Below are 215,103 nucleotides of genomic sequence, written 5' to 3' on the forward strand. Positions count from 1 at the left end.
TTGAAAATGAATAGTGACTATAGAGGATCCTTTACAGAGTTCATAAGAACTGCGGAAAGAGGACAGGTATCTATTAATATCTCCAAACCAGAGATTACTAAGGGAAATCACTGGCATCATACTAAAAATGAAAAATTCATGGTTGTTAGTGGTAAAGGGGTTATTCGCTTCCGTAAAATTGGGCAGGATAAAGTATTACAATATTTTGTTAGCGGCGAAAAATTAGAGGTTGTTGATATTCCGACTGGATATACCCATAATATAGAGAATCTCGGAGATACAGATATGGTTACTATTATGTGGGTTAATGAGCTCTTTGACCCTAAACAACCCGATACTTATTACTTGGAGGTTTGATTATGTCTAGAATGAAAGTAATGACTATCTTAGGTACAAGACCTGAGATCATTCGCCTCTCAGCATGTCTAAAAGTCTTCGATAAATACTTTGATCATATTCTTGTTCATACTGGACAAAACTGGGATTATACTTTAAATCAAGTATTCTTTGATGACTTAGGGTTAAGGGCTCCGGATTTTTATTTAGAGAGTGTAGGTAAAGACCTCGGGGAGACGATGGGTAATATCATAGCTAAGTCTTATGAATTGCTTCAACAAGAAAGACCAGATGCATTGCTAATCTTAGGCGATACCAATTCAGCACTTGCAGCTATTTCTGCAAAAAGGCTGAAAGTGCCTATATTCCATATGGAGGCTGGTAACCGCTGTTGGGATTGGAATGTTCCAGAGATGATTAATAGAAAAGTAGTAGACCATATCTCGGATATTAACCTGCCTTACACGGAACACAGCAGACGGTATTTATTGTCTGAAGGTATTGATGGTAAGACCATATTTGTGACGGGATCTCCTATGCCTGAAGTTCTGCGTGACCATAAAAATATTATTGAAGCAAGTGATGTACTAATTCGTCTAAACTTACAGAAGAAAAAATATATCTTGTTGTCTGCTCATAGAGAAGAAAATATCGACTTAGAGGATAACTTTATGTCCTTATTGACTGCTGTAAATCGAATTGCAGAGAAATACCAATTACCGATTATTTATTCTATGCATCCTAGAAGTAAGAAATTTATTGAAAAGCGTGAATTTAAGTTTCATCCATTGGTGCAAAGTATGAGTCCATTTGGATTTATCGATTATAACCAACTTCAGTTGAATGCTTATTGTGTGTTATCTGACAGTGGTACATTATCAGAAGAAAGCGCAATACTAGGATTCCCCGGAGTACTAATAAGAACCTCCACCGAAAGACCTGAGGTTCTTGATAAGGGTACAGTCGTTATTGGAGGAATTAAAGGTGAGGACATTGAACAGGCGGTAGAACTTGCTGTGGGAATGTTTGAAAATGGTGAAGAAACTGTATTGGCTGAAGATTATGCTGATACTAATGTTTCAGTTAAGGTGGCAAAAATAATTCAAAGTTATGCAAAGATAGTGAACATGACAGTATGGGGAAAAAATTAAAGTTCATCTAATTTGAGGAGTTAATGCAAAATGGGGAAAAGAGAGTACAGGATTTGTGCCAATTGTGCTATGGATACCACGGATTCGTTGATCCAATTTGATGAGAGAGGTTTCTGTGACCATTGCAATAATTACTACAATAATATACTTCCTAATTGGCATCCCGATGAAATTGGGAAGAAACAGTTAGACAATATTGTAAAAAAGATAAAAAATGATAGTAAAGGCCAAAAATATGATTGTATTATTGGTCTTAGTGGCGGAGTAGATAGTTCTTATCTTTTGTATTATGCGAAAGAGGTATTGGGTTTACGTCCTCTGGTTTTTGCTGTTGATACTGGGTGGAGTCTGAATGTAGCAGTTGAAAACATCGAAAAACTCGTTAGAGGTTTAGATGTGGATCTATACACTGAGATTATTGATTGGCAGGAAATGAAAGATTTACAACTCGCCTATTTTAAAGCACAAGTTCCATATCAAGATACACCTCAAGACCATGCTATTTTCGCGGCTCTATATAATTATGCAGCAAAACAAGGTATAAAGTATGTACTAACAGGAGCTAATTACTCAACAGAGTGCGTTCGAGAACCTAATGAGTGGGTGTACTTAAACGATCTACGTCAAATAAAAGACATTCATAAGAGATTCGGCACACGTCCTTTAAAAACACTTCCTCTTTGCGGAATGTTTAAATATCGATTGTACTACCGTTATGTTAAGGGTATGAAGATCGTTCAACCATTAAACTTGATTCCCTATAAGAAAGAAGAAGCAATCTCGCTTATGGAGAAGAAGTTTGGTTGGCAGCGATATGCGAATAAGCATTTTGAGAGTATTTTCACCAGATTTTATGAAGGTTATTGGTTGGTTAAGAAATTTGGTTACGATAAGAGAAGAGCTCACTTTTCCAGTCTGATATTGACGGGGCAAATCTCCAGAGAAGAAGCATTGAACAAGCTTGCTGAGCCGCCATACAGTCCAGAACTTGCATTGGAAGATTTAGAATATGTCGCGAAGAAGCTTGGTTTGACAAAAGCAGAGTTTATAGAAATGATGAACAGTGAGAATAAAACATATCGTGATTATAAATCAAGTGCTTGGCTGATGGAAACAGTAATTAAATTAGCTATTAAATTGGGTTATGAAAAGAGACAATTTAGATAATAAGCCAATGGTTTATCGATATTACTCAAGTACGAGGTGGTGAGAATATGATAGCAGTTATAGACTATGGAATGGGAAACGTAGGTTCCATAATAAATATGCTACGTAAAATAGGCGTACCTTCAATTCTCGCTAAAGATATTGAGGAAATAGCTAATGCAGATAAGTTGATACTGCCTGGTGTAGGTTCGTTTGATCAGGGGATGTACAAACTGAACGAAAGTGGTCTAACTGACGCTATCAAGGGACATGTCATTATTGATCAAAAACCGCTTCTTGGTATATGTCTTGGCATGCAGATGCTTGGCAGACGTAGTGAAGAAGGAAACGATAGCGGATTAGGTCTTATCCCATTTGATAATAAGCGCTTTATATTTGATGATGCTATGCAATTGAAAATTCCTCATATGGGCTGGGATTTAGCAGCCACTGCTATTAAAGATGACCCACTATTTGAGGGGCTTACGCCGACCCAAAGGTACTATTTTGTTCATTCTTATCATGCAGTATGCGATAGTGAGGAGAATGTACTGATGAAATGTGATTATGGCTATTCATTTGCAGCGGCAGTAAAAAAAGGCAACATATACGGTGTACAGTTTCACCCTGAAAAAAGTCATAAGTTTGGAATGGCATTACTAGAGAATTTTGCTAGGAGGGTGTAACGTGTATTCTAGACCTAGATTAATACCGTGCCTTTTATTAAAAGAACAGGGTTTAGTTAAAACTACAAAATTCTCCAATCCAAGATATTTAGGAGATCCGATCAATGCCGTGAAGATATTTAATGGTAAAGGCGTTGATGAATTATCTATATTAGATATTACTGCTACTTCTGAAGGTAGAGGACCGGATTATGAATATTTAAAAGATATTGCAAGTGAAGCCTTTATGCCTCTAAGTTATGGCGGGGGAATTACGGATTTAGAACAAATTAAAAAAATATTCTTTATCGGATATGAAAAGGTAATTATTAATACCGCATTTATTCAGAATCCTGATCTAATCAGAGAGGCTGCAAATTTTGCCGGCAGTCAAAGTGTCGTAGTTTCTATTGATGTTAAAAATGATTGGTTTGGTAAGAGAACATGCTATATCAATGATGGGAAAAATAAAGTAAACATCGACCCAGTTACATTGGCAAGAAAAGCTGAAGAGTTAGGAGCCGGAGAGATTTTATTAAATTCAATCGATAGAGATGGCATGATGCAAGGTTATGATATTAAACTTGTTCAGGATGTCGCTGCTGCTGTTTCTATTCCCGTCATTGCGTGTGGAGGGGCAAAAGATATTTACGATTTTAAGAAGGTTCTTGATGAAGGTGGCGCACATGCTGCCGCGGCCGGTAGTTTGTTTGTATATTACGGACCACAAAAAGCAGTATTAATAACGGCTCCGGAAGAAAAAGATTTAATTGAAATTGGTGTATATAAGCAAGATTAATTGTGGATTTGATGATTAAAGGATTTAGAAGTAGAGTGGAAATAAGGTGATTGAGTGAAAATATTATTAATAGACGTAAACTACAAAAAGAGCTCTACTGGGAAAATTGTTTATGATTTATATACGGAGTGTACAAAAGAAGGACACGAAGCAGCGGTTTGTTATGGACGTGGAAGTAAATTAAAAGAAGAGAATAAGAATATATTTAAATTTGGCTTAGATGTGGAGACGTATTTTCATGCATTCATGACTCGTTTAACGGGACTCACAGGATGCTATTCGTACTTTTCTACTCGGAGATTACTTAAATTTATAGAACAATTCAAACCCGATGTTGTTCATATTCATGAATTACACGGTTATTTTGTAAACATACGTCCAGTAATGGATTATCTAAAGAAAAATAATATAAAAACAATTTGGACTTTTCATTGTGAATTTATGTATACCGGTAAATGTGGACATGCTTTTGAATGCGAAAAATGGAAGACTGAATGCGGTAATTGTCCTCAAGTAAAAGAATATCCAGCAAGTTTGTATTTAGATTTTACAAAGAAAATGTTTTACGAAAAGAAACAGTTGTTTGATGGATTTGATAATTTGACAATCGTTACACCATCTCATTGGTTAGCTGGAAGAGTACAGCAATCATTCTTGGGTAATCAAAATATACAAGTCGTTCATAATGGTATTGATATTGAGAATATCTTTCATCCTAGAAGCTTTGATCATCTCAAGTCTAAACATAATATTACAGATGAGAAAGTTATTCTTGCTGTCGCTCCTGATATAATGTCATCACAAAAAGGTGGTCAATATGTACTGGAATTAGCAAGAAAAATGAAGAAAGAAAAAGTTAAGTTTATTATTATCGGTGTAGAGGAGTTAAATAAGAATTTTGATGATAATGTTATTGCCATAGGGAGAACCGAAAACCAGCAAGAACTTGCGGAGTATTATTCTATGGCGGATGTGTTTGTTATTTGCAGTAAGAGGGAGAATTTACCAACGACATGTATCGAAGCTTTATCATGTGGCACCCCGGTAATTGGGTTTGATGGGGGTGGAACAAAAGAAACAGCTCCAGAAGGATATGGGGTTTTTGTACCGTATGGAGATGTTTATAAATTAGAGAATGTCATAAAGTCTGTATTCAATGGTTCGTTATCTCTTAAATCAAAAAAGGAATGTGCACATTTGGGTAGAGAAAAATACGATAAAACAATTATGTGTCACAATTATTTAAATATTTATAATACTCCCTTAATTTAATATTGTTCTCTTTCTCTTTTTAACAATGCCACACTTTAAGATTGATAGGTGAAGATATAATGAAAATTGTATTTATTGGATTAGCATCCGTTTTTACCGAAGGAATGACTTATCAAGATAACTTACTAGCTAATCAATTAAAATCTGATGGTCATGATGTTACTGTTATTTCTGAATGTTACAAATATAACAATGGATTAATTATCAAAACTTTTGAAGAAGATAAAATTTTACCCAATGGAATACGTTTAATTAGACTTAAATATAGAAATATCTTGGGAGAATTTGTTTCAGGTAAAGTGAGATCTGTTAAAGGATTATATAATATACTTGAAAAAGAATCTCCTGATATAATTTTTCATCATAGTTTACAAACTTTTGAACTATTAACAATCGTTAAATATAAGAAAAAACATGCACATGTAAAATTATATTTAGATAGTCACGAAGATTTTAATAATTCTGCTACTAATTTTTTATCGAAATATATACTGCATAAAATTTATTATAAAGCCATTATTAAAAGAGCTTTACCCTATGTGAACCAAGTTTTTTGTGTCGCTTACGAATGTTTTGATTTTTTAAGACAATTATATGATGTTCCTGATGAAAAAATGGAGTTTTACCCACTAGGTGGAGTGGTATTAGAAGATGATATATATCAAGAGAAGAGACAGAAGATCCGTAATGAGTTAATGTTGAAAGATGATGACATTTTAGTTGTCCATTCAGGAAAAATGGATAAGTTGAAACGGACAACGGATATAATACAAGGATTTGTTCAAGTACCTAGCGAGAAACTTAAGCTGGTTCTAATTGGATCTATCAATGATGAATTAAAGCAACAAATCGAATTTTTCATCTCTTCAGACAGTAGAATTCAATTTCAAGGTTGGAAAAGTGGGGATGAATTATTAGAGTATTTGTGTGCATGTGATTTATATATCCAACCAGGTAGTCAATCTGCTACAATGCAGAATGCAATTTGTTGTAAAAGTGCAGTTGCTTTATATCCATATGAAAGTCATAAGTATCTACTTCATGAAAGTGCTTTTTATGTTGAAACAACTGAAGATATAACAAGAGTTTTGAGAGAAATATCGGAAAATCGTGAAAATCTTGAAATAAAAAGAATTGAAACAAATAAAATAGCAACTGAGATTTTAGATTACAAAATACTAGCATCAAGATTATTTGTATAATTTGTCTATTTAAATTCAATATTAGTCATATGTAGGACAAAAAGAGGGAAAAATGAATCTAACTATACTTTGCACTGTATGTATTATATATATTTTCATTTTATTCTTGAGAAAATATGCAGTATCACTATCCTTATATTGGGTTGTTACTTTTTTTATGATATATGCTGTTACCCCATTAATAAAAAATCGATCAATGAACTTAGAAATTATTCAGGATAGTATTGTTGAAAAAATTTCATACTATGCTTTATTTGGTATTACTGCATTTATATTGTCAAATGCCATAGTATTTCTTTCAACTAATTATTCAAACGTTAAAAAAAACAAAAATTCGATACTAGATAGTAAAGTTGATTTTGAAACCGTATTTCTTATTTTTAAAATTATGATGCTAGTATGGCTAGTAGTATTTTTTATGGTTAATGGAATAACAGGGATTATGGAGATCTTTGATGGTGGTACGGCAAATTTATTAAGTGAAAAGAAAAACAGCACATTAGCAAGCATACTTGACATACTTCAAGTAATACCATTTTTTTTAATCCCGCCATTATTTATTACAGCCAAAACAAAGAAACAGAAGCTAATAGCTTTAATATCAATTCTAATAGTGGTATCTCTAGGTTTTAGCTTTATCTATGGTAGAAGATATATCGTATATCCATTTATGGCTTTAGGAGTATATTTTCTTTCAAGAATAAAAAATAAAATAAGAATTACAGTAATAGGAGTAACTTTTGTTTTATTTATTGTAGTTGTTTTATATTTGATGGGATTTGCTAGAACGTGGGGAATTAAAGAAATTAGTGTAAATAGTATATACAATCATATTACATCAGCTGATAATGTGGTCGATATGGTTCTCCAAAATACTGATTTTAGCTTTTCATATTATTTTCTGACTGAACAGATTGAAAAAGGTGATGTAACTGCTAGTCCTTTAGGATATTTTAAAATATTGTTAATACCTATTCCGCGAGAAATTTGGGGACAAAAACCCACGTACACTTCTGTTGCTATCATTTCACAAATTATCCCTGATGCTGCATTGGCAGGGTTTTCTGCTGCCACAGGTTATATTGGTGAAGCTTTAGCTACTTTAGGGACAATGGGAGTTATACTTATATCTGCTTTTTGGGGAAGTATCTGTGCATTTTTGGATATAAAATACCTAAAAAAAATTCGTAATATTAACAGAGATTTTACACTTTTTGACTTTATATATTTATTTTTTTTCGCTGAATTAATATCTGAAGCGCATAGGGGCGATTTTGGAGCAGCTACGCTGAATTATTTTATTGAAATCATTTTAATAATTATTTTATTTAAATTATTTATAAAGAAAGAAAACAGAATAAGTGATTATAAGTCAAGTAGATATAAGGATCGGTTAGGTGAAATCTATTAATTTAAATGTTAAACAATTTGGAAGAGATATTGTGTTGAATTTTCTGGCATCTATTGCTTTAGTTGGTACGTTGCAATTGATTGTATTCCCCTTTTTATCAAATAAATTTGGACAGTCCGACTTTGGTTTCATACTTTCTTTGATGGCCATAGTAAATACTTTAGCGTTAACTGTTGGTGGGGCTTTAGATAATATAAGATTAATAAAATATAAGGACTATGAAGATAAAAAGTTACAAGGTGATTTTAAAATAATTTTAGAATTTGCATCAATTGTTAGCATATTTGCAATGACTAGTATAACTTTATTATTTTCAAAGAATATAAATTTAGTTGATGTTATTTTACTAATTTTAGTTACATTATTAACAATGATGAGATCGTACTTAAGCGTAGAATATCGATTGAAAATCAACTATATTCTAATATTTTGGTACAACTTATCGGTTTGTATAGGTTATATTATCGGAGCTATAATCTCCACCTGGGTAGGAGCATGGCAGATTACATTTTTATGTGGGGAATTATGTGCGTTGATATTTGCTTTTTTTACAACTGAATTTGTAAAAGAGCCTAGGATTAAGACAAAACTTTTTAAAAGCACACTTTCTGGATTTATCCTACTTGCATTATCCACTTTGTTAGCCAATTTTCTAATTTATCTTGATAGATTTTTGCTGTATCCTTTTATGGGTGGAGAACAAGTTGCGATTTTTTTTGCAGCTTCTATGTTTGGAAAGATAATAAGTATGGTATTTCAACCAATTTCAGGTGTAATATTATCATATTTAGCTCAAAGTAGGCAAAGAATGTCTTTAAAAGATTTTTGGAAATTTAATGTAGTCATAGTTGTGGTTTCAGCTTTTTTTTACGTAATATGTTTAATTATGGCGCCAGCAGTAACGGGTATGTTATATCCTAATCTTATCGAAGATGCGCTTGAAATATTACCTATTGCAAATATGGCAGCTATCATTACAACTATTGGGGCGTTGACACAACCAATACTACTGAAATTTACTTCAGCATACTGGCAAGTAATCTTGCAGATAATTTTCGGAGTAACATATATTATATCTGGAATTTATTTCCTTAAAATGTATGGTTTGTATGGGTTTTGTATAGCAACTCTACTTTCAAGTGTTTTGAGATTAATAATTATGTGGATAGTTGGTAGTTATTCGTTATCAGGTAAAAGAATAAAATTAATGCCCAAATAACTAGAAAGATGGTGCAAGCCGTGAAAATACCATTGATTGATCTTAAAAGACAATACGAATCAATTAAATACGATGTAGATAAGAATGTATTGGATATTTTATCTTTAGCAAACTATATTATGGGTGAAAACGTTAAAAAGTTTGAAACGGAATTTGCCGATAACATAGGAGTTAAACATTCGATATCTGTAGCAAATGGTACGGATGCACTTGTAATTGCTTTAAAGGCACTTGGGATTGGAGAAGGAGATGAAGTTATTACTTCTCCTTTTACTTTTTTTGCTACAGCAGAAAGCATATCAGCAGTCGGGGCTGCTCCTATATTTGTAGATGTTAGACTGGATACATTTAATATCGATCCAAACAAAATAGAAGAAAAGATAACATCAAGAACAAAAGCGATTATGCCAGTTCATATCTTTGGTCAAAGTGCAGATATGGATCAGATAGTAGAAATAGCGGAAAAGTACAATTTAAAAGTGATTGAAGATGCATGTCAAGCAGTGGGCGGAGAGTATAAAGGAAGAAAAATAGGCTCTTTAGGTGATATAGCTTGCTTTTCATTTTTTCCCACCAAAAATCTTGGTTGCGCCGGAGACGGCGGAATGATTGTAACAAGTGATGATAATTTAGCAATAATATGCAAAGCATTAAGAACACATGGAAGTGGAGAAAATGGGAGAAAAGCATATAATCTATTAAATAATATAGTTGAAGAAGTGGAAGAAGATCTATTTACAGATAACACAGTATATAATCCTCTAAAATACTATAACTACTTAGTAGGACATAACTCGAGATTAGATGAAATTCAAGCTGCTATTCTAAGGGTAAAACTCCCGCTATTAGATAAATGGAACAATAAAAGAAAGGAACTTGCGAATTTCTATAATAGCCAATTAGGAAATACAGATTATGTTACTCCCTATGAGGAAGCCGATTTAAAACATGTATATCATATGTATATATTACAATCAGATAAAAAAGAAGATGTCATTAAATATTTAAAAGAAAAAGGAGTGGCAACGGGGGAATACTATCCTATTCCGCTTCATCTTCAAAAAGCCTATACCAATTTAGGGTATGAAGAAGGAATGCTTCCTAACGCAGAGTATTTATCGAAAAGAACTTTTGCAATTCCATTGTTTGCAGAATTAACTGAAGAAGAAAAAACATATATAGTAAAGACACTATTAGAGTTTGGTGAGTTAATATGTCGATAAATGAATTCTTAGACTCTAGATTAGAACCGATTAGTCCTGTGTTTTTGCAAAATGGAGGGTAAATATGGAAAAACATTCATGTTCAGGGAAAAATGTGGTGATTTGTGAAAATGTAACTTTAGGGGACAATGTTTGTATTGGAAATAATGTGGTTATTTACGAGGGGACATCAATTGGCGACAATGTGACGATACATGATAATTCTGTAATTGGTAAACAGCCTATGCGCGCTAAAAATTCTGCCTTAAAAACAAATAATCAAATAGTTCCCCCGACAAAGATAGGAAATGGATGCACTATAGGTACTTCATCAATCATTTACGCGGGTGCAACCCTTAAAGATGATGTTTTTATTGCTGATTTAGCAACTATTCGAGAACGAGTTATTATTGGTGAGAAAACTATTATAGGTCGTGGTGTAGCTATTGAAAACGATTGCGAAGTTGGGGTTAAATGTAAATTAGAGACGAACTGTTATATTACAGCATATTCCAAACTAGAAGACCATGTATTTATTGCACCATGTGTAGTAACTACTAATGATAATTATATGTCCAGGACCAAAGAAAGGTTTGATAAGTTCAAAGGGATTTTGGTCAAAAAAGGAGGAAGAATTGGGGCAAATGCAACAATTCTTCCTGGCAAAGTTATCGAAGAAGACGGAACAGTTGCTGCTGGAAGCGTAGTAACCAAAAATGTGATTCGTAATGAGTTGGTAGTTGGTGCACCTGCCAAGAAACTAAGAAATGTTCCCGTAGAACAATTACTTTCTAATCAAGAATGATCGTTTTTTTAGATAACTGGAACATCACATCATGTTATTAATGAGACAGTATGATGAACTATAAAAAATATTAAAAAATAGGAGATAATATGTCAATTAAGCAAACAATACTTAATAAAATATATAATAAGGATTTAATTGTTGGAGTAATTGGATTAGGTTATGTGGGGTTACCTCTTGCAGTCGAAAAAGCAAAAGCAGGGTATAAGACGATAGGATTTGATATACAAAAATCAAAAGTTGATATGGTAAATAGCGGGTACAATTATATCGGGGATGTAGTTGATTCAGATCTTAAAGAACTTGTTAACAAAGGGGACTTATCAGCAACTACCGATTTTTCATTCATTAAAGATGTTGATTTTATTGCTATTTGCGTACCTACTCCATTAGATAAATATCAACAGCCTGATATCAGCTATGTTAAGAATTCAGCTAAAGACATTTCAAAGTATCTTAAAAGAGGAACTGTGGTAGTGTTAGAGAGTACTACCTATCCAGGAACTACAGAAGAATTACTTCTTCCAATTTTAGAAGAAGGTTCGGGTTTGAAGTGTGGAGAAGATTTTTTTCTCGCGTTTTCACCTGAAAGAGTAGACCCAGGTAATTTAAAATTTAAGACGAAAAATACCCCTAAAGTTGTAGGAGGGGTAGGAAAAGATGCAACAGAGGTAGCAGCAGCTATATATAGGAATGTACTAGAAGGGGAGGTATTTGAAGTTTCATCACCTAAGGTAGCTGAAATGGAGAAAATTTTAGAAAATACTTACAGAAATATTAATATTGGCCTTGCTAATGAGATGGCTATTATTTGCCATAAGATGGGGATTGACGTCTGGGAAGTTATAGAAGCTGCTAAGACAAAACCTTTTGGCTTCCAAGCATTTTATCCGGGTCCAGGTCTTGGTGGGCATTGTATACCTTTAGATCCGTTTTATCTTACATGGAAGGCCAGAGAGTATGATTATCATACTAGATTAATTGAAACAGCTGGGGAAATAAATAATTATATGCCGGAGTATGTAGTTGAGAGATGTAGCAAGATACTCAATAGATTTAAGAAGCCCCTTAATGGATCAAAGATATTAATACTAGGAGTAGCATACAAACAGGATATCGATGACTATAGAGAAAGCGCAGCTTTAAAAGTTATTGAGAATTTTGAAAAAGAAGGATGTATAGTAGATTACTATGATCCACATGTATCTTCATATCGTTATAAAGGAAAAGCTAAAGAGAGCATAAGCGGACTTGCGCATGAAAATCTAGTGAAATATGACTTAGTTGTTGTTACCACTGCCCATACCAATGTTGATTATAATTTTGTACAAGCCAATTCAAACTACGTATTTGATACTAAAAATGCAATGAAAAACCTAAAAAATAGAGATAATTTAGAGGTACTATAATGATGAAATCAATGGGAAGACTTAAATTTGCTGTTCTAGGATGCGGAAGGATCAGTAGTAAACATATAGAAGCTTTGATTAATAACAAAGAAAATGCTGTTCTAGTTGCAGTATGCGATTTAGTAGAAGATAAAGCAATTGAAAGAAAAAGACAATATGAAGGTGCTACAGAAAAATCAGAGGTAAAAGTTTATACGGATTTCAAGGTAATGTTAAAGAATGAAGAGATTGATGTAGTAACCATTGCTACAGAAAGTGGTTATCATGCTATGCATGCAATAGATTGTATTAATAGTGATACGCATGTGCTTATAGAGAAACCTATGGCATTATCAATAAATGATGCTGACAATATTATTGCTCTGGCAAAAGAAAAAAATAAAAAAGTAGCTGTATGCCACCAAAATAGATTTAATCCTTCCATTCAAAAGTTAAGAAAAGCCCTCGAAGAAAAAAGATTCGGTAAACTTATCAATGGTACGGCTAGAATTTTATGGACAAGGGATGATAACTACTATAAACAAGCACCTTGGAGAGGAACTAAAGAACTTGATGGTGGAACATTGATGAATCAATGTATACACAATATAGATCTTCTTCAGTGGATGCTAGGTTCCGAAGTAGAAAGAATCCAGGCGGAAAGAGGTACCTTTTTAAGAAACATAGAGATGGAAGACTTTGGAGCTATTCTTATAAGATTTAAAAGTGGAACTATCGGCATTGTGGAAGGCAGTGCTTGTGTATATCCAAAGAACCTAGAAGAAACCTTAAGTATTTTTGGTGAAAAAGGTACCGTAGTTATTGGTGGTCTAGCTATTAATGAAATCAAAACATGGATATTTGCTGACGAAAGAGACTATGATAAAATAGATGAAAACTCTGAAGTAGACAGTGTGTATGGAAATGGACACACTCCACTTTATAAAGATTTTATTGATGCTATAAATAATAATATTGAGCCCTTAGTAAATGGGGAAGAAGGTAAGAAAGCATTAGAGATAATAATTAGAGCTTATGATTTCTAAGCATTATGGGAAACGGATTTCGCTTGCGATTGTAAAAGAGCTCGATGTATTCAAACAGTTGAGTATTTCGATGCGGCGGAGTCGCTGTGTTAATAAAATAGAGCCACCTCGGCAGAGGTGGCTACTTTAAATTGGTGTTGGTTACATTATTTGTTTTAGGCCTTTGAGCTTACGCATAGAATCCTTCGCCATCAATCAGAATTTCATAAGAAGTTTTGCACAATACGATCGAGGATGGCGTCCGCAATGATGCTCTCATTAATTTTATTATGCTAGTCGGTGGGAACGAATGAGATATGTTGCATCGGGTAGATTTCCGAATGACTCGCAACGTTATTGAAATCTTCTACAACAATTACCAAGTATGAAGCTGCATGGTACTCCTCAAGCTTGCCGACAAGTATGGAGTAGTTCGTCTCGAAGCGGCTTGTGCCAAAGCGTTATCCTACAAACCATGGGCCGAGCTTCCAGAGTATTAAAACGATCTTGGCTACCTGACAGGATCGGTTTGAAACTCAGCTCAGCCGGAAACAAAGGAACCATCACTCTCTTCTGAGAACCATGGATTCATCCGAAGTGTAGATTTTTACGGGCGGGGGAATCATGGCTTATGAACCTACCTTACGCAAACTATACGAAATGAGCATCGCAGCAATGGCGGATTCCTATCAAAATCAGTTATTAGATCCGAACTTCCAAACCCTTTCGTTTGAAGAACGCTTTGGACGAATTAAAGGAGAGCGAGGCCCGGGAGCTGCTCGAGATCGTGGAGGGCACGCCATCAAGAAGGGTCTACCATATTCTGCTCACAATTCGCTCCTGCCGGTTGGCACGGAAAATCGGTGAAAGCACATTGGCAGATGCAATTCTCGACCGAATAGTGCATTCATCCTACACGATCACGATCGAAGGCATGGACTCCATGCGTGAACGCAAAGGACTTATAAATTAACCATTCATACTTAATAAGGGGCTGCCGCGTACTGGTGGCTCCTACCTCTGGAAGGGTGGATCTATTGCATCGAAATATTCACGTAATACAGCGATGATCATGTAGAGATGACGACGAGAGCGCCTTCCACGCTGGGATTGTCCTTAGGCATTAGGACACGGGTTTAAATAACGGCAGTAGTGCCTCTGCCATTTCATGATAAGTCTTGTTGATTACCAGAGAATACCACGAAGACTTCTCCACACCGGTATTTAGGGTTCTTGACGGGATTTTGGCCACACCGCCAAAGTGGGAGAAAGCATGAATGTGTGCAGTAATCCAGCAATCTAGATTTCGTGAGAGGAATCCCTCAAAATACGCATACTGGCTGTTGGACAAGGCTACTACAAATACGTAGACAGGTAACAGCTCCCCGGAATCCTGTTTCTACAATAGCGGCTATGACCAGCCTAGTCAACTTCCATTTTCTCTCCGGCTTTTGGCTGAATGTCCATCGTTGCCTTCACCGTAAAAACCCGAAAGATGGGCACTTTTTCAAAGTGTCTATCTTTCGGGCCACAGTTCAACATAGGTAGGGTTTATCTGGTTCTTGACAATTTGATTATTTGAATGAACCAAGAAGTCTTGGATTCACTTCCAAATTAGTTTTATTTATTAATACTCCAAAATCATTTGGAATGTTATGATCGGCAAAATTAATAATCCTGTGAGCAATTAAAGAACCGGTTTCCGGGTAAAAGTGGTGTCCATCTTTATAATTTGATTGCTCTGAAGTGATGCTGTTTGGATAATTAAAATTGTATATTTGTCCAAATACGGTTACAGCATCTCGAATCCATTGTTCATAGTATGGTTGAAAGTCTTGCATAATAATTTCTTGTAGTCTAACCGTCTCAGGAGTAGTAAAAACAATAAAAGTCGAATTGGGATTATTTTTTTTGATCTGACTAAAAATATCTAACATGTTCTTATATTTATAATCTTTATATACCGTATCTCTATAGACTTTTACATCGGCAACAGCTCTTTCCTTGGATTGAACCTCAGATACTTTCTGTTGATGTTTGACCAACGTACGATCATAGTACTGTTCAGTCTCTACGTTCAAACTGTTTCTTAAGTTTTTATATGACTTCTTTAATGTATCAATGCTTATTAGATATTTATATTTATTTAGGTGATTGCTAGATTTAGCGAAATAAGATTGTGGATCTTCGTACGTCCCCTTTAAACTGTCATTAGTTCCAAAAAAATCAAGACCAATAACTATATAATTAAAATCACTCCCATTTTGGGACTTAGCATATTCAATGTACTCATTGTATTCCTCAGGACGCATACTACTTACTGAGTAATTGAATGAGCGATGTCCTATAAAGTCCAAGGAGTTAATAAAACTTGTCCTACTGCTTCCTATTATCAATGTGTCGTATTGCGAATCTCTAAATGAGATATAATTTGTTTTTTGAAGTCTTTCGTCAATAATTTCTTGCTTTTGGTTATACTTATTAGAAATGTTATTAGTCCATAATGGGTCTATAAAGTAATTAATCGTTATGATTGGTGTAAGCAACAAGAACACCAAAACTAAGAAAAGTTTATTCCATTTTTGCCAACTCATTTTAACCCCACCTTAGAATTGGAAATATATAAACTCTTTAATTCTATCTAAAAAAAGTAAAGGAATCCACAAAGCTACCACTACAAAAAATAACCACTTAAAATTCGGTTTGATATTAGCAGAAATATCAAATGTATTAGGTCCTAGATTTACCCAAATTAAAAGAGTTATAAGAACTAATATCTGAAATTTCCCATCCGGAAGATAAATTATATCGCCCAAATTCAGCATTTTGAGAGAGAACATACTATTAATTACGACAAATGCTTGATCAAATGTCTCAGCCCTAAAGAACACCCATGCGATAACCACAGATACAAACGTTATTACTCTTGAAGGTATTAAGGATACGGAATGACGTATGAATGGGAATCTGCTTAATGATGTCGCTGCCAACTCAATTTCTGATGCATTGACATTCGAAAACTTTTTTTTAATTTCTCTGTAACCGTGATTGATTACTAAATACATCCCATGCAGTGCACCCCAAACCACAAACGCCCACCCTGCGCCGTGCCATAAACCTCCCAATAACATTGTTATAAATAAATTAATATATCTTCTCGTTTTCCCATTACGATTTCCTCCCATGGGTATATACAAATAATTCTTTAAAAACGAGGATAACGTAATATGCCAACGTCTCCAAAAATCAATTATATTGTTCGCTTTATAAGGAGATAAAAAGTTGATTGGCAGTCTAATGTTAAATAACAATGCCAAACCAATAGCCATTTCTGAATATCCGGAGAAGTCAAAGTATAACTGTAAGGTATACGAAATTGCAGAACTCCATGCTTGAATCGTTGTCAATGTTGTTACACTATTAAAACCTGGAGTAACCCAAGTAGACAATGTATCAGCGATTACGATCTTCTTAAATAAACCTAACGAAAAGATAGTTATTCCTATTGCAACATTCTTGTTATCTACCTTAAATATACTGTTGTTTTCAAATTGGGGAATAACATCTTTATGGTGAACGATCGGACCAGCAATTAATTGTGGAAAAAAAACTACAAATAACATGTAATTAAGGAAATTATAATTCGAAACTTTAGCTTTATATGAGTCAACCAGAAAAGCAATCTTTTGAAAAGTAATGAATGATATACCTAGTGGAAGGATTATATTTAATGAATTTAAGTTCGTACCAAATGTGCTGTTAAAACTTGCTATGAAGAAATCTACATATTTAAAATAACCTAATAAAGCTAGATTAATAGATATGCCAATAATTAATAATAGTTTACTTCGATATTTGTATAATAACTTGCCAAAATTGTAATTAATTATCGTAATAGCTAGAAGTAAACCCAAGTACCTAAAGTCCCAGTAGGCATAAAATATTAAAGAAGAGAGTATTAAAGCAATTTTACAGTATGTAATTAATCTACTTTTAGAAAGAATGAAATATACAAAGAATGTTATAGGAAGAAATATAAAAATAAATTCAAAAGAGTTAAATAACATATTATCCCCCTTATTCAATGTGTATAAAATTAACATAATATTGTGTCATATGCAACAGCCAAAACGCATACTGGTCTTCCTTCTTTCCTTGTTCTTAACCGAACCATAACGATTTCACTTCTAATTAAACGTCAAATAGATGTCACATAGATGACATCTAAGCAGGGACTTCGATTCTTATAGCCTCGCGTAGCGTATTTGCAAACATTCCAATTTTTCCACTCGATAACGACCGGCTTGATGGACCTTTCATTACGATTGTTGTCATCCCCAATAGACGGGATGAGGATGCGAGGTGAGGTGCAGTAACGCAAGGAAAAAGGCATGTGGTAACGCTAATAGATTATCCAACTCGTTTACCATGGTATAATTGTGCGACATAAAACTATTCAACTGATGAGTCCATCATCTTCTGACAAAGCTTGCTTTACTCAAAGCATGGGTCATCTGAAGCATCTTTATTGCTTTCTTTTTGCGGCTGTACCTCCCCGCACTTACGAATTAACAATTCCATTCCCATATGCTTTACCTTGCTCGAAGATTAACAGTTCAATTGATATCAATAGTGCTAGTCCATTATCTTGGATTAGGTGGATTGGCATGGCACTTGGAACATTATTGTTTCCACCAATAAGTTAACCGACAAAGTTGAAACATATTGAAAGCTATAGATATTTATAGAAACTCTAAAATAAGAATTAATCAATTATTAGGAAAAGAATTAGCTATAAAATAACAAAATATTAATTACCTAATGAGCATCTTGGCAATATTGATTGAGGTGGAATATTGTACACAATGGCTATGTATTCAATCCAATGCCTAAGTCTATAAAATGCGTTAAGTCGTAGCAAATCACTGAACGGTTTAAAATGAATCCGTACGGTATAGCTGTAACAGATGGTTTTATAGAATTTTATCCACCTGAAAATCCCCAACATGTTTCACATTCAGCATTAAAAAAACGAAAAAACAACCGCATCAACCGGTGAAAGTACGTTGGCAGATGCTATCCTCCGACCGAATCGTACATTCATCCTACACTATCACAATTAAAGGCATGGACTCCATGCGTTAACGCAAAGGACTCATCAACTAAACATTATTTTTACGGGAGCTGCCGAATACAGGCGGCTCTGCCATCGGAAGGGTGGCTCAATTTTACCAGAGGACTGGCTCACTTATCACCGGAATGATGGCGCTATTGCATCGAAATATTCACTAGTTACTTACGTTGGGCGTAGACTGGAACGAATCTTGTTCAGCAAGCCCTAATATAGCTACTGAATAAAGAAAAGAGGCTGTCACCTTAGTAGCAAAAAACTACTATTGGGACAGCCCTTTGTTTACTCATAGCCATTTGGGTTGTTTACCTGCCATCGCCATGAAGATTCACACATTTCATTTATGTTTCTAGTGGCGTTCCAGCCCATTTCAACCAAAGCTTTATTGGTGTCTGCAAAACAAGTTGCTATATCGCCGGGTCTTCGTTCAACAACTTTATAGGGGATTTTCTTTCCAGAGGCTTTTTCAAAAGCCTCGATCATTTGAAGAACACTATGACCATTTCCGGTGCCTAGATTATAGATATGAAACCCGGTTGAAGAAACGATTTGCTTAAGAGAATTAATATGACCTAAAGCTAAATCCACAACATGGATGTAGTCTCTAACTCCTGTACCGTCAATTGTCGGATAATCATCTCCAAAAACCTGCAATTCATTCAACTTTCCAACTGCCACTTGAGTGATATAAGGCACAAGGTTGTTCGGTATTCCATTAGGATCCTCACCAATCTTTCCGCTGTGGTGAGCTCCGATTGGATTGAAATAACGGAGGATCGAAATGCTCCATTCATTATCAGATTTAAAAAGGTCTTCAAGTATCTGTTCAATTATATATTTAGTGCGTCCATAAGGATTTGTCGGTTGCAATGGGGCATTTTCAGTGATGGGAACTTTTTCAGGCATACCATAAACAGTAGCGGATGAGCTGAATACTAGTTTTTTGACACCTGCTTGCTGCATTGCATCGCACAACGTTAGTGTACTTGTGATGTTACTATGATAATATTTCAATGGATTTTGCACGGACTCGCCTACAGCTTTAAGACCAGCAAAATGGATAACTGCTTCAATCACATTCTCTTCAAATACGTTCTCAAGCATAGGTCTGTTTATTAAATCAAACTTGTAACATTTAAAATATTTTCCTGTAATCTCTTGAACACGTTTTAATGACTCAGCTTTACTATTTGCGTAGTTATCTACTACTATTATTTCATGTCCACTATTAATTAACTCCACACAAGTGTGGGTACCGATGTAGCCAGCTCCGCCGGTAACAAGAATTGCCATTTTGTTGAGCTCCTTATAAGATCTTATTATCTATATTTGATTATATCAAAAATAAGAGTTTGGGTCTCCACCTAACTTGCCCGTTAAGGAGTTTTCTTTCACCACTACTTGTCTGCATAATTGTACAACTCTCCACATAGACATGATATCAGTTGAATTAATTATTTCGATGAAGGGGATGAGCAACATCGGTGCTGAGCATTGTACAAGTCCTGACCGTGAGTTAGGTAGGTAAAATGTTCTAAATAATAAAGTCAGTATTTTTTTTGTAATTCTTCCCCATACTATGCTTATAATTATTATGCGGGGAGGTTATTTGTATGATCGATCATGAAGACGCTTACCAGGATGATCATTTGTCAGTTGGCAAAGGATTGATTGTTGGTGTTGTGTTCGGCTCCCTGATCTGGGCGGCCATTATAGCTGGTGTTGTGTATATGTGGTAAAACGTATTTCATAAATGAAGAGGCTGCTGAGGCTATTTATAGCTCCGAGCAGTCTCTTTTTTTGTTTTGAAAATGTCGGAACCTGGAAGATAAGGAGCTGGCTGCGGATATCTATTGATGGCACGAGCAGAGACAATTCCAAATAATCATGCATACGTTAGTTACAGAGGTGATCTAGCTGATGAATGTTATTACCACAAAGCTGCCAGGATTATTTATTATTGAGCCTGATGTTCATGGGGATCATCGGGGTTTTTTTATGGAAAGTTATCATCGCACGAAATTGGCGGATCATGGAATTGATATTCTCTTTGTTCAAGACAATCATTTTTTATCTGTAGAAACCGGAGTTTTACGGGGGCTTCATTATCAGTTGAATCCAAAAGCACAAACGAAGCTAGTTAGGGTTGTTTCAGGCGCTATTTATGATGTGGCTGTAGATATACGTAAAAAATCTTCTACATTCGGTCAATGGGTGAGTGTTCACTCTCAGTGCGGCAAATAATCGCCAGCTGCGTGTTCCTCAAGGATTGGCTCACGGGTTTTGTACGACTGAGCCCCAAACTCAAGTGTTATACAAGGTGGATGAGTATTACTCTCCTATTCATGATAGGGGAATCTTATGGAGTGACCCAGCTATTGGCATTGATTGGCCGACAGCTAATCCCATTTTATCGAATAAGGATCAGAAGCACCCATTGCTTGAAGATGCGGAGATCAATTTTTAGCAGCATTCAAATGAGCTCATTAATGGCTACTCCACTTGGAGTGGTCATTTTTGTTGCTTTATTTAGCCAAGCCCCAACTCGTCTGCATAATCGGCCAAGTCCCCTCATATGCATGTACTATGTTGATGTTAATCATGAGTGAGGGGATGATCGAATGCGCCGGGTCACATGGGTGGTAGCAGTGGTGATGTGCTTAGCATTGATTCTCGCGGGATGCGGGATGGGCAAGAAGGATGCAGGATCTATCGTAAAGGATTTGGATCATGTGATCAGCAAGTCGGGCAGCTATCAGGCTTCAGGGAGCATGATTTTGAACACGGGGCAGCAGCCGCAGGAGTATCAGGTGGAGGTCGCTTATTCACCGGATCACTTCTATCGTATTTCGCTTACGAATGCGGGGAAGGACGTGACGCAGATCGTGCTGCGTAATGAGGAGGGCGTGTTCGTACTTACGCCGCATCTCAAGAAGAGCTTCCGCTTCCAAAGCGATTGGCCGGAGAATCAGGGGCAGGTGTATTTGTTCCAATCTCTTGCGAAGAGCATAATTGCCGATAAGGATCGCCAATTTACAACGGATAATGATACGTATGTGTTCGATGTTGCAGCCAATTATCAAAATGAGCAGCTGTCACGCCAGAAAATTTGGCTGAATAAGAAGACTCTGGCGCCTAAGCAGGTTCAGGTGTCGGATGCGAATAAGAATGTGTTGGTTCAGGTGAATTTTACGAGTTTTGAATTCGATGCTAAGTTCGACAAGGACTATTTCCAAATGGAGCGCAATATGACCAGCTGGAATTTGAAGTCTTTACCTACGATGGCTGGCGTTGGCGTAACGGATGCGAATCACCCAGCAACGGGTGGTAAGTCTGTAACAGATAAGAATCTGTCAGCAACAGGCGGCCAATCCGATCAAGCTGCAGGCCAAGCTCAAGATGGGCAAAAGGCTGCAGCGACCAAAACAGGTACGGATACGACGAAGTCGACTGCCGCGGCAAGCAAAGCGCAGAGTATCGGTATCATCGAGCCGTCCTACCTACCGAAAGAAGTGGTTAAGCAGGATATCACGGATATGAAGCTTGGTGAGGACGCAGCGGTCCTTTTGAGATACAAAGGGAAGTACAACTTCAGTCTCATCGAGGTGAGACCACAGGCCAAATCGGTGTCCTTGCAGCCGGGTACGATTGTTGATCTTGGATTTACGATCGGCGTGCTTACGGGGGATGAGAAGAAGACGCTCACTTGGACGAATGACGGCGTAGAGTTCAGATTGTCAACAGGCGATTTGCCTACGAATGAAATGATCAAAGTTGCTATGGCAACTGAGGGGCAGTCTGGGAAATAAGAATGAATATTTAACGCAAAAATAAGCCAAAAAAGGGAAGTCCTGTGCGATTCGAGCAGGTGACTTTCCTTTTTTAGTCAATTCTTGTACAAGAAGATTTAACCAACTCCCCCGAAAGGGAGTTTTTTTGGTATAATGCAACTTTGGAGTAAATAGATAATGGAGTGTCTTTGATGAAAACAACTGGTGAGTTAACAATGGACGTGCAACAGCAATATTGGGAAAATGAGATTGCCCTATTCGGCAAGTATCTTGCGGAGGAAGGCAAATTAAAAGCAGATACGATTGACAAACATATGGATCGCATGCAATTTATGTCGACGGAGTACTTTGTCCGTTACACATTGGGTTATGAACAGCTGCAAAAAGAGACGATTGTTGATTTTCTTGGTCGTTTCTACATCAGCAATGTACTGAATAGCTCTAAGTCTGATATAAGTTCTTATTTACCTTCGATTAAAAAGTGGGTGCAGTTTCTCCTGCAATCTGAAAAGATTTCGGCTAAACAGTGTACTGAGGTATTAGATGTATGTAAGAATAAAGAGTTTTTCTTAGAGCGTTTTGAACAGTATATGGAGGCAAATAGTGATCAGGCCTTGGAAAATTGGCATAATTCAAATGATATTGAGGCTTATTTGACTCTTCAGGCGTCTGAATCCGTACCTATCGAGGTAGAGCAGAGACCTATTTTGGTAGATAAAAGTTTGCTTGAGCAATGGATGAATGAAAAGACAGCTGTACCTCAAATCGTTGCAGATTTTCAAATGTTTCTGGCTTTCTTGCAGGATGCCAAGAGTATTAAATTGACGCCTGCCAGACAACATTTGCCGCGAAAGTTTTGGAAAGAGCTCGATGAGAAGCTTGGCTGGGATCTTTTCCGGAAGCCGACTTTGAACCAGGATCAGGTGCCTTTGTTTCAATTCTTTTTCTATGCAGCTGAGTATCTTGGATTGATAACAGAGAGCAAACAGCAGTGTGTAGTTACGAATCAGGCAGCAAATTATCTCACATTAACAAATAAGGAACAGGCGGTCGTTCTAATAGATTCGCTTTGGAATAAGGTTGAGTGGGAACAACTGCAAGAAGCTATCGAGGGTGGTTATCCTGAGAGGATTCAGGCCTCAAGAAAGGCAATCGCAAGAATTTTATCAAGCTGGCCTATTGATCAGACACAGGATGTTGAAAATGAGTGGAAGCGCAACAGGCAAGCTGGGAAGCTTCCTGACGTGAGCACTGATGTATTTCTGCATTCCGTTGTTGCTGTGTTGGAACGTTTTGAACTGGTTAGTGCGAAATTTAGGCCGGAGTCTGAAATCAAGTATGCTTTTCAAAGAACGCCAGTTATCATGACGGTAAAAGATTCGGGTATGCGCGTTTTCGGCTATTTTGCTAATGAAAATGTTCATCCTAAGTTGAAGCCGGAGGTAGTTCGTGTCATCCATTCTACGAATGATCTAAAGGTTGTTTCTGGTAAAAATAAAATCGGACGCAATGATCCGTGCCCATGCGGGAGCGGGAAGAAATATAAAAAATGTTGTTTGTAGGCCTGCAAAAGTAAGGTTGACAGTTTTTCGTGATTAGGATTAACATAGGTTTACTGCAATGGATAAAAGAGGTGAACGCTGGTGGATGCTTTTTATCGTCCCACGTGGGTAGAAATTTCGTTAGATGCACTGCGAAGCAACATTGAAGGTTTTCAGAAGGTACTGCCGGCAGGAATGAAACAGATGGCAGTCGTTAAAGCTGATGCGTACGGACACGGGGCTGTTGAAGTATCCAAAGAGGCTCTTGACGCGGGTGTGGATTACTTGGGTGTGGCGTTTTTTGATGAAGCGTTGGAGCTAAGGAATGCAGGGATCACCGCACCTATTCTGGTACTTGGCTATACGCCTCCAGAAGGGGTTGATAGAGCGCGTGAACTCGATGTGACGATTGCTGTCTATAGTAGAGATGTTCTCGAAAAGCTTTGTTTTCAGGGGCAAATGAAAGACGGGGCGCTTCAAAAGAAGCTAAAGATCCATATCAAGCTGGATACTGGCATGGGGCGACTTGGTTTGCATACGGAAGAGGATGCTATTCCATTTATTGAGGAAGCGTTGACGCTGCCGAATGTGGAAGTTGAGGGTTTATTCACGCATTACGCGAATGCCGATGAAGTAGATAAGAGCTATACGATGGAGCAATATCGCCGTTTTGAGCGAATTGTGAGCTATTTTACGGATAAAGGTGTTAAGTTTCCTTATATACATGCAGGCAATAGCGCAGCGGCCATAGATTTGCCAGGTTTGACGTATTCAATGGTGCGTTTGGGGATTTCGATGTATGGCTTGTATCCTTCCGAGGATGTAGATCAAACGAAAATCGAGTTAAAGCCGGTACTAAGTCTCAAAACAGGGATTGTTCATCTTAAAACGCTGCCTCCAGGCTCTGGAGTTAGCTATGGCACGATTTATCACACCAAGGGCGACGAACAAATTGGGACACTGCCGATTGGTTATGCGGATGGGTATTCTCGGATGCTTTCGGGTAAAGCGGAGGTTCTTGTTCGGGGCAAAAGAGTGCCGATCGTCGGTAAAATTTGTATGGATCAATGTATGATCAATGTATCGGATATACCTGGTGTTCAGTCTCTGGACGAGGTTGTGGTGATCGGGGAGCAAGACGGAGAGCGCATTACGGCTGAAGATGTAGCTCGTCAGTTAGGTACTGTTAACTATGAAATTATTTGTATGATTTCACATCGTGTTGCGCGTGTGTATGTGCGTGACGGCAAACGTATAGATGCAATTAATCCTCTCATGCGGCATCGCTACTAAAAGTAAGTGCAAAAGTGCTGTATCAGATTAATTTACCATTTATTTTTTGTGCTGCATGGAGAGGATTTACCGAAATGCCTATCGAATACTATGTAAGTAGGAATGTTATATCCAAGTGTGTAACATATTTGATATACTGGGTGCATATATCTATTGTATAAATTGGTTTTTGGAAAGACATACTGGTAATATTGTCTTTGTATCGTTTCTGGGGGTGCGAAAGTGTGAGCAATGCGCATAATACGAAAAGGATCATGATTAGCTTGCCTGACAATCTGTTGCAAGAAGTGGACGGTATTGTCGAGAAGGAGAATTCTAATCGCAGCGAATTTATTCGCCAAGCAATGAAGCTGTATTTAATTGAACGTAAAAAGCGCAGTCTACGCGAATCCATGCAGCGTGGGTATATGGAGATGGCGAAAATAAATCTCAGCATGGCATCTGAAGCTTTTCAAGCGGAGGAAGAAGCGGACGGTACGCTTGATCGCTTAGTAAGCGGGGTGTAAGCAGTGATTGTCAAACGTGGTGATGTTTTTTTCGCAGATCTTTCGCCGGTTGTAGGGTCGGAGCAGGGAGGGGTTCGTCCTGTTCTAGTGATCCAAAATGATATCGGCAACCGCTTTAGCCCAACCGTGATTGTTGCAGCGATTACAGCTCAAATCCAGAAGGCGAAGCTTCCCACGCATGTTGAAATTGATGCGGAAACGCATGGTTTCGACCGAGATTCGGTAATTCTGCTTGAACAAATCAGAACGATCGATAAGCAACGGCTAACGGACAAAATTACGCATTTGGATGAAGAAACGATGCGCAAAGTTGACGATGCTTTGCAAATTAGTGTGGGACTGATAGAATTTTGAATAGGATCAGGAACGGACGAGGGTGATTGGTTCCCTCGTTTTTTGGTTTGTATACATACATAGGAATAAACATTAATAGAAGTGGGGGAACTGGCTGTGGCAAATGCGGAAGAGCTGAAGATAAAGGCTAATGAAATGGAAGAGCAAAAGTTGAGCGAGACTGAGGGAAAGAAGACAAAGGCTAGTGAGTATGAAGAGCCACGGGAGAAAGTACAGATCTCCGAAGAAAAGAAAGCAGAGATCCAGGAGCGTATCCTGAAGCAGATCTCTGCTGAATTGCAGCTGCCCGCTGGCAAAGTGAAGACAACGATGGGGCTGCTTGATGAGGGCAACACGATACCGTTCATCGCACGTTACCGCAAAGAGATGACAGGCGAGCTGGATGAGAACCAGCTGCGAGATATCGAGGATCGCTTGCAGTACTTGCGTAACCTAGAGGATCGTAAGATCGAGGTTGTTCGTTTGATTGATGAGCAGGGCAAGTTGACGGATGAGCTGCGCAAATCGATTGAAGGCGCTGCGAAGCTGCAGGAAATCGAGGATTTGTACAGACCGTTCCGTCAAAAGCGCAAAACGAGAGCGAGCGTCGCCAAAGAGCGCGGTCTTGAGCCGCTAGCGGAATGGATCTGGAAGCAGCCTCGTCAAGGCTCGCTGGAGCAAGAAGCTGCGCGTTATGTGAACGTGGACAAGCAGGTAGGAAGCGCCGCAGATGCGATTCAAGGCGCAATGGATATTCTTGCTGAGAATATCGCGGATGATGCTAAGATTCGAGCTTGGGTGCGTAGATATACGCATGATCAGGGGATTTTGCGTACTGAGGCAAAAGATGCAAAGGCTGAATCCGTATATGAGATGTACTATGCCTATCAAGAGCCTGTTAAACGTTTGCCGCCACACCGTATTCTCGCGATTAATCGTGGGGAGCGGGAGGAAGTCCTGAAGGTTGGTTTGGATGTTGCCGTCGATAAAATTCATGATTATATGGTTAGGCAGGTCGTAAAAGGCGATTCCGTTGTTCGTGAAGTGCTTCGCTCCGTTGTAGAGGATGCTTATAAAAGGTTACTCGCACCTTCTATTGAGCGCGAAGTACGTGGTGAAATGACCGAGATGGGCGAGGAGCAAGCGATTAAGATTTTCGCAGAAAATCTACGGAATCTGCTGCTCCAAGCCCCGGTCAAAGGGCACGTGGTACTGGGTGTCGATCCAGCTTACCGGACAGGCTGTAAGCTGGCCGTCATTGACGACACCGGTAAAATGCTTGAAATCGCCGTCACCTACCCGACGCCACCGAATAATAAGGTGGCGGAAGCGAAGGCGAAGTTCAAGCAGTTGATCAGCAAGCACGGCGTCGAGCTGATCGTTATCGGTAATGGGACGGCTTCCCGTGAAACGGAGCAGTTTGTTGCGGAGCTGATTGCCGAGATCAAGGAGCAGAAGCTCAAGTACTTGATCGTAAGCGAAGCGGGGGCGAGCGTGTACTCCGCGTCGAAGCTTGCGCAGACGGAGTTCCCGGAGCTCGACGTAGCCGAGCGCAGCGCGATCTCGATTGCGCGGAGGCTGCAGGACCCGCTCGCGGAGCTTGTGAAGATCGAGCCGAAGGCGATCGGCGTCGGGCAGTACCAGCATGACGTTTCGCAGAAACGTCTGGACGAGAACTTAAAGGCCGTCGTAGAGTCGGCCGTTAACCATGTCGGCGTGGACCTGAACACGGCGTCCCCGTCCTTGCTCTCGTACGTGTCGGGCGTGAACGCGACACTGGCGAAGAACATCGTCAAGTATCGCGAGGAGAACGGCAAGTTCAGCTCCCGACAGGAGCTGTCGAAGGTTCCGCGCCTTGGCGCGAAAACCTTCGAGCAGTGTGTCGGGTTCATGCGGATTTCGGGCGGCCGGAACCCGCTCGACAACACCCCGATCCATCCGGAGTCTTACGACGTGGTGGATCGACTGTTCAAGGAGCTGCGCCTGGAGTTGGCGCAGCTTGGCTCACAGCAGCTGCTAGCGCTGCTGCAGACGGTGGAGCCAGAGGAACTGGCTCCTAAGCTGGGCGTAGGTGTCCCGACGATGCGGGACATCTTAGACAGCCTGCAGCGGCCTGGGCGAGATCCGCGGGACGAAGTCCCTGCGCCGATCTTCCGCACCGATGTGCTGCAGCTTGAAGACCTTGTGCCGGGCATGGAATTGACCGGCACGGTGCGCAACGTTATCGACTTCGGTGCCTTCGTCGATATCGGCATTAAGAACGATGGGCTGGTACACATCTCCCAGCTCAAGAACGGCTTCGTGAAACACCCAATGGATGTAGTGTCCGTTGGGGACATCGTCCAAGTATGGGTGCTTAACGTAGACGAGAAAAAAGGTCGCGTTGGCTTGACCATGAAAAAGCCTCAGCAATAAGAATAACTAAGCAGTTGGTAGCGTTATGCTCCCAGCTGCTTTTTTTTTAGGTTGATCGCTGGCCGATTAGAGCCTCCAAAGGCTGCTATTCTTCTTGGTTTATTGCATATTCGATAAATAGAAGCTCCTAGGGACTCTTATTCTGATAAAAATAAAGAATATTAATAATGAAATTTACAAATAAGAGCTTTTAGAGACTTCTATTTCAATATTTTTGGTCGAAATTGCTCAAATAACAGCCTTTAGGGACTCCTATTCGGGAACGAGGGGGGGGCGAGTCTTAGAGTTACTCGTACGCCTAACCAAAAGGCGTTACCGCCATCAGCGAATCTCCACATCATCCTTCCTTAGATTACTCCTACGTCCAAACAAGAGACGTTATCTTGACATCAGCGAATCTCCACATCATCCTTCCTTAAGTTACTCATACGCCCAACCAAGGGGCGTTTCCAACATAAGCCAATCTCCACATCATCCTTCCTTAAGTTATTCGTACGCCTCAACCAAGAGGCGTTGCCAACATCAAACTCCACATCATCCTTCCGTAAGTTACTCACAACGCCCACCTCCGAGCGTCATTTCCATCACCTACCCGACATCATCCTCTCCAACTAGTATCATCAATACTCCCCAACATGGGATGTTAAAGGGTCTATTTATGAACGCGCCCCACATCCTTCAAAGAGTAAACCATTACATTCCGCTGACCAGCGACAAGAGATAGCATCCCCTCCAGGGATAGTCGTTTCAACCATGCCGCAGCGATACGAATATTTACATTGCATTCGGCAGCAACATCCTGAAGTCGTACTTTGCCACTGTGACGCTTGGCTATTTGGATGACTAGTTGCTTCCGCAACACCCACTTGTCAGCTTCTAGGATGGCGATAGGTGAGAGAGGCGGTATTTTAGCAGCAGCCTTTCTCGGTAATAATGGATAAACATTACTTTTTTGAACTTCACTTTTCTTGCCTTTCACTAATCCCGATTGCTCAGGAACAGCATGGTTCCTGCCCTCCATCCCCTGAACTAACGCCATTTCTCTTAAATTCCCCCGCTGAACCATCAATTCAGAACCACTCATCCAACCACCAAACCCGTGACGCCCCAATCCAAGTTCACGCATTTTTCTTAGCCAACCTCTTGTTTTACGTGGCATAATAATCGACTCCCCCTTTTTTTGTACGAAAAAAAGCACACCCGAACCGCAGAAATTCTGCAAGATCGAGTGTGCTTCACTCCGATAATCTATTACATTTATTTACAGTATAGAGGGCACATTTCAAATATGCAACCTTTTTTTAACAAATGTTTACTTTTCTCTGCAAGTAGTAAGTTGCTTTGGTTTGAATTCACTTTTCTCTGCAAGAAGTAAGTTACTTGAATTCACTTTTCTCCGCATGTAATACTTTACTCTGGTTTCACTATGTAAATCAGCATTGCAAAAAAGCCAGCACCCGCTCCGCGCAAGTACTAGCTCTTTTATCAAAATTTACGCTTGCCCGGTCCGTCCGTCGATTGGGTATCAGGCCACTCCTCTTGTGAGCGGCGGGTGCGGTAAAAGTACCAGCTATCATTCAGCAATCGGATTTGTCTGCGGTTTTTGTTCTGGAAGGCCCGCATTAATTGATTACAGAGCCATTGCGGCATATGCCCATCCCCTTCTTCGCCATGTAATAATAGCATATGAAGGATTGCTTCGATGGGTGCAGGTCCTTTTGATTTACGTTACTTTTTGGGTTTGTTTTTTGACTAAGTGTTTTTTGATCGATCTCTTAATGATTAACCCTCAAATTCCTCTTCATACCACTGTTCCAACTGGGCTTGAAGCGCGCGAATTTCAGTCAATAAGGAAATAAGCGGATAAGACTTTTCCTGGATACCAGCGAAGGTCTTTTCCAAACGATTAATGTAATCTAAACCTTGAATTAGGGTGTGCGCTGTGCCAATCAATTCCAAGTCGTCGCATTCTGCAATAGCCCGTGGAAGCTGAGGGACAGAGTCGGCGGTCAATTTCTCTAGTTCTTTGTGTAATCTTTGATTTAGAGCAGTCAATTGATAAGAGTAGGAAGATGGCATTTCAACGAATTCTAATTGTTGTTCGAGCTTAAGAATGACATATCGCATTTGTGGCATAAGGGTTGTTCAAATCCTTTCTTTAGGAAGCTTTCGATCTTCTTTTCTACTTGACAGTATAGCCGTACATACGGTACAAATTCAAGTGAGAACTTGTCAAAGGAGCGAATGGGGATGGAGGATCGGGAGCTGCAGCAATGGATTGAGCAGATCTCTATTGCATCGTTTGGGAGGCCTTTTGTACATCAGGCGCGGTTTAACCGGAGGCTAAGGTCGACGGGCGGGCGCTATTTTACCAAATCCCATGATATCGAAATCAGTTGGATGCAGTGGGAGACATTTGGACGAGATGAGATTGAGAAGATCATTAAGCACGAGCTTTGTCATTATCATTTGCATATATTAAAGCGTGGCTATCAGCATCGCGACAATGATTTCAAAACCTTGCTGGCGCAAGTCGGAGGTACCCGGTTCTGCCGTTCGTTGCCGCGGGCTTCCCAGAAACAGTCCTACAAATACAGGCTGGAATGCGTCAACTGCAAAACCGAATACTTCCGCAAGCGCAAAATGGACGTCCGTAAATACGCATGTGGAAAATGTAGGGGAAAATTGAAATCGTATACACTTGACTTACTAACGCCTTCATAATAAAATAAAACTTATCCATTCCCTGATAGCTCAGTTGGTAGAGCACTCGACTGTTAATCGAGTTGTCACAGGTTCGAGTCCTGTTCGGGGAGCCAGTATCTTTGGAGAGGTACCCAAGTGGCTATAAGGGGACCCTCTGCTAAGGGGTTAGACTGCGTAAGCGGTGCGAGGGTTCGAATCCCTCTCTCTCCGTATCAGAATTAGCTGGAAATAAGCTCAATGGCATTCATGCCGTTGGGCTTATTTTTGTTAGTTAATTACATTCATTTTTAACAGTTTTCTAACATCTTTTAAACGATTTTCCGTTATAGTGATCAAAAATAGATCAATGACGGGGGCAAATTTTGTGGCAAAATTATTATCTATACGTGTACGACTCCTTTTATTGCTATTAGTTCCTTCCATGCTGTATCTAGGCACAAGTGTGTTTTTGCTGCAGCAAAGTAAGTCCAATACGAAAGTATTGGCTTCATCCCTTTATGAAACCACGAATAAAAGCACTTCGCTTATCTTGAATGCCGATCGTGATATGTATCAGGCGTTAACGGCTTACCAGCTGTTGGTTTCGGGAACATTAACTGCGGAAGAGAAGACGAAGCAGCTTAAAGCTTTAAAAGACAATATCGATCAAACGAATACAAGAGTTGGACAAGCGGCTGATATTATGAATGCTAAACAGTTGTTACAAACAGCGCATACAGAGACGAAGCAAACCATTGAGCAGAACATAGCTGGCTTTCATACGTCCTTTGACCAATGGGCGAAAGAAGCGAATGCCGTTGTTCAGTCCTCGAGTACAGGAAAAGGGATTATTAATGACGCTAAATTATTAGCAACTTTCGAAAAAGGCCGCGAGGGCATGAATCAAATCGGTGAAATTTTGGATGCCTATGCGAAATCAAGTATTGAAGAGATCGAGGCTCAAAATGATAAAACGGCAAAAACGATCTACCTATCTGTCGCTATTATTATCATTTTGCTCATGTCAGCAGGATGGATGGTTATTAATAAAATCATGAAAACGGTCAAAAACATCGTGAAAGTTACCAGCCAAGTAGCGGCAGGAGATCTTCGTCATGAGCCTCAGGTCAAGTATACCAAGTGCGAACTAGGCAAAATCACAGAATCGGTAGATATTATGGTTTCGAAAATTAAAGGGTTGATCGGTACGATCGCCCACAATACGCAGTTCGTGCACGACGCTTCTGTCGAGCTTTCGGATAGTTCCAAGGAATCGGCCACGGCCTCTGAGCATGTCGCTACCAGTATTCAAGAAATGACGCAGGACGTCGAAGTACAGGCAAGAAGCAGCGCAGAAACGAGCCGAGCGATTGAGGAAATGACGATTGGGATTCAAAGAGTGGCTGAAAATTCAGGCGTTATGGCAGAGCACTCCTCCTTAACTTCTCGACATGCCGAACTTGGCAATGACTTGCTTAGGAAGCTGCAGCAGCAAATCGTGAACATGTTGAAATCGATCGAGCAGCTCTCACAAACCGTACAATCCTTAACACGTAAATCCGATGAGATTGGTCTTATTGCATCGAGCATTACAACGTTTGCGAATCAAACGAACCTGTTGTCATTGAATGCTTCCATCGAGGCAGCTAGAGCGGGTGAGCACGGCAAAGGGTTTAACGTTGTTGCGAATGAAATTCGTAAGCTTGCCTCGCAATCTATCGAGTCAGCCGAAGGAATTAATCAGTTAATTCATGAGACGAGAGTTGAGATCGCCAGTGTTTCTAATTCCATGAATGTAACCAAGCAGGAAGCTAGTGCGGGATCGAGCATGATGCAGGAAGTGAACCAAAGCTTCCATACCATTATGCAATCGGTGACACACATTGTGACGCAAATTCATGAGACTTCAGCGATCACTCAGCAAATGTCGGCAAGCTCTGAGGAGATTTCTGCGACAATGGACCAATCGGCATCGAGTTCAACGCATATTTTGAACAAATCCCAAGGGGTTGCTGCTGCAACTGAGGAGCAGTTAGCGATGATGCAGAATATAGCTGCTGCCTCCGAACAGCTTAGGTCCGTAGTAGATACTTTGAATGAATCTGTTTCTTACTTTAAAATGAAATAGCTGCTAATAGTAAAAAGGCACCCCTGTGATGGTTCACGGTGGAGTGCCTTTTATTCGTTAAAACCAATGTTTACGTTTAAAGTAATACCACATCACACAGCTTAAGATGACCATAAGAATCCAGACATACAGATACCCATAATCCCAACTCAGCTCGGGAATATATTTGAAATTCATGCCGTACAGTCCGACGATAAAAGTCAGAGGAAGAAAGATTGTGCTAAAGATCGTTAATGTCTTCATAATTTCATTCATCCGGTCGGACTTCATACTCATTTGGAGCTCGAGAAGACCGGTTAGTGATTCCCGGAAAATGTCCAAAGAATCCACGACTCGTGAGATGTGGTCCATGATATCCAGGAAATAGACATCATCTTCTTCAAGTGTGTAGGGGAAGGAGTGGTGGGCGATAGCGGAAAGGGTAATTCGTTCCTCCACAATGACGCGGCGCAGCTGATGCATACTCCGTTTAAGTTGGAAAATATCCTGTGCAATGCGAATCCTAGGGTTTCGATACACGGCCTGTTCCATGCTATTCAGGCGATCATCAAAATGATCCGCAACGACGGAATAATCATCGACACAACGATCGAGTATCGCATGAAGAATGGCTCCTGGATGACTTAATCGACCTTCGACTTCTTGGCAGGTATGGTAAAGCTGATCTATGAAGGGGAGTTTGTCCTTGTATACGGTTATAACAAAATTTGCTCCGATCACGATCCCTATTTCCTGCGGCTCAAGCTGCTCGGATACCGCAAAGAAGGTTAGAAAAATATGATTCTTATACGTATCCATCTTCGGTCGTTGGTTCAGCTTAATCGCATCCTCAACGAGTAGAGGGTGGCACTTGTATAAGTCGCCTAAGACATGTTTGACATCGTCAGGAGAGGGGTTCTCCATTCTCACCCAAGCTACTTCGTTCGGACCGGGAACGCGTGCCGTTTCCTCATGGACCGTTCCATGGGTAGATTCATAAATTAGCATGAAAGAAAAGCACCTCGAGTATTTTGAATTGGACTCAGCATACCATATTTGCCCATAAGCATTCCAGATTTTGTGCTTGTCAACTGCGACAGAATCTATTATAATTACAAATGTCGTCAAAATGGCCTGCAAAGGCTTACAGACATTCGTGGCCCGTTGGTCAAGTGGTTAAGACACCTCCCTTTCACGGAGGTAACAGGGGTTCGAGTCCCCTACGGGTCATTTTTACTTTTATACCTCGCGGTCGTGGTGGAACGGCAGACACACCATCTTGAGGGGGTGGCGCTCACAAGGCGTGAGGGTTCAAATCCCTCCGACCGCATCCCAGTTTTACAAGCAGGAAACCCTTACTAGTTAAGGGTTTTTTTGTTTTAATTGCGAATTTAAAAAAGCCCCGAAGGGCTTTACAGTAACAGTTGCAGTCCATATTCATGCTGCTATGACTTCTACTCATGTATAACATACCAAGTGCCGTGAAGCCGAATGTATCCCGTTACATTCACTGACTTCGGTTTGAACCACCAGAATATCCGTTTCAAGGCTACACAACCTTTCGTATGAGCGCTACGCTCTATAGTCTGTCAATGGCCCTGTCTGTTAAGTGATAGGCTAAGAATGCATCCCAAGGGAGCTGCTGGTATGTTTGAAAAATTTAACTAATCAAATAAAGTGATGCGACGCCCAGTATGGGAACTACAAAGAGCATGATCCCGAGTCGAATTGAAATTAAATCTTCGTGTGAGTACACTGAAGCCACAACCTTTCTATGTATAGTACGATATTTATTCAATTTAAGTCTTGTCGAATCCTTTGATGAAAAAACACTACTTTTGTCAGCTTGCTTTTTTGTCAAAAAAAAGAAACCACTCATAGGTGGTCTTATAGCAGTCGCCCGAGCTTTTCTCGATCGTTCATGTCATTATGGGCCTATCCAATCAGCTTAAACAGATATGTCTTTCTTCTGTTTAACGGACGCGCTGCCAAGTTGTAGAAACAGATTAATCGTAAACAAGACAACGCCAACAACTACGAGCAGAGAGCTGACAATAACAACAGGCAGCAAGACTGAATTCCCGGATACGATTTCAATGGCGAGACCGATTTGCATAACGGGTAGGCCAATATTATGTAACCAAAAGTGAGTTTTAGCAAGGCGAGTGTCTGCTGCATGTGGATAGAAGTGATAGATGACCCCGAACAAAGCCATGGAAACCCATCCGAGCAAATTGAAATGAGCGTGTACGGAAGCGAGTCTAAAATCTTGCATGATTCCCATGGTCATACCTAGAAGCACACCTACCGTAAAATAAATCGCCGCAATTTTCAAAAATGTCTTTGCCATCCTCGTAATCCCTCCTCAAATATGCCTTACACTAATATTGTATGTTTTATACAACAAATTGCAATGCGTTAGGAATCAAATCGTATGATCAATATCCAAAATTAATGATTCTTTTTTCTCACAAATGGGTAAAATGAAATGAACTTAAAAAACCATGGCGGGTGTAAAATCATGTTATCTGTAATTAAACGATTTTTAATCGGTCAGCCATTAAAGTCAAACGAACTAGGGGAACAAAAGCTTAATAAAAAGAAAGCTTTAGCTATCCTCTCTTCCGACGCTTTATCATCCGTTGCCTATGGGCCTGAGCAGATTCTACTAGTTTTGATTACCGTAAGTGCTGCAGCTTACTGGTACACAATCCCTATCGCAATAGGCGTTCTGTTTCTTCTATTGGCACTTATTTTGTCATATCAACAAATCATATATGCCTATCCGCACGGAGGCGGGGCTTATGTCGTATCGAAGGAAAATCTCGGGATGAACGCGGGTTTATTTGCAGGAGGATCGCTTTTAGTTGATTACATACTAACAGTGGCAGTCAGTATCTCGGCGGGTACGGATGCCATTACTTCTGCCTTTCCGCACTTACATCCTTATAATGTAGTTATTGCCATCTTACTTGTTATTTTCATTACGATCTTAAATCTCAGGGGTATAACGGAGTCGGCTTCTATTTTAGCTTATCCTGTGTATCTATTTGTTCTGGCTTTGTTTATCTTAATTGGAGTCGGATTATTCAACATTGTAACCGGGAAAGTCTCAGCTGAACTGCATGCTCCAATTGGCACTCCCGTTGCAGGGATATCCTTGTTTTTATTACTAAGAGCATTCTCATCGGGGAGTTCTGCTTTAACAGGGGTTGAAGCTATCTCTAATGCAATTCCGAACTTCGAAGATTCAGCTCCCAAAAATGCTTCCAAGACATTGATGGCTATGGGCATATTGCTTGCCATTTTATTCGCAGGAGTCGTTTATCTAGCGTATTACTATGGGATATCTCCCAAAGAAAAGGAAACGGTTGTCTCACAAATTGCTGCTGCAACGTTCGGCAGAAATTTCATGTATTACATCATCCAAGGTACAACAGCTATGATTCTTGTTCTCGCTGCGAATACGGGATATTCCGCTTTCCCCTTACTGGCTGTTAATCTGGCCAAGGATAAATTTATAGCAAGGATGTTTACGATTAGAGGAGATCGACTTGGGTATTCAAACGGGATCATTTTCCTGGCAGTTACATCGATCTTGTTAATCATCCTTTTCAAAGGAAAAACGGAGCATTTAATCCCTCTGTATGCTGTCGGAGTGTTCATTCCATTTACCTTAGCTCAGACGGGGATGCTGGTGAAATGGATCCGTGAGAAACCGAAAGGCTGGATTGTTAAATTAACGATAAATTTAGTTGGAGCATTCATGAGCTTCACGGTCATGATGATTTTCTTTATTACCAAGTTTGGGCAGGTATGGTCCGTGCTCATCTTTTTGCCCCTCATTGTTTTTATTTTTCATCAAATCAAGAAACACTACGAGGCCGTTGGCGAACAATTACGAATAACAACTTGCGAACCAGCGATTCCTATAGAAGGAAATGTGATGATTGTGCCTGTTGCAGGCATTACGCATGTGGTAGAGAACTCCTTGAATTATGCCAAATCGCTTTCGCCAGATCAGATCATCGCCGTATATGTGGCTTTCGAAAGAGACGCTGAGAAACAATTTGAGGAGAAATGGAACAAGTGGCAACCCGATATAAGGCTGGTGACGTTACATTCCCAGTATCGGAGCATTGTTCAACCACTGACGAAATTTATTGATACGGTCGAGCATAAGGCAGCTGAATCGAATTTTCGGGTAACGGTCCTAATCCCGCAGTTTATTCCTAAGAAAAGTTGGCAAAATATTCTCCATAACCAATCTAGCTTACTTATCCGAGCTTTTCTGCTTTATAGAAGGAACCTTATTGTAACAACAGTGCCGTACCATTTGAAAAAATAAATAGGGTGGCCTTACTTCACAGTAAGGCTGCTTTTTTTATACGTAAGCTCGACCTGATGCTCTTCATTCACCTGATTAATGAACGCATGAAGCTCTTCCTCTGTTTCACATACGGCTGAATGCTCCAACCAAATAAAGAACTTTTTCTTGTGCACGGCTGAAACATGCAGAGGGTATTTGTCCCGAGATTTTAAAATATACAACCCTGAGGAAACTTCATTCCAAGGTGATTTGAAAATCGTACGGATGGATAATCGAGTTCGATTCTCCCAATCCTGCTTTTTTTGTTTGATTCTTAAGGATTGATACATAGTCAGAATGATAGGAAGATTGGATATTTCGGTCCATTTTGAAAATCCTGCCTGGATGGCTTGTTGTGTGATTCCCGATTTTTCTTTGCAAAACCAATAACCAAGGATAATAGGTTGATTATTTTCTTCTAGCCATATGACACCAAACCACTGATAATCTAGAAGGATTGGATTTAACAAATGGGGGGCTATCCCTAAATAATAACGGGCAGATGTAGACATAAATCTTCTCCTTTTCGAAATTAGGATCTAAGTGGCCGTGTACGAATATGGCCTAATTGTAACGTTGAACCGTATAAAAAGGGGGTAAAGAATCAAGAGCAGCGTATAAAAATAGAATAAAAACGCAAGCAGGCTGCGCGGCTGTTTACGGCCGGATTCCGGCAGAGGTGGGATAGTTCATTAACTACAAAATAACAATAACGATAGAAAAGCGAAGCATTTCTATCGATAATGAACGTGTTGTCCGATTGGACGCGCTTTCTTTTGCCGGATATGCCCAGAAATACGGAATAGCGTCTCTCCACAGCGTTTTACAATAATTGCTAAGAGGCGTAGCATTCTTTTCAACAACTTCACAACAAGTTTCAAACGCTGAGTCCCCGCAAGGGGAGCGGGGGAACCAATCAGAAGCCGAATGTATGTAAATAACGGTTTCTCGGGGTGAATCCAAAGCAAGCACAGCTTGCCAAGGTAGGGCACTTCCAAGCCCGAATCCGACAGCTAACCTCGTAAGCGTATGGGAGAGAACCGCTTTCTATCGTGCCTTTCACAGCCCGTTTATTAACGCTGCAAGAAGCCCGAGAGTAGAGATTCTCTGCTCTTAGGCTTCTTTTTGTTGTTCAAAAATTTGAGGAGAGTGAATCTGTTATGTATCCAGAACCCCTGACACTATTAAAAGAAGAAGATGAATGTACCAAGGAATGTAAGATTACCCGTATAGAATGTTTTCGATTTGACTGTGAACTATCCGATAAGCTGCAGCCTGGACATGGCACTGATTGTCATTGCGGTTTACTCACGATTTCAACAAATCTCGGAAAATACGGTTTAGGGGAATTCGTGATTCCATGCGGCAACATGAAGGGGGATTTCGTTCAATGGGCTGCTGTTTTTCAGCGAATCAAAGGTCGTACCCTTACGGACGGTTTGCAGTATGTTCATCAGAAACAAGAGGCATGGGGAGAAGCTAGAACACATTTAATTGAAACGGTTTTATTGATCTATCTGAAAAGCTTAAGCACTCATCTGCGAGCAAAAAAGAACTTAGCTTCCTATGGGATCGCACTTATTTATTTGACCATTCTGGGGCGTATATCTCTTTCTGAGTTAATCAAATTTTTATGCTTTTTTTATACGGATACTATACATTCTTTACCCCCTTTTTATACGGTTCGGCGTTACAATATGTCAGGAAAGGGGGCGGTGATCGTCATGCAAAGTGATTGTTTGCTGATAGCTGCGCCGACCAAGGCAGGCGAGGACTTTATGAAACAGGTAAAGTTGGTTGGTTTACCTTTTATTGCATTAACCAACAACAAGATGGAGAAACTCAAGCTTGAGGGGCAGGGCGTGAAACAAATTATCCAAGTGAATACGTCGGAACCTGGCATATCCATCATTCCCGACTATCCGATTGGAAACGTCATTCTATTTGAAGAAAGTTTGCCCTTATGCTGCAGGTATATCCAGATATGCCGCGGCTTAACCTCTAGACCCATTTATGTCATTACGCAAAGCGTGAATCCCCGGTTGATTTACAAAGGATTGGGCGCTGATTATGTCATTTATTCTAAAAATGGTGATGCAAAGTTTTTGCTGCCATCTTTTAAAAATAAATAAATGATTGAGGTTTTGTCTGATTTCAAGGAGGTGTGTTATGTACAACGATGTAACGATTATCTTATTAATCGCAGTTTCGTTTTTAGGATTTTGGGGATTTTTAAAATTTTGTGAAAAAGCGTGAGCTCATGTACCGAAACGAGTGTTTTGACCAATCCTTTTAGGAGGCAAGCATATGATTGTTATTGGACTAATTGCATTTGCTATTATGGTGTATCTCGGTTTTGTTTTAGTAAAGCCAGAGAAATTTTAATTGTAGAATATGAACTTATGTAAGCAGGGGGAGAACCTACTATGGGTATGGGATTGTTACAGGTAGTCATCACACTGGGGATTATTATGCTTTTGGTGAAGCCTGTGGGTAGTTATTTGGTTAAAGTGTTTGGAAATGAAAAGAGTCGCCTTGATCGTGTTTTTGGTCCTTTTGAGCGTGCATCCTATCGTTTGATGGGTGTTAAAGAAGAGGAAGCGATGGGCTGGAAAAAGTATTTAGGAGCCGTATTATTACTCAATTTGGTCATGATGCTCTTGATTTATGCGGTGTTTCGACTTCAAAAATACCTGCCTCTAAATCCAGATAGCATCGGTAATATGCCTCCGGCTTTAGCTTTTAATACAGCTGTTTCTTTTATTACAAATACGAACTGGCAAGCATACAGCGGTGAAAATACATTGTCCTATTTCTCTCAAATGGTGGCAATTACATTCCCAATGTTTACATCAGCTGCAACTGGATTTGCAGTGGCGGTTGCATTTATTCGCGGTTTAATTGGTCGACAAGATAATCTCGGTAACTTCTACGTGGATATAACTAGGGCGATTATAAGGGTGTTTCTACCACTTAGCTTCATTGTTGCCTTAGTTTTAGTTTTTCAAGGTATCCCGCAAACATTGCTGGGAGCCGTGCAGGCTACAACAATTGAAGGAGCCCAGCAAACGATTACTCGCGGACTAGTGGCTTCACTGGAATCGATTAAGCATATCGGTACGAATGGTGGCGGGTGGTTCGGTACGAATGCAGCGCATCCTTTTGAAAATCCAACACCGGTGTCCAACTTGATCCATATTATTTGTATGATGCTGCTGCCTACATCACTGGTTTACGCATTTGGATTAATGATTAAGAACAAAAAGCAAGGCTGGACGATCTTTGCTGCTATGGGGATCATTTTTATCGTGATGTTGTCAACGGTATTCTATGCCGAGTATCGCGGTATAACGGCGATTGATGCGATGGGCGTACATGGCAACATGGAAGGCAAGGAAGTAAGGTTTGGGTTGTCTGAGACTGCCCTATTTACAGCCGTAACCACAGCTGCAACAACAGGCAGTGTAAACGCGATGCATGAGTCGCTTACTCCACTCGGAAGCATCGCCCCATTTGCAGAAATGATGTTGAACAATGTGTTCGGGGGTAAAGGGGTAGGCTTGTTAAACGGGTTGCTTTACCTCATTTTATCGGTTTTCATCTGTGGACTAATGGTAGGGCGAACGCCAGAGTTTTTAGGTAAAAAAATTGAGGGCAAAGAAGTAAAGTTAGCGGCAATCGCTATTCTGATCCATCCGCTCATTATTTTGGCGCCGACGGCGTGGGCACTAATACGGCCTGAATCCGTTACTTCTATAGCCAATCAGGGCATGCATGGTCTTTCTGAAGTGCTGTATGCTTTCACGTCTGGTGCGGCTAATAACGGATCTGCCTTTGGCGGTTTGACTGCAAATACGAACTTCTACAACTTGGGTATCGGTATGGTCATGCTGTTTGGCCGTTACATTTCAATCATCGCAATGTTGGCGATTGCCGGTTCACTTGCTACTAAACGTGTAGTTCCTGTTACGACAGGCACATTGCGCACAAATACACCCTTATTTATGGGGATTTTAATCATGATTATTTTAGTTATTGGTGCTCTAACGTTCTTCCCGGCGCTGGCATTGGGGCCGATTGCTGAACACTTGGCGGCGCGTTAACGGATAAACGTAATAGAGAGGGAGGATTTACCATGGCAGTAGAACGTAAAAAAACAATGACAAAAGAAATTATGAATCAAGCTATCGTTGATTCGTTTAAAAAATTAAATCCTTGGGTGATGATCAAAAATCCGGTTATGTTTGTGGTTGAGATTGGTACGGTCATCACGCTTCTGCTTTCACTCACACCTGATCTTTTTGGTACCACAGAAGTGGGGCGGGGATATAATATCGCGGTGTTTTTGATCTTGCTTTTCACCTTGCTTTTCGCTAATTTCGCGGAAGCTTTGGCCGAAGGGCGAGGCAAGGCACAGGCCGATTCCCTGCGGAAGACGAAATCCGATACGAAAGCTCGTTTAGTTCAAAAGGATGGCTCTTATAAGGAAGTGTCTTCGACTTCTCTTCGTAAGGGAGACTTAGTCCGCATTGAAATCGGTGAGATCATCCCCTCAGATGGCGAAATTATTGAAGGTTTGGCCTCCATTGATGAGTCAGCTATTACAGGGGAGTCCGCTCCGGTCATTAAGGAAGCAGGCGGCGACTTCTCATCCGTAACAGGTGGAACACGTGTCGCTTCTGACTATATCGTTGTCAAAGTAACGACCGATCCCGGCGAATCGTTCTTGGATCGCATGATTGCACTCGTGGAAGGCGCCAAACGACAAAAAACACCGAATGAAATTGCATTAACGACGCTGCTTGCTGTACTGACCTTGATTTTCTTAATCGTCATTGTGACCATGGTACCTATGGCGAAGTATTTGGATGTGAAATTGGAGATTTCCACACTAATTGCATTGCTGGTCTGTCTCATTCCGACGACAATCGGTGGACTCTTGTCAGCTATCGGTATCGCTGGTATGGACCGCGTGACTCAGTTCAACGTGCTTGCCATGTCAGGTAAAGCGGTTGAAGCTGCGGGCGACATCGATACGATGATTCTTGATAAAACGGGGACGATCACCTTCGGGAATCGGATGGCTTCGGAGTTCGTACCAGTAAATGGTGTAGCTGCTAAAGACATCACTTTTACATCCTTACAAGCATCAGTGAAAGACGAAACTCCTGAGGGACGCTCCATTGTGGAGCTTGCGAATAAGCTTGGGGAGACATGGCAAGCAGATAGCTATAAAGGTGCAGAAGTGGTGGAGTTTACCGCTGAAACACGGATGTCGGGGCTTAATTTAGCTGATGGTAAACAAATCCGCAAGGGCGCGGTCGACGCGATTAAGAAATATGTAGCAGCTATGGGCGGGAAAATTCCCAGTGATTTAGAAGCGATCACAAACCGAATTGCCAAAGCCGGAGGCACTCCGCTGGCAGTCGCAATTAACGAACGGATTTATGGCGTTATTTACCTCAAGGATACGGTAAAACCTGGCTTGAAGGAACGATTTGCGGAACTACGCGCAATGGGTATCAAAACGGTCATGTGTACTGGGGATAACCCACTGACAGCTGCGACGATTGCTCTTGAAGCTGGTGTTGACGAATTTATTGCTGAAGCGAAACCGGAAGATAAAATTGCCGCGATCAAAAAAGAGCAGCAAGAAGGTAAACTCGTAGCGATGACAGGCGACGGAACGAATGACGCTCCTGCGCTTGCTCAAGCCGATGTAGGTCTTGCGATGAATTCAGGCACAATGGCCGCGAAAGAAGCCGCCAACATGATCGATTTGGATTCCGATCCGACTAAGCTGCTTTCTGTAATTTCCATCGGTAAACAGCTGCTGATCACTCGTGGAGCCTTAACAACATTTTCTATCGCCAACGACATTGCCAAATATTTCGCGATCATTCCTGCGATGTTTATTCTAGCTATGCCGCAGCTGCAGGCCTTGAATATTATGAATCTGGCTTCGCCGGAATCGGCCATTTTATCAGCGCTCATATTCAATGCCATCATCATTCCCCTGCTGATCCCCATTGCCATGAAGGGTGTTAAGTACCGGGCGATGTCAGCAGATAAATTGTTGTCACGTAATATTCTGCTCTATGGTTTAGGCGGTGTGGTCATGCCTTTCATCGGGATTAAAATCATTGATATGGTACTTCACGGATTAAATATCGTTTAAAGAGAAAGAGAAACGAGGAGATAGCTTTATGAAATCGGTTTTTATAGCTGTTCGGGTGTCTTTATTGTTCATGATCGTTTGTGGGCTCATCTATCCACTCGTAACGACAGGTGTTGCTCAGGTCCTATTCCCTAAACAAGCGAATGGAAGTCTCATAGAATCAGGCGGTGTCGTGATTGGATCGGAATTATTGGCTCAAGCCTTTGAGTCTCCAAAGCTTTTTCAACCAAGAGCATCTGCTGCCAAGTATGATCCGACTGCATCATCGGGTTCCAATACAGCGGTGGCTTCAAGCGATTATGCTGCGGCAATGGCAGAGAAAATTGATTCCTTGAAGAAAGAAAATCCTAATCTAACGGAAATACCGGCCGACTTAGTCGCTGTCTCCGGTTCCGGTTTTGATCCGGATTTGTCTCCGGAAGGGGCTAAAGCCCAAGTGCCGAGAATTAGCAAGGAAACGGGGATCTCTGAGAAAAATCTCAATGACCTCGTCGATAAGCTTTCAAAAACGCGCCAACTTGGAGTTTTCGGTGAGCCTAGAGTCAATGTGACCGAATTAAATATGGAACTGCTGAAGCAAGTGAAATTGTGAGGTAAGCAGGCTGCCACTCTCGTTAATATTGAGAGTGGTTTCTGCACATTTTAGGGAGAAGGGAGAATGTTGCCATTTGGATGGTTTCAAAAGAAAAACACCGGAAGAAATCCTATTATCCATCTCTAAACTGCACCGCGGCAGTTTTAAAATATATATCGGCGCAGTCAGCGGTTCTGGGAAAACCTATCACATGCTGCGTGAAGGGCAGAACCTTAAGCAGCAAGGGATCGATGTAGTTATTTGCGCCGTATCGACGCTCCAAAGACCGGAAACCGTGGAACAATTGGGGGATTTGGAAAGGGTCCCGAGCATTCATTGGATAAAAGACGGTGTTGATCAAAAGGATCTGAATTTAGATGCGCTACTCGAACGAAATCCGGAGGTTGTCCTCGTAGACGGATTAGCTCATTGTAATCGAGAAGGCGCACGTTTTCCGTCACGGTTAGACGATATCAAGTTTTTACTCTCACATGACATTAGTGTCATTACAACGGTGAATGTGTATGAGTTGGAAGAAGCAATGGAAATTGCTCATAAACTGACAGGCATTGAAGTGGGACCGTGTGTTCCCGCCGATACGTTAGAACTAGCTGATGAGGTTAGATTAATTGACGCAACGCCGGAAACGATTTTGAATCGACTGGAAGAAGGCCATTTAAAGGGGAATAAAGATTCAGCCGTATTTAAACGCGGTAATTTGGGTGTGCTGCGTGAGTTGGCCCTCCGTCTCGTTGCGGAGGATGTTAACGACTCGTTGGAAGAACATCGCGAACAAATGGGGTTCCTGGGTCCATCGGGAGCTACAGAACGCATTCTTGTCACAACGCAGTATCACTGGAACGGTTCTATCTACGTGCGTAGAGGACAACAGATCGCTAAGCGATTGAATGGTGATCTGCATGTGGTTACACTGCGTAATTTCAATAAACCGCTCACCAAAGAAGCGGCCACTTTTCGCAGGTCTATTATGAAGCTTGTCCAAAAAGTAGGCGGCAAATTTGAAGAGCTGCCTTTTCGGAACCGTCGCAGTATCCCTCAAATATTGGTCGACTATGCGATAGCTCATCATGTAACACGCATTGTATTAGGTCATTCTAAGCAAACCCAATGGCAAACTTTGATACAAGGCTCAGTCATCAATGGCGTGTTAAAAAGAACTAAAAATATCGATGTGTTCTTGATTGCTGATCGTGCTTCTCAGGAGGGTGAGCGCATTCTGCCTGCCCATATCCATTCGCTGAAGGAACCCTATAAATATAAACGATTGAGTAAACAAGAAGTAGAGGCGAAAATTGAAAAAATTAAACGAGGTAGATTTAAAGTCTATATTGGAGCTGCCCCAGGTGTCGGCAAAACGTATACGATGCTGCGGGAGGGCAACGATCTGCTCAAAAAGGGAATTGATGTGAAGATTGGCCTACTCGAAACCCATGGAAGAAAAGAGACTGTCGCACAGATTTGCGAACTCGAAGTCATACCGCGAGCAGAAATTCAGTATCAAGGTGTAAAGCTGGAGGAAATGGATACAGAAGGTATCATACTTCGTAGACCTGAAGTTGTTTTGGTTGATGAATTAGCCCATTCGAATGTACCTAGCAGTAAGCATAAAAAACGGTATGAAGATGTGCTGGAAATTCTGGAAGCGGGCATATCGGTCATTGCAACCGTTAATGTGCAGCACTTGGAAAGCTTAAATGATGCCGTGGAGCAAATTACGGGTATTCGGGTTCGGGAAACTGTTCCCGACAGTATTCTTCGCATGGCGGATGAAGTGCAGTTAATCGATGTTGCCCCAGCGGCCTTACAGCATCGCATGAGAGATGGTAAAATTTATGCGATGGTAAAGGTGGACCAAGCGTTGAACAATTTCTTTAAAACGGGGAATCTAATCGCTTTACGGGAACTCGCGCTGCGCGAAATCGCTGATGATGTAGATGAACGTCTAGAATCTATGGAGCGTAAGAGCTCACTTCGCGGCCCATGGCGAAGAAAAGAAGTGATTTACGTGTGCGTCACGGAAATCTCACAAGCCGACCGCTTAATTCGTCGCGGATTTCGGATTGCGCATCGACTTAAAGCAACTTGGCATGTAAGCTTTATTGCGGTGGGAGGCGCTGAGGAGTGGAAGCAAAAGCTAGAGTCATTAGAGAAGCTGACCATAAGGCTCGGAGGCGAGTTTTCATATCAAGAGGTAGTTAATCGCAACCAAGTCCCGCAGGTGTTTGCTTTCAAAGCAAGTGAGGCGGGAGCGACTCAAATTATTGTGTGGAAAGACGCTATTGTCAAAAAGCTTGTGCCGCTTGCTAGTACAATGGATGTGCTGATTGTTGCTGATTATGAGACGTGGCAAACATCGGGAAATAAGGTAAAATGAAACTATGGTGAATAAAACAAATGAATTTGTAAGCTGGAAATCTTACATTAATACAGCTCTATTTATTGCTGCTGTAACCTTATTTCTAAAAGCATTTGGCCCTTTTTTTGGTCTGGTTAACATTGCCCTTCTATATCTATTTCCTGTTCTTTTTAGTGCTGTTCGATGGGGGAGGGGACCCTCATTTTTTGCTGCGGGAATGGGGGTTTTATCGTTTGATTTCTTGTTTGTGCCTCCCACTTTTAGTCTTTCGGTTTCAGATCTGCGTTATTTGATATCGTTTATTGTTTTTTTATCAGTTGCAGCCCTAACGGCAAACTTGGCTTCTAAACTGCGGAGTCAAATCCATCAAGCGCAGCAGAGAGAAGCGAGTACGGCAGCTCTGTATGCATTAAGTCGTAAGATTACTGCTATTTCCGACTTAGATGTACTACTAAATCAGATTGTTCAGCATGTTTCCGATACGCTTGATGCTAAGGCTGCTATCATTTTACCAAACCAATTGGGTGAACAGCAGTTGGAAGCCTACTCCAAGGATGGCGGGGTTTGGGCCAGTGATGAATCTCACCTGTCTATCGCCGCATGGGTGAATAAAAATAATTCCATTGCGGGTCGAGGGACTCTTACATTGGGGGAATCATCGGATCTGCATGTCCCATTAGCTACGGATCAGCAGGTCCATGGCGTGCTTGCTGTTCATGTGGGCGATAGAAATTTGTCAGATATGCCGGAACTTATTCGAATCATCGAAGCGCTCTCCGATCTTGTGGCCGTTGCGATATCTCGCGTAAAACTCGCGAATGAAGCCAAGGTGGCGCAATTAACGGCAGAATCGGAGAAGCTGCGTACCGCGCTGCTGGACTCGCTTTCACATGAATTGCGAACACCTCTGGCAACCATCATTGGTTCCGTTACCGGACTTCTAGAAGGGGAAGACGTCTTCGGTCCTGAAGATCGACGAGAGTTATTACTAACAACTCGTGAGGGAGCTACCCGGATGAACCGGTTAGTAGGCAATTTACTGGGGATGGTTCGGATTGAGAGCGGCATGCTGCGTTTAAATAAACAGTGGTGTGGGATAGAGGATATTGTAGGTGTTGCGCTTACGCAATTGAACGATGCTTTGCTGCACAGAAAAGTAAACATACGTTTTGCGTCAGATCTTCCATCGGTACCTCTAGACGAAGTTCTTATTGAACAGGTGTTGATTAATGTGATCAGTAATGCCATTAAGTATTCGCCTGATGGAAGTGAAATTGTGATTGAAGCGGATCACAACCAAGACATGCTTGATTTGACCATCAAGGATGAGGGTGCAGGCATTGCTTCAGCTGATTTGGAGCGGGTATTTGAGAAATTTTATAGAGGCCATTTAACCAAACATATCCCAGGAACAGGGCTAGGACTTGCGATCTGCAAAAGCATTGTGGAAGCACATGGCGGCCATATTGCAGCTATGATGAATGGGAATCGAGGAACGGCTATTCGGATAAGCTTGCCTTTACAATTCGCTGAGAAAGACGGGGATAGGAATGACAACCACAGGGGCGAAGATCTTAATCATTGATGATGAACCACAAATTCGAAAATTACTGCGCGTCACACTAACCGCACACGGCTTTGAAGCAGCAGAAGCTTCTACCGGTCAAGAAGGCTTGCTGCAGGCCACAATGGTTCGTCCAGATCTTATAGTCTTAGATCTAGGATTGCCTGATATGACGGGCATGGAAGTGCTAGCGCATATCCGTGAGTGGTCGCAGGTGCCCATTATTATTCTTACGGCTCAAGACCAGGAGCAAGATAAAGTTGCTGCATTGGATCGCGGCGCTGACGATTATGTAACGAAGCCGTTTGGCATGGGCGAATTTATGGCCCGTATGCGAGTTGCCTTACGGCATATCGCCAAGACGCAAGATGAACCGGTGTTGAGACTGGGTCATTTAGTTATTGATTTATCTCAACGTAGTGTAGAGCTAAATGATGAGAAACTCAAATTAACACCGACCGAATACGATTTGTTGAAGGTACTCGCCCTGAATGCTGGACGAGTGATGACTCATAAACAATTGCTCAAACAAGTTTGGGGCGGTCAGCAGTATGAATCAGACAGCCAATACTTGAGAGTATATGTCGGTCATCTGAGGAAAAAGATTGAAGTGGACCCGACAAGACCGAAGTATATCCTAACGGAGCCTGGGATCGGATACCGCTTTGCTTGGCAGGAAGGTTGAAAAGAAAAAAGGCTGTTATTCCCTTGATGAGAATAACAGCCCTTTTCTTATTTCCTTATTTTAGCAAATAAATGAGTCGATGAAGCGTAAATCGACACCGAAATACAACCAAGAGAACCCAGTCCAACGGAAGCCTGCGATTGAATTGCGTCCGACAAAAATAGGGAAATACCAGAACTGTTGACCGTTGCTGAGCCAGACATAAGTAAAATTAAACAAGCAGCGGGAAATAGCGCCCGGGTCTACGGCATAAGCGGAGACACCTTCTGCTGTAAACGGCTTCTGCGGTGTATAAGCTGGAGGTGGGGAAGTGGGGGCTTGCCCGCCTCCTTGCGGTTGCCCAGGGAAGCCGGGTTGCCCAGGAAAGCCAGGCTGCCCAGGAAAGCCGGGTTGTCCGGGAAAGCCAGGTTGCCCGGGAAAGCCAGGTTGCCCAGGAAAGCCAGGTTGCCCAGGGAAGCCAGGCTGCCCGGGAAAGCCAGGAGACATGCCAGATCCGGGGAAGCCAGGTTGCCCAGGTTGCCCAGGAAGCCCAGGGAATCCCGGAAGTCCGAACATGCCGCCTAAGCCGCGGGGATCGTAAGCAGGCACCCAAGCGTAAGATTGCGGTACAGCATAGCCGTATGGATAAGGAACAGCTTGTGGATATGAATCAGGATAGGACTGTTCCGTAGTTTCAGGCTGTAATAATTCAGTTTCCAATTCACGAAGCTCTTGTTTGTTGTCTGAAGCCATTGCGTAATTTCCTCCTTAGGTAAAAGCGGATTAGTCGATACTTACTATATGCAGCAGAGTAGACGGATGTCACGATGTGGATTTAGCGTCAAGTGAACGTAATAAGCAGATCAATAGTCCTACTTTTTATTTATTCTAGGAATGGAATAGGTTATTCATCCTACATATTCCAAAAAAATATGGGATTTCGACCCATAGATTGTACTAATTTTGTCGTATATAATTGAAATTGGTTATATTTTGAAATAATTGGAGCGAGCTTTATTGAGAGAACTATTGGGTAAGATGTTGAAATACGATGTGACAACAAGCCATGGACTTGTCTTAGTACCAAGTCAATCGGTTCTCAATCAAGAGCATTTGGATTTATTTCGGCAGCATCGCATTGACTTTATGGGTATCATTACGACAACCATGCATGAGCATAAGCTTGATTCTGTATCCCCACCGGATTCTTCTGAGCTTCTTGTCCAAAAAGCTTCGCAATATGCCAAGGACTTATTCGAGCGTATTCAATCGCAGAAGAAGATTCCACTGCTGGAAATCAAGAATGATTTGATTCCTATTGTTCAGCAGGCTGCTGAGAACCCCGATTTATTTCAATTGTTTCAAGCTGTCAAAGCGAAGGATGAGTATACACATCAACACAATATTGGTGTAGGCATACTTTCAACGTTGATTGGTAAATGGTTAAATTGGGCTGATAATGAAGTGGCGTTATTATCGCTGGCAGCTACAATGCATGATGTTGGTAAGATCAAGATTTCACAAGAGATTCTATTGAAGCCGGGGAAATTAACCTCTGAAGAGTACGACGAAATAAAGCGCCATACGATTCTAGGCTATAATATGCTTAAGGAAACGGTAGGGATTAACTATAGAGTAGCTCTAGTTGCCCTACAGCATCATGAGCGGGCAGATGGCACTGGATACCCCTTGCAATTAAAGGATAGCCAGTTGGATCGAATGAGCCGAATTGTTGCCGTTGCCGATGTCTTTCACGCGATGTCATCGAAGAGGCCTTATCACGAAATGATGCCCTTTTACGAGGTTGTAAGTCGGATGAGGAAAGGGTTTTTCGGAGAATTGGACCCCCACGTTGTGTCTGTATTTCTGACCAATATCATACAGAATTTGATCGGCAGGACAGTGAAGCTAACCGATGGACGTTGGGGAGAAGTCGTTTATATTAATCCTACGGATGATACGAACCCGCTTGTTAAGATTGACGAGTCATTTCTAGATCTAAGTCGAGAAAGACATATCCATATAAGTGAAGTTGTAATATGAGAGATTGTTTGACAATCAATTAGACATATATATAAAGGAAGTTATCGGATGACAAATAGGTTGATTACGGAACATGAAAGTTACGTAAATGTGGAGCTAACCAAAGAACCTGAGCTGGTTTTTCATCAGTTTTTTGCGAATTACGGCCTTACACAGCGTGAATCGGAAATTCTTTCTCTACTTGTTACCCATGGATACACCAACCGTGAGATTGCTGAAAGTTGTTTCATCAGTGAGAAAACTGTAAAAATACATCTGGCTAATATTATGAGCAAAATTGGTATAGGCTCGATGCGGAAGCTGCTTGCGATGCTTCTGCAGCAGGTTCTATTTGTCTCGAGAATTACGAGTGAGCCCAAGTAATGTATCATCCGATAGGTATCAATTAACGAACTATGAGAAGGGCTTCTGAATAAGAAGGCCTTCTTTTTTAGTGCGCCTAGCATGGGTGCTATCTTGGGTTCAAGTCCCAATTGGTGAAGGCAGTAGTAACCACTAGCTTAAGACAAGGGTGTCCACCGCGAGGTGGAATCTGAAGGAAGTCGGCGGCAAATCTCCGGTCTGAGGAACACGAATCACATATAAGGTTAGCATTCGTTGGATGAGGCTGCTGAACAAGTCAAAGTCCATACTGCCGAAGGCGAATGAAAGTAAATGTGGCAGATAGATGGAGAGGAAGATAGCGTTCGTACCTGGGGAGATCTGTACGGAATGCGGAACAACCTCCGTAACCTTGCTTGTGAAAGTAGGATGAACGTATAGAAGTCAGCGGAAGCCATAGTACGAAGCGTGTTGCAACACGAGCGGAAGGGCTGAACATGAAATAGGTATTTGTGCATCAAGGCGTTCAAGATGAGTGATGAAAGCAGAAAATCCGAAAGGACCTGTTTGAAGAAGGAAGCGGTGAATCCGTGTGGGGCTTCGGCAGGGCACAGTTCATCTCTGGCATAAGAGGAAGGTACAAATCACGTAAGGAGTTGCAGGAAAAAAATGCTAGAGCAATTACTGTCTCGGGAAAATCTCTTTGAAGCATTAAAGCGTGTGGTAACGAACAAAGGAAGCCACGGATGGATGTATCCACCGGAACATGGACATTCCAAGGAGGATCTATTGGGTCGAGCGGTCAGGTGACGCTGGAGTTGGCACATTTCTCCGAATACGCAGTCTTCACAGGGATGAAGACATTCGCTGATATCTCGTCCCATTGGGCGCGGAAGGATATTGAATCTCTTGCGGCCAAACAAATCGTATTTGGTTTAACGAATGATCAGTTTGGTCCATCGGGTGAAGTTAAACGCTCCGAATTCGCCGTCATGCTGGCACGTGCATTCAAGGTTAAGGCTGTCGATGGAAAGCTTCCATTCGATGACGTTGCTGAACAGGCATGGTATCACGATGGAATAAAGGCTGCGTATCAAGCGGGGTGGATCCAAGGTGTTAGTGAAGCCCATTTTGATCCGAATGCTCGCATCACCCGAGAACAAATGGCGGTAATGATCATGAAAGCGTACAAGTATGCAAAGAAAAATAGCCTTACGCAAGAAGAACTGACTAAAGAACTACCACCATTTAAGGATGTATCCAATATTAGTACTGGGCAATATCATTTGTTCGTGAGGCCTTTGCGAAAGAGATCATCAATGGCATGGATGGAAGCTTCAATCCTAATCAGTATGCTGATCGTACACAGGCTGCTGCAATGATAAACAGGCTAATCAAATTGAGCATCCAATAAGATTTGCTTGGATCAAGGTAATAAGTAAAAAAGCTCACCACATCCGGAAAAGGATGTGGTGAGCTTTTTTATTTAGCAGTAACAGTTTCATTCGTTTTCTGGATAGTTTTTCGAACTATCATCCAGGACTAGAACCCAATCGTTGTCCCTACCCTTTGATGAAGGTGTGAATGACATTTTTCCAGTGTTTGGAAAGTCATCAATTAGCGTATAAACACCGGTTCTTGGATTATACCAATGAGCAGTCACGGTATCTCCAGATATCTTACCCATATTTACGCTGAAAGACTGTCCCGTAGAGCTGTAAATAAAAGCATAGTCATCTCCTCGAGTTCCCAATATCTTATTAGCACCAGCTAAATCATCAGCAATTAAGGATTGATCGGGAATTCTGGCAAGCATTGGCCTTGCTTCAATTAGCTCCTTAAGCCATTTCATCGTAGTACGGCCTTCATCATGGATAGCCTTAGTCCAGTTGGTAGACACGTTAATTGTTGGATCTCTATCCGCCTCATATAATTGCCAAATGCTATTATGGCCATATGTATGACCAAAAGCACCCGTAAACAAGGACCAATAAGCAGCTTGTCTTGTGTCGTATGCGTCAAATCTGCCATTATCTAAATTGAAATTGATGGGGAGATGCTCGTACCTAGGTTCGATATCTATGGTTGGCTTGATTTTATCCTTCGAGTAGTCTGTTTTAGTTAAATTAAAATTCGCATAGTTCCTCGAAGGATGACCCGATTGATAACTATTAAAATCTAACCAAGCATCATCATGGAAATATTCAGAAGACGATTTACCGCCCCAGGGATGATACGTTTTAATTTGTGTGCCTCCGCCAGAGTCTAGACCATTTGCCATATTGCGGATGATAGTTAATTTTTCATGGGAATCCGGTATGCGATCCCCACCGAGCACCCAAATGATATTATCTTTCTCCGAATATCTTTGACCAAGCCATTTACCGTACTCAGCAGCATTCGCTGCGTTGAAAATTGGATCCGCTTTTTGCCCTTTGTTTTCCCATAAGTAGCTGCCCCAACTTGGCAGAAATGCCACATAAATTCCAAGAGATTCAGCAGTATCGATAATATAATCAATATGATCCCAATAGTCGTATTCCGAATCAAGGTTCGGGTTGTTACCAACTGTAATAGCTGGGTTAGTAGGATTCTTGTCGGTTAAAGGCAGATCGCCATAAGCATTGGGTTCCGTTAAACCATCGAGTTCGGCTAGAGCAACAAATTGTATGACATTGAACCCATGGTCAGCAGCGCTTTGTAAATAAATGCGGACCTCGTTCCGATCTAATCTATGCGCTAATTCCCAAGCAGTATCACCTAACCAGAAGAAAGGAGTGTTATCTGTTTTTGTTAGAAACCTACCGCTGGAACTTACCTTAAGCCTCGAAATAGACTCATTATGGGGAAGTTGAGGTTGTATATGATTATTTGGTATGTAGTTAGAAGCTGCATCGATCGCGACAATGGCTTCCGCTCGTGTTATTAATGCACGAGGCTGGAATTTCCCGCCTGGATACCCCTGCATAATTTGAGTTTCAACAAGGGAGGAAACCGCTGTCTGGGCCCAAGTTGCAATCTCCTCGTGGTCTGACAACTTAGACAAGTCCCTTTCTTGAGATCCCTCGAGATTTAAAATCTGGTTAAGCATAACAGCAACTTCTTGCCGTGTTGCCGAGCGGTCCGGTGAAACTTGATTGGATGATTCGCCCTTCAAATAGCCCGCTTTGTAAGCAATTGCAATCTGTTGATAAGCCCAATGATCATTTGGCAAATCCGTGAACGCAAGAGATTCAGCAGCGGAAGTGAGATGGAAAGCTTGATTAACGAAGGCTGAGAACTCGGCACGCGTAACATAGTCATTGGGGCGGACACCACCATCATTAACATTTGGAATCCACTCGGAATCTACCCATCTTTGTAAAGTAGTCTCCGCCCAATGATTCTCTATATCCAGAGGGCGATTAGCGGAAACACAAGATAGCGAGGATAGAAATAGGGTTACAACAAGTATCAAACTGAGTGTAGTACGCAAAGCTCTCACTCCTTTTTTAATCAAGATACACTTTGTATCTTAATTATTTTACCAATTAACCAACAGGCAAGTCAAATCTGCAGTAATGTGATGTGGCAGAGAGCGAGCTGAAGGTTCAAGGCAAAAATTCCATAAATCGCACGAGGGAAACTTATCGTAAGGCAGCTAAGGCTACGCTGGAACATCGAACTTGCCCGAATCTACTTAAGCGTCAATTTGACCAAGGCGAGCCGGAAAAGGTCATGCTAACCGACATCACCTATCTTCACTATGGAAACGGTCAGAAAGCCTATCTATCGTGTGTGAAAGACGGATCTAGGTGATCAGAAGGAATGAACTTTGTAAATATTCTATTGACTGAATCCAATTTGTATCATAAATTATAAGTTAGATACTAAATGTATCAAAAGTAATGTGGTTTTTATGATACAACTAGTATCATTAAATAGAGGATATAAGGATGTGTCATTATGAAACGTAAGGCACTATACACGGCAGGTTCCATCCTTGTTGGATTGATTTGCATTGGTGGGTACGTATATTGGAAATATGAGCCTAATCATCATTTCAAACAAATGGAAGTACCTGTTTTGAGTTTGCCAGTTGTCAACGTAGAACCGACTCCCCTACCATCGGGGCAAACTACAGAGCAAGATCAATCCCAAAATCAATCTTCTCCCGTGCCAGCGAAAATAACTAAAGCGTTTAATGTGTTGATTCTTGGCATTGATGCCAGGGGGGAGGAGAATTCCAGGTCGGATGTGATGATGGTGATGCACATTGTTCCGTCAGAACGTAAAGTTAACATCCTTTCAATTCCGAGAGATATTCGTGTCCATATTGAAGGGGTTGGTTTTACCAAAATTAACCATGCCCACATTCTTGGTGAATCCAGAGGAGGTAATGAAGAGGGAACTAAAGCTGCTATTCAAGCAGTCAGCGATTTTTTACAAGTACCGATCAATTATTATGTAAAAACAGATTTTAAAGGTTTTGAAAACTTTATCGACACCATTGGCGGTGTGGAAGTAGAGGTTAAAAACGATATTCAATTATCCAATAGCCATATAACGCTTTCCAAAGGAATTCAGCATATTGATGGTAAACTCGCACTGAGTTTGGCTAGAGAGCGTTATGCTTTTCCAGATGGCGATTTTGGCCGACAAACAGAACAATCAAACATTTTAAAGAATGTAGCTCAAGAAATATTAAAGCCCGAGCATATTGGTGAAATAGCTAATTTGCTTACGAAAGTGAAGAAGGATATTTTGGATACGAACTTTCATGACGATGACATTATCAGTTTAGCTTGGCTATTTAAGGGATTAACAACAGATGATTTTACCTACAAGCAAATTCCTGGACATAGCAGCTATGAGATGGATCCGCTTGTACAAGCGCGTTTATATTACTGGATTCCTGATAGGGATGAAGTGAAGAAGTTAAGCGATACTTTATTGAAGGATTTACCCGGTAGTTGAGTCTTATTCGAAAAGGAGCCAAACGCAGGAATTATTATTTTGGATAACCCAGTCTTGACATAGATACAATTTGTATCATAAAATGAGGTTGTTAGTGAGTGGAGACCGTTTTTTTTGATTTGATTGAAACAAATTGTATCATGTGGTGGGACGGGGAGGTAAACCATGAAAGTTGTCATTCTTGCCGGGGGGCTCGGCACACGCATCAGCGAAGAGTCGCATTTAAAGCCTAAACCGATGATCGAAATCGGAGGTAAGCCAATACTATGGCATATTATGAAGATTTATTCTGCTTACGGGTATAACGACTTTATTATTTGTCTCGGGTACAAAGGCTATTATATCAAAGAGTATTTTGCGCATTACTTCCTGCACGAGTCGAATGTGACCTTTGATTTCACCAACGAAAACAAGCAGGTCATACATAATCATTCCGCAGAGCCATGGCGGGTGACTTTAGTCGATACAGGCATGGATACGATGACGGGCGGCCGGGTCAAGCGGATTCAGCCTTATATCGGAAATGAGCCTTTTATGCTGACCTACGGGGATGGCGTATCCGATGTAAATATCCGGGAGTTGGTCTATGCCCACCAGCGCAGCGGCAAACTGGTAACTGTCACTTCCACGCAGCCAAGCGGCAGGTTCGGCGCTTTGGCTTTGAACGCAGAAAACGAGGTATTGGGCTTCGAGGAAAAGCCAAAAGGAGATGGCGCTTGGGTGAATGCCGGATTTTTCATCATGCAGCCGGAGGTGTTCGGCTATATTGACGATGACAGTACTACTCTTGAGAAAGAGCCGTTGGAAAGTCTGGCGCAAGATGGCGAGTTGGTCGCATACAAGCACAGCGGTTTTTGGCAGCCGATGGATACGCTTCGCGACAAAAATCATCTAGAGCAGTTGTGGACGACTGAGCAGGCGCCGTGGAAAATTTGGGATACACGGTTGGTGGCGGCCCATGGTCAATGAACGTTTTTGGCGTGGAAGAAAGGTGTTCGTCACCGGGCATACCGGCTTTAAGGGTTCTTGGCTGATCTTATGGCTGAAAGCCATGGGTGCAGAGGTGACCGGCTATGCGCTAGCTCCCTCCACATCCCCTAATATGTATGAGCTGTGCGGGATCGGTGAGCTTGTTAATTCGGTCATAGGTGATGTTAGAAACGCTTCTGCTTTGGCCCGCGCCATGAAGGAGACCCAGCCGGACGTCGTTTTCCATATGGCAGCGCAACCGCTTGTCCGTGAGTCGTACCGCATGCCTGCGGATACCTATGCCGTCAATGTGATGGGTACTGTCCATCTGCTTGAAGCGGTACGAGAATGCGGGTCTATCCAATGCGTTGTCAACGTCACGACCGATAAGTGCTATGAAAACCGGGAGTGGGCATGGGGCTACAGGGAGAACGAGCCGCTCGGCGGTTACGATCCGTACTCCAGCTCAAAAGCCTGCTCCGAGCTCGTCACCTCGTCGTACCGCAGTTCCTTTTTCCACCCGCGGGACTATGATTCTCATGGTGTGGCTGTAGCAACAGCACGCGCTGGCAATGTAATCGGTGGAGGCGACTGGTCGGTTGATCGGCTCATCCCGGACTCCGTCCGTTCCCTACTTGCTGGAGAAATGATACGCATCCGGCGTCCGCAGGCGATCCGTCCATGGCAGCATGTGCTGGAGCCGCTCAGTGGATATCTCCTGCTCGCTGAGAAGCTGGTGGAGGAAGGTCCCGTTTACGCTGACGCATGGAACTTCGGTCCGGGCGAGGCGGATGCGAAGCCGGTTGAGCAGATCGTTCAGTCGTTGTGTGGGAAATGGGGAGGCTTAGCCGGATACGAGATCGATGACGACCAGCATCCGCATGAAGCGCACTATCTGAAGCTTGATTGCTCCAAAGCAAGGCAGCAATTGGGCTGGTCATCCAAGTGGAGACTGGAGACAGCACTCGATAAAGTCGTTGAATGGGTACGGGCTTATGAAGGCGGGATGGACATGGCCAGATTCACTCAGCAGCAAATTCGAGATTATTTGCTAAGTCAAGGTGATTATATATGAAAATTGTCTTAACCGGCGCAACAGGCTATTTGGGCAGTTGGTTTGTTAGAGCACTCATCCGCGATGGCCACGATATCGTCATTGTAAAAAGGAGCTTCTCAAACACATCCAGAATCGATGATTTACTTCCGTACACCGCTATCCATGACTTGGATCATAGCCCGCTGGACGACCTGTTCGGTAAAAACGGGACGATCGATGCAGTGATTCATACGGCAACGAATTACGGACGCAATAACGAGCGTTTTAGCGAAACGTTTGAAGCGAATACCGGGTTCCCGATCCGACTTCTGGAAGCAGCCATCCGATACAAGGTGGACGCGTTTATCAATACGGACACGACACTGGATAAGTTTGTGAATCCTTACTCCATTTCCAAAAAGCAGTTCATGGAATGGGGAAGGCATCTCGCCGGCCAGAACAATACTCGCTTCATTAACATTCGGCTCGAGCACATGTACGGAGATGGCGACGATCCTTCTAAATTCACAACCCATGTTATTCAAAGCTGTAGGAACAATGTCCCAGAGTTGAAGCTTACCGAAGGCGTACAGAAGCGAGACTTTGTTTACATTGAAGATGTAATCTCTGCATACCGCATAATTCTGAAAAATCTTTTCAAGGTGACTGACGCCTATATGGAATACGAGCTCGGTAGCGGCGAAGCCGTATCCATTCGGGAGTTTGTAGAAACCGTTCACCGCTTAACCGACTCGAGAACGACCCTCCGCTTCGGTGCCGTGCCTTTCCGCGACAATGAAACGATGTTCTCGCAAGCTAAGTTGGACGCTTTAAAACATCTCGGCTGGTCGCCCAGCTTCAGCCTGGAAGAAGGTCTGCGAGAAACATTACGAGAGGAGATTATGAGATGAAGGTTTTGGTGACCGGTGGGTGCGGATTTCTTGGAAGCAACCTTGCAGCACAAGCGCTGCGGAGGGGGGATGAAGTCGTTATATTCGACAGTTTGTCCCGGAAAGGCACTGACTTGAATTTAAAGTGGCTTCAGGATCAGGGAGAAATCCGTTTCGTCCACGGCGATATACGCAATTCGAATGATGTAGTCATGCTAATCCAGGAGTGCAAGCCTGATGTCATTTTCCACCTCGTCGGTCAAGTTGCGATGACGACCTCGATCCGCAATCCGCGGCTAGATTTCGAAGTTAACGCACTTGGAACGTTGAACCTTCTGGAAGCGGTACGCAACTTCGCTTCTGAAGCGATAGTTATATACTCTTCAACAAACAAGGTATACGGTGATCTGGAGCAGTTCCGGTATGAAGAAAGCGACACCCGATATGTTTGCTTGGATAGGCCGAAAGGCTTCGACGAAAGTACGCCGCTAGAGTTTCATTCCCCATACGGCTGCTCTAAAGGTACGGCTGACCAGTATATGTTGGATTATGCTCGTATTTTCGGCTTGCGCACTGTCGTATTCCGGCACTCGTCCATGTATGGCGGACGGCAGTTCGCGACAGCGGATCAAGGCTGGGTTGGGTGGTTTTGCCAAAAAGCGGTTGAGGCCAGGAACGGTGCGGTAACTGAACCGTTCACGATTTCCGGCAGCGGTAAGCAGGTGCGGGATGTGCTGCATGCGGACGATATGGCCCGGCTCTACTACGCAGCGGTGGAACACATCGAACAGGCCAAAGGGCAGGCATTCAATATCGGGGGCGGCATGACCAATAGCTTGTCGCTGCTTGAGCTTTTTGCCATTCTCGAGGAGAAGGCCGAAACGAAGCTGAACTATAAGAAGCTGCCTCCTAGGGAAAGCGATCAGCGTATATTCGTCGCGGACATTTCAAAGGTGAGATCGATCTTAAATTGGGTGCCGAGAGTAACCGCGGTGCAGGGTGTCGTCGAGATGATGGAATGGGTACAAAACCTAATTTAATGGTAAGAAAACCTAGAATGGTGGGGTTGATCGAATGGCAGGTCCGAAAGTAAGTATCCTCATTCCGGTATATAACCGCGAACTGTTCATCGCTGACTGTATTCGGTCGGCGCTTCGGCAGACGATGACGGATTTGGAAGTCGTGGTTGTCGATAACGCCAGTACGGACAGGACATATGAAATTTGCCAGCGCTTCGAGGCTGAGGATGCCCGGGTGCGGGTGTTCCGCAACCAGGACAACATCGGACCTGTCCGCAATATCGCCAGATGCATGGAGAAAGCCAGGGGTACATATGGAAAAATTCTTTTTTCCGACGATGAAATGGAGCCGGATTTTCTTGAAAAAACGCTGCCTCTTCTCGAGGACAAGGAGGTAGGCTTCGTCTTTACCTCCGTATGGATGGGTCCTTCGTCCAAGGAAGGCGAGATTTTCTATCGGTATGCTCCACGTACTGGCACCTATACGTCGATAGCGTACCTTAAGAAGGCGCTATTAGGGGAGAATGTTCCGTTATCTCCCGGCTGCGCCATATTCCGGCTGAAGGATATGAGGGCCAACTACCAGTTTAGCATCCCGTCGCCAAGCATTACCGACTTCGACAGTCATGGAGCGGGCCCTGATTTCCTGCTCTATTTGCTGACGGCCGCACAGTACAATAAAGTCGGCTACGTCGATGACCCGCTGTGCTTCTTTCGGATGCACGACGGCTCAATCACGATTAGCGATAAAGCCCGTTATCTCGATACGTGCTACAGACAGACGAGAATTTGGTTCGCATGCGAATATACGGATAGGAAAATGTTCAAAAAAACCGTCGCTTACCTGTGGCTGCAGGAAAGCCGGGCAGGCGGGAAACGTCTGCCTCCCAACGATTTCATGGCTGCTTATTTGCAGACACCATATACGTTGACACTAAAGGACGTGCTCATGGCCTGGACGGTAGCTGCACAGCGAAAGCTGAATCGGGTGTTCAAAAATAGAACGCTGACCGCCAGTAAATAAACGAAAACACTAAAGGGGTGAAAGGTTTGCTTCAGTTAGGAAATGTGGTATTGATCGACGAGGAGCTGCTTGTTGTCGTTGAAATTTTACAGAAAAGTGTGATCGCTTTCCCATGTTCGGGCGATTTAGAATCTTATAAGCTCGATATCAGGCAGAAAAGGGAATGGACCTTTGAAGAATTAAAGACGACTTCGGTCGTGCATATCGGCGACATCGACGAAGCATCCTTGAATGAGGCGAAACGCCGTCTAATCTTCGACAAATTTGAGGAATTCCACGATTTATTTCACATGCCCAAAGCATTTGTTCCAGGGGAAACCAATTTGAGCTATGCCGCCAAAGTATACAATCGAGATGAGATGGTCGCGCTTGCGGACGCCTCCCTCGATTTCTGGCTAACTGCAGGGCGACACGCTAAAAAATTTGAGAGCGAGTTCGCTCGTTTTCTGGGGGTGCGGTACGCGCTGCTGACAAACTCAGGCTCATCCGCCAACCTGCTTGCCGTTTCAGCACTTACATCACCGAAGCTCGGTAACAAGCGGCTGCTGCCCGGCGATGAAGTGATTACAGTTGCAGCGGGATTCCCTACGACAGTAGCGCCGATCGTACAAAACAAACTCGTTCCCGTATTTGTTGATGTTGATCTCGGCACGTACAATATTTCTTCGGAGCAAATTGAAGGCGCTGTTTCACCGAAAACGAAGGCGATTATTCTGGCACATACAATGGGTAATCCTTTTAATTTGGATGCCGTTATGCAGATTGCCGATAAATACGGTTTATGGGTTATCGAAGATAACTGCGATGCACTCGGCGCAAGGTATAATGGACAGCTGACAGGCACGTTCGGCCATATCGGCACGTCATCCTTCTATCCGCCTCACCATATGACAATGGGAGAAGGAGGAGCGGTGTACACGAACCACCCGATGCTCAAGCTTGCACTAGAATCATTCCGAGATTGGGGACGCGACTGCTGGTGCCCATCGGGCTGCGACAACACATGCAGCAAGCGGTTCGACTGGCAGCTCGGCCAATTACCCAAGGGCTACGACCACAAGTATACCTACTCCCACCTCGGTTACAACCTCAAGGTGACCGATATGCAAGCAGCCATCGGACTAGAGCAGCTCAAGAAAGTTCCTGACTTCATTGAGCGCCGGAAGACTAACTTCCGCCACCTAAAAGAACGGCTGCAGCCAGTCGAATCGGATCTGATCCTGCCGGAAGCTACGCCAGACAGTGATCCGAGCTGGTTCGGTTTCATCCTGACAGTCCGTGACCGCAGCCGCTTATCGCGTAACCAGATTACAGCTTTTTTGGAGTTGCATAAGGTTCAAACACGGATGCTGTTTGCCGGCAACCTAATCAAGCAACCCGCCTTCGAGGGCGTCGAATACCGGCTCGCAAGCGATCTGGTGAACACTGACAAAATTATGTACGATACGTTCCTGATCGGCGTCTACCCGGGCTTGACGGACGAAATGATCGACTACATGGCCGACAAGCTTATCGAAGCGGTGGAACACGCCAAGCTCGCGAACGGGCTGGGGGTTTAATAGATAAAATAGAAAGAACCTTGACCGTGTAGGTCAAGGTTCTTTCTATTTTTAAAGGACTGAGTTTCTTTTTAGAAGGTTCCCTCTTCTTTGCGATATTGTGAGCTCATCCGATGTTTAAAAATATGAATAAAGAATAGTACATTGCCAATTAAATATCTTTTCCATAATCGTCTGGGTTCACCGATTAACCGAAAGCACCATTCCATTCGTATGGCTCTCAACCACTTCGGAGCTCTCTTTACATGTTCAGCTGCAAAATCCAAATAAGCCCCTGCCGCAATGATGATTTTTGCATTCAGTTGATTAGCGTACTTACTAACCCACTTTTCCTGTAAAGGAGCTCCCATCCCGATAAGTAGAACATCCGTATTTAATTCGTTAATCTTTCTAATCATATCATCGGAATCTTTAAAATATCCGTCATGTGCTCCCACAATTTGTAATCCCGGAATCTGCTGTTTGATTTTCTCTGCCGCTCGTTCCGCAACCCCTGGAGATGCGCCTAACAAGTAGACCTTTAGTTGATAACTTTTGGCCATTTTTAATAATTCTGGTGTAAAATCGGTGCCGTTCATATTTTCTTCGAAATGAAAACCGAATATTTTAGCTCCTAAATCTAATCCAATGCCATCGTTCAGCACCAGATCTGCCGAATCGAGGCAATGTATATATTCTTGATCTCGTTGAGCCACATTATAATAATTAGCATTCATAAAAAAGATTCTAGTTTTCTGATTTAGTGAAATTCTGGCCTGAAGAAAATCAAGTGTTTTTTTTGTATTAATTACATGAACAGGGACATTGCCCATTTGCTTTCTCATGTTCTTAATCACCTTTCTTGGGTAATAATAAAATACCTAGTTTTTCTGTTGTTCATTCGATTTCGATACGAAATGGCGCATTTTATGATACATATCGTATCACTTGAGGGGTGTTGCTGTCAATATAATTTGTACTCTATTATTCTCTCTATCAAATTAACCCATTCAATAATTGGTTGAGGTGCATATTATAAGATTGATAATAAAACAAAATTACTGGTAATGGTTCATTAATAACGATAAAGGAGAGGAGATCGAATATGGCAACCCCTATTAATCCTAATGCGAGTCAAAAAGCTAAAGACGTATTGAATTATTTGTACTCCATATCGGGCACTAAAACTCTCACGGGAATGCACAACTTCTTTGAAGATCCCAATTATTGGTCGAACATCGTAAAAAACGATTTCGGGGATTATCCAGCTGTGCAAGGTTTTGAAATGGGAGCGCTTCTTGGTCAAGACTTTGCAACCCAGGCCAATATGAGACAAGCAACGGTCAATGCTGTTATTAACCACGCCAATCGCGGTGGTATCTGTCATATGTCATGGCATCAAAACTTCGCGTTTAAACCGTTTGAATGGCAAGGCGGAGTTTACGACACAGACGTAACAGAGGCTCAATTTGACAGTCTTGTAACCCCAGGAACAGCCGAATACAACTGGTTAATTGCGGAGTATGACCGTGCAGCTCCTTACTTTAAACAGATCAGGGATGCAAACGTCCCTCTTGTCATGCGCCCGTATCACGAAATGAACGCACCTTGGTTTTGGTGGGGTAGCCGATCGAACTACTCCAAGCTATGGGATATCATGTATGATCGTTTTTCTAATGTTTATGGTCTAAACAACCTGCTTTGGTTGTGGTCTGCGAATAATCCGAAGAATGCCCCTTATGAAAGGCCTTACCCCGAATACTTTGTGGGAACAAACAAATGCGATATTTTAGGTGCGGACATCTATCTGTGGGTAACGAATGCTAATAAACCGACGGGAGAACCTTATCGACCTAGCGACCATGACGAGTTGGTTGCGATTTCTGACGGTAAACCTGTAGTCCTCTCGGAAATCGGTCACGTTATTAATGAGTCTATATTGAACACCACTAGGTTTGTATGGTTCTTAGAGTGGGGCGATTATTACAGAGAACCAATTGTTGTATGGACGGGAGATGCGGTTATTCAGAATACACAAGCTGACCGAGCTAATATGTTCGGGGCATCTGTTAACCGCAACCTTAATTTGAGTGAGGTCAACATCGGCACAACACCAGACACACAAGCGCCTACGGTACCAACAAACCTTGCTGTTTCGTCGAAGACAACAACATCTGTATTCTTATCTTGGACTGCGTCAACGGACAATGTCGGTGTCACAGGATACGATGTTTATAAAGACGGTGTGTTTTTAGCAACATCCCCAACAAACAGTTATAACGCGGTTGGGTTGGTGGCGGATACGAGTTATACGTTTAAAGTTCGCGCCAAAGATGCAGCAGGGAATTTGTCTGCGTTCACCGCTACTATTTCAGCCAAAACGGATGTGGTGAATACCAACTTTGTACGAGGCATCAACTTTGCTGGTGGATCTGTAATCGTGGAGGGTCAAACCTGGTTGGCTGGAAGTGACGCAACAATAACGTATTCAGCAAATAAATTGGAGTACGTCAACTCGCCGGCATTAACACCTAATCCTGCGGTAGACAGCCAAACCAGTAATATGTTGAATTCCAATATCTATTCGCTTTCGGGCGACTTCAGCGTAAGCCAACCACTACCAATCGGCAGTTATCAGATTTATGTATGGGCACTTGAGAATTACCAAACGAACTTTCGCTCGTTCAATTTAAAGTTGGAAGGTGTCCAAGTTACACCTAGTCCAATCGGGCTATTGCCTGTTAACGGTTGGCAAAAGTACGGACCTTATAGTGTGACAGTTGCAGACGGTATTCTTAACATGGATGTTGTCAAGGTAACGGGCGACCCTGCTTTACACGGTATGGCGATCTACAAGTCAAGTCAAAATGATACCCTAGCACCGACAACACCAACGAATGTAACCGCACCTTCTAAAACGTCCACAAGTGTGAACCTTATGTGGACCGCTTCGACAGATAACGTAGGAGTAACCGGATATGACGTATACGAAGGATCTACCCTAAAAGGTACAACAACGACAACAAACTTCACCGTTACAGGTCTGACAGCGAGTACCGCTTATTCCTTCACGATCAAAGCGAAGGATGCAGCAGGAAACGTGTCACAGGCAAGCACTCCGTTGTCAGTAACTACAAACGCGCCTCCCGATACAACTGCACCGACGGCGCCAACGGGCTTGACTTCACCTTCCAATACTTCAACTACGGTAGACTTATCGTGGTCCGCGAGTACGGATGCGGTAGGCGTTACAGGCTATGATGTGTATAAAGATGGCGTTTTAGTTGGTTCTACGGCAAGCACAACTTTTAAGGTAACGGGCTTATCAGCGAGTGTGTCCTATAATTTCACCGTTAGAGCCAAAGATGCGGCAGGGAATTTATCGCCATTTAGCAACAGTCTTACGGTTACAACCGGAGCTGTGAATACTAGCTTTGTTCGTGGCATTAACTTTGGCGGTCCTGCCGTTACAATTGGAGGTCAAAGCTGGATAGCAGGAAATAACCCGCTTATTACGCTATCAAGTGGTGTTCGCAGTTATACAAATTCGCCATCAATAAATCCTGTTCCTACGGTAGATAGCGCGACGAGTTCCATGTTGAATTCAGATATCTATTCAAGCGGGAACTTTACGGTCAGTCAGCCATTACCGAATGGAAGCTACCAGGTATATATCTGGTCACTTGAAAATTACCAATCCAATTTCCGTTCATTCCATCTTAAACTGGGAGGTACTCAGGTTACATCAACCACCATTGGTCAGAATACTCTTTATGGTTGGAAGAAATATGGACCTTATAGTGTGACGATTACGAATGGTACGTTAACTATGGAGCTTGTTAAGGTAAAGGGTGATCCGGCTATACACGGTATGGAGATTTATGCCTCCGTTGCAACCGACTCGCAGGCACCTTCAACACCAACGAATCTGACGGTACAAACGAAGTCGACAACCTCTGTTAGTCTATCATGGACGGCATCTACGGATAATAATGGTGTTACTGCATATGAAATATTTAAAGATGACACTCTTGCAGGAACATCGACAAGCACAAATTTCAATGTCACAGGTTTAAACGCCAATACAACTTACAGTTTTAAAGTAAGGGCTAAAGATGCTGCAGGAAATTTATCGCCATTTAGCACCATTCTTACGGTTACAACTGATGCTGTAAATACAAGCTTTGCTCGTCGCATTAACTTTGGCGGTCCTGCCGTTACAATTGGAGGACAAAGCTGGATATCAGGAAATGACCCGCTTATTACGCTATCAAGTGGTGTAAACAGTTATACAAATTCGCCAACAATAAATCCTGTTCCTGCGGTAGATAGCGCGACGAGTACCATGTTGAATTCAGACATCTATTCAAGCGGGAACTTTACGGTCAGTCAGCCATTACCGAATGGAAGCTATCAGGTATATATCTGGTCGCTTGAAAATTACCAATCCAATTTCCGTGCATTCCATCTTAAACTGGGAGGTACTCAGGTTACAACAACCCCCATTGGTCAGAATGCTCTATATGGTTGGAAGAAATATGGACCTTATAGTGTGACGATTACTAATGGTACGTTAACTATGGAGCTTGTTAAGGTGACAGGTGATCCAGCTATACAGGGTATGGAGATTTTCGGACAGTGAAACGACATAAACAGAAGTGAAGGGAGAGTCTTCTTGATTAGAAGCTCTCCTTTTTCTAACTAATAAGCCTTATTTTATCGGATGTATCGAACCTCGTTTTGTATATTCGAGACACTTTAACATAAAGTAAACTTGTAAAGTCACCACAATATTGATACAATACGTATCAATATTATTTGTGAAGGGTGTGCTTCTTGCGTGTTGCGTTGGATTACTAAAACAGGCTATATTCTTACAGGAATGTTCCTCATAGGAGGCTGTGTCCACTGGGGGATTGATCCTGCAAATACCCAGGTTTCAGTCTTAGCAACCCCTAAGGAGATCACTCAATTAACCCCAGAGAACTCCGGTACACTAGCCAAAATGACTTCAGAACCTTCTCTTCAAGCGGCGCAAGAGAGGAAGGATATTGAAAGTAAAAAAAATACAAAACCTATTAATCCTAATGCAAGTCAGGAGGCAAAGGATTTATTAAATTATTTGTATTCCGTATCTGGTACAAAAACCTTGACAGGGATTCATAACTTCTTAGAAGCACCTGATTTATGGACAGATCAAGTTAAAAAAGATTACGGAGACTATCCTGCTATCGCAGGTTTTGAAATGGGTGCAATTAAGGGACAGAACGAAGCGACGCTTGCTTCACAAAGGCAGAAGGTCGTAGAATCTGCAATCAATCACCATAATCGCGGAGGTATTGTTTTTGTATCATGGCATCAAAACTATCCGTTAACTGCTAATCTTTGGTCTTCGGTGAACCGGCCTACAACTGATGCGGAGTTTGACCGTATTACTACGCCCGGTACAGCGGAATATAATTGGATGATTGCTGAAATGGATAAAGTAGCGGTTTATTTGAAAGAATTACGTGATGCGAACATACCTGTTATTTTTCGACCTTATCACGAGATGAACGGTGGATGGTTTTGGTGGGGGAAGAAGACCAACTATGATCGTCTTTGGGATATGGTGTATGATCGGTTTACCAATGTAAACGGCTTAAATAATCTATTATGGGTATGGAATGCAAATGCAACCAAAGATTTGGCTCATGAGGATCCTTATTCGAAGTACTTTGTAGGTGTAGATAAAGTCGATATTTTAAGCGCAGACCTTTATATGAATGTAACCAGCGGTGGTACTGAACCATTTCTACAATCATATCATGATAATTTAGCAGCTATTTCTGGCGGTAAGCCAATTGCTATAGCGGAAATTGGACATTTGCCTCCTGTTTCGTATTTTGATGGAACAAATTGGGCATGGTTCATGACCTGGGGGAACTATTATAAGGAACCAATTAAAGTTACAGATGAAACGAAAATACAAAATACGCAAGCTGATCGTGATGGTTTGTATAAAACTTCCGTCAATCGTACGCTGAATTTGAGTGAAGTAAAAATACCTACAACTATTCCAGACACACAAAAACCAACTGTGCCAACGATTCTTGAGACTTTCTTGAAAACGACAAACTCTGTCCAAATAATTTGGGATGAATCCTGGGACGCTGTTGGTGTTACTGCATATGAAATATATAGCGGAGACTCTCTTGTTGGAACATCAACCACCAACAATTTTTATGTTACAGGTTTAAATGCAGACACAACTTATAGCTTTAAAGTGAGAGCTAAAGATGACGCAGGAAATTTATCGCCATTTAGCACCACGCTTACGGTTGCAACTAATGCTGTGAATACGAACTTTATAACCAAATTGTTACATTTTTTATTTTAGATAATGACCCCATTTGGTCAAAACTAAAGGCATAAAATAACCGACAACGTAATTGACTATAGGATAGTAGTCAATCTCGCTGTCGGTTCTCGCATTCTAGGAATGAAAAAGTAATTTCACCCAATTTTTAACAGGTTTTAGATACAATTTGTTTCTAAAATGCACAGAAATTGTTGACATACAGGAATTTATATAGTAAATTACGAGATATGACGATACGAAATGTATCTATTTGCTTAGAGAAAGGCGGGTGGGAGGATCATGAGATATAGGTATGGTAAACTGGCGGAATTAAACGATATTGCCCTGGTAGCGATGACACATTGCGAAAATAGTAGCAGATAACCAGACTACGAAACGCTAAAAAGCATTGAAATGCAACAAGCATCGTAACTTGGGCTTGACGTCAATGTTTGTGTTGGTTTTATGCCAGGGCAGGAGATATTTGCATGTATTGGGCTTCCATATTTTGCATTTCCAGCTTGAAGTTTCCCGAGTTGGGTAAATGTTTTATAGTTGATGATACGATTTGTAACAATGAATTGCGACATAGCTGATTGTTTTAGATAAGATGCTCAAAGAGGCGGAAGGAGACTGGCAATGGAACTGCTCGATTATATGAAATTACTTCGCAAGCGTATAGTTTTAATTACAGTGATTGTTCTTGTGTGCTGCGGGGCTGCAGGAGGATTCGGGAAGTTGATGTTTCAGCCGGAATATGAGGCTAGCACGAAATTGATTGTTAATAAAGTGACGGATGAGGAGGGCAAACAGCGTATCGATATGGATGCGGTCACAGCCAACATCATTCTAATTGGCTCATACAAGGAGATCGTGATATCGCCGGCAATTATGGAACAGGTGGTGAGGGAGCATCCGGACCTGAATGTGACAGCGGAACAACTAAGTAAACGGATCAAAGTGGCATCAGCGAACAATTCCCAGGTGATGACGATTTCGGTACGCGATAACTCCTATATCCAAGCGGCCAACTTAGTTAACAGTACAGCCGAGGTGTTCGAGAAGCAGATTCGCGAGCTAATGCATGTGGATAACGTGCGTGTACTGAACAAAGCAGAGATTGATAAACGTCCTACGCCAATTCAGACGAGTCAGTCATTGGTCATAGTCGGGGCTTTCTTCGTATCGCTGATTCTGGGTGTTGTTGTAGCCCTGCTAATGGAGCAGCTGGACGATAAAATTCGTTCTGAACGTGAAATCGAACGTTTGTTAGGCGTACCGGCATTAGGTGTCATCGGACGTATTAAGCGCGATGCTTTGAAGCAGGTTTCTTCAACCACACAAAGAAAGGCAGGGGAACAGTCATATGTCAAAGTTAGTCACTAAAACGTTTCTGTTCACGCACCTCAGTCCTATGTCGCCAATTGCGGAAACCTATCGTTCACTGCGTAACAATATTGAACATTCCACAGCTTCCCAAGGTGTGAAAACGATTCTGGTAACAAGCGCGTCTCCACGGGAAGGGAAGACTGTCACGGCAGTTAATTTGGCAACTGCTTATGCGTTGGCCGGCAAGAGGGTCCTGATCGTTGAAGGCAATTTGCGACGTCCGATACTGCATCATATTTTCAACCTGCCGAATAGAAAGGGACTTGCAGATTTGCTGACCGGCAATTACGAAATAGGCCAAGTGATCTGTGAAACGTTTGTGAACGGGGTCAGCGTCATTACTGCAGGAGGGTCGGAGCGCGTCCCGTCTGATGTGCTGGCATCGGAGCACCTGGATATGGTGATGAACCAACTGCGGGCTTTTTACGATATCGTTATTGTTGATGCACCCGCTGTATTGGGTGTAACCGACGCACACCTGCTGGCAAAGCACTGCGACGGGACGTTGCTTGTGATGAATTCGGGCAACGTATCGCAAGAAAAAGCACTGAATGTCAAAGCGGTACTGGATAAAATGGGCGTACGTCTGATTGGCGCTGTGCTCAACAACGACCGTTCCGTTACGGCGAAAGCTAGTCCTTATTACAGTGCGAAAGAAGCCGTGACTAATTAGGCCGCGCGAAATGATAACTTCTCGCCGATTTTAATTCCACTTGACTTCGATACATATTGTATCTTAAAATGAAATAAATAAGATACAATATGTATCTGAAATCAGTTTCGAGAGGTCTTTAAAGGAGATTGAGGATGAACGGATGGAAATGGGACCGAGTATTCCGAAGCCGTATTTGGATGATTATGTTGATCACAGCCGTCTCTGTAGCGACAACCTTAACAGCCTCTCAGTATAGTTTCAAACCGGAATATGAGGCAAAAGCAATGCTGATGCTGGTGAATAAAAAAACGCCGGTATCGCTCGGTAATCAGCAGTTCACTTGGGATGTACTTATGACGAATGTTCGGCTTGGAGCTACTTATCGGGACATTATTTCATCCCCTGCTATTTTGGATGATGCTGTTAGGGCAAATCCCGATTGGGGTTTAGATGCGAACGAATTGGGCCGCAGACTGAAGGTGGAATTTTTGGGGGGACTTCCTTTTCTGTCGCTTTCTCTGCGGGATCATTCATATCAGAAGGCTGCCGACGTTGTGAATGGCATCACACGGCTGTTTACGGCTCGGATCTACGATCTGATGAGAGTCGATAACGTGGAAGTGCTGTATTTAGCTCAGACACGTACAGAACCTGCACCGGTCTCTCCTGGAATGTTGATGCGTTTGATTGTTTCCTTGTTGTCTTCTATTGCGATTGGGATGATGGCTGTGATTGCGCATCGGATGTCGGATCGCAGCATTCGATCTGTAGAACAGGCGGAGCAGGAGCTTCTGCTCCCCGTCTTGGCAGCTTCAGCAGTCATACGTAAGCGAGATTTACGTAAGGTAGCCGTTCCGTGGGAATGAAGATTTCTGCAAATAAAGTGAATACGTATTGCCGTCAACGCTAATGTCTAATTGGCCAACGGTAAGGGTAAAGTCTGCTATACCCATATCCTTGCAGGCACTCGGTCATGCTGTGGGCTTCAGAGCCTTAGACGTACATCGTCAAGGGTATGACGTGAGGAAGGGTTGAATGCCCCAATCTACTATAATCACCGATTAAGAGGTGTTTAATTGTGAATGGAACTAATCGCGGAAATGAAACTGAAATACTATCGCAAGGAAATTCGCTATTTGCCAATGTTAGGGTCGATTCTAAATCAAACCAAACGGGCTATTTGACAATGAAACGGCTGACCGATTTCTTACTATCACTTGGCGGATTAATCGTGCTGCTTCCATTACTGATGCTTATCGCTCTGCTAATTAAGTTGGAAAATCCTCGTGGGATGGTCTTTTTTAAACAAACGCGAATCGGTAAGGATGAAAAGCCGTTTACGATTTACAAGTTCCGTTCCATGGTGACGAACGCCGAGCAGATGCAGGGCAGCCTTGTGAATCATAATGAAATAGAAGGCGCAATGTTCAAAATGAAAAAAGATCCACGCGTAACGAATGTAGGCCAATGGATCCGCAAAACCAGTTTAGATGAAATGCCGCAGCTGTGGAATGTACTTAAAGGTGACATGAGTCTGGTCGGACCGAGACCGCCGCTTCCTAATGAAGTATCCGTTTATTCTGACTACGAAAAGCTGAGATTGAGTGTCATACCCGGTTGTACGGGCTTGTGGCAGGTTAGCGGCAGAAACCATGTTGGCTTTAAAGAGATGGTGGAGCTCGATTTAACTTATATCCGGGAGCGCAATTTGTGGTTCGACCTCAAGATTTTGTTTCGGACCATTGGTGTGATGATCGGCTCCAAAGGAGCATTCTAGACATGCAAAAACAACTTTCCATTATTATTTGTACATATAACCGTGCCCCTCTGTTGGAAAGGACGCTACTTGCTCTATCGGAACTTGATCGTATTGACGAGGCGGAAGTAATTGTTGTGGATAACAATTCGACCGACGATACGGTTGCAGTTGTTCGCTCATGCATCGAACAGTGCCGCGGACACGTGGACATTGATTATGTGCTTGAACGGAAGCAGGGGCTGTCGGTTGCACGCAACACGGGAGTCAGAGTATCCAGCTCCAACATACTAGCGTTTTTGGATGATGACGCGATACCGGTCAAAGGCTGGATCACCGCGATTTTAGAAGCTTTTGATCAGGATCCACGAACGGTTGCCGTTGGTGGTATCGTGTATCCGAATTTCGAAACGGAGCGTCCGTCTTGGCTGATTAAACCGCTGGAGCTGCCTTATACGATTGTTAACCTCGGAAATGAGGTAAGGCCTTATCCCAATAAACTGTATCCGTTCGGGGCCAATATGGCGTTTCGAAACTCCGTTTTCGAGCGGCATTCGTTTCCGGAGGAGCTGGGGCGAAAGGGTGAGTCGCTTCTATCAGGAGAGGAAAGCTGGCTGTTAGACCGGTTGAAAGAGGAGCAGAGTGGGATTACATATGTGCCCGGCATGGCCGTTCATCATTTTATTCCGCGCCAGCGTTTAACGAAAGAATGGATTGCTCAGCGGTATTATTTTCAAGGCGTATCCTATGCGTTTGCTAGTGGGACTGCAGCGGCCAAGCTGAAGCTTTTCCTATTAACCTGCATGAAGGTCCTTTATGTGTTAGGAGAGTCCATGTTCCTGCACAGCGAGGGGAGACGGCTGTTAGTAAAGTGCCGACGTGAAAGTATTCGAGGTACATTCAGTAACCTGAAATTCAGAAGTAGGAGTTAATTATATGGATAGAAGAACGTTAGGTTGGAACGTGAGAATGCCGCTGCCGCTGCTTATCACTTGTCTTGTGCTTGTAGGAGTAACGGTAGGATTGGCTTCAACTGCTCAGCCGCTGTTAGCTGGTATCGGTGTACTCGGAGCTTTTGCCGCATTCGCGGCGTTGGTGAAACCGGATCGTACCGCGGATCTCGTGCTGCTTTCAGCTGCGCCTTCCATTCAATATCTCATCCAATTTCATGTCGGCGGACTTGATTTACTATCATTTTACAAATTCTCAATTCTGCTGCTGACGTTACCGGCCATGCTCGTGTATGGCATTCGGATGAAGCTTGTTTATCCGATTGTGGCTCTAGGACTTATGGTTGTCATTACATACACGGGATCGTTGTGGCCGGATAATTTGGAACGTATGGCACCGATCAAAGCCTTCATTGGTCTCGTGATTCCGTTTGTATTTCTGTTGATCAAATGGAAGCCTTCCGTGGCGGAGCGGCAAATCGGGCTTCTTCCCCTGCTTGCGCCAATTTCGGTTGGACTCGGATGGATGCTGCATGTCACAGGTATACATCCGTTCTATGTGATTGAATTCACAGGAGCCTTTCGGCTGCAGGGGGCGAATATCCCGCCTCACCTCGCCATGCTGGCATTTCTCGGATTTCTGATATCGATCATCGAAATTAAACGGAATTCCAAGCGGTTTAAATACTTTTACGCGATGGCGGGCATGAACTTCGTGATTTTGTTAGCGACGGGAACCCGTGGGCCGCTGATCGCCTCCGCTGCTGTTGTACTTTATTACGTATACGATTTGATTAAGGGTTATTTTCGGGGGAAAGTGCTGTTGATTATCCCTTTGGCTGCATTTTTCGTCGTGGCTATCGCCGCAGGTTATCTGCAGTTGGACAATCTAAAGAAACGTTCGTTCGAGAATACGGATACCAGCGGCGTCGATTTATCCGGCAGGGCGGAAGCATGGGAATTTTTTCTAAAGGGAGCGGAACAATCGCCGGTTTTCGGACGCGGACTTGGCTCTTCCATTGTCGCCAATGACGGCTCGATTTTTGAAGGGTTTGTCGTTCCTCACAACGAGTATATCCGCTTCTATTACGACAGCGGTATCGTTGGGGCATCCCTATTGTTCCTTGCGCTGTTGGCGGTATTCGCAGTTGTTTACAAGGTGCTTCCTCGGGGCGTAAGGCCATATTTTGCTGGATTAATTATCGGATTTTTTGTGTACTCCTTCTCGGACAATACGCTTTCGACGATTCAATTGATTTTTCCGTTTTGCTGGTATGTCAACAATCTTGAAATATTGCACGGTCGAAGACATATTCCTAAAGATTCTCTTGTTTGAATACGCCCAAAGAAAGGTGGAAGAACCAAATGATGGACAAACCAAAGAAAGTCGTTCAGCCTAAACCGGACACAAACCCGCTCGTATCCGTCATCGTGCCGGTTTATAACGGTGAAAAATATATTGAAGAAACAGTACAGAGCGTGCTGAACCAGGATTACGACAACATCGAGCTGATCGTCATTATCGATGGTACGAAAGACAGAACAGTCGACATTCTAAAACCATATGAGGAGCAAGGGTTGCTGAAGGTGCTTGAGCAGGAGAATATGGGCGCATCCGCTTCACGCAATAAGGGAATGAAGCTTGCTAAAGGCGATTATGTGCTTCTTCTCGATCAAGACGATCTAATTGAGCCGACGTTAATCAGCAAGGCGGTTAAGCTTGCTCAAGATACGAAAAGCAGCGGGGTGGTCGTCAATGGGAAATTAATAGATTCGTACGGTGCTCTTATCCGGCGTATGTACAGATTTAACAAACCGACGCTCAAGCTCAAGGATATGCTTTGCAAAAACCAGATTTATACGACGTCTCAGGTGCTTTTCAACCGCCAGAAAGTGCTTTTGCTCGGCGGGCTGGATGCGCAAAACGCTGGTATTGCCGACGATTGGGATTTGATGCTGCGAATTGTGCTGTCAGGCGGAAAGCTGGTATTTCTGGACGAAATGCTAATGTCCTACCGCATTCATGACAGCAACGCTTCACGAAATCTGGACCGGATGCTGTCCTGCGAATTGAAAGTTCTGGACGGAAAACGGGGGAGCGTTAGCGATAACCAAATCCATGCGATGAAAAGCTATCGATATTTGTATCACGCTTTCCGTTTGGCAAGCGCTAAAGCTGATTTAGCAGTTTCAAAGAAATCGCTAGGCAAAGCGCTGCGTCACAATCAGGGCTTGCTGTTTCAGCCCCGGTTCTATGCATTTGCGTGTTATATATTCATGCGAGATCTGAGAAGTCCTAAAACTCTGAAATAGGAATGATGAATATGATCCCAGTGACAAAAACCTATTTACCCGATCTCAGAAAATTTCAATCCTATGTCGAAGAGATATATAACTCGGGCCGGCTGACGAATGCGGGGCAATTCGTCGAGAAGCTGCAGACTAAGATTGCTGAATACTTAGGCGTAAAAAATCTGCTGCTTACGACAAACGGCACCCTTGCATTGCAAATCGCTTACAAAGCGCTGGGTCTTAAGGGTGATGTGCTGACAACCCCGTTTTCATTCATAGCGACCGCCAGCTCTCTGGCATGGGAAGGTTTGAATCCGGTGTTTGCCGACATCGATTCGGAGTCACTGAACATCGATCCGAAACGGCTTGAAGAACGCATCACGCCGGACACAACCGCGATTGTAGTGACGCATGTATTCGGCAATCCGTGTGAAATGGACGAAATTGACCGGATCGCAAAAAAACATGGCCTGAAGATTGTATATGATGCGGCCCATGCTTTCGATGTAGAGTACCAGAATCAAAGCGTTCTGAGTTTCGGAGACGTTTCGATGATCTCCTTTCACAGCACGAAGCTGTTTCACTCGATTGAAGGCGGAGCGCTTGTTTTCCAAGATGATGCGGTATACGAGAGGGCAAAAAAGATGATCAATTTTGGCTTTGATGACTTGATGATCATTAATGAGCTCGGAATCAATGCCAAGATGAATGAGTTTCAAGCAGCGATGGGGCTGTGCGTTTTAGACGATATGGAAAACATTAAAGCGATACGGGCGAAACATTACCGTAAGTATGTTCAAGGGCTACAGCACCTTCCCGGCCTATCATTGCAAAAGTGGAATGAAAACGGCACCCAAAATTATAATTATTTTCCAATTGTTTTGGATTCGGAGGAGACATTACTGAGGGTTCTGGATCAACTGCATGCTCAGCAGATTTTTCCTAGACGTTATTTCCATCCATCGCTCGATTCCATTCCTTATCTGGAGGGTGACAGACCAATGCCGATATCCCGCGATATTGCTGGGCGCGTATTGTGCTTGCCGCTTTACCATTCACTGGAAGAGAGTGCGCAGGATTCCATCATTCAAGTGATTAGCGAACAGACTTTGACTTTGACTATTAAAAGGGCGGTTTATTAAACCGAGGGAGGAATGGAGCAATGAAAGGGATCATACTGGCAGGCGGCACGGGCTCAAGGCTTTATCCACTTACGAAGGTTACGAATAAGCATTTGTTGCCGGTGGGCAAATATCCGATGGTTTATCATGCGATTTACAAACTGAAAGAGGCAAATATTACTGATATTTTGATTGTCACAGGACGGGAACATATGGGGGATATCGTTAACCTACTCGGAAGCGGCTCGGAATTCGACGTCACTTTCTCCTACAAGGTCCAGGATGAAGCCGGTGGGATCGCACAAGCGCTTGGGTTGGCGGCAACATTCGTCGGCAACGATCTGTGTACGGTCATTCTAGGTGATAATATATTCTCGGACAATATTGCTCCCTATGTCGCTTCCTTTAAGAAAGGCGCCAAAATATTATTGAAGGAAGTCGATGATCCGGAGCGTTACGGTGTGGCGGAGATGCGAGGCAGAAGCATTATTTCGATCGAGGAGAAGCCCAAAATACCTAAAAGCAGCTATGCTGTGACGGGAATATACATGTTCGATTCCCGAGTGTTCGAAATCATCCGTACGTTAAAGCCATCCGGGCGCGGTGAGCTGGAAATTACCGATGTGAACAATGCGTATATTCAGCAAGGACAGCTGCAATTCGATGTGATGGATGGCTGGTGGACGGATGCAGGAACACACGAATCGTTAGCCTATGCGAACGATTTGCTGCGCAGGCATTCTCTCGACTTGACGTTCGGCAAGAAGCTTGCATTGTTCAAATGACCTGCAACTGCTTTAGGGGTAAATTAAATGATGGAGGTGGCGTGTGATACATTGCGTAGCGACCAAACTGGAAGGCGTGTTTGTTATTGAGGTACAGGCGCATGCAGATCAACGCGGCGAGTTCGTAGAAAGTTATAGCCAGCGTGTGTTCAAGGAGCAGGGTCTGGATTTTCGGTTCGTACAGGATAATCAATCGATCTCTTGGAAGCCTGGAACGATTCGGGGACTTCATTATCAGCTTTCTCCGAAAGCCCAGACTAAGCTAATAAGGGTACTATCCGGCGAGATTTATGATGTGGTCGTCGATATCCGCCACGGCTCGTCGACGTTCGGACAATGGATCGGCGTCATGCTCAGCCGCTCCAACGGGAAGCAGCTGCTAGTTCCGAAAGGATTTGCCCACGGCTTCTGTACGATGCAACCAAATACGGAGGTTCTTTACAAGGTGGATGAATTTTATTCGAAGGAGCATGACAGAGGGATCGCATGGAACGACCCGGACATCGGCATTCAATGGCCGTGCGAAACACCTATCTTGTCCGAAAAAGATAGTATGCACCCGCGACTGAAAGATGCCGTAAGCAATTTTGTTTATGAGGAAATCCGGAACGAAATAAGCGAAGGCTAGCGCATAACTTGGTTAAAAAAGAGAGGTTGAAGAAGCGTGGAAATGAGACTGCTTGTAACAGGTGGGGCCGGCTTTATCGGTAGTAATTTTATTAGGTATATGTTAGAGCGTTATCCCCAATATCGGATTGTAAATCTGGATTTGCTTACATACGCCGGAAACTTGGCTAGCTTAGCTGATGTAGAGGAAGACCAACGATATACGTTTGTTCACGGCGATATTGGGAACCGTGAGCTCGTCTCGCATGTTATCCGAGAGCATAAGATCGACGTGATCATCAATTTTGCCGCAGAATCGCATGTCGACCGCTCGCTCAGCGATCCGGGGGTATTCGTTCGAACGAACGTGCTGGGTACGCAGTCGCTGCTGGAAGCTGCAAAGGCTGGTGGAATTCGGAAGTTCATTCAAGTATCGACTGATGAAGTATACGGATCGCTCGGCCCTGATCATTTTTTTACAGAAACGTCACCGCTATTGCCGAATAGTCCTTATGCTGCTTCCAAAGCTGCAGCCGATTTGCTGGTGCGAGCCTATCACGAGACATTCGGACTTTCTGTTAACATTACCCGATGCTCTAACAACTACGGCCCCTATCAATTCCCTGAAAAGCTCATTCCACTCATGATCACGAACGCGCTCGAAGGTATTCCGCTGCCAGTGTACGGTGACGGCCTAAACATCCGTGACTGGCTGCATGTGAACGATCATGCAGCGGCCATCGACGCTGTACTGCACCGTGGGCATGATGGCGAGGTATATAATATCGGCGGACATAATGAACGGACCAATATCGACATTGTAAAAGCTATTCTGAAACAGCTTGGCAAGAGCGAATCCATGATCCGATATGTCGAGGATCGACTAGGTCACGACCGTCGTTATGCGATTGATCCGAGCAAAATCGAAGTGGAACTCGATTGGCTGCCAACGTTTACGATTCAGGCTGGATTGGAAGAGACGATTGAGTGGTATATCGAGCATCCGCAATGGTGGCAAAGTATTAAGGGGCAGCCAATTAGGAAGGAGTGGAGTGCTTGAAGCATGACAATCCAGCGCCTCTTGTTTCCATCGTCATAGCGGTTTATAACGGGGAAGCATTTATTCAGCAAACGCTGAACAGTGTTTTAAACCAGACGTATCTGAACATAGAAGTGATTGTTGTTGATGACGGGTCATCAGACGGTTCCGTCGCGTTGATCGCCAAGCATTTTCCAGACATCCGCGTGATGCGGCAAAGTAATCAGGGAGCTGCCGTGGCTCGCAACGTAGGCTTGTTCGCAGCCCGTGGCGACTATGTGATGCTGCTGGATCAGGATGATGTGCTAAGCCCAGATTCTATTACAAAAATGGCTGAGCGCTTGGGAAGAGAACGTGCATTTGGAGTGGTTGCAAACGGGTTTTACATCGATAACAAGGGCAAAAGCTTGCGTAAAATTATGAAACGCGTCAGGGGTTTCAGCCTGAAGCAGATGTGTATCGCCAATCCGATCGCGACGCCTTCGCAAGTGCTGATTGATCGTGCCCGACTGCTTGAGATTGGGGGATTCGATACAGAGCTTAGGGGCAGTGAAGGGGGACCGGTAGCAGAGGATTGGGAGCTCTGGATTCGCGTTTTGAAGACGGATCGTCTTGTGCTGGTCGATGAAGACCTGATCAGTTACCGTATACATGAAGGCAACAGTTTTAAAAAGTTTGACAAGGTGTTGATCAGCGAGCTGAAAATTATCGAAAAAGCGATGGCCGGCTTGTGGAGCCAAAACCTGATGAAAGGATATCGGTACTTATTCTACTCGTATAGAGTAGTCAAATACGGATCCGATTGCAAGGCCGGTTTTGCGGCGCTGATGGAAGCCGTCAAGTTAAATCCGAAGCTCCTCTTTCATCCGAGATGGCATTATTATACCTTTTATATAACGGCTTGTTATTTAAAAGGTGGATATTCGAACTAGTATTAGGTGGTATTATTACGTTTTCGTTGATACAAAATGTATCTGGAAAGAGAAAAAAAGCAAGTTGAGGAGAGAAAATTCGATGCGAACTATCCGAAAAGCGATTATACCCGCAGCAGGGCTGGGAACTCGTTTCCTTCCTGCTACCAAAGCGATGCCAAAAGAGATGCTTCCCATTATTGATAAGCCAACGATCCAATATATCGTAGAAGAAGCGGTACAATCGGGCATCGAAGACATTATTATCGTTACAGGCAAAGGAAAACGTTCGATTGAGGATCATTTCGACAATGCCTTTGAGCTGGAACACAAGTTGATGGAAGCGGGCAAGATGGAGCTTCTGAAGGAAGTACAAAGGTCCTCGAAGGTGGAGATTCACTATATCCGTCAGAAGGAGCCGCGTGGACTTGGCCATGCAGTCTGGTGTGCACGCCGTTTCATAGGCGACGAGCCGTTCGCGGTGCTGCTTGGCGATGATATTGTCTCTTCCCAAGTTCCCTGTCTGAAGCAACTTATTCAGCAGTACGAAGCGACCGGATCTTCGATTATCGGTGTTCAACAGGTACCAGACGATCAGACGTATCGGTACGGAATCGTCGATCCCGACAAATCGAAGGGGCGTTTGTACAGCGTCAATTCTTTCATCGAAAAGCCTCAACCTGGTCATGCCCCTTCTAATCTTGCGATTATGGGACGCTACGTGCTAACGCCGGAAATTTTCCAATTTCTGGACTTGATGGAAACGGGGACTGGCGGCGAAGTACAGTTGACAGATGCTATTCAGAAGCTGAACAAGCAGCAGGCTGTGCATGCATATAACTTTGAAGGCATCCGTTACGATGTCGGCGAAAAGCTGGGGTTCATTCTGACCACGCTTGATTTTGCACTTATTAATCAGGAGCTGCGTATGCCACTGCTTCAGGCGATGGAGGTATTATTGGAGCGCGAAAAGGCTTTAAAACTGCTTGGCTAATAATGAGAGGCGGCAGAGGTGAAATTCGTAAAAGGCAGGTGGCTTGAAAGTGGATGAATCGATTGCGCTGCGAAGGAGAAGAAATGTATCGCTCCTGAAGCGGTTATGGAAAGGAGGAGATACTGCCTCAACGTCCATTAGGGCTTTCTTAGTTTCCATACTTATCCTTGGTTTAAACATGCTCACAGGTATTCTCACGGCCCGCTTTCTCGGTCCGGACGGTCGGGGCGAGAATGCCGCAATTATTCTATGGCCGCAGTTCCTTGCCTTCACGATGACATTCGGCATCCATTCTGCTGTGCTATACAACATTAAAAAATATCCGGCAGATGCTGGTCGGCTTTACATGGCTGCGCTTCTTATGAGCTGTGTAGCCGGGGCTATAGCCTGCACGGTCGGATATACGTTCATTCCGGTATGGCTGGACGATTATTCACCACAGGTAATTGCCTTTGCACAGTTTTCTATGGCTGCTTCGCCAGTGCTGCTATTCAGTTTCATCAACAATGCGACGCTTCGTGCGCGGGAGGAGTTCGGGTTGTTCAACCTGACTCGCTATCTCGTGCCGATCCTGACGCTTGCCGCCTTATTGACACTGGCGCTCTTCGGCAAACTGACGCCCTTTACCTCAGCCGCCTCTTATTTGGTAGCCAATGTGCCGGTCGCGCTTTGGATGACGATCCGTTTTCTGCGTATTTACCGTCCGAAGCTGAAAGGGCTCGCCGAATCGTACAGACGAAACGTTCGGTACGGTGTCGGATCATTTGGGGTCGATTTGCTCGGCAATATAGGTTTGTATGTCGATCAGCTTATCGTAATCCGTCTTATGGCAACAGCTGAGCTTGGGCTGTATGTAGTAGCTGTTTCTCTCTCGAGAATGGCGAATATCTTCTCGCAGTCCTTATCGCTCATCCTGTTTCCCAAAACCTCAGGGATTCCTAAGGAAGAAGCCGTGTCGATGACGCTTAAAGCATTCCGCGTATCGACTTTCATTTCTCTACTTGCGGCAGGGGCAGTTATGCCGATCGCCTCGTATGTGTTGAAGATGATATACGGACCGGAATTTGCGTCTGCGGTTCAAGTGTTCCGCATTCTCATTTTTGAAGTCATTTTAACCGGTGCTTGCATGATTTTATCGCAAGTATTCATGGCGCTCAATAAGCCAGGAATCGTAACGGGAATGTACGGTATTGGTGTTGCGGTGACGGTGCCGATGATGTACGTGTTGATTCCGATCTATGGTATTACAGGCGCTGGTTGGGCACTGCTTTGCGCAGGATTTTGCAGGTTCATTTATATCTGCTTACATTATCCGATTAGCTTGAAGGTCGGATTTCCGAAGCTCATAAGTCCCAGCGAGGATTGGCGTTGGTTGCACAGTACGCTGCTTGGCAAGATGAAACCTCAACAATTAAATCGTATGAAAGACGTGTGAAAAATCTGGAAGAGATGATTCATCGGATGCTGCAATCGTTAATCGGTGGCGACCATCCAACGAGTGGCAAAGTGTCTTCGCATTAAAGCGAATGATTCAGGAATGGAGAGAGGGATATGCTTCGAGCAAGCACTATTTTCAGGAACTTGCATCATAAGAAGAACAGTCTGCTCACACTGTTCTGGTTCAAAATGTTATTCAAACGTTTGGGTAAGCATTCGTGTATTTCTACTCCGTTCTACCCTCATAACACGGAGAATATTGAAATCGGGGAACGGGTATATATCGGTCCTGGGGGGCGGGTCGAGGCTCATCCAGTGCTTCCGGAGGAAAGAGGCACCGTGGTGAAAATCGGAAACAGGGTTGTTATAGGGCACAATGTAACCATTTCTGGTTCGATTTCTCTCACGATAGGCGACGATGCGCTAATTGCAAGCAACTCTTATATCACGGATAACAATCACGGTATGAATCCGCTTGACAAGCATTATCTGCATCAGGCACTTGAAACGTCCCCGACGGAGATCGGACCAGGCGTTTGGCTCGGTCAAAACGTGTGTGTGCTTGCTGGTTCTACAATCGGTGAGCGCTCGATTATCGGTTCAAACAGCGTAGTGATGGGAGAGATCCCGCCGTACTGTATCGCTGTAGGGGCACCGGCCCGCGTCGTCAAACAATTCTGCTTCAACACAAAGACCTGGAAACGGGTGGAATCTACTACCAAAAAGGCCGTTGGCCGTTAAAAACAAATGAGGAGGAATAATTAAAATGGAACGTACAAATCGTATTGGTGTAATCGGAACAGGGTTTATTTCGAAAGGATTAGTGATTGAAATTGAAAAAGCGCTTGGCTTGAAGGTGTCTAAGGTGTTGACTCGCCGAAACATTGATCATTGCTCCGACTATCCGTTGAAGGATCGACTGACAAATTCGGTCGATGAGCTGATCGACAACGCCGATTTGATCGTTGAGTGCTGCGGCGACGTGATTTACGGTACGAATACGATTCTGCGCATTATGGAAGCGGGTATACCAGTCATCACGATTAATGCAGATCTTCAGGTGACTACCGGCTCATACTTAGCAGGTAAAGGGTTTATTACTGAAGCGGAGGGCGATCAGCCGGGCTGCTTAGCGGCACTTCATGAGAATGTCGTCAGCATGGGCTTTAAACCACTTGTTTACGGAAATATCAAAGGGTTTTTGAATCTGAACCCTTCAAAAGAAGATATGTTGTATTGGGCTCGCAAGCAGGGGCTCAATCTCGGCTTGCAGGTATCATTTACTGATGGCACGAAGGTACAGATCGAGCAAGCGCTCACTGCTAATGGTCTTGGCGCATCGATTGCTGAACCAGGTCTGGTTGGTATGCCGTGCGATGACGTCCGTAGTGGCTCGGAAGCGCTCGCCTTGAAGGCAAAAAGCTTAGGTTACCCGATCTCCGACTACATCCTATCGCCCAAATCTCCAGCAGGTGTGTTCATTGCCGCTGAGCATGACGATCGCCACCGCGATTATTTAAAATATTTGAAACTGGGCGATGGTCCGTTCTATACGTTGTATACAACGTTCCACCTGTGCCATCTGGAAGTCGTAAAAACAATCCGTCGAGTTCTAAGCGGCGGAGGCGTATTGCTAAATAACAGTGTTCAACCTACAGTGTCGATTGCAGCAGTTGCCAAGCGCAAGCTGCAGCCGGGTGAAATAATCGAGAGAGGTGTCGGTTCATTTGATGTTCGCGGCATTTGCGTGAATATGCAGCAGAATCCGGACCATGTGCCGATCGGATTACTAACGGGAGCGGTAATCCGCCGACCGTTGGAAGAGGGTGAAATATTGACATTGAACGATGTGGATATTCCCGATAGTATCGCGACACATGCCTGGCAACAAATTGTCAAACAATCCGTTCATAGGGATAGTGTCATGCCGGCATAGAAAGAACGAAATGATGATCAACACGTTAAGCCTGATCGCTTGAAAGCGATCAGGCTCATATACTGTTATTATGAGGTGAGCCAAATGACCATAAGGTGCAAGAGTTCAAGAACGTTAGCTTGACTATGACTTCTTTGGATGTTTCTTACCTTTTTGTTTTTAAGAATATCGCTGCTGGGATGGATGTTTATGGTAAATATGTAATTGTACAAGCCTGTCAAACCGCGAACGAAAAAGCGGATATTTTCACCATAGAAACAGCGGGGAAAGATACGTATTGTATCGGATTAAAAAGCAAAGAATATCTTCAGGAGTGATTACTAGCGAATTGGGAATACGGAAAATTAATTATGCAGGTTTGGGATGAACTAAAAAGGGGGAAATAATGCATTGACAGAGATATTACTTCGATGGCAATAGAAGTTAGCTTTTAAAATAATAAAAAAGGAGTTGCAATTATCCATGCAGGTTGTACAACCGATTCGCGATCAACAGAAAATTGAAGAAATACAAGAAATATTAATAAATCAGTCTGAAAGGGATTGGCTTTTGTTTACGATTGGTATTAATTCTGGGATCCACTTGAGTGATCTGCTTATGCTGAGAGTCAAGGATATAAAGGGGATAAATAAAGTTATGATTAAGGAGGAGAAAACGGGAAAGGAAAAAGTATTTATCATTAATAATCAACTGAAGGAATGGATTGCTGAATATGTTATGAACATGGATGATAACGATTTCATATTTCCCTCCCAGAGAACAGGAAAGCCAATTAAACGCATTCGGGTATATCGGATCTTAAATGAGGCTGCAAAGCAAGTAGGTCTGAATGATATCGGCACTCATACACTACGTAAAACTTTTGGATACCATTATTATCAGAGAACGAGAAATGTCTCTGCGCTCCGTGATTTGTTTAACCATTCAGCACCTTCGGTGACCTTAAAATACATAGGTATTCACGCAGAAAAGGTAGAACTACAAACAAACATTTGATCTACGAATGAAATCAGTAAAAACTAGCAGATATTTAATCAATGTACTTGACATGATACAAAATGTATCATAAATTAAGTATATGAAAGCAAGGAGTTAACTAGAACTAGTCAGAAATTGGCTAAATGGTGAGCAGAACAGTCTTATTTCAGAGACCGTTCTGCCCTCACGAAAGCAATGAAACGTTTCGCCTCTTCAGGAGTTAGCTTACTTCCATCCACCGTCAAAGAGAACTTCTCCAGTATATTGTCGTCTGATAGCTCCAAATGATCCACAAAGTCCCGCACATCTTGGTCAAGTAATTGATCTGGTTGATCTGTCCTGCCTAGTAAATAATCTATTGAGACTTTAAAGAAGGAAGCAATTTTATTGATGGTATCATAGTCTGGTTCTCTTCTAGAAGTTTCATAGTGTGAAAGGGCCGCTCTCGAGATACCCAATTTGTGTGCTAAGTCTTCCTGCGTTAATGCCTGTTTTTCACGCAGAAGAGCAATTCTGTCCCCGCATTTAGTCATGAATAGTTTCCTCACAATCAATAAGAATTTGCAATAACACAGTATAACACATAGTCAGTACTATTATACAGTCTTCTGCAAGATAAGAAAACCAAAAAGTGAGTTTTTTAGATACATACAGTTACAAAGTGTATCATTTCTTTGTGGCAGAGAAAGGGTTTTGCTCATGAATAGGATAGAATTTCAAAGTACCATGAGGCTTTCCCAGATCTATGGAATCAAAAAAGTTTCCAATCCAGCCAAAGTTACCCTTACGGAGGTAAGCACAAAAGGATTACAGTTTACTTCAAGTTTAAGACTGCCCATTAATGAAAATGTAATCTGGAGCTTTCAACTCAAGCTATTGGTTGGAGAAGCAATAATCTCAGATTGTGTGACTGGTTTTGATGGAGAGTATTTTGAATATTCGGCACTCTGGAGAGGCTTTAAGAAGCCCCAAGAGGATTATCTTAGAGCGTTAATAAGTTACAATTTTTTTCACAGATATGATTCTCAAAGAAAACGGATTGACCTATTATGCTAAATGGTGGATCCCGCTTGCTCGATTTTTTTCAATAAGCTCTTGAATTGTTACGAAACGTATCATATAATGAAAAACAGTTGGTGTATCAGTTTTCGACAATTGGCAACTTAATATGGAGGATATTTTATGATAAATTCAGAAAAGGTGTATTGTATAGAATGTGATACGGTTATAGCAAAAAGAAGCGCTGAGAAAATATTTAAAACAGGTTTCTATAGAACAACTATGCCATTGGCTCATTGCAAAGAATGTGCATGTACGGAAATTCAAGATTTAGATATTGAGAACGAGATTGTAGCCATTACGAAAGAATGTTACTCGGACTATGGACTGCCTTTGGTGTTATAGCCAAACATAAGTGATATCACTGCTGCAGCTAATTATTTTTTCCTACTAGCCATTTGAAAGTGCAGCTGCAGCATAAAGATTAAGATGTGGCAAGATTGTGGTGTTATATAGAAAAATGAGTTTTTTCATGTTCACAAATGAAAGCGTTTACATTAATTGGTGGCACGCCATCTATAACAATATAGATGGTGTATTCTTGTTTAATTCAATAAATGCTTGAATGCACTATAGTCAATCTGCTGCTTTTCGAGGAAGCTAGTCAAGCTCTTATAGTCGCGCCGCGGTGTTGCGAGAATGTAACCTTGAATACAGTGGTCACGCGTTACTTCACTTGCATGCGCCTCCAGGGCAACCTGTCCAATACGAGCTGCGATGGAATGCTTCGCAATATCTCTAAAGGCTGTCGGTACAGGTGATACCAATTGATCGAGAAATGTTTTAGAGTCTTCTGTCCATAAGTGCCGCGAGCTGTCCACGTAGTGATTTTGCCAATCCAGCTTCGACTTACCGTCTTCCTTGGGCAGCACCTTTAGGAACTTCCGAAACATGAAAAATCCGCCAATGGACATGAACAAAAGCAGGACACATACCCAGAAAATGATGAACCACATGAAAAAATCATTAGCCATTTATTTGTCACCTCACTAGCCTACATCAATAACTCATAAGAATTATACCTTATTTCTAGATTTCTTGCGACAATCCTAGTAAAATAGGAAGGTAGTAGACGTAACTACTTTGGTCTTCCATACCTAAGTAGTTGCGTAGTAGACACACAAAAAGGAGTTAACCATTATGCCCAAAATTGGCTCACACGTTTCGTTCTCAGATAAAGGCTTGTTAAATGCAGCAGAAGAGGCAGTCACATACGGTTCTTCCACATTTATGATATACACAGGTGCCCCACAAAATACGCGCCGTAAACCGATTGAGGATCAATTTATCGAAGAAGGTAAAGCAGTAATGGAGAAGCATGCGATGAACGAAATCGTCGTACACGCTCCCTACATTATTAATCTAGGTTCTTATAAAGAAGATACCTTTGAGTTAGCCGTGCGTTTCCTTCAGGAAGAGATTCGTCGGACAGACTACATTGGCGTTCGCAATATCGTTCTTCACCCTGGGGCTTACACGGACAAGGATGCGGAGTATGGCATTGCCAGAATCGCGGAAGGTCTGAACGAAGTACTTGCAGGGGTTAAAGATACGAATGTGAACATCGCGCTGGAAACTATGGCTGGCAAAGGGACAGAGATTGGCCGCAGCTTTGAGGAATTAGCTGAAATTATGGAACAAGTTGAGTTTAACAACAAGTTATCCGTTTGTCTTGACACTTGCCATATTCATGACGCCGGGTATGATATTGTGAACGACCTCGATGGCGTTCTGCATCATTTTGACAAAGTAATCGGTCTAGAAAAGCTTGGTGTTATTCACTTGAATGATAGTAAAAATCCTCGCGGAGCCAGCAAGGACCGCCACGCGCCGCTTGGTTCAGGTTGGATTGGCTTTGAGGCTATGAATAATGTTGCCAACCATGAGAAGCTGCAGCATTTGCCTATGATTCTTGAAACTCCTTGGATTGGTAAAGAAGATAAAACGCAGCGTCCGATGTACGAAGCAGAAATAGCGCTGTTGTCAGGTAACCTCAGTGGACGTTTTGGCGGCGAATTCTTGGATCATGTAGAGCGAATTGACTTTTTGTTAGGCAAAAAAGAGATTCATTTCCGTGATTTCGTTCTGAATACATGGGAATTATTGAAAAATGATGCCAAGGCTAAGAAAGCGGACGGACGTGAGCCGCTGGAGCGTTTGTATGATATTTTACATGAAGAAAATCTCTTCTCTGACCTTAGTGAGGAGCAGATTAATCAACGATTGATTGTTTGGCTCGCAGGTAAAGATATACTCAAAAAAGCTTAATATAGATTACAGCAAACTAAAAAGAAAGCTTTCTTACAGAAAGTTAAAGCTATTAGGGGGATTAACATGGAACAGGGAAGTACGAATAACTCATTGCGCAGGGAGAGCGTGATGGTGAATAGGGCAAGAATGTTGATCTCATGTCCGGATCAGCCGGGAATCGTCGCGGCGGTCTCGCAATTTTTGTTTGAATATGGTGCGAATATCGTGCAATCCGATCAATACACAATGGATCCTGAAGGCGGCATGTTTTTCATCCGGATCGAGTTCGATTTAACGGAGCTTGGGAGCCGGGTTGACCAGTTGAGAAAGGATTTCTCTGTCGTTGCGGACAAGTTCTCCATGGATTGGAGTCTTTCTCTTGCTAGTCAGAAGAAGCGAATCGCTATCTTCGTATCGAAGGAAGATCATGCACTGCTTGAGCTGCTTTGGCACTGGCGCGCGGGTGATCTTAACGCAGATATCGCGATGGTCATTAGTAACCATCCGGACATGCAGTCGCTGGTTGAGCCTTTTGGAATTCCCTATCACCATATTCCGGTTACCGCGGATACGAAGGCTGAAGCCGAGCGTCGTCAGCTTGAAGTCGTTGGAGACAATGTTGATGCGATCGTATTGGCTCGCTATATGCAGATCGTTTCGCCTTCTTTTATTAAACACTACGCTAACCGTATGATTAATATCCATCATTCCTTCTTGCCTGCCTTTGTCGGCGGGAAGCCTTATGCGCAAGCCCATAACCGTGGGGTGAAAATCATTGGCGCTACCGCACATTATGTGACGGATGAACTGGATGGCGGACCTATTATTGAACAGGACGTTCAAAGGGTTAGCCACCGTGATAACGTCGAAGATTTGAAAAGAATCGGTCGACATATTGAACGGATCGTCCTTGCTAGAGCGGTAGCTTGGCATGTAGAAGATCGTATTATTGTGCATAATAATAAGACAGTTGTATTTAATTAGGCTAGATTAGGCTGTGTCCATTGCTGGATGCAGCCTATTTGCTAGTGACCGCTTAGGCTGATGATGTTTTAGCGGGTTATTGTGGCAAAGCCTTAAAGCAAATGGTACAATAATGCAAGCGATAAGAGTCACTTGTATGTACAAGTCATTGATTGACGAAAATACAGAAATATAGGAGGGAATTTTCGAATGACAGTAACAAACAAAACAATTGAACAATTAGCGGTCGACACGATCCGTACTTTGGGTATCGACGCCGTTGAGAAAGCTAAATCAGGTCACCCAGGTATGGTCATGGGGGCTGCGCCAATGGCTTACGTGCTGTGGAAACAGCATATGAAGCACAACCCATCTAATCCTAAATGGGTCAATCGTGACCGTTTCGTGCTTTCTGCCGGCCACGGATCCATGCTTCTATACAGCCTACTTCACTTGTGTGGATATGATCTGCCAATGGAAGAGATCAAAAACTTCCGCCAATGGGGAAGCAAAACGCCAGGGCATCCGGAATACGGTCATACAGCAGGTGTTGACGCGACTACGGGTCCACTTGGACAAGGTATTGGTATGGCAGTTGGTATGGCCATGGCGGAAGCTCACCTGAGAGAGACTTACAATAAAGAGAATTTCCCTGTAATCGACCACTATACATACGCAATCTGTGGTGATGGCGATATGATGGAAGGCGTTTCATCAGAAGCGGTTTCCTTAGCAGCTCACCTTAAATTGGGCAAATTAATCATGATGTACGATTCCAATGATATCTCGCTGGATGGCGAGCTTAATATGGCATTTTCCGAGAACGTTGAGAAGCGTTTTGAAGCTTACGGTTGGCAAGTTCTGCGCGTTGAAGAGCAGAATGATCTTGCGGCGATTTCCAAAGCAATTGCTGAAGCAAAAGCTGATACAACGCGCCCAACACTGATCGAAGTGAAAACGACAATCGGTTTCGGCAGCCCGAATAAAGGCGGCAAAGGCGGACACGTTGGACCTCACGGATCTCCGCTTGGCGGCGAAGAAGTGAAGCTGACGAAGCAAGCTTATGGCTGGCCTGAAGAGCCGGACTTCTTAGTTCCGGACGAAGTAAGAGCGCACTACGCAGAAATTCAAAAAGAAGGCGCTGCAGCTGAACAAGCATGGAGCAACTTGTTGAATGACTACATCAAAGCATATCCGGAATTGGGTAACCAGTTCAACGCGGCAGTAAACAATGAATTGCCAGCAGGCTGGGACGCAGATCTTCCTGTATACAGTACATCAGACAAGCCAATGGCGACTCGTGTTGCTTCCGGTAATGCAATCAACGCGATTGCACCTAATTTGCCGCAATTGATCGGCGGTTCCGCGGATCTGGCAAGCTCGAACAACACCATGATCAAAGGCGAATCCAATTACAGTGCCAGCAACTATGCGGGTCGCAATTTATGGTTTGGTGTTCGTGAATTCGGTATGGGTACAGCGATGAACGGTATGGCTCTGCATGGCGGAGTTAAAATATACGGGGCTACATTCTTCGTGTTCTCCGATTATTTGCGTGCATCGATTCGTCTTGCTGCTCTTATGCAACTTCCGGTTATCTATGTTCTAACACATGACAGCATCGCTGTTGGTGAAGATGGACCGACGCATGAACCGGTTGAACAATTGCCAGCGCTTCGTGTCATTCCGGGTATCACCGTTATTCGCCCTGCTGACGGGAACGAAACATCAGAAGCATGGCGCTATGCGATTTCTGAGGCGAAAGGGCCAGTTGCACTCGTATTGACTCGTCAAAACCTGCCGATTCTTGAAGGAACTGTTCAAGGCGCGAAAGAAAATCTAAGCAAAGGCGGATACGTTGTATCCGATGCTACAAATGGCAAGCCAGTTGCACAAATTCTGGCAACAGGTTCCGAAGTACAATTGGCTGTCGCAGCGCAGAAACTTCTTGAAGCCGAAGGCATTAACGTTCGTGTCGTAAGCTTGCCTAGCTTGGAGCTGTTCGAGAAACAATCCAAAGAATATAAAGACTCCGTCATTTTGCCGGAAGTGAAGAAACGTCTTGCTGTTGAGATGGCTTATCCACTTGGTTGGGAACGTTATGTTGGCGACCAAGGCTCTATCCTCGGTATCTCCACATTCGGAGCATCCGCACCAGGGGATTTGGTTCTCAAAGAATACGGATTCTACCCAGAAAACGTAGCAGCTAGAGTGAAAGCTCTATTATCTTAATAATTAACAGTAGCTACAGCCCACCTCCGCGTGGGCTTGGCATTATTCTTAGTCATTTTAGAGGGGGAACCAATCACCATGTCTAGCTTTGAAAATGTAACTGTATTAACGAAAGCCAACGTTTATTTCGACGGTAAAGTGACTAGCCGCACAGTTCAATTCGCCGATGGCACCAAAAAAACACTCGGCATTTTGCTCCCGGGTGAGTACGAATTCGGAACAGATGTTAAAGAAATCATGGAAATCCAAGCTGGTGAGCTGAACGTATTGCTTCCAGGCAGCAGCGAATGGATTACCATCAGTGGCCAAGGTGAATTCACAGTTCCCGCCAATGCAAAATTCAAGCTCGAAGTGAAAACAGTAAGCGATTATATTTGCTCTTATATTAATGAGTAATTAAAACCCTTCAGATCCCATACATCTATCGGATAAATTGTCCGATGATGTATGGGATTTTTTTCGCCAGCATTTATATGTTTTGGGTTTGGGTTTAGCAAAGCTTACCCATCTCGCGGAAAGCGTGGTTTTCGCGCTTATTTGTTCGGGCGCTCCTGAATAAGCGCGTTTTCCGCGCTTATTCAGCGCGGACGCGCAGGATGGTCTGCTGAGAAGTCGATTTTCGACTTCTCAGACTCTGTCGACGAGCTTCGGCTAGCGAGCTTTCGCTGTAAGCGCGGTTTTCGCGCTTATTCAGCGCGGACTCACAGGATGGTCTGCTGAGAAGTCGATTTTCGGCTTCTCAGACTCTGTCGGCGAGCTTCGGCTAGCGGAGCCCTCGCCGAAAGCGTGGTTTCGGCGCTTATTTGCTCGGGCGCTATAGAATAAGCGTGTTTTCCGCGCTTATTTGTCTTTGGGGCGGATTTATTTGGATGACCAGGGATAGAGGGAGCGGGTATCCATCTGCAGCACTTCTTCGATGTCGCTCATGCGTATCCATAGCTGCTGGATGTATTGAAGGTCATTAAGAAGCGCAATATGCCGCTGCTTAATCCTAGAGATGCTGACGCCGATGCATTGGGGGTGTCCTGGATTGATGACGAGGTCATCCAGCAAAACGGTAATTCCAGCCTCTAAGTCGGGGATTTCTTCCATCTTAAGCTGCTGAAACGGTGCGCTTAATGGAATGTACATTGAAGTTTTGTTCCAGTCTAGCTCGTGAGGCTGAAAACGCAGCGCCATGAGAAAGGGTTGGATGCGCTCTTCATGGAAGTCATAAAAAACAGTCAGCTTAGCCATCAGAGGGAGCCCCTTTTTGTTTCAAATGCTCCAGCTTGTCCATGATAAGACGAGTTGCATCGGACCAATTGTCTGGATTGTATTTGCTAGCTTGGCTTTGAGTAAATAGTTGGTATTCGTGATCCAAAATGCCTTGTAGGACGCGCCGTTGAATTTGTTCAATGCGCGCTGCTGCAAGCCGATGGGTTACTTGAAATTCTTCGGAGAGAAGGGCAATCATTTCGTTCTTTTGCTCAGGTAGCGGTAGCTTCTTAAGCATAGAAATGGGTATTGCCGCGTAGAGCTGGAAGGCAGATGCATCCTGCTCCTGCCAATCGACATAGCGATCGGGCATGATCATTTGGTTGCCGGAATGGCGAAGCACATGACAAAGCTCGTGAAGGAAGTCTTCCCACTGCTCTTTGGCAGATAATCGACGGTCTACGTTGATGCTGAATTGTCCGTTATTTTCGACAGCCATGCTGTTCATATCCATCGCATAAACCCAAATATGCAGTTTAGCAGCCAAATTGGTCATGCTAAGCTGAGCTGGCTCTGTGATATCATGTTGGAGATATAAAGCTTCGACCCATTGTTCCAGAGGGGTGGTTTGGTAGTGAGTGAACAGGACAAACACCTCATTATAGGAATATATGTTCGTTTATTTAAGGTAAAGAAAAGCCCGCTAGGGCTTGGCTTCATTATTAAAGGTTAAGTTCATCAAGGTGGCGTTTAGCCACTGTTACTGTTGACTATCTGGATTACGGGTCTGCTGCTGCTCCTTGATGAAGTTCCAGAAGCGGAGCATTTCGTCTCGCTTCTCTTTAGGAGCGTTTTGGAAATCTTTAAAAAATAAGCTAACCTCGGGGTCATCGATTTCTGCAGCTTGGATCGGGTCAGAGGATCCTTCGAGAGCCTCTTCTTCAGTAGGAGCAAACCCGGCAAGCAGTAGAAGATCATCCTTCTCCGAACTGGTAAGTGCATCGGCTAAGGCGATAACCGTTTCTCTGGATGGATTGAAGCGGTTATTTTCTATGGAGTGTATAAATGAATAACTGACACCGGATCGTTCCCCGAGCTCTCTAAGTGAGAAATGGTTCATCTTGCGTAGATCCCGAATCCGAATGCCAAATTGCACCATATCTTTCATCGCTTCATCACCTATCCCTATTGTAAATGGTTGTGGATATAAAAAACAAGAGGAACAAATAAAAATGTTTAGAATTTCAAAACATTTGTGTTGAATTTTAAAACGAAAAGAACTATGATTTGTTTAGAATTTCAAAACATTAACTTTTAGGAGATGATGAACAGATGGTGGAACGTATTTTACATATAGAGCAAGAGCAAATTGATCGGCGGGCAACGCGCAAGCGGGTGGAAGATGTGCTTGAAACGGTTCGTATGTACAGGTTGATGGGGGCTGTGCGAAGAGAGAGAGGAGCTATTGTGGACATGATGATGAATGGTATAGAGATGGGGAGTCCTACTGTGCATAACACTGAGTCTGAGGATATGATGATAAGGTTAAATTCAGAGTGTGAGCATGCTCTATCCATATTAGAAGTAGACGAACAGGAAATTATTCGCAAACGCTACTTGCAAAAAGATAAGCAATTCGACTTCATGCTGTTTCATGAATTGAACATGAGTGAGCGCACGTATCACAGGGTGAAGGCTAAGGCAATAGCGAAGCTGGCATATATGCTGCGGTTGGAAGTAGTCTCTCAGTGACGATGCCGATAGGCTGGCGTATTACGATAGCTATCAACAGATGGAAATAGATGGAGAAGCTGTACAAGGTGACAATCGGTTGGCCGTTCGTTGGCATTTCGTCCAAATATTGGTGTGTTAAGATCGTTGTGTAGAGTAATGAGGGAGGTGATTATGCTGAACAGGATGCAAGGGACAACGTCCAGATCGAGCAGATCTGTGAGGGCTGCTTAGGGGACGAATGGAAGGAGTGAAACGGGTGGTAGTTAGTTCAATTAGGCAGTGTATGTTTTGAAAAGAAAAAAATGTTTTGAATTTCAAAACATTTATAAACTCACACTTCACTTACCGTTTTACCGACTCACCCAATCACTTACTCACTGACCCTTAAGGATTTGTGGTAAGTGGGAATGCTGGAGCGAAGTGTTGTAACGATGTTTTACATCGTTACAGAGGGCTCCGGCGGTAAGATCGACGCTAGTACGATGTAAACCATGCTTACAGATGAGTCAAAGAGGCGGAAACGACTGGATGGTGAGCTGTAACGATGTTTTACATCGTTACAGAGGGCTCCGGCAGTGAGATCGTAGCTGAGACGATGTAAACCATGCTTACAGAAGAGACAAAGATGCGGAAACGACTGAATGATGTGCTGTAACGATGTTTTACATCGTTACAGAGGGCTCCGGCGGTAAGATCGACGCTAGTACGATGTAAAACATGCTTAGAGATGAGTCAAAGAGGCGGAAACGACTGGATGGTGTGCTGTAACGCTGTTTTACATCGTTATGGAGGGCTCCGGCAGTGGGATCGTTGCTGAGACGATGTAAAACATGCTTACAGATGAGTTAAAGAGGCGGAAGTCACTGGATGGTGAGCTGTAACGATGGTTTACATCGTTATGGTGGGGTCCGGCAGTGGGATCGTTGCTGAGACGATGTAAAACATGCTTACAGATGAGTCAAAGAGGCGGAAACGACTGGATGGTGTGCTGTAACGCTGTTTTACCAGGAAGGAGGTGAAAAGAAGTGAATGATTAACATGGCAAATCAACTAGCGTTATATCTTCAGTCCGAAGGTGTGGGAACACTTGGGAGCGACATGTTCGTGGACAGTTTTCCGCAGGCCCCTGATGAGGCCATCTGGCTCACCCACGTTGGTGGCAACGCGGAGTTCAAGCTAGACGCGCCGGGCAGCTGGCGCAAGCTGAGCTTGAACGTGAGAAGCACAACGCCGGTGGGGGTGCTGGATCGCATCTGGATCTCTATTAACAAGCTGCTCAATCCGGATGATGGTGTCATCAAGGTGGACGGGCAAACCTACACGGTGCAAATTACTGCGCTGCCTGCTGTGCAGGACAAGGATGCGGAAGGCAGATGCATCATAAAATCTGTCCTGATCCTTCGGCAAGTAAAGCCTGTGCAAGAAACTTGGCTGAAAGCTATAACCGTATTTACGGAAGCGGCTTTAGGCTCGCAGTGGCACGTGTACCGTGGATTCAATGGTACGTGTCGACCAAGCGTCTCATGGCAGTGTTTGAGCGTACAGAGTGCGTCGGAGTCTAGAGGTGCTTGCCAGCTTACGAAACAACTCGTTGGGCAGATTGCTGCGAGGTCGGCAAATGAGTATCAGTTGGCCGTTCAAATATTACTGCTGGGACTGGCTGAACAAGCTAAATTGCCAATGGGAGGCGCTGGAGGCAGGTGGTTAACGGTGACTAATTCCAGCGCAACGATGCGCTCAGGGGATTTGTCCACAGGGATTCTGACCGTTACTTTAACGGGCGCAGCTGCAGCTCCGCAAGGCACGTTACCTCTCATCGCTGGCGTTCAGACAGCAGCCTCTCCCAAGCAATCTGAACAGAAAGGAGCAAAAACGAATGAACCATATCGGTTTTAACCTGATTTCAGGCACACTCGGAGCGCTCGCGACCAATGCCTTCGGCGAGTGGAACGAACTTCTTAGCCTATTTCTAATGGCGATACTCGTCGATTATGTAACGGGCATTGCCGCCTCGATGAGGGAGCAGCGTGGACTTAATAGCCAAGTTGGCTACTGGGGTCTTGCCCGCAAAGGACTGATGCTGCTCGTGATTATGTTGGCTCATCGAATGGATATTCTGATGGATACAGACCTGATGATGACGGGAGCAATTTACTTTTACTTGGCGAATGAGTTTATTTCTATTACTGAAAATTACGGACGATTAGGACTGCCGCTGCCCAGTTTTTTGAAGCAGATGATTCAAGTGCTGCGAGGCAAGGAGGGAGGCTTATGAGCAAAGAAAGTTTTATTGGTCAATTAGCTCCAGCCGCACAAGCGGATTTGCGGGAGTTTGGTATTTTAGCATGCGTCACCATCGAACAAGCTATTTTGGAAAGTGGCTGGGGTCGCTCAGCTCCAGGTAACAATTTGTTTGGGATCAAAGGGAGCGGGCAGCAGCAAGTTACTCAGGAATTCATAAACGGCAAGTGGATACAAATTGTAGATGGCTTTCGAGTATACGACAACTGGCTTGATAGCGTTCGCGATCATTCGCTGCTGCTTGCTCACAATCCCAAATTCGCAAATGTGCTACACGAAAGAGACTACAGGTGTGCTAGTCAAGAGCCGCAGCACGCAGGTTATGCAACAGATCCGCAGTATGCGGACAAGCTGATTCGGATTATTGAAGGGAGCGAGCTAACTTTTTTTGATCAGATATAGGAGGAAAGGGGGTATATGATGAGTTCAGATGATGCAAAAAAGATTACTAACTTCTTATCCGCTGCTTGGATGAGCACAGAGGATGTAGAAGCTAGAGTGGAGTTTCACCGTTTGGCTGACGAGCTTCGGAAAGCGTCCGGGCAGCAGTAAGCTGCTAATGCTCAACAACGATCCGATAATCAACCAGGCTATCGGCGTAACGCTAGTAACCCGTCAGCTCAAACCTAAATAAGAGTCTCTAGAGACTCTTATTAAGACGTTTTCTCTTCACTTGAGGTAAATAGAAGTCTCCAAAGACTCTTATTTGCGCAGATGATCCAATTTGGCGCATCTTTTTTAACAAATAGAAGTCTCTAGAAGCTTCTATTTTCACTTAAACCCGTGAATTGGTACAAATAGAAGCCTCTAAAGGCTTCTATTTTGAGGAACCGAGCTATTTTGGCCGTCAACGCCTCTATATTAGCCTAAATAAGCAAATTTCTTCCCTTTGGATCCAGAATGTAGGAGCGAATTCTCTGCTCTCCACTGGCGGGTTTTATTATCCCTTTCCTGTGTAGGCTATGAAGCCACTTTCGTGCGTGCTCAACTCGGATGCCCAAGTGTCCAGCTACTACATGCGGTTTAAGCGGATCTACGGAACTCGTAGCCAGCCGGGCGATTTCTTTTTCTCGATGTGTGAGTGAAATAAGTTGAGTCTGATTACCATACCATCGCCCCATGATGTACAGGATGACTTGCTGGCAGCGTCTTTGATGCCCTGTGATATCATCGAGGGAGAACCGAAAGATCTTCCATTCGTCGAGTACCAACTGATTCTGCCGCATTAAGTTGTCCCCGAAACGAGAGCGGTCAATATCTCTCGCATGTGGACCATACCCGTCGATCTCGAAACAAATTCGATGCGGAGGACGGAGATAAACAAAGTCAACGAACCGCGTGTTGTCTTGAAAATCTCTTACTTCATACTCGGGATGAAGATGGCGAAAATGCCCAATGATTGGCCACCAGACATGCTGCATAAATTGTTTTTCAGCATAACCATGCCCCTCTCTTAATCGGCGCAAACGCTCTCCTGTTCGTTTCTCCTCATGTAATCTAACAAAGTTTTCATGCTCTTTTACAAACTCCATCATTCCAGCCTCCGACTATAAAGTGTTTTTCTTATTTTCTCGCTATGTTCAACTTTAAGCTGAGCTGTGGTTTGGCCTGGTGTAGTGTAATGTAGTGTGGTGCAGTGCAGTGCAGTTTGATATAGCGTGGTTTGTGTAATGAAGTTCTACACTTACCTAGAAATCAAAAATACCGCCTCTCCCAAAAGGGAAAGACGGCATGTTCTTCATGCATCGTTTAATGTATTATCACTATTTCGTAAGCGTACTATCACTATTTCTTAAGGGGTTCTTTAAAAGGTTCTCCTAATAAGCATACGCAATATGATCCTCAATATACTGCTCCAACTTGATCCGCACATAAGGCGGCAAGGCGGAGAGCATGCAGCCATAACGGAAGTTGCGGCCGTCAGGCTCGATGCGAATCACGCGAGCCGTAATAGGCGGCAGTTCTGCTTCCTGCGGGAAGTGGATGACGATGAACATGTCCGGCGCAAGCGGGGCTGCCGACGTGATCTGCAGTCCGCTCTCGGACAAGTCGAAGAGAGTGCCGTCGATGTTTTGGCCGGAGAAGGAACCTTCCTGCTCCCATTGGTAAATGGACAGCTTCAGGCTGATGTCCAGCTTCACGCGCGTGTTCCGGCGGCGTTCACGGCCAGAAAGCGGCGACGCCGGATTCTCTGCAGCAACGACAGGCTCGCTCGGTCTAATGACCTGCTGACCCATCCATTCTTCATAACATTGAATGACGGAGCTTAAATCTTCTTCGCCGAGGCCTTTGCTAAGGCCAATTTGGAATAAGTTGGTAGCCGACTGCAGCATAGGCGTTGGCAGCTGGAACTTGCCTGTAATTTCCTGTGCAAGCTGGAGATCTTTCAGCATCAGCTTCAGGGAGAATTGATTGCTGAAATCGCGATCGATAATTTTATCGCCTTTCAGCTCTACCATCTTGCTGTTCGCTCCGCCGGAGCGAACAATCTCTAAGAATTGAGCAGGGTTCACCCCTGCTTTAACCGCAATCGATAAACCTTCGGCTAAGCCGGCTAAATTAATGCCCACCATCGTGTTGTGGGCAAGTTTCGCGTACGAACCGGAGCCGTTCGGCCCGAGGTAAAGTGCTTTACTGCCAAGTGCGAGGAATACATCTTGATGCTCGTCGAACACTTCTTGGCTGCCGCCGACCATGAAAGTAAGCGTACCTGCTTCGGCAGCAGGTTTACTGCCTGTGACAGGCGCGTCGAGGAAGTCGACGAAATGCGCCGCGAGCTCCTCAGCCAGCTTTTGACTTGTTTGCGGGGCTACGGTACTGGAGTCAATAATCGTGAGTGCTGGATGAATACCACTCAGAATGCCCTGCTCACTGTAGAATGTTTCTAATAGTGAAGCATCATTGCTAAGCATTGTAATCAGAACATCCGAACTGCGAGCTACTTCAGATGGGGTCAAACCCACTTCAGCACCAAGATGGGCTAGCTCGTCCGCTTTTTCAGCAGTTCGATTATATACAGTTACCATAAAACCTTTTTGAATAAGGTTAGCAGCCATGGGTTTGCCCATAGTGCCAAGTCCAATAAAGCCGATACGTTTCATGATCCTTCACCTCTAGATTCATTTTATCATGGGTATTATAACCTGTGAATTACTTTATAGGGATCTTTGGTCGGAGACCAAAGTCTCTCCGCTTACGCGATCGCTCATCGTTGAATATCATTCAATATAGGATCGATTACTTGCTTTTGGACAGGCAAATAAGTATGCTAGGAAAAGGAAAAAAATAGAGATGGAGGCGAACATAGTGAGTAAGAAACTACAATTTGATTACAGTAAAGCACTATCCTTTTTATCCCAGCATGAGGTTGATTATTTGGCGGCTCAAGTAGAGCTAGCGCATGAACAGCTGCATAACAAGACGGGTGCAGGTTCCGATTATTTAGGATGGGTTGATCTTCCTGAGAATTATAATCGTGAGGAATTTGCTCGTATTCAGGCTTCCGCTAAACAAATTCAATCCGACTCCGAGGCGCTCGTTGTTATCGGTATCGGCGGTTCCTATTTGGGCGCACGCGCGGCGCTGGAGATGTTGTCTCATTCTTTTTATAATATTTTGCCAAAAGATAAACGTAAGACACCTGAGATTTATTTCGTAGGAAATAACATCAGCTCTACATATGTTACGCATTTGCTTCAACTGCTTGAAGGCAAAGATTTCTCAGTAAACGTAATTTCGAAGTCTGGTACAACAACAGAGCCAGCGATTGCTTTCCGTATTTTCCGTGAGTTGTTAGAGAAGAAATATGGTAAAGAAGCTGCGCGCAAACGTATCTATGCTACAACGGATCAAGAGAAGGGTGCGCTCAAAACACTCGCTACAGCAGAAGGTTACGAAACCTTTGTCATTCCAGATGATGTAGGTGGACGATATTCGGTATTAACAGCTGTTGGTTTATTGCCAATCGCGACAGCGGGCATTGATGTGGAAGCGATTATGAAAGGCGCGGCGGATGCGCAGCATGAGTTCTCCAATCCGAAGTTAAGTGAGAATCAAGCTTATCAATACGCTGCTGTTCGAAATTCGCTCTACCGCAAAGGGAAAACGATCGAAATTCTCGTTAACTACGAGCCTTCCCTGCATTTCGTATCGGAATGGTGGAAGCAGCTGTTCGGTGAAAGCGAAGGCAAAGATTACAAAGGAATTTATCCAGCATCGGTAGACTTCTCGACGGATTTGCACTCCATGGGTCAGTTCGTTCAAGATGGCAACCGTATACTATTTGAAACGGTCATTCAAGTTGATCAAGTGGCTGATCATATTACGATTGGCACAGATTCCGATGATTTGGATGGACTCAACTTCTTGAGCGGGAAAACGATGGATTTCGTGAACAAGAAAGCTTTCCAGGGTACCATGCTTGCTCACACGGACGGTAACGTACCGAACCTGATCGTAACGCTGCCGGATATGACGCCTTACTCCTTTGGATATATGGTGTATTTCTTCGAAAAAGCATGCGGGATCAGCGGTTATCTGATGGGTGTGAATCCTTTTGACCAACCAGGCGTTGAAGCGTATAAAAAGAATATGTTTGCCCTCTTAGGCAAACCGGGTTATGAGAAGGAAAAAGCCGAATTGGAAGCACGCTTGCAGAATTAATTCATGAATGCCAAGCAGAAAAACGATCAATCCTATCGGATTGGTCGTTTTTTCCATTGAAAATTTCCATTATTTATGTGGTAAATTTTCTTTCTATATTGTCGAAGTCAAAGGATGTGTGTAGAATATAATGAAACAGATGTTTCCTTCTACCAAGAAAGGTCGGCTATGCTAGCACATTTCAAAACTATCCATTCGTACGGATCGTCGGAAATCATCATCAAGAAGTCGCGTTTCATCGGTCATGCCAAACCGGTAGAGTCAGAAGAAGAAGCTACCCTATTTATTGAAGCTATCAAGAAGGAACACAGGTCGGCTACACATAACTGCAGCGCCTATGTCATCGGAGAAAGGGATCAGATTCAGAAGCAATCTGATGATGGGGAACCGAGTGGTACAGCAGGAAAGCCGATTCTGGAAGTGATTAAGCATCAAGGACTTAAGAATATCGTTATCGTCGTTACCCGTTATTTCGGCGGCATCATGCTTGGCGCGGGCGGACTCATTCGAGCTTATACGGATGGAGCCGTGGTCGGTATTGAAGCAGGACAGCCAATTTATAAAGTCAATCATCAGCAAGTGCTGATTGAGGTGGATTATACGTGGTATGGCAAACTCGAGAACGAGCTGAGAAGTCAGGGGATGCTCCTAGGGGACATTCAGTTTACGGATAAAGTGACTGTAGCATGTTATCCTTTGGCAGCGGAAGCGGAAGCATTTATCAACTGGGCAACAGATTTTACACAAGGTCAAGGCGTTGTTATCGCAGGAGAGAACGAATACATGGTTCATAAGAGCTTGCCGGAATAGGCAGGCTCGGGTACAAGGTACAACTAATTTCATAGAAGCTAAGGATGCGGAGGGATAGGAATGGCTAGGAAAGCAGTCGCGCAAGAGCTTAGCAGAGAACGAATACTTGTGGAAGCGCGGGAATTATTCGCTACTTTCGGCTATCGCGCTTTAACGATGCGCAGCATCGCAAAAGCAATGGGGTACAGCCATGGTGCGTTATATTACCATTTTAATGAGAAAGCTGAACTTTTTTATGCGTTAATTAAGGAAGATTTCTCCGAATTAGTACAGCGTCAGCGGGAAATGATTGTTCGTGAGCAAGGGTTTAGCGTGAATCTGCTTCAAAAGTTGATGATGGAGTTCGTCTGGTTTGGTTTGAACAATCCGCATCACTACGAAATGATGTTCATGATTAACGAACCAGAGCTGCAGCAATATTCGCGAACTGAGCAAGCACAATCCTTGGAAATGTTTGCTATTGTCATCCGTCAAGTGATGGCCGATCAACCGGGAGCCGAGAGCAGGAAGTTTACACTTCCGTGGAATTTGTTCATGTCCTTACATGGCCTTATCTCCTACTGCATTCAGTTTAAACAATCCTATGAGGATGCGCGGAAACTGGCTGAAGAGCATATCCGCCTCATCTGTGTCAGCTTAGATTTAGATTCCTATGAACAACAGCGTCCGCTTGTGACACTTGTTAATACAGAATCTGCATAATATGCGTGGAAGATCACGGAAAAAGTCCCTGTTTAGTTGCTTCCTAGCAACCAAAACAGGGACTTTCTTATTCATTTTGGAATTATATTCAATCTGTCACTGTGGAATTGCGCTCTGTGTCTTTCTGGAAAAAGATAAAGATGCCAAAGTAACACCACCTACGATGAACAGGGAACCAAACAACTGCTGCGAGGTAACGAGCTGGCCGAGTATCACATACCCAACAATCATCGCGACAAACGGCTCCAGGTTCGAGAACATCGCTGCCTTCGCCGCTCCAACCTTTTGCAACTGGCCGTTCCAAATGAGGGTAACCATTCCGTGCATCAGAATAGCGGTGGAAATTAACATGACCCATGCCCATGCTTCGTGACTGATTGTCCACCCTGTCCCATTTGCCAGTACGACCGGTACCATCGTGCCGAACCCGATCAAGGTCGAGTAAACCGTGGTAATGATGGGGGGCAGCCTTCGAGCCAACAGACGTACTAATACAATGGAGATGGCAAACGTCATCATCGTAATAAAGATCCAGAAGTGACCTATATTAAATTCAAGTCTAGCCCCATTATAAACAACGAGAAAGACACCCGAGATTGCCACGAGCGAACCAGCAAGCATGTTTACCGTTAAAGTTTCTTTTAAAAATAGGGCTGCTAAAAGCGCAGTCGTAATGGGGGTTAGTGCGAGAATAAGCGCCGAGGTGGTCGGGTCGGCCGTTTGTAAGCCTTGATAAAATGACCACTGGTTAATAAAGACACCGATAATGCCAAGCAGAATGAGCAGCTGCCACTCTTGTTTGCGAACGGGAACGAAGCGATGTCGAACCCGTGTGTAGCAAAGTAGAAACAAGGCTATAAACAACAAACGGGCCATGACTAGAAACAGAGGGGAAAACTGTTTGACGAGTATGTTTCCGAAGACAAAGTTGCTCCCCCAAACCGTAACGCATACGATTAATAACAAATAGGAACGAAGCATATAAGTGAATTCCTCTCAATGATTTACCAGGCGTTTCTTTATAAACTTACCGCTCCAATACACAATGACGAGTAGGCTGGAAACCATCATACTAACCCAGACGGCATCTAAGTTTCCTAGCTTGTATCGACTTGTATAGCCCGCGACCAATCCGATCAATGCGCAGAGAGGGATGAAATTGTCCACTTTTCCTCTGCTGAACACAATGAACAGGACAGGGACAATGAGTGCAGCGTAAATAATTCCAAAGAAAAAAAGCAGATCCAGAAGGGTAGGTGTGAAAAAAAAGGTAAGTGCAAAAGATAGAACGCCGATCACTACTGCCAGCAAGTATCCCATACGCATCTTCTGCTTCTCACTGGCGTCAGGTTTAAAGAGTGGATACACGTTACCCGCAATGAGACTGATCATGGAATGCATCCCTGCCCCGAAGGCTGAGGTAACGGCACCGAATGAACAAAGGCCGAACAAAACCAACAAGAATACTGTGTCAATCTTGCGGATAAGATCAAATAAGAGCGAATATATATTATGAAAACTGCCTGTAAATATAACGACCATGATCAGCGAAGAGAAAGCCAGCGGAACGGTTGCCCATATGAGCCCGGAAAGCAGGAAGGTGGGCACGACTTTTTTAATTTCAAGCATATATAGACGCTGCCACGTTGCTTGGTCGACGAAAATCTGCCCGAAGCCAATCAATAGGCCTGTGCACATAAAAAACAAGCCTTCGTGATTGTTGAGCACGAGTAGATAGGGATGATATAGACGTATTCCCTGATAAACGTTCTCAACCCCTTTTTCAATGAAAAAATAGAGGGGGATGAGGATGGCTGCGGCAAACATACATATGACTTGAACGAAGGCCAAACGCTGAATAAGGACAATCCCGCCAAAGCCGACGTATACGACGCAAAACAAGAAGAAACAAAGCAATCCGATAGAAATCGGGATACCGAACAAAATATTGACAAGCACACCTGCAGCCATTCCCTGCATAAACAAGCCCTCGATACTGGTGATAAGCAGGATAGCGATCATCATCCAGTAACCGAGGCGATGAAGCTTAAATTGAAAAAAATCGCCAATTGTTAAACCCTCGCCGTACTCTTTACGCACCCTTTTTCCAAGCCAGCCAAAAGCCATAAGAGCAATGGCCCCCATAAGAGCATACCCAATTCCGCCAAATATGCCATATTTGACCAGCGCTTCGGGGGAGGCGAAGATGGTAATGCCTGTTACCCATCGGGCCAAGATCGATATGACTCCCAGACCTATGCCTATCTTAGCTGCTCCCTGAACATATTCACGAAATGATTGGTAAAACAAGGTTATTTCTCCTTCTCGCGATATTCTTTAGGTGTTTGGCTCGTACTCTTGCGAAAAATGGTGCAAAAGTAATGTTGGCTGTTAAAACCGCTTTTCTCTGAGACTGTAGAAATACTCCAGTCCGGATGAGAAACCAAATATTTCTTGGAAATCTGAATTCGGTATTGCATCAAGTATTCGGAGAACGATACACCAACCTCGTCATGAAAGCGGCGGCTTAAATAGGTTGGGTTAATGTGTACTTCCGCGGCAAGGTCAGCAAGTGCGAGCTTGTCTGCATATTTTTCATGAATGATTGTGAGCGCGTCATGAATAACATGGGAGTATTTTGACTGTGGCATCTTGTTGCGGTATTTACTTAGAATATCAACCAATTCGCTTTGAATGACCGGCTTCGTCATGTAATCTACCACGCCTAGCCGGATAGACTGTTTGGCATAATGGAAGTTTTGGTAGGCCGTGACGATAATGATATCGATATCTGGATTATGCTGACGCAGTTCTTCTCCAAGCTCCAGTCCTGATTTACCTGGTAAATTGATATCCAGAAAGGCAAGATGAATTTTTATCTTTTGGCTAATGGCTATAGCCTGGCAGCTGTCGGAAGCCTTGTGCAGGTTCCAAAATGGAAAAAGCGGGTGAATCAGATATTCAAGTTGTTCCAGCTCAAGGGGCTCATCATCAACTAGTAATACATTCATTAGGGCACCTCTTTTAAGTTAGGTTCTGAGATGAAAGGCCACTTGACTTGCACATTAGTACCAGTGTTGGGGATAGATTGAATCTGTATGCTTGCACGATCAGCGAAGTATAAATGCAAACGGCGTCTAATGTTATCCAAGCCATGCCCATTTTTCCACTCAATTTCCACGGTCTCTTGCTCTATCGTGCCATTATCGGAGACCAGAAGATTAGCCGTATCATGATCGAGGGAAAAATGGATGTTAAGGTTCACGGGTCCGATTTTTCGTTCCAGCCCATGCTTAAATGCATTCTCAACAATGGTTTGCAAAACAAAAGGCGGAATATAGGCTTCCTCAATTTCTTCATCACACGTTAGTGTTACCGTAAGGCGAGTGCCAAAACGCAGTTTTTGAATCTCGATATAGTACTCCGTGTAACGAATCTCCTCCCGAAGAGGGATCACGGGTTCGGTGGTCTTGTACTTAAACTTAAGGAATTGGGAGAAGACCTCAAGGGCTCTGACCAATTCTTCCGTACGTTCCAATCGCGCCAAGGTTAGAATCACGTTCAATGAGTTGAATAAAAAATGGGGCTGAATTTGCTGATTTAATTGATTGTAAAGCGATTGCTGGAGCTCTTTTTCCAGCTCGATCTTCTTCGTTTTATTTTCCAGCAGGTCAATGCGTTTCTCAAAGACAAACAAGAATAATAAAGTAAAAGCTCCAATGATTGGAGCTAAAATAAACAACAAGATGAGTAAGGTAAAACCCTCAAAGCTAAGCATGAGATCCCTTCTGCATACGGTTTTAATTTATGGTTTCACTACCATTTTAATTTATTCGTCCTGTTAAAGCGAATTAAGTAACCAACATTTTTAAGTGACCAAGTGGCAGGCTACTTGATGTCCTTCACCGGTAAAGCGAAGCTCGGGTTCTTTTGATCGGCATGTTTCAACAACAAACGGGCAGCGCGTGTTGAAGCGACATCCCTGAGGTGGATTAATTGGAGAGGGCACATCGCCTGTCAACAGGATGCGTTCTCTCTTTTCTTTCTGATTGGGTACTGGAATGGCAGAAAGAAGTGCTTTGGTATATGGGTGCTGCGGATTATCGAATAGCGATTTTTTATCTGCGATTTCTACGATTTTACCTAGGTACATTACCATTACCCGATCGGAAATGTGCCGTACTACGCCTAAATCATGGGAAATGAATAAATAAGTCAACTTATATTGGCGCTGCAGCTTCTTTAGCAGGTTCAGCACCTGAGCCTGGATCGACACATCGAGCGCGGAAACAGCTTCGTCGCAGATGATCAGCTTGGGCTCCACAGCTAGTGCCCGTGCGATGCCGATCCGTTGGCGCTGGCCACCGCTGAATTCATGCGGGTATCGGTCGATATGGTCGGACCGTAACCCGACATTGTCAAGCAGTTCCTTAATGCGTTCTGTCCGCTTTTCCTTCGGGATGACGTCTTGAATGGTCAACGCTTCGCCAAGAATTTGGCGGACGGTTTGTCTTGGATTCAACGATGCGAAAGGATCCTGGAAAATGACCTGCATGTCCTTGCGCAGCTTCCGGAGCCCGCTCTTGTTTAGAGCGAGGACATCCTTATCCTGATAGTGAATATCTCCACTGGTAGGATCATCCAGTCGTAATATAGCTCGTCCCGTCGTTGATTTGCCACAGCCGGACTCACCAACGATACTAAGCGTTTCTCCCTCATAGATGGTAAAGCTGATGTCGTCAACAGCCTTTACGTGGTTCACTGTTCGGCCAAAGATACCGCCTTTGATCGGGAAGTATTGTTTCAAATGGTTGATTTCAACTAAAACCTGTTTATCATTGGTACTCCCCACAGGTATTATCATTTGAATGCCCCCCTATCTTTCATTTGCGACTTTGGTTGTGCGTCCCACTCCGGCGTATAGATCCAGCAGCGGACCTGACTGCCTCCTCCAACATCGGTAAGTTCCGGTATCGTTGTCTGGCAAAGTTCTCTAGCTTGTGGACATCGTGGAGCAAACCTGCATCCAGTAGGCATATTGTATGGGCTTGGAACACTTCCCTGAATCGCCTGCAGCTCTTCACGGTCTTGATCTGGTCGAGGCAGAGAGTTCAGCAATCCGACTGTGTAGGGATGTTTGGGACTTACAAATAACTCGCTCGCAGCGGTATATTCCACGATCTTGCCGGCATACATCACAGCTACGCGATCGCATGTTTCAGAAACGACCCCGAGATCGTGGGTGATCATAATGATGCTCATGCCCAATTGTTTTTGCAGCAGCTTCATCAAATCCAAGATTTGCGCTTGAATCGTTACATCAAGAGCGGTGGTCGGCTCATCGGCAATAAGGATTTCCGGATTGCAAGCCATCGCCATGGCAATCATTACCCGCTGCCGCATCCCGCCGCTCAATTCATACGGCTCTTGCTTGGCGCGTTTCTCCGGGGAGGGGATGCCGACTAAGCGGAGCATGTCGACCGCTTTCTCCCAGGCTTCCTTTCTCCCTAGCTTTTGGTGATGGCGGAACACTTCCGCTATTTGTTCCCCGACCGAGTAGACCGGGTTTAAGGAAGTCATGGGTTCTTGGAAAATCATCGAGATTTCGTTGCCGCGGATGGCACCCATCTCTTTATCCGTTTTTTTCAATAAGTCTTGTCCTTTAAAACGGATTTCTCCATTAACGATTCGCCCGGGAGGGCTGGCGATCAGCCTAAGAATGGAAAGCGATGTAATACTTTTACCGCAGCCCGATTCCCCTACAAGTCCAAGCGTTTCCCCTTTATGAAGTGTGAAGTCAATGCCGTCAACAGCTCTGCTTACGCCTTCATCGGTAAAGAAGTGTGTCTGAAGATTGCTGACTTCCAAAACCTTTTCTTGTTGTTTAAGCATCTCGTTCCCTCCTTTTAATCCAGCTCAATACGTTTGTTGAAGTTACGATAGAGTACGTCGACCGCAAGGTTAACCATGACGAAAATGACCGAGGCGACCAGCACGCCACCCTGTACCATAGGCAAGTCGCGCATGCGAATGGCATCTACAATCAGCCGTCCTAGTCCGTTAATGGCAAAGACAGATTCTACTAATACCGTACCGCCAAGTAATACACCAAACTGTAGTCCTACTACGGTAATGACAGGAATCAATGCATTCTTGAGGGCATGCTTATAAATAACAACGCGTAATTTTAACCCTTTAGCTTTCGCTGTCCGAATATAATCTTGGCGAATGACATCCAGCATCGTGGAGCGCGTCATCCGTGCGACAATTGCGGCACCTGAAGCCCCTAAGGTGATAGCCGGGAGCACAACATGCTTCCATGTTCCCCAACCTGCGACAGGAAAGAGGTGCATTTTCACGGAGAAAAAGTAAATGAGTGAGAGTCCGAGACAGAAGCTGGGCAAGGATACACCGAGCAGAGCGATGATCATGATCGTAATATCCGATGCTTTGTATTGCTTAGTAGCCGAAATGATTCCGGCAAGCATCCCGAAAACAATGGTGATGAAAATACTGGCCACGGCTAGCTCGATGGTCGTAGGTAATCGGGTCATGATTTCGCTAAAGACAGGCAGATTGGAGCGAAGGGATACCCCAAAGTCTCCTCGGACCACGTCGATGACGTACTGGAAATACTGAATAAAGAGCGGCTGATCTAACCCCAATTGATGTCGGATGCGTTCAACCGTTTCCGCTGAAGCGCCTTCTCCTGCAAGTAGAACGGCCGGATCGCCCGGAACGAGCTGCATGATCAAGAAGACGACTAGAATGACGCCTAACAGAACCGGGATCATCTGTAGTAACCGGCGAATGATGTATACGAACATAGATATCCTCCTTAGAGCTTTCCGTCAGGAAAGCTTTCTTCGAAAGCATAAGCTTAGAGCTTTCCGTCAGGAAAGCTAGCTTCGAAAGCATAAGCTTATTGTTTCATCCTTGGATCCAATGCGTCTCTGAGCCCGTCTCCAAATACGTTAAAGCCTATAACTAATGTGGAGATGGCAAGTCCCGGAAACAAAGCCAGATAAGGTACTGTGAATAAAAAATCGCGTCCGTTGCTCAGCATGGCCCCCCATTCGGGCAATGGCGGTTGCGCGCCAAGTCCCAAGAAGGACAATCCCGCGGCAGAGAGGATGGCCGTTGCGAGCCTTAGAGTGGCTTGAACGATAATCGGTGACAAAATGTTTGGAAAAATGTGTACGAATATTATCCGAAGATCGCTTGCTCCCAAAGAGCGAATGGCGTCGATATACTCTAACTTCTTAATCGATAAGGTCGAACCGCGGACGATCCGTGCGAACATTGGAATGGAAAACACGCCGATCGCAATCATCACGTTGATTAAACTGGGGCCTAAAGCGCTAACAATGGCGAGTGCGAGCAATATGCCCGGAAAAGCAAGCAATATGTCGATCACGCGCATAATGATCGTATCCACCCATTTCCCGTAATAGCCAGCAAATAATCCGAGAACGATTCCGAAGAAGGCTCCGATAAACACGGCTACGAATCCTACAGAGAGTGAGAGGCGTGTCCCGATGATCAACCGGCTTAACACGTCGCGGCCCTTATCGTCCGTCCCCATCCAATGTTCGGCTGAGGGAGGTTTTAGTTTGTTCACTAATTCAATATGATAGGGATCATATGGAGCTAGAAGCGGAGCGAAGATCGCGACAAGGAAGTAGAAAAGAATGACATAACCGCCCACCATCGCCAACTTATTTCTACGAAGCTTTAAATAAAATGTTCTCCACTTGCTGGGACGATAGGAGAGAATCTGTTTTGGTAGCGCTTGCTTTTTATCGGCATAATCAACATTCATATAGCAAACCTCCTTTGTTAAGTTAAAGTTATCAGAAAACGAGGCGAAGTAAATAAGCATTGGGCAACTCGTAAAGATACCTTAAATAGAAGTAAAGATTGTGAAAATAAAACACAGAATATTCTTTATAATTGAGGTTGTACGAGCAAATCACACCGAATTTTGGAAGAGAAAGGGTGAGCAATTCGTGAGTTCTGCCTATTGGTTAACCAGTGTTCGTTTGGAGAGCGGTTATTTATTTGAAAATGACGTGATCTCCGGGACAGAGACTGAAGTTTGTCATCTACGTATAGAGGACGGTGTCATCCGTGAAATCATTTCAGCTGACACCCCCTTGGACTCGGATCTTCCGAAGCAAGACGGGAAGAACCTGCTTTTACTGCCATCATTTATTGAGAAACATGTACATTTGGATAAGACGCTGATCGGGGAAACGTGGCGTGCTGTCATCCCAGCAGCTAATATCATGGAACGCTGTGAATTGGAAAAACGGATCTTACCTACGCTGCCAACCACGATCAACGAACGTGCGGGCCTTTTGCTGGATACTTTGCTGAGAGCAGGCTCGACGGAAGTACGAACGCATGTAGATATTTATCCGGAGGTAGGATTACGCAGCTTGGAAGCTGTACGTCAGGTTTTAGAAAATTATGAGGGGAAGCTCTCCTATGAAATTGTAGCTTTTCCGCAGCATGGTTTGCTGCGTTCCAAGTCCAAAGAACTGGTCAGAGAAGCTCTTCGTGAAGGCGCTACCCTCATAGGCGGCGTTGATCCTGCAACGGTAGACGGGGACATTGAAGGATCTTTACAACAAATGATGGAGCTGGCTGTTGAGGCTAATGCGGGTGTTGATCTACATCTTCATGATCCGGATTACTTAGGCACGTTTACAATGAGACGTTTGGCAGCGCTTACGATGGAAGCGGGCTTGCAAGGAAGAGTGGCGATCAGCCACGCATTCGGGTTGGGAGAGGTGCCAGCAGGAGAGGCAGCCGACCTTTCAGCCGTTCTTGCGGAGGCAGGTATTACGATCATCACAAGTGTTCCTCATAGCAGAACACTGCCACCTGTTCCGCTTCTGCACGAGAAAGGGGTGTCAGTTGCTGCTGGCTGCGATAATATCTTTGACAATTGGCAGCCTTTTGGTAACGGGGACATTCTGGAACGAGCAGGACGTTTAGCGGAACGCTTCCGCTGGATTGACGAGCATTCCTTGTCACAATCACTTGGTTTCATTACTGGAGGAAAGACACCGCTGGATAGGGCAGGCAATCGAGTATGGCCGAAAGTTGGAGATGAGGCGAGCATGGTGCTGGTGGATGCTAGCTCTACAGCAGAGGCTGTAGCGCGAAGAGCTGAACGCAGAGCCGTCTTTTACCAAGGGAGACTGGTTGCGGGAGTGCTGAATCATGATTGATTTATTGCTCATTCACGGTATTGTCATCACGATGGATCAAGAGCGGCGCATTCTCGAGAATGGAGCTGTCGCCATTCATAATGGAAGAATTCTGGAAGTAGATGACACCGAGCTGATACTTGCGAAGTATGAAGCGAAGAAAACGATAGATTGCAGCCATCACTGTGTATTGCCTGGACTGATTGATGCCCACGGTCACGGCGGTCACTCGATGTTCAAGACCATCGCCATGGATAACATCAGTTTCTGGATGCCAATCATGACGCATACGTATAAGCATTTTGTTACGGATGAGTTCTGGTATTACGAAGGAAAGCTGAATGCGCTTGAGCGCTTAAAGGCAGGGATTACGACAGGCGCATGTGTGCTTGGTTCCATGCCACGCTCGGATGATCCTATCTTTGCATTGAATCATGCCAAAGCTTACGCCGAAGTTGGCATACGAGAAATCGTCTGTACGGGTCCTTGCAATCCGCCATGGCCACATTCGTTCAGCCGCTGGGTGGATGGGAAACGCGTAACCAAAGAAGTGACTTACGATGAGGTGCTGAAGGGCGCCGAATCTGTTATCGAAGCGCTCAATCATGCTCACGACGACCACATTCGTGCCTTTATCACGCCTTTTGTTATCGTTACTTCCGTAAACCCTTCAGCCCCGACTCCGCCGGACCAGTTGTACGGTTTAACCGAGCATGATCGGTATCAAGCGAAAAAGATTCGCGAGATCGCCAGGAAATACAAAACGCGGATTCACTCAGATGCCTTTGGAGGCATGATCCATCTAGCCATCCAAGATAAAGAAAATGCTCTGCTCGGGCCAGACGTGCATCTGCAGCATTGCCGAGGCATTTCATTTGACGAAGCACGAATTTTGGCTGAAACAGGTACAAATGTTAGCTCAGCTCCAGGGTTTGGACAAGTGGGTGCGCGAACTCCGATAACGGAGCTGATTGAAATGGGCGCAACAGTGGCGATTTCCACAGACGGTACCTCTCCGGCAGCCAGCTTTGACATGTTTCAAGCGATGCGCAAGACACAGATGATTCATCAGGCGGCACTAAAAGATTACTACTATTTACCGGCCGGCAAGCTGCTGGAGATGGTAACGATTGATGCGGCTCGCTGTGTTGGCTGGGATGATGAACTAGGCTCATTGGAAGCAGGCAAAAAAGCGGATGTGATTACGGTCAACATGCGCCAGCCTCATTTGACGCCTGAATATATGTATGTGCATCGTTTGGTTCATCAAGCGGTGGCGAGCGACGTAGACAACGTTATTGTGAATGGGAAAATCGTCATGGAAGACCGCAAAGTGCTCATGGTTGACGAACTAACGGCGCTTGATGAAGCGAATGAAGAAGCAAAGCGGACGATTGAACGCGCTGGGTTGCAGAAGTATATGGAACCGACCAAATATTTCTGGGGTCACGCTAGGGTTTATGTGGATGAGAAGCGTTTTGATCCTGAGCTGCTGTAAGAGATTGCAAAATATATAGGAAGAAAGGGTGGGTGTAACCATCATGAGTATGACTTCGACTTATTGGCTAACCAACGTCTGTCTGGAGAGTGGCTATCGCTATGAGAATGGAAGAATCGCAGGAACGGAGACGGAGATCTGCCATATCCTTATCGATGATGGGAAGATAACACAAATCGTATCTGCAGACACATCCTTAGAAAGCAATCTGCCAAAGCAAGATGCTAAGAACCTGCTTCTGCTCCCGGCGTTCCGCGACATGCATATTCACATCGATAAAACGTATTACGGTGGGCCTTGGAAAGCTTGTTCACCGCCCGTGAATATCTTTACTCGTTTAAAGGAAGAAGAGACGCTGCTTACTCGTCTTTTGCCTACAGCTAGGGAGCGAGCGGAAGCGATGCTTGGGCTTTTGCAGAAGAACGGAACCACGCATGTTCGAACTCATAGCAACATCGATCCTTATATTGGCTTAAAAAATCTTGAAGCTACTCTGCAAGCTTTTGAAACTTTTTCAGGCAAGCTCTCTCACGAAATCGTAGCCTTCCCACAGCATGGTCTGCTGCGCAGCAACGTTGTGGAAATGGCCCGAGAGGCGCTGCGAATGGGAGCGACTTCCATGGGCGGTGTAGATCCGGCTTCGGTCGATCAAAACATCGAGAAATCATTGAACACCATTATGGATCTGGCTGTAGAGGCTGATGCTGACGTTGATATCCACATTCACGACCCAGGTCACTTAGGCATCTTCACCTTCAAAAGGCTTGCCGCACTAACGGAGGAAGCGGGTTGGCAAGGACGCGTAACGGTCAGTCACGCCCTCGGTCTGGCCGACGTTCCGGTAGAGCTGCAAAGCGAGGTGGCAGAGTTGTTTGCTCAACTCGGGATCGCTATCACATCGACCGTGCCCATTAACCGAGCGACGATACCGATTCCGCTTCTGAAGCAAAAAGGCGTCTCCGTATCTCTAGGCGACGATAGCATCACGGATCACTGGTCCCCATTTGGCCAAGGAGACAGCTTGGAAAAAGCCGGTCGTCTCGCAGAGCGATTCCGCTGGAGTGACGAGCGCTCGCTTTCAGAGGCGCTGGGCTTTGTTACGGGAGGCAAGCTTCCGCTGTCCGAGGAAGGCGTTCGCGTCTGGCCGGTCGTCGGCGATGAAGCAAGCGCAGTTCTGGTTCATGCCGGTTGTTCGGCGCAAGCGGTAGCTCGCAGAGCCGAGCGTCAGGCGGTACTGTATCGCGGGAATATCGTTTCCGGTTCCTTGTAGGCACCAAGGCATACTTTTCTCTCATCAGGGAGGAGGTTATGCCTTTTTATTATGTTTTGGGTTATAGGAAATGGCTCGAACGAATCGTGAGGAACGAGGAGGCGCTATTTTCAAAAAAAGTGCTGTAAATTGAATGTTGCGGAACGTGAGTACTCTATTTGGTCAAATTGAACGATTTTTAGGAAAAAATACAGATATAAAGCTTCCTGGTTCCTCTAACGTAAGAATTAAGGCGTTTTTCACCAAATAGCGAATCGACGTTCCCTCTCATAAGACTTTAGGGATGAACCAGCTGCCTTTTTCAAAAGAAGTAAAGATTATATAAATAGAAGTAAAGATTATGAAACCAAATAATCTGAAAATTATTTATTATCTAAATAAGAAGACAAATTCAAAGTGGAAAAGGGGACTTTGTATGATAAAACAAATTGTTAGCGCTTTCTTAATTGTATCCATGGCCTTAACCGGTTGTTCCTCCGTTAAAGAGGCAAGTGGCGACAGCAAGGAAACAACCAATGTGGCACAGAAGAGCGGCGGTACACTAGTCGTCGCTCGACTAAGCGATGCGAACAACCTTGATCCGCATTTCAGCACACAGATCAACTCCATGGCCGTGATTCAGCATAAGATTTATGAAGGTCTCGTTCAACTGGATAAGAACAGTGAGTACAAGCCTTTGCTTGCAACCGAATGGAAACAGTTGAATGATCTTACGTGGGAGTTTAAACTACGCAAAGATGCAACGTTCCATGACGGTACGCCATTCAACGCAGAAGCGGTGCGCAAGACAATTGCACGCGTACTGGATAAGAATCAACCTACGCCGAAAGCGAATCTATTTTCGATGATTAAAGAAATCAAAGCGGTGGACGATTATACGATTCAGTTCATTCTTGAGTATCCGTTCGCTCCTCTTCTATCCATTTTAGCAAGTGCGGAAGGCAGTATTCTTAGTCCCAAGGCGATTGAACAGTATGGAAAGGAATTAACGAAACACCCTACAGGTACAGGTCCGTTCCGATTTGAATCGTGGACTCCCGGACAAGAAATCGTACTTGTGAAAAATGAAAGCTACTGGGGAGATAAAGCAAAGCTTAATAAAGTCATTTTTAAAACTGTTCCTGAGGATACGACTCGCATTGCCATGATTGAAACAGGAGAAGCTCAAGTTGCTGAACAATTGCCTGTTACCGAAATCGATCGCGTAAAATCTTCCTCTACCATGAGTCTTGGCCGATTTGATGCCTTTGCCGTGGATCATATTGGTTTTAATACGAGTAAAAAGCCGTTTAACGATATCCGTGTACGTCAAGCTGTTGCTTACGCCATTGATAAAGAAGCGATCATTAAGGGTGTATATAACAACGTCGGAAAGGTAGCGAATTCTAGTCTGGGGCCAAAAGTCATCGGTTATAGCCCAAGTATTAAAGGGTTTACCTACGATTTAAACAAAGCGAAGCAATTACTCGCAGAAGCTGGTTATCCGAATGGATTAAAGGCTACAGTGTATTTGAACGACAATAAAGCGCGAATCAATGTGGCGGAAGTGCTTCAATCGCAATTAAAAGGGATCGGAATCGATCTCCAAGTGAAAGTGATGGAATTTGGAGCCTATCTCGACGCAGCATCGAAAGCTCAGACTGAAATGTTCATTAGCGGTTGGGGGAATGCCACAGGCGACGCTGATTACAACCAGTACAACCTGTTCCACAGCAATTCTCACGGTGTTCCAGGAAACCACTCCTTCTATTCCAACAAAGAAGTAGATAAGCTTATCGAAAGTGGACGCAAAGAAGCGGACCCAGAAAAACGCAAGCAAATTTATGAAAAAGCACAGGTGATCGAAATCAATGACGTTGCCTTATTGCCTTATCGCAGCTCGGAGAATTTAGCGGCAATCGCCAAAAACGTGCAAGGCGTTTGGATCAGCCCTTCCGGGTACATTGAAATTAATGAAGTGACGATGAAATAAAGGATGTAAAAATAACGAAAAGTAGTAAAGATAATGTAAATAAACGTAAAGATCGTGCAAGGCTCTTTGGCTATTATTTTCTATAATGCTTATAAGCATATTCACTGCAACTTCAACATGATTGAAACAGGAGGGTTTATTTTGAAAAGAAATCTTATTCTCGGCGGTCTTCTTGCCATGTCTCTCGTAGGTATGACAGCGCTAGCCGGATGCTCTTCTTCATCAGATTCGTCAGTAGAAAACGGGAAAGCTGCTGAAGCTCCAAAGGCAGGCGGGACGCTGACAATCGCTAGAAAGGCGGACGCCAACAACTTGGATCCGCAATTTATAACGAACATTCCTTCAGCTAACTACATCTTTGGTAAAGTTTACGAAGGACTAATCAAGACGGATAAAAATATGGATTACAAGCCTGCTCTAGCAGCAGAATGGAAACTGGTCGACGATTTAACTTGGGAATTCAAGCTGCGCAAGGGCGTGACCTTCCACGATGGAACGCCTTTCACTGCCGAAGCAGTCAAGAAGACCATGGAACGCGCTCTGGATCCAAAAGTAAATTCGCCACGCGCAAGTAATTTCTCCATGGTGAAAGAAGTGAAGGCTGTGGATGACAATACGGTGCAATTCATTTTGAAATATCCGTACGCCCCTCTTCTGTCGATACTTGCGAGCAACGAAGGCAGTGTCCTTAGCCCGAAAGCCATTGCGGAACAAGCTGACAAGCTGTCGAAAAACCCTATTGGAACAGGTCCATTCAAATTCCAGTCTTGGACGCCAGGCCAAGAGATGATCCTCGTCAAAAACGATAGCTACTGGGGAGATGTACCGAAGGTAGATAAGGTTGTTTATAAAGTAGTGCCTGAGGATACTACGCGTGTAGCGATGGTGGAATCCGGAGAGGTTCAGATCAGCGACCAACTGCCTGTAACCGAATTAAATCGCGTGCAAAATTCCTCTTCCATGACGCTGGCTCGCGCCGAAGGGCTGGGAGTAGAATACATCGGGTTTAATGTGAAGAAAAAACCGTTTGACGATGTACGCGTTCGTCAGGCATTCGCATATGCCATTGAGAAGGAGTCCATTATCAAAGGTGTATATAACGGTGTGGGCAGTAGAGCCACCTCAGCCTTATCTCCTAAGATGATAGGCTTTAACCCTAATTTGCACGATTACGATTATAACGTCAACAAAGCAAAGGAACTGCTTGCCGAGGCAGGGTTCCCAAATGGCTTTAAAACGTCCATTGTTACAGATGACAGAAAAGAGCGCATCAATCTAGCGGAAGTTATTCAATCTCAATTGAAAGGGATTGGCATCGATCTCGAAATTAAGGTGATGGAATATGGTGCCTATCTAGATATAACCGGTAAAGGGGAACACAACATGTTTATCGGAGGTTGGGGGAACGCGACTGGCGATGCGGATTATAATCAATATAATGTGTTTCACAGTTCTTCCCATGGAAGCAAAGGCAATCTTGCTTTCTATACCAATCCAGAAGTGGATAAGCTAATCGAAGAAGGCCGTCGTGAAAAAGATGTGGAGAAACGCAAAGCCATCTATGCTAAAGCGCAAGAAATCGAGATGAAAGATAGTCCTCTGATTCCTATCCGAACGATTGATCACGTTGCAGCAACGTCTAAAAGTGTAAAAGGATTCTCACTTAATCCAGTAGGATATCTGATGCTGAACGATGTTACCGTAAAGTAATGGAAACACAGAAACATCGGTTCTACGGCAGCTTAAGTACATTTCAATGGTTTATTTTCCTGCTCGCCAATTCTGTCGCATTACCTATCGTTATCGGCGGCATTTTTCATTTGTCGATGGAGGAAGTATCGGCGTTGATGCAAAGAACATTTTTTGTAGTTGGCATGAGTTCTTTCATCCAAGGATGGTTGGGGCATCGGTATCCAATTGCTGATGGCCCCGCAGGTTCATGGGTCAGTGTGTTTGTCATTTTAGCTGACGTAGCTGTCAGACAAGGTCAAAGCATGAAGGAAACGCTGCAAATTTTGGAAGGTGGATTCATTATTGCAGGCCTGCTGCTTCTCATTCTCGGCTTGAGCGGTTATTTCCATCGGCTGCTATTCCTGTTCACCCCGCTGGTTAATGGTTCCTTTCTTTTGATCTTAGCCCTTCAACTTAGCGGTGTTTTCATGAAAGGAATGATGGCCTTACACGGTGAATCGTCCCTCCCGGATTATGGAACGGCGGCTCTGTCGTTTGGAGTCTTTATTCTCGTCATCCTTCTATCTGTCAAAGGTAAAGGATGGATCAAAAATTATGCGGTTTTGATTGGGATCTTGTCTGGATGGCTGCTGTATACCTTATTAGGTAAAAGCACAGGCACGCTCAATGCGAATGGATCTTGGGTTAAGCTGCCGGAAATTTTTGCATGGGGAGTTCCACAATTGAATGCTGGAATTATAATCACGATCATTCTGTTTACTTTTATTTTAGTCTCCAATACGATTGCTGCCGTTTCGGCTGTCAGTCAAGTAGTGCCGGAAACGCCTAGGGAATTAAAAGAAACGCTTAACCGCGGCGGGATAGTGGGCGGATTTTCTCATATGCTATGTGCTTTGTTTTCTACGATCGGTGTCGTTCCGCTACCGGTTTCCGCGGGTTTTATTCGATTAACAGAACAGACCCGTGTTCGTCCATTCCTTGTGGCTTGTCTGGTTTTCGCAGGTATTTCACTTGTTCCGGCTATCGTGAACTTTTTGGCATTGCTTCCAGGACCGATTGCAACGGCCGCATTAATGGCCTCCTTTGTCCAAATGATTGGAATTGCTTTTCAGTCCATTCTGAGGGAAACACTGGGTCAACGCCGGCTGACTATTTTGGGTATCACGCTGCTGATTAGTATTGGACTTATGTTTCTTCCCTCGACCGTATTCCAAGGACTTCCATCCATTCTGCAATATGTATTCAGCAATGGACTGCTTGTAGGTACGATGATCGTGATCGTGCTGGAGCAACTATGGAAAGCCGAGGAATGATAGAGTCAATGGATTTCATTTTACAACATCCAATAAGTGCTTTAGAATAACAGAAGGGGAGCTTGCTCCTCAATGTGGCACACGCGCTTAGAGGAAGGAAGAACATAAAGCTATGGATTTGAACATTTGGTCGGAAGAAAACGTGGAATATATGTTTGAAGAAATTAAGAGAAAGCTGCGCATGGCTACCGGTGGGTCGATTAAAGCCTCGAACGTCAAGCCGGAAGTATACGAGGACTTGAAGGACTTGTACGATTTGGTCGTCAGCAAAAATAATTTCAGCATAAGCGAAATCGATGCGATTACCACAGAACTTGGTAAGATTCGTAAAGCATAAGCATTTTTTTATCAATAAAAATTGTCGTTTTCTTGGCCTTAGGGCTGGAGATACGGCAATTTTTTTGCGTTGAACGGAGAGAGGGCAACCGCGTATTTTTACCGGAGAATGGACAGCTATCCAAGCGATGTTACCTACACAGCCGTACACTGTAGAGCAATGTATCTCTGGTAGCTGAAGGAGGTGGACGTTCGTGGCATCCAAAATTCGTAAAGACGATGTTCGGAAATTGGTCGGGAAAAATATCGTGGCTCTTAAGAAAGACGGAACTCAAGTAACTGGTAAATTGGTGCGGATCAGCGGTAACACTTTGATTGTTGCTCCACAAAACGGCAAAAAGGTTCAAGTAAAAGCCATTATTCCTTTGGTTTTGTTTGATCTGTTAGCAATTGGCACAGCACCTTATGCTTACGGTGGATATGGATATGGTGGTGGCTTTGGTTATGGCGGTGGCTTTGGCTATCCGTATGGCGGCTTCGGTGGTCCAGGATTCTTCTGGTAAAGGAGGACTCTTTCCCAATTAGGGAAAGGGTCTTTTTTTTGGTACCATTTCGTCTCTGGATGAATAGGCTAACATACAAGTTTCCGGCCAAAGTCCCTCAAGCTGGGCAGAAGAAGCTGGAAGTTAGCCAAGAACAGGGAGTGAGCAGTGTGCCGAGTTCCATCGTTTTTAACATGATTAATATTAATAATCAGAATACGAATGCAACCATCGGGATCGGTGAGAATGCGCAATCCAGCTGGGATTCACACAGCAAGAACAATTACGGAACCGGGGAATGGATCGGAAATTCCGTCTCCGCCAATATTGTTAATTTCATCTATGACAACGACTTTATCGACTCACCTATTAATGATCAGGATTTTAAACCAGCTGTCACTAACCAAGTATAGTTGAATGGTGGGTGAAACCATGTTGAAATTACCGTGCCCACTAGAGCCGCCGCTCATTGAATTTGATTCTATCCATGTTAATTCCATAGCCGATGCATCAGGTATTTTTATCGGCACCAACACACAAGTGAATTGGTCTACAAGTGGGAAAGGGAACCTCGGCCTTGGAGAAATCAACGGTGATCATAATTACGTGCTTTATAATATCAATACGGTTTACGATAATGACATCATCGATGCACCTTATACCAAAGGGGATTTAATCATTGGCCGTGTATAAAAAAAGAATGCTCCGCGCTGCTTCAATCAGCAGTTTGCGGAGCATTTGTTGTTTGTTCAGCCTGCGGACTGGCGGGAGCAGGGGTAAAGCCGGACGTCTGAGCCTGGTTGGCAATCATGTCCTGGAGCCACTCGGGCGTTTCGTTATCGCCGATATTGAGCATATCAAGGAAATCGGAGTCGTTGAGCATAGAGCGAGTTCCGACTAACTGATTGTTGTCGCCTTCGACAGCGCCAAAGCCTTGGACCGTTTTCTGATTGCTTTGAAAATCGGTCGGCCAATTATTGCCCATATTGATGCAAGACGCGCTTTGTACCGATCCGATGCGGATTGAGCCGATAATGAACGTTGGGGACATGAAGGAGGACATTTTGTATCACCTCTTTACGATTTGGACTGTGGTGGTGTGTATTTATAACCGGTCGAGGTTCGCTCAGTTTTCGGAGCGGCAGCAGCTTGTGAAGCAGCATCTACACCTTCAGCAGCTGTACGAGAGCCAGCGTCCTTACTTTCTTTTGACACATGAGCTCGTTTAAAAGCTTCATCAACCGGTACACTTTTCTCATTTGGCTTGGCACCGAAATTGTTGCCTAAATTCAATGAGCCGCTCAGTTCCTTGATATCGAGTTGATCCAGCCGAAAGGTTAAGTTTTCTAAAACGGGTTGATGGATATGCAGGGTATCTATATGTATCTTCGGATGTTTGGCAGTGAGGTCAGCCAATTCTTCTTCCAATTTGCGAAGACGCCGTTCTAATTGCTGAACATGCTGATCATGAACGGGAGACATGGCTTTAACTTCAGATCTAGCTCCAGAACTAGCTTCAGTTCTTGCTGGGGTTGATGCTTTAGCTTTAGCTGTTCCAGTAGCTGGCTGCGTTTTGGGCGGGGACGTTTTCTTTTTTTGAAACCACATGAGTATTCTCAGCTCTTCCGTGTAGATGGTTTAATATCAAAGGTATCGCCATCTTGGACAGTATGCTTGCCACCCAGAATAACATTATGCTCCCCGCTTATTTCCCCGAGCCCCTGATTAAGCTTCTCGGAATGACGTCTTCCGATGATTCGATTCGTCCCCCTATTCACACTGGATGTTTCCGCGATTCCATCAATATGAATAGATTGAAATTGTATGCGCACCACAGTAATCCCTCCAATCCTGCATTTCCGAACGATCTCTTTTATTTATATGGGGACAAAGGGAGATTCATTTCTCTTTTTGGCAAAGATTAATTTTTGGATATGAAAAAGATTACCAACCAATCGGCCAGTAAGGCCGGTCAGAAGGTAATCTTATTTGGTTTACAGTGTGTTCATTAAGTGAACTGTATAGGGATAACTTTCTCTCCATCCGGAGGAGCAAGCGGGATTCGAATGATGAGCAAACCATTGTGATACTGCGCCCGCATTTGATCGGTCATAGCGTTACCGGGCAGGCGGAAAACTCTCTCGAACGCTCCAAAGAATCGCTCGGACAACCGCATTTGCTCATCGAGTACTTGGTAGGGCCGAACGAGCATCCCGCGCATAAGCAGCGATTGGTCACGGAAAGAAAGCTGAATGTGCTCGGGCGAAGACAATCCAGGAACTTCAGCCACAACAACAAGTTCCTGTGGTGTCTCATACATATCAACTCTTGGCCCGGTTAGCGGGATGATACTGGCAATATCCTGCCAGAATTCGGGGCCCAGCACATCGCCAGCTTGCGCCGACAGCCCTTTCCAGTCGGGCTTAGGCGTTCGGTTGCCTGGGGGATTCATCGGCCATCATCACCTAACTTCTACATAGAAAGTAGCGCTGCGAGCAGCTTGCTACTAGTTTATGTACACCCGCGGCGGAATATGGCTGTCTTTCACGAACCTATCGTTGCGGTGGCCGCTGATTTGCGAGTTGCTGCTGCGCCATGCGCACGAGCTCACGCACCATTGCCCCGCCAATCGGCCCTCCGACCTTGCCCGCATCTTCCGAGCTAAGCTGCCCGTTGTAGCCCTGTTGAAGGGGGACGCCAAGCGTTCGGGCTACTTCATATTTGACGAGATCAGGTCGTTCTGGGTTGACATTATACCCCTGATTCTTCATGACTTGCGCCTTGAGCAGTCCCAGGCCGTGTTCCGATCCGGGCACGATGGCCCGGTTGCTTCTTCTTCGTGCCATTAGGCATCACCTCTTGGTGATTAGGATGCCCTGGGGTTGTCCGTACCATGAGTACGGAATGTAAAATATTTATGTCCCAAATAATTTCCAATCGTATACAAGCCATTCCCAACCAAAATGGCAGCATTGTGCAGCCAATCTGCCCGCACGGATGGCATGACAGAGCTTGCTGCTTCTGCAAGCACCCAACTTAAACCATAAGAGACGCCATAACAGCTCAAGATAACAACAGCAAATTTCCACCAACTGCTGCCGACGCTGACATTGGAACGAAACGTAAATGTACGATTCAGCGTGTAGCTTACTAAAGCGCCTAGGGTATTTCCGGCGAATGTGGATATCCAATAATTTAGGTGAAGCAGATTAAAGAAAGCAAAACTGGCTGACAGGCCAACCAACGTATTGAACAAACCGACAAGTAAGAAGCGCGCGAAGCTGCTAGTCAACAAAGCTTTTATCCGGTTCATCATATGATCACCGTGTGGAGCTTACTTGGGTGGATAGAGTATGGACCGCTTCCTGATCCTGGCCAGTTGCTGTCAAATCTTTCTCAATAACGAAAAGCGGACGCTGCTTCACTTCTTTATATATTTTACCTATGTATTCACCAATTAAGCCGAGAGCGAGAAGCTGAACGCCTCCAATGAACCAAACCGAAAGAATAAGCGATGTCCAACCGGTAACGTTAGCTCCGAGGATTTTGCCTACAATTGCGTATAAGCCGGCAACGACACTCAGCGCGAATAGGAGGAAACCCATCAAGGTGACGAAGCGAATCGGGGTTACACTGAACGACGTGATGCCATCGAAGGCGAATGCGAGCATTTTGCGAAGCGGATATTTGGATTCTCCGGCAAAGCGTTCTTTACGGTCGTAATAGACCTGAGTGGATGGGAAGCCGAGTAGAGGCACCATGCCGCGAAGAAATAAATTGACCTCTTGAAATTTCTCCAAATTTTCGAGGGTACGTTTGCTCATTAAGCGGAAATCCGCATGATTGTAATGAATTTTCACACCAAGCGATGTCATTAGTTTATAAAAGCCTTGGGCTGTGGCTCGCTTGAAAAACGTATCCGCTGAACGATCCTGTCGGATGCCGTAAACGATATCGTATCCTTCGTGGAATTTGACGATAAACTCGCGAATGACATTCGTGTCATCTTGCAGATCGGCATCGATCGAAATGACGCAATCCGAATAGGTCTTGGCTTTCATAAGCCCAGCAAGCAAAGCGCTTTGATGGCCGGCATTTTTCGCAAGTTTAAGCCCAGTAATAAAGGGACTGGAGGCGTGGAAGCGTTCAATAAGCGTCCAAGTTGCATCCTTGCTGCCATCGTCGACAAACAGCACTGTGCTTGTGGGAGCAATTAGTTTATCAGAGATGAGAGTTTGTAACACATTGGTAAGTTGGAATACCGTTTCTGGAAGTACTTCTTCTTCGTTATAACAGGGGACCACAATGGTCAAAACGGGATAAACCACAATTCTCGTCTCCATTCTGAAAAGGGGATTAAAAGGTTGATATATGGATTTCATTATATCGTAATGTATGTAAAATATTAATTTTTAACGAAAATTAAACATTTTTAGCAAATGAACGTCCATATTAATAAGTCCTTTACGAATCCTTAACTTGGTAAAAGAGGAGGAATCAGGTAAATTTACAGAAAAGATAAACGATGCTCGGATAGGAGAGATGGAGGGTGGAACTGCTGATAGAGAAAGCACCAAAAAGAAGAAAGGTCAATATGATTCTGTCGATTGTCTTGCTTGTCCTTATTTCTCGTGCACTCATGCTGTTTACTGGATATATCGGAATGAATTTGTTCAGTAAATCTTCTCAGGTACCAGTATATATGCAGAATGTGCCAGGCACCTTGTCCAAGTGGACGGTGAAGCTTCCTGGAGAACTAGTATCTACGGAGAAGGTGAAGTTAGAGGATTTTATCAAGTTTGATACGTATTCCTATTTAAAAATAGCCACGCAAGGTTATGATAAGTTTCGGATGGACGAACAGCATACGGCTGCGAATTGGGTGTTCTTTCCACTATTTCCGCTGCTGATTTTCTTACTTGGTAAAATATTTTGGTTCGAGCCTGCGATAGTCGGTATGATCGTTTCAAATCTATGCTTGCTTGGAGCTCTTATTTATATCTATTTTATTGCCTTGCAGAAGGGTCTCAGTGAACGTCAGGCGGGAACCGTCCTATTGCTAATAGTGATTTACCCATCGTCGCTATACTATACCCTTCCGTACACAGAGAGTCTATTTCTGCTGCTTTCGGCAGCCTCCATCTACTATGCAGGCAGCAAAAAGTATGCACTCGCCTTTATAGCTGCCAGCTTATCTACCGTAACAAGGGTACCTGGGTTTATCAACCTTGCTTTTGTCATGGGTACCGTGTTTATGGACGAAGGGTTCAATTGGACCTGGCGTTACCTGAAATGGTCTTTGTATAGCATTTTGTCCCTTATCCCAATGGGAATTTATCTCCTACATATGAAAATCGTCACCGGTGATTTCTTGGCACCTTTTCATGAACAGAGCTTGCACTGGTTCCGGTATACAACCATCCCATTTGTCAATTATTTGGGTTATTTGAAAAAACCTTACTTCTCCACGCCTGATGGCTGGGATAACGGCTTCATTGCTTTTACTGTTTCGACGGCTGTGTTTGTAGTCTTTTTGAGTTACCTCTTTGTTCATATGAAAAAGATTTTGAAGAATAGGCACGAGCTGCTGTTTTTCGTTTATGGCTTGCTGCTAATCGTCATCCCATTTTCAAGTCAACCCTTATTTCTCGTAAGCGTCGTGCGCTATATGATGGTGAGCATACCGCTTTATTTCTACTTAGTGACGTTAACCGAAAAGTGGGAAAATGTTCGGATTTTCTATATTATGCTGTTTATGATTCTACAGGTTTTCGTGACGATTGGCTTTTTTAATGGGTATTATTTTGTTATCTAAACAGGGTTGAAAAACGAAAAGCGGCCGGGACATGAATCATCGTCCCAGCCGCTTATTATTTTATTACCATCCAAATCCGAAAGTACTAAGAACGATAACCAAGAGGATGTATAAAACGAGGACTACAGCTGTGCCAGTGTAAGGTACAGCAGGACCGCAACCACAACTCATGTCAATCCCTCCCTTCACAAAATTACTATATGTCATTCAACTAGAGGGCGCATGGATGAATGTCCTGTTCTGGATAATTAAAATTAGGTAACATGTCCAACACCTTGTATGTAGAAGCGGATGAGAGGACTGGAGAAGCGATTGCTGGAGGTAGTATAATGGCTTCATTGATTGCAGCTTGACCTACAGATGCCCAAATTGTCCCACTATCATCCACTAACCGCGGAGGGACCCATCCGTTTGTTTGGCGTGCGCTTATTGCCATGGGGGCTTTCGAGCAAAGGAAGCAATCGAAGACTGTCGTATTTTTACAAGACGAATAAGGAACGTTAATGCTATGATTCCAACTGAGACAAGGGTTAAATCAACGAACACAAACAGGGAGGAATCCTCATGATTCAGAAGATAGCAACGGTTGGCATTTATGTGGAGGATCAACAAAAGGCAAAAACATTTTGGACCGAAAAAGTTGGATTTGAAGTCGTTCGTGAAACACCAATGGGTCCTAATTCCTTCTGGTTAGAGGTAGCGCCGCAAGGAGCGGAGTCCGCACTAGTCATTTATCCGAAAAGCATGATGACAAATTATGCCGAACTTAAGCCTTCTGTGGTCTTTGTTACGGATGATATCCAGACGACCTACACGAACATGAAGTCCAAAGGCGTTGAATTCGAAGGGGAGCTATCCAAGATGCAGTGGGGAACTTTTGCCACATTTAAGGATGAGGATGGTAATACGTTTCTTTTAAAAGGGTAAGGAAATAAAGGCAAGGACGAGTTCTTAGGTTGAGTAATCGACTGGGAATCGTCCTTTTTTTATATCCAATCTGAATTAGGATAAATTCTCCCATTTGGCCCACATCTCCACTGGATTAAGTTCATATATCTCGTTCTCGCGAAACATGAACTGGTGCATAATGAATTCTCGTCGAATCGTTGCGAAATCAGGGTGGTAGTTCTTAATGAATGTATTCAGTTCCTTCTCTGTGTAGGTGCGTCCTTTTTCAAGCTGCTCTACAAGATGTTCTAGGACGATAAGTTTTTTCTTGAGCTGAGCGGGGATATGCTTGAGTTTGCCATCTAAGGTTATAAAGTTCCGAATGACAGATTGCTTGAGGTTCAGATTACGATCTTCATCTTTCATTGATTCTGTATCTCCCTTCTTATTTTTGAAAATGAGATCAGCCGTCGCGGTGGCATTACTGCGAATGAAATACTCATCTAAAGAGAAGTAAATCGTGTTCTTGTCTCTACGCTCATTGATGAGGCTAGCCTCGCGAAGCTTGGCTGCGTGATGGGTAATGGTTGCTGGGGTAACACCCAATTTCTCGGCAAGAACTTGACCGTTAAGCTCTCCATCGGCTAGTAAAATAAGCATGCGTATACGCGTTGCGTCTGCGAGAGCCTTGTGATAAGTAATGATTTTATCTAATTGCATGGCGGGTGTACCTCCTTAAAAGATCATCTAATTTGACAAGTATCTAATTAGATGATAATTAAATTGAATGAAATTGTCAACACGATTAATCGATCGAGAAAGTTGGTTATTCCTCGAAAGTTTCCTATTTGATCATGGTCATGTAAAATAATCGTATATAAGAATGGTTATTGATCATAAAAGGGGATTGGAATAACGATGCGTGTACTTGTAATGACAGCTGTAGCTCCTGAAAGAGATGCAGTCCAGCGCGGCCTTGGCCATGACAGCAGGTTTGAATTTGCCTTAGCTGGCGTTGGACTTGCTGTGGCAGCAGTGAACGGAGCGTTAGAGCTTGCGAAAGCTGAATATGATTTGGTTGTAATCGCTGGTATTGCTGGCGGATTTGTAGGTCAAGCGGAGATAGGCTCGCTTGTTGTGGCGAGCGAGATCATCGCCGCTGACCTTGGCGTTGAGCTGCTGGATGGTTTCAGCAGCTTGGACGAGCTTGGCTTCGGCTCGACGCGCGTTGGTGTTGCCGCGGATGTGGCCGAGCGAGTGACAGCGGCGTTGTTAGCCGCTGGTCTGCCGGCGCAGATGGCGCCAGTACTCACGGTAGCAACGGCCACTGGGACGGCAGCGACAGCGACTGCGCTGGCTACTCGCGTGCCAGGAGCCGCTGCCGAAGCCATGGAAGGCTTCGGCATTGCGACAGCTGCGCAGCAGCGTGGCGTGCCAGTGTTGGAGATCCGAGCGATCTCCAATGCGGTTGGTCCTCGTGACCGAGACGCTTGGCGTATCGGTGATGCTTTTAAGGCTTTAGAAGCAGCAAGTTCAGTCTTAGCGGAGGTGCTTTAATTATGAAGATTGCGTACTCACCTTGTCCAAATGATACATTTGTTTTCCATGCTTGGGCGCATGGGTTAATCCCAGGTGCCCCTGAGCTGGATGTCTTATATGCCGACATCGACATTACGAACAAGCTAGCTGCTGAAGGCAGCGGGCCGGATGTCCTCAAGATCTCTTACGCAGCACTGCCTTGGGTGCTGAAGGACTACGCCCTGCTGCCCTGCGGCGGCGCCTTGGGCAGAGGCTGCGGACCGCTGGTGCTGACGAAGACCAGCGGCGCAGTGGGAACGGTGGGAACAGCGGGGACAACATTGCCAGACCCGGCCATGCTCAGCGGCCGCCGGGTCGCTGTGCCGAGCGAGCGTTCGACCGCGTACTTACTGTTCCGCCTCTGGGCGGCACAGAACGTTCCGGGCGGCGTTGGCGAAATCGTGGTCATGCCGTTCCACGAGATCATGCCCGCAGTACGGGACGGCCTAATCGATGCCGGCCTTGTCATTCATGAAGCGCGCTTCACTTACCCGTCTTACGGGTTAGCGCTTCTCACAGATCTGGGCAGTTGGTGGGAGTCAGACACCAACCTGCCGATCCCGCTGGGCGCCATCATTGCGCGGCGCTCCATGGATCTTGAGGCGCTTGCGGGCTGGGCCCGCGCCTCGGTCGAATACGCGTGGGCGCATCCGGAAGCATCGCGCGACTACGTCATGGCGCACGCGCAGGAGATGGACCCTCAGGTCGCGCAAGCGCACATCGACCTGTACGTCAATGAGTTTACCGCTGATCTGGGTGAGAGCGGCTATGGCGCCGTCTTGACCTTGCTCCAGCGGGCTGCGGAGGAAGGGCTCGTGCCGCAGATGGATTATGCGGCATTGCTGAAATAACGCTATAAAATCGAAAAACCGCTTAAGTGAGCTAACACTTAAGCGGTCAAAATAACGGGGCGTGGATACCCGCAGCCCGCATATAGAGAAGACCACCGATTAGGGAGCGAACCCTATCACGGTGGTTTTTTTGATCCTATAAGGCTGATTTCATTCATGTTCGCAGGGCGCGAGAGTAGGCTAGATCAGCTGATTGGTTTTCCTAATTCAAGCCCCGTAGTGATGTTTTTCATCACTAAAGTGTGCATGAGGAGGAAATGAGCTTCGATAGCGATATAAAACATCCTTACAACTATCGTACCCAAGTGAAATAGTCTAATCTACTCGCCATAGCGATGTTTTTCATCGCTAATGTGTGCATGAAGAGGAAATGTGTTTCGATAGCGATATAAAACATCCTTAAAACTGCCGAACCCAAGTGAAATAGTCTAATCTGCTCGCTGTAACGATGTTTTTCATCGCTAAAGTGTGCATGAGGAGGAAATGAGCTTCGTAGCGCTGTAAAACATCACTAAATCCACCACACAACAGGGGTGCACGGCACGATTCCCAGAATTCACTCATTCACTCACTCACTCACTCACTCACTCACTCCACTCACTACCCAACCACATTCACTGGACGCCCATCTAGATAAGCGCGCACATTACCAATTGCCGTATCCATCAGTCTAGCTCGTGCTTCTTTAGTAGCCCACGCGATATGCGGGGTAATGATCACATTTTTCGCATGCAGCAAGGGATTGTCTGGTCGAGGCGGTTCTACGGTCAGCACATCGAGACCGGCTCCTGCCAATCTGCCTTCGTTGAGCGCATGAGCGACATCCTCCTCATTGAGAAGACCGCCTCGTGCTGTATTAATTAATATAGCCGTCGGTTTCATTTGAGCTATCCGTTTAGCATCTATCAGTTGATTCGTTGCCGGTGTCAATGGACAGTGGAGACTAATAACATCAGAGCGCTGCAGCAGCTCGTCGAGATGCACCCACTCGATACCCTCAACAGGTTGAGGGACATTTCTTCCGCTGCCAGTCGCGATAATTTTCATCCCCATCGCCTGTGCTATCAACGCGGTTTGTTTGCCGATTTGCCCTAAGCCTATCAGTCCCATGGTTTGACCGCTTAACTCCACGAGCGGAGATCGGGTGTAGCTGAAATCAATTGACCCAGACCAATCCCCACTAAGCACGCTGTCACTATGCTGCTGTACCCGATGGCAAAACTCCAATAACAAAGCAAAGACCAGTTGAGCAACAGAATGCGAGCTGTAAGCAGGAACGTTAGTGACAATAATGCCATTCTCCTTGGCAGCCTGAATATCAACAATATTGTATCCGGTCGCAAGTACGCCGATATAGCGAAGCTTGGGCAGCTGCTGAATCATTTGAGCGGAAAGCGGCGTCTTATTCGTCAGCACAATCTCCGCGTCAGCAGCGCGCTCAATGATCTGCGATTCAGCGGTTCGATCATAGACAGCAAGCTCACCGAGTGAATCTAATCCGCTCCAGTCCAGATCGCCAGGATTTAGTGTGTAGCCATCAAGCACAACGATTTGCATCTCTTATCGCTCCCCAAGCCAATTATTTCTTCGCAGGTAACTCTTTAAATGGATTCAAAAACACCTTCGGAATATGCGTCTCAAATCGCAGCAGCTGACCCGTTGTTGGATGCAAAAATGCAAGCACACGCGCATGCAGTCCAAGGCGGCCGATTTCCTTCGTTTTTGAACCGTATTTCTTATCGCCAACAACCGGGTGGCCGATGTCTTGCATATGAACGCGGATTTGATTTTTGCGGCCGGTTTCGAGATTAACTTCTAACAGTGAGAAGCTCTTGTTCGCTTGTAACGTTTTATAATGAGTAACTGCGTGTTGTCCATCATTCGGATACGGCGTCGAAAACATTTTAAGCGACTTCGTATGCTCTTTGAGCCATGAGGAAATGGTTCCTTCAGGCTTCTTCACCATGCCTTCAACCAGAGCAACATAAGTACGCTCTTTGACACTTTCTTGCCAAGTGTTCTGTAGGTGCTGCTGAGTCTCCTCGTTTTTGGCAAACATCATCACGCCGGATGTATCTCGATCCAGTCTATGTACAACGAAAATCCGAGCCTTCGGATCGTGGTTCCGAACATGTGCCGTGAGCTGACGATAGGCCGTAATCTCATTTTCTTTTGTATTTGTGGCGATAGATAAAAGCCCGGCATCCTTTTGAATGACAATCACATCTTCATCTTCGTGCAAAATTGTCATGCCAGCAAGCGGGATATCTTCGACGATTTTATCCTTGTTAATGGTGACCGTTTGCTCTGGCTGCAATGGATAGTTGTAAGCTGTTACGGCTTTGCCATTCACTGCGACTTGTCCACGGGCAAGTATGGCTTTAACCGAATTCCGTCCCAAACTCGAAAGCTTTTCTATTAAAAAAGGCAGAAGCTCAGAGGACTCCTTGACGGTGTACTGGCGAGTGCTCATCTCTTGGTTACCTTTGGACGGAGTAGGATTCTGGCTCAGACTCTTATTTTGCTTGAATTTGGAATTCTGGTTCTGGTTTTTATTTGGACTTTGAAACTTACCTTGCTTCTTTTGCATAAAAAAGACCTCCTATTGCGATCGCTTACCTTCCGGTCAGATCATTCACCTTACAATATACCACGTTCGCAAAAGCAAAAGAAACGCTATGAGGGAAGATCCTATATAGCGCGCGACTTTCAAGGTATATCCCAAGGGAAATTACTTATCCGCTACCTGTCCCGCCAGCTTCTGAATCGTGCTCCCCGCGAAAAATTCTCCCTGTAACCGCACATGTTCAAAGGGTAAATGTGGATTCGCAATTCGCCAAAGCATTCGATCCGCTGAGCGATAGCCGGTTTCTCGAATCGGCAGCAACGGGCGCGAGCACAGTGGAAGCGTGTCACTTTGTTCATTAAGTAGTGCGACTAACGAGCATTGCTGTGGAACAGCAACCCCTAAGTGGCGCAGCGTGTGATACACAGGCGCAGCTTCCTCATCGATACCGCAAATAACGGCAGTTGGCTTGTGCGTCCTATAGAGAACTCCGAAATTCTGCAGCCATCGATCTGTGCCGTCTCGCTCCGTTGCGTGCTCTTGCGGATCCACCGAAAACCCGGCTTCTTTCATCGCCTCACGAAAGGCCTGCCACCGGATAACGAAGCCACGTTGATCCAACGCATCCCCCACATACATAATCTTCCGATGCCCCATTCGCACGAGCCTTCGAACAGCTTGAAAAACAGCCTCGTATACATCCCAAATCACACTATCTACCTTGGTTTCCGGCGGTGGGAAGTTCAGCAGAATACGAGGAAGCGGAAGCTCCAACAATTTCAACTCTAGAAGATCCAAATTCATCCGCGGTGCAATGAACACACCTTCCGCATACATCAGCTCTTGCTCCTCGGCCCATGCTTCAAATTGCGATGGCTTCAGCTGCGGAGGAATGAGGAGAGGCTGCACCGTGTGGCCGAATTCCATGAATCTTTCATGCAGTCCTTGCAGCAATAGTCGATTGAAGTTTAAAGACTGTTTATTTTGGACCAGCACAAACCGGCGCTTCACAACAGGATAGGGTGAAATATGATCCAGCTGCAGCGTTTGTTTCTGATCTTTGGTCATATAGCCAAGCTCGCGTGCAAGCCGGAACACTTCACTTCGTGTCTGTTCGGACATTCCGGGGAGTCCACGCAGCGCTTTAGACACCGTTTGTATAGTAAGACCGAGCTCAGCGGCCAAATTATGAAGCGTAATTCGTTTGCGCATATGTCGTTGAAATCCCCTTTTCAAATTAACGAATGAACTGTAATTTTAAACTAAATTTAAACTAAAAAGAAGGTTGAATTTAAACTACACTAAGGGGGAAGCAAGGAACTCAGAAGAACTTAAACAAAAGGAGTAATACAGATGAACAAAATAATAGAAGCAGATATCGTCGTTGTAGGCGGAGGTCCAGCTGGTGTGAACGCAGCCATTGCTGCCGGACGGAGCGGGGCTAAGACAGTTTTGATCGAGAAATACGGCTTTATTGGCGGGATGTCAACCGCTGCACTTGTTTATCCATGGATGACATTTCATACAACAGATGGCAAGCAAGTCATTAAAGGACTTGCGCAAGAGATCATCGACCGCCTCATGGCAATGAATGCATCCCCCGGTCATCTTCGGGACACAGTGGGCTTTGTGAATACAATTACGCCATATCACCCTGAGATTTATAAAGTGCTTGCTGTTGATATGTTGAAAGAAGCGGGTGTTAAGCTGCTATTCCATAGCTTTGTTGATCATGTAGAGACTGTGGACAACAGTATCCAGTCCGTACAATTAACGTCCAAGTCGGGTAGAATTGATGTGAAGGGCAAAGTATTCATCGATACAACAGGAGATGCGGATCTTGCTTATTTATCAGGAGCACCTTGTTTACAAGGGCGTGACGGCGATAAACTCACACAACCGATGACGATGAAGTTCCGGATGCGCGGTGTGGACTTGGCAGTCGTCAAACAGTACATGATCGACCATCCGGATGAATTTTATAAAAAGACACCGATTGCTGAGCTTGCTGATCTGCCTTTATCTGGTGTTTTGGGTTATTACAAGCACTGGAAGGAAGCGAACCTGCCGATTAATCGAGATCAAGTGCTCTTCTTCACAGGTCCTGAAGCCGACGAAGTACTGGTCAACACTACGCGTGTACAAGGGCTTGATGGTACCGATGTAGAGGATTTGACGGAGGCTGAAGAGCTAGGTCGTAAGCAGGTGTTGATGGTAGCAGAATTCATGAAGAACAACCTACCTGGGTTCGAAAAAGCCTCAATTTCATCGGTAGGCGCTCAAATCGGTATCCGTGAAACGCGCCGTATTGACGGTCAATATGCTCTGCAGGTTGCCGATGTCGTGCAAGGACGCCATTTTGAAGATGTTATCGCACGCAGCGGTTATCCGATTGACATTCACGATCCATCCGGCAAAGGTGTGACTGCTGCTTGGGTCGAAGGTGACGGAGCTTACGACATCCCATACCGCTGCCTGCTGCCGCAAAAAATTGAGAACCTGCTGACCGCAGGGCGCTGTATCTCAACGACGCATGAAGCACTCGCAACAACGCGTCTCACCCCAAGCTGTATGGCAACAGGGCAAGCAGCCGGTTCAGCAGCAGGACTTGCTGTTAAGCATGGCATTCAACCTGCGGAAATTGATATTGCGGAGCTGCAATCAGTTCTCGTGCAAGACGGGGCAGTGTTAAAGTAGCAAAATGCCTCTCAGAGAAAGCCTAGTAGCCTCCTCGCCGAATAAGGGCGGAAAAGGCACTTAAAAGCTTAGTAGATGAGCTGAGAAGGCAGAAAAGGCCTTCTCAGCCAAAGTTCAAACGCATCCCCGTCGAATAGGTGCCCAAAACGCGCTTAAAAGCCAACAACTGTATGCCCACCTCCAAAAAAGGGAACACTACTACTTACATGCTGCAACTCTACATGTGAGAAAAGGTGGGAATTCCTTATGCTTTTATATCAGTTAACGCAATGGTTCGAAGAGCGCACCACCCTGCAAAAGGCTTTGCAAAGTGGACCTGCTGAAAATACCGGTGAATTGCAACAAAGAATGCAAGAAGTCGAAGATCAGCTGTATTCCCATGCCGAACGCTGGAAAAATGCGATTCAGGAAGCCTCCTATTTGCAGTTCCCTTATGAGAACCCTCAATTGGATGATGATATGGTTCTTTAGTCTTCTTTGGGAGGGCTTACCTTTGTATTTCCTCGGTTTTCGTGTAGAATTAGATCGTACGATAAACGAGAACAGAACGAGGTTTTTTGAAAATGAAAGTACTTGTATCCACACTTAATGCTAAATTCATTCATACCTCCTTGGCCTTACGCTATCTGAAAGCGTTCTGCGAGAAGGATTTTGATGTTGAAATTACAGAATATACGATCAAAGACCCTGTCATGAACGTCGTTTCGGACATTTATCAAAAGGCCCCGGATGTACTGGGTTTTTCTTGTTATATTTGGAACATAGAAGAAACGATAACGATTATTAAAATGATCAAAAAGATTAGGCCAGATCTCTTGATCATGCTTGGCGGCCCTGAAGTCTCTTATGATACCGAGTACTGGATGAATCGCATTCCTGAGGTTGATTTCATTGTGATGGGTGAAGGGGAAGAGACCTTCCATCAACTGCTGACGGAAATTTCAACGACTCGCAAATATCATTTTGTTTATGGACTGGCTTATCGCAAAGGCGAGGAAATCGTACTAATGCCAGGCAGACCTAAGCTGAAGCTGGATGATATCCCGTCTCCGCACCGTTTTGCAGAAGATGTGCCGAGTCTGGCTAATCGTGTTGTGTATTTCGAGACGAGCCGTGGCTGTCCTTTCTCCTGCCAATTCTGCTTATCGAGTATTGAGGTCGGTGTACGGTATTTTGATATGGAACGTACCAAGTCAGACCTGCTGTACTTAATTGACTCCGGCGCGAAGCTAATCAAGTTCGTGGATCGGACGTTTAATATTAAGCGTGATTATGCGATGGAAATCTTTGAATTCCTCATTGCCAATCATCGCGGCACCGTGTTCCAGTTTGAGATTACTGCGGACATTATGCGTCCAGAAGTTCTCGATTACCTAGCAGAGAATGCCCCTCCGGGTACATTCCGCTTTGAGATTGGGGTTCAATCTACGAATGATACGACCAACGATTTGGTGCAGCGCAGGCAGAATTTCTTCAAGCTGAGCCGTACGGTATCTAAGGTGAAAAATAGCCTGAAAATCGATCAGCATCTCGATCTTATAGCCGGATTGCCGGAAGAGGATTATAACTCGTTCCGCAAGACTTTTAACGATGTCTTTGAACTAGGACCGGAAGAGCTGCAGCTCGGGTTCCTGAAAATGCTGCGCGGCACGGGGATGCGCAATGACGCGCATAAATACGGCTATGTTTACATGGACCACGCGCCTTACGAGATTCTCGGCAATGACATTCTGCCATTCACTGATTTGATTCGCATCAAACGGGTGGAGGATGTGCTCGAGAAATATTGGAACGCGCACCGCATGGATCATACGGTCAAATATTTAATCGCCAAAGAATTCGCTTCTGCGTTTGATTTCTTTCAAGAGTTCGGCGACTTCTGGGAAGGCCGCGGTTGGCAGAAGATTGGGCATCAGCTCGAGGATTTGTTTACCCGATTGCGCGACTTCCTGATACATCGTGAAACGAAAAACATGCACGTCATTGAAGGCTTGATGAAACTGGATTATTTCCTGGGTCATAAATATAAGCCGCGCAAAATCTGGTGGGATTTCACCTTGGAGAAGTCCGAGCAAAACGCTTACCTCAAGCTGCTGGCTGATCAGCCTGAGCTTGTGAGCGGAGACTTCCACCATCTCCGCATAAACGAAAAAGACCTCCACAAGCATGCCATGCTTGAGGTATTGCCTTTCGCTTTGCAGACGTATCTGCAAAGCGGAGAGATTGACGAAAGCAGCAAAGAGCTGCTTGTTGTGCACTTCCCGCCGGACACGCAGCAGCCGGCCAGCTACTACACCATGCCGCTGCGCCAATTGGCGACAACATAAAAAAGCTTCGCTTTCCTTCTCGGAGAGCGAAGCTTTTTTGCATCCGTTATTTCTTGTCTGCAAGCCAAACAGCTAGGGAGCTGATTTCATCATCCGTAAGCTTCCCTTTGAAGCTGGGCATCGCGCCTTTGCCATTCGTTATAATCGTTGCAAGCTCGTCCTTGGAACGCTTACTGCCTTCTTTCTGTAAATTAGGTCCTACTGCACCCTCAAGGTTAACACCATGGCAACTCACGCAGCTTTGTTTAAAAACAGCTTGGGCGTCGACTTTGGTTGTTGCTCCGCTGCTAGTTGCTGCTGGGGTTCCTGTTGCCGTTGGGGTTCCTGTTGCTGCTGGAGTTCCCGTTGTTGCCGGAGGTGTCGTCTTCCCACAGGCAGCTAGGGAGAAGGCTAACAATAGAAAGAGGCATAGAAATGATTTGTTCAACTGCATCATTCTCCTTCTTGTATTTCATTCGAGTTCTGTCACTACATTTCCCGAATTCGCTACTTTTCATGCAATCGGAATAATTAATGAACCGGTCGCTCATCCTATCCATAACAACCAATTTATACTAAAAACTCCAAGGAGGAATGAGAAATTGGCGGACAAAAACAAAGTAAGTTCTCCAGATCACTCACGGCGTCGTTTTTTGAAATATACCGGGACTGCTATTGGCGGTGTAGTAGTGGGAGGCGTAGTCGGCAGTGCGCTTTCGGGAGGATTTGGAAAAAAACAGGCGGCTCCTGCACCAGCACCATCAACAGCGCCACAAGCTGCAGCCGATTATAATCAAGCCCCTATGTTTTTTAATCAAGCGCAGCTGCAGCTGACGGAAGCGGCGGCTGAACGTATTTTTCCCAAAGATGAAAATGGACCGGGAGCAACAGATTTGGGCGTCGTTTTTTATATTGACCATCAATTGGCCAGTCCATGGGGGGTGAATTCCCGTGAGTATCGGACAGGTCCTTTTATAAAAGGGGAGGTGACGCAGGGGGATTATCAAAGTATCCAGCGCCACGAGTTATTCACGATGGGGCTTCAAAGTATGGAAGAGGCTTGCAAAACCAAATATTCCAAGTCCTTTGTTGATTTGACGCCGGAGGAGAAGGATGCGATTCTGACATCCATGGAAAAAGGCGAGATCATGGTCATTAACGGAATAACGGGCAAAACATTCTTCAATCTATTCTGCAGGCTGACCATGGAGGGCGTTTACTGCGATCCGCTGTATGGGGGTAACAAGAACATGTTGGGATGGAAGATGCGTAAATATCCAGGTAATCAGATGACTTACGCCACTATTATGGAGAAGGATCAGTTCGTGGTCATGGATCCGCGTAGTTTGCATGATCATTTCGCCCATTAGTGAAAACACAAACATAGGTGAGAAAGGAAAGAGCATATGGCTACAAAAATGCCGAAAGTTCCAGTTGTGATTGTTGGAATGGGATGGGTCGGGGGCATCATTGCCGCGGAATTAGCTAAGCAAGGGGTTAAGGTAGTTGGATTGGAACGCGGGAAGCCGCGAGCTACACAGGATTACTATATGGTGCATGATGAACTGCGTTATGCCCAGCGGTTGGATCTCATGCAGGATCTATCGAAGGAAACGATAACGTTTCGCAATACGGAGAAAATGACCGCAGTTCCGATGCGTGAACACGGTTCTTTCCTGCTAGGAGAAGGACTTGGCGGAGCAAGCATACACTGGAACGGGCAAACCTATCGATTTCTTCCTTACGATTTTGAAATTTATAGTAAAACGGTTGAGAGGTATGGGAAACAGAAAATACCAGATGGAATGACCATTCAGGATTGGGGTATTACCTACGATCAATTAGAGCCGTATTTTGACAAATTCGAGAAGATGGCGGGAATTTCTGGCGATCCAGACCAAAACCCTTTGGTTGGTAAGCGCTCGAGCCCTTTTCCTACTAAACCGATGGTGAAAACTCCGGTCTTGAAGCTGTTTGAAGAAGCAACGAAAAAGCTGGGATATCACCCCTATATGATGCCTTCGGCCAACCTGTCGGAACAATATACGAATCCCGATGGGATCACCCGGGCAGCCTGCCAATATTGTGGATACTGTGAACGCTTTGGTTGTGAATACGGAGCGAAGGCAGATGCCGTGGTCACTGTACTTCCAGTTGCCCAGAAATCAGGGAATTTTGAGCTGCGTACCTATTCTAATGTTATACAAATTCTCAATGACGGTAAGAAAGCTAGTGGGGTTGTATATATTAACACGATAACGGGAGAACAGTTTGAGCAGCAGGCTGATGTGGTCATTATGGCGAGCTACGTGTTCAATAACATTAAGCTCTTGCTAACTTCGAAGTTGGGCAAGCCTTACGATCCGGCTACCGGTAAAGGAGTTATCGGGAAAAATTATTGCTATCAGACCAATGGGGGCTCAGCCGCCGGATTTTTTGACGATAAGGAATTCAATTTGTATGCCGGCGCAGGATCACTTGGCATGGAAATTCCTGATTTCAATGGAGACAATTTCGACCATAGTAATCTTAACTTTCTTCATGGGGCTGGAATGCGCATTTCACAGACGGGGCAGCGGCCAATCGCAACCAACTCGGTTCCGAAAGGAACACCGACATGGGGTAAAGACTTCAAGCAAAAGTCACTAAAATATGCGAACAGTGTACTGTCTGTTTCTCCTCAGGGCAGCAGTTTGCCGTGGAAGCATCATTATGTGGACTTGGATCCTACCTATAAAGACGCTTATGGCCTGCCGCTGCCTCGAGTTACTTTCGATTTTGAGGAGCAGGACAGGCAAATGGTCAAATTCATGGCTGGCAAGGCAGCCGAAATCATGAAGGAAATGAAGGCTACGACAATAGGCTCCTCGGATCAACTTGGACCTTACAATATCGTCCCTTATCAATCTACGCACAATACCGGGGGCGTCATTATGGGGGCAGAACCTGCAACTTCTGCCGTAAATTCCTACTTGCAAATGTGGGATGCTGAAAATGTTTTCGTTGTCGGAGCGTCAGCTTTCGCGCACAACAGCGGCTACAACCCTACGGGTACGGTCGGGGCACTTGCTTATCGGGCAGTAGAAGGGATTGCGAAATATTTGAAACAAGGTGGAATGGTTGTTTAATCAAGGTAGGGCAGAGGACTTTGTTTAATGGGGTGAAGGGATGGAGCAGGAAGATTGGATCTTTCATTTGACCGAAGTCCGCAAACGTTTGCTGATTGTGTTCGCATGGTTTGTGGTTACACTAAGCATTGGGTTGTATGTTTCACCTAGAATCCTGCGGTATATGAAATCGCAACCTTTGGTAGGTGAAATTGAGTGGAACGTGTTTTCGTTCACGGATGGGCTGACGATCTACATGAAGTGCGCTTTCCTGGTTGCTTTATTGTTCACAATTCCAGTGCTGCTTTATCAAGTGTGGGCATTCGTTCGTCCTGGTCTTACTGACGCGGAGGCTAAGAGCACCCTTCCCTACATACCGGTGTCATTTGCACTGTTTATTATCGGGGTATCGTTCAGCTATTGGGTGGTATTCCCGATGATGATTCGTTTTATGATACGTATGAATCACACGGTCGGCGCTGTGGAAACGTATGGGATCGACCGCTACTTTTCGTTTTTGTTCGAAGTTGTATTCCCCATGGCAATCGCCTTTGAATTGCCCGTAGTCGTTCTATTTCTAACAAGAATCGGTCTACTGAAGCCGCAGCGATTGAAAATGACGAGAAAATACGCCTACGTTGGTTTAGCGATCATAGGCTCATGCATCTCCCCGCCCGATATGATATCTCATCTATCGGTCACGCTGCCATTAATCTTGTTGTTTGAAATTAGCGTTATGGTTGCGGGCTGGCAATGGCGAACCATGCAGGAAAGTCCTGCGAACAGCTGACTTTCAATTAAGCACAAAGAAAAGAGGATGATGTTCATGTTTAACAATATTGGTGTATCTGGGTTAGTGTTAATTCTGGCTATCGCTTTAATCGTGTTCGGTCCGTCTAAGCTGCCGCAGCTTGGTCGAGCGTTTGGTGATACGCTCCGCGAGTTTCGCAACTCTACCCGTAATATCATCGAAGATAATGAGCGTGATCCACTTATCGAAAATGAGGGCAAGAAGCCGCTTTAAGTCCGTCCATCTTTTGAAAAAACGGCTACATGTTAGCGATGCGTGAAATACGCCCGCGAATAGCCGGTGTAAAATTGGTTTTTAGGCGTTACAGAGCGAGCTGCCGATAGGTCGCCGTTTTGTAACGCCTTTATTGGTATTGCTAAAAAAATCCATTGACCACAGGTGAGGTTCAGTGATAAGATTGAAAAAATTTACCTATGGATCAAGGAGGGAATCGTAAAGTGGCTACGTATTACTTAGAACCATCCCGCACGTTTAGTGAGTTTTTGTTGATTCCTAATCTTACGACGAAGGAATGTACACCGGCGAATGTGAAGCTTAAGACACCGTTAGTTAAATTCAATAAAGGTGAGGAGCCTGCGATCTCGCTCAATATCCCGTTTTCATCTGCTGTCATGCAGGCCGTATCCGATCATGGAATGGCGATTGCTTTGGCGCGGAGTGGCGGGATTTCGTTTATCTTTGGCTCGCAATCGATTGAAGAAGAAGCACTTATGGTACGTAAAGTAAAAGGGTACAAGGCAGGATTTGTAGTTAGCCGCTCGAACTTAACTCCCCAGCATACGCTAAGTGATGTACTGGCGTTGAAAGAAGAAACAGGTCATTCTACAGTTGCTATTACCGACGATGGTACACCGAATGGAAAATTGCTTGGTATTGTAACGGGGCGGGATTACCGGACAAGTCGTGACCCTCTCGATCGCCAAATACATCAATTTATGACGCCTTTCGATAAATTGATTTACGGCAAATCAGGAATTACTTTGTCGGAGGCTAACAATTTAATTTGGGATCACAAGCTGAATTGTTTACCGATTGTGGATGAGCATCAGAAGCTCGACACCCTCGTTTTCCGCAAGGATTACGATGAGCACAAAGAAAATCCGATGGAGCTTTTAGACGGTAACAAAAGCTATATTGTTGGTGCGGGGATTAATACGAAGGATTACAAAGAGAGAGTGCCTGCGCTTGTTGAAGCGGGAGTAGACATTCTGGTCATCGATTCCTCAGATGGTTATAGTGAATGGCAGCGGGAAACGGTTCAGTATGTGAAAGAGAATTTCAATGTGAAGATCGGTGCAGGTAACGTTGTAGACCGTGAAGGGTTCCTTTATCTTGTGGAATCAGGAGCGGACTTCATTAAAGTCGGCATCGGCGGCGGGTCTATCTGTATCACTCGTGAGCAAAAAGGGATTGGCCGCGGACAAGCCTCTTCCCTCATGGAAGTTGTTGAAGCCAGAGATCAATACTTCAAAGAAACAGGTACCTACATTCCAATCTGTTCCGATGGTGGTATCGTACATGACTACCATATTACATTAGCCTTAGCGATGGGCGCAGATTTTGTTATGCTGGGCCGATATTTCGCACGGTTCGATGAGAGCCCGACCAGAAAGCTGAAAGTTGGAAACAACTTTGTGAAAGAATACTGGGGAGAAGGCTCCAATCGTGCCCGCAACTGGCAGCGTTATGATACGGGCGGCAAAAACAAGCTCTTGTTTGAGGAAGGCGTCGATTCATATGTTCCATATGCTGGAAGCCTACAGGAGAACCTGGACAAGACGCTTGGCAAAATAAAGTCAACGATGTGCAACTGTGGATCATTAAGCTTGGACGAGCTGAAGAGCAAAGCGAGAATTGCGCTCGTTTCCGCAACCAGTCTTGTTGAAGGCGGAGCGCACGACGTTATTTTAAAAGAGAGCAGCTTATCCGAAGAATAATAGCTGGGTATAGAAAAGGCTCTCCACAATCATCTTAGAGATGATAGGTGGAGAGCCTTTTTGGACTAATCCATAATATAGCTTTCTGCTCCAAGTAAACAATATATCAGCAAAATGACCCCATTCAGACACTTTTGAATAGTTTATGTATCTTCTCATTTAGATGCAAATAGTGCATCTAATATCGGTCTTGTCTCTGGTTTCAGGAAATTAGATGTATTTAGTGCGTCTAATTTCCGCATATTCCACCAAAACGGAGCATATTCGTCGAATTAGATGTACTTTTTACATGTATTCTCATGGAATCGAGCATATTGGCTAGATTAGATGCACTTTTTACATCTAATCTGATGATAGGTACCAATTCAAGTAAGCCCCAAAGTGATCTCCCCGTCAGTTAGTAATCCCCAACGCGCAAGCTCAGATGCATTAGGAATAACAAAAAAACGCCCCTTATTCATCAAAACATGAGTGGGACGTTCTTCATCGAACATCAATTAAGGCAAGTAGCTGCGAATAACCGTCATATTGCCTTCTAGCGCATAGCTGCCAAGATTGGCAGGAAGCAGGAAGCAGTCGCCAGGCTTCGTGGAGATGCTGCCATCTGCCCACTGGAGGGTTCCGTTACCGTCTGCAATAACGAGGATGACGAAGCTTTCAGGAGAAGTGCTTAGCTCCCATTTCGGTCCTACTAGGCCTTTTTCCACGGTGAAGAAAGGAGACTGGGCGAGCGTTAACCAAGTGCCAGCCTCATTTAAATCTGTTTTCATGAAAGTGGAGCCGGAGCCTTCATACGCGATAACGTTGAGCGAATCTTCAATATGAAGATCACGAGGTTTACCGTCCAGTCCAGGACGATTATAATCGTACAAACGATAGGTCGTATCGGAATTTTGCTGAATCTCGGCAACTAGGACGCCAGCGCCAAGAGCGTGGACAGTTCCTGCTGGGATGTAAAAGGAATCACCGGCTTCAACAGGCACTTCCTGTAAGCAGTCCAAAATGCGGTTTTCTGCTATTGCTTGAGCTAAGCTTTCACGTGTAACGCCTTCTTGCATGCCATATATAATTTTGGCGCCGGGCTTGGCATCAAGGATGTACCACATCTCTGTTTTGCCGAGCTCGCCGGCAGCCAAATTCTTGTAATGATCATTCGGATGTACTTGTACGGAAAGATCGTCTTCGCAATCCAATAACTTGATGAGTAGTGGGAAACGGCCGTTTTTTTCGGAAAATCCTTTCGTGCCGAACAACGTTTTGCCGTATTTTTCGCGAATTTCGTCTAGACCAAGCCCTGCTAATTCGCCATTAATAACCTTCGTCGTTCCATTCGGGTGATCGCCAATCATCCAGCCTTCGCCAATAGCGCCTTCTGGAAGCTGAAAACCAAACTTTTCTAAGGCTCTTCCACCCCAGACACGTTCTTTCATTTCAGGTTGAAATTGAAGCGGGTATGATTTCACTAACTATCCCTACTTTCTTCTCTAATTTCTCCTACCTAATAGTGCTAATGCACTCTCTAGCATTATATCATGCGTCTATCTTTTTTCTAGAGCTAAGAGATAGGGAGCATGCGGGCTGGTATTCATGAATTGGTAGCGCAGCACCTGAAAGGCTGCGAGTGGAAGGCGGTGGGCCCAGCTTTCGACGGCTGCAGCTTCTTCCGAGCCTCCATCGTGTCCGCTGTAGAGCACGATGGTCACGATACCACCTTTGCGGAGCAGGCGGAGGGCAGCCTCGAGAGCAGGAATGGTGGATTCCTGCTTCGTAATGGTTGCCGGATCCGCGCCGGGCAGGTAGCCGAGATTGAACGTGACCGCGGCGACCTTGCCGTGGCGGTCCTGCGGCACAGCCGCCTCCATGAGCGCATGGCTGCATAGGCTCATGTGCACACAAGAAGATGCGTCTGGAAGTTCTTTCTCCAGACGCATCTTTGTTTGATCCAGTGCTTGCTGCTGGATATCGAAGCCGTAAACGCTGCCGCGGGTGCCGACCAGCTTCGCTAAGAACAAGGCATCCACGCCGTTGCCCAGGGTCGCGTCGACGACGGTATCGCCCGGCTGAGCCCGCTGATTAATTAGTTGATGAGCAAAACTTAATACCGAAACAAAACCCATGCGATGAAAGCCCTCCATGCTGCTTATACGATCATTTTTTGTCTGCTAGCCATGCGGCTAGCACTTCGATTTCTTCGGATTTCAGTGCGCTTTTGAAAGGTGGCATATCGCCTTTACCTCCCATGATCTGCGCAATGATCTCATCCTTGGTTTTGTGCGAACCGACCTTCGTCAGGTTCGGCCCGAAGTCGCCTGCAAGCCCTGCCCCGTGGCAGGACATGCAGTTGTCCTTGTACAGCACCTGCGCCTGCGCTGCGGTGCTGGTGCCGCCATCCGCAGGCTTAGCGGATGGGGATGGCGCCGCGCTGGCAGGCGCTGGCGTTGCAGTCGGCGCCGGCTTCGCCGTAGCCGCCTCTTTCACTGCTGGTGTCGCTACAGCAGAAGTCGGTTTCGCTGTCGCCGCTGCGCTCGGCTGTGGAGTGCTGCTTGCCGCCGGCTGCACCGTAGCGGCTGCGGGTGTTGCCGGCGCTGCAGCAACCGGCGACGCACTTACTACCGCCGTCGGTGACGTTGACGGTGCCACAGAACTTGGCGCCACGGCAACTGGCGCCGGCTCTCCTCCGCATCCAGCGACAATTAGCATCATCCCAACAATGGCTACTTGAGCTCGTTTCATCATCATGATCATCCATCTCCTTTAGTCATTCTACCTATATAAAGGAAACGGATAATAATCTATTTTGGTTTTATGGTTTTTATATTTAACCTTGGTTAGCTTTGCCCTTCCAAAGTTTACCCTGCCAAGTATTTCTTTCTTTCAAAAGGCTATCAAAAGCATTCAGGACTTCCCACTTTTTGAGGCTCCACATCGGACCAATCAGTAGATCGCGGGGCGCATCTCCAGTAAGGCGATGGACAATCATTTCCGGTGGCAGAAATTCGAGCGTATCAGCGATAAGCTTCACATATTCGTCTTTTTCGAGGAACTGAAGCAAGCCGGCTTCGTATTGTTTCACCATAGGTGTTTTACGCATTAAATGAAGTAAATGGATTTTAATGCCCTGAACATCCATTTGAGCGACTGCTCGTCCGGTATCCAGCATCATTTCGTGGGTCTCCCCAGGTAATCCATAAATAATGTGTGCACATGTGCGAATATTATGCTTTCGAAGCTTGGCGACCGCATCCAAATAGCACCCTGTGTCGTGAGCGCGATTGATGAGTTCAGAGGTTGATTCATGTACGGTTTGAAGGCCCATTTCGACCCATAGATAGGTACGTTCATTCAACTCCGCCAAGTATTCGATCACATCATCTGGTAAACAATCCGGTCTGGTAGCAATGGATAAACCCACAACGCCTGGCTGCTTTAAAATAACTTCATAATATTCCCGCAGCTCCTCAACTGGTGCATACGTATTCGTATAAGCTTGAAAGTAGCCGATGTATTTGGCTTCCGGCCACTTCAGATGCTGGAGATCACGAATCTTATTAAACTGGGTAACCAGATCATCGCGGCGGCTTCCGGCGAAATCACCTGACCCCCGTGCGCTGCAAAATGTGCAGCCACCGGTTGCAATATTGCCATCACGGTTGGGGCAAGTAAAACCTGCATCCAGCATGACTTTAAAAACCTTCCCGCCAAAAGCTTCACGCATTTCATAATTCCATGTATGGAAACGTTTGTCCCCCCATAATTGAGGCGACTCCTGAGTAATTGTAGACATATGGTTGCTCCTTTCTTTCCAACCTATTGTAGCGAAATTGAAGCATGAAAGCGACCCCTGCCTTTCCAAGAAGTTCCCCGTTAAAAGAGAGCCATACGGAGCATGATAACTTTGCATAACTATTACATGCCGAAAGGGGATTTGAACAAGTGAAAAAGTTTCGTACAATTACTTTGGCGGTAGCTCTGACAACAGCATTAAGCTTTGGGGCAACTAGTGCATTGGCTAACACTGTAATGGGGACAACGCCAAGTGCTACGCCAGGAACTACGGGGATAGGAACTACGACAACATCGGGATATACAGGAAGTAATTATGATGCTACGACAGGTATGGGTACAACTGGCACAACTGGCACACCTGCCCCCTATACGGGGTACGGTACTGGTACAGGTTCCTATTCCGGGACAGGAACAGGTTCTGGTGTTATTAGTCATATCAATGAATATGGTAACAATATGATGGACCGAATGAGTATTAAGGGTACACACCCTGGTACACACACTGGAAATTATGATACTTCATCTTATCGAACTTACGCGACTACCCCAACAAGTGGCACTCGTACGAATTGGGGATGGCTTGGTCTATTAGGTCTGTTAGGCTTAACTGGCCTAAGAGGGAAAGACAAACGAAGAGATGAAGCTAGATAAATAGCTATTATTTTAATGCGCCTTCCAATTGGAGGGCGTTTTTCTTTGTCGCTAGAATGATCTGCCATTCATAAAGAACATCGTCCTAACGAAAGCTATCATTAATGAGGCAGAAGGAAAGCAGGTGAATGAGTTGGTTAAGATGTCCCTAGATACCGATACGTTATCCGTCGAGTTGACCATTAAAGAAGCATTCGCTTTGAGCAGTGGCGTGAAATACGCTGAAGACCCGAGCATTTCGAAGAACGCAAGACGAAAAGTACTGCGGTCTTTGGAGCAAAAGCTGTTTCCAGCCACATCGAATACCATTGATTATCATACCCTGGAAGTGTAATTCCCTTTGATTTTTTTCCTCGAATCGTCTATGATTTGTATTCGATAGCTTGTACGTGTAGGAGGCAAAAAGTAGATGCGTTTACGGGGAAGAAAAGGAATTCGAGAAGATATAGAACGTCAAAAGGAACTCGTTGTTTTAAATGCCAAGGAATATAAAGGCAAATGGGCCGAGTTATTCGGTAACAACAACCCGATTCATGCCGAGCTTGGGATGGGCAAAGGTCGCTTCATTAGTGAAATGAGTAAGAAATATCCGAACATTAATTTCATTGGTGTTGATATGTATGACGAATTGATTCGCAAAGCAAGTGAGAAAGCAAAGAATGCTCATGAAATCAAGACGGATGATGAGGCAGAGTCTGCGCCAAGCATTCCGAATTTGAAGCTCATGCTTTTCAATATTGAACATATTGAGGAAGCTTTTGCTGAAGGTGAATTAGAGCGAGTTTATTTAAATTTCAGTGATCCATGGCCGAAGAAAAAGCACGCTCGTAGACGTTTAACGCATCCGGGCTTTGTTGAGAAATATCAGCAAATATTAAATGCGAACGGCGAGATTCACTTGAAAACCGATTCGCAATCATTGTTCGAATTCTCGCTCAATTCTTTTGCAGACATGGGACTGAGAATGCGAAATATTTCCTTAAATCTGCATGTGGATGGGATTCATCCTGACCATGTTATGACAGAATACGAAACAAAGTTCGCCGGACAAGGCATGAATATTCATCGCTGTGAAGTGGTTATTGGTGAAAATGTGCTTGCTTCTCATCTGGAACAATTGAACAAAGCCAAATCGGAATAGGTTTATACACAAATTAAGCTAATCTTCCACTGCATAAACTGCGGTAGGAGATTAGCTTTTTTGTTACACGAATTATCCAAGCAATTGCATAATGACCTCTGAACAATCAGCTGAGGGAAGATACATCTTCTTTTTATGATAATTAGAAACGCGCTTAGCCTCTACATCCGTGTAGCGACTTGCCAACATCGATAACCAGTTCGCAATTGTATCTGCAGATCGGATCGGTTCGCCAAAGCCAAGTTGAGTAAAATAGTGGACATTCTCTTCTTCCTGACCCGGTATCGGATCGTAGAACAGCATGGGGATCGACTTTGCAAGCCCTTCTGAGCAGGTCATACCCCCAGGCTTCGTAACAAGCAAATCGGAAGCTTCCATCAACTTGCCGATTTCTTGGGTAAACCCAAGCAAATGGATATTGGGATGCTGATATCTGGCGTCCATCGTCAGCTTTGCTAATGCTTTCTCATTATTGCCTAAGCAAAATATGAATTGGATCCGATCTCTCCATGTTATCAGGTGCTCACTGAGCGAATCGCCGCCAATTAATCCCCAGCCGCCTCCCATAACTAGTACGGTAGGCAGAGATGCCAGCTGGAATTGTTGTCGAATCATCGATTTATCGTGAGCAACACGAAAGCTTGGATGAACAGGAATTCCAGTAATTTCGACTTGAGCTGCCGTGATACCGCGGCCTAGCAATTTATTTTTGACGTCTTCTGTCGAAACCATATATTTATTTACTTCTCTACTGACCCAAGTCCCATGGACATCGTAGTCCGTAATGACCGTACATAACGGAATGTCTAAGCCAGCTCTTTTCAACCTAGATACCACAACACTGGGAAAAGGGTGCGTGCAGACAATAGCTTGAGGAGCCCACTGCTGGATAATCGCCGCTGTCTGTGCATAAAAAATGCGATGTAAGGCCAATTGCGTCAAGCGGTTGAGCGATTTTTTGTATTGAGAGCGGTACAATCGGCCGTACAGCTTGGGCTGAGAGGTTAGTGTCTTTTTGTAAGCATGGATGATCCAAGGTGCTAACGTCGGGTGCAGGAATGAGCCTAATTCTAATACACGTGTTTCGATTGTAGAACAACGCTGCTCTAAGCTTACGGCAAGTGCATAAGCTGCTTGCGTATGTCCGGCTCCAAAGCCTTCAGAAAGAATGAGAACCCGTTTTTTACCATGCAAGACATCCATTCGTTTACCCCCAGAAAGCTACTGTCACTAGAGAAGCCGTCGTTCCAATTAAACATCCAACGATACAATCGGAAGGATAGTGCAGCCCTAGGTAGATACGTGATAGACCAACGATTAATGCGAGCGGTATGAGAATAAGTCCAAGTACAGGCATGGCTGTAACAAAAGGGAAAATGATTGAGAAGATAGCGGTTGTATGCCCGGAAGGAAAGGAATGATCCGTCAGCGGATTTTTATAAGTAATGGTTTGAGGGTGTACCAGGTAAGGTCTAAGTCTTGGGTATTTCTTTTTAATAATAGCAACTGGAATATGACTGATGGTTAAGGCAAGGAGAGCTTGAATACCTGCTGTCCGCAGCGGGCCTTGCCCGAACAATGCAAAGCATAAGGATATCGCAATGGAGGCTGTGGCCCCGCCTAAATGTGTGATTTTATTAAAGAAATGATCAAGGAAGAAGTGCTGGATACGTTGATTCACAAAGTGGAATACGCGTGTTTCATGATGCTGAAGCCAGTGTACGACCCTGCTCATGAGTAGTAGCCTCCTTCGCTGCTTCGGTTACTTTCTTAAGTCTTATTGTAAAGAACATTTATTAAAGGAAGATTAACTCAGTAATAAATTTTAAGAAATTCAATTTAACGTTCATCTGATCTTCCGATAACAATCTTGTGCTAGCATGATGTGAAATAAGGGAATTGAAGGTAAATAGTAAAGGGGCTGATGAGGTTGAGAGTTGCCTTATTTACAGATACATTCCTGCCAGATGTAAATGGAGTTGCCAAAACACTTGGCAGATGGACGCGGTTTTTGGAATCCAAAGATGTGGCATGCAAAGTGTTTGCCCCTACTAGTATGACAGAAGGTGACAACGATCCGTTCCGTGTAGAACGTTTTTACAGTATTCCCTTTTTATTGTACCCCGAATGTCGCTTAGCTATCCCAAATCCCCTCAATGTTCGCAAATCCCTCCATGCCTTTCAGCCTACAATCATTCATTGTGCAACCCCTTTCAATTTGGGACTTTTTGGCTTGCACCATGCTCGCAAACACAAAACGCCATTAGTTGCGTCCTACCATACTCACTTCGACCAATATTTGAGTCATTATAAAATTCCTTGGGTGGAGCCTACGCTCTGGAAATACATGCAATGGTTTCATCAAAGCTGTCAGAAGGTGTATGTGCCTTCGATGTCTACCTTGCAGCATCTACAAGCCAAAGGGTTAAGTCATTTAGAGATTTGGAGCCGCGGTGTCGACGCGGAACGTTTCCAGCCGATTGTCGACCGAAAGTCAGTACTCGGGACATATGGCGTTGATCCTGCAAAGTTCGTTATGCTTTATGTCGGGCGTTTAGCCCCTGAGAAGAGTGTAGAGGTCGCACTAGATAGTTTTACTGCACTGCCAGCTGCTATCAGAGATGATTGCCATCTAATTATTGCTGGTGACGGACCGTCTGCCGGAGTGCTGCGCGAATGTTATGGAGGGGCTTTAGGAGTTACTTTTACCGGATTCGTTCAGGGGACACAGCTAGCTGAGCTCTATGCGGCTGCAGATGTGTTTCTTTTTCCTTCGGCGACAGAGACTTTCGGCAATGTTGTACTGGAGTCCATGGCTTCTGGGACAACGGTGATTGGAGCTGCTGCTGGCGGGGTACAAGATACTATTGAGCATGAAGTGACGGGTTTACTATGTCCGTCTGGCGATGTTGCTGCTTTCACACAAGCAATCGTAAGATTGTATGAATCACAGGAGACTCGTCATAGACTTGCCATTGAGGGCAGGGAGTTTGCCCTGCGTCAATCTTGGGATCACATATTTAACCAATTGTTGGCCAGCTATGAAGAAGTGGTCTATAGGACATCTGCAAATCAGCCTCACTTACGTTCAACACGTATGATCCAATAATAGGGGAAGCCACGCAAAAGTTGTCAGGGAGAGCTCAGGTGAATTATAATAAACCCCGTATCACATGGGGGCGGCTTGTTCGTGTTCGTCTAAATGGTGAACTTTTGGTACACAATAAAATGAAAAACGTTGAAAACAGGACTTTAACGATCTGATTTCAAGCACATGCTGCATAGTCTGTGCGCTTTCCGCTCAAATCTCAGAGAAATGGCTTTTATTCCGTCATTGTGAACTTTGACAAATTGGTGGAAAGAGAGGAAAATCAAGAACGGTTATTCACATGGTACATAAAACTGCGCATACGCGTATAAAAAGATAGCTTGTGTGCATAAACAAAAAAGGGGGACTTTGCTTCATGCTTGACAAGATTATGCTTACCTTTCAAATTGGCTTGGCCTTGGTCGGTGCGTATCAGTTGTTTTTAACTTTTTTCGGATGGTACCGTCCCAGAAACAAACAGAAATTTGCTCCCCAGAAATCGTTTGCCGTATTGGTTGCCGCTCATAATGAGGAGCAGGTCGTTGGCGCATTGATCGAGAATCTGAAGGCTTTGGATTACCCCAAAGAGCTTTATGACATCTTCGTGATTTGTGATAACTGTACAGACAATACAGCGGATATTGCACGTAGTCATGGTGTTCATGCCATGGAACGTCACAACCCGAACCTGAGAGGGAAAGGTTATGCGATCGAATGGATGCTGAAGGTGCTTTGGAAGCGGGAGCGTCAGTATGACGCCATTGTCATGTTTGATGCCGACAATCTTTCCAGTCCTGATTATTTGATGCACATGAACAATGATCTTTGCTCAGGTTCCAGAGTTATTCAAGCTTACCTAGACAGCAAGAACCCGACCGATTCCTGGGTTACTGGCTCCTATGCAATCTCGTATTATTTTGCAAACCGCTTCTGGCAAATGCCCCGTACGAACTTAGGGCTTGCTAACTACTTGGGTGGCACAGGAATGTGTTTTGAATCCAAGCTGCTAAAACAGATCGGATGGGGAGCTACGAGCCTTGTTGAGGATCTGGAGTTCTCGATGCGTTGTATCAAGCTCGGTATTCGCCCGACTTACAACTACGAGGCGATTGTCTATGATGAGAAGCCATTGACGTTTAAAGTATCAGCCAAACAGCGCTTGCGCTGGATGCAAGGACACTTTGATGTGGCCAAGCGTTATTTCTTCCCCCTATTGTGGCAAGGTATCAAAGAGGGCAGCTGGACCAAGATTGACGCGGCTATCTACTCCGCTAACGTATATAACTTCTTTTTCGGTGCGATTATCTCTGTGCTGCTTTGGATTAAATCGGTGACTCCAGGTTGGTCAGACACACCTATGCTTGCCGATATCAATCCTATTTTCTTTAACACCGTCAGCATAGCGATTTATGTACTACTGCCTATTTCCATGTTGGTTGAGAAGGCTCCTGGCAAAGTATATAAATATTTAATTCTTTATCCAGTGTTTATGCTTTCATGGTGGCCAATTACGTTCTATGCGTTCTTCACGCAAAACAACAAACAATGGAGCCATACGGAGCATACACGTGTGATTCGTCTAGACGAAATGAAAAGTAAACAAGTGAGTTGACTTTCTCTGAATGAGATGATATTATATTTCAAGTAAAAGCAGAAGCGCCCGCTTCTCACCTGACCGACACCTGTTGGCTGGTTTGAATGAATCGTCATGAATGTACAATAGGTTTGCATGAACCTGTTATTGATGAAGATGTGGGCCACTGCGCCCGCATCTTTTTTATATTGTTAGAGAGAGCGTTACATACTTTTTGGAGGTGGAATACTATTAGCAAAGACCATATGATTAATGACGAGATTCGTGTGAAGGAAGTACGCCTGATTGGGGCGGACGGAGAACAACTCGGCATCACGCCGATTCGCGAAGCTCTTCAAATCGCACTTGACGCGAATTTGGATTTGGTAAATGTGGCACCGACGGCTAAGCCGCCAGTATGCCGCATTATGGATTACGGTAAATTCCGTTATGAAACACAGAAGAAAGAAAAAGAAGCTCGCAAGAATCAGAAAATCGTGGATATCAAAGAAATTCGCTTAAGCGCGACAATCGATGAGCACGACTTCCAAACAAAGCTTCGCAATGCCGTTAAGTTTCTTGGCGAAGGCGATAAAGTGAAAGCCAGCGTAAGATTCCGTGGTCGTGAAATAGCGCACTCGGAGATTGGCCGTAGAGTGCTTGAACGTTTAGCTACTGAAACAGCTGACATTTCCTCACAGGAGCGCGCTCCAAAGCTTGAGGGAAGAAGCATGATCATGATCTTAACGCCGAAAGTCACTACCTAGGCGTTATACTAAATTAGGAGGAACAAAACACCATGCCGAAAATGAAAACACACAGCAGCTTGAAAGGCCGTTTCAAAATTACTGGCACAGGCAAAGTGATGAGATACAAACAAGGTAAAAATCACTTACTTTCCGGTAAATCATCACGTACTAAACGTGTTCTTGGAACAAACCCAGTTATGGCTCCAGGCGATGTACGTCGTCTGAAACAACAACTTTCTAACATTAAAGGTTAATATTCGAACATTATTTATACATCCCAGGAGGTAGTTAACAATGGCAAGAGTCAAGGGCGGATTTATTCGCGCTCACCGTCGTAAGAAAATTTTGAAACTAGCAAAAGGTTATTTCGGTTCCAAGCATCGCTTATTTAAAACAGCTAAAGAACAAGTAATGAAATCTTTAGTGTATGCATACCGTGACCGTCGTCAAACGAAACGTAACTTCCGCAGACTGTGGATTACACGTATCAATGCAGGCGCTCGTCAAAACGGCTTGAGCTACAGCAAATTGATGCACGGCCTGAAATTGGCTGGTATCGAAGTTAACCGTAAAATCTTGGCTGATCTAGCTGTGAATGATTCCAAAGCGTTCAACGATTTGGCAACAGCTGCAAAAGCAAAAGTAAACGCGTAATTGCGTTCTTAGAAGCCTGTTCCCTTTAGGGAACAGGCTTCTTTTTGCATAAAATGGACGAGGTTTAAACGTTGGAAGGTGTTTCTGATCGACGATGTTTACGTTGGGTACATGCATAGACGGCCCTCTAGTATAAATTGATCATTTTTACAAATAAACCCATAAATAAGAGCAAAGTGACCATAACGTCAAGTCGCTCCAGAATATCTGTATTAACTGAACGGCCTGTTGTGGAGGATTCCAGAAATCAAATCAATAATATCAATGCTCCGTAACTTAGGAAAATGAGTGGTAACAGGGCCTCACTCACTCTGAAGAATGTTTCGATACCCATGGCAACCGCGTAAGTAGCAAGTAATACAATAATGAGCATCGTTAAAAAGGGTATCACATCTGCAAATCCGAATACATCCGCATTTTTCTCGATAGCAGATTGAAAGGCTTTGGTCATTAAGTTCTTAACTTCCTCATTCGCAATGTCTTCTGTAGCTTTAACGCCCTTTAGCTTAGAAACGTCCTCGCAGGCTAATAAACCGAAGATCGGGGGATTTAACAGCCATAATGGCGGTATTACCGTCCAAGGGAGCTGCCAAGAGGTCTACGCCCTCAATCGTAGCGGTCAAATTACTAATGGTTAAAGCTTATTCAGGAGCAGTTCAATATTCTCTTGCAGGTCGGTTGAAAGCGGAAAAGGGATTGGCAGGGACGATTTCATCAGTAGCCCCCTAATTTTCCTAGATTGGTATTATCTTCTCTCACAAGATTTGGTTTTATTCAGTTTTACTATTGACTATTCTTCAGGGGATGCATATAATAATCTCTAAATCATATTATATATGGTGATCTACACTAATGAATCGGCTATGAAGAGGAAGAAGTAATAAGGGCACTTATGCGCAGAGAGCGTTGGACTTGCTGAAACCATCGCCTTAATCCCTTACGTACGAAGTCACCTCGGAGCTGTTTTCCTGAAACTTGCGGCACAACCGTAGGCAATAGGGGAAATCGGAAGAGCACACGTTATCGTGCTGAGGGTATTGTTCTTCATGAGCATACCTGCTAAGGCTATGTGCTGTGAGGCGCGTAGCAAATTTGGGTGGTACCACGGAAGCTTGAACCCCTTTCGTCCCGTTTACACGTTACGTGCGTGTATGGGATGAATAGGGGTTTTTCTTATTGTCTAAGAAAGCTCGATGATTCACATGAACTTACTTTTTGAGAGGAGGATCACAATGAATGTTCAAACTGAACCAAAGAGATCAAAAGAAGAATTGATTGAGAAGCTTATGAAGCCGGACCTGATTACAGGCTCCGAAATTCTGCTAAGAAGCTTATTGCTGGAGGGTGTGGACTGCGTCTTTGGATATCCGGGCGGCGCTGTTTTGTACATCTACGATGCTATGCATGGTTTTGATGATTTTAACCACTTATTGACTAGACATGAGCAAGGCGCCATTCACGCAGCTGATGGATATGCACGTTCCACAGGTAAAGTTGGCGTATGTATCGCAACTTCCGGACCGGGGGCAACGAACCTCGTCACAGGAATTGCTACAGCATATATGGATTCCGTTCCGTTAGTCGTCATTACAGGTAACGTGGCTACAAACTTCATTGGTACGGATGCTTTCCAAGAGGCTGATATTACCGGTATTACAATGCCGATTACGAAGCACAGTTACTTGGTTAGAGACGTAAACGATCTACCGCGCATCATTCATGAAGCGTTCCATATTGCGAACTCAGGTCGTAAAGGTCCGGTTCTCATTGACATTCCAAAGGATGTCTCCGCTCATAAAACGATATATAAACCCGTAACGGATGTAAGTATCCGCGGTTATAACCCAACGGTGCAACCGAACAAACTGCAAGTGGATAAGCTGATCAAAGCTATCGAAGAAGCAGAACGTCCAGTCATTATTGCAGGTGGCGGTGTTGTATACGCAGACGCATCCAAAGAATTAATCGAGTTTGTTAATAAAACACAGATTCCGGTTGCAACGACCTTACTCGGATTAAGCGGCTTCCCAAGCGCTCATGAGCTATGGCTTGGAATGCCAGGGATGCACGGAACATTTACAGCGAACACAGCGATTCAGAATGCGGATCTCTTGATTTCTATCGGCTCCCGATTCGATGATCGCGTGACGATGAATTTGAATGGTTTTGCTCCAAAAGTGAAGAAAATCGCTCACATTGACGTTGATCCTGCGGAAATTGGCAAGAACGTGAAGACCGATATCCCATGTGTTGGCGACGTGAAAGCTGTTCTGGAATATGCGAACACCAAAGCAAAGCCTGCGAAGAGCGAAGCGTGGATTGCTGAACTTCAGGAAAGCAAAGAGAAGTTCCCTCTGAAATACGGCAATACCGAGACGGAATTGAAGCCACAATTCGTTATCGAAATGATTAGTGAGACGACGAAAGGCGAAGCGATTATTACAACAGACGTTGGACAGCATCAGATGTGGGCTGCTCAATTCTATCGCTTCAAAAACCCGCGTTCCTTGGTTACATCCGGTGGTCTTGGCACGATGGGCTTCGGATTCCCATCAGCGATTGGTGCTCAAATGGGTAACCCGGATAAACTCGTTGTATCCATTAATGGCGACGGCGGCGTTCAAATGTGTGCGCAAGAGCTTGCGATCTGTGCGATTAACAACATTCCGGTGAAGGTTGTTATTATTAACAACCAAGTGCTGGGCATGGTTCGTCAATGGCAGGAGATCATTTATGATAACCGCTATAGCCACATTGACCTGGCTGGCAGCCCCGATTTCGTGAAACTGGCAGAAGCTTACGGCGTAAAAGGCTTGCGTGCCACGACGAAGGAAGAAGCAAGAAGAGCATGGCAGGAAGCGCTCGATACACCGGGTCCTGTCGTTATTGATTTCGTCGTGCCAAAAGGAGAGAATGTGTTCCCAATGGTTAAAGCAGGCGATACAATTAGTGACATGTTAATGGGGGATTCGGAATAATGACAACTAAACATACAGTTTCCGTACTCGTAAACAATCAGCCTGGTGTCCTGCAGCGTGTATCCGGTTTGTTCGGACGCAGAGGCTTCAATATTGAAAGCATCACCGTAGGGGAGTCCGAAGAACTCGGACTTTCCCGAATGGTTATAGTCACCACAGGAGACGACAACACGCTTGAGCAAATTTCTAAGCAATTGTACAAGCTGATTGATGTCATTAAAGTCATCGACCTAAGCTCGAACCCAATGGTTGCCAGAGAACTTGCACTCATTAAAGTAAATGCAGAACCGATTATGCGTCCGGAAATACTCGGTATTGTAGAGACATTCCGCGCAGCAGTTGTAGATATTGGGCCAGCCTCAATTATCGTGCAAGTTGTAGGAGATTCAGATAAAATAGATGCTATGGTCGAATTACTTCGTCCTTATGGCATCCGTGAGCTTTCCCGCACAGGAGTCACAGCGATGATTCGCGGTTCAGTTAAATAAGTAATTAGGCAGTTTGGGTAAAGAGGTAAAGCCTCCTTGAGTGGGGCTTTCAGCGGTGTACTCTTTAGCGCTTGAAAAGGGTAAATCGTTGAAACACCCACTCAAGGGGTAGACAATACGGATTCATCATATCAAAGGAGGATTTATTCGAATGGCAGTTACTACTTACTATGAAAAAGATGCAGACTTAGCGGTACTTAAAGGTAAAACGATTGCAGTTGTTGGTTATGGTTCCCAAGGGCACGCACAAGCACAAAACTTGCGTGACAGCGGATTAAACGTTATTATCGGACTTCGTGAAGGTCGTTCATGGAATTCTGCAAAAAATGATGGTTTCGAAGTTGTATCCGTTGAAGAAGCAGCAAGACGCGCTGACGTAATCCAAATCTTGATGCCGGATGAAACACAAGCTCGCGTTTACCGTGAGTCCATTCAACCGAACATGAAAAAAGGCGCAGCAATCATGTTCTCCCATGGTTTCAACATCCATTTCGGACAAATCGTAGCTCCTGAAGGTACAGATGTATTCTTAGTAGCTCCTAAATCCCCAGGCCACATGGTACGTCGTACTTATGTTGAAGGCTTTGGCGTTCCTGGCTTGATCGCAATCGAGAAAGACGCTACTGGCAACGCAAAAGCAATCGGTCTTGCTTACGCAAAAGGAATCGGCTGTACACGTGCAGGCGTTATCGAAACTTCTTTCCGTGAAGAAACAGAAACTGATTTGTTCGGTGAGCAAGCTGTTCTTTGTGGCGGTGCTTCTGAACTGGTTAAAGCAGGTTTCGAAACATTGGTTGAAGCTGGTTATGCACCTGAAATGGCTTACTTCGAGTGTCTACACGAGCTGAAATTGATCGTTGATATGATGTATGAAGGCGGACTTGCTTCCATGCGCAGCTCCATCTCCAACACAGCTGAATACGGTGACTATGTAACTGGTCCTCGTATCATCACAGCTGAAACGAAAAAAGCAATGAAAGCTGTTCTTACAGATATTCAACAAGGTAAATTCGCTCGCGACTTCATCTTGGAAAACCAATCCAACTTTGCTTTCATGAACGCAACTCGTCGCAATGAAGCAGAGCACCCAATCGAAGTGGTTGGTAAAGAATTGCGCGAAATGATGCACTGGATCAAAAAGTAATCATAAGTACTAATTTATAGCAATACCTTCCACAGGGAGTGATTGAGGAGAATTTCCCAATCACTCCCTGTGAATACTATAAAGACGAGTAAAAATGTTGTCTTAAATCTTTTAATAACCTTCTTCGAAATGCTCAGTGGAGGGCTCAGTGTTTGCTGGAGAAGCGTAGCGTTCGTATTTGAAAACGTGTCCCTACTTTTTGTTTTAGTCAGATGAGGGGGACACGTTTTCAAGAAACGATCGGAAGTAAATGCTGAAGACCGGAACGGTTGTGAATTTCAAGTAAGGTATTAACACATTTAAACAACCATCTTTTAGGAGGTGACATGGTGCGCAAAATTTACATCTTTGATACAACGCTTAGAGACGGAGAGCAATCGCCAGGTGTGAACCTGAACACGCAGGAGAAAGTCGAGATCGCGCTGCAGCTAGAGAAGCTTGGCGTTGATCGTATGGAGGCTGGTTTCCCAGCCGCATCGCCTGGTGACTTGGCTGGTGTGAATGCCGTTGCGAGAGCCGTCAGGAATGCTTCTGTTATCGGTTTGTCCCGCTCGAAGGAGAGTGACATCGAGGCCGTCCGTGAAGCGCTACAGGGCGCTCAGGACCCGTGTATTCATTTATTCCTAGCGACGTCTCCTATTCATCGCCAGCATAAGCTGAAGATGGAGAAACACCAAGTGCTGGAGACAGCCGAAGCAGCGATTAAATATGCGAAAAAATATTTCAGCAAAATCGAGTTTTCACTCGAAGATGCAGGGCGCACTGAGCTGGATTTCATCGCAGAAGTAACAGCAATGGCTATTCGTGCTGGCGCTTCCGTCGTGAATATTCCGGATACAGTCGGATTTATGACGCCATACGACTACGGCAATATTTTCAAAATGCTGAAGGAGACCGTGCCAGGCATTGAGAAGATTCAGCTGAGCGCGCACTGCCATGACGACCTCGGAATGGCTACCGCTAACGCGCTAGCGGCGGTGTTGAATGGTGCCGATCAAATCGAAGGCACCATCAACGGCATCGGCGAGCGAGCGGGCAATACCTCGATCGAGGAAGTTGTCATGGCGCTCGAGACGCGTCAGGATTTCTACCAAGCGAAAACTTCGCTTGTGCTGAAAGAGATCTACCGCACCAGCCGTTTGGTCAGCAAGCTGACCGGCATGGTGGTGCCAGGCAATAAGGCGATCGTCGGCGCTAACGCGTTCGCCCATGAGTCCGGCATCCATCAGGATGGGATGCTCAAAGAGAAAACGACTTACGAGATTATTTCCCCTGAGACCATCGGGGTCAAGGAAAGTAAGCTCGTGATGGGTAAACACTCCGGACGCCATGCGTTCCGTGAGAAGCTAATTGATCTCGGCTACGACCTCGGAGACGAGCAAGTGAACGCGGCTTTCGCCAAGTTCAAAGATTTGGCAGATCGCAAGAAGCAGGTTGAAGACGAAGATATTCGCGCATTGATCGAAGAGAAATTGATCGAGACGCCGGAAATTTTCGCACTTGGCACGCTTCAGGTTGCATATGGCAACCAAATGACACCAACGGCAACGGTTCATGTTCGCTTCCAGGACGGCACCGAGGTGGCGGAAAGCGCAGTCGGTAACGGCTCGGTTGATGCGATTTACAACGCGATTGATAAAGCAACGAAGGAAGACGTTGAGCTCGATGACTATTCCATCAAATCCGTGTCCCACGGGAAAGATGCGCTCGGCGAAGTTCACGTTGTTCTTAAGCAGAACGATGTATCTGTTCAAGGTCGCGGTATTTCTACGGATATTCTCGAAGCAAGCGCCAAAGCGTATTTGGACGCTGTGAACAGGCTCATTGATAAACGCAAAACCCCAACAAGCAACAGAAGCAACGTCACGTTGATTTAATAATCTAGATCCAACGGCACCACCCAGATAAGCACCTCACCTCCAAGCATAGCGAGGAGGGGTGCTTTCTCCAAATGCGAAAGGATGCGTCCATTTATGAAATATCGATTTTCTAAATCGCTGGAAGGTTTCTCATCCTCGGCGGTAAGAGAAATTCTCAAGCTGACACAAGGCAGTTCGATTATCTCTTTTGCCGGTGGATTGCCTGCTGAAGAGTTTTTTCCTTTGGACGCGGTGGCTGATGCGTTTCAAAGAGTGATTGGCGGCGGGAAGTCAGCGCTGCAATATGGTTTAACTGAGGGCTACAAGCCACTTCGTGAATCCTTATGTAAGCGGATGGCTGCTAAGAATATGCAAGTAACACCTGACGAGATGCTGCTGACGACGGGTTCTCAGCAAGCAATCGATCTTATGACGCGTGTTTACATTGATGAAGGCGATGTCATTCTTGTTGAAAGCCCAACGTATTTGGCGGCGATTCAAGTGTTTCAAGCCAAAGGCGCTAAGATTTATTCGGTTGATAGCGATAAAGACGGTATGATTCTTGAAGATCTGTCGGCCAAAATTGCGAAGCACAATCCGAAGATGGTTTATGTCATTCCGACCTTCTCCAACCCGGCAGGCCGTGCATGGAGCTTGGAACGCCGTCAAGGCTTATTGGATATTTGCCGCGGCGCGGAAGTCCTTATTCTGGAAGATGATCCGTATGGGGAAATTCAGTTTGACGAAAGCGAAACCTATCCAACGATCTTCTCACTGGGTGGCAAAGCTGAAGGAGGGAATGTTGTTTACACCAGCACATTTTCCAAAACCGTCGCGCCTGCTTTCCGAACGGGTTGGGTGATGGGGGACGAGACGATTATTCGTCAAGTTGCTCGTTTTAAACAATCCGCGGACCTGCACTCAAGCACCATTGATCAACAAACACTGTATCATTTGCTTGAGAACTTTGACCTAGACGGGCATATTTCATTAATTCGCGAGCATTATTATGATCGGATGAAATTCATGTCAGGTCTGCTCCAAGAGTTAAACTGGCCTGGACTGAAGTGGGAAGAACCGAAGGGCGGCATGTTCATCTGGGTGGAGCTGCCGACGCAAATTCGTGCAGAAGATCTGCTGAAAATCGCGGTAAAAGAGGGCGTAGCGTTTGTTCCAGGATCCACATTTTACGCCGAAAATCCACAATACAACACGATGCGCTTGAATTACACGCATACGGATCGTGCGAACACGATTCTCGGTATGCAGAAATTAGCTAAGGCTATGGAATCATATCTACAAAATGCATAGAAGATAGCGCACCCTCATGCAAATTGGTCGTCTAAGACCACAGCATGAGGGTGCTTTTTTTGTGATTTAATTAGCGATGTGGCTTTGATTGTTTAGTTTCGGATCATTGACGTGGAATATATTTCAAATTATGATAAAAGGAGGACAATGGAAAGGATTGGTGACTTCATGTTGATACAGATTTCCAATTATTTGTTCATGGGTTCTTTAGTATTGCTTATTGTAACTTGTATTGCAAAAGGTGCATTGAGCCAGGGATTTACTAGTATAACTGGTATGGGCGGCAATAGCGGATCAGTCACTGATTTGAATATGGAACATAATCAAAAGAAACAATTCCAATTTCAAGATTCATTGGTTGGTAGGATCGTAAAGTCTTATTTCTTTTGGATTTCAGTTTCTGGTATTATCATTTCCATAGTTATCTCAAAGCTCTAAGATTACAAATTAGCCGTCAAGTCAGTGAACTACTACTGGCATTGGCGGTTTTTTGCTCAAAATGATCGAAGAAATTGTCTGTTGTTGAAGGAGGCTTTTCTTTGCTTAAACCAATCAACCGAAGCCGAGCAAGAATATTCCTTGGTAAAAAAGTGTATCGACTTAAAAGGTATCTTCAGTGGTATTTGGATGATAAGACATATGCCAGGGCGAAGCAAGCGGAACCTCTCCCTTATCTCTTATTTTCACATAAAACTCCACTCCTTAGAGAGTTGAAGGATGTAGATATGTGGCTACAGCATAATAAAGTGATTAATTTAAGGATCGCAGCCAAGCAGTTAAATGGTGTCATTATAAAGCCAGGAGAAACATTCTCCTATTGGCGGCTAATTGGCAGCACGACACGACGTAAGGGCTATCTGGACGGTATGGTGCTTTTTCATGGGCAGGTGCAGGCTGGCGTCGGAGGTGGGTTATGTCAGCTTTCGAATTTAATCTACTGGATGACGCTGCATACGCCACTTACCGTAACGGAAAGGTATCGGCACAGCTATGACGTATTTCCGGATGCAGGTAGGAGTCAACCTTTTGGAAGCGGGGCAACTTGTTTCTACAATTATTTAGACTTGCAAATTCTTAATGAGAAGAACGGGGAGTTTCAACTGGTTATCCGGGTCACGGACACTCATTTGGTTGGGGAGTGGCGTGCTGCAAGGCCAGCGATTCATACCTACGAGATATATGAGAATAGGCACTGGATTACCCGTGAATACTGGGGCGGATATGTGAGACATAATGAAATTCACCGTAGGGTGCTGAACCTGGAACGAGAAATTGTTAGGGATGAATGGGTGACCGAGAATCATGCCATTATGATGTATGAGCCCCTATTGCCGCAAGGCGAATCATCAGCTACAAATCAAGAAAATATTGTTCATAGTTAATCGGGAATTCTAACCTTCTTTTGCAGCTATTTGGATGATACATCCAGATGGCTTCTTTGCATTTGTTTGCATAACGTTGGTTTTCGAATAATTTTGCCTATATATGGGAAACTATTGGGTACATGATATCAGAATGGTGGTGCAGGGATGGGGACGATCCGTAGATGGTTAAATGGAATAAAATCAGTTCCAATCAAGAAATCATCCGATCATCTTAATCAATCGATTTCGGGGACCCTTGAAAATAACCTAATTACGCTGCAAGCATTATTTAGCTTTGCCCCAGATCTCATTACTCGTCAGTTTCAATTAAGAACAGGGGAAAATGCCGTACTTGTTTATTTGGAAGGGCTCATTGATAAATCAGCGATTAATAATAACATCTTAAAACCGCTCATGTATGAAATCAATTCGGTTAACGATGTTTGGAACTCTTCCACTACGATAGCAAAAACAGAAATTGTAACTTTATGGTCCCAAATTGAACAATCGATTTTCCAAGGCCAAAGCATCCTATTTATTGATGGGCAAGAGCGTTCGCTTGTTTTATGTACGCAAGGCTGGCCCCAGAGAGCGATTAAAGAGCCGCAAATCGAATCGACGCTAAAGGGATCACATCAAGGATTTGTCGAGACATCGGGGCAGAATATTGCCTTGATCAGACGCTATCTTCCTAATCGCGAATTGAAAATTAAAGAATACAATGTCGGATCTCGGGGAAATACGAGAGTTTCTGTGATGTATCTCGAGGATGTTGTACAACCTGGTTTCGTGAATGAAATGGAGGACCGCCTGCTGCAAATTAATGTGGATGCCATTTTAAATACGGGAGAATTGGCAGAATTTATAGAAGATCATCCAATCAGTCTGTTTCCACAATTAATCATGACGGAACGTCCGGATTCTGCTGCAGCCCATATTTTGCAAGGGAGAATAGTCGTCATTGTCGACCATTCACCCAGTGTGATTGTTGCTCCTGTAACCTTTTCGGCATTCTTTCAGAGTGTGGATGATTACAGTAATCGCTGGCTCATAGCGACTTTTCTACGTTTATTACGCTATCTTGCCTTAATTACGACGATCTCTTTATCGGCTGTATATATAGCCATTGTTTCGTTTCATTATGAAGTACTTCCTTTGGATTTATTGGTATCGATTGGGGAATCCAGAGCAAAGGTACCTTTTCCTCCGATTGTAGAGGCATTTCTAATGGAGATAGCCCTAGAGATGTTAAGGGAAGCAGGTTTACGTCTTCCAGGCCCTATTGGACAAACAATAGGTGTCGTAGGGGGTATTGTCATCGGTCAGGCGGCGGTCCAAGCGGGAATTGTAAGTAATATTATGGTGATTATCGTTGCCATCACGGCTATTTCCTCTTTTATTATCCCTGATTACGACATGTCATCTTCGCTACGCTTGCTCCGTTTTCCAATGATGATTATGGCCTCTTTGTTCGGTATGGTAGGCATTGTGATAGGGCTGATGATTATTGGGGCTCACCTTATTTCAATGGAATCTTTTGGAATTTCCTATGGAAGTCCGGTTGCTCCCATCCGACTGTCTGATTGGAAAGACGTATGGATTAGAGTCCCTATGTGGAAAATGAAAAAACGCCCGCTCTCGGCCGATCCAACTCAACTAAAAAGACAGGGAGCAAACAGAGAAGGTGAAGATCAACCATGAATAAATATTCGTTTAATCAAATTTCTTTGAAACAATACATCTTTATAATCTATAAAACCCAAGTAGGGATCGGTGTACTTTCCCTTCCCCGCGATTTAGCTAAAACTGGCGGTACCGATGGATGGATATCTATTTTGTTAGGTTGGATTTTGTCTATTCTTCTTAGCTTAATCATTATAAAAATCATGGAGAAAAACCCCGAAAAAACGTTATTCGAACTTTTATCTAAATACTTTGGTAAATGGGTAGGTAAAAGTTTATATGTTCTTTGGATACTGTACGCGGCATTTGCAGCAAGCGTGGTCATGTTTTCAACGATCCATATCATAAAGTTATGGATCATACCAGATATACGGAACTTCATCTTGATGATTCTGTTTATCATTCCCATCTATATGGTTACCAAGCATGGAATAAGGGTAATCGGACTCTTTGCTGAGCTTGTTTATCTTATCACTTTGTGGATGCCTTTCTTGTTGTTGTATGGATTAAAAGATGCCCATTGGCTGTTCCTTCTTCCAATCGGTAAAGAAGGCTTGTTTCCCATTCTGTCTACCGTAAAATCAACCATCCTTTCTTTCCTTGGGTTTGAACTGGCGTTCATTCTATATCCGTTTCTAAAAGACAAGAAATCCGCGTCCAAGGGAATTATTATTGCAAATTCTTTATCCATGCTTATATTTGTCATGGTGACAGTAATCAGTTATGTTAGGTTTTCTCCCGAACAGATCAAAGACTACACTTATCCCACGCTCAACTTACTAAAGCTCATCCGGCTGCCGTTTTTAGAACGATTGGAAATCATTTACCTTTCCTTTTATTTGTATATTCTATTTATGACGATCATTCCCTACCTGTATACAGCTGTGCTGGGCGTAAGTCAATTATGCGGCATGCAGGATCATCGAAATATTTTACGCATATTGATGTGCCTATGGTTCCTATCGTCATTCTTTTTCCTCCCATCTGCTTCCCAAGTAACTCAAATGGGCAAATCGTGGGGGACGGCAGGTACATATGTCGCTTATGGGTTTCCCATTTTCCTTTGGATCTACGGAAGGCTGTTTCATCATGCTAGAAAGGAACAGAAGCAATGAAGAAATGGCATGGCATTTTCTTAACATGGGCAGCTTTATTATGGTTAACCGGGTGCGGCAAGGCAGGTTCTATAGAGACTCAACGGTTTAATTTTGCTGTGGGTATAGATTTTGATGAAGAAAAGAAGTTGCTGCTCTACACATCAAGTCCTGTCTTCAGTAACGTAGCTAAGGATAGATTTAAAATTACATTCGCAACTGCGGATACGTTTCGTGAATCGAAGAAAAAACTCGAGTCGAAACTAAACGGCAATCTTGCATCTGGAAAATTACAAAGTATTCTTATAGGGAAAAAAATGGTGCAACAAACCAATGTATTACCCTACTTAGATGTCTTCTTTCGCGATCCTAAAAATGAAACTAATGCAAATGTGATTGTGGTTGATGGGGATGTGAAAGACGTGATGCATACGAATATGAGTGATAAAGGTCGATTAGGTGGCGTGATCAAACAATTGATAGAAAGCACATATAAAAGCAGAATTTCAGTGCTAACTACACTGCAGAAATTCCATCAACAAATGATGGATAATGCAATAACGCCATGCTTAACTGAAATGAGAGTAGAGAAAAATGATCTCGTTATTTCAGGGACCACTCTTTTACATGAAGATGGTACCTATGCTACTTCTTTTAATAAACAAGAAAGTTCTCTATTGCTATTTTTGCAGCGCAATATGAACAATCCCATCCCGTTAACGTTTCAGCTTTCTCCTGAGATGTTTCATACGGATGAAGAAATGTCTTATGTGAGTTTCAATATTAAAAAGGCAAAGGTTAATTTCAAAACAAAATTCGAAGGAAACCATCTTACCATCGATATCCAGATGAAGGTTCCGATCGATTTAACGGAACGTATGTTTACCTTAGACATGGAGAAACAGAGCAAACAGTTGGAACAAGCGATTGAACAAGAACTTGAAAAAGAATGCCAGGATTTAATTAAGAAAGCTCAAAAGAATCAAGTAGACCCCTTTGGTTTTGGGATTTATGTGCGGGCACACGATTATAAAAACTGGAAGAAAGTAGAGGATAACTGGGGAAAAGCTCTATCTGAAACAACCGTAAATGTTTCTCCTAAAGTTGCCATCAAAAGTATCGGAGTTTCCGAATAAAGCTAAGAGAAGGGGAAGATTAACCATGAACAAATATTCGTTTAATCAAATCTCCTTGATTCAATACATCCTTATTATATTTGAAGTCCAAGTCGGGATCGGTGTCCTATCCCTTCCCCGCGATTTAGCTGAAACTGCCGGTACCGACGGATGGATAGCCATTATATTGGGTTGGATTTTGTCTATGCTGTTAAGCTTAGTCATCATACGAATTATGGAGAAAAATCCCGAGTTTACATTATTCGAAATTTTGTCTAAATACTTTGGCAAGTGGGTGGGTAAAGGTTTAGCAGCAGCATGGAGTCTCCTCGCGGCATATGCAGCAAGTACAGTTATGTTTTCCACGATTCATATCATAAAAATATGGATCGTTCCGGATATACGGAACTTCATTTTAATGATCCTGTTTACCATTCCCATCTATATGATTACTAAGCAGGGAATAAGGGGGATCGGACTCTTCGCTGAGCTTGTATTTATTGTCACTATGTGGATGCCTTTCTTGTTGTTATTAGCACTAAAGGATATAGAGTGGATGTACCTTCTTCCGATTGGGAAAGGAGGCGTGTTTCCCATTCTGTCTGCTGTAAAATCAACCATATATTCTTTTGTTGGATTTGAACTGGCTTTCATCCTTTATCCTTTTCTAAAGGACAAGAAATCAGCGTCCAAGGGAATTGTTATTGCGAATTCATTAACGATGATGATCTATTTAACCTCTACAATCGTCTGTTTTGCTAAATTCGCTCCAACTGAGGTCACAGATTACGTTTATCCCATGCTCAACTTATTGAAGGTTATCCGATTGCCTTTTTTGGAACGGCTGGAGGTCATCTGCTTGTCCTTTTATTTGTTTATGATATTTATGACGATTATTCCTTTACTCTACGTGGCCGCACTAGGAACAAGTCAATTATTTGGCAAGCAGGATCATCGAAATGTTTTACGAATACTCATATGTCTATGGATCCTATTGTCATTCTTTTTTATCCCTACTTCTTCTCAAATAACGCTAATGGCCAATACGTGGGGAATAGCAGGTTTTTCTATCGCTTTTGTGTTCCCTATTTTCCTTTGGATTTACGGATGGATTTTTCATTATGTTAGAAAGGAACCGAAACAATGATAAGATTCAATTATCTTTTATTAACAATGACAGTTTTGTTGATTGTAACGGGGTGCGGTAAAGCCGTTTATATAGAGAATCAACAGTTTGTTCTTACAGAGGGTATAGATTTTGATGAGAATAATAAGCTAATCGTATTCACATCAACTCCTGTCTTCAACAAAGAAGCCACAGATAGATATAAAATCACATCAACGAGTGCTAAAACGATGCGCAAATCAAAAGGGGGAATTGATAGTAAGACGAGCGGCAGCCTTGCTTACGGAAAATCGCAAAATGTTCTTATAGGAAAAAAACTGCTGCAGCACAGAAACGCATTTCCCTATTTGGATGTTCTCTTCCGCGATTCCCGAAATGAGATTAATGCGAGTGTGATTGTGGTTGATGGGACCGTTAAAGATGTGATGTATACGAACATGAGTGATAAAGGTATGATCTCCAACGTGATTAAACAACTGGCAGATAGCTCAAAAAAGAGCAGTATTACAGTGCAAACCTCATTACAGGAATTTCATCAACAAATGAAGGATAAAGGAATGACGCCTTTTTTAACTGAGATGAAAGCTGAGAAAAATGAACTCGTTATTTCAGGTACTGCTCTTTTACATAAAGACGGCACCTATGCGGCTTCTTTGAATCATCAAGAAAGTTCTCTGCTCCTATTATTACAGCGCAATGTGAATAACCCTTTACCGTTAACGTTTCAATTACCTCCTGAAATGTTCCATACGAATGAAAAATTGTCCTATGTGAGTTTCAATATTAAAAAGGCGAAGACTAAGTTCAAGGCAAAGTTCGAAGGAAGCGATCTGACCATCGATATCGATACGAAGGCTCAGATCGATTTAACGGAGCGAATGTTTGCCTTAGACTTAGAGGAGAAGAAGAAACAGCTAGAACAAGTCATTGAAAAAGAGTTGAAAAAAGAATGCGAGGCTTTAATCAAGAAAGCTCAGAAATATCAAGTAGATCCCTTTCAGTTTGGCTTTCACGTCCGTGCACATCATTATAAAAACTGGAAGAAGGTAGAGGATAACTGGGTAAAAGCACTATCTGAAGCAACGGTAAATGTTTCACCTAAAGTGATCATCAAAAGTATTGGGGTTTCCGAATAGTCACTTGAGAAATGTTAATAGGTGATACCTATAAATGCGATAGCTTTTATATCTAAAGAAGAGGGGCTACTTATGATACAATGTTAGCAGTATATAACGATAGTAAATGCTTTTAACAGCAGGTTTACTAATCTAAGGAGTGAATGGCAGTCATGGCAGATGTGAAGAAAATCGCTGTAATCGCTGGAGACGGAATTGGTCCAGAAGTCGTTGCAGAAGCGGAAAAAGTATTGAAACGTACCGAAGAATTATTCGGTTATCAATTTGAAACAGAGCACGCCTTGTTCGGCGGTATTGCGATTGATGAGAAAGGAACACCACTTCCGGAAGAAACGTTGAAAGTTTGCCAATCGGCAGACGCTGTACTTCTAGGAGCTGTTGGCGGACCGAAATGGGATAACAACTCCAAAGAGCTTCGTCCTGAAACGGGCCTGCTCGGTATTCGTAAAGCGCTTGGACTGTTCTCGAACATTCGTCCAGCTTTCATCTTTGACTGCTTGAAAGAAGCTTCCACATTGAAACCTGAAGTGCTGGAAGGAACGGATTTGATCGTTGTTCGTGAATTGACTGGCGGGATCTACTTCGGTGAGAAATTCCGTCGTGAAACAGCAAATGGTCAAGAAGCTGTCGATACTTGTGCTTATAATGTCACTGAAATCGAGCGTATTGCTCGCCAAGCGTTTGAAATCGCACAGACGCGTCGCAAGAAGCTTGCTTCTGTAGACAAAGCGAACGTTCTGGAAACTTCCCGTCTATGGCGCGAAACCGTGAACCGCATTGCGGTTGATTATCCGGATGTTGAGCTAGAGCACGTGCTTGTTGATAACTGTGCGATGCAATTGCTGCGCCGCCCATCCAGCTTCGACGTCATCGTGACTGAAAACATGTTCGGCGACATTCTGAGTGATGAAGCAGCCATGCTGACAGGTTCCATTGGTATGTTGGCATCCGCTTCTCTTGGCGAAGGCAGCTTCGGCTTGTACGAGCCGGTACATGGCTCCGCTCCGGATATTGCAGGTCAAGGCATCTCCAATCCAATCGCAACCATTCTTTCGGTAGCATTGATGTTCCGTTTGACATTCGGTTACCACGAAGCTGCAGATTCCATCGAGCGTGCAGTGAAAGAAGTGCTGGATGCGGGTCACCGTACAGGCGACATCGCGGTTGATAAGAGCACAGCAATCGGTACCCTTGCAATGGGCCAATTGATCGTAGACGCTATGCGTAAATAATAAAATAAGCTTGCCCGACGAGGCCTTCGAGGCTTCGGAGGGCGAGCTTTTTTTGAAGAAATGGAGAAATAGAAAGGCAAGTTGTACGGTGTACAACAATTCACAGGCAACATCATTGTTTTCTTGTTAAGCTTGCTTCAAACATATCAATGATATATAGGAATCGTTCAGCCTCACGAAACACATGGTCTGCAAGTAAAGGATGAATGATACTTTTTATCCGACAAGCATCGATTAAATCCTTTGCTGTTTTTTTGAAATCACGCAGAGAAACGACAGAAACCCGATTCTGATCAAGGAATTGGTCGAGAAGTGGCTCCGTTTGGGATTGAGGACGCATTCCGCTTAAATCAATGGCTTGAAAGAGCAGTTGGTCAAAATCTTGGCTAAAGTTTCGAGCTTGCTCAACTAGTTTTCGTTCGGACGGATCAAGGAGATGTCCGATGAACTTTGCATGGTCAGCCATTATTCTCAAAAAGAAAACATTTTCATCAATGATCGCATCAGGCAGCGGTTCTAATCGACCAGCATTCAATTCCTCTAATCGATTTCTAAAATAATTGGCCTCTCTGCTGGTATGATCAACTAATAAAGGGAGATTATTACCGCCTGGAAGTTTACATTGAATGATGAGACCTAAAACCCTTCTTTTAAAAGCCCAAATATGGGTTGCGGCTAAGTGAACTTCCATGTTAAAGCGTCTGATTTGCTCAGGATCAGTTAACTCCGTGAATGCATGGGATTTGCCTTCTATTTGTTCAAAAGTATGATAAAAATGATCTGCTTCTTGAATTAATTGCGTATCCTCACACCGAAATCCCAGCTTCAGAAATAAAGAATGCTCTTTCATAATACGTGACCAGAATCGTATCTCATCCAATGAACGACTAACGAACTCATTTGACAATTCCGACACTCTCCTCAAGAAGTAGTCTGATACCTATGTATAATCTTCGTGTGAGGAGCTTATGCAGATGTCGTGAAAATAGGACAACGAATGACTGCGATTGATTTGAATAGTAAAAAAAGAACAAGGAGCAGGTCGCCGTAGCAAACTACTCCTTGTTCTTGTCGGGTTATTTCCCATTACCTAAACTCAGGCGGGGTTCTCCGAGCAACATTCGTTAAAATGGCCGCTTCAATCACAGCTTTGCGCACTTGTATCACGACTTGTTCATTGAAAATACTAGGGATAATGTAATGTTTATTGAGCTCTGCCCCTGAAACGACGGAAGCAATCGCTCTCGCCGCGGCCAGCTTCATCGGCTCATTAATTCGCCGTGCTCGGCAGTCGAGTGCGCCTCTGAATAATCCTGGGAATACAAGCACGTTATTAATTTGATTCGGATAATCGCTTCGTCCCGTAGCAAATACAGCAACATGCGGGAGCGCTTCCTCCGGCGTAATTTCAGGATCGGGATTGGCCATTGCGAACACGATGCTTTGAGGAGCCATCTTCTTCACGTCTTCTTCTTTCAAAAGGCGACCTCTTGACACCCCGATAAATACATCTGCGCCTTGAATCACTTCTTGAAGCGTTCCCTCTGTCGATTCCACCTGAGGCTGTTCGGCAAGCCATTGCCACATAGGGTGGTCGTAAGTCCCACCGCGCACGATAGCTCCTTCCCGATCTACAGGAACGAGGTTCGTAACGCCTGCCTGGAGCAGCATTTTACAAATGGATACGCCTGCAGCACCTATCCCATTAACGACAATACGGATATTTTCAATCCGCTTGCCAACGACTTTGAGTGCATTGAGCAGTCCCGCTATCACAACGACGGCTGTTCCATGCTGATCATCATGAAAGACAGGGATCTCCAGCTCTTCAGCGAGCCTGTTCTCAATTTCAAAGCAGCGTGGTGAGCTAATGTCCTCCAAGTTAATACCGCCGAAAATCGGACTAATCGCTTTGATCGTACGAATGATTTCTTCGGTATCCTGGGTATCCAAACAGATCGGGAATGCATCTACGCCAGCGAGCTGCTTGAAGAGCATAGCTTTACCTTCCATAACCGGAGCTGCAGCATGCGGGCCAATGTCGCCTAAGCCTAGAACAGCAGTACCATCAGTAACAACTGCCACCGTATTTCGCTTAATGGTAAGTGAATACGCTTTCTTCGGGTTTTCAGCTATCGCCGTACAGACTCGGGCAACACCAGGGGTATATACCTTGGATAAATCATCGCGATTCTTGATCGGAAGTGTCGGCTGAATGGTAATTTTGCCACCTAAATGCACGAGAAAGGTGCGATCAGAGACGTTGATGATTTTAATGCCCTCGAGTTGTTTCAGAGCTTCTGCGATTAACGCTTCATCCTTATCCGAAAGATCGACAGTAATATCCCGAATGGAGAAATCATGACCTGGACGTATCACGTCAATAGAGGTAATATCTCCTCCGGACTTGCTGATTGCAGCCGCTACATCGCCGAAACTAACCTTATTATGATCTAACTCTAATCGGAAAATAATACTTGTTTGCGCCACTTTAAACCCAACCTCTCCACTTTACAGCTTCAGCCATGCGCTTAAGTCCAACCATGTAAGCTGACAAACGCATGTCCACGTTTTTCTCTTGTGAAGTTCGATAAACGTTATGGAAGGAGTCAACCAGAATTTTATGCAGTCTCTCGTTAACCTCTTCCTCCGTCCAATAATAACCTTGATTATTTTGAACCCACTCAAAGTAGGATACCACTACTCCCCCCGCGCTGGCTAGGACGTCGGGAACAATCATGATGCCTCTTTGTGTTAAAATCTCTGTAGCGATACTAGTAGTAGGACCGTTAGCAGCCTCAACCAGCAGCTTCGCCTTGATTTGCCAAGCATTTTCCTCCGTTATTTGATTCTCTATAGCCGCTGGCACTAAAATGTCACATTCCTGAACTAGTAACTCTTTATTCGTGATACGGTTAGGAAATAAATTCGTAACGGTTCCGAAAGAATCCCGTCTATCCAACAAATAATCGATATCTAATCCGTTCGGGTCATACAAAGCCCCGCCCGCGTCGGAAATACCTACCACTTTAGCGCCCGCATCATGCACGAATTTGGCCAAATAACTGCCCGCATTTCCAAACCCTTGTACAATGATTTTCGCACCTTGGATAGGAATCCCAAGCACTTTGGCAGCTTCATTCATTACAATACTTACACCTAATGCTGTGGATGTTTCACGTCCTATAGATCCGCCTAGAACCAGCGGCTTGCCCGTAATAAATCCGGGTGAATCAAACTCGCGGATGTGGCTGTATTCATCCATCATCCAGGCCATAATTTGCGAATTGGTGAATACATCAGGTGCCGGAATGTCTTTGGTTGGTCCGACGACTTGGCTGATAGCACGAACATAGCCCCGGCTAAGCCGCTCTAACTCTGGAAAAGACATCGAACGCGGATCACATTGAATTCCGCCCTTGCCGCCACCATAAGGCAGATTTGTAATGCCACATTTAATACTCATCCACATGGAGAGCGCTTTAACTTCTTCCTCAGTAACATCAGGGTGGAAGCGGACGCCCCCCTTCGTTGGTCCAACCGCATCATTATGTTGAGCGCGATAGCCTGTAAGCACTTTAACCGATCCATCATCCATCTTTAATGGGATTCGTACCGTCAATAGGCGCAATGGTTCCTTTAGCAGCTCATAAAGGGAGTCAGAGTACCCCATTTTTTTCAATGCCGTTTCAATCACCAGCTGCGTTCTTACCAACACATCTACATTTTCCACATTTTCTACCTTAACGCTCATCTCATATTTCCCCCTAGTATTTATAGATAAGTACTCTTAAAAAAGAGCCCTCCATTTAATTATAGAGGGCCCCACACAGCCTTAAATTTTGCGGGACGTTAATTTAGCTTGTGTAAAGAGCAATAGGTAGTCATAACCGCCTGCTTTGGAATCTGTACCTGACATATTGAATCCGCCAAACGGGTGTACGCCGACTAACGCACCTGTGCATTTGCGATTGATGTACAAGTTACCGCAATGTACGGTCTCCAGAGCTTCAGCGATACGTTCCTCGTTCGTGGAGAAGTAAGCGCCTGTCAAACCGAATTCAGTGTCATTGTAAATTGCGATCGCTTCTTGCCAATCTTTCGCTTTCGCAATAGCGAGCACCGGTCCGAAGATCTCTTCTTGCATAATCCGTGCTTTGCCGCTCACATTACCGAATACGGTTGGTTGGATGTAATAGCCGTTTCCTTCAGCCTTCTCACCGCCGGCAAGCAGAGTGCCTTCTTGTTTACCGATTTCGATATATTCCAAAATTCTTTCGTACGAAGTCTTATCGATAACTGGACCTGCAGCGAAATTGTTTTCTGGCAGCCCGATTTGCAGCTGCTTCGTCAGAGCGGCTACTTTTTCTACAACCTCGTCATACACCGATTCCACAATAACCGCTCTGGAACCAGCTGAACATTTCTGGCCTTGGAATCCGAACGCTGATGCGACAATCGCGGATGCTGCTGCATCCAGATCAGCCGTTTCATCGACGATAACGCCATCTTTTCCACCCATTTCAGCAACGACGCGTTTGATCCAAATCTGACCTGGAACCGTGTCCGCGGCCAACTTGTTAATGCGCAGACCAACCTCTTTGGAGCCTGTAAAGCTAATGAAGCGAGTCTTCGGATGTGTCGTCAAATAATCGCCAACTTCAGCACCGCTTCCCGGAATGAAATTGATAACACCGTCTGGAAGTCCTACTTCTCGCATCAAAGCAACAAACTTGTGCGCAATGATTGGAGTAGTAGAAGCAGGTTTAAGAAGAACTGTATTACCTGATACAACTGCAGCTGTCGTCATGCCCACGCATATAGCGAGCGGGAAGTTCCAAGGAGGAATAATAACTCCAACGCCAAGTGGGATATAGGAAATCTTATTGTCTTCACCGGCAATTTTGGTTAACGGTTGAGTCTCATTGATTTCGCTCAAACGAATGATTTCCCGAGCGTAGAACTCGATGAAATCAATAGCTTCCGCGGTATCTACATCAGCTTCAACGTAGTTCTTACCTGATTCCAAAATCATAAGCGCAGAAAATTCATGCTTACGTTCACGCATAAGCGCTGCCGCTTTAAACAAATATTCTGCTCTCTCTCTTACATGAACACGCTTCCAAGATTCAAAAGTCTCTAAAGCGGCTCCCATTGCTTTTTCCGCTAGTGCCTGATCCGCTTTGCTCACATATCCAATGACTTCATCCACATTACCTGGGTTAATGGATTTGATTTTCGCTTCTGTAACGACTTTCTCTGATCCGATATAAAGCGGGTACTCTTGGCCTAATTCCGATTTCACTTTCGCAATTGCAGCTTCCATGGCTTGCTTATTTTCATCCAAAGAAAAATTAGTGAAGGGTTCGTTTGCATAAGGGGTTACTTTTGTAAATGTGCTCATATTCGTTCTCCTCTCCCTTTGCGGGCCTATTTAAACATATTTTTAAGAACAAACCAGGCATTCGCTGGCCGCTCGGCTAACCGTCTCATAAAGTATCCAAACCAATCGACACCATAGGGAACGTAGACGCGGACCCGGTATCCTTCCTTAACTAATTGCTTCTGCATCTCTTCACAAATACCATAAAGCATCTGAAATTCAAATTGATCTCTGGAGATTCCGTTCTCAATTACGAATTGTTTCGTGAAGTTGATGATCGCTTCATCATGGCTGGCAACAGCCGTATAATGACCATTTTTCAAATGCATTTGAATGATTTTTTTATAATTTTCATCGACGTCTTTCTTTTCTGGAAAAGCAACTTGAGGGGATTCCTTATATGCCCCTTTAACGAGACGCAAGTTGGCACTCAGCGTACTCAAATCCTTAATATCTTGCTCCGTCCGGAACAGATAAGCTTGAATCACGATCCCGACATTATCGAACTCTTCTCGAAGCTCACGATAGATATCAAGCGAAACTTGGCAGTGCGCGTAATCCTCCATATCGATCCGAACAAAATTATCATATTTGCGAGCTCGATTCAGAATTCGTTTCATATTGTTTACGCAAAGCTCTCTGCTGATATCTAGGCCGAGTGATGTCATTTTCAATGAAAGATTGGACTGTACGCCTGAGCTAGCAATGGCATCTAATGTTTGTATGCACATATCAGCGGACAATGTAGCTTCTTCTTCACTAAAGACGAATTCTCCTAGATGGTCTAAAGTAGCTATTCTACCATCCTTATTGAGACCGCTTACAGCATCAATCGATTGTTTGATGGTTTCACCAGCTACAAAACGGGCGGCTCCAAAACGAAGGCCGTACTTTTTGGCTAATCGATTCGCGGAGCGGCTTTTGCCCAATGATTGAAACATGTTTCTCAGCATCATTTCCATGTATGATTCCCCCAGAAGAATTGAACAGTGTTGTTTAAATGTATAAACGAACTATACACTATTATTTAAATTTTGAACAGATATTGTTTAAAAATAATATGATGCGGGTGAAATGATTGAACAATTTGCGTGGGACAGCCAATTCCATACACGCTTTGCTGATTCGAAGATAGAAGAGTTCTCCTCCTATTGTAAAAGAATCAAGCGTCGTTGCCTTTGGCAGCGAAGCTTGTATTTACAACAGAAGATCTCGCTCTTATTAACAAATGCTCGAATGATACGGACATCGCCGCGTATTTGGATGAAAACTTACGGATTTTTGCTAGGCTAAGTGAGATAGAGTAGTGGAGGAAGTGCTTAATCATTCGATCAGTAACTATGTTTTCCTTGTGTTTTGTTTGCGGTTTTTTTGAAGAAATGGGGGTGGGGGAGCAAGGCAAGTTGTACGGAATACAACAATTTCATTGATTTCTTCTTGGCAATGCTAAGAATGTTCATCAACATTACTCTAACCCAAGAACGGCGTAAGCCGTTCATTTTATTATATCAAGCTTCGCTCTAGGCGCCGACACTTCGAGAAAGGAGTGCTGCGCTTCTTCAGTATGGAAGAAATGTGCAAAATTGTTCATATACAACAATGAACAATTAAATAATATACACAATAAACACAAATGTAAAATATTTCTTGTACACTTTTTTCTGTTTTGTGTATAGAATGAACATCGAACACACAACTAGGGGGTCTACTATGAATAAGCGAATTAAAAGCATGTTTGTTGTAAGCGCTATCACAAGTTTGATGATTTTGAGTGCTTGCGGACAAGGAACGACCTCCAGCGGTAAAGCTGCCGATGGCGACATTTTGATCGGACTGCAGCTTCCACTAAGCGGTAACGAAGCGAAAATGGGACAAGATATGAAACAAGCCGCTGAACTCGCTATAGAGAAAATCAATGGGACAGGCGGTATCAACGGCAAAAAGATCAAACTGACTGCTGAAGATGACGCTTGTGATCCACAAACCGCGACGGCGGCCGCTAACAAACTGGTGTCTCAGGGCGTTACCGCAATTGTAGGCGGTTATTGCTCCGGAGCTACGATTCCGGCAACTGGTGTTTACCATCAAAGCGGAATCCCGATGGTCATTACCGCTGCTAACTCGATGAAGATCTCTGATCAGAAGTTCCCGGAAATATTCATGATCAATGGTACGACTCTTCACCAAGCGGAAATTGCAACCGATTACATGATGAAAAAGAAAAACGCGAAAAAAATCGCCATCATTCACGATAATTCCGGTTATGCGAAAGATTTAGCTGAACGTACGAAAGCTGCCGTTACCGCTGCAGGCGGACAAGTTGTCGTCTATGACGCGATCAATCCGGATGAAACGGACTTTTCCCCGCTTGTTTCCAAGCTGAAGCAAGCTCAGCCGGATGCAACGTACTGGACTGCTTACTATAAAGCAGGCGGATTGTTTATCAAACAGTTCAAACAGCAGGGCGTTAGCGGAATTATCGGCGTAGGTGACGGAGCAAACGACAAAACAATCGTCGAAATTGCTGGCAAAGGCGCGGTTGAAGGAGCTTTCATCACAACACCGCCAACAGCAGATTTGCTGCCAGAAGCGAAGAAGTTTACGGAAGAATACAAAGCGAAATTCAACCAGGAGCCAGGTCCTTACTCCGCACTTGAATATGACGGTATGAACATTATGGCCGATGCGATCAAACGTGCGGGTTCTACGGATAAAGCCGCAATCGCAGCTGCATTGAAGAAAACGGAACTTAAGACTCTGAATTCCGATCAAACAGCCTTTAACGACAACGGTACGCTGAAGAAATCGAACTTCGTGATGTTGCAAATCAAGAACGGCAGCTTTTTGAAAGCCGAATAATAGAGATTTCAAACAATTTTGGAGTGGTGCGGTGCCAGATGGCGCCGTACGCCACTCTAACAGGAATAGGAGTGCCCGCCTTGCAAATAACGACTGACTTGTTTATTCAACAGTTGATCAACGCGCTCATCATCGGCTCGTTCTACGCATTAATCGCTCTGGGCTATTCCATGGTTTACGGCATTATCAAATTGCTGAACTTTGCCCATGGTGATGTGTTCATGGCCGGTGCTTTCGTTGGCTATACCGTGCTTGCGAAGCTTACCGGCGTGGGAGGAAGCGTACTAGGATTAGTGGCTGCCTTTGTCATTTCAATGATTGTAACCGGATTTCTCGGGATGGGTATTGAACGGATTGCTTACCGTCCTCTATTGAAGGCACCGAAGCTGTCCATTCTCATTACCGCGGTAGGCATGTCGCTTGTTCTTGAAAACGGCGTGATGGCAGCATTCGGCTCCAAGCCGCATATTATGCCGATTACACTACCAACGGCAGGCTTTCAATTGTTGGGTGCGCAAATCACTTATACGCAGATCGGGATTATCACCATCTCGGTCCTACTCATGGTTGGACTGCAGCTGTTTATCCACAAAACCATTTATGGGAAGGCGATGAGGGCAATCGCCCTTGACCAGACGGCATGCAGCTTGATGGGCATCAATGTGAGACGCGTAATTGCGCTTACGTTCTTTGTAGGCTCATCTCTCGCAGCCTCGGCAGGCATGATGAATGCAACTTATTACGGCACAATCACCTTTATGATGGGTTTCATTTTCGGACTGAAAGCGTTTACAGCAGCGGTCATCGGCGGAATCGGCAGCATTCCGGGTGCCATGCTAGGCGGTCTTGTGCTTGGACTTCTGGAAACATTCGGGACATATGCACTCGGAAGCGAGTGGAAGGACGTATTTGCCTTTATTATTCTCATTTTATTGCTAGTCTTGAAACCAACCGGCATGCTTGGAAAAAAAGTGACGGAAAGGATGTAGATGATGGAGAAAACGATACACCATACCGTTGCCAAACCGAAATTACTGGAGAAACGCAAGCCCTTACTGCTTGGGATTCTACTCGTTGCCGCGGCGCTATTTCCGTTCTACGCAGGCAACTACTGGCTTGACGTTGGGTTTCTGGCCGTGTTTTACATTTGTCTTGGACTCGGGCTGAATATCGTCGTCGGTTATGCTGGACTGCTTGATCTCGGGTACTCCGCCTTCTTCGCAGTAGGAGCGTACACAACAGGCATATTGATGACCCAGTTTCATATGAATTTCTGGCCTACGATGCTGATAGGTGGCGCTTTGGCGGCCTTAGCCGGCATTCTCGTTGGAGCTCCGACGCTTCGTTTGCGCAGCGACTACTTGGCCATCGTTACACTAGGGTTCGGCGAAATTGTTCGCATCTCTGCCAAAAATCTCGATTTTACAGGAAGCGCCTCCGGCATTTACGGCATTATGAGTCCGTTTCCGGCTCCGGTGCAGTTTGGTGGCGTAACGATCAACAATTTAAGCTATTCGTTCTGGGCAATCCTCGCGCTTATGCTGATCGTCATCTTCGTATCCTTGCGTTTGAAAAATTCGCGAATCGGTCGTTCCTGGGCTTATATCCGTGAAGACGAAGATGCAGCGGAAGCAATGGGTATCAACCGCACGCGATCGAAACTTGCTGCTTACTCGATGGGTGCCATGCTCGGTGGCCTGGCCGGTTCCATCTTTGCTGTCAAGATGACGGCGATCGCGCCGGAAAGCTTCAGCTTCATGCAATCGACGATGATTTTGCTTGCCGTCATTCTCGGCGGAGTCGGCCGAGTATCCGGTGTTATTATCGGAGCCGTTCTTGTTATCGTCATACCGGAATTGCTTCGGGATTTCGACAAAGTCGTTCATTTGAACATCGGCGTCGATCGTTACCGTTACCTAGTATTCGGCGTCGCGCTTGTAATTTTAATGATTTTCCGTCCTAAAGGGCTCGTCCCCGACAAAGAAGATACGGAACAGTAACCGGAGGTGAAACCCTTTATGCCGATTATCCAAGTCAAAAATTTGCATCTGCAGTTCGGCGGATTGACAGCCGTGAACAATTTGAGCTTCGACATTCCTCATGAAACCGTGATGAGCGTAATAGGACCGAACGGTGCCGGTAAAACGTCGTTGTTCAACATGCTCTCTGGCTTTTACCGGCCAACGCGCGGGGAAATTGTATTTAACGGGATGAATATCGTCGGAAAGCAGCCGCATCAGATTACAGCACAAGGCATGGCGCGAACGTTCCAAAACCTCAGGGTATTCCCGAATTTGACGGTTCTCGAGAACGTCATGGCCGGGATGCATTCTCTAACGAAGCAGGGCCTCTATGGCGCCTTGTTTCATACGAAAGCGCAGCGGCTGGAAGAAGAAATGATCCTAAGTGTCGCGGAAGAATGCATCCGGTTTGTTGGCATTGACAAGTACAGAAACCGCCGAGCCAAAAACTTGCCATACGGGGCGCAGCGATATTTGGAAATTGCTCGGGCGCTAGCCATTCAGCCGAAAGTCCTATTCCTGGATGAACCAGCCGCAGGCTTCAACTTTACCGAGAAGCAGGATTTGATCGATTTAATCGGTCGAATACGCCGGACTTACAAGATTTCTGTGGTGCTGATTGAGCACGATATGGGGCTTATCAATAAGGTGTCCGAGCGGGTTCTCGTTCTTAACTATGGACAAAAGCTCGCGGAAGGAACGCCGGATGAGGTATTAAATAACCCACTCGTTATCGAAGCCTATCTCGGAAAGGAGGATGAAGCCGATGAATCTGCTTGAAGTGAACGGCCTGAAGACGTACTACGGCAAAATTCAGGCGGTTAAGGGCGTATCCCTTACCGTGAAACAAGGTGAAATCGTTGCGCTGCTCGGCGCTAACGGAGCCGGCAAGAGTTCGATCCTAAAAACGATTTCCGGTCTTATCCGTCCTTCGGAAGGCTCGGTGTCGTTTGGTGGCGAGAACATCACGACGACCGATGCTCATGCCATCGTGGAAAAAGGTTTGATCCATGTTCCGGAAGGCAGACGCGTTTTTTCCGCGCTGACAGTGACGGAAAACTTGGAGCTCGGCGCGTTTACCAAAAAAGGTGCCAAATCCAAGACGGCGCAAAAAATCGCAATGGTTTTCGACATGTTCCCTCGATTAGCAGAGCGTCACAAGCAAATGGCGGGTACGTTAAGCGGAGGCGAGCAGCAGATGCTTGCGATCGGTAGGGCGCTGATGGCCGAGCCGAAGCTGCTAATGCTCGACGAGCCGTCCATGGGGCTAGCTCCCATTATCGTCATTGAAATCATGAAGATCATTAAAAACATTAACGAACAGAACAAAACAACGATCTTGCTGGTAGAGCAGAATGCCAAGGCTGCACTCAAACTAGCCCACCGGGGTTACGTGTTGGAAACGGGCAACATTACAATGGAAGAAAGCTCTGAAGCACTTCGCAGCAACGACAACATCGTCAAAGCCTACCTAGGCGCACATTAAGCCTATCATTCGGCAGCGTCGGTTCGTAGGAACGGCTATTTCAAGTATTAGCAGGGGCTGTCCCAAAAGTCATCTATCTATGACATTTGGGACAGCCCCTACTGCTTGTAAATTGATTTTTTTAGCCTCAATTAAGGGGAGCAGGGCATCCAAAAGCGTACATAGGGAAGCGAAATCGTTCATGTTCATCAGCTCTTCATATATTATAATAATTATTATGTAGTATCTGATCTAATTATTGACTTTCATCTAGTCGGATGTTACCATTTTATACGAATAAGATAGATTTGAGGAGGAATCATACCCATGGCAGAGCGTTTAGTTGGTAAACAAGCTCCAGATTTTACAATGGAGACCGCTACAGGTGACGGTAAAGAATTTGGTAAAGTTTCTTTGTCTGATTACAAAGGAAAATGGTTAGTATTATTCTTCTACCCATTGGACTTCACATTCGTTTGTCCAACAGAAATCACAGCACTTAGTCATGCTGCTGCTCAATTCAAAGAATTGGACACTGAGATTCTTGGTGTTTCCATCGACAGTATCCACACGCACAAAGCTTGGATCAATACTCCAATCAACGATAATGGTCTTGGCAAATTGGAATTCCCACTTGCTGCTGACATCACGAAATCCGTAGCACGTGACTACGGCGTTCTGATCGAAGAAGAAGGTATCGCGCTTCGCGGTCTGTTCATCATCGATCCAGAAGGCGAATTGAAATACGAAGTTGTTAACCACAACGACGTAGGCCGCAGCGTAGAAGAAACACTTCGTGTGCTTCAAGCACTTCAATCCGGCGGATTGTGCCCAATGAACTGGAAACCAGGCGACAAAAACCTGGTTGTAAAATAAGCTTTGAATACATAGAGAAGCTCCTCTGGTTGGCATGCGAATGCGAGCAGGGGAGCTTTTCTTCATGAAGGAGAGCGGACATGACGGTTCCGACGAATTTTAAATATACAAGAGATCACTACTGGATCAGGCTCGACGGGGAAAAAACTGTTGTCGGGTTAACGGAGTACGGGATCAGCGAGCTGGGAATGATTGTTTTTATCGAGCTCCCAGATCAGGAGACTCATGTGAGAAAAGGGGAATTCATTGGCTCTGTTGAGACTGCGGCGGATGACGAACACGATCTGCTAGCCCCTTTATCTGGAAAAATAACATCAGTCAATCGGCTGCTGGAAAGAGCGGTGATGCTGATTCACGAATCCCCCTATGACAAGGGCTGGCTATTCACGATTCAGTGGAGTCATGAATCTGAGCTGGCGCAGCTATGGGAAGAGGAAACTTATGATCGGGAGTTTTCGCTGGAAGACTAAGTGTTGGGCATTAAATATAAAGAATGCAAGACCACTTCATTGGTCCTGCATTCTTTTTTTATTCTTAATGAGAGGGTAGAGTTCAACTCGGATCTTGTTCTGTTTCAAACTGAACCCAGGAGGTCTGGTTCATATCTTGCATGAAGCTAGCGATAAGCCGCAGTTGTTCAGGAGGATATTTGTTCATAAATCGGATAGCATTAGCTTCTATATGTTGATCAAGACGAGTATGAAGGTGGAACAGTTCCTCTCCCAAGGGAGTCATCCGGAAGATGATTTCCTTCTTGTTGCCAGGAAGAGCTTCGGTCTGGATGAGCTGCTTGGCAGCTAATTTTTTAGTGACTTTGGAAATGGTTCCTTTGGGGAAGCCGAATTGCTTGGAGATGGTGATGCCATTGACTGGCTCTAGCTTTCCGATGGCATCCAGCACATGCAGCATCATGGCCGATATGTCCTGCAGAATAACGGTGAGGACAGGATTGGTGCAATGCGCAAGAAGCCATTGCTGCTCTCCATCATCTTCAGCTTGAATTCGTTGGGCCAGCTTCGTAAATGAATCGATGACTTCTTGGATAAGGGGTTCTTTATGCTCATAGTTCATTCGCATATACCTGCCTTTCTGTTGAAGTAAGTATAGCAAATTTCATTACAGGAATAAAGTTTCTCGGAAACAATATTGACGAAAGAAGAGGTCTTTGTTATTATTGTTTCTAGGAAACAAAAATGACCGCAGGGGGATGCCCCAAATCAAAGGAGTGTAGTGATCTATGAATGAAGTCATTGCTACCATAATGAACCACCGATCAGTCAGACGTTTTAAGGATGAATTATTGACAGATGAGCAAATCGTTAAGATTGTAGAAGCTGCGCAAATGGCGTCTTCATCCAGCTTCTTGCAATCATATTCCATTATCGGCATAACGGATAAGCAAGTGAAAGAAGAACTGGGCGCGATAACGGGACTGCCATACGTTGCTAATAATGGGCACCTGTTCATCTTTTGCGCCGATTTGCATCGAGTAACGGTGATGGGCTCCGAGGCGGAGCGCGAAGAGATGAAGTCGATGCTGGAAAGCTCTGCATTTTACCAAATCGCTGTTGTAGATACAGCGTTAGCCGCTCAAAATGCGCTGCTTGCCGCTGAGTCGATGGGGCTTGGAGGCGTCATGCTAGGTGCGATTGCAAGAAATTTGACCAGACTGGATGAGCTGCTGCAACTGCCCCAATACGTCGTCCCGTTGTTTGGGATGGCAGTTGGTGTACCAGATCAACAGACGGATACGAAGCCGCGGCTGCCTGTCCCTGCTGTTTATTTTGAAAATCACTATAGTACAAATTTGGAAGAACAGCGTGAAAGAATTGGGGAGTACGATGAAAGAATGCGGGCGTATTATTTGAACCGAAATGAAAATGTGCGTGATGATACGTGGTCAAAGAAGCATATTACTGTTCTTCAGAGCAAGGCACCTGTTCAGCATTTTACGAAATATGTTCAAAGCAAGGGACTTAACAGGAATTAATCGAAGAAGGACGTAAGGCTCACTGAAGTGAGTTCTTACGTCCTTTTTTCGATAGCTTAGGGTGGCGTGGGAAGAAAGAGATGATGAAAAGGTAGACGCTTCCATAAAAATTTTTGGTATGATGGGAGGTGATTGAACTATGAACTGTCCAACAGGGAGGAAATGTGAAAAAACCAATAAAGCTGCCCAAATTATACGTTTTTCAAAAAGTCATTATCGTTTTTACCGCATTGATTATTCCTGTCTACCTGGTAAATCTGTTGATGAATATGATGGGGCAATCATTTATCAAACAGGAATTTTCGAATTCAATCCAGTCCAAAGTACAATTTTATTCAAACCAGTTAGATGATCAAATTTCATTCATCCGAAACCAGCAGCTGCAGGTTATCAACGATTCCGATCTCCAGAAGCTAAACTTTTTATCAGGCACACTCGACGACTACGAAGAAATCCAACTCGTAAAAAGAGTAAAGGAAAGATTGGCCACCATACAGAACTCCAGTGAGTATTTGCTCAATACCGGGGTATATTTGAAATCCTTTGGAAGAACGATCTCTACGCAAGGCGGAATCACGAAACTGCCGAATCAGGAGTATGAGGTGATTGAAAAATTTTTTAATTATTCCCCTAAACCATCCTTATACTACAGCAATGGCAGATTGTTTTTCATCGAGTTTGCAAACAATTCCAGTGTAATCGTCTATTTGGAGCTATCCGTTAAAAAATTGGAAAAGACACTGAACCAACTAGTAGGAAATTATGGCGATGCCGGTGCTGTTCTCACGAATGAAACGTTTAGTTTTGATATCTCACCTAAGCATGAAGATGCCATTGTAAAAAGTATATACAATATCGTTTCAAAAGAGCAGAATAACAAAACTTTGGATAGTCATGTTCTTAAAGTCGGAGATCAAAGTTACTGGGTCACTTACAACCGAATAAGTACGCTCGGACTAACACTTTTCTCCTATGTAAACCAAAATGAACTCACAGGGTCTCTCAAGAAATTCAATGTATGGTTAATCATTATGTCTTTGGTCTCGATGGCCATCATTCTTGTTTTTTCATTCTCAGTCAAAATGATGATTCACAATCCGCTTAGGGAGTTGATTGCGGCGTTCAAAACGTTGGAAACAGATAACCTGAACATTTCGATAAGGCCGAAAAACGATATTGAGTTCGGTTACCTCTATAGAAGCTTTGACAAGATGATAGACAAGCTTAAGCAATCGATTCAGCAAAATTATGAACAAAAAATAGCACTGCAGCATTCCGAATTAAAGCAGCTGCAGTCGCAGATCAATCCTCACTTTCTATACAATGGATTTTTTAATATTTACATGATGTGTAAGGCTAAAGACTACGAAACGGTTGCCACATTTGCTCAGAAGCTGGGTAGCTATTATCAGTTTGTTACAAGAAGCGGAGAGGATGAAGTACCGTTTGCCAAGGAATATCGACATGCCATGGATTATGTGGAAATCCAATGTATTAGGTTCTCCAATCGGATTCAAGTCATAGCGGATGAGATTCCCGATGCGTGCAAGCATCTCATGGTGCCGCGTCTGATCATGCAGCCTATAATCGAAAACACATTTGATCATGCTTTTGAGAACGAACGCAAAGGCGGCAGTATCCATATTACAGTAACGTGTGAGAATGATAGATTGTGCGTATGCGTGGAAGATGATGGTAATAAAATCACAGATGAGTTCATTCATGCCCTCGAAGAGAGACTCGCCAATTCCTTCAATGTGCTTGAAAAGACAGGCATCATCAATGTTTGTAATCGAATCCGACTGAAATATGGCGAGCACAGCGGGCTATTTGTATCCCGAAGTGAATATGGAGGACTTAAAGCAGAAATCATCATTCAGTTTAATTATGGGGGCGGCAGCGATGCATAGACTATTAATTGTTGACGACGAGCCGGCAATTGTCGAAGGACTTGTACAGATGTTTCAGGAAAGAGAGGAGCTCGATCTCGACGTATGTAAGGCGTACTCAGCGTTTGAGGCAATTGAAATTATCAAAAAAACGAAGATTGATGTGGTTCTCAGCGATATTCGCATGCCGGAGAAAAACGGTTTGCAGTTAATGGATGAGATATTATTTTATTGGCCTTCCTGCAAAATTATTTTTTTGACGGGGCACAACGAATTTGATTATGTGTACACAGCTATTCAAAAAAATGTGGAAAGCTATATTCTGAAAACCGAAGAAGATAAGGTTGTCATCGGTGCGGTTACTAATGCGTTAAAGAAAATAGAGGATGAGCTCACGAACAATGATCTTGTTGATAAGGCCCGGAAGCAAATGCTAGTCATGGCACCGCTATTGAATAAGGAAATGTTCGAGGCATTACTTTTAGGCGAAAATGTAGCCGATCTTTTATCCGAAGACCTATTTGCGGGACAAGATTTAAAGCTGAAGGGGGATTCCCCTGTATTGATCCTTGTTGGCAAAATGGACTGTTGGCCGGAAGGAATGACGTACGCCAATAAACGAAACGCGCTTTATTCCATCAGAAACTTAGTTGAGCAATACTTGCCCACCTCGATGTTAAACGAAGATATTGTATATGAAAATTCGACAATTGTTTGGTTCATTCAGCTCAATTCGGATACGGACAGGTTTCGAAGTGAAGACGATGCGATCGATTGGGGAAGCCTAGTCACCTATTTAAAAGGAGTACTGGAATCGGTTCAAAATGCGTGCCGCGATCTGCTTCAAATGGATGTTTCTTTCATCATTTCAAGGGGAGCAGTCGAATGGGACAGCATTCATAAGGAATTTGAACTTATGAAAGCAATGATTAGGAAAAGATCCGCAGCTGGGCTCAAAATGACGATTATGGACCTAGGTATGACGAACGGGTTTTTCAAAGTGGAACCGACGAAGGTTTCCGCTTACTCGGATGAATTCAACAAAAAACTGCGATTGCTTGAAAAAAGGCTGGATGAAGGGGACGAGCAGCAAGCAGAAATCGTTTGTAGGGATCTGATCAGCAGTTTGAAAGTTGATATGGGTCAAAATTATCTTGTAGGTCTAGAAAGGTACTATATGTTCGTACTTGTCTTCTTAGCCTATATCAATGGGCAAAATATTACTGAAAGAATCAAGGATCATAGGCATTTCGAAAATTTTGCCATGATGGACATTCCCGGTGATTGGTTAGCAACGGAAGCCTTTTATATAGAGCTTGGCAAACAGATATGCATGGAGAAAAAAGAGCAAGTTGACAAGGGAGAAAATTTGTTAGTAGAACGAATTCATAGGTTTATAAACGAAAACTTAGGTGGAGATCTTTCTCTTGCGAGAATCGCTGAAGTGGTTTATTTTAATCCTTCGTATCTTTCGCGTTTTTATAAGCAGCTTACAGGGCGGAATCTTTCCGACTACATCAATACAGCCAAAGCGGAAGCAGCGGTGAACATGCTTGAGGACATGCAGGTGAAAATCAATGAAGTTGCTTTGAAATTGGGATTTGAATCACCTTCCTACTTCACGGCATTTTTTCGGAAAATGAAAGAGGTGTCACCACAGGAATTTAGAGATACTATCATTCATAAAACGAGGAAGTAAACAAAACAGAACGATGTAAATAGTTTATTATAGCGATTATTTGTCCCCCAGCATTACAATAAATAGTGTAAAGCTCGAGCCTTTACCATAGTTCGTTAACAACGCTAGTTCTCAATTTGCGAAAATATGGGGGGTAAAACATGAAAAGAAAACATGTCAGTTCTGTTCTCATGACTACACTGATGGTTGCATCATTAGCGGCTTGCAGCAATAATGAAAGCGCTTCAAGCTCTACGAGTGCGCCGCAGCAAACTACCAATACCCAAAAAAACGAAACCGTAGATCCGTTGGGGAAATACGCTCAGCCGGTTACCGTTACCGAAGTGCTAGGTTTCCGTCCTCCGGAAGACCCGAAAACGCCAAAGGGAATTACGCCCGATCAGAATGCCTATCTGAAAGATTTGAAAGAAATGCTGAATATTGATCTGAAATACTTGTGGAGCGTACCGACAGAACAGTACGAGCAAAAGTTTTCTCTTGCACTTGCTTCCGCAGATTTGCCTGACATTTTGGATTTGGATGCGCTGCAATTTGAGAAATTGAAAAGTCAGGGCATGCTTGCAGATCTGACGGATGCTTATAATAAATATGCATCTCCCGCTTTGAAGACCTATATGCAGGTGGACGGCGGGTTTGCCATGAAAACCACGACGACCGATGGCAAACTTTTGGGTATTCCTGGTTTCGAAGATCCGTACTTATCGACACAGCTATTGTGGATTCGGAAGGATTGGCTGAACAATCTCAACCTGCAGCCTCCGAAAACAATTGATGACTTGGAAAAAATAGCTGATGCCTTTGTCAAAAATGACCCTGGCAAAACCGGTAAAAATGATCGATATGGCATTGCGATGCAGAAAACCCTCATTGGTTGGGGATTTGACGCAAGAGGTGTTTTTAACGGCTATGGTACGGCTCCAAAAGCTTGGCTCAAAGGGAAAGACGGCAAGCTTGCAGCGGGTGAAATTCAGCCTGAAACGAAAAATGCGCTGGCCAAGCTGCAGTCCTGGTATCAGAAGGGGATTATTGATAAGGAATTTGCGCTTAAAGACGAGAACAAAGTTGTGGAAGATATTGTTGCCGGCAGGGTCGGTATTTCGTACGGTGAATGGTGGTACCCGAACTGGCCGCTCAATATTAACAAGGATAAGGATCCAAATGCGGAGTGGGAAGCTTATCAAATTCCATCGCTGGATGGTCAGCCAGGGAAATCGATGGTGGGCAAGGTGCGGATGAGCCACATTATTGCTGTAAACAAAAAAGCGAAAAATCCGGAAGCTGCGCTCAAGATGATTAATTTCTACCTAGAAATGGGTAAAAAACAGTATCTGGAGAAAAACAAAGCGGAAAACGGGTATGTTTACAACTGGTTCGTGCCAAGAATCTATAATCCTGCTCAAATTGAAACCATTTACACAGAGGTTAACAAGGCCTTGGATGCCAAACAAGAGGCGATTACGCTTGATGATGATAACTACAAAAATGTCGCGGACGTGTTTAAGGCAACTAAGGAGTTCCTTGCAGGCGATACGAAGAACGCAACCAAAGGTTCAAATTGGGGTCAATACTACAGCCGTGCAGCCAAAAATGGCGGTTGGGGCATAACACGCCAAATTCGTGACAGCAAGCAAGTGTTCTTCAACGAGTTCTACGGTGTTCCGACGGAAACACAGGTTGAAAAGGGAGCGCAGCTTGATAAACTTCTCGACGAAACCTATACAAAAATTATTATGGGCGCACCTATAAGCGAATTCGACAAATACGTAGAGAGCTGGAAGAAGCTTGGCGGTGACGATATTACGAAGGAAGTAAACGAGTGGTACACGAAGAATGCCGTAAAATAAGGTGAACCATAGAACGGGGGGAGAGAGGAGTTTCTTACAATCTCTCCCCCATTTTATTAAAATGGGACGTTTGAATTTGTGTGCGATTGGAGGCTTCACAGTTGAGAATAAAAACAGAAATGCCGCTGCATCTGATGCTGCTGCCTGGCGTGTTGGTCACACTTGTATATGCTTACGGCCCTATACTGGGAGTCGTGATGGCTTTTCAAAAATTTGAACCGGTGCTGGGTTTTTTTAAATCAAAATGGGTCGGGTTCAAAAACTTTAAATATGTATTCAATCTGCCGGACTTTCATCAGGTCATGTGGAATACGATACTCATTTCATCTTTAAAAATTGCATTTTCCTTACTCGTTCCGCTCATATTGGCGCTTTTACTAAATGAGATTACAAAAAAATGGTTTCAGCGAATGATCCAAACAAGCATTTTTTTACCGTTTTTTCTCGCGTGGACCGTACTGGGCGGGGTTATTCTTGAGTTATTTTCATTGAGGGGCCCGGTTAATGACATGATTTCAAGCTTTGGTCTGGAACCGATTATGTTCATGGGCAGCAACAATTGGTTTCGAGCCATCATGATCGGCTCAGATGTTTGGAAAGGTATGGGCTACAATATGATCATTTTTCTAGCTGCCATCACAGGCATCAACGCAAGTCTTTACGAGGCTGCAGAAGTAGATGGTGCTGGCAAATGGAAACAAATGATCCATATCACATTGCCGGGCATGATGCCCATCATTATTTTAATGAGCACATTAAGTCTGGGTAATATATTGAACGCAGGGTTTGATCAAATCTTGATCATGTATAATCCAACCGTTTATCAGGGTGCTGATATTATTGACACGTTCACTTACAGGCTCGGTCTATTCAGCCAACAGTTTGCGCCTGCAGCGGCAGTGGGTTTATTTAAGTCGGGCATATCCGTCGGATTGGTGTCGCTATCGTACTACCTTGCGTATAAATTCAGCAATTACAGAATATTTTAGACGGCTGGGGGACTTCCTATGGTTTATAAACCATCGTTTAGCAGAAAGCTATTTGTCGTGATGAATGCCTTGGTACTGACATTCATAACAATTATAGGTATTGTGCCGTTCATTCACCTCTTGGCAGTATCATTAAGTTCCAATACGGCGGCGATGGCCGGCGAAGTTAAGCTGCTGCCGATCGGATTTACACTCGATGCTTACTTTTATCTCGGACATAAGGTGGAGTTTATTAGGTCTCTACGTGTTTCGCTGGAGAGGGTCGTGCTCGGAACGGTAATCAACATGTTTCTAGTTTTCATTACTGCCTATCCGCTTGCCAAAGAAACGGAGCAGTTTCGCTCCCGAACTGTGTATGTGTGGTTTTTTGCGGTTACGATTTTTTTGGGCGGAGGACTTATTCCGACGTATATGATCGTGAAATCGACCGGGTTGATTAATACGATCTGGGCGCTTATTTTGCCTGGAGCACTGAATGTATGGAATATGATTATGATGCTGAACTTCTTCCGAGGCATTCCGAAAGAAATGGAAGAGGCGGCTACGATCGACGGAGCAAATCATTGGACGCTGCTGTGGAAAATATATTTGCCTGTATCGTTGCCAGCGATTGCAACCATTGGGCTTTTTACCATAATAGGACACTGGAATTCTTGGTTTGACGGCATTCTCTATATGAACTCGCCGGACAAATATCCGCTGCAAACGTACCTTTCCACCTTAATAACAGCCATGAACGCACAAATGCAGTCCGTAAACGTCGAACAGCTCAAACAGCTGGAGAATCTCAGCGAAAAAACGCTCCGAACTGCTCAGATTTTCATGGGTGCGCTGCCGATTCTCATGGTTTACCCGTTCGTGCAAAGATATTTTATCAAAGGTATGACAGTAGGCAGTGTGAAGGAATAAAAATGAGGCGGGATAGACAATGGGGAAAATAACACTTGCATTAATCGGAGCTGGACAAAGAGGAGTCAATTATACGGGATATGTGTTTGAACATCCGGATGAGCTGCAGGTAGTTGCCGTTGCAGAACCGAATCAGCAGAGAAGCCAAAAGTTCAAATCGCTACACGGATTATCGGATGAGATGTGTTTTGAGAGCTGGGAGGATTTATTGGCCAGACCTAAATTGGCGGATGCCGTACTTATTTGTACGCAAGACAATATGCACTATGAACCGACGATGAAAGCGCTGGAAGCGGGATATCACGTACTGCTCGAAAAACCGATGTCCCCCGATCCGCTGGAATGTATCCGAATGGGTGAGCGTTCGGAACAATATGGGCGAGTATTTTCAATTTGTCATGTTCTCCGCTATACGGATTTCTTCGGAACAATCAAAACGTTGTTGAACGAGGGAGCGATTGGCCAGCTCATGTCGATTGGGCATAATGAGAATGTAGCGTATTGGCATCAGGCGCACAGTTTTGTCAGAGGCAATTGGCGCAAAGCCGCCGAATCGAGTCCGATGATTTTGGCCAAATCCTGTCATGACCTGGATATTATTCTTTGGTTAGCAGGGGAAGACTGCACCCATGTATCATCTTTCGGATCGTTGTCTCACTTTAAAAAGGAAAATGCCCCGAAGGGAGCACCGCAGCGATGCTTGGACGGATGCCCTGTCTCGGATACATGTCCATACTATGCGCCTAAAGTGTATCTTACGGATAATATACACTGGCCCACTTCAGCGATCAGTGATGATCTTAGCTTAGAAGCTCGCACGAAAGCGCTGCAAGAGGGGCCGTACGGCAAATGCGTGTACCATTGCGACAATGATGTAGTTGACCATCAAGTCGTCAATATGGAGTTTGCTAATGAAGTGACGGCTGCTTTTACGATGAGCGCATTTACGAATGATTGCAGTCGAACCCTCAAACTGATGGGAACGAAAGGCGAAATTCGCGCTGCCATGGAGAAAAATGAGATTGAAGTGATTGATTTTGAAACAGGCACGACCAAGCAAATCTCACTTGAAATACCTGGAGGACATATCGGTCACGGAGGCGGTGACTTCGGCCTGATCCGCGATTTTGTGAAGCTGGTTCAGCAGGGAGGGCAAGGAAATGGGTTAACTTCTGCAGCTCATTCGGTACAGAGTCACTTGATGGCATTTGCTGCGGAGCGATCAAGGCTGGATCGAAGAGTGGTAAATATGAGAGAATTTAAATTGGATGGAGCATAGGCGGTGCAGCTATGAAAAAACGACTAAAATTTCGAGACGATGGTACGTTTGTCATCGTACAATTTTCCGATGTGGAATTTCTCGATGAATTTGATTATGATCCGGAAACACCTAAGTATGATTCAGAGACAAGAGTGCTTATGGAACGAATCATCGAAGCCGAGAAGCCCGATCTCATTGTGTTTGCCGGTGATGTAATCGCGAGTAATCGGGCGAGAGATCTGATTCAATCGTTCCGCCAAGCCGTTGATGTAGCAGAGCAGAGCTGTATTCCATGGTCGGCCGTGTTCGGCAATCACGACTCGGAGGGCGAAGTTCCGAGGAAAACGATGCATGAGCTGCAATTGCAGCATGAATATTGTGTGGCGGAACCGGATCCAGAAGGCGTTAACGGGGCCGGGAACTTTGTCGTAACTGTGGCGGGCGAGAACGATGACGCGGCGGCGGCGCTATATTTCGTGGATAGCGGCGACTACTCTTCAATCGGTGATCGGGTAGGCGGATATGACTGGATTCGCAGAGATCAAATCAATTGGTATGTGGGCAAGTCGCGAGAGCTGACAAGGCGAATCGATGATCAACCGCTTCCTGCGCTCGCCTTCTTCCACATTCCCCTACCAGAGTACAATGACGTATGGGATTTCCAAGTATGCTATGGGCATCGTTATGACTCTTGCTGCTCTACTCCTGCGATTAATTCAGGTATGTTTGCGGCAATGGTGGAGATGGGCGATGTCATGGGGACGTTTGTCGGTCACGACCACGGTAACGATTTTTGGGGAACGCTTCATGGTATTCGTCTTTGCTACGGACGTTCGACGAGATATGTAAGCTACGTAGATGGTGTGCGCCACGACCTGCTGCCTACAGGAGCGAGAGTCATTCGACTGAAGGAGGGGGAGCGCCGGTTCGATACGTGGATTCGTCAGAATGACGGAACCGTCGTGGAAGAGCAGCCGAAGCATCAGCCTGAAGGTAGGAAAGTTGAGTGAATACCTTTCTTTCGGCTGCCAGGGTCGAAAACGAGGGGATATCAGGTCTGAAAAAAAGGGGCTGTCTCAAAAGTCGTTTTTGGAGTAATGGCAGGTCCTTTGCCCATTACTGTAACGTGCTATGGTTTGGTAACCAGAACTTACCGAGGGAACGTAGAGGCGTTATTTGGTTGAAAAACACCCGAAATGATGAGGAAGAGGAACGAGGAGGCGTTATTTCACGGTTTTCTGTCTCCGAATCGCACCTTTTGATCAAATAGCGCTCTCACATTCCTCTTATACGATTTTATGCGCATATTTCCCGAAATAGTGGCCCTACGTTCCGCTAACTAGAGTTCGGGGTGACTTTCTATTATAATCGAAACAAAGGGGCTGTCCCAAAAGTTCATTATGAACTTTTGAGACAGTCTCTTTTGATTGAAACATTTCTACGGACTGATTTTTTTATCAAAGACCGAATCCTTTACAGATATTGGCTAAAGAAATCACAATGCTAAGAGGTTAGAATAATAGTAAGGTGATTTTTAATAAAAGGAGTAATTTTGTGAAAAGCATTCAAAGCCGTTTATTGATCATGCTGCTTGTTTTTATTATTCTACCGTATTTTCTGTCCATGCTATTGATTTATAGGCAAACGAAAGAGAATGTGGAACGGCATGAGCTTGAGAACAGCCGCGAGCAAATTGAGCAGGCGTCCGAAGACCTGGAGCAGTACTTTGATGACATCGTTAATCTTCCGTATATTTTATACCGAAATCCCGATTTGTTCATGATTTTCGAAAAAGGCTTCGAAGGGTCCCTTTATTTCAATCAGAATGAAATCTATAAAGGCATGACAACCTTTTATCTGATGAGAAACGAAATTAGGCAGGTTCGGTTATACATCGAGGAAGGAAAAAACTCGTTTACGGTTTATAATGCGATGATAAGTTCCCGTAAGCGGCAGCCGGATTTATTGAAACAAGTCTCTATTCAGAAGCTAATAAACTCTGATTCGAACTTTCTAATCGAACCGCCACATCAGATTGAAAATTATAACAATACAGCAATTATGCCCCCATCGGACAAAGCGATGGTATTGACGATTCATCACAAAATTTTGGATGCCCTTTCGAAAGAATTTCTCGGCATTATCACGATAGACATTGATTTGGACAAATTTTCTCGCATATCAAATCATTTTCTTCAAAAAAATAAAGAATCCGTATTGCTTTCCGATTCGGACGGTTATGTCATCTATGCAAGCGATGAAGCCATGATAGGGAAGGCTGTTCCGGCAGAATTACAAAAGAAAATCAATCAGTCGGCTGCAGGCACACAACTTTCGAATGGCGATATTATCTTTTCCAGAACGTTGTCGGAACCGTTAAACCAGTGGCACTTTGTTAAGATAACCTCAAGCAAATTCTTATTTAAGGACGTGAGGAAAACCGCCTACACGAACATCATCGTCGGTGTAATCGTGGGAGTTCTGGGCTTAATCATGATAGCCATCATATCCTACAAGATTACTCGTCCGATCAAGCTGCTTAGCCGGAAAGTGCTGAGCATTGAAGGAGGGAATATGAATGCTCCGTTTGACGATAATAGGGAAGACGAAATCGGCAATCTGGAACGGCATATCAAGGACATGATGAACCGGATCAATCGTCACATCGACCGTGAGTACAAGCTGGAGATTGAGAACAGGAAGAACCAGCACAGGGCGCTAAAGTCCCAGATTAATCCTCACTTTTTATATAACTCTCTCCAATCCATTGGTGCGGTTGCCCTATTTAGCGAATCTCCCAAAGTATACCAATTGGTAGTCTCCTTATCCAAAATGATGCGGTACGCCATTCGTGTGGATCAACAGGCCACAGTTCGGAGTGAAGTGGATTATGTAAGAGCGTATTTGAACCTTCAAGAAGAGCGTTTTCAAACCGATTTTAGCTATTCCATCGACATACCCAAGGACATTCTTGGTATTTCAGTTCCAAGTATGATTTTGCAGCCGCTCGTTGAAAACTTCTTTAAACACTGTTATGAAGAGGGGTTCGAACAAGCTCACTTGCGTATTTACGGTGAAGTACGAGGTGAATATTTGAATCTGGTTGTGGAAAATAACGGCCGCAGTATGACGGACGATGAGCTGACGGCATTAAGAAATAAAATCTACACGTCAGCTAACGAAGGAAACTACTCGCCCCAGCATATCGGCTTGAAAAACATTCATGACCGCTTGGTTCTTAATTATGATCCGACAGCGGGAATCCTACTTGATTCAATGCAGGGACAAGGTTTTTCCGTGCAGCTGGTGATTCCACACTACCTCAAGGAGGATTGATGTAATGAAAGCACTTATCGTGGATGATGAGTCCAATGTAAGGAAAATTATTCGTTTTATGGGACAGTGGGAGAAACATGGGATTACCGATATTTTGGAAGCCAGAAATGGTGAAGAGGCAAAAGCGTTGATTGATCTGGAAAGTCCGGAAATCATCATGACAGACGTGAAAATGCCCAAAAAGAACGGGATTGAGTTGATCGAGTGGTTGGATGCCAATTCCTATCCGGGAAAAGTGATTTTGATTACAGGGTTTGACGACTATTCCTTCATGCGCAAAGCGATTAAGCACGGCAGCTACGATTATTTGTTGAAGCCTATCGAAAATGAAATGCTAAATGAAGCACTTGCGGGAGCGGTGGAAACCTGGAAAAAAGAAGAGGAAGAACGCAGCAATGTAGAGACGGGCGTCTATGAAGAGGCCAAGAAGCTTCTCTTAAACAGGGGAGTTACCGCGGCATGTAACGGGGAACTTTTTGATTCCGACGAAATAGCCATGTCTCTTCCGCAAACGGACGCATACGATCTTACTTTAATTTATTTTTACCAAACCCATCATTTGGATCCCTACCTCCAGCATTTGACGGATGAGCTGGTTACTCGAGAATGGGGGAATGCCTATGCTCTTCAGAACGACCCTAATGTTTGTGTGATCCTTTCTGTTCACGGCCAATTCTTTCCGATAGAGGAATGGATTACCCAACACATTGATATTCCCGTTCGTTTGGTTAGCGGCGATCCGATGACTTCGCTTACAGAACTCCCGCAATCTTTTCAATCTGCGCAAAGGGCATTGGCTGAGCAAAACTTCAGAGCCATACATCGTTTGACGGATTTGGATGATGCCAGGCGTATGCATGATATTGTTACTTTTGTAAATGATCATTATATGCAAGAGTTAAGTTTGGACAAACTGTCAACCCGATTCTTCCTGAGCCGCGAACATATTTCGCGACGATTCAAGCAAGAAATAGGGATGACCCTCTCCAATTACGTTACTCAATTAAGAATAAAACAAGCCAAACAGTGGTTAAGCCAAACGGACGAGAAAATGTACTCTATTGCATTAAAGCTCGGGTACCAGGATGAAACTTACTTTTCGAAATTGTTTAAACGAATTGTTGGCATGACGCCTCTTGAGTATCGGAATGAGGAGGGAAAACGGGGAATAACGGAATTGGGATTGCTTCATAAAAGTTGTAAATGTAACGAGGGGGAATCATGATAATCAAAGTTTTTCAATGCATTTTAGCCGGGTTGCTAGCCCTATCGCTTTCTTCTTGCGGGGCGGACAATCGTTCGGTGAAGGAAATAGAAACAATGAGTCCTGATCAGAACATCACTTTGGAGGTGCTTAATCCCAAAGTGGAAATTTCCACGGAGTTCGAGCAGATGGTAAAGGAATACGAGAAGGAAAATCCGAATGTTAAACTGAATATTTTAACCTTTGGCGGAGGGGCAAACTACCTTGCTGAATTGAAAGCAAGATTTGCAGCAAATAAAGGTCCCGATATCTTCCCTAACGGCGGTTACGAAGAAGCGAAGGCATGGAAAAGGTACCTGGAGGATTTATCCGATCAGCCGTGGGTGAAAAATGTGGTTGATGAGGCCCTTGAGCCGATGAAGATGGACGGGAAAATTTACGGGATGCCTATAAATTTGGAAGGCTACGGCTTTATCTATAATAAGGATTTATTCGCAAAGGCCGGTATCGACAAACTGCCAAAAACACTCTCCGAATTAAAGGCAGCGTCGGAAAAGCTGCATTCCGCTGGTATTACCCCTTTTGCAGTCGGATATTCAGATAGTTGGTTTTTCATTCTCATGTTGAATATTGCTTTTGCCCAGCAAGACGACCCGGACGCCTTTATTAAAGCTTTGAACGACGGGACGCAAACCATCGAAGGGAACAAAAAGTTCGAAGATCTGACTCGAATGCTGGATTTGACCGTTCAATATGGCAATAAAGATTTTCTGACGACAGACTATAATACCGAAGTCTCTTTGTTTGCAACCGGCAAAGCGGCGATCCTGAAACAAGGGAATTGGGCTCAATCTAAGATTGATCAAATAACGCCGAATATGAATATCGGTTTCTTACCCATTCCGATTAATGATGACGCCAGAAACGATGCCTTGGCGGTGGGCGTATCCAATAACTGGGTTGTAAATAAAGAATCTTCGCCGGAGAAAAAGAAAGAAGCAAAGAAATTCTTAAACTGGATGGTTTCATCGGAACAAGGAAAAACGTTTATGAAGGACCAATTCCATTTTATTTCTGCGTTTAAAAATATAGAGACGGACCGTTCAGGACCACTCGTGGACGATATTATTCGTTTCACAAAGGAGAAGAAAACGTTGTCCTGGAACTGGTTTAAATTTCCTTCGCGGGCAAGAGAAGAGTTCGGCTATGCCATGCAAGCTTATGTAGGCAAACAGCTTAACCGCGATCAATTGCTGCAGGAGCTCCAGAAATCCTGGAAAAAAGCTGAGCAGAAATAATTGGCTTTTTAAATTCATAACCCTTTCGCCTCTGATGCTTAGTCAAGGTGGTAAGGGTTATTTTTGTATTTGGGATCGAGTGTCCCGTCCGTCTGTATCAATATAAGCCTGTAAATCTATCAATGTACGACATGTTCTTAACTTTTCCTTTGCCTTAAAATATTAATTGTGGAGAGAAAAAAACTTGAAGTAGAGAAGGAGTTGTTAGGTTATGAACATCAAAAAATTTGTTAAACGAGCAACAACAGTAAGCTTGACTACAGCAATGCTGGTAGGGGGTGGAGCTCAAGCATTTGCGAAAGAAAAAGACAATATGGATTACAATGAAAAATATGGTTTTTCCCACATTACACGCTCTGACATGCTGAAAATTCCTGAACAACAAAAGAGTGAACAATTTCAAGCGCCTAAATTCGATCCATCAACAATAAAAAATCTTCCTTCGGCAAAAGGTTATGATGAGCAGGGCAACTTGATCGATATCGATGTTTGGGATAGCTGGCCGCTGCAAAACGCTGATGGAACAGTAGCAAATTATAATGGCTATAATATCGTTTTTGCTTTAGCAGGTGACCCTAAAAGAGGTTGGGACACATTTGTCTACATGTTCTATCAAAAAGTAGGCGATACTTCCATTGATAGCTGGAAAAATGCGGGCAGAGTATTTAAGAATAGTGATAAAAACGTTCCAAACGATCCTATTCTAAACAATCAAGCAGAAGAATGGTCAGGCTCTGCAACCTTAACATCGGATGGAAAAGTTCGCTTATTCTATACAAATCGTCAGGGTTGGGACCCCAATCACGGGTTTTATGGTAAACAAACCTTAACAACGGCCCAAGTCAATGTATCTCGACCAGATAAAAGTACGCTGAAAATTGATGGCGTCCAGGATCTGAAATCGATTTTTGATGGCGGAGACGGCAAAATCTATCAAAATGTTATGCAAGGAATTGAAGCGGAGAACTATTCGGATAATCATACATTAAGAGACCCTCACTATGTGGAAGAGAACGGTCATAAATACCTTGTTTTCGAAGCCAACACAGGAACGGAAGTAGGCTACCAAGGAGAGGCGTCTCTATTCAACAAAGCTTTCTACGGCGGAAAGAAGCAATTCTTCCAGGATGAAAAAAATAAATTGCTGCAAGGTCCTAAAAAACGTGCCGCTGAGTTAGCGAATGGCGCATTGGGTATAATTGAATTGAACGACGATTATACGTTGAAAAAAGTCATGAAACCGTTAATTGCATCGAACACAGTAACAGATGAAATCGAACGTGCCAACGTATTTAAAATGAATGGCAAATGGTATTTGTTCACAGATTCCAGGGGATCCAAAATGACGATTGATGGAATCGGCGGGAATGATGTATACATGTTAGGTTATGTGTCCGATTCCTTAACAGGAACATACAAACCGTTAAATGACAGCGGACTTGTATTAAACATGAATCTTGATCCTAAAGATCTTACCTGGACTTATTCTCACTTTGCAGTACCGCAAGCTGATGGTAAAAATGTCGTTATCACAAGTTATATGACAAACAGAGGTTTATATGCAGACCACAAATCTACCTTTGCTCCGAGTTTCTTGCTGAACATTAATGGTTCAAAAACTTCGGTTGTCAATGATAGTATCCTTGCACAAGGGCAATTAACGATTGACACGCAGAAGAAAAAATAATGAATGTTTCCTCAATAAAGCAAAGAAAATGCCGATGAAAATCGGCGTTTTCTTTTTTACAAAAAGGATTAAGCAGCACGGCGAGGAGGTGTCAGCTTGAACTATACAATAAATTATAAACGAATAGGTGTAGTTATGATTTGTATCATTATTTTGATGACGATAGGATTAGTGGTTCATTATTCAGTTAACAATAACAAGAACGAAACCATCGATTCCGTTATGCCAACTTATCGAGCTAGCTATCATTTCACTACGCCCGACAAATGGAAAAACGACCCTCAGCGGCCGATTTATTTGGATGGAAAGTATCATTACTATTATCTTTATAATCATGATTATCCGAACGGAAATGGAACCGAATGGCGGCATGCGACATCAACGGATTTGGTGCATTGGACAGATGAAGGGGTGGCCATTCCTAAATATACAACCAGTAATGGCGATCCATGGAGCGGATCAGTCGTAGTGGACGAGAAAAATACGGCAGGCTTTGGAAAAGAAGCGCTTGTCGCGATCGTAACACAGCCGTCTGCAAAAGGCGGAAAGCAGGAACAATATCTGTGGTACAGTACGGACAAAGGAAAAACGTTTACTTCTTATCGTGAAGATCCCATTATTCCGAATCCGGGCACTAAAGATTTTAGAGACCCGAAAATCATCTGGGATCATCAGAATAATAAATGGGTGATGGCAATGGCGGAAGGGACGAAGATTGGTTTTTATGAGTCTCCGAATTTAAAAGATTGGCAATATATGAGTGGTTTTATGACAGAAAATATCGGAATTGTGGAATGTCCTGATCTTTATTTGATGCGTACGAATGATGGGATCTATAAATGGATTCTTGGTGTCAGCGCAAATGGTAAGTCTGCAGGTCAACCAAACACTTACGCCTATTGGACTGGACACTTTAATGGAAAGGAATTTTCCCCTGATCAAAGTGACCCTCAGTGGTTAGATTACGGCTTTGATTGGTATGGTGCTGTCACGTTTGAAGAAGGGAAAGACAGCGATAAATACAATCATCGGTATGCTTTGGCTTGGATGAATAATTGGGATTATCCCCATAATACGCCAACCCTTCAAGAAGGGTTTAACGGAACGGATTCGATTGTTCGTCAAATTAACTTAAAACATGATGGCGATACGTATCGTTTGGTTTCACAACCCATTGAAGCATTGAATCAATTGACAAATACAACGGATTCGTTGAAACAAATAGAGGTTAATGGCTCTAAAACTCTTCATGTAACAGGCGATGCGTACCAGCTTGAGACAGATATATCGTGGTCAGAGATCAAAAATGTAGGATTAAGACTTCGAGAATCAACAGACAAAAACCGTCATGTAGATGTAGGTGTTTTTGCAGAGGGAGGGTACTCTTATGTCAATAGAGCTTTTACAGGGCAGCCCGACAAGAGTGGTAAATATGTTGAAAGCAGGGCACCCTTTGATGTGAGTAAGAAGAACGTTCACTTAAAGATACTCGTCGATAAAACAAGTATTGAAGTCTTTATGGATGATGGAACCATCGTTTTTTCCAATGAAATTTTCCCGGAATTAAACGATCAAGGGATTACCCTTTTTTCTGAAGGCGGCACCGTGATCTTTAAAAATGTTGTAATCAAGCACTTCAACAAGACAAATGTATGACTTTATACACGACCTGCTGCCTACAGGAGCGAGAGTCTTTCGACTGAAGATGACCCCCAACGCTGACTTTCGACGATTCAAGCTACAGCGTACCAGCAGGATCGACCGTGAGCACGGTTGTGTATGCAACCTATTCTTACGGTCCGAATCAAACACTGACCAGTGGGGTAAAGTATTCCTCCGGGGATACTAATACTGCTACGGTTGATCCAACAACGAAACTAGGACCCATTTGCCCATTTGGCAAATGGTTTTTTTGTCGTGGGAAACATTAGTTGTTGAGCGCCCTAATTTACTGTAAATCTTTGAAGTATTCCCCTCGTTTCAATGCGTCGACAAACTGCTGGAGCCATTCGTAATATTTCTGACCATGTCTGAGCTTATGCAGATCTTGAAGAGCAAGCTTCCTTTCCTCGTCAGATATATGCTCATCTAGTATTAATTCGGTTAATTCGGGAAGCGCGTTGTTAATGGCTTCTGTCATCACATCGATTTCACGTTGAAGCTTCAAAGTGAAAAAGTTTTGGAAGGCAAGAAAAAAGTCGACCTCCGCAACATATAACTCTTTGCGATCCTGCTTCTCCTCGAGTTTCTTGACCATTTGAGATTCTAAAAGCGATCTGACTGCGTAACTCATATTGCTTTTGCTCATATTCATTTCTATTTTCATCTCATCAAGCGTCATCGGACGATTTTCAAAAAACATGATCCCGTACAATTGGCCGGATGAATGGGTAGCACCGTATAAATCCATCGTTTGCGCCATAGCTTCAATCAAATTCTTCCTTATTTTTAATCTTTGTTCTGATTTTTGATCGTGGGACATTAGCAGGCTCACTTCCCTTTATTCGTTGTCGAGAATAAATGTTCAATATTTTTTGTATTTAATTTCACTATTATATCAAAAAGTTGGTTAAGTAAGCGAGTAGGAAAATAAGGGCATTTACAAAATATTTATATGGATTTAACAGTCATTTTACACATTAATCTCGGAATCATTGTACAATATTTTTTGTACTGAAGCGAAAAACAGGTAAATGAGAGGTTGGAAAATTATAGAATTAAGAAAAAATTGAATCTTGTTATGCTGAATTAAACTCTCTTAAACTATCATTTCGCCATAGGCGTAAAAGGAGACTAACGATGAAAATCAATTGGAAATCGATGGCAGCTATGTTAATGGTCACAGGTTTATTAGCGGGATGCGGTACGGCGAAACCACAGGAAGCTGCTTCAACAGGCAGTCCGAGCACAGCACCTACAGCTGCATCCAGTAAGCCAGCAGAAATCAACGTATATTCAGCCATGGAAGAAGAACAAATAAAAACTTACCTGACTTCCTTCAAGTCGCAATATCCGAATATCAAAGTGAATATTGTTCGCGATTCAACAGGAATTATGACAGCAAAACTGATTGCAGAGAAAGAAAATCCTCAAGCGGATGTCATTTGGGGATTAGCGGCAACAAGTCTCCTCGTCATGGATGACCAAAAAATGCTGGAGGCGTATGCGCCCAAAGGTGTCGATCGGGTACTGCCTGAATTCAAAGATAAAGCAAGTACTCCGAAATGGGTAGGCATTGACATCTGGGAGACAGCAATCATTGTCAATAAGGTTGAGCTGGAAAAACGTAAATTGGCTATCCCCCAATCATACGAGGATTTAATTAAACCCGAATATAAAGGATTGATTGCTATGCCGCATCCGGCATCATCCGGTACGGGCTACTTAACTGTAAATGCACTTAACCAACTATACAAAGATAAAGCATCGGCCTACATGGACAAGCTGCATGAAAACATGATGGTGTATACACACTCTGGTTCCAAACCAGCGAAAATGGCATCTTCAGGGGAGGCTCCAATCGGTATCTCTTACGGGTACAGCGGTATTTTGGAAAAGAAAAAAGGGGCTCCGGTTGAGGTTATTTTCCCTAAAGAAGGTTCCGGTTGGGATATGGAAGCCAATGCACTTGTGAAAAAGAAGGAAATAAAGCCGGAATCTAAATTATTTCTGGATTGGGCGATCAGTGATGAGCCTATGAAAGAATACAATAAGAACTATGCGATCTTGAGTATCAAGCAAGAAGGAAATAAAATTCCTGAAGGCTACACGAAAGATCCAGTGGCTCAGTTAGCTAAGCTGGACTTGTACCAAGCGGCTAGAGACCGTGAAGCTGTACTGAAGGATTGGGAGAAAAAATACGGTTCCAAAGCAGAGCCGAAAAAGTAATTTGTTCGAGTAATCTTTCATGAAAAGGATGCTGTTAAGTTAAGGCATCCTTTCTATGTCGGAATCGATATCGCATTTTAGGTCAAAGGGGCATTTGTAATGAAATCAGGTTATTTATCGCTGCGGAACCTTTCCAAGCAATTTGGGAAGCAAGTCGCGCTGCAGGACATTCAATTAGATATCAACAAACACGAGTTCATCTGCTTGCTGGGGCCGAGCGGTTGTGGCAAAACTACTCTGCTGCGAATCTTGGCTGGACTAGAAAAAGCGGACCGAGGCATTTTGACCCTTGCAGGCAAGGATATTACTGCGGTACCGGCAGGTAAGCGGAATTTCGGAATGATGTTTCAATCCTATGCATTATTTCCTAATCTTTCGGTTAGCGAGAATATTGCATACGGTCTTCGGGATCGGCTATCCAAAGCTCAAATTGCCGATCGAGTGGATGAACTGCTTGGATTAGTGGAACTTGACGAGCAGCGCCATAAAGTTCCCGCTCAATTATCAGGAGGCCAGCAACAAAGAGTTGCACTCGCACGAGCGCTTGCCTTTTCACCTGATTGTCTCCTCTTGGATGAGCCGTTATCTGCATTAGATGCCAAGGTTCGTGTTAAGCTGCGGCGTGAAATCTGCCGTCTCCACCAAAAGTTCGGCATGACGACAGTTATGGTGACGCACGATCAGGAGGAAGCCTTAACAATGGCTGATCGTATTGTCGTCATGAACCGGTCAAGAATTATTCAGGTAGGAACACCGAATGAAGTGTATGAACAGCCCAACAGTCCGTTTGTTGCAGATTTTATCGGTGCCGTTAGTTTTATTGAAACGGCGAAGGATAGTCAAGGCAATGGGATGCTTGCCATTCGTCCGGAGCATGTCCATCTAGTTCGAGAAGGTCATGAAAAAGGCAAACTAGCCATTGTCCGGGAACTTGAATACCGTGGGACTCATTATCGTTTGGTCGTAGAGCTATTGGATCAACAGGACACTTCGCTTCATCAATTCGTTACGATGGATGTGCCAGCGCAAGCGATGATGGGCTTTGGTGTTAAGCTTAATCAGAAGATTAGCTTTACCCTTCCTCCTGAGCATATCATCCGGTTTGACTCTGTGGCGGAACTTTCAGTGGTATAAGGAGACTATGGTTATGGACATGTGGTTAAAAAGATTGCGACCGAATACGAACACATGGAGTCAAAATATCGTTATTTTGATGATGACACTCGCTTTACTGTTTGCGATCCTGCTCCCGCTTGCGGAGCTCGCAATCAAAGCCATCACCAATCAAGATGGAGATTTCATAGGTCTTTCTAATTTCACGAAATATTTCTCGACCCCGGCGTTGGTCAATTCATTATGGAATTCCATCAAGGTTTCATCAATAGCGACTTTCATTGCAGTGACACTTGGATTCGGATTTGCATATGCGCTGGAGAGAAGCGGAATCCGATTTAAATGGTTATTCCGATCGGTTGCCTTGCTGCCGTTATTTGCTCCCTCCATGCTTCACGGTTTAGCGCTGATTTATTTGTTTGGCAATCAAGGGCTTATCTCCACCGGCTTCTTCGGGGTGCTGCCTGAATTCCGTATTGAGCTTTATGGACCGGTCGGCATTGTCTTTTCCGAAGTTTTATATACGTTCCCTCAAGCATTTCTGATGCTGTCCGTAGCCCTGGCAAGCTCCGATTATCGTTTGTATGAAGCGGCGGAAACACTCGGGGCCTCCAAATGGCGTATGTTTTGGACGGTCACCATACCAGGAGTCAAATTTGCTTTGATAAGCGCTATTTTCGTTTGTTTTGTTCTGACGTTTACAGATTTCGGGGCCCCCAAAGTCGTAGGTGGACAATATAATGTTCTTGCCACAGATTTGTACAAGCAAGTCATTGGTCAACAAAATATGCAAATGGGATCAGCTGTAGGGGTTTTACTGCTTATTCCTGCCATTATTTCATTTGTCATTGATCGAATTTCTGTGCGAAAACAGAGCGGGTGGCTCAGTGCAAAATCACCCCCCTATCGGATTGAGAAAAGTAAGCTGCGAGACGTTATGTACTACGTGTTTTGCTCCCTTTTGTCAGCTGTCATACTCAGCATCATTCTCGTTGCAATCTATGGGTCTTTAGTAAGAGTTTGGCCTTATAACTTACAGTTTTCTTTCGCTCATTACGACGGTTTTTTGGAAGGAACAGGACCTTTCGTTAACAGCTTGGTCATATCCGTAGGTACCGCCTTGATCGGCACGATAGTTACATTTATGTTTGCTTATCTGATTGAAAAGTCTAAAGGCTTTCTGTTCTTGCGTAATGCTGCGTATTTCCTTTCGATGCTTCCGCTCGCACTGCCTGGTTTAGTGCTGGGTTTGATTTATGTATTCTTCTTTAACAATCCGAATCAACCCTTGCATGGGTTGTATGGAACCATATGGATTGTAATCCTATGCAACATTGTTCATTTTTACTCGGTTTCCTTTTTAACGATGACATCGTCTCTTAAAAAGCTGGACAGCGAGTTCGAGGCTGCTTCGGAATCGATGAACGTACCCTGGTATCGGACGCTGCTCCGGGTCACGTTACCGATGTCGCTGCCGACGATTGTAGAGATTTTTGTTTACTTTTTCATCAACAGCATGGTTACGGTGTCGGCGATCATCTTTCTGTATGCACCTGACTTAAAACCTGCTGCTGTAGCGATTGTTAATATGGAAGATTCCGGAGATATTGCCCCGGCGGCGGCCATGTCAACGTTAATCATACTGACCAATTTGATTGTTCGAACGCTCGTCATGCTAGTCTCAGGGAGATTGCGTCGGAAGACAGAAGCGCTCTTGGTCAGGAAAGAGGGGTAGATTTGAAATGACTGAATTAATTATCAACAACAACCGCTTTCCTGTTAAAGGTATTTTATTCGATAAGGATGGTACGCTGCTGAATTTTATAGGTCTATGGGGCAGTTGGAGCGAATCGCTATACCGCCATTATTCTAATCAAATAGCAGGTAACGTAAACCAGGGAACGATCGACCACATCTCAGATTTATGGGGGACAGTTCATGACTCTACGGGGAAAATCACTGATTACAGCCGAAACGGTCCTTTGGCTATGGGATCTATAGGAGACTTGTTGGCTATTTTGGCTTGGCAAGGCTATCGTCTGGGGCTTCCTTGGAGTGAATCTATGCGATTTGCAAGAGAAAGTAAGCGATTGGCAGACGAAGAGATGGAACACGTACGCCCTGCTTATCCTTTACCGGGCGCCATTGACTTTATTAAACAATGCTGCGAACAAGGAATGTCTCTCGGTATCGTTACGGCGGATGAGACGTCAGAAGCCGTGAAACATTTAGAATGGATGGGAATCCGGCAGTTTTTTAAGGTGATTATCGGAAACGACCTGGTAGAGCAAGGGAAGCCATTTCCCGAAATGGTAGATAGGGCTTGCTTGGAACTTGGTTTATTACCACACCAAGTTGCGCTAATAGGAGATACCAACAGTGATATGCAGATGGGCAATTCAGCAGGAGTTGCCGTAACGATTGGACACATGAGTGAGGGAAATCCAGTTTTGAAAGAGCAATGGTTGAAAGATGCGAATGTAGTCATCTCTACCTATTCAGAGCTTCGCTTGGAGGCATCCATAGATGAAGGTTGAGAGTGGTTGGGGATGGGTATTTCTAGCACTCGCCATCCTGTTTGAATTATCGGGTACAACGTCGATGAAGCTATCCGAAGGATTTACCAAATTATTGCCTTCGGTACTCATGTTTGTGTTATACGGCTGCAGCTTTACTCTGCTTAACTTTGCACTGACCTATATTGAAGTTGGTGTTGCTTATGCTATATGGTCTGGCGTCGGTATTGTTCTCATTACCTTAGTAGGTTGTTTGATTTTCAAAGAATCTTTCAATATGAATCAAGCGATCTGGATGACACTAATTGTGATTGGTGTTATAGGGCTGAAAGTAAGCAGTAAAGCTCATTGAATCAACTTGAAGTCATGCAGAGTGAGACCATTTTTTGGGGGTGGTGCTTACGGATTGTCTCTGAGTAAAGGACGTTAATCGGGACACTAATGGCGATATTCAAAAAGCGTATCCACAGGATTTTACGAGGTTTTGAACAGGTTCTTAAAAAACTTAAAGTATGGAGGTTTTCTGTAGTGAAAAGAATTATATCCGTTACCCTCGCATCAATGATGTTAATCGGTACGTTATCAAACACCGCAGTAAATGCAGAGAATGACGTATTAGATGCCAACCCCCTTATGGCATCAATTAAATTCGATAATAATTTAAAGGACGATGCAAATCAAGGGAATTCGTTGATAGCACATGGAAATTATAGTTTTGTAGACGGTGTATTACCCGGGACCAAAGCTCTGCACCTAGAAAGCGGAAACGGCAATTATGTCGGTACGACGCAAAGCTTGAATGTTGGTGATGAAAGTTTTACCACATCCTTCTGGTATAAGGGCGACACTAAGAATAATCAGGTCATATTATCGAACAAGGATTTTAGTAAGGGTTCTAACGCAGGCTGGGCGATTTATACATCAGTCAATTCGGTCAATATGAATTTAGGATTCCCGGCCGCATCCGTAAATTTTGGCCGCGACACGTTTAATGCTTCCACTTGGCGTTACGTGACATTTGTTGTAGACAGAGATAAAATGCTCGGGTCGTTATATATTGATGGTTACGAAATGGCTGAAACTTCGCTGGGGCTCGGATCTTTAGATACATCGAACCCATTAAACATAGGCAGCGACGGAGTGGGCGGCAATGGTAGTAATTCATTCGATATCGCTGATCTGAAGGTTTGGAAAGGTGTATTAAGCAGTAATGTAGTTCAAGCTAATTATAATAATTACGGTCTAAATAAAGTAGATATGAACGCACTTAACGACGCAATATCAAAAGCAAATACACTAGTAGCAGGCGGTCTCGGCAACGGCTTCAGCCAAACCGATTTTGATTATTTGAAAAAGGTTTTTAATATGGCAACTTCGGTTGCAACAACGCAAAAAGTAAAATTATATACACAGGAAACCATCAATTATAACGAACGTGAACTAAACAACGCCATATTCATCTATGAAAAAAGCAATAAAACATTAACTCCCGCCGATTTAAATATGATTGATCAAAGCGACCCGGAAATCGCTGGTAGTGCAATCAATACGCGCGTGGAAGAAGATTATAGAAAAGCCCTGAAAGTATTCCCGCAGGCCGACGTAATGGTGCAGCCTGGCGACATTACCGGCGGTAACAATGCCAATGAATATGTGTGGATGGGTAATCTTACAAAAGTATACGATAAACTTAAAGCTGAGGGCTTATTTAACACTACGAAGTTATATATAGTAAAAGGCAACCATGATATGAACGGTACCGAAAACTTAATACCTGTTGGTACGGCGGGCGCGTGGAACGAATCAACGAATTCGTACAATAACGATTTCTATAACAGTGCTTATAGGGTAAAGATAAAAGGATATAATTTGATTGGTTTTGATGCAAATATTAACAGCAGCAGCACGGTGGGAAAAGCCAAAGATTACCTCAACCAAATTAAAAGTGAAGCGGATTATGATCCAACAAAACCCATATTTGCAATGTCTCACTACCCGGTAAGCGGAACCGTGTGGGGATCGGCATGGAGCAGCGGTGCAAGTAATAATTTCGGTAAATTTATTGTCGACAATAATTTTTCGCAGGTGTTTTATATGTCAGGTCATACGCAATATGACCCGACCGACGAACGTTCTCTCTATCAAGGTGCGGCTTCGTTTCTCGATTCCGGTGGTTCGAACTATTCCAGTTATCAAGATGACGGTCCGTTCGGCGGATATATAGAAGGCTCGTATGGAAGCTATCATACAACACCTCGCATCTCGAATTTCATAGAGGTTTACGGTACAAAATTGATCCTCAAGCAGTATAATTTAGCTACAGATGAATTTGTAAGCATACCTCGTGTAGTCAACATTGGCGAAGGCAAAGATGCCTTTAGCTATAGTAAGAAGGATATAAGAGATCTCATAGCTCCGCAGTTTGATGAGGGCATTAAGATCGATTCCTTCAATAACAATGAAGTTGCTTTTACAATAAAGCAAGCAAATGACAATGTGCGCAATTTGGAATATAATATTCAGCTTATCAACAAGATCACGGGGAAAGTGGACAAATCGTTTAACAGCCTTTCGTATCCGATGGACAAACCATTCGATGAGTACAGGAAATATAAGTTTACAGGTTTGACGCCGAATACTCCATATATAATCAGGGTATTCGCCGACGATTCCATGTATAACCGTTCGTCGGAGGACATTGACCTTAAGATTAACACTGGTAATTTAAACAGCATCACTGCGCCTGCTGACATAACAGGGGTGGCATTCGGATCGGCGAAGACAGCGGACGCCCTTAGATTGCCAGGGACAGTATCCTTGGTTACTGATGAAGGCGTTGGGAATGCCAATGTGACATGGAATGTAGATGCTTCAAACTATGATCCCACTGTAATGACTGTACAGACCTTCACTGTAAATGGAACTGTAACGTTGCCAACTGGGGTGGCAAATCCCAATAACGTGCCCTTGACAACAAGCATTAGCGTAACTGTTAATAAGATCATTCAGTCGGCAACGGCGACAAGCGAAGAAACAGCCGGTGAAAATGATAGTGCCTCCATGGCGATTGACGGGAACCCACAGACGATTTGGCATACAAAGTGGAATAAATCTGACGTTCTCCCTCAATCGATTACCTTGAAACTTGGAGCAACCTTCAAAATCGATAAAGTCAAGTATTTGCCAAGGCAATCAGGAAGCAACGGAATTATTACAGGCTATAACGTATTTGTAAGTAAGGATGGAGTGAGCTTTACTAAAGTTGCAAGCGGAACTTGGGCAAACGACAATGCGGAGAAAGTAGTAACTTTTGATCCGACAGATGCATTATATGTCAAGCTCGAAGCAACGGCGGGTGTTAACGGCTGGGCATCGGCTGCGGAGATTAATGTCTTTGAAGTTGAACATCAACCGCCAACGACAACGGACAATGCGCCAAGCGGCTGGGTCAATCAAGATGTTACTGTAACCTTAAGCGCGAGCGATAACGAATCGGGTGTAGCCAATACCTACTACATCGTAGACGATGGCGCTGTGCAAACGGGAACGACCGTCGTATTGTCGGAAGAAGGCGTGCATAAGCTTGTATATTGGAGTGTAGACAAAGCAGGCAACGTGGAACGGGCACATACAGTATCCGTTAGCATCGACAAGACAGCTCCGTCGATCGCGGTGTCCGTACCGGGAGATAACAGTATTTATAAAGATTCCTTGGATTTGACGCCTCAGATTGCATGGACGGATAACTTGTCGGGTGTGGACAGCAGCAAGACGACGGTGACGATGGATACGTATTCTTACCAAATCGGAACGGCGATCCCGCTTTATAAGTTGCCGCTCGGTCAGCATACCCTTATTGTTACCTCCAGCGACATGGCCGGCAATGTGGGAAGCAAGACCGTTCACTTCCAGACGGTGGCCAGCATTGATTCCTTGAAGGCGCTGGTAACACGGTTTGCCGATGCCAAATGGATCGACAATGCGGGAATTGCCAACAGCCTGCAGGCCAAATTGGCGAACAAAAATTTGAAGAGCTTTGTGAACGAGGTGGAGGCGCAAAGCGGGAAACACATTTCAAGCGAAGCGGCAACCTATTTGCTGCGAGACGCTCAATATTTATTGACACAAAAGTAGACATTATTTGATCACATTTGGATGGATCGGTAATGAAACGGGGGGAGATCAATTTTCTCCCCCTCATCGATTTGGACGATTAATGGTACCAAAGGTGATCTAAAGCTGCATTTCCTCGAACGAAGTCGAGCAACATGTTCAAGTTGCAGAATGAACGGTTGTGACCGGATAAACTAAATTGCAGATTGT

General features: G+C 44.1%; 201 protein-coding genes, 4 tRNA genes, 3 pseudogenes and 1 riboswitch (1 of these 209 running past the window's edge). Of the genes and pseudogenes, 154 read left to right on the top strand and 54 right to left on the bottom strand.

From position 1 onward, the window contains the following. From AC58UU_RS12150 to AC58UU_RS12220, 15 genes are all read left to right on the top strand, one after another. Positions 1-357, top strand: the end of a protein-coding gene (locus tag AC58UU_RS12150) for a capsular polysaccharide biosynthesis protein CapF (RefSeq protein WP_497315898.1). Its footprint begins 753 nt before the window's first position; the window shows 357 of its 1,110 coding nt (coding positions 754-1,110); the start codon falls outside the window, past its left edge; the stop codon is at positions 355-357. Between the two features lie 2 nt (positions 358-359). Further along, entirely contained in the window at positions 360-1,487 is a 1,128-nt protein-coding gene (gene wecB / locus AC58UU_RS12155; RefSeq protein WP_497315900.1) for a non-hydrolyzing UDP-N-acetylglucosamine 2-epimerase, read from the top strand. Positions 1,488-1,517: 30 nt separating this feature from the next. Beyond that, the gene (locus AC58UU_RS12160) at positions 1,518-2,654 is read left to right on the top strand and encodes an N-acetyl sugar amidotransferase (RefSeq protein ID WP_497315901.1); all 1,137 of its coding nucleotides are present in this window, start codon (positions 1,518-1,520) and stop codon (positions 2,652-2,654) included. 47 nt (positions 2,655-2,701) lie between these two features. After that, a complete protein-coding gene (gene hisH / locus AC58UU_RS12165; protein ID WP_497315902.1) occupies positions 2,702-3,319 on the top strand; it encodes an imidazole glycerol phosphate synthase subunit HisH in 618 nt (205 codons plus the stop codon). A gap of 1 nt (position 3,320) precedes the next feature. Then, positions 3,321-4,097: an AglZ/HisF2 family acetamidino modification protein gene (locus tag AC58UU_RS12170; protein ID WP_497315904.1), complete on the top strand. Its 777-nt coding sequence runs from the start codon at positions 3,321-3,323 to the stop codon at positions 4,095-4,097. 54 nt (positions 4,098-4,151) lie between these two features. After that, on the top strand, positions 4,152-5,369 hold the full coding sequence (locus AC58UU_RS12175; RefSeq protein WP_497315906.1) for a glycosyltransferase: 1,218 nt from the start codon (positions 4,152-4,154) through the stop codon (positions 5,367-5,369). A 59-nt stretch (positions 5,370-5,428) separates the two neighbouring features. After that, the gene (locus AC58UU_RS12180) at positions 5,429-6,571 is read left to right on the top strand and encodes a glycosyltransferase family 4 protein (protein ID WP_497315908.1); all 1,143 of its coding nucleotides are present in this window, start codon (positions 5,429-5,431) and stop codon (positions 6,569-6,571) included. 52 nt (positions 6,572-6,623) lie between these two features. Then, positions 6,624-7,982, top strand: a complete 1,359-nt coding sequence (locus AC58UU_RS12185) for an O-antigen polymerase (RefSeq protein WP_497315910.1) — start codon at positions 6,624-6,626, stop codon at positions 7,980-7,982. After that, positions 7,969-9,201 (top strand): lipopolysaccharide biosynthesis protein, encoded by a 1,233-nt coding sequence (locus tag AC58UU_RS12190; protein ID WP_497315912.1) that lies wholly within the window; start codon positions 7,969-7,971, stop codon positions 9,199-9,201. The genes AC58UU_RS12185 and AC58UU_RS12190 overlap by 14 nt, the downstream gene beginning before the upstream one ends. A gap of 8 nt (positions 9,202-9,209) precedes the next feature. Next, a complete protein-coding gene (locus AC58UU_RS12195; RefSeq protein WP_497315913.1) occupies positions 9,210-10,424 on the top strand; it encodes a DegT/DnrJ/EryC1/StrS family aminotransferase in 1,215 nt (404 codons plus the stop codon). A 64-nt stretch (positions 10,425-10,488) separates the two neighbouring features. Continuing rightward, the gene (locus tag AC58UU_RS12200) at positions 10,489-11,208 is read left to right on the top strand and encodes an acyltransferase (protein ID WP_497315915.1); all 720 of its coding nucleotides are present in this window, start codon (positions 10,489-10,491) and stop codon (positions 11,206-11,208) included. An 89-nt stretch (positions 11,209-11,297) separates the two neighbouring features. Continuing rightward, positions 11,298-12,617: a nucleotide sugar dehydrogenase gene (locus tag AC58UU_RS12205; protein WP_497315917.1), complete on the top strand. Its 1,320-nt coding sequence runs from the start codon at positions 11,298-11,300 to the stop codon at positions 12,615-12,617. Further along, positions 12,617-13,642 (top strand): Gfo/Idh/MocA family protein, encoded by a 1,026-nt coding sequence (locus AC58UU_RS12210; RefSeq protein ID WP_497315919.1) that lies wholly within the window; start codon positions 12,617-12,619, stop codon positions 13,640-13,642. Before AC58UU_RS12205 ends, AC58UU_RS12210 begins: the two co-directional genes overlap by 1 nt. Before the next feature lie 603 nt (positions 13,643-14,245). After that, the gene (locus tag AC58UU_RS12215) at positions 14,246-14,488 is read left to right on the top strand and encodes a hypothetical protein (RefSeq protein ID WP_497316269.1); all 243 of its coding nucleotides are present in this window, start codon (positions 14,246-14,248) and stop codon (positions 14,486-14,488) included. After that, positions 14,409-14,594 carry an ATP-binding protein gene (locus AC58UU_RS12220; RefSeq protein WP_497316241.1) on the top strand — a complete coding sequence of 62 codons (186 nt, stop codon included), beginning with the start codon at positions 14,409-14,411 and terminating at the stop codon, positions 14,592-14,594. The genes AC58UU_RS12215 and AC58UU_RS12220 overlap by 80 nt, the downstream gene beginning before the upstream one ends. A 601-nt stretch (positions 14,595-15,195) precedes the next feature. Here the strand turns inward: AC58UU_RS12220 and AC58UU_RS12225 are convergent. The 3 genes from AC58UU_RS12225 to galE all read right to left on the bottom strand — a co-directional run bounded on the left by AC58UU_RS12225 (position 15,196) and on the right by galE (position 20,045). Further along, positions 15,196-16,215, bottom strand: a complete 1,020-nt coding sequence (locus AC58UU_RS12225; protein WP_497315921.1) for a hypothetical protein — start codon at positions 16,213-16,215, stop codon at positions 15,196-15,198. 12 nt (positions 16,216-16,227) lie between these two features. Further along, complete coding sequence (locus tag AC58UU_RS12230; protein WP_497315923.1) at positions 16,228-17,688, bottom strand: MBOAT family O-acyltransferase; 1,461 nt, start codon at positions 17,686-17,688, stop codon at positions 16,228-16,230. 1,346 nt (positions 17,689-19,034) lie between these two features. After that, positions 19,035-20,045, bottom strand: coding sequence for a UDP-glucose 4-epimerase GalE (gene galE, locus AC58UU_RS12235; RefSeq protein WP_497315924.1), 1,011 nt, complete (start codon positions 20,043-20,045; stop codon positions 19,035-19,037). A gap of 320 nt (positions 20,046-20,365) precedes the next feature. Between galE and AC58UU_RS12240 the strand changes: the two genes are divergently transcribed. From AC58UU_RS12240 to AC58UU_RS12275, 8 genes and pseudogenes are all read left to right on the top strand, one after another. Further along, positions 20,366-20,491 (top strand): hypothetical protein, encoded by a 126-nt coding sequence (locus tag AC58UU_RS12240; protein WP_261302619.1) that lies wholly within the window; start codon positions 20,366-20,368, stop codon positions 20,489-20,491. 181 nt (positions 20,492-20,672) lie between these two features. Then, a pseudogene (gene rfbC, locus AC58UU_RS12245) lies at positions 20,673-21,219 on the top strand (dTDP-4-dehydrorhamnose 3,5-epimerase). A 154-nt stretch (positions 21,220-21,373) separates the two neighbouring features. After that, positions 21,374-22,561, top strand: a complete 1,188-nt coding sequence (locus tag AC58UU_RS12250) for an outer membrane lipoprotein-sorting protein (RefSeq protein ID WP_497315926.1) — start codon at positions 21,374-21,376, stop codon at positions 22,559-22,561. A gap of 173 nt (positions 22,562-22,734) precedes the next feature. Continuing rightward, positions 22,735-24,105, top strand: a complete 1,371-nt coding sequence (locus AC58UU_RS12255; protein WP_497315928.1) for an SEC-C metal-binding domain-containing protein — start codon at positions 22,735-22,737, stop codon at positions 24,103-24,105. 81 nt (positions 24,106-24,186) lie between these two features. Further along, positions 24,187-25,377 carry an alanine racemase gene (gene alr, locus AC58UU_RS12260; RefSeq protein ID WP_497315930.1) on the top strand — a complete coding sequence of 397 codons (1,191 nt, stop codon included), beginning with the start codon at positions 24,187-24,189 and terminating at the stop codon, positions 25,375-25,377. A 224-nt stretch (positions 25,378-25,601) separates the two neighbouring features. Further along, on the top strand, positions 25,602-25,883 hold the full coding sequence (locus tag AC58UU_RS12265) for a CopG family ribbon-helix-helix protein (RefSeq protein WP_028553892.1): 282 nt from the start codon (positions 25,602-25,604) through the stop codon (positions 25,881-25,883). Positions 25,884-25,886: 3 nt separating this feature from the next. Continuing rightward, positions 25,887-26,237 (top strand): type II toxin-antitoxin system PemK/MazF family toxin, encoded by a 351-nt coding sequence (locus AC58UU_RS12270; protein WP_028553893.1) that lies wholly within the window; start codon positions 25,887-25,889, stop codon positions 26,235-26,237. 135 nt (positions 26,238-26,372) lie between these two features. Next, a complete protein-coding gene (locus AC58UU_RS12275) occupies positions 26,373-28,631 on the top strand; it encodes a Tex family protein (protein WP_497316243.1) in 2,259 nt (752 codons plus the stop codon). Positions 28,632-29,020: 389 nt separating this feature from the next. Here AC58UU_RS12275 and AC58UU_RS12280 read toward each other — a convergent pair whose 3' ends face one another. The 4 genes from AC58UU_RS12280 to AC58UU_RS12295 all read right to left on the bottom strand — a co-directional run bounded on the left by AC58UU_RS12280 (position 29,021) and on the right by AC58UU_RS12295 (position 30,767). After that, positions 29,021-29,188, bottom strand: a complete 168-nt coding sequence (locus AC58UU_RS12280) for a hypothetical protein (protein ID WP_497315932.1) — start codon at positions 29,186-29,188, stop codon at positions 29,021-29,023. 95 nt (positions 29,189-29,283) lie between these two features. After that, the gene (locus tag AC58UU_RS12285; protein ID WP_497315934.1) at positions 29,284-29,790 is read right to left on the bottom strand and encodes a hypothetical protein; all 507 of its coding nucleotides are present in this window, start codon (positions 29,788-29,790) and stop codon (positions 29,284-29,286) included. A gap of 326 nt (positions 29,791-30,116) precedes the next feature. After that, the gene (gene cmpA / locus AC58UU_RS12290; RefSeq protein WP_090818813.1) at positions 30,117-30,281 is read right to left on the bottom strand and encodes a cortex morphogenetic protein CmpA; all 165 of its coding nucleotides are present in this window, start codon (positions 30,279-30,281) and stop codon (positions 30,117-30,119) included. Positions 30,282-30,413: 132 nt separating this feature from the next. Beyond that, on the bottom strand, positions 30,414-30,767 hold the full coding sequence (locus tag AC58UU_RS12295; RefSeq protein WP_497315936.1) for a hydrolase/acyltransferase: 354 nt from the start codon (positions 30,765-30,767) through the stop codon (positions 30,414-30,416). Between the two features lie 114 nt (positions 30,768-30,881). On the opposite strand from AC58UU_RS12295, the gene AC58UU_RS12300 reads away from it, so the two are divergent. The 4 genes from AC58UU_RS12300 to AC58UU_RS12315 all read left to right on the top strand — a co-directional run bounded on the left by AC58UU_RS12300 (position 30,882) and on the right by AC58UU_RS12315 (position 33,444). Then, the gene (locus AC58UU_RS12300; RefSeq protein ID WP_497315938.1) at positions 30,882-31,355 is read left to right on the top strand and encodes a SprT family protein; all 474 of its coding nucleotides are present in this window, start codon (positions 30,882-30,884) and stop codon (positions 31,353-31,355) included. Between the two features lie 19 nt (positions 31,356-31,374). Further along, positions 31,375-31,450 (top strand) — tRNA-Asn (locus tag AC58UU_RS12305). An 8-nt stretch (positions 31,451-31,458) separates the two neighbouring features. Beyond that, positions 31,459-31,547 (top strand) — tRNA-Ser (locus AC58UU_RS12310). A gap of 154 nt (positions 31,548-31,701) precedes the next feature. Then, positions 31,702-33,444 (top strand): methyl-accepting chemotaxis protein, encoded by a 1,743-nt coding sequence (locus AC58UU_RS12315; RefSeq protein ID WP_497315940.1) that lies wholly within the window; start codon positions 31,702-31,704, stop codon positions 33,442-33,444. A gap of 57 nt (positions 33,445-33,501) precedes the next feature. Here AC58UU_RS12315 and corA read toward each other — a convergent pair whose 3' ends face one another. Next, a complete protein-coding gene (gene corA, locus AC58UU_RS12320) occupies positions 33,502-34,431 on the bottom strand; it encodes a magnesium/cobalt transporter CorA (protein ID WP_497315942.1) in 930 nt (309 codons plus the stop codon). 150 nt (positions 34,432-34,581) lie between these two features. Here corA and AC58UU_RS12325 point away from each other — a divergent pair. Continuing rightward, positions 34,582-34,653, top strand: a tRNA-Glu gene (locus AC58UU_RS12325). Positions 34,654-34,671: 18 nt separating this feature from the next. After that, positions 34,672-34,753 (top strand) — tRNA-Leu (locus tag AC58UU_RS12330). Positions 34,754-35,371: 618 nt separating this feature from the next. Here the strand turns inward: AC58UU_RS12330 and AC58UU_RS12335 are convergent. Further along, positions 35,372-35,773, bottom strand: a complete 402-nt coding sequence (locus AC58UU_RS12335) for a cytochrome-c oxidase (protein ID WP_497315944.1) — start codon at positions 35,771-35,773, stop codon at positions 35,372-35,374. A gap of 171 nt (positions 35,774-35,944) precedes the next feature. Here AC58UU_RS12335 and AC58UU_RS12340 point away from each other — a divergent pair, with 171 nt between their 5' ends. Beyond that, positions 35,945-37,771, top strand: a complete 1,827-nt coding sequence (locus AC58UU_RS12340; RefSeq protein WP_497315946.1) for an APC family permease — start codon at positions 35,945-35,947, stop codon at positions 37,769-37,771. An 11-nt stretch (positions 37,772-37,782) separates the two neighbouring features. Here the strand turns inward: AC58UU_RS12340 and AC58UU_RS12345 are convergent, their stop codons facing one another. Beyond that, positions 37,783-38,304, bottom strand: a complete 522-nt coding sequence (locus AC58UU_RS12345; protein WP_497315948.1) for a hypothetical protein — start codon at positions 38,302-38,304, stop codon at positions 37,783-37,785. A 360-nt stretch (positions 38,305-38,664) separates the two neighbouring features. Beyond that, positions 38,665-38,835: riboswitch (cyclic di-AMP (ydaO/yuaA leader) on the top strand. A 117-nt stretch (positions 38,836-38,952) separates the two neighbouring features. Between AC58UU_RS12345 and AC58UU_RS12350 the strand changes: the two genes are divergently transcribed. The 8 genes from AC58UU_RS12350 to AC58UU_RS12385 all read left to right on the top strand — a co-directional run bounded on the left by AC58UU_RS12350 (position 38,953) and on the right by AC58UU_RS12385 (position 49,170). Then, positions 38,953-39,924 (top strand): hypothetical protein, encoded by a 972-nt coding sequence (locus tag AC58UU_RS12350; RefSeq protein ID WP_497315950.1) that lies wholly within the window; start codon positions 38,953-38,955, stop codon positions 39,922-39,924. Positions 39,925-40,099: 175 nt separating this feature from the next. Next, a complete protein-coding gene (locus tag AC58UU_RS12355) occupies positions 40,100-40,177 on the top strand; it encodes a potassium-transporting ATPase subunit F (RefSeq protein WP_082562338.1) in 78 nt (25 codons plus the stop codon). Between the two features lie 47 nt (positions 40,178-40,224). Then, positions 40,225-41,895 carry a potassium-transporting ATPase subunit KdpA gene (gene kdpA / locus AC58UU_RS12360; protein ID WP_497316246.1) on the top strand — a complete coding sequence of 557 codons (1,671 nt, stop codon included), beginning with the start codon at positions 40,225-40,227 and terminating at the stop codon, positions 41,893-41,895. A 32-nt stretch (positions 41,896-41,927) separates the two neighbouring features. Beyond that, positions 41,928-43,970 (top strand): potassium-transporting ATPase subunit KdpB, encoded by a 2,043-nt coding sequence (gene kdpB, locus AC58UU_RS12365; RefSeq protein WP_497315952.1) that lies wholly within the window; start codon positions 41,928-41,930, stop codon positions 43,968-43,970. Positions 43,971-43,998: 28 nt separating this feature from the next. Then, positions 43,999-44,562 (top strand): potassium-transporting ATPase subunit KdpC, encoded by a 564-nt coding sequence (gene kdpC, locus AC58UU_RS12370; RefSeq protein WP_497315954.1) that lies wholly within the window; start codon positions 43,999-44,001, stop codon positions 44,560-44,562. A 76-nt stretch (positions 44,563-44,638) separates the two neighbouring features. Beyond that, complete coding sequence (locus tag AC58UU_RS12375; protein WP_497315956.1) at positions 44,639-46,939, top strand: histidine kinase; 2,301 nt, start codon at positions 44,639-44,641, stop codon at positions 46,937-46,939. 4 nt (positions 46,940-46,943) lie between these two features. Beyond that, a complete protein-coding gene (locus tag AC58UU_RS12380) occupies positions 46,944-48,506 on the top strand; it encodes a DUF4118 domain-containing protein (protein WP_497315958.1) in 1,563 nt (520 codons plus the stop codon). Further along, positions 48,472-49,170, top strand: a complete 699-nt coding sequence (locus AC58UU_RS12385) for a response regulator (protein WP_497315960.1) — start codon at positions 48,472-48,474, stop codon at positions 49,168-49,170. Before AC58UU_RS12380 ends, AC58UU_RS12385 begins: the two co-directional genes overlap by 35 nt. Before the next feature lie 60 nt (positions 49,171-49,230). Here the strand turns inward: AC58UU_RS12385 and AC58UU_RS12390 are convergent, their stop codons facing one another. Further along, complete coding sequence (locus AC58UU_RS12390) at positions 49,231-49,656, bottom strand: collagen-like protein (protein ID WP_497316248.1); 426 nt, start codon at positions 49,654-49,656, stop codon at positions 49,231-49,233. 510 nt (positions 49,657-50,166) lie between these two features. Here AC58UU_RS12390 and AC58UU_RS12395 point away from each other — a divergent pair. The 4 genes and pseudogenes from AC58UU_RS12395 (at position 50,167) to AC58UU_RS12410 (ending at position 52,927) form a co-directional block, all read left to right on the top strand. After that, positions 50,167-51,192, top strand: a complete 1,026-nt coding sequence (locus tag AC58UU_RS12395; RefSeq protein ID WP_497315962.1) for an HD-GYP domain-containing protein — start codon at positions 50,167-50,169, stop codon at positions 51,190-51,192. A gap of 48 nt (positions 51,193-51,240) precedes the next feature. Next, a complete protein-coding gene (locus AC58UU_RS12400) occupies positions 51,241-51,555 on the top strand; it encodes a helix-turn-helix domain-containing protein (protein WP_497315964.1) in 315 nt (104 codons plus the stop codon). 812 nt (positions 51,556-52,367) lie between these two features. After that, positions 52,368-52,670: pseudogene (locus tag AC58UU_RS12405) on the top strand (S-layer homology domain-containing protein); the annotation flags it as partial. Positions 52,671-52,828: 158 nt separating this feature from the next. After that, a complete protein-coding gene (locus tag AC58UU_RS12410; protein WP_497316250.1) occupies positions 52,829-52,927 on the top strand; it encodes a hypothetical protein in 99 nt (32 codons plus the stop codon). A gap of 87 nt (positions 52,928-53,014) precedes the next feature. On the opposite strand, the gene AC58UU_RS12415 is transcribed toward AC58UU_RS12410, so the two are convergent. Beyond that, complete coding sequence (locus tag AC58UU_RS12415) at positions 53,015-54,988, bottom strand: apiosidase-like domain-containing protein (protein WP_497315966.1); 1,974 nt, start codon at positions 54,986-54,988, stop codon at positions 53,015-53,017. Positions 54,989-55,140: 152 nt separating this feature from the next. Between AC58UU_RS12415 and AC58UU_RS12420 the strand changes: the two are divergent. The 8 genes and pseudogenes from AC58UU_RS12420 to rfbH form a co-directional block, all read left to right on the top strand. Further along, positions 55,141-55,305: pseudogene (locus AC58UU_RS12420) on the top strand (IS3 family transposase); the annotation flags it as partial. 153 nt (positions 55,306-55,458) lie between these two features. Next, positions 55,459-56,469 (top strand): LCP family protein, encoded by a 1,011-nt coding sequence (locus tag AC58UU_RS12425; protein WP_497315968.1) that lies wholly within the window; start codon positions 55,459-55,461, stop codon positions 56,467-56,469. Positions 56,470-56,634: 165 nt separating this feature from the next. After that, entirely contained in the window at positions 56,635-57,438 is an 804-nt protein-coding gene (gene rfbF / locus AC58UU_RS12430; protein ID WP_497315970.1) for a glucose-1-phosphate cytidylyltransferase, read from the top strand. Continuing rightward, on the top strand, positions 57,428-58,513 hold the full coding sequence (gene rfbG / locus AC58UU_RS12435) for a CDP-glucose 4,6-dehydratase (protein WP_497315972.1): 1,086 nt from the start codon (positions 57,428-57,430) through the stop codon (positions 58,511-58,513). Before rfbF ends, rfbG begins: the two co-directional genes overlap by 11 nt. Then, on the top strand, positions 58,510-59,385 hold the full coding sequence (locus tag AC58UU_RS12440; protein ID WP_497315974.1) for an NAD-dependent epimerase/dehydratase family protein: 876 nt from the start codon (positions 58,510-58,512) through the stop codon (positions 59,383-59,385). The genes rfbG and AC58UU_RS12440 overlap by 4 nt, the downstream gene beginning before the upstream one ends. Further along, positions 59,382-60,404 carry an NAD-dependent epimerase/dehydratase family protein gene (locus tag AC58UU_RS12445; protein ID WP_497315976.1) on the top strand — a complete coding sequence of 341 codons (1,023 nt, stop codon included), beginning with the start codon at positions 59,382-59,384 and terminating at the stop codon, positions 60,402-60,404. The genes AC58UU_RS12440 and AC58UU_RS12445 overlap by 4 nt, the downstream gene beginning before the upstream one ends. A 34-nt stretch (positions 60,405-60,438) precedes the next feature. Next, the gene (locus AC58UU_RS12450; RefSeq protein WP_497315978.1) at positions 60,439-61,407 is read left to right on the top strand and encodes a glycosyltransferase family 2 protein; all 969 of its coding nucleotides are present in this window, start codon (positions 60,439-60,441) and stop codon (positions 61,405-61,407) included. Positions 61,408-61,433: 26 nt separating this feature from the next. Beyond that, positions 61,434-62,966, top strand: coding sequence for a lipopolysaccharide biosynthesis protein RfbH (gene rfbH / locus AC58UU_RS12455; RefSeq protein ID WP_497315980.1), 1,533 nt, complete (start codon positions 61,434-61,436; stop codon positions 62,964-62,966). Between the two features lie 71 nt (positions 62,967-63,037). On the opposite strand, the gene AC58UU_RS12460 is transcribed toward rfbH, so the two are convergent. Beyond that, a complete protein-coding gene (locus tag AC58UU_RS12460) occupies positions 63,038-63,790 on the bottom strand; it encodes a WecB/TagA/CpsF family glycosyltransferase (protein ID WP_497315982.1) in 753 nt (250 codons plus the stop codon). A gap of 260 nt (positions 63,791-64,050) precedes the next feature. Here AC58UU_RS12460 and AC58UU_RS12465 point away from each other — a divergent pair, with 260 nt between their 5' ends. The 20 genes from AC58UU_RS12465 to AC58UU_RS12560 all read left to right on the top strand — a co-directional run bounded on the left by AC58UU_RS12465 (position 64,051) and on the right by AC58UU_RS12560 (position 86,152). Continuing rightward, positions 64,051-67,587, top strand: coding sequence for a fibronectin type III domain-containing protein (locus tag AC58UU_RS12465; RefSeq protein ID WP_497315984.1), 3,537 nt, complete (start codon positions 64,051-64,053; stop codon positions 67,585-67,587). A 198-nt stretch (positions 67,588-67,785) separates the two neighbouring features. Beyond that, positions 67,786-69,324: a glycosyl hydrolase gene (locus tag AC58UU_RS12470; protein WP_497315986.1), complete on the top strand. Its 1,539-nt coding sequence runs from the start codon at positions 67,786-67,788 to the stop codon at positions 69,322-69,324. Between the two features lie 600 nt (positions 69,325-69,924). Further along, positions 69,925-70,671: a YveK family protein gene (locus AC58UU_RS12475; protein WP_497315988.1), complete on the top strand. Its 747-nt coding sequence runs from the start codon at positions 69,925-69,927 to the stop codon at positions 70,669-70,671. After that, positions 70,652-71,347, top strand: a complete 696-nt coding sequence (locus AC58UU_RS12480; protein WP_497315990.1) for a CpsD/CapB family tyrosine-protein kinase — start codon at positions 70,652-70,654, stop codon at positions 71,345-71,347. The genes AC58UU_RS12475 and AC58UU_RS12480 overlap by 20 nt, the downstream gene beginning before the upstream one ends. Positions 71,348-71,481: 134 nt before the next feature. Then, entirely contained in the window at positions 71,482-72,195 is a 714-nt protein-coding gene (locus tag AC58UU_RS12485; RefSeq protein ID WP_497315992.1) for a YveK family protein, read from the top strand. Positions 72,196-72,440: 245 nt separating this feature from the next. After that, complete coding sequence (locus AC58UU_RS12490; RefSeq protein ID WP_497316252.1) at positions 72,441-73,106, top strand: sugar transferase; 666 nt, start codon at positions 72,441-72,443, stop codon at positions 73,104-73,106. 2 nt (positions 73,107-73,108) lie between these two features. Continuing rightward, entirely contained in the window at positions 73,109-74,017 is a 909-nt protein-coding gene (locus AC58UU_RS12495) for a glycosyltransferase (protein WP_497315994.1), read from the top strand. A 4-nt stretch (positions 74,018-74,021) separates the two neighbouring features. Continuing rightward, a complete protein-coding gene (locus tag AC58UU_RS12500) occupies positions 74,022-75,371 on the top strand; it encodes an O-antigen ligase family protein (protein WP_497315996.1) in 1,350 nt (449 codons plus the stop codon). Positions 75,372-75,400: 29 nt separating this feature from the next. Then, complete coding sequence (locus AC58UU_RS12505) at positions 75,401-76,348, top strand: glycosyltransferase family 2 protein (protein ID WP_497315998.1); 948 nt, start codon at positions 75,401-75,403, stop codon at positions 76,346-76,348. 2 nt (positions 76,349-76,350) lie between these two features. Next, entirely contained in the window at positions 76,351-77,469 is a 1,119-nt protein-coding gene (locus AC58UU_RS12510) for a DegT/DnrJ/EryC1/StrS family aminotransferase (RefSeq protein ID WP_497316000.1), read from the top strand. 20 nt (positions 77,470-77,489) lie between these two features. After that, entirely contained in the window at positions 77,490-78,233 is a 744-nt protein-coding gene (locus AC58UU_RS12515; protein ID WP_497316002.1) for a sugar phosphate nucleotidyltransferase, read from the top strand. Between the two features lie 46 nt (positions 78,234-78,279). Then, positions 78,280-78,861: a dTDP-4-dehydrorhamnose 3,5-epimerase gene (gene rfbC / locus AC58UU_RS12520; RefSeq protein WP_497316253.1), complete on the top strand. Its 582-nt coding sequence runs from the start codon at positions 78,280-78,282 to the stop codon at positions 78,859-78,861. Positions 78,862-78,903: 42 nt separating this feature from the next. After that, positions 78,904-79,899, top strand: coding sequence for a dTDP-glucose 4,6-dehydratase (rfbB, locus tag AC58UU_RS12525; protein WP_497316255.1), 996 nt, complete (start codon positions 78,904-78,906; stop codon positions 79,897-79,899). Further along, the gene (locus AC58UU_RS12530; protein WP_497316004.1) at positions 79,896-80,810 is read left to right on the top strand and encodes a glycosyltransferase family 2 protein; all 915 of its coding nucleotides are present in this window, start codon (positions 79,896-79,898) and stop codon (positions 80,808-80,810) included. Before rfbB ends, AC58UU_RS12530 begins: the two co-directional genes overlap by 4 nt. 82 nt (positions 80,811-80,892) lie before the next feature. Next, positions 80,893-81,783: a UTP--glucose-1-phosphate uridylyltransferase GalU gene (gene galU, locus AC58UU_RS12535; protein WP_497316006.1), complete on the top strand. Its 891-nt coding sequence runs from the start codon at positions 80,893-80,895 to the stop codon at positions 81,781-81,783. A gap of 49 nt (positions 81,784-81,832) precedes the next feature. Then, positions 81,833-83,218, top strand: coding sequence for a lipopolysaccharide biosynthesis protein (locus AC58UU_RS12540; protein ID WP_497316257.1), 1,386 nt, complete (start codon positions 81,833-81,835; stop codon positions 83,216-83,218). 146 nt (positions 83,219-83,364) lie between these two features. Beyond that, positions 83,365-83,961, top strand: a complete 597-nt coding sequence (locus AC58UU_RS12545; protein WP_497316008.1) for an acyltransferase — start codon at positions 83,365-83,367, stop codon at positions 83,959-83,961. A gap of 25 nt (positions 83,962-83,986) precedes the next feature. Next, positions 83,987-85,156 carry an SAF domain-containing protein gene (locus tag AC58UU_RS12550; RefSeq protein WP_497316010.1) on the top strand — a complete coding sequence of 390 codons (1,170 nt, stop codon included), beginning with the start codon at positions 83,987-83,989 and terminating at the stop codon, positions 85,154-85,156. Between the two features lie 125 nt (positions 85,157-85,281). After that, positions 85,282-85,473, top strand: coding sequence for a hypothetical protein (locus tag AC58UU_RS12555; RefSeq protein WP_497316012.1), 192 nt, complete (start codon positions 85,282-85,284; stop codon positions 85,471-85,473). A 145-nt stretch (positions 85,474-85,618) separates the two neighbouring features. After that, the gene (locus AC58UU_RS12560; RefSeq protein ID WP_497316013.1) at positions 85,619-86,152 is read left to right on the top strand and encodes a tyrosine-type recombinase/integrase; all 534 of its coding nucleotides are present in this window, start codon (positions 85,619-85,621) and stop codon (positions 86,150-86,152) included. A gap of 143 nt (positions 86,153-86,295) precedes the next feature. On the opposite strand, the gene AC58UU_RS12565 is transcribed toward AC58UU_RS12560, so the two are convergent. Continuing rightward, complete coding sequence (locus tag AC58UU_RS12565; protein ID WP_497316015.1) at positions 86,296-86,667, bottom strand: helix-turn-helix domain-containing protein; 372 nt, start codon at positions 86,665-86,667, stop codon at positions 86,296-86,298. 166 nt (positions 86,668-86,833) lie between these two features. Between AC58UU_RS12565 and AC58UU_RS12570 the strand changes: the two genes are divergently transcribed. Both AC58UU_RS12570 and AC58UU_RS12575 read left to right on the top strand, forming a co-directional pair. After that, positions 86,834-87,190: a hypothetical protein gene (locus tag AC58UU_RS12570; protein ID WP_497316017.1), complete on the top strand. Its 357-nt coding sequence runs from the start codon at positions 86,834-86,836 to the stop codon at positions 87,188-87,190. A 126-nt stretch (positions 87,191-87,316) separates the two neighbouring features. Beyond that, on the top strand, positions 87,317-87,538 hold the full coding sequence (locus tag AC58UU_RS12575) for a hypothetical protein (protein WP_497316019.1): 222 nt from the start codon (positions 87,317-87,319) through the stop codon (positions 87,536-87,538). A 200-nt stretch (positions 87,539-87,738) separates the two neighbouring features. Here the strand turns inward: AC58UU_RS12575 and AC58UU_RS12580 are convergent, their stop codons facing one another. Then, positions 87,739-88,167, bottom strand: coding sequence for a DUF2621 domain-containing protein (locus AC58UU_RS12580; RefSeq protein ID WP_497316021.1), 429 nt, complete (start codon positions 88,165-88,167; stop codon positions 87,739-87,741). A 166-nt stretch (positions 88,168-88,333) separates the two neighbouring features. Between AC58UU_RS12580 and AC58UU_RS12585 the strand changes: the two genes are divergently transcribed. The 4 genes from AC58UU_RS12585 (at position 88,334) to ppnP (ending at position 93,034) form a co-directional block, all read left to right on the top strand. Then, the gene (locus tag AC58UU_RS12585) at positions 88,334-89,461 is read left to right on the top strand and encodes a deoxyribonuclease IV (RefSeq protein ID WP_497316023.1); all 1,128 of its coding nucleotides are present in this window, start codon (positions 88,334-88,336) and stop codon (positions 89,459-89,461) included. Positions 89,462-89,527: 66 nt separating this feature from the next. Continuing rightward, positions 89,528-90,427: a formyltetrahydrofolate deformylase gene (gene purU, locus AC58UU_RS12590; RefSeq protein ID WP_497316024.1), complete on the top strand. Its 900-nt coding sequence runs from the start codon at positions 89,528-89,530 to the stop codon at positions 90,425-90,427. Between the two features lie 189 nt (positions 90,428-90,616). Further along, complete coding sequence (tkt, locus tag AC58UU_RS12595) at positions 90,617-92,638, top strand: transketolase (RefSeq protein ID WP_497316026.1); 2,022 nt, start codon at positions 90,617-90,619, stop codon at positions 92,636-92,638. Positions 92,639-92,716: 78 nt separating this feature from the next. Next, the gene (ppnP, locus tag AC58UU_RS12600) at positions 92,717-93,034 is read left to right on the top strand and encodes a pyrimidine/purine nucleoside phosphorylase (RefSeq protein WP_307549580.1); all 318 of its coding nucleotides are present in this window, start codon (positions 92,717-92,719) and stop codon (positions 93,032-93,034) included. Between the two features lie 465 nt (positions 93,035-93,499). Here ppnP and AC58UU_RS12605 read toward each other — a convergent pair whose 3' ends face one another. The 3 genes from AC58UU_RS12605 to AC58UU_RS12615 all read right to left on the bottom strand — a co-directional run bounded on the left by AC58UU_RS12605 (position 93,500) and on the right by AC58UU_RS12615 (position 95,003). Beyond that, entirely contained in the window at positions 93,500-93,874 is a 375-nt protein-coding gene (locus AC58UU_RS12605; protein ID WP_497316028.1) for a hypothetical protein, read from the bottom strand. Further along, complete coding sequence (locus tag AC58UU_RS12610; RefSeq protein ID WP_497316030.1) at positions 93,867-94,391, bottom strand: ImmA/IrrE family metallo-endopeptidase; 525 nt, start codon at positions 94,389-94,391, stop codon at positions 93,867-93,869. The genes AC58UU_RS12605 and AC58UU_RS12610 overlap by 8 nt, the downstream gene beginning before the upstream one ends. 204 nt (positions 94,392-94,595) lie before the next feature. Continuing rightward, on the bottom strand, positions 94,596-95,003 hold the full coding sequence (locus AC58UU_RS12615) for a helix-turn-helix domain-containing protein (protein ID WP_497316031.1): 408 nt from the start codon (positions 95,001-95,003) through the stop codon (positions 94,596-94,598). Positions 95,004-95,167: 164 nt separating this feature from the next. Here AC58UU_RS12615 and AC58UU_RS12620 point away from each other — a divergent pair, with 164 nt between their 5' ends. From AC58UU_RS12620 to AC58UU_RS12640, 5 genes are all read left to right on the top strand, one after another. Beyond that, positions 95,168-95,587: an ArpU family phage packaging/lysis transcriptional regulator gene (locus AC58UU_RS12620; RefSeq protein WP_497316033.1), complete on the top strand. Its 420-nt coding sequence runs from the start codon at positions 95,168-95,170 to the stop codon at positions 95,585-95,587. A gap of 1,020 nt (positions 95,588-96,607) precedes the next feature. After that, positions 96,608-97,465, top strand: coding sequence for a minor capsid protein (locus AC58UU_RS12625; protein WP_497316035.1), 858 nt, complete (start codon positions 96,608-96,610; stop codon positions 97,463-97,465). Next, positions 97,446-97,844 (top strand): phage holin family protein, encoded by a 399-nt coding sequence (locus tag AC58UU_RS12630; protein WP_497316037.1) that lies wholly within the window; start codon positions 97,446-97,448, stop codon positions 97,842-97,844. Before AC58UU_RS12625 ends, AC58UU_RS12630 begins: the two co-directional genes overlap by 20 nt. Further along, on the top strand, positions 97,841-98,272 hold the full coding sequence (locus AC58UU_RS12635) for a glycoside hydrolase family 73 protein (protein WP_497316039.1): 432 nt from the start codon (positions 97,841-97,843) through the stop codon (positions 98,270-98,272). Before AC58UU_RS12630 ends, AC58UU_RS12635 begins: the two co-directional genes overlap by 4 nt. A 15-nt stretch (positions 98,273-98,287) precedes the next feature. Further along, a complete protein-coding gene (locus tag AC58UU_RS12640; RefSeq protein WP_497316041.1) occupies positions 98,288-98,422 on the top strand; it encodes an N-acetylmuramoyl-L-alanine amidase in 135 nt (44 codons plus the stop codon). Between the two features lie 314 nt (positions 98,423-98,736). On the opposite strand, the gene AC58UU_RS12645 is transcribed toward AC58UU_RS12640, so the two are convergent. Continuing rightward, complete coding sequence (locus AC58UU_RS12645; RefSeq protein ID WP_497316042.1) at positions 98,737-99,405, bottom strand: DNA-binding response regulator; 669 nt, start codon at positions 99,403-99,405, stop codon at positions 98,737-98,739. Between the two features lie 282 nt (positions 99,406-99,687). Continuing rightward, entirely contained in the window at positions 99,688-100,971 is a 1,284-nt protein-coding gene (locus AC58UU_RS12650; protein ID WP_497316044.1) for an NAD(P)-binding domain-containing protein, read from the bottom strand. A gap of 205 nt (positions 100,972-101,176) precedes the next feature. Here AC58UU_RS12650 and AC58UU_RS12655 point away from each other — a divergent pair, with 205 nt between their 5' ends. The 3 genes from AC58UU_RS12655 to AC58UU_RS12665 all read left to right on the top strand — a co-directional run bounded on the left by AC58UU_RS12655 (position 101,177) and on the right by AC58UU_RS12665 (position 104,044). After that, complete coding sequence (locus tag AC58UU_RS12655; RefSeq protein ID WP_497316046.1) at positions 101,177-102,532, top strand: glucose-6-phosphate isomerase; 1,356 nt, start codon at positions 101,177-101,179, stop codon at positions 102,530-102,532. A 168-nt stretch (positions 102,533-102,700) separates the two neighbouring features. Further along, positions 102,701-103,342 carry a YigZ family protein gene (locus tag AC58UU_RS12660; RefSeq protein ID WP_497316048.1) on the top strand — a complete coding sequence of 214 codons (642 nt, stop codon included), beginning with the start codon at positions 102,701-102,703 and terminating at the stop codon, positions 103,340-103,342. 60 nt (positions 103,343-103,402) lie between these two features. Then, positions 103,403-104,044 carry a TetR/AcrR family transcriptional regulator gene (locus AC58UU_RS12665; RefSeq protein WP_497316050.1) on the top strand — a complete coding sequence of 214 codons (642 nt, stop codon included), beginning with the start codon at positions 103,403-103,405 and terminating at the stop codon, positions 104,042-104,044. A 96-nt stretch (positions 104,045-104,140) separates the two neighbouring features. Here AC58UU_RS12665 and AC58UU_RS12670 read toward each other — a convergent pair whose 3' ends face one another. The 8 genes from AC58UU_RS12670 to nikC all read right to left on the bottom strand — a co-directional run bounded on the left by AC58UU_RS12670 (position 104,141) and on the right by nikC (position 111,866). Continuing rightward, complete coding sequence (locus AC58UU_RS12670; protein WP_497316052.1) at positions 104,141-105,025, bottom strand: DMT family transporter; 885 nt, start codon at positions 105,023-105,025, stop codon at positions 104,141-104,143. A gap of 15 nt (positions 105,026-105,040) precedes the next feature. Next, positions 105,041-106,354, bottom strand: coding sequence for a sodium:solute symporter family transporter (locus AC58UU_RS12675; RefSeq protein ID WP_497316054.1), 1,314 nt, complete (start codon positions 106,352-106,354; stop codon positions 105,041-105,043). A gap of 2 nt (positions 106,355-106,356) precedes the next feature. After that, on the bottom strand, positions 106,357-107,055 hold the full coding sequence (locus AC58UU_RS12680) for a response regulator transcription factor (protein WP_497316056.1): 699 nt from the start codon (positions 107,053-107,055) through the stop codon (positions 106,357-106,359). Continuing rightward, complete coding sequence (locus tag AC58UU_RS12685) at positions 107,055-107,822, bottom strand: sensor histidine kinase (protein ID WP_497316058.1); 768 nt, start codon at positions 107,820-107,822, stop codon at positions 107,055-107,057. The genes AC58UU_RS12680 and AC58UU_RS12685 overlap by 1 nt, the downstream gene beginning before the upstream one ends. Before the next feature lie 90 nt (positions 107,823-107,912). Then, complete coding sequence (locus tag AC58UU_RS12690; RefSeq protein WP_497316060.1) at positions 107,913-108,908, bottom strand: ABC transporter ATP-binding protein; 996 nt, start codon at positions 108,906-108,908, stop codon at positions 107,913-107,915. Continuing rightward, positions 108,905-109,936 carry an ABC transporter ATP-binding protein gene (locus AC58UU_RS12695; protein ID WP_497316062.1) on the bottom strand — a complete coding sequence of 344 codons (1,032 nt, stop codon included), beginning with the start codon at positions 109,934-109,936 and terminating at the stop codon, positions 108,905-108,907. Before AC58UU_RS12695 ends, AC58UU_RS12690 begins: the two co-directional genes overlap by 4 nt. Positions 109,937-109,950: 14 nt before the next feature. Next, a complete protein-coding gene (locus AC58UU_RS12700) occupies positions 109,951-110,871 on the bottom strand; it encodes an ABC transporter permease (protein ID WP_497316063.1) in 921 nt (306 codons plus the stop codon). 95 nt (positions 110,872-110,966) lie between these two features. Continuing rightward, positions 110,967-111,866 (bottom strand): nickel transporter permease, encoded by a 900-nt coding sequence (gene nikC / locus AC58UU_RS12705; protein ID WP_497316064.1) that lies wholly within the window; start codon positions 111,864-111,866, stop codon positions 110,967-110,969. Between the two features lie 187 nt (positions 111,867-112,053). Between nikC and AC58UU_RS12710 the strand changes: the two genes are divergently transcribed. The 10 genes from AC58UU_RS12710 (at position 112,054) to AC58UU_RS12755 (ending at position 122,518) form a co-directional block, all read left to right on the top strand. Then, the gene (locus tag AC58UU_RS12710) at positions 112,054-113,283 is read left to right on the top strand and encodes an amidohydrolase (protein WP_497316066.1); all 1,230 of its coding nucleotides are present in this window, start codon (positions 112,054-112,056) and stop codon (positions 113,281-113,283) included. Then, on the top strand, positions 113,276-114,760 hold the full coding sequence (locus AC58UU_RS12715; RefSeq protein WP_497316068.1) for an amidohydrolase family protein: 1,485 nt from the start codon (positions 113,276-113,278) through the stop codon (positions 114,758-114,760). Before AC58UU_RS12710 ends, AC58UU_RS12715 begins: the two co-directional genes overlap by 8 nt. Before the next feature lie 43 nt (positions 114,761-114,803). After that, positions 114,804-116,030: an amidohydrolase family protein gene (locus tag AC58UU_RS12720; protein WP_497316070.1), complete on the top strand. Its 1,227-nt coding sequence runs from the start codon at positions 114,804-114,806 to the stop codon at positions 116,028-116,030. Between the two features lie 415 nt (positions 116,031-116,445). Next, on the top strand, positions 116,446-118,002 hold the full coding sequence (locus tag AC58UU_RS12725) for a glutathione ABC transporter substrate-binding protein (protein ID WP_497316072.1): 1,557 nt from the start codon (positions 116,446-116,448) through the stop codon (positions 118,000-118,002). Positions 118,003-118,143: 141 nt separating this feature from the next. Next, positions 118,144-119,712, top strand: a complete 1,569-nt coding sequence (locus AC58UU_RS12730) for a glutathione ABC transporter substrate-binding protein (RefSeq protein ID WP_497316074.1) — start codon at positions 118,144-118,146, stop codon at positions 119,710-119,712. After that, positions 119,712-121,007, top strand: coding sequence for a purine/pyrimidine permease (locus AC58UU_RS12735; RefSeq protein ID WP_497316076.1), 1,296 nt, complete (start codon positions 119,712-119,714; stop codon positions 121,005-121,007). Before AC58UU_RS12730 ends, AC58UU_RS12735 begins: the two co-directional genes overlap by 1 nt. A 112-nt stretch (positions 121,008-121,119) precedes the next feature. Then, positions 121,120-121,344, top strand: coding sequence for a DUF1128 domain-containing protein (locus tag AC58UU_RS12740; protein WP_497316078.1), 225 nt, complete (start codon positions 121,120-121,122; stop codon positions 121,342-121,344). A 193-nt stretch (positions 121,345-121,537) separates the two neighbouring features. After that, positions 121,538-121,846 carry a hypothetical protein gene (locus AC58UU_RS12745; protein WP_497316080.1) on the top strand — a complete coding sequence of 103 codons (309 nt, stop codon included), beginning with the start codon at positions 121,538-121,540 and terminating at the stop codon, positions 121,844-121,846. Positions 121,847-121,905: 59 nt separating this feature from the next. Then, a complete protein-coding gene (locus AC58UU_RS12750) occupies positions 121,906-122,238 on the top strand; it encodes a hypothetical protein (protein WP_497316081.1) in 333 nt (110 codons plus the stop codon). Positions 122,239-122,257: 19 nt separating this feature from the next. Next, on the top strand, positions 122,258-122,518 hold the full coding sequence (locus tag AC58UU_RS12755) for a hypothetical protein (RefSeq protein ID WP_497316083.1): 261 nt from the start codon (positions 122,258-122,260) through the stop codon (positions 122,516-122,518). 22 nt (positions 122,519-122,540) lie between these two features. Here AC58UU_RS12755 and AC58UU_RS12760 read toward each other — a convergent pair whose 3' ends face one another. From AC58UU_RS12760 to AC58UU_RS12790, 7 genes are all read right to left on the bottom strand, one after another. After that, complete coding sequence (locus AC58UU_RS12760) at positions 122,541-122,888, bottom strand: hypothetical protein (RefSeq protein ID WP_497316085.1); 348 nt, start codon at positions 122,886-122,888, stop codon at positions 122,541-122,543. 14 nt (positions 122,889-122,902) lie between these two features. Further along, complete coding sequence (locus tag AC58UU_RS12765; RefSeq protein WP_497316087.1) at positions 122,903-123,433, bottom strand: hypothetical protein; 531 nt, start codon at positions 123,431-123,433, stop codon at positions 122,903-122,905. An 8-nt stretch (positions 123,434-123,441) separates the two neighbouring features. Further along, on the bottom strand, positions 123,442-123,660 hold the full coding sequence (locus tag AC58UU_RS12770; protein ID WP_497316088.1) for a hypothetical protein: 219 nt from the start codon (positions 123,658-123,660) through the stop codon (positions 123,442-123,444). Positions 123,661-123,833: 173 nt separating this feature from the next. Beyond that, positions 123,834-124,277 (bottom strand): Hsp20/alpha crystallin family protein, encoded by a 444-nt coding sequence (locus tag AC58UU_RS12775; protein ID WP_497316090.1) that lies wholly within the window; start codon positions 124,275-124,277, stop codon positions 123,834-123,836. Between the two features lie 100 nt (positions 124,278-124,377). Then, positions 124,378-124,671 carry an alpha/beta-type small acid-soluble spore protein gene (locus AC58UU_RS12780; RefSeq protein ID WP_029199178.1) on the bottom strand — a complete coding sequence of 98 codons (294 nt, stop codon included), beginning with the start codon at positions 124,669-124,671 and terminating at the stop codon, positions 124,378-124,380. A gap of 20 nt (positions 124,672-124,691) precedes the next feature. Continuing rightward, the gene (locus AC58UU_RS12785; RefSeq protein WP_497316092.1) at positions 124,692-125,141 is read right to left on the bottom strand and encodes a GtrA family protein; all 450 of its coding nucleotides are present in this window, start codon (positions 125,139-125,141) and stop codon (positions 124,692-124,694) included. A gap of 4 nt (positions 125,142-125,145) precedes the next feature. Next, positions 125,146-126,168 carry a glycosyltransferase family 2 protein gene (locus AC58UU_RS12790; protein WP_497316094.1) on the bottom strand — a complete coding sequence of 341 codons (1,023 nt, stop codon included), beginning with the start codon at positions 126,166-126,168 and terminating at the stop codon, positions 125,146-125,148. A 206-nt stretch (positions 126,169-126,374) separates the two neighbouring features. Between AC58UU_RS12790 and AC58UU_RS12795 the strand changes: the two genes are divergently transcribed. The 3 genes from AC58UU_RS12795 (at position 126,375) to AC58UU_RS12805 (ending at position 128,567) form a co-directional block, all read left to right on the top strand. Then, positions 126,375-127,640, top strand: coding sequence for a hypothetical protein (locus AC58UU_RS12795; RefSeq protein ID WP_497316096.1), 1,266 nt, complete (start codon positions 126,375-126,377; stop codon positions 127,638-127,640). 342 nt (positions 127,641-127,982) lie between these two features. Next, positions 127,983-128,144 carry a hypothetical protein gene (locus AC58UU_RS12800; RefSeq protein WP_497316098.1) on the top strand — a complete coding sequence of 54 codons (162 nt, stop codon included), beginning with the start codon at positions 127,983-127,985 and terminating at the stop codon, positions 128,142-128,144. Positions 128,145-128,204: 60 nt separating this feature from the next. After that, complete coding sequence (locus AC58UU_RS12805; RefSeq protein WP_497316100.1) at positions 128,205-128,567, top strand: VOC family protein; 363 nt, start codon at positions 128,205-128,207, stop codon at positions 128,565-128,567. Positions 128,568-128,642: 75 nt separating this feature from the next. On the opposite strand, the gene AC58UU_RS12810 is transcribed toward AC58UU_RS12805, so the two are convergent. Beyond that, positions 128,643-129,248: a DUF2087 domain-containing protein gene (locus tag AC58UU_RS12810; protein ID WP_497316102.1), complete on the bottom strand. Its 606-nt coding sequence runs from the start codon at positions 129,246-129,248 to the stop codon at positions 128,643-128,645. A 198-nt stretch (positions 129,249-129,446) separates the two neighbouring features. Between AC58UU_RS12810 and AC58UU_RS12815 the strand changes: the two genes are divergently transcribed. Next, positions 129,447-130,085, top strand: coding sequence for a futalosine hydrolase (locus AC58UU_RS12815; protein ID WP_497316104.1), 639 nt, complete (start codon positions 129,447-129,449; stop codon positions 130,083-130,085). A 2-nt stretch (positions 130,086-130,087) separates the two neighbouring features. Then, a complete protein-coding gene (locus tag AC58UU_RS12820; RefSeq protein WP_497316106.1) occupies positions 130,088-130,957 on the top strand; it encodes a 1,4-dihydroxy-6-naphtoate synthase in 870 nt (289 codons plus the stop codon). Between the two features lie 600 nt (positions 130,958-131,557). On the opposite strand, the gene AC58UU_RS12825 is transcribed toward AC58UU_RS12820, so the two are convergent. From AC58UU_RS12825 to AC58UU_RS12835, 3 genes are all read right to left on the bottom strand, one after another. After that, positions 131,558-132,514 (bottom strand): D-2-hydroxyacid dehydrogenase, encoded by a 957-nt coding sequence (locus tag AC58UU_RS12825; RefSeq protein WP_497316108.1) that lies wholly within the window; start codon positions 132,512-132,514, stop codon positions 131,558-131,560. A 22-nt stretch (positions 132,515-132,536) separates the two neighbouring features. After that, a complete protein-coding gene (locus tag AC58UU_RS12830) occupies positions 132,537-133,547 on the bottom strand; it encodes an RluA family pseudouridine synthase (RefSeq protein WP_497316110.1) in 1,011 nt (336 codons plus the stop codon). Positions 133,548-133,688: 141 nt separating this feature from the next. Next, positions 133,689-134,735 (bottom strand): LacI family DNA-binding transcriptional regulator, encoded by a 1,047-nt coding sequence (locus AC58UU_RS12835; protein WP_497316112.1) that lies wholly within the window; start codon positions 134,733-134,735, stop codon positions 133,689-133,691. 141 nt (positions 134,736-134,876) lie between these two features. Here AC58UU_RS12835 and AC58UU_RS12840 point away from each other — a divergent pair, with 141 nt between their 5' ends. The 3 genes from AC58UU_RS12840 (at position 134,877) to AC58UU_RS12850 (ending at position 138,547) form a co-directional block, all read left to right on the top strand. Beyond that, positions 134,877-136,220 carry an FAD-dependent oxidoreductase gene (locus tag AC58UU_RS12840; RefSeq protein ID WP_497316114.1) on the top strand — a complete coding sequence of 448 codons (1,344 nt, stop codon included), beginning with the start codon at positions 134,877-134,879 and terminating at the stop codon, positions 136,218-136,220. 246 nt (positions 136,221-136,466) lie between these two features. After that, positions 136,467-136,691 carry a hypothetical protein gene (locus AC58UU_RS12845; protein WP_056831740.1) on the top strand — a complete coding sequence of 75 codons (225 nt, stop codon included), beginning with the start codon at positions 136,467-136,469 and terminating at the stop codon, positions 136,689-136,691. Between the two features lie 92 nt (positions 136,692-136,783). Continuing rightward, positions 136,784-138,547 carry a B12-binding domain-containing radical SAM protein gene (locus tag AC58UU_RS12850; RefSeq protein ID WP_497316116.1) on the top strand — a complete coding sequence of 588 codons (1,764 nt, stop codon included), beginning with the start codon at positions 136,784-136,786 and terminating at the stop codon, positions 138,545-138,547. Between the two features lie 46 nt (positions 138,548-138,593). Here AC58UU_RS12850 and AC58UU_RS12855 read toward each other — a convergent pair whose 3' ends face one another. Next, a complete protein-coding gene (locus AC58UU_RS12855; protein ID WP_497316118.1) occupies positions 138,594-138,974 on the bottom strand; it encodes a c-type cytochrome in 381 nt (126 codons plus the stop codon). A 154-nt stretch (positions 138,975-139,128) separates the two neighbouring features. On the opposite strand from AC58UU_RS12855, the gene AC58UU_RS12860 reads away from it, so the two are divergent. From AC58UU_RS12860 to AC58UU_RS12880, 5 genes are all read left to right on the top strand, one after another. After that, the gene (locus AC58UU_RS12860) at positions 139,129-139,896 is read left to right on the top strand and encodes a gluconate 2-dehydrogenase subunit 3 family protein (RefSeq protein WP_497316120.1); all 768 of its coding nucleotides are present in this window, start codon (positions 139,129-139,131) and stop codon (positions 139,894-139,896) included. Positions 139,897-139,932: 36 nt separating this feature from the next. Next, the gene (locus tag AC58UU_RS12865) at positions 139,933-141,654 is read left to right on the top strand and encodes a GMC family oxidoreductase (RefSeq protein ID WP_497316122.1); all 1,722 of its coding nucleotides are present in this window, start codon (positions 139,933-139,935) and stop codon (positions 141,652-141,654) included. A gap of 40 nt (positions 141,655-141,694) precedes the next feature. Then, a complete protein-coding gene (gene tatC, locus AC58UU_RS12870) occupies positions 141,695-142,423 on the top strand; it encodes a twin-arginine translocase subunit TatC (protein ID WP_497316124.1) in 729 nt (242 codons plus the stop codon). A gap of 36 nt (positions 142,424-142,459) precedes the next feature. Further along, positions 142,460-142,657, top strand: a complete 198-nt coding sequence (locus AC58UU_RS12875; RefSeq protein WP_047681186.1) for a twin-arginine translocase TatA/TatE family subunit — start codon at positions 142,460-142,462, stop codon at positions 142,655-142,657. 224 nt (positions 142,658-142,881) lie between these two features. Beyond that, complete coding sequence (locus AC58UU_RS12880) at positions 142,882-144,381, top strand: IMP dehydrogenase (protein ID WP_497316126.1); 1,500 nt, start codon at positions 142,882-142,884, stop codon at positions 144,379-144,381. 497 nt (positions 144,382-144,878) lie between these two features. Here the strand turns inward: AC58UU_RS12880 and AC58UU_RS12885 are convergent, their stop codons facing one another. From AC58UU_RS12885 to mnmL, 4 genes are all read right to left on the bottom strand, one after another. Further along, complete coding sequence (locus AC58UU_RS12885) at positions 144,879-145,844, bottom strand: type I phosphomannose isomerase catalytic subunit (RefSeq protein WP_497316128.1); 966 nt, start codon at positions 145,842-145,844, stop codon at positions 144,879-144,881. A gap of 75 nt (positions 145,845-145,919) precedes the next feature. Further along, on the bottom strand, positions 145,920-146,498 hold the full coding sequence (gene mnmM / locus AC58UU_RS12890; protein WP_497316259.1) for a tRNA 5-(aminomethyl)-2-thiouridylate-methyltransferase MnmM: 579 nt from the start codon (positions 146,496-146,498) through the stop codon (positions 145,920-145,922). A 31-nt stretch (positions 146,499-146,529) separates the two neighbouring features. Then, positions 146,530-147,120 (bottom strand): c-type cytochrome, encoded by a 591-nt coding sequence (locus tag AC58UU_RS12895; protein ID WP_497316130.1) that lies wholly within the window; start codon positions 147,118-147,120, stop codon positions 146,530-146,532. A 79-nt stretch (positions 147,121-147,199) separates the two neighbouring features. Continuing rightward, entirely contained in the window at positions 147,200-148,165 is a 966-nt protein-coding gene (mnmL, locus tag AC58UU_RS12900) for a tRNA modification radical SAM protein MnmL/YtqA (RefSeq protein ID WP_497316132.1), read from the bottom strand. A 149-nt stretch (positions 148,166-148,314) separates the two neighbouring features. On the opposite strand from mnmL, the gene AC58UU_RS12905 reads away from it, so the two are divergent. From AC58UU_RS12905 to trmB, 3 genes are all read left to right on the top strand, one after another. Then, positions 148,315-148,818: a WGxxGxxG family protein gene (locus AC58UU_RS12905; RefSeq protein ID WP_497316134.1), complete on the top strand. Its 504-nt coding sequence runs from the start codon at positions 148,315-148,317 to the stop codon at positions 148,816-148,818. Between the two features lie 124 nt (positions 148,819-148,942). After that, on the top strand, positions 148,943-149,152 hold the full coding sequence (locus AC58UU_RS12910) for a hypothetical protein (protein ID WP_497316136.1): 210 nt from the start codon (positions 148,943-148,945) through the stop codon (positions 149,150-149,152). A 75-nt stretch (positions 149,153-149,227) separates the two neighbouring features. Beyond that, the gene (gene trmB / locus AC58UU_RS12915; protein WP_171692574.1) at positions 149,228-149,959 is read left to right on the top strand and encodes a tRNA (guanosine(46)-N7)-methyltransferase TrmB; all 732 of its coding nucleotides are present in this window, start codon (positions 149,228-149,230) and stop codon (positions 149,957-149,959) included. A 72-nt stretch (positions 149,960-150,031) separates the two neighbouring features. Here trmB and AC58UU_RS12920 read toward each other — a convergent pair whose 3' ends face one another. Further along, entirely contained in the window at positions 150,032-151,162 is a 1,131-nt protein-coding gene (locus AC58UU_RS12920) for an MGDG synthase family glycosyltransferase (RefSeq protein WP_497316138.1), read from the bottom strand. A gap of 4 nt (positions 151,163-151,166) precedes the next feature. After that, complete coding sequence (locus AC58UU_RS12925) at positions 151,167-151,694, bottom strand: phosphatase PAP2 family protein (protein WP_497316140.1); 528 nt, start codon at positions 151,692-151,694, stop codon at positions 151,167-151,169. Between the two features lie 189 nt (positions 151,695-151,883). Between AC58UU_RS12925 and AC58UU_RS12930 the strand changes: the two genes are divergently transcribed. The 5 genes from AC58UU_RS12930 (at position 151,884) to rplT (ending at position 156,023) form a co-directional block, all read left to right on the top strand. Then, complete coding sequence (locus AC58UU_RS12930) at positions 151,884-153,068, top strand: glycosyltransferase family 4 protein (RefSeq protein WP_497316142.1); 1,185 nt, start codon at positions 151,884-151,886, stop codon at positions 153,066-153,068. A gap of 355 nt (positions 153,069-153,423) precedes the next feature. Next, positions 153,424-154,659, top strand: coding sequence for a glycosyltransferase family 2 protein (locus tag AC58UU_RS12935; RefSeq protein WP_497316143.1), 1,236 nt, complete (start codon positions 153,424-153,426; stop codon positions 154,657-154,659). A gap of 227 nt (positions 154,660-154,886) precedes the next feature. Next, positions 154,887-155,387 carry a translation initiation factor IF-3 gene (gene infC, locus AC58UU_RS12940; RefSeq protein ID WP_047681158.1) on the top strand — a complete coding sequence of 167 codons (501 nt, stop codon included), beginning with the start codon at positions 154,887-154,889 and terminating at the stop codon, positions 155,385-155,387. Positions 155,388-155,419: 32 nt separating this feature from the next. Further along, positions 155,420-155,623, top strand: coding sequence for a 50S ribosomal protein L35 (gene rpmI / locus AC58UU_RS12945; protein ID WP_171692578.1), 204 nt, complete (start codon positions 155,420-155,422; stop codon positions 155,621-155,623). Positions 155,624-155,663: 40 nt separating this feature from the next. Further along, positions 155,664-156,023, top strand: a complete 360-nt coding sequence (gene rplT, locus AC58UU_RS12950) for a 50S ribosomal protein L20 (RefSeq protein WP_028553998.1) — start codon at positions 155,664-155,666, stop codon at positions 156,021-156,023. A 247-nt stretch (positions 156,024-156,270) separates the two neighbouring features. Here the strand turns inward: rplT and AC58UU_RS12955 are convergent, their stop codons facing one another. Then, positions 156,271-156,474, bottom strand: a complete 204-nt coding sequence (locus tag AC58UU_RS12955) for a hypothetical protein (protein ID WP_497316146.1) — start codon at positions 156,472-156,474, stop codon at positions 156,271-156,273. A gap of 781 nt (positions 156,475-157,255) precedes the next feature. Between AC58UU_RS12955 and ilvB the strand changes: the two genes are divergently transcribed. The 13 genes from ilvB to leuB all read left to right on the top strand — a co-directional run bounded on the left by ilvB (position 157,256) and on the right by leuB (position 172,553). Further along, on the top strand, positions 157,256-159,001 hold the full coding sequence (ilvB, locus tag AC58UU_RS12960) for a biosynthetic-type acetolactate synthase large subunit (protein ID WP_497316148.1): 1,746 nt from the start codon (positions 157,256-157,258) through the stop codon (positions 158,999-159,001). After that, on the top strand, positions 159,001-159,489 hold the full coding sequence (gene ilvN / locus AC58UU_RS12965) for an acetolactate synthase small subunit (protein ID WP_057305082.1): 489 nt from the start codon (positions 159,001-159,003) through the stop codon (positions 159,487-159,489). Before ilvB ends, ilvN begins: the two co-directional genes overlap by 1 nt. A 151-nt stretch (positions 159,490-159,640) precedes the next feature. Beyond that, positions 159,641-160,633, top strand: a complete 993-nt coding sequence (gene ilvC, locus AC58UU_RS12970; protein ID WP_047681140.1) for a ketol-acid reductoisomerase — start codon at positions 159,641-159,643, stop codon at positions 160,631-160,633. A 329-nt stretch (positions 160,634-160,962) separates the two neighbouring features. After that, a complete protein-coding gene (locus AC58UU_RS12975; RefSeq protein WP_029199208.1) occupies positions 160,963-162,510 on the top strand; it encodes a 2-isopropylmalate synthase in 1,548 nt (515 codons plus the stop codon). 96 nt (positions 162,511-162,606) lie between these two features. Next, entirely contained in the window at positions 162,607-163,803 is a 1,197-nt protein-coding gene (locus AC58UU_RS12980; protein WP_497316150.1) for an aminotransferase-like domain-containing protein, read from the top strand. A 168-nt stretch (positions 163,804-163,971) separates the two neighbouring features. Further along, the gene (locus AC58UU_RS12985; protein ID WP_497316152.1) at positions 163,972-164,241 is read left to right on the top strand and encodes a hypothetical protein; all 270 of its coding nucleotides are present in this window, start codon (positions 163,972-163,974) and stop codon (positions 164,239-164,241) included. Between the two features lie 101 nt (positions 164,242-164,342). After that, on the top strand, positions 164,343-165,185 hold the full coding sequence (locus AC58UU_RS12990; protein WP_497316154.1) for a VanW family protein: 843 nt from the start codon (positions 164,343-164,345) through the stop codon (positions 165,183-165,185). 147 nt (positions 165,186-165,332) lie between these two features. Further along, on the top strand, positions 165,333-166,868 hold the full coding sequence (locus AC58UU_RS12995) for a spore germination protein (RefSeq protein ID WP_497316156.1): 1,536 nt from the start codon (positions 165,333-165,335) through the stop codon (positions 166,866-166,868). Beyond that, positions 166,865-167,965: a GerAB/ArcD/ProY family transporter gene (locus AC58UU_RS13000; protein WP_497316158.1), complete on the top strand. Its 1,101-nt coding sequence runs from the start codon at positions 166,865-166,867 to the stop codon at positions 167,963-167,965. Before AC58UU_RS12995 ends, AC58UU_RS13000 begins: the two co-directional genes overlap by 4 nt. After that, the gene (locus AC58UU_RS13005; RefSeq protein ID WP_497316160.1) at positions 167,962-169,080 is read left to right on the top strand and encodes a Ger(x)C family spore germination protein; all 1,119 of its coding nucleotides are present in this window, start codon (positions 167,962-167,964) and stop codon (positions 169,078-169,080) included. The genes AC58UU_RS13000 and AC58UU_RS13005 overlap by 4 nt, the downstream gene beginning before the upstream one ends. Before the next feature lie 25 nt (positions 169,081-169,105). Then, the gene (locus tag AC58UU_RS13010; RefSeq protein WP_497316162.1) at positions 169,106-170,206 is read left to right on the top strand and encodes a GerAB/ArcD/ProY family transporter; all 1,101 of its coding nucleotides are present in this window, start codon (positions 169,106-169,108) and stop codon (positions 170,204-170,206) included. 26 nt (positions 170,207-170,232) lie between these two features. Further along, complete coding sequence (locus AC58UU_RS13015) at positions 170,233-171,321, top strand: Ger(x)C family spore germination protein (RefSeq protein WP_497316164.1); 1,089 nt, start codon at positions 170,233-170,235, stop codon at positions 171,319-171,321. A gap of 152 nt (positions 171,322-171,473) precedes the next feature. Next, positions 171,474-172,553: a 3-isopropylmalate dehydrogenase gene (leuB, locus tag AC58UU_RS13020; RefSeq protein WP_056835930.1), complete on the top strand. Its 1,080-nt coding sequence runs from the start codon at positions 171,474-171,476 to the stop codon at positions 172,551-172,553. Between the two features lie 112 nt (positions 172,554-172,665). Here leuB and AC58UU_RS13025 read toward each other — a convergent pair whose 3' ends face one another. The 5 genes from AC58UU_RS13025 to AC58UU_RS13045 form a co-directional block, all read right to left on the bottom strand. Further along, entirely contained in the window at positions 172,666-173,460 is a 795-nt protein-coding gene (locus tag AC58UU_RS13025) for a DUF2935 domain-containing protein (RefSeq protein WP_497316166.1), read from the bottom strand. A gap of 179 nt (positions 173,461-173,639) precedes the next feature. Beyond that, a complete protein-coding gene (locus tag AC58UU_RS13030; RefSeq protein WP_497316168.1) occupies positions 173,640-175,043 on the bottom strand; it encodes an NAD-dependent malic enzyme in 1,404 nt (467 codons plus the stop codon). Between the two features lies 1 nt (position 175,044). Beyond that, positions 175,045-176,307, bottom strand: coding sequence for a Glu/Leu/Phe/Val family dehydrogenase (locus AC58UU_RS13035; RefSeq protein ID WP_497316170.1), 1,263 nt, complete (start codon positions 176,305-176,307; stop codon positions 175,045-175,047). A gap of 81 nt (positions 176,308-176,388) precedes the next feature. Beyond that, entirely contained in the window at positions 176,389-177,957 is a 1,569-nt protein-coding gene (gene pruA / locus AC58UU_RS13040; RefSeq protein WP_497316172.1) for an L-glutamate gamma-semialdehyde dehydrogenase, read from the bottom strand. Between the two features lie 26 nt (positions 177,958-177,983). Then, positions 177,984-178,898 carry a proline dehydrogenase family protein gene (locus AC58UU_RS13045; protein ID WP_497316174.1) on the bottom strand — a complete coding sequence of 305 codons (915 nt, stop codon included), beginning with the start codon at positions 178,896-178,898 and terminating at the stop codon, positions 177,984-177,986. Positions 178,899-179,646: 748 nt separating this feature from the next. Between AC58UU_RS13045 and AC58UU_RS13050 the strand changes: the two genes are divergently transcribed. The 7 genes from AC58UU_RS13050 (at position 179,647) to AC58UU_RS13080 (ending at position 185,627) form a co-directional block, all read left to right on the top strand. Beyond that, positions 179,647-180,795, top strand: coding sequence for a branched-chain amino acid ABC transporter substrate-binding protein (locus AC58UU_RS13050; protein ID WP_497316176.1), 1,149 nt, complete (start codon positions 179,647-179,649; stop codon positions 180,793-180,795). Between the two features lie 80 nt (positions 180,796-180,875). Next, positions 180,876-181,784 carry a branched-chain amino acid ABC transporter permease gene (locus tag AC58UU_RS13055; protein WP_497316178.1) on the top strand — a complete coding sequence of 303 codons (909 nt, stop codon included), beginning with the start codon at positions 180,876-180,878 and terminating at the stop codon, positions 181,782-181,784. Continuing rightward, positions 181,785-182,795, top strand: a complete 1,011-nt coding sequence (locus AC58UU_RS13060; protein WP_497316180.1) for a branched-chain amino acid ABC transporter permease — start codon at positions 181,785-181,787, stop codon at positions 182,793-182,795. 18 nt (positions 182,796-182,813) lie between these two features. Next, the gene (locus tag AC58UU_RS13065) at positions 182,814-183,596 is read left to right on the top strand and encodes an ABC transporter ATP-binding protein (protein WP_497316182.1); all 783 of its coding nucleotides are present in this window, start codon (positions 182,814-182,816) and stop codon (positions 183,594-183,596) included. Beyond that, positions 183,589-184,302: an ABC transporter ATP-binding protein gene (locus AC58UU_RS13070; protein WP_497316261.1), complete on the top strand. Its 714-nt coding sequence runs from the start codon at positions 183,589-183,591 to the stop codon at positions 184,300-184,302. Before AC58UU_RS13065 ends, AC58UU_RS13070 begins: the two co-directional genes overlap by 8 nt. A gap of 306 nt (positions 184,303-184,608) precedes the next feature. Then, a complete protein-coding gene (locus tag AC58UU_RS13075) occupies positions 184,609-185,157 on the top strand; it encodes a peroxiredoxin (protein ID WP_047681044.1) in 549 nt (182 codons plus the stop codon). An 80-nt stretch (positions 185,158-185,237) separates the two neighbouring features. After that, a complete protein-coding gene (locus AC58UU_RS13080) occupies positions 185,238-185,627 on the top strand; it encodes a glycine cleavage system protein H (protein WP_497316184.1) in 390 nt (129 codons plus the stop codon). Positions 185,628-185,709: 82 nt separating this feature from the next. Here the strand turns inward: AC58UU_RS13080 and AC58UU_RS13085 are convergent, their stop codons facing one another. Next, complete coding sequence (locus tag AC58UU_RS13085; RefSeq protein ID WP_497316186.1) at positions 185,710-186,228, bottom strand: MarR family winged helix-turn-helix transcriptional regulator; 519 nt, start codon at positions 186,226-186,228, stop codon at positions 185,710-185,712. A gap of 166 nt (positions 186,229-186,394) precedes the next feature. On the opposite strand from AC58UU_RS13085, the gene nfsA reads away from it, so the two are divergent. The 13 genes from nfsA (at position 186,395) to AC58UU_RS13150 (ending at position 204,919) form a co-directional block, all read left to right on the top strand. Then, the gene (gene nfsA / locus AC58UU_RS13090) at positions 186,395-187,147 is read left to right on the top strand and encodes an oxygen-insensitive NADPH nitroreductase (RefSeq protein WP_497316188.1); all 753 of its coding nucleotides are present in this window, start codon (positions 186,395-186,397) and stop codon (positions 187,145-187,147) included. A gap of 164 nt (positions 187,148-187,311) precedes the next feature. After that, complete coding sequence (locus AC58UU_RS13095) at positions 187,312-189,057, top strand: sensor histidine kinase (protein ID WP_497316190.1); 1,746 nt, start codon at positions 187,312-187,314, stop codon at positions 189,055-189,057. After that, a complete protein-coding gene (locus AC58UU_RS13100) occupies positions 189,050-190,735 on the top strand; it encodes a response regulator (RefSeq protein WP_497316192.1) in 1,686 nt (561 codons plus the stop codon). The genes AC58UU_RS13095 and AC58UU_RS13100 overlap by 8 nt, the downstream gene beginning before the upstream one ends. Before the next feature lie 140 nt (positions 190,736-190,875). Further along, a complete protein-coding gene (locus AC58UU_RS13105) occupies positions 190,876-192,579 on the top strand; it encodes an extracellular solute-binding protein (RefSeq protein ID WP_497316194.1) in 1,704 nt (567 codons plus the stop codon). A 119-nt stretch (positions 192,580-192,698) separates the two neighbouring features. Continuing rightward, on the top strand, positions 192,699-193,568 hold the full coding sequence (locus AC58UU_RS13110; RefSeq protein WP_497316263.1) for an ABC transporter permease: 870 nt from the start codon (positions 192,699-192,701) through the stop codon (positions 193,566-193,568). Between the two features lie 18 nt (positions 193,569-193,586). Further along, the gene (locus AC58UU_RS13115; protein WP_497316195.1) at positions 193,587-194,477 is read left to right on the top strand and encodes a carbohydrate ABC transporter permease; all 891 of its coding nucleotides are present in this window, start codon (positions 193,587-193,589) and stop codon (positions 194,475-194,477) included. A gap of 19 nt (positions 194,478-194,496) precedes the next feature. Further along, positions 194,497-195,756, top strand: a complete 1,260-nt coding sequence (locus tag AC58UU_RS13120; RefSeq protein ID WP_497316197.1) for a Gfo/Idh/MocA family protein — start codon at positions 194,497-194,499, stop codon at positions 195,754-195,756. Between the two features lie 11 nt (positions 195,757-195,767). Then, positions 195,768-196,748 carry a metallophosphoesterase family protein gene (locus AC58UU_RS13125; protein ID WP_497316199.1) on the top strand — a complete coding sequence of 327 codons (981 nt, stop codon included), beginning with the start codon at positions 195,768-195,770 and terminating at the stop codon, positions 196,746-196,748. A 544-nt stretch (positions 196,749-197,292) separates the two neighbouring features. Further along, on the top strand, positions 197,293-199,074 hold the full coding sequence (locus AC58UU_RS13130; protein ID WP_497316201.1) for a sensor histidine kinase: 1,782 nt from the start codon (positions 197,293-197,295) through the stop codon (positions 199,072-199,074). Between the two features lie 4 nt (positions 199,075-199,078). Further along, positions 199,079-200,299, top strand: a complete 1,221-nt coding sequence (locus AC58UU_RS13135) for a response regulator transcription factor (protein ID WP_497316203.1) — start codon at positions 199,079-199,081, stop codon at positions 200,297-200,299. After that, entirely contained in the window at positions 200,296-201,576 is a 1,281-nt protein-coding gene (locus AC58UU_RS13140; RefSeq protein ID WP_497316205.1) for an ABC transporter substrate-binding protein, read from the top strand. Before AC58UU_RS13135 ends, AC58UU_RS13140 begins: the two co-directional genes overlap by 4 nt. Positions 201,577-201,787: 211 nt before the next feature. Then, a complete protein-coding gene (gene sacB / locus AC58UU_RS13145; RefSeq protein ID WP_497316207.1) occupies positions 201,788-203,263 on the top strand; it encodes a levansucrase in 1,476 nt (491 codons plus the stop codon). 108 nt (positions 203,264-203,371) lie between these two features. After that, entirely contained in the window at positions 203,372-204,919 is a 1,548-nt protein-coding gene (locus AC58UU_RS13150) for a glycoside hydrolase family 32 protein (RefSeq protein WP_497316265.1), read from the top strand. Between the two features lie 292 nt (positions 204,920-205,211). Here AC58UU_RS13150 and AC58UU_RS13155 read toward each other — a convergent pair whose 3' ends face one another. After that, positions 205,212-205,745 (bottom strand): GbsR/MarR family transcriptional regulator, encoded by a 534-nt coding sequence (locus tag AC58UU_RS13155; protein WP_497316209.1) that lies wholly within the window; start codon positions 205,743-205,745, stop codon positions 205,212-205,214. 317 nt (positions 205,746-206,062) lie between these two features. On the opposite strand from AC58UU_RS13155, the gene AC58UU_RS13160 reads away from it, so the two are divergent. The 6 genes from AC58UU_RS13160 to AC58UU_RS13185 all read left to right on the top strand — a co-directional run bounded on the left by AC58UU_RS13160 (position 206,063) and on the right by AC58UU_RS13185 (position 214,914). Then, positions 206,063-207,151: a putative 2-aminoethylphosphonate ABC transporter substrate-binding protein gene (locus tag AC58UU_RS13160; protein ID WP_497316210.1), complete on the top strand. Its 1,089-nt coding sequence runs from the start codon at positions 206,063-206,065 to the stop codon at positions 207,149-207,151. Positions 207,152-207,250: 99 nt separating this feature from the next. Continuing rightward, entirely contained in the window at positions 207,251-208,285 is a 1,035-nt protein-coding gene (locus AC58UU_RS13165; RefSeq protein ID WP_497316212.1) for an ABC transporter ATP-binding protein, read from the top strand. Between the two features lie 13 nt (positions 208,286-208,298). Next, positions 208,299-209,999: a putative 2-aminoethylphosphonate ABC transporter permease subunit gene (locus AC58UU_RS13170; RefSeq protein ID WP_497316214.1), complete on the top strand. Its 1,701-nt coding sequence runs from the start codon at positions 208,299-208,301 to the stop codon at positions 209,997-209,999. A gap of 7 nt (positions 210,000-210,006) precedes the next feature. After that, positions 210,007-210,801, top strand: coding sequence for an HAD family hydrolase (locus AC58UU_RS13175; protein WP_497316216.1), 795 nt, complete (start codon positions 210,007-210,009; stop codon positions 210,799-210,801). Further along, positions 210,791-211,132, top strand: coding sequence for a DMT family transporter (locus AC58UU_RS13180; protein ID WP_497316218.1), 342 nt, complete (start codon positions 210,791-210,793; stop codon positions 211,130-211,132). The genes AC58UU_RS13175 and AC58UU_RS13180 overlap by 11 nt, the downstream gene beginning before the upstream one ends. 176 nt (positions 211,133-211,308) lie before the next feature. Further along, positions 211,309-214,914, top strand: a complete 3,606-nt coding sequence (locus AC58UU_RS13185; protein WP_497316220.1) for a discoidin domain-containing protein — start codon at positions 211,309-211,311, stop codon at positions 214,912-214,914. Positions 214,915-215,103: the final 189 nt, after the last annotated feature.

The organism is Paenibacillus sp. JT22N1 (assembly GCF_059692155.1).

Excerpts from the sequence above, each read along its gene's own strand:
- AC58UU_RS12585 (WP_497316023.1), top strand. The coding sequence starts at position 88,334 with ATGCCCAAAATTGGCTCACACGTTTCGTTCTCAGATAAAGGCTTGTTA.
- galU (WP_497316006.1), top strand. The coding sequence starts at position 80,893 with ATGCGAACTATCCGAAAAGCGATTATACCCGCAGCAGGGCTGGGAACT.
- galE (WP_497315924.1), bottom strand. The coding sequence starts at position 20,045 with ATGGCAATTCTTGTTACCGGCGGAGCTGGCTACATCGGTACCCACACT.
- AC58UU_RS13045 (WP_497316174.1), bottom strand. The coding sequence starts at position 178,898 with ATGGAAATGATGCTGAGAAACATGTTTCAATCATTGGGCAAAAGCCGC.
- AC58UU_RS12685 (WP_497316058.1), bottom strand. The coding sequence starts at position 107,822 with ATGCTTAGCTTTGAGGGTTTTACCTTACTCATCTTGTTGTTTATTTTA.
- AC58UU_RS12645 (WP_497316042.1), bottom strand. The coding sequence starts at position 99,405 with ATGATGGAGTTTGTAAAAGAGCATGAAAACTTTGTTAGATTACATGAG.
- AC58UU_RS12180 (WP_497315908.1), top strand. The coding sequence starts at position 5,429 with ATGAAAATTGTATTTATTGGATTAGCATCCGTTTTTACCGAAGGAATG.
- AC58UU_RS12560 (WP_497316013.1), top strand. The coding sequence starts at position 85,619 with ATGCAGGTTGTACAACCGATTCGCGATCAACAGAAAATTGAAGAAATA.
- AC58UU_RS12390 (WP_497316248.1), bottom strand. The coding sequence starts at position 49,656 with ATGTCTCCTGGCTTTCCCGGGCAGCCTGGCTTCCCTGGGCAACCTGGC.
- AC58UU_RS12480 (WP_497315990.1), top strand. The coding sequence starts at position 70,652 with ATGTCAAAGTTAGTCACTAAAACGTTTCTGTTCACGCACCTCAGTCCT.
- AC58UU_RS12865 (WP_497316122.1), top strand. The coding sequence starts at position 139,933 with ATGGCTACAAAAATGCCGAAAGTTCCAGTTGTGATTGTTGGAATGGGA.
- AC58UU_RS12665 (WP_497316050.1), top strand. The coding sequence starts at position 103,403 with ATGGCTAGGAAAGCAGTCGCGCAAGAGCTTAGCAGAGAACGAATACTT.
- AC58UU_RS13015 (WP_497316164.1), top strand. The coding sequence starts at position 170,233 with ATGACAGTTTTGTTGATTGTAACGGGGTGCGGTAAAGCCGTTTATATA.
- AC58UU_RS12345 (WP_497315948.1), bottom strand. The coding sequence starts at position 38,304 with ATGTCTACATCTGCCCGTTATTATTTAGGGATAGCCCCCCATTTGTTA.
- AC58UU_RS12690 (WP_497316060.1), bottom strand. The coding sequence starts at position 108,908 with ATGATAATACCTGTGGGGAGTACCAATGATAAACAGGTTTTAGTTGAA.
- corA (WP_497315942.1), bottom strand. The coding sequence starts at position 34,431 with ATGCTAATTTATGAATCTACCCATGGAACGGTCCATGAGGAAACGGCA.
- kdpB (WP_497315952.1), top strand. The coding sequence starts at position 41,928 with ATGGCAGTAGAACGTAAAAAAACAATGACAAAAGAAATTATGAATCAA.
- AC58UU_RS12625 (WP_497316035.1), top strand. The coding sequence starts at position 96,608 with ATGGCAAATCAACTAGCGTTATATCTTCAGTCCGAAGGTGTGGGAACA.
- AC58UU_RS12565 (WP_497316015.1), bottom strand. The coding sequence starts at position 86,667 with ATGACTAAATGCGGGGACAGAATTGCTCTTCTGCGTGAAAAACAGGCA.
- AC58UU_RS12640 (WP_497316041.1), top strand. The coding sequence starts at position 98,288 with ATGATGAGTTCAGATGATGCAAAAAAGATTACTAACTTCTTATCCGCT.
- AC58UU_RS12660 (WP_497316048.1), top strand. The coding sequence starts at position 102,701 with ATGCTAGCACATTTCAAAACTATCCATTCGTACGGATCGTCGGAAATC.
- AC58UU_RS12735 (WP_497316076.1), top strand. The coding sequence starts at position 119,712 with ATGGAAACACAGAAACATCGGTTCTACGGCAGCTTAAGTACATTTCAA.
- AC58UU_RS13085 (WP_497316186.1), bottom strand. The coding sequence starts at position 186,228 with ATGAACTATGAGCATAAAGAACCCCTTATCCAAGAAGTCATCGATTCA.
- AC58UU_RS12485 (WP_497315992.1), top strand. The coding sequence starts at position 71,482 with ATGAACGGATGGAAATGGGACCGAGTATTCCGAAGCCGTATTTGGATG.
- AC58UU_RS12790 (WP_497316094.1), bottom strand. The coding sequence starts at position 126,168 with ATGGAGACGAGAATTGTGGTTTATCCCGTTTTGACCATTGTGGTCCCC.
- AC58UU_RS13140 (WP_497316205.1), top strand. The coding sequence starts at position 200,296 with ATGATAATCAAAGTTTTTCAATGCATTTTAGCCGGGTTGCTAGCCCTA.
- wecB (WP_497315900.1), top strand. The coding sequence starts at position 360 with ATGTCTAGAATGAAAGTAATGACTATCTTAGGTACAAGACCTGAGATC.
- AC58UU_RS13170 (WP_497316214.1), top strand. The coding sequence starts at position 208,299 with ATGGACATGTGGTTAAAAAGATTGCGACCGAATACGAACACATGGAGT.
- AC58UU_RS12425 (WP_497315968.1), top strand. The coding sequence starts at position 55,459 with ATGAAACGTAAGGCACTATACACGGCAGGTTCCATCCTTGTTGGATTG.
- AC58UU_RS12340 (WP_497315946.1), top strand. The coding sequence starts at position 35,945 with ATGTTATCTGTAATTAAACGATTTTTAATCGGTCAGCCATTAAAGTCA.
- AC58UU_RS12825 (WP_497316108.1), bottom strand. The coding sequence starts at position 132,514 with ATGCAAATCGTTGTGCTTGATGGCTACACACTAAATCCTGGCGATCTG.
- mnmM (WP_497316259.1), bottom strand. The coding sequence starts at position 146,498 with ATGGGTTTTGTTTCGGTATTAAGTTTTGCTCATCAACTAATTAATCAG.
- mnmL (WP_497316132.1), bottom strand. The coding sequence starts at position 148,165 with ATGTCTACAATTACTCAGGAGTCGCCTCAATTATGGGGGGACAAACGT.
- AC58UU_RS12240 (WP_261302619.1), top strand. The coding sequence starts at position 20,366 with ATGATCGATCATGAAGACGCTTACCAGGATGATCATTTGTCAGTTGGC.
- AC58UU_RS12930 (WP_497316142.1), top strand. The coding sequence starts at position 151,884 with ATGAGGTTGAGAGTTGCCTTATTTACAGATACATTCCTGCCAGATGTA.
- AC58UU_RS12810 (WP_497316102.1), bottom strand. The coding sequence starts at position 129,248 with ATGCAATTAGATAAAATCATTACTTATCACAAGGCTCTCGCAGACGCA.
- cmpA (WP_090818813.1), bottom strand. The coding sequence starts at position 30,281 with ATGCCGCAATGGCTCTGTAATCAATTAATGCGGGCCTTCCAGAACAAA.
- AC58UU_RS12725 (WP_497316072.1), top strand. The coding sequence starts at position 116,446 with ATGATAAAACAAATTGTTAGCGCTTTCTTAATTGTATCCATGGCCTTA.
- nikC (WP_497316064.1), bottom strand. The coding sequence starts at position 111,866 with ATGAATGTTGATTATGCCGATAAAAAGCAAGCGCTACCAAAACAGATT.
- AC58UU_RS12450 (WP_497315978.1), top strand. The coding sequence starts at position 60,439 with ATGGCAGGTCCGAAAGTAAGTATCCTCATTCCGGTATATAACCGCGAA.
- AC58UU_RS12555 (WP_497316012.1), top strand. The coding sequence starts at position 85,282 with ATGACTTCTTTGGATGTTTCTTACCTTTTTGTTTTTAAGAATATCGCT.
- nfsA (WP_497316188.1), top strand. The coding sequence starts at position 186,395 with ATGAATGAAGTCATTGCTACCATAATGAACCACCGATCAGTCAGACGT.
- AC58UU_RS12785 (WP_497316092.1), bottom strand. The coding sequence starts at position 125,141 with ATGATGAACCGGATAAAAGCTTTGTTGACTAGCAGCTTCGCGCGCTTC.
- AC58UU_RS12620 (WP_497316033.1), top strand. The coding sequence starts at position 95,168 with ATGGTGGAACGTATTTTACATATAGAGCAAGAGCAAATTGATCGGCGG.
- tkt (WP_497316026.1), top strand. The coding sequence starts at position 90,617 with ATGACAGTAACAAACAAAACAATTGAACAATTAGCGGTCGACACGATC.
- AC58UU_RS12380 (WP_497315958.1), top strand. The coding sequence starts at position 46,944 with ATGGTGAATAAAACAAATGAATTTGTAAGCTGGAAATCTTACATTAAT.
- AC58UU_RS13105 (WP_497316194.1), top strand. The coding sequence starts at position 190,876 with ATGAAAAGAAAACATGTCAGTTCTGTTCTCATGACTACACTGATGGTT.
- AC58UU_RS12780 (WP_029199178.1), bottom strand. The coding sequence starts at position 124,671 with ATGGCACGAAGAAGAAGCAACCGGGCCATCGTGCCCGGATCGGAACAC.
- hisH (WP_497315902.1), top strand. The coding sequence starts at position 2,702 with ATGATAGCAGTTATAGACTATGGAATGGGAAACGTAGGTTCCATAATA.
- AC58UU_RS12695 (WP_497316062.1), bottom strand. The coding sequence starts at position 109,936 with ATGCTTAAACAACAAGAAAAGGTTTTGGAAGTCAGCAATCTTCAGACA.
- AC58UU_RS12935 (WP_497316143.1), top strand. The coding sequence starts at position 153,424 with ATGCTTGACAAGATTATGCTTACCTTTCAAATTGGCTTGGCCTTGGTC.
- AC58UU_RS12760 (WP_497316085.1), bottom strand. The coding sequence starts at position 122,888 with ATGTCCTCCTTCATGTCCCCAACGTTCATTATCGGCTCAATCCGCATC.
- AC58UU_RS13135 (WP_497316203.1), top strand. The coding sequence starts at position 199,079 with ATGAAAGCACTTATCGTGGATGATGAGTCCAATGTAAGGAAAATTATT.
- AC58UU_RS12215 (WP_497316269.1), top strand. The coding sequence starts at position 14,246 with ATGGCTTATGAACCTACCTTACGCAAACTATACGAAATGAGCATCGCA.
- AC58UU_RS12580 (WP_497316021.1), bottom strand. The coding sequence starts at position 88,167 with ATGGCTAATGATTTTTTCATGTGGTTCATCATTTTCTGGGTATGTGTC.
- AC58UU_RS12610 (WP_497316030.1), bottom strand. The coding sequence starts at position 94,391 with ATGACCAATTTGGCTGCTAAACTGCATATTTGGGTTTATGCGATGGAT.
- trmB (WP_171692574.1), top strand. The coding sequence starts at position 149,228 with ATGCGTTTACGGGGAAGAAAAGGAATTCGAGAAGATATAGAACGTCAA.
- AC58UU_RS12300 (WP_497315938.1), top strand. The coding sequence starts at position 30,882 with ATGGAGGATCGGGAGCTGCAGCAATGGATTGAGCAGATCTCTATTGCA.
- AC58UU_RS13050 (WP_497316176.1), top strand. The coding sequence starts at position 179,647 with ATGAATAAGCGAATTAAAAGCATGTTTGTTGTAAGCGCTATCACAAGT.
- ilvB (WP_497316148.1), top strand. The coding sequence starts at position 157,256 with ATGAATGTTCAAACTGAACCAAAGAGATCAAAAGAAGAATTGATTGAG.
- ppnP (WP_307549580.1), top strand. The coding sequence starts at position 92,717 with ATGTCTAGCTTTGAAAATGTAACTGTATTAACGAAAGCCAACGTTTAT.
- AC58UU_RS12445 (WP_497315976.1), top strand. The coding sequence starts at position 59,382 with ATGAAGGTTTTGGTGACCGGTGGGTGCGGATTTCTTGGAAGCAACCTT.
- AC58UU_RS12570 (WP_497316017.1), top strand. The coding sequence starts at position 86,834 with ATGAATAGGATAGAATTTCAAAGTACCATGAGGCTTTCCCAGATCTAT.
- AC58UU_RS12820 (WP_497316106.1), top strand. The coding sequence starts at position 130,088 with ATGAAGATTGCGTACTCACCTTGTCCAAATGATACATTTGTTTTCCAT.
- AC58UU_RS12605 (WP_497316028.1), bottom strand. The coding sequence starts at position 93,874 with ATGGCTAAGCTGACTGTTTTTTATGACTTCCATGAAGAGCGCATCCAA.
- AC58UU_RS12925 (WP_497316140.1), bottom strand. The coding sequence starts at position 151,694 with ATGAGCAGGGTCGTACACTGGCTTCAGCATCATGAAACACGCGTATTC.
- rfbB (WP_497316255.1), top strand. The coding sequence starts at position 78,904 with ATGAGACTGCTTGTAACAGGTGGGGCCGGCTTTATCGGTAGTAATTTT.
- AC58UU_RS12575 (WP_497316019.1), top strand. The coding sequence starts at position 87,317 with ATGATAAATTCAGAAAAGGTGTATTGTATAGAATGTGATACGGTTATA.
- ilvC (WP_047681140.1), top strand. The coding sequence starts at position 159,641 with ATGGCAGTTACTACTTACTATGAAAAAGATGCAGACTTAGCGGTACTT.
- AC58UU_RS12920 (WP_497316138.1), bottom strand. The coding sequence starts at position 151,162 with ATGGATGTCTTGCATGGTAAAAAACGGGTTCTCATTCTTTCTGAAGGC.
- AC58UU_RS13125 (WP_497316199.1), top strand. The coding sequence starts at position 195,768 with ATGAAAAAACGACTAAAATTTCGAGACGATGGTACGTTTGTCATCGTA.
- AC58UU_RS12650 (WP_497316044.1), bottom strand. The coding sequence starts at position 100,971 with ATGAAACGTATCGGCTTTATTGGACTTGGCACTATGGGCAAACCCATG.
- AC58UU_RS13100 (WP_497316192.1), top strand. The coding sequence starts at position 189,050 with ATGCATAGACTATTAATTGTTGACGACGAGCCGGCAATTGTCGAAGGA.
- AC58UU_RS12335 (WP_497315944.1), bottom strand. The coding sequence starts at position 35,773 with ATGGCAAAGACATTTTTGAAAATTGCGGCGATTTATTTTACGGTAGGT.
- AC58UU_RS13165 (WP_497316212.1), top strand. The coding sequence starts at position 207,251 with ATGAAATCAGGTTATTTATCGCTGCGGAACCTTTCCAAGCAATTTGGG.
- AC58UU_RS12850 (WP_497316116.1), top strand. The coding sequence starts at position 136,784 with ATGAAAGTACTTGTATCCACACTTAATGCTAAATTCATTCATACCTCC.
- AC58UU_RS13000 (WP_497316158.1), top strand. The coding sequence starts at position 166,865 with ATGAATAAATATTCGTTTAATCAAATTTCTTTGAAACAATACATCTTT.
- AC58UU_RS12255 (WP_497315928.1), top strand. The coding sequence starts at position 22,735 with ATGAAAACAACTGGTGAGTTAACAATGGACGTGCAACAGCAATATTGG.
- tatC (WP_497316124.1), top strand. The coding sequence starts at position 141,695 with ATGGAGCAGGAAGATTGGATCTTTCATTTGACCGAAGTCCGCAAACGT.
- AC58UU_RS12185 (WP_497315910.1), top strand. The coding sequence starts at position 6,624 with ATGAATCTAACTATACTTTGCACTGTATGTATTATATATATTTTCATT.
- AC58UU_RS12775 (WP_497316090.1), bottom strand. The coding sequence starts at position 124,277 with ATGAATCCCCCAGGCAACCGAACGCCTAAGCCCGACTGGAAAGGGCTG.
- AC58UU_RS12495 (WP_497315994.1), top strand. The coding sequence starts at position 73,109 with ATGCAAAAACAACTTTCCATTATTATTTGTACATATAACCGTGCCCCT.
- AC58UU_RS12295 (WP_497315936.1), bottom strand. The coding sequence starts at position 30,767 with ATGCCACAAATGCGATATGTCATTCTTAAGCTCGAACAACAATTAGAA.
- AC58UU_RS12835 (WP_497316112.1), bottom strand. The coding sequence starts at position 134,735 with ATGCGCAAACGAATTACGCTTCATAATTTGGCCGCTGAGCTCGGTCTT.
- AC58UU_RS13115 (WP_497316195.1), top strand. The coding sequence starts at position 193,587 with ATGGTTTATAAACCATCGTTTAGCAGAAAGCTATTTGTCGTGATGAAT.
- AC58UU_RS12955 (WP_497316146.1), bottom strand. The coding sequence starts at position 156,474 with ATGACCAAAGCCTTTCAATCTGCTATCGAGAAAAATGCGGATGTATTC.
- AC58UU_RS12995 (WP_497316156.1), top strand. The coding sequence starts at position 165,333 with ATGGGGACGATCCGTAGATGGTTAAATGGAATAAAATCAGTTCCAATC.
- AC58UU_RS12515 (WP_497316002.1), top strand. The coding sequence starts at position 77,490 with ATGAAAGGGATCATACTGGCAGGCGGCACGGGCTCAAGGCTTTATCCA.
- AC58UU_RS12550 (WP_497316010.1), top strand. The coding sequence starts at position 83,987 with ATGGAACGTACAAATCGTATTGGTGTAATCGGAACAGGGTTTATTTCG.
- AC58UU_RS12840 (WP_497316114.1), top strand. The coding sequence starts at position 134,877 with ATGAACAAAATAATAGAAGCAGATATCGTCGTTGTAGGCGGAGGTCCA.
- AC58UU_RS12460 (WP_497315982.1), bottom strand. The coding sequence starts at position 63,790 with ATGAGAAAGCAAATGGGCAATGTCCCTGTTCATGTAATTAATACAAAA.
- AC58UU_RS12830 (WP_497316110.1), bottom strand. The coding sequence starts at position 133,547 with ATGCAAAAGAAGCAAGGTAAGTTTCAAAGTCCAAATAAAAACCAGAAC.
- AC58UU_RS13180 (WP_497316218.1), top strand. The coding sequence starts at position 210,791 with ATGAAGGTTGAGAGTGGTTGGGGATGGGTATTTCTAGCACTCGCCATC.
- AC58UU_RS12755 (WP_497316083.1), top strand. The coding sequence starts at position 122,258 with ATGTTGAAATTACCGTGCCCACTAGAGCCGCCGCTCATTGAATTTGAT.
- AC58UU_RS12400 (WP_497315964.1), top strand. The coding sequence starts at position 51,241 with ATGACAAATAGGTTGATTACGGAACATGAAAGTTACGTAAATGTGGAG.
- rpmI (WP_171692578.1), top strand. The coding sequence starts at position 155,420 with ATGCCGAAAATGAAAACACACAGCAGCTTGAAAGGCCGTTTCAAAATT.
- AC58UU_RS12980 (WP_497316150.1), top strand. The coding sequence starts at position 162,607 with ATGAAATATCGATTTTCTAAATCGCTGGAAGGTTTCTCATCCTCGGCG.
- AC58UU_RS12505 (WP_497315998.1), top strand. The coding sequence starts at position 75,401 with ATGATGGACAAACCAAAGAAAGTCGTTCAGCCTAAACCGGACACAAAC.
- AC58UU_RS12275 (WP_497316243.1), top strand. The coding sequence starts at position 26,373 with ATGGAAGAGCAAAAGTTGAGCGAGACTGAGGGAAAGAAGACAAAGGCT.
- AC58UU_RS13065 (WP_497316182.1), top strand. The coding sequence starts at position 182,814 with ATGCCGATTATCCAAGTCAAAAATTTGCATCTGCAGTTCGGCGGATTG.
- AC58UU_RS12195 (WP_497315913.1), top strand. The coding sequence starts at position 9,210 with ATGGTGCAAGCCGTGAAAATACCATTGATTGATCTTAAAAGACAATAC.
- AC58UU_RS12465 (WP_497315984.1), top strand. The coding sequence starts at position 64,051 with ATGGCAACCCCTATTAATCCTAATGCGAGTCAAAAAGCTAAAGACGTA.
- rplT (WP_028553998.1), top strand. The coding sequence starts at position 155,664 with ATGGCAAGAGTCAAGGGCGGATTTATTCGCGCTCACCGTCGTAAGAAA.
- AC58UU_RS13110 (WP_497316263.1), top strand. The coding sequence starts at position 192,699 with ATGCCGCTGCATCTGATGCTGCTGCCTGGCGTGTTGGTCACACTTGTA.
- AC58UU_RS12635 (WP_497316039.1), top strand. The coding sequence starts at position 97,841 with ATGAGCAAAGAAAGTTTTATTGGTCAATTAGCTCCAGCCGCACAAGCG.
- AC58UU_RS13010 (WP_497316162.1), top strand. The coding sequence starts at position 169,106 with ATGAACAAATATTCGTTTAATCAAATCTCCTTGATTCAATACATCCTT.
- AC58UU_RS12815 (WP_497316104.1), top strand. The coding sequence starts at position 129,447 with ATGCGTGTACTTGTAATGACAGCTGTAGCTCCTGAAAGAGATGCAGTC.
- AC58UU_RS12510 (WP_497316000.1), top strand. The coding sequence starts at position 76,351 with ATGATGAATATGATCCCAGTGACAAAAACCTATTTACCCGATCTCAGA.
- AC58UU_RS12225 (WP_497315921.1), bottom strand. The coding sequence starts at position 16,215 with ATGAGTTGGCAAAAATGGAATAAACTTTTCTTAGTTTTGGTGTTCTTG.
- AC58UU_RS12750 (WP_497316081.1), top strand. The coding sequence starts at position 121,906 with ATGAATAGGCTAACATACAAGTTTCCGGCCAAAGTCCCTCAAGCTGGG.
- AC58UU_RS12205 (WP_497315917.1), top strand. The coding sequence starts at position 11,298 with ATGTCAATTAAGCAAACAATACTTAATAAAATATATAATAAGGATTTA.
- AC58UU_RS12720 (WP_497316070.1), top strand. The coding sequence starts at position 114,804 with ATGAGTATGACTTCGACTTATTGGCTAACCAACGTCTGTCTGGAGAGT.
- infC (WP_047681158.1), top strand. The coding sequence starts at position 154,887 with ATGATTAATGACGAGATTCGTGTGAAGGAAGTACGCCTGATTGGGGCG.
- pruA (WP_497316172.1), bottom strand. The coding sequence starts at position 177,957 with ATGAGCACATTTACAAAAGTAACCCCTTATGCAAACGAACCCTTCACT.
- AC58UU_RS12680 (WP_497316056.1), bottom strand. The coding sequence starts at position 107,055 with ATGAATGTATTACTAGTTGATGATGAGCCCCTTGAGCTGGAACAACTT.
- AC58UU_RS13005 (WP_497316160.1), top strand. The coding sequence starts at position 167,962 with ATGAAGAAATGGCATGGCATTTTCTTAACATGGGCAGCTTTATTATGG.
- AC58UU_RS12805 (WP_497316100.1), top strand. The coding sequence starts at position 128,205 with ATGATTCAGAAGATAGCAACGGTTGGCATTTATGTGGAGGATCAACAA.
- AC58UU_RS13080 (WP_497316184.1), top strand. The coding sequence starts at position 185,238 with ATGACGGTTCCGACGAATTTTAAATATACAAGAGATCACTACTGGATC.
- AC58UU_RS13060 (WP_497316180.1), top strand. The coding sequence starts at position 181,785 with ATGATGGAGAAAACGATACACCATACCGTTGCCAAACCGAAATTACTG.
- AC58UU_RS12355 (WP_082562338.1), top strand. The coding sequence starts at position 40,100 with ATGATTGTTATTGGACTAATTGCATTTGCTATTATGGTGTATCTCGGT.
- kdpA (WP_497316246.1), top strand. The coding sequence starts at position 40,225 with ATGGGATTGTTACAGGTAGTCATCACACTGGGGATTATTATGCTTTTG.
- AC58UU_RS12615 (WP_497316031.1), bottom strand. The coding sequence starts at position 95,003 with ATGAAAGATATGGTGCAATTTGGCATTCGGATTCGGGATCTACGCAAG.
- purU (WP_497316024.1), top strand. The coding sequence starts at position 89,528 with ATGGAACAGGGAAGTACGAATAACTCATTGCGCAGGGAGAGCGTGATG.
- rfbF (WP_497315970.1), top strand. The coding sequence starts at position 56,635 with ATGAAAGTTGTCATTCTTGCCGGGGGGCTCGGCACACGCATCAGCGAA.
- AC58UU_RS12985 (WP_497316152.1), top strand. The coding sequence starts at position 163,972 with ATGTTGATACAGATTTCCAATTATTTGTTCATGGGTTCTTTAGTATTG.
- AC58UU_RS12740 (WP_497316078.1), top strand. The coding sequence starts at position 121,120 with ATGGATTTGAACATTTGGTCGGAAGAAAACGTGGAATATATGTTTGAA.
- AC58UU_RS12160 (WP_497315901.1), top strand. The coding sequence starts at position 1,518 with ATGGGGAAAAGAGAGTACAGGATTTGTGCCAATTGTGCTATGGATACC.
- rfbG (WP_497315972.1), top strand. The coding sequence starts at position 57,428 with ATGGTCAATGAACGTTTTTGGCGTGGAAGAAAGGTGTTCGTCACCGGG.
- AC58UU_RS12715 (WP_497316068.1), top strand. The coding sequence starts at position 113,276 with ATGATTGATTTATTGCTCATTCACGGTATTGTCATCACGATGGATCAA.
- kdpC (WP_497315954.1), top strand. The coding sequence starts at position 43,999 with ATGAAATCGGTTTTTATAGCTGTTCGGGTGTCTTTATTGTTCATGATC.
- AC58UU_RS12210 (WP_497315919.1), top strand. The coding sequence starts at position 12,617 with ATGATGAAATCAATGGGAAGACTTAAATTTGCTGTTCTAGGATGCGGA.
- AC58UU_RS12385 (WP_497315960.1), top strand. The coding sequence starts at position 48,472 with ATGACAACCACAGGGGCGAAGATCTTAATCATTGATGATGAACCACAA.
- AC58UU_RS12895 (WP_497316130.1), bottom strand. The coding sequence starts at position 147,120 with ATGATGATGAAACGAGCTCAAGTAGCCATTGTTGGGATGATGCTAATT.
- AC58UU_RS13155 (WP_497316209.1), bottom strand. The coding sequence starts at position 205,745 with ATGTCCCACGATCAAAAATCAGAACAAAGATTAAAAATAAGGAAGAAT.
- AC58UU_RS12630 (WP_497316037.1), top strand. The coding sequence starts at position 97,446 with ATGAACCATATCGGTTTTAACCTGATTTCAGGCACACTCGGAGCGCTC.
- leuB (WP_056835930.1), top strand. The coding sequence starts at position 171,474 with ATGGCAGATGTGAAGAAAATCGCTGTAATCGCTGGAGACGGAATTGGT.
- AC58UU_RS12845 (WP_056831740.1), top strand. The coding sequence starts at position 136,467 with ATGCTTTTATATCAGTTAACGCAATGGTTCGAAGAGCGCACCACCCTG.
- AC58UU_RS13160 (WP_497316210.1), top strand. The coding sequence starts at position 206,063 with ATGAAAATCAATTGGAAATCGATGGCAGCTATGTTAATGGTCACAGGT.
- AC58UU_RS13120 (WP_497316197.1), top strand. The coding sequence starts at position 194,497 with ATGGGGAAAATAACACTTGCATTAATCGGAGCTGGACAAAGAGGAGTC.
- AC58UU_RS12875 (WP_047681186.1), top strand. The coding sequence starts at position 142,460 with ATGTTTAACAATATTGGTGTATCTGGGTTAGTGTTAATTCTGGCTATC.
- AC58UU_RS12475 (WP_497315988.1), top strand. The coding sequence starts at position 69,925 with ATGGAACTGCTCGATTATATGAAATTACTTCGCAAGCGTATAGTTTTA.
- AC58UU_RS12700 (WP_497316063.1), bottom strand. The coding sequence starts at position 110,871 with ATGTTCGTATACATCATTCGCCGGTTACTACAGATGATCCCGGTTCTG.
- AC58UU_RS12440 (WP_497315974.1), top strand. The coding sequence starts at position 58,510 with ATGAAAATTGTCTTAACCGGCGCAACAGGCTATTTGGGCAGTTGGTTT.
- AC58UU_RS13175 (WP_497316216.1), top strand. The coding sequence starts at position 210,007 with ATGACTGAATTAATTATCAACAACAACCGCTTTCCTGTTAAAGGTATT.
- sacB (WP_497316207.1), top strand. The coding sequence starts at position 201,788 with ATGAACATCAAAAAATTTGTTAAACGAGCAACAACAGTAAGCTTGACT.
- AC58UU_RS13075 (WP_047681044.1), top strand. The coding sequence starts at position 184,609 with ATGGCAGAGCGTTTAGTTGGTAAACAAGCTCCAGATTTTACAATGGAG.
- AC58UU_RS12765 (WP_497316087.1), bottom strand. The coding sequence starts at position 123,433 with ATGTGGTTTCAAAAAAAGAAAACGTCCCCGCCCAAAACGCAGCCAGCT.
- AC58UU_RS12350 (WP_497315950.1), top strand. The coding sequence starts at position 38,953 with ATGTATCCAGAACCCCTGACACTATTAAAAGAAGAAGATGAATGTACC.
- AC58UU_RS12670 (WP_497316052.1), bottom strand. The coding sequence starts at position 105,025 with ATGCTTCGTTCCTATTTGTTATTAATCGTATGCGTTACGGTTTGGGGG.
- AC58UU_RS13035 (WP_497316170.1), bottom strand. The coding sequence starts at position 176,307 with ATGAGCGTTAAGGTAGAAAATGTGGAAAATGTAGATGTGTTGGTAAGA.
- AC58UU_RS12250 (WP_497315926.1), top strand. The coding sequence starts at position 21,374 with ATGCGCCGGGTCACATGGGTGGTAGCAGTGGTGATGTGCTTAGCATTG.
- ilvN (WP_057305082.1), top strand. The coding sequence starts at position 159,001 with ATGACAACTAAACATACAGTTTCCGTACTCGTAAACAATCAGCCTGGT.
- AC58UU_RS12200 (WP_497315915.1), top strand. The coding sequence starts at position 10,489 with ATGGAAAAACATTCATGTTCAGGGAAAAATGTGGTGATTTGTGAAAAT.
- AC58UU_RS12285 (WP_497315934.1), bottom strand. The coding sequence starts at position 29,790 with ATGCCACGTAAAACAAGAGGTTGGCTAAGAAAAATGCGTGAACTTGGA.
- AC58UU_RS12230 (WP_497315923.1), bottom strand. The coding sequence starts at position 17,688 with ATGTTATTTAACTCTTTTGAATTTATTTTTATATTTCTTCCTATAACA.
- AC58UU_RS12500 (WP_497315996.1), top strand. The coding sequence starts at position 74,022 with ATGGATAGAAGAACGTTAGGTTGGAACGTGAGAATGCCGCTGCCGCTG.